Annotated in this window: 186 protein-coding genes, 3 tRNA genes and 3 pseudogenes; 113 read left to right on the top strand and 79 right to left on the bottom strand. The window is 59.3% G+C overall.

What is annotated here, in order from left to right; all coding sequences use genetic code 11:
- Positions 1–41: 41 nt before the first annotated feature.
- From ACQ4OB_RS13360 to ACQ4OB_RS13350, 3 genes are read right to left on the bottom strand one after another with little or no spacing between them, the layout of a single operon-like run.
- The gene (locus ACQ4OB_RS13360) at positions 42–659 is read right to left on the bottom strand and encodes a TPM domain-containing protein (RefSeq protein WP_074874224.1); all 618 of its coding nucleotides are present in this window, start codon (positions 657–659) and stop codon (positions 42–44) included.
- A gap of 33 nt (positions 660–692) precedes the next feature.
- Entirely contained in the window at positions 693–1,442 is a 750-nt protein-coding gene (locus ACQ4OB_RS13355; protein ID WP_074874223.1) for a TPM domain-containing protein, read from the bottom strand.
- Between the two features lie 43 nt (positions 1,443–1,485).
- Entirely contained in the window at positions 1,486–2,097 is a 612-nt protein-coding gene (locus ACQ4OB_RS13350; RefSeq protein ID WP_074874222.1) for a LemA family protein, read from the bottom strand.
- 235 nt (positions 2,098–2,332) lie between these two features.
- Here ACQ4OB_RS13350 and bglX point away from each other — a divergent pair, with 235 nt between their 5' ends.
- Positions 2,333–4,624 carry a beta-glucosidase BglX gene (gene bglX, locus ACQ4OB_RS13345; protein ID WP_430955811.1) on the top strand — a complete coding sequence of 764 codons (2,292 nt, stop codon included), beginning with the start codon at positions 2,333–2,335 and terminating at the stop codon, positions 4,622–4,624.
- A gap of 203 nt (positions 4,625–4,827) precedes the next feature.
- Here the strand turns inward: bglX and ACQ4OB_RS13340 are convergent, their stop codons facing one another.
- The 5 genes from ACQ4OB_RS13340 to ACQ4OB_RS13320 all read right to left on the bottom strand — a co-directional run bounded on the left by ACQ4OB_RS13340 (position 4,828) and on the right by ACQ4OB_RS13320 (position 9,277).
- Entirely contained in the window at positions 4,828–5,985 is a 1,158-nt protein-coding gene (locus ACQ4OB_RS13340) for a phospholipase D-like domain-containing protein (protein ID WP_074874220.1), read from the bottom strand.
- 1 nt (position 5,986) lies between these two features.
- On the bottom strand, positions 5,987–6,577 hold the full coding sequence (locus ACQ4OB_RS13335) for a YceI family protein (protein ID WP_074874219.1): 591 nt from the start codon (positions 6,575–6,577) through the stop codon (positions 5,987–5,989).
- A 209-nt stretch (positions 6,578–6,786) separates the two neighbouring features.
- Entirely contained in the window at positions 6,787–7,116 is a 330-nt protein-coding gene (locus tag ACQ4OB_RS13330; RefSeq protein ID WP_430955810.1) for an amidase, read from the bottom strand.
- Positions 7,113–8,207, bottom strand: coding sequence for a serine hydrolase domain-containing protein (locus ACQ4OB_RS13325; RefSeq protein WP_430955809.1), 1,095 nt, complete (start codon positions 8,205–8,207; stop codon positions 7,113–7,115). Before ACQ4OB_RS13325 ends, ACQ4OB_RS13330 begins: the two co-directional genes overlap by 4 nt.
- Positions 8,208–8,389: 182 nt before the next feature.
- Positions 8,390–9,277, bottom strand: a complete 888-nt coding sequence (locus ACQ4OB_RS13320; RefSeq protein ID WP_430955808.1) for an acyl-CoA dehydrogenase — start codon at positions 9,275–9,277, stop codon at positions 8,390–8,392.
- A 154-nt stretch (positions 9,278–9,431) separates the two neighbouring features.
- On the opposite strand from ACQ4OB_RS13320, the gene olsB reads away from it, so the two are divergent.
- Positions 9,432–10,187 (top strand): L-ornithine N(alpha)-acyltransferase, encoded by a 756-nt coding sequence (gene olsB / locus ACQ4OB_RS13315; protein ID WP_008152922.1) that lies wholly within the window; start codon positions 9,432–9,434, stop codon positions 10,185–10,187.
- Positions 10,187–10,978 (top strand): lysophospholipid acyltransferase family protein, encoded by a 792-nt coding sequence (locus tag ACQ4OB_RS13310; protein ID WP_430955814.1) that lies wholly within the window; start codon positions 10,187–10,189, stop codon positions 10,976–10,978. The genes olsB and ACQ4OB_RS13310 overlap by 1 nt, the downstream gene beginning before the upstream one ends.
- Positions 10,979–11,079: 101 nt before the next feature.
- On the opposite strand, the gene ACQ4OB_RS13305 is transcribed toward ACQ4OB_RS13310, so the two are convergent.
- Positions 11,080–11,655 carry an ACP phosphodiesterase gene (locus ACQ4OB_RS13305; protein ID WP_074874211.1) on the bottom strand — a complete coding sequence of 192 codons (576 nt, stop codon included), beginning with the start codon at positions 11,653–11,655 and terminating at the stop codon, positions 11,080–11,082.
- A gap of 155 nt (positions 11,656–11,810) precedes the next feature.
- On the opposite strand from ACQ4OB_RS13305, the gene ACQ4OB_RS13300 reads away from it, so the two are divergent.
- From ACQ4OB_RS13300 to ACQ4OB_RS13290, 3 genes are read left to right on the top strand one after another with little or no spacing between them, the layout of a single operon-like run.
- Complete coding sequence (locus ACQ4OB_RS13300) at positions 11,811–12,131, top strand: ArsR/SmtB family transcription factor (RefSeq protein ID WP_074874210.1); 321 nt, start codon at positions 11,811–11,813, stop codon at positions 12,129–12,131.
- A 3-nt stretch (positions 12,132–12,134) separates the two neighbouring features.
- Positions 12,135–13,301, top strand: a complete 1,167-nt coding sequence (locus tag ACQ4OB_RS13295) for an MFS transporter (protein WP_430955807.1) — start codon at positions 12,135–12,137, stop codon at positions 13,299–13,301.
- A 21-nt stretch (positions 13,302–13,322) separates the two neighbouring features.
- Positions 13,323–14,372 carry an alkene reductase gene (locus ACQ4OB_RS13290; protein ID WP_074874207.1) on the top strand — a complete coding sequence of 350 codons (1,050 nt, stop codon included), beginning with the start codon at positions 13,323–13,325 and terminating at the stop codon, positions 14,370–14,372.
- A gap of 156 nt (positions 14,373–14,528) precedes the next feature.
- On the opposite strand, the gene emhR is transcribed toward ACQ4OB_RS13290, so the two are convergent.
- Positions 14,529–15,161, bottom strand: coding sequence for an efflux system transcriptional repressor EmhR (gene emhR, locus ACQ4OB_RS13285; protein ID WP_074874205.1), 633 nt, complete (start codon positions 15,159–15,161; stop codon positions 14,529–14,531).
- A 265-nt stretch (positions 15,162–15,426) separates the two neighbouring features.
- Here emhR and ACQ4OB_RS13280 point away from each other — a divergent pair, with 265 nt between their 5' ends.
- From ACQ4OB_RS13280 to ACQ4OB_RS13250, 7 genes are all read left to right on the top strand, one after another.
- Positions 15,427–16,584: an efflux RND transporter periplasmic adaptor subunit gene (locus ACQ4OB_RS13280; RefSeq protein WP_430955806.1), complete on the top strand. Its 1,158-nt coding sequence runs from the start codon at positions 15,427–15,429 to the stop codon at positions 16,582–16,584.
- Positions 16,585–16,587: 3 nt separating this feature from the next.
- Positions 16,588–19,752: an efflux RND transporter permease subunit EmhB gene (gene emhB / locus ACQ4OB_RS13275; RefSeq protein WP_074874202.1), complete on the top strand. Its 3,165-nt coding sequence runs from the start codon at positions 16,588–16,590 to the stop codon at positions 19,750–19,752.
- Positions 19,749–21,209, top strand: coding sequence for an efflux RND transporter outer membrane subunit EmhC (gene emhC / locus ACQ4OB_RS13270; protein ID WP_102616698.1), 1,461 nt, complete (start codon positions 19,749–19,751; stop codon positions 21,207–21,209). The genes emhB and emhC overlap by 4 nt, the downstream gene beginning before the upstream one ends.
- A gap of 346 nt (positions 21,210–21,555) precedes the next feature.
- Entirely contained in the window at positions 21,556–22,815 is a 1,260-nt protein-coding gene (locus ACQ4OB_RS13265) for an OprD family porin (RefSeq protein WP_430955805.1), read from the top strand.
- 194 nt (positions 22,816–23,009) lie between these two features.
- Positions 23,010–24,200, top strand: a complete 1,191-nt coding sequence (locus ACQ4OB_RS13260) for an NAD(P)/FAD-dependent oxidoreductase (protein ID WP_430955804.1) — start codon at positions 23,010–23,012, stop codon at positions 24,198–24,200.
- Positions 24,201–24,222: 22 nt separating this feature from the next.
- Positions 24,223–24,606, top strand: coding sequence for a DUF1641 domain-containing protein (locus ACQ4OB_RS13255; RefSeq protein ID WP_430955803.1), 384 nt, complete (start codon positions 24,223–24,225; stop codon positions 24,604–24,606).
- Between the two features lie 20 nt (positions 24,607–24,626).
- Positions 24,627–25,445, top strand: coding sequence for a methyltransferase domain-containing protein (locus tag ACQ4OB_RS13250; protein ID WP_430955802.1), 819 nt, complete (start codon positions 24,627–24,629; stop codon positions 25,443–25,445).
- Positions 25,446–25,638: 193 nt separating this feature from the next.
- Here ACQ4OB_RS13250 and pcaC read toward each other — a convergent pair whose 3' ends face one another.
- The 12 genes from pcaC to ACQ4OB_RS13190 all read right to left on the bottom strand — a co-directional run bounded on the left by pcaC (position 25,639) and on the right by ACQ4OB_RS13190 (position 36,958).
- The gene (pcaC, locus tag ACQ4OB_RS13245) at positions 25,639–26,031 is read right to left on the bottom strand and encodes a 4-carboxymuconolactone decarboxylase (RefSeq protein WP_008147336.1); all 393 of its coding nucleotides are present in this window, start codon (positions 26,029–26,031) and stop codon (positions 25,639–25,641) included.
- Positions 26,032–26,041: 10 nt separating this feature from the next.
- Positions 26,042–26,848 (bottom strand): 3-oxoadipate enol-lactonase, encoded by an 807-nt coding sequence (pcaD, locus tag ACQ4OB_RS13240; protein WP_430955801.1) that lies wholly within the window; start codon positions 26,846–26,848, stop codon positions 26,042–26,044.
- 11 nt (positions 26,849–26,859) lie between these two features.
- Positions 26,860–28,224 (bottom strand): 3-carboxy-cis,cis-muconate cycloisomerase, encoded by a 1,365-nt coding sequence (locus tag ACQ4OB_RS13235; RefSeq protein WP_430955800.1) that lies wholly within the window; start codon positions 28,222–28,224, stop codon positions 26,860–26,862.
- A gap of 45 nt (positions 28,225–28,269) precedes the next feature.
- A complete protein-coding gene (locus ACQ4OB_RS13230; RefSeq protein ID WP_430955799.1) occupies positions 28,270–29,574 on the bottom strand; it encodes an MFS family transporter in 1,305 nt (434 codons plus the stop codon).
- Positions 29,575–29,766: 192 nt separating this feature from the next.
- A complete protein-coding gene (gene pcaG, locus ACQ4OB_RS13225) occupies positions 29,767–30,333 on the bottom strand; it encodes a protocatechuate 3,4-dioxygenase subunit alpha (RefSeq protein ID WP_102616307.1) in 567 nt (188 codons plus the stop codon).
- Position 30,334: 1 nt separating this feature from the next.
- Positions 30,335–31,039 carry a protocatechuate 3,4-dioxygenase subunit beta gene (gene pcaH / locus ACQ4OB_RS13220; protein WP_074874186.1) on the bottom strand — a complete coding sequence of 235 codons (705 nt, stop codon included), beginning with the start codon at positions 31,037–31,039 and terminating at the stop codon, positions 30,335–30,337.
- 36 nt (positions 31,040–31,075) lie between these two features.
- Entirely contained in the window at positions 31,076–32,281 is a 1,206-nt protein-coding gene (pcaF, locus tag ACQ4OB_RS13215) for a 3-oxoadipyl-CoA thiolase (protein ID WP_430955813.1), read from the bottom strand.
- The gene (locus tag ACQ4OB_RS13210) at positions 32,278–33,057 is read right to left on the bottom strand and encodes a CoA-transferase subunit beta (RefSeq protein WP_430955798.1); all 780 of its coding nucleotides are present in this window, start codon (positions 33,055–33,057) and stop codon (positions 32,278–32,280) included. The genes pcaF and ACQ4OB_RS13210 overlap by 4 nt, the downstream gene beginning before the upstream one ends.
- Positions 33,057–33,914, bottom strand: a complete 858-nt coding sequence (locus ACQ4OB_RS13205; RefSeq protein WP_007947285.1) for a CoA transferase subunit A — start codon at positions 33,912–33,914, stop codon at positions 33,057–33,059. The genes ACQ4OB_RS13210 and ACQ4OB_RS13205 overlap by 1 nt, the downstream gene beginning before the upstream one ends.
- A gap of 283 nt (positions 33,915–34,197) precedes the next feature.
- Complete coding sequence (locus ACQ4OB_RS13200; RefSeq protein ID WP_074874177.1) at positions 34,198–35,544, bottom strand: MFS transporter; 1,347 nt, start codon at positions 35,542–35,544, stop codon at positions 34,198–34,200.
- Between the two features lie 128 nt (positions 35,545–35,672).
- Positions 35,673–36,515: a pca regulon transcriptional regulator PcaR gene (gene pcaR / locus ACQ4OB_RS13195; protein ID WP_074874175.1), complete on the bottom strand. Its 843-nt coding sequence runs from the start codon at positions 36,513–36,515 to the stop codon at positions 35,673–35,675.
- A gap of 296 nt (positions 36,516–36,811) precedes the next feature.
- On the bottom strand, positions 36,812–36,958 hold the full coding sequence (locus tag ACQ4OB_RS13190; RefSeq protein ID WP_156886730.1) for a hypothetical protein: 147 nt from the start codon (positions 36,956–36,958) through the stop codon (positions 36,812–36,814).
- Between the two features lie 228 nt (positions 36,959–37,186).
- On the opposite strand from ACQ4OB_RS13190, the gene ACQ4OB_RS13185 reads away from it, so the two are divergent.
- Together ACQ4OB_RS13185 and ACQ4OB_RS13180 are read left to right on the top strand one after the other, a co-directional pair.
- A complete protein-coding gene (locus ACQ4OB_RS13185) occupies positions 37,187–37,387 on the top strand; it encodes a hypothetical protein (RefSeq protein WP_007935837.1) in 201 nt (66 codons plus the stop codon).
- A 376-nt stretch (positions 37,388–37,763) separates the two neighbouring features.
- Positions 37,764–39,239 (top strand): inorganic phosphate transporter, encoded by a 1,476-nt coding sequence (locus ACQ4OB_RS13180; RefSeq protein WP_074874173.1) that lies wholly within the window; start codon positions 37,764–37,766, stop codon positions 39,237–39,239.
- Between the two features lie 268 nt (positions 39,240–39,507).
- Here the strand turns inward: ACQ4OB_RS13180 and ccoM are convergent, their stop codons facing one another.
- The 3 genes from ccoM to ACQ4OB_RS13165 form a co-directional block, all read right to left on the bottom strand.
- The gene (gene ccoM / locus ACQ4OB_RS13175) at positions 39,508–39,621 is read right to left on the bottom strand and encodes a cytochrome c oxidase subunit CcoM (protein WP_010462558.1); all 114 of its coding nucleotides are present in this window, start codon (positions 39,619–39,621) and stop codon (positions 39,508–39,510) included.
- Positions 39,622–39,765: 144 nt separating this feature from the next.
- Positions 39,766–39,927, bottom strand: coding sequence for a hypothetical protein (locus ACQ4OB_RS13170; RefSeq protein WP_095128014.1), 162 nt, complete (start codon positions 39,925–39,927; stop codon positions 39,766–39,768).
- Between the two features lie 100 nt (positions 39,928–40,027).
- Complete coding sequence (locus tag ACQ4OB_RS13165; protein ID WP_074874171.1) at positions 40,028–40,369, bottom strand: aspartate-semialdehyde dehydrogenase; 342 nt, start codon at positions 40,367–40,369, stop codon at positions 40,028–40,030.
- A gap of 218 nt (positions 40,370–40,587) precedes the next feature.
- Here ACQ4OB_RS13165 and rapA point away from each other — a divergent pair, with 218 nt between their 5' ends.
- Positions 40,588–43,434 carry an RNA polymerase-associated protein RapA gene (rapA, locus tag ACQ4OB_RS13160; RefSeq protein WP_430955797.1) on the top strand — a complete coding sequence of 949 codons (2,847 nt, stop codon included), beginning with the start codon at positions 40,588–40,590 and terminating at the stop codon, positions 43,432–43,434.
- A gap of 188 nt (positions 43,435–43,622) precedes the next feature.
- Here the strand turns inward: rapA and ACQ4OB_RS13155 are convergent, their stop codons facing one another.
- Entirely contained in the window at positions 43,623–44,972 is a 1,350-nt protein-coding gene (locus ACQ4OB_RS13155; protein ID WP_074874166.1) for a spinster family MFS transporter, read from the bottom strand.
- Positions 44,973–45,260: 288 nt separating this feature from the next.
- On the opposite strand from ACQ4OB_RS13155, the gene ACQ4OB_RS13150 reads away from it, so the two are divergent.
- Complete coding sequence (locus tag ACQ4OB_RS13150) at positions 45,261–47,543, top strand: putative bifunctional diguanylate cyclase/phosphodiesterase (protein ID WP_430955796.1); 2,283 nt, start codon at positions 45,261–45,263, stop codon at positions 47,541–47,543.
- On the opposite strand, the gene ACQ4OB_RS13145 is transcribed toward ACQ4OB_RS13150, so the two are convergent.
- Positions 47,434–48,330 (bottom strand): NAD(P)-dependent oxidoreductase, encoded by an 897-nt coding sequence (locus ACQ4OB_RS13145; protein ID WP_430955795.1) that lies wholly within the window; start codon positions 48,328–48,330, stop codon positions 47,434–47,436. The genes ACQ4OB_RS13150 and ACQ4OB_RS13145 overlap by 110 nt on opposite strands.
- A 195-nt stretch (positions 48,331–48,525) precedes the next feature.
- Here ACQ4OB_RS13145 and ACQ4OB_RS13140 point away from each other — a divergent pair, with 195 nt between their 5' ends.
- Positions 48,526–50,721, top strand: a complete 2,196-nt coding sequence (locus tag ACQ4OB_RS13140; RefSeq protein ID WP_074874160.1) for a hypothetical protein — start codon at positions 48,526–48,528, stop codon at positions 50,719–50,721.
- Positions 50,722–51,009: 288 nt separating this feature from the next.
- Here ACQ4OB_RS13140 and ACQ4OB_RS13135 read toward each other — a convergent pair whose 3' ends face one another.
- Positions 51,010–51,315, bottom strand: coding sequence for a DUF2288 domain-containing protein (locus ACQ4OB_RS13135; protein WP_102616301.1), 306 nt, complete (start codon positions 51,313–51,315; stop codon positions 51,010–51,012).
- 338 nt (positions 51,316–51,653) lie between these two features.
- On the opposite strand from ACQ4OB_RS13135, the gene ACQ4OB_RS13130 reads away from it, so the two are divergent.
- The 5 genes from ACQ4OB_RS13130 (at position 51,654) to ACQ4OB_RS13110 (ending at position 56,656) form a co-directional block, all read left to right on the top strand.
- On the top strand, positions 51,654–52,781 hold the full coding sequence (locus ACQ4OB_RS13130) for a branched-chain amino acid ABC transporter substrate-binding protein (protein ID WP_074874154.1): 1,128 nt from the start codon (positions 51,654–51,656) through the stop codon (positions 52,779–52,781).
- A gap of 232 nt (positions 52,782–53,013) precedes the next feature.
- Positions 53,014–53,937, top strand: coding sequence for a high-affinity branched-chain amino acid ABC transporter permease LivH (livH, locus tag ACQ4OB_RS13125; RefSeq protein ID WP_074874152.1), 924 nt, complete (start codon positions 53,014–53,016; stop codon positions 53,935–53,937).
- Positions 53,934–55,190, top strand: coding sequence for a high-affinity branched-chain amino acid ABC transporter permease LivM (locus ACQ4OB_RS13120; protein ID WP_074874150.1), 1,257 nt, complete (start codon positions 53,934–53,936; stop codon positions 55,188–55,190). Before livH ends, ACQ4OB_RS13120 begins: the two co-directional genes overlap by 4 nt.
- Entirely contained in the window at positions 55,187–55,954 is a 768-nt protein-coding gene (gene livG, locus ACQ4OB_RS13115; RefSeq protein WP_046046222.1) for a high-affinity branched-chain amino acid ABC transporter ATP-binding protein LivG, read from the top strand. Before ACQ4OB_RS13120 ends, livG begins: the two co-directional genes overlap by 4 nt.
- Positions 55,955–56,656 carry an ABC transporter ATP-binding protein gene (locus ACQ4OB_RS13110; RefSeq protein WP_074874148.1) on the top strand — a complete coding sequence of 234 codons (702 nt, stop codon included), beginning with the start codon at positions 55,955–55,957 and terminating at the stop codon, positions 56,654–56,656. It abuts the gene before it with no gap.
- 175 nt (positions 56,657–56,831) lie between these two features.
- Here the strand turns inward: ACQ4OB_RS13110 and ACQ4OB_RS13105 are convergent, their stop codons facing one another.
- Entirely contained in the window at positions 56,832–57,743 is a 912-nt protein-coding gene (locus ACQ4OB_RS13105; RefSeq protein ID WP_430955794.1) for a LysR family transcriptional regulator, read from the bottom strand.
- 104 nt (positions 57,744–57,847) lie between these two features.
- Between ACQ4OB_RS13105 and ACQ4OB_RS13100 the strand changes: the two genes are divergently transcribed.
- The 3 genes from ACQ4OB_RS13100 (at position 57,848) to ACQ4OB_RS13090 (ending at position 60,922) form a co-directional block, all read left to right on the top strand.
- Positions 57,848–58,447, top strand: a complete 600-nt coding sequence (locus ACQ4OB_RS13100) for a short chain dehydrogenase (protein WP_074874144.1) — start codon at positions 57,848–57,850, stop codon at positions 58,445–58,447.
- Between the two features lie 112 nt (positions 58,448–58,559).
- The gene (locus tag ACQ4OB_RS13095; RefSeq protein WP_102616299.1) at positions 58,560–59,213 is read left to right on the top strand and encodes a COG3650 family protein; all 654 of its coding nucleotides are present in this window, start codon (positions 58,560–58,562) and stop codon (positions 59,211–59,213) included.
- A 95-nt stretch (positions 59,214–59,308) separates the two neighbouring features.
- Entirely contained in the window at positions 59,309–60,922 is a 1,614-nt protein-coding gene (locus ACQ4OB_RS13090; RefSeq protein WP_076029986.1) for an NAD(P)/FAD-dependent oxidoreductase, read from the top strand.
- Positions 60,923–61,037: 115 nt separating this feature from the next.
- On the opposite strand, the gene ACQ4OB_RS13085 is transcribed toward ACQ4OB_RS13090, so the two are convergent.
- A complete protein-coding gene (locus ACQ4OB_RS13085; protein WP_074874138.1) occupies positions 61,038–62,132 on the bottom strand; it encodes a PLP-dependent cysteine synthase family protein in 1,095 nt (364 codons plus the stop codon).
- Between the two features lie 239 nt (positions 62,133–62,371).
- On the opposite strand from ACQ4OB_RS13085, the gene nhaA reads away from it, so the two are divergent.
- The 3 genes from nhaA (at position 62,372) to ACQ4OB_RS13070 (ending at position 65,116) form a co-directional block, all read left to right on the top strand.
- Positions 62,372–63,559 (top strand): Na+/H+ antiporter NhaA, encoded by a 1,188-nt coding sequence (gene nhaA, locus ACQ4OB_RS13080; protein WP_074874137.1) that lies wholly within the window; start codon positions 62,372–62,374, stop codon positions 63,557–63,559.
- Between the two features lie 121 nt (positions 63,560–63,680).
- The gene (locus ACQ4OB_RS13075; protein ID WP_430955793.1) at positions 63,681–64,853 is read left to right on the top strand and encodes an S-type pyocin domain-containing protein; all 1,173 of its coding nucleotides are present in this window, start codon (positions 63,681–63,683) and stop codon (positions 64,851–64,853) included.
- A 17-nt stretch (positions 64,854–64,870) separates the two neighbouring features.
- Positions 64,871–65,116: a pyocin S6 family toxin immunity protein gene (locus tag ACQ4OB_RS13070; RefSeq protein WP_074874133.1), complete on the top strand. Its 246-nt coding sequence runs from the start codon at positions 64,871–64,873 to the stop codon at positions 65,114–65,116.
- 89 nt (positions 65,117–65,205) lie between these two features.
- On the opposite strand, the gene ACQ4OB_RS13065 is transcribed toward ACQ4OB_RS13070, so the two are convergent.
- Positions 65,206–65,670, bottom strand: coding sequence for a glycine zipper 2TM domain-containing protein (locus ACQ4OB_RS13065; protein ID WP_074874131.1), 465 nt, complete (start codon positions 65,668–65,670; stop codon positions 65,206–65,208).
- A 168-nt stretch (positions 65,671–65,838) separates the two neighbouring features.
- On the opposite strand from ACQ4OB_RS13065, the gene ACQ4OB_RS13060 reads away from it, so the two are divergent.
- Positions 65,839–66,075 (top strand): hypothetical protein, encoded by a 237-nt coding sequence (locus ACQ4OB_RS13060; RefSeq protein WP_102616296.1) that lies wholly within the window; start codon positions 65,839–65,841, stop codon positions 66,073–66,075.
- Positions 66,076–66,080: 5 nt separating this feature from the next.
- Here the strand turns inward: ACQ4OB_RS13060 and pdxH are convergent, their stop codons facing one another.
- From pdxH to dinG, 5 genes are all read right to left on the bottom strand, one after another.
- Positions 66,081–66,728 carry a pyridoxamine 5'-phosphate oxidase gene (gene pdxH, locus ACQ4OB_RS13055; protein WP_430955792.1) on the bottom strand — a complete coding sequence of 216 codons (648 nt, stop codon included), beginning with the start codon at positions 66,726–66,728 and terminating at the stop codon, positions 66,081–66,083.
- Positions 66,729–66,752: 24 nt separating this feature from the next.
- On the bottom strand, positions 66,753–67,871 hold the full coding sequence (locus tag ACQ4OB_RS13050; RefSeq protein WP_074874127.1) for an OmpA family protein: 1,119 nt from the start codon (positions 67,869–67,871) through the stop codon (positions 66,753–66,755).
- A 113-nt stretch (positions 67,872–67,984) separates the two neighbouring features.
- Positions 67,985–69,130, bottom strand: coding sequence for a serine hydrolase domain-containing protein (locus tag ACQ4OB_RS13045; RefSeq protein WP_102616294.1), 1,146 nt, complete (start codon positions 69,128–69,130; stop codon positions 67,985–67,987).
- Positions 69,131–69,357: 227 nt separating this feature from the next.
- On the bottom strand, positions 69,358–71,880 hold the full coding sequence (locus tag ACQ4OB_RS13040; RefSeq protein WP_430955791.1) for a beta-galactosidase: 2,523 nt from the start codon (positions 71,878–71,880) through the stop codon (positions 69,358–69,360).
- Positions 71,881–71,975: 95 nt separating this feature from the next.
- On the bottom strand, positions 71,976–74,120 hold the full coding sequence (dinG, locus tag ACQ4OB_RS13035; protein WP_074874121.1) for an ATP-dependent DNA helicase DinG: 2,145 nt from the start codon (positions 74,118–74,120) through the stop codon (positions 71,976–71,978).
- Between the two features lie 99 nt (positions 74,121–74,219).
- Between dinG and ACQ4OB_RS13030 the strand changes: the two genes are divergently transcribed.
- Positions 74,220–74,678, top strand: a complete 459-nt coding sequence (locus ACQ4OB_RS13030) for a CopD family protein (protein WP_074874119.1) — start codon at positions 74,220–74,222, stop codon at positions 74,676–74,678.
- A gap of 115 nt (positions 74,679–74,793) precedes the next feature.
- Here ACQ4OB_RS13030 and ACQ4OB_RS13025 read toward each other — a convergent pair whose 3' ends face one another.
- From ACQ4OB_RS13025 to ACQ4OB_RS13010, 4 genes are all read right to left on the bottom strand, one after another.
- A complete protein-coding gene (locus tag ACQ4OB_RS13025; RefSeq protein ID WP_076029973.1) occupies positions 74,794–75,552 on the bottom strand; it encodes a collagen-like triple helix repeat-containing protein in 759 nt (252 codons plus the stop codon).
- Positions 75,545–75,823, bottom strand: a complete 279-nt coding sequence (locus ACQ4OB_RS13020) for a DUF1145 domain-containing protein (protein ID WP_430955790.1) — start codon at positions 75,821–75,823, stop codon at positions 75,545–75,547. Before ACQ4OB_RS13020 ends, ACQ4OB_RS13025 begins: the two co-directional genes overlap by 8 nt.
- 147 nt (positions 75,824–75,970) lie before the next feature.
- The gene (locus ACQ4OB_RS13015) at positions 75,971–76,687 is read right to left on the bottom strand and encodes an OmpA family protein (protein WP_430955789.1); all 717 of its coding nucleotides are present in this window, start codon (positions 76,685–76,687) and stop codon (positions 75,971–75,973) included.
- Between the two features lie 90 nt (positions 76,688–76,777).
- On the bottom strand, positions 76,778–77,473 hold the full coding sequence (locus tag ACQ4OB_RS13010; RefSeq protein ID WP_074874112.1) for an OmpA family protein: 696 nt from the start codon (positions 77,471–77,473) through the stop codon (positions 76,778–76,780).
- A gap of 191 nt (positions 77,474–77,664) precedes the next feature.
- Here ACQ4OB_RS13010 and ACQ4OB_RS13005 point away from each other — a divergent pair, with 191 nt between their 5' ends.
- From ACQ4OB_RS13005 to ACQ4OB_RS12990, 4 genes are read left to right on the top strand one after another with little or no spacing between them, the layout of a single operon-like run.
- Entirely contained in the window at positions 77,665–78,162 is a 498-nt protein-coding gene (locus ACQ4OB_RS13005) for a DUF6231 family protein (protein ID WP_074874110.1), read from the top strand.
- A gap of 4 nt (positions 78,163–78,166) precedes the next feature.
- Positions 78,167–78,643 (top strand): YchJ family protein, encoded by a 477-nt coding sequence (locus ACQ4OB_RS13000; RefSeq protein ID WP_046056365.1) that lies wholly within the window; start codon positions 78,167–78,169, stop codon positions 78,641–78,643.
- Positions 78,644–78,694: 51 nt separating this feature from the next.
- On the top strand, positions 78,695–79,189 hold the full coding sequence (locus tag ACQ4OB_RS12995) for an LEA type 2 family protein (RefSeq protein WP_074874107.1): 495 nt from the start codon (positions 78,695–78,697) through the stop codon (positions 79,187–79,189).
- Positions 79,186–79,395 (top strand): SEC-C metal-binding domain-containing protein, encoded by a 210-nt coding sequence (locus ACQ4OB_RS12990; RefSeq protein WP_007906737.1) that lies wholly within the window; start codon positions 79,186–79,188, stop codon positions 79,393–79,395. Before ACQ4OB_RS12995 ends, ACQ4OB_RS12990 begins: the two co-directional genes overlap by 4 nt.
- 183 nt (positions 79,396–79,578) lie before the next feature.
- Here ACQ4OB_RS12990 and ACQ4OB_RS12985 read toward each other — a convergent pair whose 3' ends face one another.
- Positions 79,579–80,136, bottom strand: coding sequence for a cysteine hydrolase family protein (locus ACQ4OB_RS12985; protein ID WP_430955812.1), 558 nt, complete (start codon positions 80,134–80,136; stop codon positions 79,579–79,581).
- Between the two features lie 146 nt (positions 80,137–80,282).
- Between ACQ4OB_RS12985 and ACQ4OB_RS12980 the strand changes: the two genes are divergently transcribed.
- The 9 genes from ACQ4OB_RS12980 to ACQ4OB_RS12940 all read left to right on the top strand — a co-directional run bounded on the left by ACQ4OB_RS12980 (position 80,283) and on the right by ACQ4OB_RS12940 (position 91,030).
- Positions 80,283–80,927 carry a glutathione S-transferase N-terminal domain-containing protein gene (locus ACQ4OB_RS12980; RefSeq protein ID WP_074874103.1) on the top strand — a complete coding sequence of 215 codons (645 nt, stop codon included), beginning with the start codon at positions 80,283–80,285 and terminating at the stop codon, positions 80,925–80,927.
- Between the two features lie 215 nt (positions 80,928–81,142).
- On the top strand, positions 81,143–83,593 hold the full coding sequence (locus ACQ4OB_RS12975) for a penicillin acylase family protein (RefSeq protein WP_430955788.1): 2,451 nt from the start codon (positions 81,143–81,145) through the stop codon (positions 83,591–83,593).
- A gap of 211 nt (positions 83,594–83,804) precedes the next feature.
- Positions 83,805–84,839 (top strand): ligase-associated DNA damage response exonuclease, encoded by a 1,035-nt coding sequence (locus tag ACQ4OB_RS12970; protein WP_430955787.1) that lies wholly within the window; start codon positions 83,805–83,807, stop codon positions 84,837–84,839.
- On the top strand, positions 84,836–86,524 hold the full coding sequence (locus tag ACQ4OB_RS12965) for an ATP-dependent DNA ligase (RefSeq protein ID WP_430955786.1): 1,689 nt from the start codon (positions 84,836–84,838) through the stop codon (positions 86,522–86,524). The genes ACQ4OB_RS12970 and ACQ4OB_RS12965 overlap by 4 nt, the downstream gene beginning before the upstream one ends.
- A 310-nt stretch (positions 86,525–86,834) precedes the next feature.
- Positions 86,835–87,617 (top strand): transporter substrate-binding domain-containing protein, encoded by a 783-nt coding sequence (locus ACQ4OB_RS12960; RefSeq protein WP_074874096.1) that lies wholly within the window; start codon positions 86,835–86,837, stop codon positions 87,615–87,617.
- A 56-nt stretch (positions 87,618–87,673) separates the two neighbouring features.
- Entirely contained in the window at positions 87,674–88,402 is a 729-nt protein-coding gene (locus tag ACQ4OB_RS12955) for an ABC transporter permease (RefSeq protein ID WP_074874094.1), read from the top strand.
- Positions 88,399–89,109, top strand: coding sequence for an ABC transporter permease (locus tag ACQ4OB_RS12950; RefSeq protein WP_074874093.1), 711 nt, complete (start codon positions 88,399–88,401; stop codon positions 89,107–89,109). Before ACQ4OB_RS12955 ends, ACQ4OB_RS12950 begins: the two co-directional genes overlap by 4 nt.
- Before the next feature lie 24 nt (positions 89,110–89,133).
- Entirely contained in the window at positions 89,134–90,252 is a 1,119-nt protein-coding gene (locus ACQ4OB_RS12945; protein WP_430955785.1) for a succinylglutamate desuccinylase/aspartoacylase family protein, read from the top strand.
- A gap of 13 nt (positions 90,253–90,265) precedes the next feature.
- Positions 90,266–91,030, top strand: a complete 765-nt coding sequence (locus ACQ4OB_RS12940) for an ABC transporter ATP-binding protein (RefSeq protein WP_074874091.1) — start codon at positions 90,266–90,268, stop codon at positions 91,028–91,030.
- Between the two features lie 111 nt (positions 91,031–91,141).
- On the opposite strand, the gene ACQ4OB_RS12935 is transcribed toward ACQ4OB_RS12940, so the two are convergent.
- Positions 91,142–91,351, bottom strand: coding sequence for a hypothetical protein (locus ACQ4OB_RS12935; RefSeq protein ID WP_074874090.1), 210 nt, complete (start codon positions 91,349–91,351; stop codon positions 91,142–91,144).
- Between the two features lie 106 nt (positions 91,352–91,457).
- Positions 91,458–92,024 (bottom strand): dCTP deaminase, encoded by a 567-nt coding sequence (gene dcd, locus ACQ4OB_RS12930; RefSeq protein ID WP_074874089.1) that lies wholly within the window; start codon positions 92,022–92,024, stop codon positions 91,458–91,460.
- A 355-nt stretch (positions 92,025–92,379) separates the two neighbouring features.
- Between dcd and ACQ4OB_RS12925 the strand changes: the two genes are divergently transcribed.
- A complete protein-coding gene (locus ACQ4OB_RS12925; protein ID WP_002554837.1) occupies positions 92,380–92,589 on the top strand; it encodes a cold-shock protein in 210 nt (69 codons plus the stop codon).
- 108 nt (positions 92,590–92,697) lie between these two features.
- On the opposite strand, the gene ACQ4OB_RS12920 is transcribed toward ACQ4OB_RS12925, so the two are convergent.
- A complete protein-coding gene (locus ACQ4OB_RS12920) occupies positions 92,698–93,705 on the bottom strand; it encodes a DUF481 domain-containing protein (protein WP_074874088.1) in 1,008 nt (335 codons plus the stop codon).
- A gap of 164 nt (positions 93,706–93,869) precedes the next feature.
- Here ACQ4OB_RS12920 and ACQ4OB_RS12915 point away from each other — a divergent pair, with 164 nt between their 5' ends.
- The 4 genes from ACQ4OB_RS12915 (at position 93,870) to ACQ4OB_RS12900 (ending at position 98,656) form a co-directional block, all read left to right on the top strand.
- A complete protein-coding gene (locus ACQ4OB_RS12915; protein ID WP_074874087.1) occupies positions 93,870–94,223 on the top strand; it encodes an MGMT family protein in 354 nt (117 codons plus the stop codon).
- Positions 94,224–94,267: 44 nt separating this feature from the next.
- A complete protein-coding gene (locus ACQ4OB_RS12910) occupies positions 94,268–95,827 on the top strand; it encodes an AmpG family muropeptide MFS transporter (RefSeq protein ID WP_074874086.1) in 1,560 nt (519 codons plus the stop codon).
- Positions 95,828–95,969: 142 nt separating this feature from the next.
- Entirely contained in the window at positions 95,970–97,685 is a 1,716-nt protein-coding gene (locus ACQ4OB_RS12905; protein WP_074874085.1) for a proline--tRNA ligase, read from the top strand.
- Between the two features lie 17 nt (positions 97,686–97,702).
- On the top strand, positions 97,703–98,656 hold the full coding sequence (locus tag ACQ4OB_RS12900; RefSeq protein WP_102615617.1) for a hypothetical protein: 954 nt from the start codon (positions 97,703–97,705) through the stop codon (positions 98,654–98,656).
- Between the two features lie 100 nt (positions 98,657–98,756).
- On the opposite strand, the gene dinB is transcribed toward ACQ4OB_RS12900, so the two are convergent.
- On the bottom strand, positions 98,757–99,818 hold the full coding sequence (gene dinB, locus ACQ4OB_RS12895) for a DNA polymerase IV (protein ID WP_008153950.1): 1,062 nt from the start codon (positions 99,816–99,818) through the stop codon (positions 98,757–98,759).
- Positions 99,819–100,118: 300 nt separating this feature from the next.
- Between dinB and ACQ4OB_RS12890 the strand changes: the two genes are divergently transcribed.
- From ACQ4OB_RS12890 to ACQ4OB_RS12865, 6 genes are all read left to right on the top strand, one after another.
- Positions 100,119–100,195 (top strand) — tRNA-Met (locus tag ACQ4OB_RS12890).
- Between the two features lie 228 nt (positions 100,196–100,423).
- Positions 100,424–100,500 (top strand) — tRNA-Met (locus ACQ4OB_RS12885).
- A gap of 196 nt (positions 100,501–100,696) precedes the next feature.
- Positions 100,697–100,773: transfer RNA gene (locus ACQ4OB_RS12880), tRNA-Met, on the top strand.
- Positions 100,774–101,029: 256 nt separating this feature from the next.
- Positions 101,030–103,672 carry a bifunctional lysylphosphatidylglycerol flippase/synthetase MprF gene (gene mprF / locus ACQ4OB_RS12875; RefSeq protein ID WP_074874083.1) on the top strand — a complete coding sequence of 881 codons (2,643 nt, stop codon included), beginning with the start codon at positions 101,030–101,032 and terminating at the stop codon, positions 103,670–103,672.
- Positions 103,672–104,967 carry a virulence factor family protein gene (locus ACQ4OB_RS12870; RefSeq protein ID WP_102615619.1) on the top strand — a complete coding sequence of 432 codons (1,296 nt, stop codon included), beginning with the start codon at positions 103,672–103,674 and terminating at the stop codon, positions 104,965–104,967. Before mprF ends, ACQ4OB_RS12870 begins: the two co-directional genes overlap by 1 nt.
- A 641-nt stretch (positions 104,968–105,608) precedes the next feature.
- Positions 105,609–105,917, top strand: coding sequence for a DUF3077 domain-containing protein (locus ACQ4OB_RS12865; protein ID WP_430955784.1), 309 nt, complete (start codon positions 105,609–105,611; stop codon positions 105,915–105,917).
- A 115-nt stretch (positions 105,918–106,032) separates the two neighbouring features.
- Here the strand turns inward: ACQ4OB_RS12865 and ACQ4OB_RS12860 are convergent, their stop codons facing one another.
- Positions 106,033–107,934, bottom strand: a complete 1,902-nt coding sequence (locus tag ACQ4OB_RS12860; protein ID WP_430955783.1) for a potassium transporter Kup — start codon at positions 107,932–107,934, stop codon at positions 106,033–106,035.
- A gap of 289 nt (positions 107,935–108,223) precedes the next feature.
- Between ACQ4OB_RS12860 and rimO the strand changes: the two genes are divergently transcribed.
- The 5 genes from rimO (at position 108,224) to ACQ4OB_RS12835 (ending at position 112,596) form a co-directional block, all read left to right on the top strand.
- Positions 108,224–109,561: a 30S ribosomal protein S12 methylthiotransferase RimO gene (gene rimO, locus ACQ4OB_RS12855; protein WP_010462684.1), complete on the top strand. Its 1,338-nt coding sequence runs from the start codon at positions 108,224–108,226 to the stop codon at positions 109,559–109,561.
- Between the two features lie 112 nt (positions 109,562–109,673).
- Positions 109,674–110,147: a GNAT family N-acetyltransferase gene (locus ACQ4OB_RS12850; RefSeq protein ID WP_430955782.1), complete on the top strand. Its 474-nt coding sequence runs from the start codon at positions 109,674–109,676 to the stop codon at positions 110,145–110,147.
- Positions 110,148–110,352: 205 nt separating this feature from the next.
- The gene (locus ACQ4OB_RS12845; RefSeq protein ID WP_076029946.1) at positions 110,353–111,063 is read left to right on the top strand and encodes an rRNA pseudouridine synthase; all 711 of its coding nucleotides are present in this window, start codon (positions 110,353–110,355) and stop codon (positions 111,061–111,063) included.
- 75 nt (positions 111,064–111,138) lie between these two features.
- A complete protein-coding gene (locus ACQ4OB_RS12840; protein ID WP_074874076.1) occupies positions 111,139–111,609 on the top strand; it encodes a DUF1456 family protein in 471 nt (156 codons plus the stop codon).
- Between the two features lie 216 nt (positions 111,610–111,825).
- On the top strand, positions 111,826–112,596 hold the full coding sequence (locus tag ACQ4OB_RS12835) for an SDR family oxidoreductase (RefSeq protein ID WP_074874075.1): 771 nt from the start codon (positions 111,826–111,828) through the stop codon (positions 112,594–112,596).
- Between the two features lie 117 nt (positions 112,597–112,713).
- Here the strand turns inward: ACQ4OB_RS12835 and ACQ4OB_RS12830 are convergent, their stop codons facing one another.
- The gene (locus ACQ4OB_RS12830; protein ID WP_430955781.1) at positions 112,714–113,595 is read right to left on the bottom strand and encodes an MBL fold metallo-hydrolase; all 882 of its coding nucleotides are present in this window, start codon (positions 113,593–113,595) and stop codon (positions 112,714–112,716) included.
- A gap of 114 nt (positions 113,596–113,709) precedes the next feature.
- Between ACQ4OB_RS12830 and ACQ4OB_RS12825 the strand changes: the two genes are divergently transcribed.
- Together ACQ4OB_RS12825 and ACQ4OB_RS12820 are read left to right on the top strand one after the other, a co-directional pair.
- Entirely contained in the window at positions 113,710–114,615 is a 906-nt protein-coding gene (locus tag ACQ4OB_RS12825) for a LysR family transcriptional regulator (RefSeq protein ID WP_074874073.1), read from the top strand.
- 245 nt (positions 114,616–114,860) lie between these two features.
- Complete coding sequence (locus ACQ4OB_RS12820) at positions 114,861–115,037, top strand: hypothetical protein (RefSeq protein WP_162842850.1); 177 nt, start codon at positions 114,861–114,863, stop codon at positions 115,035–115,037.
- A gap of 22 nt (positions 115,038–115,059) precedes the next feature.
- Here the strand turns inward: ACQ4OB_RS12820 and ACQ4OB_RS12815 are convergent, their stop codons facing one another.
- Positions 115,060–115,956, bottom strand: coding sequence for a helix-turn-helix domain-containing protein (locus tag ACQ4OB_RS12815; RefSeq protein WP_074874071.1), 897 nt, complete (start codon positions 115,954–115,956; stop codon positions 115,060–115,062).
- A gap of 178 nt (positions 115,957–116,134) precedes the next feature.
- On the opposite strand from ACQ4OB_RS12815, the gene pobA reads away from it, so the two are divergent.
- Positions 116,135–117,328, top strand: a complete 1,194-nt coding sequence (pobA, locus tag ACQ4OB_RS12810) for a 4-hydroxybenzoate 3-monooxygenase (RefSeq protein ID WP_430955780.1) — start codon at positions 116,135–116,137, stop codon at positions 117,326–117,328.
- Between the two features lie 80 nt (positions 117,329–117,408).
- Entirely contained in the window at positions 117,409–118,926 is a 1,518-nt protein-coding gene (locus ACQ4OB_RS12805; protein WP_430955779.1) for an MDR family MFS transporter, read from the top strand.
- 46 nt (positions 118,927–118,972) lie between these two features.
- Here the strand turns inward: ACQ4OB_RS12805 and ACQ4OB_RS12800 are convergent.
- From ACQ4OB_RS12800 to ACQ4OB_RS12785, 4 genes and pseudogenes are all read right to left on the bottom strand, one after another.
- Positions 118,973–119,820, bottom strand: a pseudogene (locus ACQ4OB_RS12800) (cache domain-containing protein).
- Positions 119,821–120,077: 257 nt separating this feature from the next.
- Positions 120,078–120,944: an ATPase gene (locus tag ACQ4OB_RS12795; RefSeq protein ID WP_074874067.1), complete on the bottom strand. Its 867-nt coding sequence runs from the start codon at positions 120,942–120,944 to the stop codon at positions 120,078–120,080.
- Between the two features lie 118 nt (positions 120,945–121,062).
- On the bottom strand, positions 121,063–122,055 hold the full coding sequence (locus ACQ4OB_RS12790) for an NAD-dependent epimerase/dehydratase family protein (RefSeq protein WP_430955778.1): 993 nt from the start codon (positions 122,053–122,055) through the stop codon (positions 121,063–121,065).
- A gap of 67 nt (positions 122,056–122,122) precedes the next feature.
- On the bottom strand, positions 122,123–123,016 hold the full coding sequence (locus ACQ4OB_RS12785; RefSeq protein ID WP_102615632.1) for a LysR family transcriptional regulator ArgP: 894 nt from the start codon (positions 123,014–123,016) through the stop codon (positions 122,123–122,125).
- A gap of 96 nt (positions 123,017–123,112) precedes the next feature.
- Here ACQ4OB_RS12785 and ACQ4OB_RS12780 point away from each other — a divergent pair, with 96 nt between their 5' ends.
- The 3 genes from ACQ4OB_RS12780 (at position 123,113) to ACQ4OB_RS12770 (ending at position 125,159) form a co-directional block, all read left to right on the top strand.
- Positions 123,113–123,514 carry an ACT domain-containing protein gene (locus ACQ4OB_RS12780; protein ID WP_076028449.1) on the top strand — a complete coding sequence of 134 codons (402 nt, stop codon included), beginning with the start codon at positions 123,113–123,115 and terminating at the stop codon, positions 123,512–123,514.
- 5 nt (positions 123,515–123,519) lie between these two features.
- Entirely contained in the window at positions 123,520–124,122 is a 603-nt protein-coding gene (locus ACQ4OB_RS12775) for a LysE/ArgO family amino acid transporter (protein ID WP_074874063.1), read from the top strand.
- A 440-nt stretch (positions 124,123–124,562) separates the two neighbouring features.
- A complete protein-coding gene (locus tag ACQ4OB_RS12770) occupies positions 124,563–125,159 on the top strand; it encodes a superoxide dismutase (protein ID WP_076028450.1) in 597 nt (198 codons plus the stop codon).
- Positions 125,160–125,444: 285 nt separating this feature from the next.
- Here ACQ4OB_RS12770 and ACQ4OB_RS12765 read toward each other — a convergent pair whose 3' ends face one another.
- Entirely contained in the window at positions 125,445–125,711 is a 267-nt protein-coding gene (locus tag ACQ4OB_RS12765; RefSeq protein ID WP_102615651.1) for a DUF6124 family protein, read from the bottom strand.
- Between the two features lie 703 nt (positions 125,712–126,414).
- Between ACQ4OB_RS12765 and ACQ4OB_RS12760 the strand changes: the two genes are divergently transcribed.
- The 7 genes from ACQ4OB_RS12760 (at position 126,415) to ACQ4OB_RS12730 (ending at position 138,353) form a co-directional block, all read left to right on the top strand.
- Positions 126,415–128,466 (top strand): putative bifunctional diguanylate cyclase/phosphodiesterase, encoded by a 2,052-nt coding sequence (locus ACQ4OB_RS12760; RefSeq protein ID WP_074874060.1) that lies wholly within the window; start codon positions 126,415–126,417, stop codon positions 128,464–128,466.
- Positions 128,467–128,674: 208 nt separating this feature from the next.
- A complete protein-coding gene (locus tag ACQ4OB_RS12755; RefSeq protein ID WP_074874059.1) occupies positions 128,675–130,009 on the top strand; it encodes an imelysin family protein in 1,335 nt (444 codons plus the stop codon).
- Positions 130,010–130,278: 269 nt separating this feature from the next.
- Positions 130,279–131,706 (top strand): di-heme oxidoredictase family protein, encoded by a 1,428-nt coding sequence (locus tag ACQ4OB_RS12750; RefSeq protein WP_074874058.1) that lies wholly within the window; start codon positions 130,279–130,281, stop codon positions 131,704–131,706.
- A 26-nt stretch (positions 131,707–131,732) separates the two neighbouring features.
- On the top strand, positions 131,733–132,797 hold the full coding sequence (locus tag ACQ4OB_RS12745; RefSeq protein ID WP_430955777.1) for an imelysin family protein: 1,065 nt from the start codon (positions 131,733–131,735) through the stop codon (positions 132,795–132,797).
- Positions 132,798–132,811: 14 nt separating this feature from the next.
- Complete coding sequence (locus ACQ4OB_RS12740; protein WP_430955776.1) at positions 132,812–133,909, top strand: DUF1513 domain-containing protein; 1,098 nt, start codon at positions 132,812–132,814, stop codon at positions 133,907–133,909.
- A 249-nt stretch (positions 133,910–134,158) separates the two neighbouring features.
- Complete coding sequence (locus tag ACQ4OB_RS12735; RefSeq protein WP_074874055.1) at positions 134,159–135,307, top strand: efflux RND transporter periplasmic adaptor subunit; 1,149 nt, start codon at positions 134,159–134,161, stop codon at positions 135,305–135,307.
- A gap of 13 nt (positions 135,308–135,320) precedes the next feature.
- Positions 135,321–138,353: a multidrug efflux RND transporter permease subunit gene (locus ACQ4OB_RS12730; protein ID WP_102615638.1), complete on the top strand. Its 3,033-nt coding sequence runs from the start codon at positions 135,321–135,323 to the stop codon at positions 138,351–138,353.
- 179 nt (positions 138,354–138,532) lie between these two features.
- On the opposite strand, the gene ACQ4OB_RS12725 is transcribed toward ACQ4OB_RS12730, so the two are convergent.
- The 5 genes from ACQ4OB_RS12725 to colR all read right to left on the bottom strand — a co-directional run bounded on the left by ACQ4OB_RS12725 (position 138,533) and on the right by colR (position 142,269).
- Complete coding sequence (locus tag ACQ4OB_RS12725; RefSeq protein ID WP_074874053.1) at positions 138,533–138,760, bottom strand: hypothetical protein; 228 nt, start codon at positions 138,758–138,760, stop codon at positions 138,533–138,535.
- Between the two features lie 2 nt (positions 138,761–138,762).
- On the bottom strand, positions 138,763–139,476 hold the full coding sequence (locus tag ACQ4OB_RS12720) for a lipopolysaccharide kinase InaA family protein (RefSeq protein ID WP_074874052.1): 714 nt from the start codon (positions 139,474–139,476) through the stop codon (positions 138,763–138,765).
- A 4-nt stretch (positions 139,477–139,480) separates the two neighbouring features.
- A complete protein-coding gene (locus tag ACQ4OB_RS12715; protein WP_074874051.1) occupies positions 139,481–140,149 on the bottom strand; it encodes a class I SAM-dependent methyltransferase in 669 nt (222 codons plus the stop codon).
- A 163-nt stretch (positions 140,150–140,312) separates the two neighbouring features.
- Positions 140,313–141,596, bottom strand: coding sequence for a sensor histidine kinase (locus tag ACQ4OB_RS12710; protein WP_074874050.1), 1,284 nt, complete (start codon positions 141,594–141,596; stop codon positions 140,313–140,315).
- Complete coding sequence (gene colR / locus ACQ4OB_RS12705; RefSeq protein WP_074874049.1) at positions 141,586–142,269, bottom strand: two-component system response regulator ColR; 684 nt, start codon at positions 142,267–142,269, stop codon at positions 141,586–141,588. Before colR ends, ACQ4OB_RS12710 begins: the two co-directional genes overlap by 11 nt.
- Positions 142,270–142,487: 218 nt before the next feature.
- Between colR and ACQ4OB_RS12700 the strand changes: the two genes are divergently transcribed.
- Entirely contained in the window at positions 142,488–143,231 is a 744-nt protein-coding gene (locus ACQ4OB_RS12700; RefSeq protein WP_430955775.1) for a phosphatase PAP2 family protein, read from the top strand.
- Positions 143,232–143,323: 92 nt separating this feature from the next.
- Here ACQ4OB_RS12700 and groL read toward each other — a convergent pair whose 3' ends face one another.
- The 4 genes from groL to ACQ4OB_RS12680 all read right to left on the bottom strand — a co-directional run bounded on the left by groL (position 143,324) and on the right by ACQ4OB_RS12680 (position 146,833).
- The gene (gene groL / locus ACQ4OB_RS12695) at positions 143,324–144,967 is read right to left on the bottom strand and encodes a chaperonin GroEL (protein ID WP_074874047.1); all 1,644 of its coding nucleotides are present in this window, start codon (positions 144,965–144,967) and stop codon (positions 143,324–143,326) included.
- A 49-nt stretch (positions 144,968–145,016) separates the two neighbouring features.
- Entirely contained in the window at positions 145,017–145,310 is a 294-nt protein-coding gene (locus ACQ4OB_RS12690; RefSeq protein WP_007948593.1) for a co-chaperone GroES, read from the bottom strand.
- Positions 145,311–145,558: 248 nt separating this feature from the next.
- Complete coding sequence (locus ACQ4OB_RS12685; RefSeq protein ID WP_008155548.1) at positions 145,559–146,035, bottom strand: FxsA family protein; 477 nt, start codon at positions 146,033–146,035, stop codon at positions 145,559–145,561.
- A gap of 66 nt (positions 146,036–146,101) precedes the next feature.
- On the bottom strand, positions 146,102–146,833 hold the full coding sequence (locus ACQ4OB_RS12680) for a HugZ family protein (protein WP_076028461.1): 732 nt from the start codon (positions 146,831–146,833) through the stop codon (positions 146,102–146,104).
- Positions 146,834–147,001: 168 nt separating this feature from the next.
- On the opposite strand from ACQ4OB_RS12680, the gene ACQ4OB_RS12675 reads away from it, so the two are divergent.
- The gene (locus ACQ4OB_RS12675) at positions 147,002–147,760 is read left to right on the top strand and encodes an SDR family oxidoreductase (RefSeq protein WP_076028462.1); all 759 of its coding nucleotides are present in this window, start codon (positions 147,002–147,004) and stop codon (positions 147,758–147,760) included.
- 69 nt (positions 147,761–147,829) lie between these two features.
- Here ACQ4OB_RS12675 and apbC read toward each other — a convergent pair whose 3' ends face one another.
- Positions 147,830–148,924: an iron-sulfur cluster carrier protein ApbC gene (gene apbC, locus ACQ4OB_RS12670; protein ID WP_074874044.1), complete on the bottom strand. Its 1,095-nt coding sequence runs from the start codon at positions 148,922–148,924 to the stop codon at positions 147,830–147,832.
- Positions 148,925–149,291: 367 nt separating this feature from the next.
- Here apbC and metG point away from each other — a divergent pair, with 367 nt between their 5' ends.
- The 8 genes from metG to ACQ4OB_RS12630 all read left to right on the top strand — a co-directional run bounded on the left by metG (position 149,292) and on the right by ACQ4OB_RS12630 (position 156,179).
- Positions 149,292–151,343 carry a methionine--tRNA ligase gene (gene metG / locus ACQ4OB_RS12665; protein ID WP_074874043.1) on the top strand — a complete coding sequence of 684 codons (2,052 nt, stop codon included), beginning with the start codon at positions 149,292–149,294 and terminating at the stop codon, positions 151,341–151,343.
- A gap of 142 nt (positions 151,344–151,485) precedes the next feature.
- Positions 151,486–152,055 carry an electron transport complex protein RnfA gene (locus ACQ4OB_RS12660; protein ID WP_102615642.1) on the top strand — a complete coding sequence of 190 codons (570 nt, stop codon included), beginning with the start codon at positions 151,486–151,488 and terminating at the stop codon, positions 152,053–152,055.
- On the top strand, positions 152,052–153,062 hold the full coding sequence (rsxB, locus tag ACQ4OB_RS12655; protein WP_430955774.1) for an electron transport complex subunit RsxB: 1,011 nt from the start codon (positions 152,052–152,054) through the stop codon (positions 153,060–153,062). The genes ACQ4OB_RS12660 and rsxB overlap by 4 nt, the downstream gene beginning before the upstream one ends.
- On the top strand, positions 153,049–154,041 hold the full coding sequence (locus ACQ4OB_RS12650) for an RnfABCDGE type electron transport complex subunit D (RefSeq protein WP_074874040.1): 993 nt from the start codon (positions 153,049–153,051) through the stop codon (positions 154,039–154,041). Before rsxB ends, ACQ4OB_RS12650 begins: the two co-directional genes overlap by 14 nt.
- Positions 154,038–154,649, top strand: coding sequence for an RnfABCDGE type electron transport complex subunit G (locus tag ACQ4OB_RS12645; RefSeq protein WP_074874039.1), 612 nt, complete (start codon positions 154,038–154,040; stop codon positions 154,647–154,649). Before ACQ4OB_RS12650 ends, ACQ4OB_RS12645 begins: the two co-directional genes overlap by 4 nt.
- Positions 154,642–155,229, top strand: coding sequence for an Rnf-Nqr domain containing protein (locus ACQ4OB_RS12640; protein ID WP_102615644.1), 588 nt, complete (start codon positions 154,642–154,644; stop codon positions 155,227–155,229). Before ACQ4OB_RS12645 ends, ACQ4OB_RS12640 begins: the two co-directional genes overlap by 8 nt.
- Before the next feature lie 25 nt (positions 155,230–155,254).
- Positions 155,255–155,893: an endonuclease III gene (gene nth, locus ACQ4OB_RS12635; protein ID WP_074874037.1), complete on the top strand. Its 639-nt coding sequence runs from the start codon at positions 155,255–155,257 to the stop codon at positions 155,891–155,893.
- 106 nt (positions 155,894–155,999) lie between these two features.
- Positions 156,000–156,179, top strand: a complete 180-nt coding sequence (locus tag ACQ4OB_RS12630) for a PA3496 family putative envelope integrity protein (RefSeq protein ID WP_007898493.1) — start codon at positions 156,000–156,002, stop codon at positions 156,177–156,179.
- Between the two features lie 83 nt (positions 156,180–156,262).
- On the opposite strand, the gene ACQ4OB_RS12625 is transcribed toward ACQ4OB_RS12630, so the two are convergent.
- On the bottom strand, positions 156,263–156,889 hold the full coding sequence (locus ACQ4OB_RS12625) for a response regulator transcription factor (protein WP_008155570.1): 627 nt from the start codon (positions 156,887–156,889) through the stop codon (positions 156,263–156,265).
- 576 nt (positions 156,890–157,465) lie between these two features.
- On the opposite strand from ACQ4OB_RS12625, the gene ACQ4OB_RS12620 reads away from it, so the two are divergent.
- A complete protein-coding gene (locus tag ACQ4OB_RS12620) occupies positions 157,466–158,098 on the top strand; it encodes a hypothetical protein (protein WP_074874036.1) in 633 nt (210 codons plus the stop codon).
- A gap of 149 nt (positions 158,099–158,247) precedes the next feature.
- Here the strand turns inward: ACQ4OB_RS12620 and ACQ4OB_RS12615 are convergent, their stop codons facing one another.
- Together ACQ4OB_RS12615 and ACQ4OB_RS12610 are read right to left on the bottom strand one after the other, a co-directional pair.
- Positions 158,248–159,465 carry an argininosuccinate synthase gene (locus tag ACQ4OB_RS12615; protein WP_007898502.1) on the bottom strand — a complete coding sequence of 406 codons (1,218 nt, stop codon included), beginning with the start codon at positions 159,463–159,465 and terminating at the stop codon, positions 158,248–158,250.
- Between the two features lie 129 nt (positions 159,466–159,594).
- Entirely contained in the window at positions 159,595–160,503 is a 909-nt protein-coding gene (locus ACQ4OB_RS12610) for a flagellar protein MotY (RefSeq protein WP_074874035.1), read from the bottom strand.
- A gap of 159 nt (positions 160,504–160,662) precedes the next feature.
- Here ACQ4OB_RS12610 and pyrC point away from each other — a divergent pair, with 159 nt between their 5' ends.
- Positions 160,663–161,709 carry a dihydroorotase gene (gene pyrC, locus ACQ4OB_RS12605; RefSeq protein WP_430955773.1) on the top strand — a complete coding sequence of 349 codons (1,047 nt, stop codon included), beginning with the start codon at positions 160,663–160,665 and terminating at the stop codon, positions 161,707–161,709.
- Positions 161,706–162,383, top strand: a complete 678-nt coding sequence (gene rnt, locus ACQ4OB_RS12600; protein WP_008155580.1) for a ribonuclease T — start codon at positions 161,706–161,708, stop codon at positions 162,381–162,383. The genes pyrC and rnt overlap by 4 nt, the downstream gene beginning before the upstream one ends.
- 75 nt (positions 162,384–162,458) lie before the next feature.
- On the opposite strand, the gene ACQ4OB_RS12595 is transcribed toward rnt, so the two are convergent.
- On the bottom strand, positions 162,459–163,061 hold the full coding sequence (locus tag ACQ4OB_RS12595) for a peroxiredoxin (protein WP_008155583.1): 603 nt from the start codon (positions 163,059–163,061) through the stop codon (positions 162,459–162,461).
- A gap of 302 nt (positions 163,062–163,363) precedes the next feature.
- On the opposite strand from ACQ4OB_RS12595, the gene ACQ4OB_RS12590 reads away from it, so the two are divergent.
- Both ACQ4OB_RS12590 and bfr read left to right on the top strand, forming a co-directional pair.
- Complete coding sequence (locus tag ACQ4OB_RS12590) at positions 163,364–163,582, top strand: bacterioferritin-associated ferredoxin (protein WP_008155585.1); 219 nt, start codon at positions 163,364–163,366, stop codon at positions 163,580–163,582.
- A gap of 198 nt (positions 163,583–163,780) precedes the next feature.
- Positions 163,781–164,254, top strand: a complete 474-nt coding sequence (gene bfr, locus ACQ4OB_RS12585) for a bacterioferritin (RefSeq protein ID WP_074874034.1) — start codon at positions 163,781–163,783, stop codon at positions 164,252–164,254.
- 175 nt (positions 164,255–164,429) lie between these two features.
- Here the strand turns inward: bfr and grxD are convergent, their stop codons facing one another.
- The 3 genes from grxD to ACQ4OB_RS12570 form a co-directional block, all read right to left on the bottom strand.
- Positions 164,430–164,771: a Grx4 family monothiol glutaredoxin gene (grxD, locus tag ACQ4OB_RS12580; protein ID WP_074874033.1), complete on the bottom strand. Its 342-nt coding sequence runs from the start codon at positions 164,769–164,771 to the stop codon at positions 164,430–164,432.
- A gap of 97 nt (positions 164,772–164,868) precedes the next feature.
- Complete coding sequence (locus tag ACQ4OB_RS12575) at positions 164,869–166,974, bottom strand: molybdopterin oxidoreductase family protein (protein WP_430955772.1); 2,106 nt, start codon at positions 166,972–166,974, stop codon at positions 164,869–164,871.
- A 134-nt stretch (positions 166,975–167,108) separates the two neighbouring features.
- Positions 167,109–167,399, bottom strand: coding sequence for a hypothetical protein (locus ACQ4OB_RS12570; RefSeq protein ID WP_074874031.1), 291 nt, complete (start codon positions 167,397–167,399; stop codon positions 167,109–167,111).
- 417 nt (positions 167,400–167,816) lie between these two features.
- On the opposite strand from ACQ4OB_RS12570, the gene argF reads away from it, so the two are divergent.
- Positions 167,817–168,737 carry an ornithine carbamoyltransferase gene (gene argF, locus ACQ4OB_RS12565; protein ID WP_074874030.1) on the top strand — a complete coding sequence of 307 codons (921 nt, stop codon included), beginning with the start codon at positions 167,817–167,819 and terminating at the stop codon, positions 168,735–168,737.
- A complete protein-coding gene (locus tag ACQ4OB_RS12560; protein ID WP_074874029.1) occupies positions 168,734–169,843 on the top strand; it encodes an ABC transporter ATP-binding protein in 1,110 nt (369 codons plus the stop codon). The genes argF and ACQ4OB_RS12560 overlap by 4 nt, the downstream gene beginning before the upstream one ends.
- 22 nt (positions 169,844–169,865) lie before the next feature.
- Here the strand turns inward: ACQ4OB_RS12560 and ACQ4OB_RS12555 are convergent.
- Positions 169,866–170,048 (bottom strand): annotated as a pseudogene (locus ACQ4OB_RS12555) (isomerase); the annotation flags it as partial.
- Positions 170,049–170,103: 55 nt separating this feature from the next.
- Positions 170,104–170,574 carry a Cys-tRNA(Pro) deacylase gene (gene ybaK, locus ACQ4OB_RS12550; RefSeq protein ID WP_007971306.1) on the bottom strand — a complete coding sequence of 157 codons (471 nt, stop codon included), beginning with the start codon at positions 170,572–170,574 and terminating at the stop codon, positions 170,104–170,106.
- Positions 170,575–170,944: 370 nt separating this feature from the next.
- Between ybaK and ACQ4OB_RS12545 the strand changes: the two genes are divergently transcribed.
- From ACQ4OB_RS12545 to glpD, 4 genes are all read left to right on the top strand, one after another.
- Entirely contained in the window at positions 170,945–171,796 is an 852-nt protein-coding gene (locus ACQ4OB_RS12545; protein WP_074874028.1) for an MIP/aquaporin family protein, read from the top strand.
- A 75-nt stretch (positions 171,797–171,871) separates the two neighbouring features.
- Entirely contained in the window at positions 171,872–173,377 is a 1,506-nt protein-coding gene (gene glpK, locus ACQ4OB_RS12540; RefSeq protein WP_430955771.1) for a glycerol kinase GlpK, read from the top strand.
- 96 nt (positions 173,378–173,473) lie between these two features.
- Positions 173,474–174,229, top strand: a complete 756-nt coding sequence (locus ACQ4OB_RS12535) for a DeoR/GlpR family transcriptional regulator (protein WP_027922833.1) — start codon at positions 173,474–173,476, stop codon at positions 174,227–174,229.
- Positions 174,230–174,540: 311 nt separating this feature from the next.
- Complete coding sequence (glpD, locus tag ACQ4OB_RS12530; protein WP_430955770.1) at positions 174,541–176,079, top strand: glycerol-3-phosphate dehydrogenase; 1,539 nt, start codon at positions 174,541–174,543, stop codon at positions 176,077–176,079.
- A gap of 65 nt (positions 176,080–176,144) precedes the next feature.
- Here the strand turns inward: glpD and ACQ4OB_RS12525 are convergent.
- Positions 176,145–177,032, bottom strand: a pseudogene (locus tag ACQ4OB_RS12525) (LysR family transcriptional regulator).
- A gap of 105 nt (positions 177,033–177,137) precedes the next feature.
- Here ACQ4OB_RS12525 and ACQ4OB_RS12520 point away from each other — a divergent pair.
- From ACQ4OB_RS12520 to ACQ4OB_RS12480, 9 genes are all read left to right on the top strand, one after another.
- Complete coding sequence (locus ACQ4OB_RS12520; RefSeq protein ID WP_430955769.1) at positions 177,138–178,505, top strand: MFS transporter; 1,368 nt, start codon at positions 177,138–177,140, stop codon at positions 178,503–178,505.
- A complete protein-coding gene (locus ACQ4OB_RS12515) occupies positions 178,486–178,896 on the top strand; it encodes a DUF4440 domain-containing protein (protein WP_430955768.1) in 411 nt (136 codons plus the stop codon). The genes ACQ4OB_RS12520 and ACQ4OB_RS12515 overlap by 20 nt, the downstream gene beginning before the upstream one ends.
- 327 nt (positions 178,897–179,223) lie before the next feature.
- Complete coding sequence (locus ACQ4OB_RS12510; protein WP_074874022.1) at positions 179,224–180,138, top strand: glutamate/aspartate ABC transporter substrate-binding protein; 915 nt, start codon at positions 179,224–179,226, stop codon at positions 180,136–180,138.
- 190 nt (positions 180,139–180,328) lie between these two features.
- Entirely contained in the window at positions 180,329–181,075 is a 747-nt protein-coding gene (locus tag ACQ4OB_RS12505; RefSeq protein WP_074874021.1) for an amino acid ABC transporter permease, read from the top strand.
- Positions 181,075–181,746, top strand: a complete 672-nt coding sequence (locus ACQ4OB_RS12500) for an amino acid ABC transporter permease (RefSeq protein ID WP_033053683.1) — start codon at positions 181,075–181,077, stop codon at positions 181,744–181,746. The genes ACQ4OB_RS12505 and ACQ4OB_RS12500 overlap by 1 nt, the downstream gene beginning before the upstream one ends.
- Complete coding sequence (locus tag ACQ4OB_RS12495) at positions 181,743–182,477, top strand: amino acid ABC transporter ATP-binding protein (protein ID WP_074874020.1); 735 nt, start codon at positions 181,743–181,745, stop codon at positions 182,475–182,477. The genes ACQ4OB_RS12500 and ACQ4OB_RS12495 overlap by 4 nt, the downstream gene beginning before the upstream one ends.
- Positions 182,478–182,693: 216 nt before the next feature.
- The gene (locus tag ACQ4OB_RS12490) at positions 182,694–184,595 is read left to right on the top strand and encodes a sensor histidine kinase (RefSeq protein ID WP_430955767.1); all 1,902 of its coding nucleotides are present in this window, start codon (positions 182,694–182,696) and stop codon (positions 184,593–184,595) included.
- Positions 184,592–185,920 (top strand): sigma-54-dependent transcriptional regulator, encoded by a 1,329-nt coding sequence (locus tag ACQ4OB_RS12485; RefSeq protein WP_074874018.1) that lies wholly within the window; start codon positions 184,592–184,594, stop codon positions 185,918–185,920. Before ACQ4OB_RS12490 ends, ACQ4OB_RS12485 begins: the two co-directional genes overlap by 4 nt.
- An 8-nt stretch (positions 185,921–185,928) precedes the next feature.
- On the top strand, positions 185,929–186,258 hold the full coding sequence (locus tag ACQ4OB_RS12480; protein WP_173860489.1) for a GlpM family protein: 330 nt from the start codon (positions 185,929–185,931) through the stop codon (positions 186,256–186,258).
- 100 nt (positions 186,259–186,358) lie between these two features.
- On the opposite strand, the gene ACQ4OB_RS12475 is transcribed toward ACQ4OB_RS12480, so the two are convergent.
- A complete protein-coding gene (locus ACQ4OB_RS12475; protein WP_430955766.1) occupies positions 186,359–187,393 on the bottom strand; it encodes an alpha/beta fold hydrolase in 1,035 nt (344 codons plus the stop codon).
- A 190-nt stretch (positions 187,394–187,583) separates the two neighbouring features.
- Here ACQ4OB_RS12475 and ACQ4OB_RS12470 point away from each other — a divergent pair, with 190 nt between their 5' ends.
- The 3 genes from ACQ4OB_RS12470 (at position 187,584) to ACQ4OB_RS12460 (ending at position 197,415) form a co-directional block, all read left to right on the top strand.
- A complete protein-coding gene (locus tag ACQ4OB_RS12470) occupies positions 187,584–193,175 on the top strand; it encodes a dermonecrotic toxin domain-containing protein (protein WP_430955765.1) in 5,592 nt (1,863 codons plus the stop codon).
- A gap of 180 nt (positions 193,176–193,355) precedes the next feature.
- On the top strand, positions 193,356–194,468 hold the full coding sequence (locus ACQ4OB_RS12465) for a hypothetical protein (protein ID WP_430955764.1): 1,113 nt from the start codon (positions 193,356–193,358) through the stop codon (positions 194,466–194,468).
- A gap of 34 nt (positions 194,469–194,502) precedes the next feature.
- Positions 194,503–197,415, top strand: coding sequence for a hypothetical protein (locus tag ACQ4OB_RS12460; RefSeq protein WP_430955763.1), 2,913 nt, complete (start codon positions 194,503–194,505; stop codon positions 197,413–197,415).
- A 74-nt stretch (positions 197,416–197,489) separates the two neighbouring features.
- Here the strand turns inward: ACQ4OB_RS12460 and metE are convergent, their stop codons facing one another.
- Positions 197,490–199,802, bottom strand: a complete 2,313-nt coding sequence (metE, locus tag ACQ4OB_RS12455) for a 5-methyltetrahydropteroyltriglutamate--homocysteine S-methyltransferase (RefSeq protein ID WP_430955762.1) — start codon at positions 199,800–199,802, stop codon at positions 197,490–197,492.
- Between the two features lie 119 nt (positions 199,803–199,921).
- Here metE and metR point away from each other — a divergent pair, with 119 nt between their 5' ends.
- Positions 199,922–200,839, top strand: a complete 918-nt coding sequence (metR, locus tag ACQ4OB_RS12450) for a transcriptional regulator MetR (protein ID WP_074874012.1) — start codon at positions 199,922–199,924, stop codon at positions 200,837–200,839.
- Positions 200,840–200,985: 146 nt separating this feature from the next.
- Here the strand turns inward: metR and ACQ4OB_RS12445 are convergent, their stop codons facing one another.
- The 4 genes from ACQ4OB_RS12445 to ACQ4OB_RS12430 all read right to left on the bottom strand — a co-directional run bounded on the left by ACQ4OB_RS12445 (position 200,986) and on the right by ACQ4OB_RS12430 (position 204,088).
- Positions 200,986–201,483, bottom strand: coding sequence for a GNAT family N-acetyltransferase (locus ACQ4OB_RS12445; protein WP_074874011.1), 498 nt, complete (start codon positions 201,481–201,483; stop codon positions 200,986–200,988).
- Between the two features lie 2 nt (positions 201,484–201,485).
- Positions 201,486–202,124: a LysE family translocator gene (locus tag ACQ4OB_RS12440; RefSeq protein WP_074874010.1), complete on the bottom strand. Its 639-nt coding sequence runs from the start codon at positions 202,122–202,124 to the stop codon at positions 201,486–201,488.
- A gap of 27 nt (positions 202,125–202,151) precedes the next feature.
- Positions 202,152–202,586 carry an NUDIX hydrolase gene (locus tag ACQ4OB_RS12435; protein ID WP_074874009.1) on the bottom strand — a complete coding sequence of 145 codons (435 nt, stop codon included), beginning with the start codon at positions 202,584–202,586 and terminating at the stop codon, positions 202,152–202,154.
- Positions 202,587–202,729: 143 nt separating this feature from the next.
- Positions 202,730–204,088, bottom strand: coding sequence for an HD domain-containing phosphohydrolase (locus ACQ4OB_RS12430; protein WP_430955761.1), 1,359 nt, complete (start codon positions 204,086–204,088; stop codon positions 202,730–202,732).
- A 259-nt stretch (positions 204,089–204,347) separates the two neighbouring features.
- Between ACQ4OB_RS12430 and ACQ4OB_RS12425 the strand changes: the two genes are divergently transcribed.
- From ACQ4OB_RS12425 to ACQ4OB_RS12405, 5 genes are read left to right on the top strand one after another with little or no spacing between them, the layout of a single operon-like run.
- Complete coding sequence (locus ACQ4OB_RS12425) at positions 204,348–206,654, top strand: GGDEF/EAL domain-containing response regulator (protein ID WP_430955760.1); 2,307 nt, start codon at positions 204,348–204,350, stop codon at positions 206,652–206,654.
- Positions 206,651–208,525, top strand: a complete 1,875-nt coding sequence (locus tag ACQ4OB_RS12420; RefSeq protein ID WP_074874006.1) for a putative bifunctional diguanylate cyclase/phosphodiesterase — start codon at positions 206,651–206,653, stop codon at positions 208,523–208,525. The genes ACQ4OB_RS12425 and ACQ4OB_RS12420 overlap by 4 nt, the downstream gene beginning before the upstream one ends.
- A 43-nt stretch (positions 208,526–208,568) precedes the next feature.
- The gene (locus ACQ4OB_RS12415) at positions 208,569–209,528 is read left to right on the top strand and encodes a cytochrome-c peroxidase (RefSeq protein ID WP_076028487.1); all 960 of its coding nucleotides are present in this window, start codon (positions 208,569–208,571) and stop codon (positions 209,526–209,528) included.
- On the top strand, positions 209,525–211,336 hold the full coding sequence (locus tag ACQ4OB_RS12410) for a DAHL domain-containing protein (RefSeq protein ID WP_074874004.1): 1,812 nt from the start codon (positions 209,525–209,527) through the stop codon (positions 211,334–211,336). Before ACQ4OB_RS12415 ends, ACQ4OB_RS12410 begins: the two co-directional genes overlap by 4 nt.
- Positions 211,333–212,739, top strand: coding sequence for an ATP-binding protein (locus tag ACQ4OB_RS12405; RefSeq protein ID WP_102616029.1), 1,407 nt, complete (start codon positions 211,333–211,335; stop codon positions 212,737–212,739). The genes ACQ4OB_RS12410 and ACQ4OB_RS12405 overlap by 4 nt, the downstream gene beginning before the upstream one ends.
- The last annotated feature ends 41 nt before the right edge of the window (positions 212,740–212,780 follow it).

The following is a 212,780-nucleotide window of genomic DNA, read 5'->3' as shown; positions in this document are numbered from 1 at the left end:
AGGCTTCGCCAGCTGCTACAAGGGATGCGTCGCTGCTGAAATCAGCCTAAAACCACCAACCGATTCGGCAACTCATTCCGCACATGCGTCACCGGCACATGCACCTTGAGCAACTCGCCACACGCCTCCACACACGTCACAAACCCCTGCAACGTCTGCCCCTGTTTCACCTGCTGAGTGAACGCCGCCACAATTTCATCCCAGTTCTTGTTGTCCAGCCGTTTCGAAATCCCCTCATCCACCAGAATTTCCACATAACGCTCGGCTTCGCAGACAAATATCAGCATCCCGGTGCTGCCCACCGTGTGGTGCAGGTTTTGCTCCAGAAACTGCCGGCGCGCCAGGTTCGAGGCGCGCCAGTGACGGACCGAGCGCGGGACCAGGTGCGTGGTGATTTTTGGAATCCTGAACACCAGGCACAGCACGATGAAGGAGATCCATTGCACCAGCAGCAAGCTGTGCATGGTCAGCCAGCCGGTCAGGTAATGCACGATACCCGGCACGACCAGCGCCAGCAGGCTGGCCCAGAGCAGCGGAATGTACGCGTAGTCGTCGGCGCGGGCCGCGAGCACGGTGACCAGTTCGGCGTCGGTGTCGCGCTCGACCCGGGCAATCGCCTCGGCAACCTTGCGTTGTTCGTGTTCAGTCAGTAATGCCATGTTTAAGAATGCCCACTCGCTATTGTTGTGTGATCACCAGCCGCCCGACGAACCGCCGCCCCCGAAACTGCCCCCGCCGCCGCTGAAGCCCCCGCCTCCACCGCCGCCAAAGCCTCCACCGCCGAACCCGCCGCTCGAACCGCCCCGGCCGCCGCCGCTGGGCAGGATCCCGAGCATCTGGCAGACAAACATCGTCAGGATGAACAGCATCACCAGAAACACGAAGATCCCCGGATGACGTGAGAGGAAGTCGCTTTCCTGATTGCCGCCGGAGTCATACACCGTGGACGGCTCATCCAGCGGGTTGCCGCCCAGCACCACGAGCATCGCCGCGATTCCGTCGCTGATGCCCTTGCTGAAGTTGCCGGTCTTGAATGCCGGGGTGATCACCTGATTGATGATCACCGAGCTCTGCGCATCGGTCAGCCGATCTTCCAGGCCATAACCGACTTCAATCCGCAGCTTGCGATCGTCACGCGCCACGATCAGCAGCGCGCCGTTGTTCTTGTCCTTCTGGCCGATGCCCCAATAGCGCCCCAGTTGATAACCGAAGTCGGCAATGTCGGTGCCCTGCAAATCCGGCAGAGTGACCACCACCAGCTGCTCGCCAGTGGCTTTTTCATGAGCCTGAAGCTGTTGCGTCAGCTGCTCACGCACCGCAGGCTCGATCATCTGCGCGTTATCGACGACCCGTCCGGTCAGTTCCGGAAACTTCAACGCAGCCTGGGCCGTCAGGGCAAATACCCAGAGCAACAGCACCAGGCCAACTTTCAACACACGCATTGGCAACCTCATCCTTGGTGACGCTTCAAGCCCCTTGCGGCGCTTACTGGAACTTCACTTGAGGGGCTTTTTCCGCATCGGGGCTGGTGGCCTCGAAGGTTTCGCGGATCGGCAAATCGCTGTACATCACGGTGTGCCACAGGCGACCGGGAAAGGTACGCAGTTCCGTGTTGTATTTCTGCACGGCGAGGATGAAGTCCCGACGCGCCACGGCGATGCGGTTCTCGGTGCCTTCGAGTTGCGATTGCAACGCCAGGAAGTTCTGGTTGGCCTTGAGGTCCGGGTAACGCTCGGACACCACCATCAGGCGACTCAAGGCGCCGGTCAGCTGATCCTGGGCCTGCTGGAACTGCTTGAGCTTTTCCGGGTTGTCCAGCGTGCTGGCATCCACTTGAATGGAGGTGGCCTTGGCCCGGGCTTCGATCACCGCGGTCAGGGTTTCCTGCTCATGCTGGGCGTAACCCTTGACGGTTTCCACCAGGTTGGGAATCAGGTCGGCGCGGCGCTGGTACTGGTTCTGCACCTGGCCCCACGCGGCCTTGGCCTGTTCGTCGAGGGTCGGGATCGTGTTGATGCCGCAGCCGGCCAGCAGTGTGGTCAGCAATATCAAGGCTGCAACTTGCAGGCTCGACCGATAGTGGTGTCGTACATTCATCTGGTTGATGCTCCCTTGCACATTCCGTTGAAAAACAACCTTCGAACTTTGAACCCGGCTCTTGGGGCATAATCTGCGCCGCCACTGGATTGCATCGAGCCAATGGGCTAAAAGATGCCCCAGCGCGAAAACACGCCGAAGTGTGCTGCATTTACCTGAACAACAATAGTCGCTCCCTAAATTTTGGCTGACCGGCGCGTATTCACTGCCGTTTCGGCTTTTGAGAAAACTATTCATGAAGAAGCTGTGTTTGCTGGGCCTGTTCGTCAGCCTGGCCAGTCATAACGTATTGGCCGCTACGACGCCCACACCTCTGGAAAACAAGGACGCGTTCATCAGCAACCTGATGAAGCAAATGACCCTCGATGAAAAGATCGGCCAGTTGCGCCTGATCAGCATCGGCCCGGAAATGCCACGGGAGATGATCCGCAAGGAAATCGCCGCCGGCAACATTGGTGGCACGTTCAACTCGATCACCCGCCCGGAAAACCGTCCGATGCAGGACGCGGCCATGCGCAGCCGGTTGAAGATCCCGATGTTCTTCGCCTATGACGTGATCCACGGCCATCGCACCATTTTCCCTATTCCGATTGCCCTGGCCTCGAGTTGGGACATGGACGCCATCGGCCTGTCCGGGCGCATTGCCGCCAAGGAAGCGGCGGCAGACAGCCTCGACATCACCTTCGCGCCGATGGTCGACATCTCCCGCGACCCGCGCTGGGGCCGGACTTCCGAAGGCTTCGGCGAAGACACCTACCTGGTGTCGCGCATTGCCGGCGTGATGGTCAAGGCCTTCCAGGGCACGGGCGCGAATGCGGCCGACAGCATCATGGCCAGCGTCAAGCACTTTGCCCTGTACGGCGCGGTCGAGGGCGGTCGCGACTACAACGTCGTCGACATGAGCCCGGTCAAGATGTTCCAGGACTACCTGCCACCGTACCGTGCGGCTATCGACGCTGGTGCTGGCGGGGTAATGGTCGCGCTGAACTCGATCAATGGCGTGCCGGCCACCGCCAACACCTGGCTGATGAACGACCTGCTGCGCAAGCAATGGGGCTTCAAGGGCCTGGCCGTCAGCGACCACGGGGCGATTTTCGAGCTAATCAAACACGGCGTGGCCCGTGACGGTCGCGAGGCCGCGAAGCTGGCGATCAAGGCCGGCATCGACATGAGCATGAACGACACCCTCTACGGCAAAGAGCTGCCGGGGTTGTTGAAGGCGGGTGAGATTCAGCAAAGCGACATCGACAACGCCGTGCGTGAGGTACTCGCCGCCAAGTACGACATGGGCCTGTTCAAGGACCCGTACCTGCGCATCGGCAAGACTGAGGATGATCCGGTCGACACGTACGCCGAAAGCCGCCTGCACCGCGCCGAGGCCCGTGATGTTGCGCGCCGCAGCATGGTGTTGCTGAAGAACCAGGGTGAAACCCTGCCGCTGAAGAAAACCGCGAAAATCGCCCTGGTCGGCCCGCTGGCCAAGGCACCGATCGACATGATGGGCAGCTGGGCCGCCGCCGGCCGCCCAGCGCAATCGGTCACCCTGTTCGACGGCATGACCACGGCACTGGGCGGGCAATCGACGCTGATCTACGCCCGTGGCGCCAACATTACCAGCGACAAGGAGATCCTGGATTACCTGAACTTCCTCAACTTCGACGCACCGGAAGTGGTGGACGATCCGCGTTCGGCCCAAGTGCTGATCGACGAAGCGGTGAAAGCCGCCAAGGATGCCGATGTGGTAGTGGCCGCGGTAGGCGAGTCCCGTGGCATGTCCCACGAATCGTCGAGCCGCACCGACCTGAACATCCCGTCCAACCAGCGCGACTTGATCAAGGCCCTGAAGGCTACTGGCAAACCGCTGGTACTGGTGTTGATGAACGGCCGTCCGTTGTCGATTCTCGAAGAGAAGGAACAGGCCGACGCGATCCTGGAAACCTGGTTCAGCGGCACCGAAGGCGGCAACGCTATCGCTGACGTGCTGTTCGGCGACTACAACCCGTCGGGCAAACTGCCGATCACCTTCCCGCGTTCGGTGGGTCAGATTCCGACCTACTACAACCACCTGAGCATTGGCCGGCCGTTCACGCCGGGCAAACCGGGCAACTACACCTCGCAGTATTTCGATGACACCACAGGGCCGCTGTTCCCGTTCGGCTTCGGTCTGAGCTACACCGATTTCAGCCTGAGCGACATGGCGCTGTCGTCGACCACGCTGAACAAAACCGGCAAGCTCGACGCCAGTGTCATGGTGAAAAACACCGGCAAGCGTGACGGCGAAACCGTGGTGCAGTTGTACATCCAGGACGTGACCGGCTCGATGATCCGCCCGATCAAGGAACTGAAGAACTTCCAGAAAGTCATGCTCAAGGCCGGCGAACAGAAAGTCGTGCGCTTTACCATCACTGAGGAGGACCTGAAGTTCTTCAACACCCAGCTCAAGTTCGCTGCCGAGCCGGGCAAGTTCAATGTGGAGATCGGCCTGGATTCCAAGGACGTGACGCAGCAGAGCTTCGAGTTGCTCTAATCCCCCGCGCGGACTGATCGTTCCCACGCTCCGCGTGGGAATGCCTCAAGGGACGCTCCGCGTCCAGTGACGCAGAGCGTCACGGGCTGCATTCCCACGCGGAGCATGGGAACGATCTGATCCAACATCTATGTTGACTGTTACACCGCCATCGCGAGCAAGCTCCGCTCCTACAGTGTTTTTTGGATGTGGTTGAGTCAGTATCAGCCCCGTCGATCCAGCAGATTCACCACCAGCCGATCCACCCATCCCCACACCCTTTGCTTCACCCGCCGCCACAGCGGCCGGCGTTGCCATGCGTCCAGACTGACTTCCTGGCTCTGCGCAAAGTCCCGCTGGAAACTCGCCGCCACCGCCCGCGTCAGTCCCGCGTCCAGTGCCTCAAGATTGGCTTCCAGGTTGAAGCGCAAATTCCAGTGATCGAAATTGCACGAGCCGATGCTCACCCAGTCGTCGACCAGGACCATTTTCAAGTGCAGAAAACACGGCTGGTATTCGAAGATTGCCACCCCGGCCTTGAGCAATCGCGGGTAGTAGCGATGCCCGGCGTAGCGCACCGACGGGTGATCGGTGCGTGGCCCGGTCAGCAGCAGTCGCACATCGACACCACGGGCGGCAGCCCGGCGCAGTGAGCGACGGACTTTCCAGGTCGGCAGGAAATACGGTGTCGCCAGCCAGATTCGCCGTTGGCCGCTGTTCAGCGCGCGAGTCAATGATTGCAGGATGTCCCGGTGCTGGCGGGCGTCGGCATAGGCGACCCGGCCCATGCCCTCGCCCATGGACGGCACGCGTGGCAGACGCGGCAAGCCGAAATGAGCAGAAGGTTTCCAGGCGCGCCGATGACGGTTGGCGATCCATTGGCGGTCGAACAGTAACTGCCAGTCGATGACCAAGGGCCCGGTGATTTCCACCATCACTTCGTGCCATTCGCTGGTATCTTCGCCCGGTGTCCAGAATTCATCGGTCACCCCGGTACCGCCCACCACGGCCATGCTCTGATCGACCAGCAACAACTTGCGGTGATCGCGGTAGAAGTTGCCCAACCAGCGCCGCCAGCTCAGGCGATTGTAAAAACGCAGCTCAACACCCGCCGCCATCAGACGCTGACGCAAGGTCAGGGTGAACGCGAGGCTGCCGTAATCATCGAACAGGCAGCGCACGCGCACGCCTCGTTCGGCAGCCTGGACCAACGCCTGAACCATCGCTTCGGCACAGGCTCCCGCCTCCACCAGGTACAACTCCAGTTCGACCTGCTCTTCGGCGCGGGCAATCGCGACCAACATCCGCGGGAAAAACTGCGGCCCGTCGATCAACAGTTCAAAACGGTTGCCTTCTCGCCAGGGGAAAATTGCGCCAGCCATGTCAGCGCGCCGTGAAAATCAGTACCGCACCCACCGGCACCGACAAACTGATGGCCGACAAACCGGCGACCTTGCGCAAACTTTCCAGCCCGGGGGCCAGGTCGAAATCCGCGGCATTGATGATCAGCGGTTCGAGGGTTACCACCTGGAAGCGCCGGTCATCGAGACGAGTCGCCAGCAGTTCGGCGTTGTATTCGTGTTGTTTGCCATGCAGGTTGACGGTCAGCGGCAGGCGCAATTCAAGTTGCGCACCGGGCGCCAGATCGTTGATCGGCCGCAGATCGATCTGCGTGGTGATCAGCGCTTGGGGAAACGTCTGGATCTCAAACAGGTCCTTGCGCATGCGTTCATCGCGCAGCGGGATGCCACTGTTGACCGAATCCATCTCGACTTCCACCTCGGCCAGGCCCTTGGGGCTGACCTTGCCGTGCAGCACCAGAAAGCGTTGCACCTCGGAAATGTTGGTGTTTTTGGTGCTGATGAACGACAGCCGCGAGGACTCACCGTCGAGGTACCAATTGGCCTGGGCCGACACGGTGACACCGGCCAGCAGCAGGGAGGCGAGGGTTTTGCAGAGGAAGCGGTTGAACATAGAGACTCGTGGGGCAGATAAACCTGCACGAACCTTAACCGCCCGCGAGCCAATTGCAAACGTGTAGCAGCTGGCGAAGCCTGCGTTCGGCGGCGCAGCCGTCGCCAATCCAGCCACCTTGCTCTTTCTGAAACACCGCAGAGCGTGGTTTTACGACGGCTGCGCCGCCGAACGCAGGCTTCGCCAGCTGCTACAGGGAAAGTGGCGTTTCAAGGTGATAAGCGGCAGCCCTGGCGTTCGCTGATCCATTGCGCGCTGTTGCTGCGTCCCATGCCGCTGACGGTGACGCGCTTACTTGTGGCGTCATCGGTAAAGCCGCTGGTCGGCAGCCACTGCTTCACGTAGCCGCGGCAGTACTCCGCCGGGTTGTTCATCACGTAACGGCACGAACAATATTCCTTGGCGGTGTAGGCGCTGATGATGTCCGGGAAGGCCCCCAGCGCCACGCGCTCTTGCCAGATCCAGCCGAGCAAGGCGATCGACAGGATCAACAACAGAGTGCCGAGCGGTCGACGACGAACAAAGCTGCGACGCTTCATGGCTGCACCTTCGCAGCAAATGCCTGGAGCACGAGTCTGAGCAAATCGTTGTGCCGGTAGCTGCCGTCGCGGTCATCGCCGTAACGAACGATCACCAGGTTTTCGCCGGGAATCACGTACATCGCCTGCCCCCAATGACCCAACGCGGCGAAGGTGTCGGCAGGTGCATCGGGCCAGGGTTTTGCGGCGCCTTCCACCGCGCGGTTAAGCCACCAATGGCCGCCGGGCACAGCTTCGTCTTGATTGGCTTGATAGCGGGCGAACGGTTCGCGGTTGAACGTGACCCAGTCCCTGGGCAGCAATTGCCGCTCACCCCAACGGCCGTCGCGCGCCATCAATAGCCCGATGCGGGCCAGGTCCCTGGCGGTGAGGTAGACATAGGACGAGGCAACAAACGTACCCGTGGCATCCGTTTCCCACACCGCGCTGCTAATCCCCAAGGGTTCGAACAAAGCCGTCCATGGATAGTCCGGATAGCGGGTCGGGCCGACGATGGTTTTCAGTGCAGCGGATAACAAATTGCTGTCACCGCTGGAGTAGCGGAATGCCTGACCGGGTTTGGCGTATTCACGGTGATCGGCGGTGAACGCGGCCATGTCCGGGTGGCCACGGGTGTAGAGCATCGCGACCACCGAGGATTTCAACGGCGCGTATTCATAGTCTTCCTGCCAGTCCAGACCCGAGGCCCAATGCAGCAGGTCGGCCATGGTCATCGTCGGGTGTTTTTGCAGCGGTGGATAAAATGTCTGCACCTGGTCCTGGAGCTTGAACAGACCTTCGCCATAAGCCACGCCGAGGAGCGTGGCCATCAGGCTTTTGCTGATGGACCAGGTCAGGTGCGGGGTGTCGGCGGTGGTCGGACCGGCGTAGCGTTCGTAGATCAGTTGACCGTCGCGGATCACCAGCAAGGCGTCGGTGCGGATGCCTTGTCGGGTGGCCTCATCACGGGGTGGGAAGGCGTAAGTCTCCAGCGCTTGAAGCGCCGGCCCGCTGACTGTCGGACCGGTTGACCATTGCTCGGCAGGCCAGTATTCGGCGTGGGCCGTGAGGCTGAGCAACAGCCCTGCAATCAGGGACAAGCCTTTGAACATGGTGGGGGCTCGGAGGGATGGACCTGCTGAGCCTAGTCGCCATTGATGACAGTTCCGGGATTTGTGTTGCCAATGAGGTCGTCTTCGCGGGCAAGCCCGCTCCCACAGGGATTGTGTGTTGCTCACCATCTGTGTCGCACCACCGCTCACTGTGGGAGCGGGCTTGCCCGCGAAGGGGCCGGTCAATCCAGCGAAGAACCCGCGAGTGCCTTGGCCAACCGCTTCCCCCGCGCCCCCGCCGCCAACTCCATCACGCCCTGATCACGCTGCCACATCTGCGCCCAATGCTGCGGGCCATCGGCCAGTGCCAGCGCCACCTCGGCCTTGAGCCCATCGAACTGCGCAAACAAGCCACCGAGCAACACATGCCCGGACGGATTATTCGGCGCCTGCCGGCTGACTTCCGCGCACCCGGCCAGCAGCGCCAGCAAACGCAGTTGCAAGGCTTGCGGCCAGTCGCTTTCCTGACCGATGCCGTACAGCCAGGCGGTCATGGCGCTCAACACGTAAATGTCTTCAAGGGTGCGGAATGGTTTGATGTAAGCCTCCCAGCCATCCCCCGCCAACAGTTCGCACTGAGCGTTATCGAGAAACAGCCGACCATGGCTGATGTCTGGCATCAACGGGATCGCCGGTAGTTTCTCCAGGCGCACGCCCGGCTCATCGGGATAGACCACCGCCAGACTCAGGCGCGGTTTTTCATCGGGGGCTTCACTGCGAGCAGCGATCAGCAGCCAATCGGCGGCATCGCCTGCGGTGACAAAATCCTTGCGCCCGCTCAGACGCAAATCCCGCAGACGGGTCTGCATGTCAGCCACCCGCAGGCTGCGCTGTTCGGTCGCGCACAACGCGCCGAGGCTCGGCGGCGCGCTCGGCCAGAGCATGCGCAACGCTGCCTGATAGCCCACCAGAAACGCCAACCCGGGCGTTGACATCAAACGCCCGCCGGCCACCGCCAGTTCGAACGGCGTGACGTTGCCCAACTGGTGCAACAAAGTCGCGAAACCCTCGCTCAGGTCCGGGTTGGCGGGCAGGCGTTCACAGCGGCGCAGCAGGTTTTGCCAGAGCATAAGAGGCTCCTCAAAGGCTGTCATATAAGCATCACCAAAGCTTCATGGCGATGACACCGGGGCTACATAGCCTGACTTTGCACAACACGGCTGCATAAAGAAAGTCGATCGGCTGCAACCCAAGACGGGTGACCGGCCCGTACGGAGATTCGCAATGACTCAGATCGCCCGCATCAGCGACACCGGCAATGAACGCCGCCTGCAAGCCGAACGCCTGGTGGGCGCCGAGGCCTTGCAGGAAGCCCAGGCCCTGCGCTTCAACGTGTTCAGCGGCGAATTCAACGCCAAGCTGAAAGGCGCGGAGCTGGGTCTGGACATGGATGACTATGATGTTCACTGCGCCCACATCGGCGTGCGTGATTTGAACACCGGGCGTCTGGTGGCGACCACCCGTTTGCTCGACCACACCGCTGCCAGCAGCCTGGGCAAGTTCTACAGCGAAGAAGAATTCAGCCTGCACGGCCTGGTCCATCTCAAAGGCCCGATCCTGGAAATCGGCCGCACTTGCGTCGACCCGGCCTACCGCAACGGCGGCACCATCGCGGTACTCTGGGGCGAACTGGCCGAAGTCCTGAACCAGGGCGGCTACAGCTATTTGATGGGGTGCGCGAGCATCCCGATGCAGGACGGCGGCATTCAGGCCCACGCGATCATGCAGCGCCTGCGCGAACGTTATCTGTGCACTGAACACCTGCGGGCAGAACCGAAAAAACCACTGCCGAGCCTCGACATCCCGTCCAACGTCATCGCCGAAATGCCACCGCTGCTCAAGGCCTACATGCGCCTTGGCGCGAAGATCTGCGGCGAGCCGTGCTGGGACGAAGACTTCCAGGTCGCCGACGTATTCATCCTGCTCAAGCGCGACGAGCTCTGCCCGCGTTATGCCAAGCATTTCAAGGCGGCCGTATGATGAGTCGGCTGCGGATTTACGCGCGGATTGCGCGAGTGTTGGTGGTGGTGGCGCTGGGGTTGAGCATGGCCGGGGTGTTCGGGTTGTTCGAGCGTTTGGGGATTGCTCATTCGATGGTCCGGCGCCAGCGCTGGTCGCGATTTTTCATGGCGCGCCTGAGCAATGCCCTGCCCTTTCACGTGACCGTGCACGGTGAATTGCCGAAGTCGCCGATGCTCTGGGTCAGCAACCATGTGTCCTGGACCGACATTCCGCTGCTGGGCATGCTCACGCCGCTGTCGTTCCTGTCCAAGGCCGAAGTGCGCACCTGGCCGGTGGCGGGCTGGCTGGCGGCCAAGGCCGGCAGCTTGTTCATTCGCCGAGGGTCGGGCGACAGCCAGTTGATCCGCAAACAGATGACCCGTCATCTGGAGCAGGAACATCCGCTGCTGATGTTCCCGGAAGGCACCACCACCGATGGCCGCACGTTGCGCACGTTTCATGGTCGATTGCTGTCGGCGGCGATCGACTCCGAAGTGAAGTTGCAGCCGGTGGCGATTCGTTATCTGCGCGACGGGCAGCTCGATTCACTGGCACCGTTCATTGGCGATGATGATTTGCTCTCGCACTTGATGCGCTTGTTTGCCCATGATCGGGGTGAGGTGGAGATTCATTTGCTCAAGCCGATCGCGTGCGAAGGTCGCGAGCGTGCGGCGCTGGCGTTCGAAGCGCAGCAGGCGGTGCAGAAGGCGTTGTTTGGGGCGATTCCGCAGGCCCAACCGGAACCTCTGCGCCCCGCAATCGCGGCTTAAACACATATCCCTGTGGGAGCGGGCTTGCCCGCGATGAGGCCGGATCATCCAACATCTATGTTGACTGAACCACCGCAATCGCGGGCAAGCCCGCTCCCACATTAGATCTGCTTCGTTTGCGCGAAATCCTGAAGCTGCGGATAGAACAACCGAAAGTCCTCGCTCAACGGTTCATACAACACCCGCAATTCCTGCATCGCTGCGGCCAGCTCCTCCGGCCGCGTCAGCCGCCGTGAAATCCCCCGCAGCACCTGCTCCAGCACCGCAAATTCCCGATAAGAACCCAACCAGTCATTAGCGACCATGTGCGGCGCGATCTGCGCCAGACGCTCCGGCAATTGCGCCTCGGCGGACAGCACCCGGTACACACCCGAAGTGAATTGCTCCAGCGGCTGGTCGGCGTACAACGTCCAGTCCCGCGCCAGGCAATGGTCGAAAAACACGTCAAGCACGATCCCGGCGTAACGCCGGCGGGTCATGGAAAACCGTGACAACGAAACGTCCACCAACGGATGACGGTCGGTAAAGACATCGATGCTGCGATGCAGCTGGATGGCCGCTTCGATCTCCGGATCGAACTGCCCTTGCAGCCGCCCTTTGACGAAATCGCCATACAGACTGCCGAGCAATTGACCGGGGCGCTGGCCACCGAGGTGCAGATGTGCGAGATAGTTCATGCCGCGCAGCTTAGCACTACGCCCTCAATATCGTTATAACCCGATATACCGAATTACTCGGTCGTCAGACCAAAATCATATTGGTATATCGCGAAGTACCGATTTAAAGTTCGCCTCATCGCGATATAGCGTTTTATTCATCACGAGCCCAAACCATGACCATCGACCTCGACGAAATAATAAAAGCCCTGGCACACCCAGTACGCCGAGACATCCTCATCTGGCTGAAAGATCCCAAAACCCAGTTCCCGGAACAGCTCCACAACCACGAGTACGGTATTTGCGCCGGACAGATCGATCAACGCTGCGGCCTGTCGCAGTCGACCGTGTCCGCCCATTTGGCGACCTTGCAACGTGCGGGACTGATCAGCAGCCAGAAAGCCGGTCAATGGCACTTCTTCAAACGCAACGAGGACGTGATTCAGGCGTTCCTCGACGCCATCGTCAAGGAGCTCAGCGCTCCGACAAGGAACTGAACAATGCCCCTCTCGCTACTCATTCTGGCCTTGAGCGCCTTCGCCATTGGCACCACCGAGTTCGTCATCATGGGCTTGCTGCCCGATGTGGCGGCCGACCTCGGTGTGTCGATCCCTGGCGCCGGCTGGCTGGTGACCGGTTATGCCCTGGGCGTGGCCATCGGTGCGCCGTTCATGGCACTGGCCACCTCCAGATTGCCGCGCAAGGCTGCGCTGGTAGCGTTGATGGGGATTTTCATCGTTGGCAACCTGCTCTGTGCCATGGCTACCGACTACAACGTGCTGATGTTTGCCCGCGTGGTCACCGCCCTCTGCCACGGTGCGTTCTTCGGTATCGGTTCGGTGGTGGCGGCCGGTCTGGTGCCGGCGAACAAGCGCGCTTCGGCCGTGGCCTTGATGTTCACCGGCCTGACCCTGGCCAACGTACTCGGCGTTCCGCTGGGCACCGCACTCGGTCAGGAAGCCGGCTGGCGTTCGACCTTCTGGGCGGTGACCGTGATTGGCGTGATCGCATTGATTGGCCTGATCCGCTTCCTGCCGGCCAAGCGCGATGAAGAGAAACTCGACATGCGCGCCGAACTGCGCGCCCTCAAAGGCGCCGGAATCTGGCTGTCGTTGAGCATGACCGCGTTGTTCGCAGCTTCGGTATTCACCCTGTTCACCTACGTCGCCCCGCTGCTCGGCGATGTCACCGGCGTCTCGCCCCAAGGCGTGACCTGGACCCTGATGCTCATCGGCCTGGGCCTGACAGTCGGCAATATCATCGGCGGCAAACTGGCTGACAAAGGCATGGCCGCCACATTGATCGGCGTCTTCATCTCGATGGCGGTGATCTCGACCGTACTGACCTGGACCAGCGTTGCGCTGATACCAACCGAAATCACCCTGTTCCTCTGGGCCACTGCGTGCTTTGCCGCCGTGCCCGCCCTGCAAGTGAACGTGGTGACCTACGGCAAAGCCGCACCGAACCTGGTGTCGACCCTGAACATCGGCGCTTTCAACATCGGTAACGCACTGGGTGCCTGGGTCGGCGGCAGCGTCATCGCCCACGGTTTCGGCCTGACCAGCGTTCCTCTCGCGGCAGCCGCACTGGCGGTACTCGCCCTGCTGGTGACCCTGATTACTTTCCGTCAGAACGGCAATCCCGAACTGGCCCCTGCTACCAACTGATCTCTACCGGAGAGCTATTTCATGACGACTATTTTCGATCCGATCAAACTGGGCGACCTCGAGTTGGCCAACCGCATCATCATGGCGCCGCTGACCCGCTGCCGCGCCGACGAAGGCCGCGTGCCAAACGCGCTGATGGCCGAGTACTACGTACAACGCGCCTCGGCCGGCCTGATCCTCAGCGAGGCCACTTCGGTCACGCCGATGGGCGTCGGTTACCCGGACACCCCGGGTATCTGGTCCAACGATCAGGTACGTGGCTGGGCTAACGTAACCAAGGCTATCCACGGCGCGGGCGGCAAGATTTTCCTGCAACTGTGGCATGTCGGCCGTATTTCCCATGGGTCGTATCTGGACGGTGAAACACCGGTCGCACCGAGCGCCATTCAGCCAAAAGGCCATGTCAGCCTGGTTCGCCCACTGGCCGACTTCCCAACCCCACGCGCCCTGGAAACCGCTGAAATCGCCGACATCGTCGACGCCTACCGCGTCGGCGCCGAGAACGCCAAGGCAGCCGGTTTCGACGGTGTGGAAATCCATGGTGCCAACGGCTACCTGCTCGACCAGTTCCTGCAAAGCAGCACCAACCAGCGCACCGACAACTACGGCGGTTCCGTGGAAAATCGCGCTCGCCTGCTGCTGGAAGTGACCGATGCCGCGATCGAAGTCTGGGGCGCGGGCCGCGTGGGTGTGCACCTGTCACCCCGTGCCGATCTCCATGACATGGGCGATGAAAACCTGTCCGAGACCTTCACTTACGTTGCTCGCGAACTGGGCAAACGTGGCATCGCCTTCATCTGCTCCCGCGAGAAAGAAGATGGCGACAGCCTGGGTCCACAATTGAAAGAAGCGTTCGGCGGCCCGTACATCGCCAACGAACGCTTCACCAAGGACAGCGCCAACGCCTGGCTCGCCAGCGGCAAGGCCGATGCGGTGGCCTTCGGCGTGCCATTCATTGCCAACCCGGACTTGCCGGCACGGTTGAAGGCCGATGCGCCGCTGAACGAGGCGCGTCCTGAACTGTTCTACGCCAAGGGCCCGGTCGGCTATATCGACTACCCGGTGTTGTAAGCATTCCTCACCTTGAAACGCAAAAGCCCCGACTCGAAAGAGCCGGGGCTTTTTTGCAACCGGGTTACTCACAAAATCACTACAAATCAGGTAGCTCACTACCTATCAAGCGGGCGAGCGTGCGTATATAAAAGCCCCCCCATTAGGTATTTTGTTTCATTTGCGCAGACTGGGGCTCAAGCGCAGCATATCCAACCCGGTATCAACCAAACGCTCGGCATCGATATGCAGTTGAAAGCTGTCGGGCGCCAACAGCCACTGATACAGGATGCCATCGATATACGCATGAATGCTGATGGCCGCTCGCGCAGTGTCGAGGTCTTCCGGTAACTGCCCCCGGTTGACCGCATTACTCAGGGCCAGGGCGATTCGCACATTGCAATCGAGGCTGACCTCTCGACGCTGTTGGCGCAGGTCGCACATTTCATCGGTGAATTCGCACTTATGAAACAGAATCTCATTGATGCGTCGGGTTTTCGGATCCAGGGCAACTTGATGAAACAAATGAATCAGCAGTTTGCGCATACAACCCAAGGGATCGAGCTCATCTTCGCTTTCACTGGCCTTGGCCATTTCATCCAGCGGCTCATGCAAGGTATCAAGCATGGCCTGCACCAGATCCGCCTTGTTGCTGAAATGCCAGTAGATAGCGCCGCGAGTGACCCCGGCCAGGGTAGCGATATCCGCCAGTGTCGTGCGCGCCACGCCCCTTTCGTAAAAGGCCTTTTCTGCCGCTTCCAGTATCTGGCTGCGGGTTTCTTGAGCTTCCTCTTTGGTGCGACGGACCATGGCAGTACAACCTCAATCAGGATGCTTCAGCGATGTCTGAACATCAGCTGAATAAAAGTGGAGCGATCGCTCTCGGGCGTCGTCACCGGCCTACAATTCGAACCCTTGAACGGCTTTCGTAACGATGTGGATACACGGCCAAGGTATTTACAAACAACCATGAACGTAAGTATATTCCTTAGCAAGCTACTTATCCACTCAGCGCACATTTTTTACTTCTCTACATTTCGAGTGCGCAATTTGCGCGCCTGACCCGAGGATTTTCATGCAATTCAAGCCAGCTGTTACCGCTCTGGTCACCGCCCTCGCCTTGGCATCGCTGCTCAGCGGATGCAAAAAGGAAGAGGCGGCACCTGCCGCACCACCCCCTCAGGTCGGCGTCGTTACTCTGCAACCTCAAGCCTTTACCCTGACCTCCGAACTTCCGGGCCGTACCAGCGCGTACCGCATCGCCGAAGTTCGCCCTCAGGTCAACGGCATCATTCTCAAGCGCCTGTTCAAGGAAGGCGGCGACGTCAAGGCCGGCCAGCAGCTGTATCAGATCGATCCGGCGGTTTATGAAGCCACCCTGAAAAGCGCCCAAGCCAACCTGCAGCAGACCAAATCGATTTCCGACCGCTACAAGCAGTTGGTCAGCGAACAGGCTGTAAGCCGTCAGGAGTACGACACGGCCCTGGCTAACCGGCTGCAATCGGAAGCCGCCCTGCAAAGCGCCCAGATCAATGTGCGCTACACCAAGGTTTACGCGCCTCTCTCCGGCCGTATCGGCCGCTCAACTGTGACTGAAGGCGCGCTGGTTACCAGCGGCCAGGTCGAAGCGATGGCGGTGATTCAGCAACTGGACCCGATCTACGTTGACGTCACCCAGTCTTCGGTTGAGCTGCTGGAGCTGCGCCGCGAACTGGAAAGCGGTCGTCTGCAAAAATCCGGCGACAACGCGGCCGCGGTCAAGCTGACCCTGGAAGACGGCAGCCAGTACAAACAGGAAGGCAAGCTCGAGTTCTCGGAAGTCTCCGTGGACCAGACCACCGGTTCCGTAACCTTGCGTGCGGTATTCCCGAACCCTGACCACACCCTGCTGCCGGGCATGTTTGTACACGCCCAGTTGCAGGCCGGTGTGAACAGCGCAGCGATCCTCGCCCCGCAACAAGGCGTGACCCGTGATCTCAAAGGCACCCCGACCGCGCTGGTCGTCGGCCCGGACAACAAGGTCGAACTGCGTCACCTCAAGGCCAGCCGCACCGTCGGCAACCAATGGCTGATCGAAGACGGCCTGAAGGCTGGCGACCGCTTGATCACCGAAGGACTGCAATTCGTTAAACCTGGCGTCGAAGTAAAGGCCAGTGAAGCGACTAACGTTGGCGCAAAGAACCCGGCCCCCGCACAGGTAGCTAACAAGGCTTCCAGCGGCAAAGGGGAGTAAACCATGTCCAGATTTTTTATCGACCGTCCGATTTTTGCCTGGGTAATTGCCCTGGTCATCATGCTGGTCGGGGCACTATCGATCCTCAAACTGCCGATCAACCAATACCCGAGCATTGCGCCTCCGGCCATTGCGATCTCTGTGACCTACCCGGGCGCGTCTGCACAAACCGTGCAGGACACCGTGGTCCAGGTGATCGAGCAACAGCTCAACGGTATCGATAACCTGCGTTATGTCTCCTCGGAAAGTAACTCCGACGGCAGCATGACCATTACCGCGACCTTCGAGCAGGGCACCAACTCCGATACCGCGCAGGTTCAGGTCCAGAACAAGCTGAACCTGGCCACCCCGCTGCTGCCACAAGAAGTGCAGCAACAGGGTATCCGCGTGACCAAGGCAGTGAAAAACTTCCTGATGGTGATCGGCGTGGTGTCGCGCGACGGCAGCATGACCAAGGACGACCTGTCCAACTACATCGTGTCGAACATGCAGGACCCGATCTCGCGGACCGCCGGTGTCGGTGACTTCCAGGTCTTCGGTGCCCAGTACGCGATGCGGATCTGGCTCGACCCGGCCAGGTTGAACAACTTCAACCTGACCCCGGGCGACGTGAAAACCGCCATCGCCGCGCAAAACGTCCAGGTGTCGTCCGGTCAACTCGGTGGCTTGCCTGCCGTGGCCGGTCAGCAATTGAACGCGACTATCATCGGCAAGACCCGTCTGCAAACGGCTGAGCAGTTCAAGGCCATCCTGCTGAAGGTCAACAAGGATGGTTCGCAAGTGCGTGTCGGCGACGTGGCTGATGTCGCTCTGGGGGGTGAAAACTACTCGATCAGCGCCCAGTTCAACGGCAGCCCGGCCTCGGGTCTGGCGGTGAAACTGGCCAACGGTGCCAACGCCCTCGACACTGCAACAGCGCTGCGCAAGACCATCGAATCCCTCAAGCCGTTCTTCCCGCAAGGGATGGAAGTGGTATTCCCGTACGACACCACTCCAGTGGTGACCGAGTCGATCAAGGGTGTGGTTGAAACCCTGGTCGAAGCGATCGCGCTGGTGTTCCTGGTGATGTTCCTGTTCCTGCAAAACTTCCGCGCCACCGTCATCACCACAATGACCGTGCCAGTCGTATTGCTGGGCACCTTCGGGATCCTCGCGGCGTTCGGCTTCAGCATCAACACCCTGACCATGTTCGGTATGGTACTGGCCATCGGTTTGCTGGTGGACGACGCCATCGTCGTGGTGGAGAACGTCGAACGGGTGATGAGCGAAGAAGGCCTGTCACCCAAGGAAGCCACCAAGAAATCCATGGGGCAGATCCAGGGTGCGCTGGTCGGTATTGCCCTGGTGCTGTCGGCGGTACTGTTGCCGATGGCATTCTTCGGCGGTTCCACTGGTGTGATCTACAAGCAGTTCTCGATCACCATCGTTTCGGCCATGGCCCTGTCGGTACTGGTTGCCTTGATCTTTACCCCGGCGCTCTGCGCCACCATGCTCAAACCGATCCCCAAGGGTGAGCACGGCGTCCCGAAACGCGGATTTTTCGGCTGGTTCAACCGCAACTTCGACCGTAGCGTGAAAAGCTACGAGCGCGGCGTTGGCAACATTCTGCGCAACAAGGTGCCGTATCTGCTGGTGTACGTGATCATCGTCATCGGCATGATCTGGTTGTTCCTGCGCATTCCATCCGCGTTCCTGCCGGAAGAAGACCAGGGTGTACTGTTTGCCCAGGTGCAAACCCCGGCCGGCTCCAGTTCCCAGCGCACGCAAGTGGTGGTGGACGAGATGCGTGAGTTCCTGCTTCGTCCGGGCACTGAAGGCGGTGAAGGTGACGCGGTGGCCTCGGTGTTTACCGTGACCGGCTTCAACTTCGCAGGCCGTGGTCAGAGTTCCGGTATGGCATTCATCATGCTCAAACCGTGGGACGAACGTAACGCCGAAAACAGCGTGTTCAAAGTCGCGGCCCGTGCCCAACAGCATTTCTTCACCTTCCGTGATGCCATGGTGTTTGCGTTCGCCCCTCCGGCGGTGCTGGAACTGGGTAACGCCACCGGTTTCGACGTGTTCCTGCAAGACCGTGCCGGTATCGGTCACGATGCACTGATGGCTGCACGCAACCAGTTCCTCGGTATGGCGGCGCAGAGCAAGGTGCTGTCGCAGGTTCGCCCGAACGGTCTGAACGACGAACCGCAATACCAACTGGAAATCGATGACGAGAAGGCCAGTGCCCTGGGCATTACCATCGCCGACATCAACAGCACCCTGTCGATTGCGCTGGGCAGTAGCTACGTCAACGACTTCATCGACCGCGGTCGGGTGAAGAAGGTTTACGTGCAAGGCCAGCCAGGGGCGCGCATGAGTCCTGAAGACGTGAAGAAATGGTACGTACGCAACAGCGCCGGCACCATGGTTCCCTTCTCCGCGTTCGCCAAGGGTGAGTGGATTTACGGTGCGCCGAAACTGTCGCGTTACAACGGCGTAGAAGCGATGGAAATCCTCGGTGCCCCGGCCCCCGGCTATTCCACTGGTGAAGCCATGGCCGAAGTCGAAGCCCTGGCCAAGAAACTGCCGGCCGGTGTCGGTATTTCCTGGACCGGCCTGTCGTACGAAGAACGACTGGCGGGTTCGCAAGCGCCGGCGCTGTTCGCGTTGTCGATCCTGATGGTGTTCCTGTGCCTGGCCGCGTTGTATGAAAGCTGGTCGATTCCGATTGCGGTGGTGCTCGTGGTGCCGCTGGGGATTATCGGTGCCTTGATGGCGACCAGCTTGCGCGGTCTGTCCAACGACGTGTACTTCCTGGTGGGCCTGTTGACCACCATTGGTCTGGCGGCGAAAAACGCCATTCTGATCGTCGAGTTCGCCAAAGACCTGCATGAACAGGGCAAGAGCTTGCAGGAGGCCGCCATCGAGGCATGCCGCATGCGTTTGCGCCCGATCATCATGACCTCCCTGGCGTTTGTCCTCGGCGTGGTGCCACTGGCCATTTCCAGCGGCGCCGGCTCGGGTAGCCAGCACGCCATCGGTACCGTGGTGATTGGCGGTATGATCACCGCCACCGTTTTGGCGATATTCTGGGTCCCGCTGTTTTTCGTCACCGTGTCGGCCATGGGGCAGCGCAAAATCGTTGACCAGGACGACGCTCTTGAACCTTCTAAAGAGGCTGGCTTATGAGCAAGTCGCTACTTTCCCTGGCTGTTGCCGCCTTCGTGCTCGGTGGCTGCTCGCTGATTCCCGATTATCAGCAGCCTGAAGCACCGGTGGCGGGCCAGTACCCGCAAGGTCCGGCGTATTCGTCGGCCCAGGCGCCTGCCCAGGCTGCCGCCGAACAGGGCTGGAAGCAGTTTTTCCATGATCCGGCATTGCAACAACTGATCCAGATCGCCCTGGAAAACAACCGTGACCTGCGCGTCGCGGCACTGAACATCGACGCCTTTGCGGCTCAATACCGCATCCAGCGTGCCGATCTGTTCCCGGCCGTGTCGGCCAACGGCACCGGCAGCCGTCAGCGGGTCCCGGCTCGGGCCTCGCAGACCGGCCAAGCGGACATCACCAGTTCCTACTCGGCCACCGTCGGCATCAGCGCCTATGAACTCGACCTGTTCGGTCGGGTTCGCAGCCTGAGCGAAGAAGCGCTGCAAAAGTACTTCGCCACTGAAGAAGCGCGCCGCAGCACGCAGATCAGCCTGGTGGCCAGTGTGGCCAACGCCTACCTGACCTGGCAGGCCGACAAGGAATTGCTGAAACTGACCCAGGACACCCTGGCTGCGTTCGAGGAGAGCTACAAGCTCACCGCCCGCAGCAACGAAGTGGGGGTCGCCTCGGCGCTGGACCTGGCCCAGTCGCGTACCTCGGTGGAAAACGCCCGCGCGCAAATGGCCAAGTACACCCGTCAAGTCGCCCAGGATGAAAACAGCCTGGTGTTGCTGCTCGGCACGGGCGTCCCGGCCAATCTGCAAGCGGCCAAGCCGTTGGCTGACGACCTGCTGAGCGACGTGCCGGCCGGTCTGCCATCGGACTTGCTGCAACGTCGTCCGGACATCCTTCAGGCCGAATACAACCTGAAAGCCGCCAACGCCAACATCGGTGCGGCGCGGGCTGCGTTCTTCCCGAGCATCAGCCTGACAGCCAACGCCGGGACCCTGAGCCCTGACCTGTCCGGCCTGTTCAAGGGCGGTTCGGGCACCTGGTTGTTCCAGCCGCAGATCAACCTGCCGATCTTCAACGCCGGCAGCCTGCGCGCCAGCCTGGATTATTCAAAAATCCAGAAAGACATCGGCGTGGCGAACTACGAGAAGTCCATTCAAACGGCCTTCCAGGAAGTCGCCGACGGCCTGGCCGCCCGCCAGACCTACACCGATCAGTTGCAGGCCCAGCGTGATTTCGTCACCGCGAACCAGGACTACTACCGTCTGGCCGAGCGTCGTTATCGCATTGGTGTCGACAGCAACCTGACCTTCCTCGATGCCCAGCGTCAGCTGTTCAGTGCTGAACAAGTACTGATCACCGACCGTCTGGCGCAACTGGTCAGTGCCGTCAATCTGTACAAGGCATTGGGCGGTGGCTGGAACCAGCAGACGGCCAAGAACGAGCCGTTGAAAGAAGAAGCGCCGAAGATGAAGTTGTTCTGATAGCGCGGTAAAACTAGAAGCCCACCTTTTGGTGGGCTTTTTGTTGGCTGCGGGAAAATTGTGGCGCCAGGACTGGCCTCATCGTCGGAACAGACAACACAAATCCCCAGCCAATCTTATGTTCGATAATCGCCCAAAACCCGCTTTCCCCGATTGAACCCTCCCGCCCATCCCCGCACCATTCGTCGCACAAGACCAATAACATCAGGTTCGACACCATGCCCCCGCGCCCTGCACTGTCCGGCTGATCCCGTTCGTTTTTATCCCGAATTCAGAATTTTTGTCTGCAACCCTACGTTGCGGCAGCGCCCCGTTTCACGCCTAAAAATTAGAGAGACCCGAGCACATGACACCTTCCACTAAGCAATTCTTATTCCCCAGCCTCATCGCCGTCGCACTGGCCAGTACCGCCCTGCCCGCCATGGCCGAGGAGTCAGGCTTTGTCGAAGGTGCCAAGGTCAACCTGAACCTGCGCAACTTCTACATCAATCGCAACTTCACCAACCCGACCAAAACCCAGGGCAAGGCAGAAGAGTGGACACAAAGCTTCATCCTCGACGCCAGGTCCGGTTTCACCCAGGGCACCGTCGGGTTCGGCATGGATGTGCTGGGGTTGTACTCGGTGAAACTCGACGGTGGTAAAGGCACGGGCGGTACGCAGTTGCTGCCGCTGGATCACGACGGGCGCCCGGCAGACAACTTCGGTCGCACCAACGTGGCGTTCAAGGCCAAGCTGTCGCAGACCGAAGTGAAGGTGGGCGAATGGATGCCGGTGCTGCCAATCCTGCGTTCGGACGACGGTCGTTCCCTGCCGCAAACCTTCCGTGGCGGCCAGATCACCTCGAAGGAAATCAACGGCCTGACGCTCTACGGCGGCCAGTTCCGCGCCAACAGCCCGCGCGACGACAGCAGCATGAACGACCTGTCGATGACTGGAAAACCAGCGTTTACCTCCGACCGCTTCAACTTCCAGGGCGGCGAATACGCTTTCAACGACAAGCGCACCCAGGTCGGTGTGTGGAATGCCGAACTCAAGGACATCTACAGCCAGCAATACGTGAATCTGATCCACACCCAGCCCCTCGGCGACTGGACCCTGGGCGCCAACCTCGGTTTCTTCTACGGCAAGGACGACGGCAGCGCCCGGGCCGGCGAGTTGGACAACAAGACCTGGTCGGGCCTGTTCTCGGCCAAATACGGCGGCAACACCTTCTATGTCGGCCTGCAAAAACTCACCGGCGACAGCGGGTGGATGCGGGTCAATGGCACCAGCGGCGGCACCCTGGCCAACGACAGTTACAACGCCAGTTATGACAACGCGAAAGAAAAATCCTGGCAGGTACGGCATGACTACAACTTCGTCGCCCTCGGCATTCCCGGCCTGACCCTGATGAACCGCTACATCAGCGGCGACAACGTCCACACCGGCACCATCACCGACGGCAAGGAATGGGGCCGCGAAAGCGAACTGGGCTACACCGTGCAGAGCGGCGCGCTCAAAGACCTCAACGTCAAATGGCGCAACTCGACCATCCGCCGGGACTTCAGCAACAACGAGTTCGATGAAAACCGGTTGATCGTCAGCTATCCGATCAGCTTGCTATAGCCGCGTATGGCAGCGACCGTTGGATGAAAACGGTCGCATGCCGGTACCACCTGTCGGCGCGAACTAGCGCTTTGTGTGTTCGCAGATACAGTCAAGAAGCGTGTTTAATTCTCCATCCTGATGTAGGAGCCCCTTTTTTCTTCCGTTATCTCCGGATGCTGTACGCGAAGCTGCCATGACCACGGAGGTCAGGTATGAGCAAGCGAATAGTTATCGTCGGTGGCGGCGTAGGTGGAACCATGTTGGCCAATCAACTGGCCAGCAAGCTGTATCCAGAAATCCTGCGCGGCGAAGTCTCGATTGCACTACTGTCCAACTCCCCCGATCACTACTACAAACCTGCGTTCATGTACGTGGCGTTCAACCAGTTCTTTGAAGAAGAACTCAAGCGCCCGGAACGCTCACTGTTGCGCCCGGAAATCAGCTTTTACGTCGAAGAGGTCACGGGTTTCGATTTCCCCGGACAATCCCTGAAAACCCGCAACGGCAAGCGCTATGGCTATGACTTTCTGGTCATCGCAACCGGTTGCGTGCCCGCGCCAGAGCGTATCGAGGGCTTGAAAGAAGCCGGTGACCACTTCTACCAATATCAGCCCGCCCGGCAGCTGGCAGAACGGTTGAACACGATCAAAAAAGGCCGGATCTTCATCACGGTGTCTTTTCCGCAGACACCCAACGTGCCGCACCAATGCGGCATTGCGCCGGTAGAAACGACGTTGATGCTCGACGACTTGCTGCGTCGTCGGGGCGTGCGGGACCAGGTGGAAATCGTCTACACCTACCCGACCACGGCTCAGCTACTGCGTAACTGCCTGTTCCTGCAACGCCCTACCGGGGAAATCCTGCCTGGTATTTTCGAGCAGAAGAACATCCGCTTCCAACGCGGCTTCACCCTCAGCCGTGTGGATCCCGAGCGAAAAATCGCCTACTCCGAAGAAGGCGAAGAGCAACCCTTCGACATCTTGATGGCGACACCGCCGATCCGCGCCGTCGATGCCGTGCTGGAATCCGGAGCGTCTCAAGCGCCCAACAACGAAGGCTGGCTGCCGACCCACCACGAGACCTTGCAGGTCTACGGCCTGGAACACGTCTATGTGATTGGCGACACCGTCGATCTGCCGGTGAGCAAGGCCGGTGGTGCCTGCCATAACCAAGCGCCGGTCATCGCCAACAATATTGCCGCCGAGATTCGCCTCGGCGCGCCCAACAGTGTCTATGACGGAAGGGTTCAGGCCGTGGCGCAGATGGGCCTCAACGCCGGGATGCCGCTGTGGTACGACTACGCCCATGACGTCCTGCCGACACCGCCGACCAAACTCGGCGGCCTGCTGAGACATGGCTTCGATCGTGGCCTGTACTGGGCAGTAGCCCGTGGAATGCTTTGATCTGCTCAGGGAGGAACAACCCGTGACGAACCTATCAGATGAAACCCTGGCGACCAGCGCTGCCGGCATGCCCGCAACGCCAGGACTCGCCGCCTTGATGGCGAAACTTCAGCCGCTGATCGACGGCGGTCGGCTGGACAACATTGTCGATGGGCTATCGCTGGTCTCGGACATGACCGACCTGCTGGACGCAGCAATGGTGGAAAAACTGGCGCGATTGTTCGAAAACGCGACGGCGGCCACTTGGACCGTCAGTAACGCCGTGCGCCTGGCCAAGACCGAGGTCGCCGCCGCCCCCGAGCCACCGGGAGTCTATGCGTTGCTCAAACTGCTGAACGACCCGGACACGCGCAAAGGCGTGGCGGTTGTCCTGAAAACATTGAACGTCATCGGAAGACAACTGTAACCGCCAGAGAGGATCACCTCATGAGCGTCAAACTTGAATCGGCAGGGAAAGCCTGCACCGACTGGGACGCCAAGGCGTACCAGCAGTTTTCCCGTCTCAGGCAACGACCGGTGAATGAATTGCTCGACCGTGTCGAACTCAAACAGCCCAAGCGCATCTACGACTTGGGATGCGGCACCGGCATCGCCACGCAACGGTTGGCCAAGCGCTGGCCTCGAGCGCAGTTGCAGGGCATCGACAGTTCCGAGCAAATGCTGGACGAAGCCCGTTGCCTGCCGATCAAGGCGTCGTGGAAACACTGCGATCTACTCGACTGGCAACCCGAACAACCGGCGGACCTGCTGTTCGCCGCCGCCGTGCTGCACTTCGTCAGTGGTCACGAACAGTTGTTGCCGCGACTGCTCGCCCAGCTCAACCCGGGTGGATGCCTGGCCGCGCACATGCCCGACTGGCGGGATGCGCAGTGGTATCAACTGATGCTCGACACCCTTGAAGACGCAGGCCCCGGAGGCAAACCACTGGGCACACCGCAATTGCGCGAGGCCATGGCGGCGCGGCCGCTGTTGTCGTTGGAAAGTTACTATCGGTTGCTCTCGCCGATTACCCGGACACTGGATATCTGGGAGACCGAACAGCTACAGGTTGTCGACGGCAAGTCGCCGATCTATGACTGGGTCAAAGTCTCGGCGTTGCGCCCGGTGATGCAGGGGCTGAAGGACGATGAACAGGCGCGGTTCATCTATCACTACCTGATGCGCGTGCATGCGCATTACCCGCCGGAGAGTGACGGCCACACGTTGTTTCCATTCAAACGGATATTCATCGTCGCCACGGTTTAAAAATGTGGGAGCGAGCCTGCTCGCGATGGCGATTCAACCTTCAGCATCGATGCAAGCTGACCCACCGCTTTCGCGAGCAAGCCCGCTCCCACAGAGGATTTTCTGTGAACACAAGCATTGCGTTACAACCGGATCACTGTAGGAGTGAGCCTGCTCGCGATGGCGTCAGCTCAGACACCGCAAATCGCCAGGCTCACTCCCGCGATTCAACCCCCAATTCATCCCACACCGACTCCGCCAGGTGGAATGTCGCGTTCGCTGCCGGGATGCCGCAGTAGATCGCGCTCTGCATGATCACTTCCTTGATCTCACCGCGGGTCACGCCGTTGTTGGCGGCGGCGCGCAGGTGCAGCTTGAGTTCTTCATTGCGGTTCATGCCGATCAGCATAGCGATGGTGATCAGGCTGCGGGTATGACGCGGCAGCCCCGGACGGGTCCAGATGTCGCCCCAGGCATGGCGGGTGATCATCTCCTGAAACTCCGAGTTGAACTCGGTCAGCGCATTCAGGCTGCGGTCGACGTGGGCGTCACCGAGTACCGCGCGACGGACTTTCAGGCCCTCGTCGTAACGTTGTTTCTCGTCCACAACAATCCCCTTAATCAGCTGACAAAAACGTCACAACCCGGTCACTGAACGCAGCGCCAGCCTGGACGTTGGACAAGTGCGCGGCATAGAACTCGGCGTACTCGGCGCCCTGCACGTGTTCCTGAATGAAGTGCCCGCCGGACGGCGGCGTGACCGGGTCTTCGGTGCCGGCGATGACCAGCAGCGGCACCTTGATCGAGGACAGCTGAGCGCGGAAATCGGCATCGCGCACGGCGGCACAATTCGCGGCATAGCCTTCAGGCGAGGTGGCCGCGAGCATGTCCGTAATCTTTTTCGCGGCAGCAGGATTGGCTTCAGCGAAATCGGCGGTGAACCAGCGCGCAATCGACGCATCACGCAGCGCGACCATGGCGGCCGGACCGTCACGCAGTACGGTTTCAATGCGCGGGTTCCACACCGACGGATCGCCGATTTTCGCCGCGGTGTTGCACACCACCAGTTTGTTCAGGCGATCACCCGCGTTGATCCCCAGCCACTGGCCAATCAGCCCGCCCATGGACAGACCGCAGAAATGCGCGCGTTCGATGTGCAACGCATCCAGCAGCGCCAGCACGTCATGGCCCAGTTGCTCGATGCTGTATGGCCCCGGCGTAACCAGCGATTGGCCATGACCCCGGGTGTCGAAACGCAGCACGCGAAAATGCTCGGTGAACGCCGCAATCTGCGCGTCCCACATGTGCAGGTTAGTGCCCAGCGAGTTGGACAACACCAGCACCGGCGCATCCGCCGGGCCATCGAGTTGCGGCCCTTGAATTTGGTAATGCAGTTCGCCCTCGGCGAGTTGTACGAAAGCCACAGCAATCTCCTTCAGGCAGTCAACGCAGAATGTTCAGCCACCGCTCGCTCGACCCAGGTATGGGCCTGACCGAGGTAATGAGCGGGGTCCAGCAGATGATCGAGTTCAGCAGGCGAGAGTTCGGCGGTCACTTGCGGCTCGTCGCCGAGTACCGCTCGCAAATGACGTCGTTCAGCCACCGCGCGCTTGCAGCATTGCTCCAGCAAATGGTGCGCGGTGTCGCGGCCGACCCGTTGGGCGAGGACGATGCTCACCGCTTCGGCGAGCACCAGCCCTTGGGTCAGATCGAGGTTGCGGGCCATGCGCTCGGCGTCCACTTCCAGCCCATCCGTCACCAGCAACGCTTGTTTCAGACTGCCGGACACCAGGCAGCAAATCTCCGGCAGGGTTTCCCACTCGGCATGCCACAGGCCCAGGCTGCGCTCGTGTTCTTGAGGCATGGCGCTGAACAGCGTCGAGAGCAAACCCGGAACCCGCGTTGCAGCACCGATCAGCACCGCCGCGCCCACCGGATTGCGCTTGTGCGGCATGGTCGAAGAACCGCCCTTGCCCGGCGCGGATGGTTCGAACACTTCAGCGGCTTCGGTCTGCATCAGCAGGCTGATGTCACGGCCGAGTTTGCCGAGGCTGCCGGCGATCAATCCCAGTACCGAGCCGAACTCCACCAAGCGATCTCGCTGGGTGTGCCAAGGTTGATCCGGCAGTGTCAGTTTCAATTCTTCAGCCAGCGCCTGGGCAATCGGCATCGCCTGCTCGCCGAGGGCCGCGAGGGTTCCGGAGGCGCCGCCGAATTGCAGCACCAGCAGCCGCGGCTTGAGTTGTTGCAGACGTTGACGGCTGCGAGTGACCGCTCCCAGCCAACCGGCGATTTTCATGCCGAGGGTGACGGGTGTCGCGTGCTGTAACCAGGTGCGCCCGGCCAGCGGTGTGGCGACGTAGCGTAACGCCTGGGTCGCCAGCGTTTCGCCCAGTTGCGCCAGATCGCTTTCGATCAGCGCCAGCGCGCCACGCAGTTGCAACACCAGGCCGGTGTCCATCACGTCCTGGCTGGTCGCGCCCAGATGCACATAGCGCTCGGCTTCGGCATGGTTGGCCGCGATCTGTTTACCCAGCACCTTGACCAACGGAATCGCCGAATTGCCCGCCGTGGCAATCGCCTCGCCGAGCGCCGCGAAGTCGTAATGCCCGGCCTGACAGGCCGCTTCAATCGGCGCGACAGCCGTTTGCGGAATCAGCCCGACTCGCGCCTCGGCCCGAGCCAGCGCCGCTTCAAAATCAAGCATCGCCTGAACCCGCCCCTGATCGCAGAACACCTCACGCATCTCGCGGGCAGTGAAATAGGCATCGAATAATTGATTGCCCGGTCGCTCATTCATAAGCAGTCCCTGGAGGCGTGGGCCACGCCGGCCCACGGGTAAAGATCAAAGGTCGTTTTGCAAATACTTCGCCTGTTTCGGCAAGCGCAGACTGAACAGGAACGCCACCGCCATCATCACCGTGACGTACCAGTAGAAGGAGTTTTCCATGCCCACGGCCTTGAGGCTCAGGGCCACATATTCCGCCGAACCACCGAAGATTGCATTCGCCACCGCGTACGCCAGGCCGACGCCCAATGCGCGCACTTGCGGCGGGAACATTTCGGCTTTTACCAGGCCACTGATGGAAGTGTAAAAACTGACGATCGCCAGTGCCACGGTAATCAGTACGAAGGCCAGGAACGGGCTGCTGACGCTTTTCAGGCTCAGCAGGATCGGCACGGTGAACAACGTCCCCAGCGCGCCGAACCACAGCATCGAGTTACGTCGACCGATCTTGTCCGCGAGCATGCCGAACAGCGGCTGCATGCACATATAAAGGAACAGTGCGCCGGTCATGATGTAGCTGGCGGTCTTGGCGTGCATACCGGCGGTGTTCACCAGGTACTTCTGCATGTACGTGGTGAAGGTGTAGAAAATCAGCGAGCCACCGGCGGTGTAACCGAGCACGGTAATGAACGCAGCCTTGTGGTCGCGGAACAGCGCACGGATGCTGCCGGCGTCCTTGTTTTCGCGCATTTCCTTGCTGGTGGTTTCCTTGAGCGAGCGACGCAGGAACAGCGAAATCAACGCTGCCGCCGCACCGACGACAAACGGGATCCGCCAGCCATAGGCGCGCAAATCATCCTCAGTGAGGATTTGTTGCAGGACCACTACCAGCGACACCGCCAGCAATTGCCCGCCGATCAGCGTCACGTACTGGAACGAGGCGAAGAAACCGCGCTGGCCCTTGAGGGCGACTTCGCTCATGTAGGTCGCGGTGGTCCCGTACTCACCGCCCACCGACAGCCCCTGCAACAAGCGGGCGAACAGCAGCATGATCGGCGCCCAGACGCCAATATCCTTGTAGGTCGGCAGGCAAGCGATAAGCAACGAACCGAAGCACATCATCAGAATCGAGATCAGCATCGAATTCTTGCGCCCGTGCTTGTCCGCCAGCCGGCCAAAGATCCAGCCGCCGATAGGCCGCATCAGGAACCCGGCGGCGAATACGCCAGCCGTATTCACCAGCTGCACAGTCGGGTTATCGGACGGGAAAAAGGCAGGGGCGAAATAGATCGCGCAGAAGGCGTAGACGTAGAAGTCGAACCATTCGACGAGGTTGCCGGACGAGGCGCCGACAATCGCGAAGATCCTTTTACTGCGCTCTTCGCCGGTGTAGAGGGCTGTAGTAGCGGTGTTGGTTGTCATTGTTTTTTACTCAATGGGGACTGCAAAAGCCTAAACACACTTCTTAACGATCCCGTTTCAACGATGCACTCTTCACACTGATCGTTCCCACGCTCTGCGTGGGAATGCATCCCGTGACGCTCCGCGTCACAGTGGACGCAGAGCGTCCATGGCGGCATTCCCACGCAGAGCGTGGGAACGATCAGGTTGGAATCAATAATCGAAGAACACCGTCTCGGCGTCGGTGCCCTGCAGGATCACATTCCACTGGTACACACCGGATGCATCCTGCTTCGCCAGCAAGGTGCTGCGACGTTCAGCCGGCACACATTCCAGCAGCGGATCCGCCACGTTGGCCGGTTCGCCGTCAAAGTAAATCCGCGTCAGCAAGTGCTTCACCAGCCCGCGAGCAAACACCAGCACCACCAGATGCGGCGCCTGAGTCGTGCCTTTCAGGCCTTCCACCTTGCCCGGCTTGATCGTGGTGAAACGGAAGCGCCCTTCGGCATCCACCGGCACCCGGCCAAACCCTTCGAAGTGCGGGTCCAGGGGTTTGTCCTGATCGTCTTCGGGATGGTCATACTTGCCGGCGGCGTTGGCCTGCCAGACTTCCAGCATTGCGTCGTTGACGATGTCGCCGTTGCCATCAATCACTTGCCCGGTGATCGCCACGCGCTCGCCGAGGGTTTGCTCGACGGTCAGGTCTTCGCGGTTCAGCCAGGTCAAACCGATGTGGTAATACGGTCCGACGGTGTGGGATGTGGTCGCGTTCAGCGTCATCTTATTTCTCCATCGGCGTGGCTTCGCGGCCGCGCAAGACGATGTCCCAGCGATAACCGAGGGCATAGGAAGGGATGGTTTTTTCCAGGTCGAAACTGGCGATCAAACGCTCTTTGGCGCTGGTATCCGGTACGCAGTTGTAGATCGGGTCATACGCCAGCAGTGGGTCGCCCGGGAAATACATCTGCGTGACCAGGCGCGTCAGAATGCTCGGCCCGAACAGTGAGAAATGGATGTGTGCCGGGCGCCATGCGTTGTGGTGGTTGCCCCACGGATAGGCGCCGGGCTTGATGGTCTGGAATTGATACCAGCCATCGGCGTCGGTCACGGTGCGGCCAGTGCCGGTGAAATTCGGGTCCAGCGGTGCGTCGTGCAGATCGCGATCATGGTTGTAGCGACCGGCGGCGTTGGCCTGCCAGATTTCCACCAGAATCCCCGGCACCGGCAAACCATCTTCATCCAGCACGCGGCCATGAATGATGATGCGCTCGCCCAGTGGCTCGCCCTTGTGCTGGGCGGTCAGGTCGTTGTCCTGCGCTTGAATGCGCTCGGCACCGATGGTCGGACCGGTAATTTCCGACAGCGAATGGGGCAAAAACACCAACGGCTTGGACGGCGAGCGACGGTTGGTGGATTGATAGGCCGGGTGCAGGTACTCCGGCTGGGTGCCCTCTTGCGGGCGGCGGTAACCAGGCTTGTCAGTCATGAAGCACTCCTCAGTTCTTATTAGTCACGCTACGCGTCAGACCCGTTCGATTGCCAAGGCCAGACCCTGGCCGACGCCGACGCACATGGTCGCCAGACCTTTCTTGCCACCGGTCTTTTCCAGCTGATGCAGCGCGGTCAATACCAGGCGCGCGCCGCTCATGCCCAACGGATGGCCCAAGGCAATGGCGCCACCGTTGGGGTTGACCTGGGCCGCATCGTCCGCCAGCCCCAGTTCGCGCAACACCGCCAAACCCTGGCTGGCGAAGGCTTCGTTGAGTTCGATCACGTCGAAATCGCTGACGGCCAGGCCGAGACGCTCGGTCAATTTGCGCACCGCCGGCACCGGGCCGATGCCCATCACCCGGGGTGCGACACCGGCACTCGACATGCCCAGCACTTTGGCGCGGGCAGTCAGGCCGTGCTTTTTCACCGCTTCGGCAGAGGCCAGGATCAACGCCGCTGCACCGTCGTTCACCCCGGAAGCATTGCCGGCGGTGACGGTTTTGTCAGGACCGTTGACCGGTTTGAGTTTGGCCAGGGTTTCCAGGGTGGTGTCGGCGCGCGGATGCTCATCCTGGCTGACGACACTTTCCCCTTTCTTGTGGGCAATCCGCACTTCAACGATTTCTTCGGCGAAAAATCCTGCGGCTTGCGCGGCGGCTGTCCGCTGCTGACTGCGCAGTGCGAAAGCGTCCTGATCCTCGCGGGAAATTTCGTAATCGTCAGCCACGTTGTCGGCGGTCTGTGGCATCGCATCCACGCCGTATTGGGCTTTCATCAACGGGTTGATGAAACGCCAGCCGATGGTGGTGTCTTCCAGCTTCATGTTGCGCGAGAACGCCGCATCGGCCTTGCCCATCACGAACGGTGCGCGGGACATCGACTCGACGCCGCCAGCAATTGCCAGCTCCATCTCGCCACTGGCGATGGCGCGGAACGCCGTGCCGATGGCATCCATACCCGAGGCGCAGAGGCGATTGAGGGTCACGCCCGGAATGGTTTCCGGCAGGCCCGCCAGCAACAACGCCATGCGTGCCACGTTGCGGTTGTCTTCGCCGGCCTGGTTGGCGCAACCGAGGAACACCTCGTCCACTGCGCTCCAGTCCACCGACGGGTTGCGCTCCATCAGTGCCTTGATCGGCACGGCGGCCAGGTCATCAGCGCGAACCGCCGACAGGCCACCGCCGAAACGGCCGATGGGGGTGCGAATCGCGTCGCAGATATAAACGTCACGCATCAGGCTTCTCCCGGTGCTTGGCCGTGGGCGGCGGCGGTGCGGGCTTCCAGATCACGCAGCGCCTTCAGTTCGACTTCGGTCGGCTCGGCGGTGTTTTCAACATGGTCGGCGAAGCGAACAGCCCAACCGGTTGCGGCGGTCACTTGCTCGCGGGTCACGCCCGGGTGCAGCGCAGTGACCACAAATTCATGGGTGTCGGCTTCCGGTTCCATGATGCACAGGTCGGTAATGATGCCGACCGGACCGGCGCCCGGCAGGCCGAGACGCTTGCGCGAATCACCGCCCTCGCCATGGCCGACCGAAGTAATGAAATCGAGTTTGTCGACAAAGGAACGCGCCGACTGCTTGAGGATGATCAACACGCTTTTCGCCGAACCAGCGATCTCTGGCGCACCGCCGGCACCCGGCAGGCGGACTTTCGGCTGATGGTAATCGCCGACCACGGTGGTGTTGATGTTGCCGAAGCGGTCGACTTGCGCGGCGCCGAGGAAACCGACGTCGATGCGCCCGCCCTGCAACCAATAGCGAAAAATCTCACCGGTCGGGACGACAGTGTCAGCGGTTTCCGCCAACTCGCCGTCACCGATCGACAGCGGCAGTACGCTTGGCTTGGCACCAATCGGACCCGATTCATAGATAAGGACTACATCCGGCGAGGAAGTCAGACGCGCCAGGTTGGCGGCTTTCGACGGCAGGCCGATGCCGACGAAACACACCGAACCGTTTTTCAAACGACGGGCAGCAGCGACGGTCATCATTTCATTGGTGGTGTAAGTCATTACTTGGCCTCCGAAGCAGCGGCCAGCTTGGCCTGGAACTCGCTGAAGTCAGCGCAGCCGTGGATGTACTCGTTGATCCACGCAGTGAAGGTTTCACGGTCGCGGGCAATCGGGTCCCAAGCCTGGTAGAAACGGTTATCGCGCTCGTTGTAGCCGTGAGCGTAGGACGGATGCGCACCGCCAGGGACGTGGCAGACCGCACTCAAGGCCCAGGTCGGCAGAACGCAAGAGTTCATCGGTGCATTGAGGTCGTCGACGATTTCTTCGACGGTAACGATGCAGCGCTTGGCGGCCAGTGCGGCTTCTTTCTGCACGCCGAGAATGCCCCACAGCAACACGTTGCCTTTGCGGTCAGCCTTCTGTGCGTGAATCACGGTGATGTCCGGGCGCACCGAAGGCACGGCCGCCAATACTTCACCGGTGAATGGGCAGGTGACGGTTTTGATCAGCGGGTTGACCTTCGGCAGGTCGGAGCCGGCGTAGGCACGCAGCACCGCGAACGGTAGGCCGGAAGCGCCAGCGACGTAGGCATTGGCCAGGTCGGCGTGGCTGTGTTCTTCGATTTCCAGCGCGTGCGGCCACTGTTTCTCGACGGCGTCACGCAGGCGATGCAGCGAACCGACGCCCGGGTTGCCACCCCAGGAGAAAATCAACTTGCGAGCACAACCGGCGCCGATCAACTGGTCGTAGATCAGGTCAGGTGTCATCCGCACCAGGGTCAGGTCTTTCTTGCCCTGGCGAATGATTTCGTGACCCGCCGCCGTAGGGATCAGGTGAGTGAAGCCTTCGAGCGCGACGGTATCGCCGTCGTTGACGAATTGCTTCACCGCGTCGTGCAGCGAAAGGATTTCAGCCATGGGGCAGGCTCCCGTTTTGTTATGAACCGACAGTGGAAGAAAAAAGGCGCGATGCGCAGCGCCGGAATGACTGAAGAGTAAGCCCCTGAAAAACGCCAAACAATCCGATAATCGACTGAGTGTTCGTTTATCGAACACATTGTTGTCTACCTACCGATCTCCACACTGATCGATCAAAAGCATCGCGAGCAGGCTCACTCCCACAGTTGACCGCGTTCTCCTGTGGGAGCGAGCCTGCTCGCGATGAGGGCCGCAGGCTCAACGAAAAATCAGACGCCTCTCCTCAAGTCGCATCCGCATGGCTGACCATGCCCTTGATCACCACCGCCGTGGTCGCCAATGCCGCTGGAATCACCAACGCCGTGAGTACTTGCTCGAAGTTCCAGCCCAGCCCCAGCAGCGTTGCGCCCATCCACGCACCGAGAATCGCGCCGAAGCGGCCAATCCCGAGCATCCACGACACCCCGGTCGCCCGCCCCTGCGTCGGATAAAACCGCGCCGCCAGTGAAGGCATCGCCGATTGCGCGCCGTTGACGCACATCCCGGCCACGAGCACCAACGTCGCCAACAGCGTGATGTTGCCCAGGCTCTGCCCTACCGCGTAGGCAAACACCCCGGCGAACAGGTAGAAAATGCCGATAACCTTGTGCGGATTGAACCGATCCATCGCCCAGCCAACGCCCACCGCGCTCAATACCCCGCCAAACTGGAACAACGCGCCGATGAATGCCGACTGCTCCATGCTCGCGCCACTGTCACGCATCAGCGTCGGCAGCCAACTGGTCAGCAGATAAACAATCACCAGCCCCATGAAGTAGGTCAGCCACAGCAACAAGGTGCCCGTGCTGTAGGTGCCGGAGAAGATCACCGCGAACACGTTGCGGGCCTTCACAGTCTTCTGCTCCGGCACGCTGAAGCTGGAAGCCTGGGCGACGACGATTGGATCGATGGGCGCCAGGGTTTTGCGCACTTTGTCAGTGCCGCGATTGCGGACGACGAGGTAGCGTGCCGATTCCGGCAGCCAGAACAGCAATACGACGGCGAGGATCAGCGGCAAAATCCCGCCGATCAACAGCAGACTGTGCCAACCAAAGGCCGGAATCAGTTTGGCGGAAATGAAACCGCCGCCCGCCATGCCGAGGTTGAAGCCGCAGAACATGCTGGTCACCAGCAGGGATTTCTTGCGCTCCGGGGTGTATTCGGACAGCAGCGTCGTGGCGTTCGGCATGCCGGCACCCAGGCCCAGGCCGGTGAGGAATCGCAGCACCAGCAACTGATCGACGTTGGTGCTGTAAGCCGACGCCAGGCTGAACGCGCCAAACAACAGTACCGCCCCTACTAGTACGATTTTTCGCCCGAAGCGGTCAGCCAATGGGCCAGAACCCAGTGCGCCGAAAACCATGCCGATCAGCGCCGCGCTCATCACCGGGCCGAGACTGGCGCGGTCGATGCCCCAATCCTGAGACAGGGCGGGCGCGATGAAACCCATGGCCGCCGTGTCGAGGCCATCGAGGAAAACAATCAGGAAACACAGAATCACCACTCGCCATTGGTAGCGCGAAATGGGTTGAGCATTGATGAAGGACTGCACGTCGAGGCAGTTTCCTACAGCAGACTGGGGCTGGTTCATTATTTTTATTCCACGCAAAGAACGCAGTCGGATAGGAGCCAGCCAAGGCTGGCGCTGCCGCGACATTAGTGATCTTGGGGAAAGAGCGTCAATTCGATAAACACGACTCTGTGCGTTTATCGAACAGCTTAGGCGAAGAGTTGCGCGCTGAGGTCGCGGCTCGCGCTCAGAAGGCCGGGCAGGAAACGTTGTTCCAGCTCATTGCGGCTGACTCGGCCGGCGTGAGTACTGACATTGAGCGCCGCGACCACTTGGCCGGAAGCGTCGTACACCGGAACGGCAATCGAGCGCAAACCTTGTTCCAGTTCCTGATCGACGATGCACCAACCTTGCTGCCGCACCTCTTGCAGGCATTCGAGCAACGCCTCGGGGGTGTGCAAGGTTCGGCTGGTCTTGGCTTGCAGCTCGGCATGGTCGAGGTACTCGCCCAGTGAAGTATCATCCAGCGCCGCGAGTAGAATCCGCCCCATCGAAGTGCAATAGGCGGGCAGACGTCCACCGACCGACAGATCGACGGAAATCAGTCGCTGGGTGGTAGCCGAACGAGCAATGTACAAGATGTCATCGCCTTCCAGAGTGGCCATGTTGCAGGCTTCATGAAGTTGCTCGCTCATCCGATCCAGGTAGGGCTGGGCAGAAACCGCCAAGGGCGTCGAGGACACGTAGGCATGGCCAAGGGTCAGCACTTTAGGCAGCAGCGAATAGGTTCGACCGTCGGTGGTGGCGTAGCCGAGTTTGATCAGCGTGTGCAGGCAACGTCGCACAGCGGCGCGGGGAATTTCCGTACGGTGGCTGATCTGGGCGATGGTGAGGTGACGTTTACGCTCCTGGAACGCTTGCACCACGGCCAGGCCTCGAGCCAGGGATGTCATGAAATCCGGGTCGCCGGTCATTGCCTGGATCCGCTTGGCGGGCGAGGCAACGATCGGCGGCGCCACTGAAGCGAAGGAATTGCGCATTTGATCGTTCATATAAGGTCCTTTTCCCACACGGTTCAGCGGCTATTACAAGCGGCAGCCGGTCCCTCACACAACCCCGGACAGGCAAGACTGTTCGATTATCGAACCGTCGACCGATAATCGCAATCGGATCAGCCCGAATAGTGAACGGGCTTGCACCTGTTTTTACACTGGCTGTGACGCTGACTAGAAGGCTCGATGTAATTGTCCTAACTTGTTCGACTTCATGGCGCCAGAAAAGACATCACTGTAACGCCGGGCGGCAGAGCCACCTAGTTAGCCGCATAAAGTTGTGAGTAACAAAACAATCACACATCAAGACCTACTTTTAACTCCTTGGCGATAGTGTTCTTCAGATCGACCGCTATAATGAAATTCAGTGGTAACCGGTTTTTACTTGCCGATTCCGCCACCCGGTAGCGCGATGTTCCATCGCCGTTGCCCTCAGCAACCACCTGATACTCATTTCAAATGCGTCGCCAGGTGTTCGCTGAAACAGGAAACTGATGCTACGTCAGCTGTTTATCTCTGGTGCCGTGGCCGCCTGCAACATGGAAGTAATTGATCGCAACGCCGTAAAAAAATGATGCCTTCACGGGCCTTGTTCCATTCGACGAGCGTGGTCAACTACATTTGATGCAGTCGTTTCACCAGAATTTATCTCAACTCAATCAGGTAGCACTGTGACGAAAGACGAACTGCGCGCGGAACTTGAGCGCCAGGAACAACGTTACAAGGAAGTTTACGGCGGGGAAGTCACCACCTACGCCGCTCAGCCCGAACCGGAACGCAAACCCTGGCGTAAACGCGCCACCGTTCAGGATCAGGCTTTCACTCAAGAATTGCAGAAAATGGAAAAGGAACTCAAAGCCGAGGAGCCATGAGCCCTCGGCCTGAATCCTTTCAAGGGTCTGCATCTGCACCCGTTAAAAGCGGGATGTATCGATGACGCCTTTCGCGCCCGCTACCAGCGGGCAGCGGCCACCTCACCCATCGGATGAGGTAAATGGCGCATGTCTGGCCCTCTTTTCAGAAATTTCACACAAGCGTTAAAACCTCGTGCTCTTACGAGAGAACGCCGTGTGGCTGCGGTCTTTTCAAAGAAATTCAATGACTTGCAAAACCCAGTAAAAACCTGGGGCTTGGGCTGTTGCCGCAAATTAATTCGTTGAAGAATGTTACCGATGAGCACCTAGTGCATCGATTAGCAGTCTTTTCTGGCATAATCGCGCCCCCTTACGACCGGGTCAGAAAACCTTCATGATCGATTTATTCAGCGGACTAGATGCTTGGGTGCTTGTGAGCCTCTTGCTCGCCCTGGCCTTTGTCCTCGCCTTCGAGTTCATCAACGGCTTTCATGACACCGCTAACGCGGTGGCCACTGTTATCTACACCAAAGCCATGCCGCCCCATCTGGCGGTGTTCTTTTCCGGTGTGTTCAACTTTCTCGGCGTGCTGCTGGGCGGTGTCGGCGTGGCGTATGCCATCGTCCACCTGCTGCCGGTAGAACTGCTGATCAATGTGAACACCGGTCACGGGCTGGCCATGGTGTTCTCGCTGCTCGCCGCCGCTATCACCTGGAACCTGGGCACCTGGTACTTCGGTATCCCGGCTTCCAGCTCCCATACGCTGATCGGGTCGATCCTCGGTGTCGGCCTTGCCAACGCCTTGATCAACGAGATTCCGTTGGCTGATGGCGTGAACTGGCAGAAGGCAATTGATATCGGAGCGTCCCTGGTATTCTCGCCAATGGCGGGCTTCCTGGTCGCAGCTCTGATATTGATCGGCCTTAAATGGTGGCGTCCGCTGTCGAAGATGCACAAGACACCGGAGCAGCGCCGCAAGATCGATGACAAGAAGCACCCGCCGTTCTGGAACCGCCTGGTACTGGTTATCTCGGCCATGGCCGTGAGCTTCGTGCACGGTTCCAACGATGGCCAGAAAGGTATCGGCCTGATCATGCTGGTGCTGATCGGTATCGTGCCGGCACAGTTCGTACTCGACCTGGGCAGCACGACTTACCAGATCGAACGGACTCGCGACGCGACCCTGCACCTGAGCCAGTTCTACAAGCGCAATGCCGATACGCTGGGTGAGTTCCTGGCCCTGGGCAAAAGCGTGGAAGGCGATCTGCCGGAGAAATTCCGTTGCAACCCGCAACAGACCGAACCGACCATCACCGCCCTGCTCGGCACCCTTAAAGGTGTAGCGGACTACCACTCGCTGCCGTCGGAAAGCCGCATCGAAGTGCGTCGCTACCTGCTCTGCCTGGACGACACGGCGAAGAAAGTCAGCAAGCTGCCTGGTCTCGCTGCCCGTGAAAAGGCTGACCTGGACAAGCTGCGCAAAGACCTGACCACTACCACCGAATACGCCCCGTTCTGGGTGATCCTGGCGGTCGCCCTGGCCCTCGGCCTGGGTACCATGGTGGGCTGGAAGCGCGTGGTTCTGACCATCGGCGAGAAGATCGGCAAGCAGGGCATGACTTACTCCCAAGGCATGTCGGCACAGATCACTACGGCGAGCCTGATCGGCATGGCGAACATCTTCAGCCTGCCGGTTTCCACCACCCACGTGCTGTCCTCGGGCGTGGCCGGCACCATGGTCGCCAATAAAAGCGGCCTGCAAGGTGGCACCGTCAAAACCATCCTGCTGGCCTGGGTCCTGACCCTGCCAGCCACAGTGGCGCTGTCGGCCGGCCTGTTCTGGATGGCGTCGAAGGCACTGGGCAGCTGATACATCGCGGCAACGAAAAAGGCGCGTTCCGTGAGGTTCGCGCCTTTTTATTGCCCACCGAAAACTCAAAACACCACATCGATCGTTCCCACGCTCTGCGTGGAAAAGCCTCAAGGGACGCTCCGCGTTCCAGCTCTCGAAAGGGACGCGGAGCGTCCCGGGCTGCATTCCCACGCAGAGCATGGGAACGATCAAAAAAACGCAGACAAAAAAAAGGGCAACCGAAGTTGCCCAAAATGCCTTGCGTGCTCATTGCTTCCAGAAAGACCTACGGCTTGCGCTTATGCGAATCCTTCCAGATAAAAAATCCAAACCCTGCAAAAAACAGAACCATGAGGCCGACTGTCAGCACTCCGGCGATCACCACGTTGTCGAAAAACATGACTGGCCTCCTGCAATTGCCTTGTTGCGATGGGGCTAAGTTAACCAATCAGGCAGGAGAAGAAATTGACCGGGATCAATGTCGCCCGAGACTGGGCGTAAAGGAGGGGAAATAACTGACCTGCATCAATCAATGCAGGGTGTTTCAACGCTTTTTCGGTTTGTTCTTCGGCTTTTTCTTCGCTTTACCCAACGGCATGGCGTGCTCGAAGGCCTGGCGCACTTCGTTCAGGCGCTTTTCATTAAGGTCATGAACCCGCTTGGCGCGTTCGGCGTTGAGGTCGATCAGCTTGTCGTCTTGGCTCATGGTGTTCAGTGCATCGCCTGGAATGAAATTCAGTTGCCGTATGTGCAGGCATGGATGTGCCAATAATGCGGTCTGATGGCAGCGCTGACCAGCCGTGAGCTCAAATCTGGATATCGACCCACAACCCCTGCCGTGGCTGATCTTCCATCAATGGCGCCACCGGCACGGTGTTGTCGGCGTTGAGTTCATCACCGGGAATCGCCAGGTGTTCTTCAGGATCTTCATCGGCTTCACGGCGACGCCTTTGTTGTTCCTGCTTGCGGCGCTGTTCCTCGCGCAGCTGAAACGCCGCCTCCTGCGGATCGCGCTGTTGCAGGTCGATGGTGCTTTCGTTGGAGCTTTCCTGCACCGGCACCACGGGTGGAATATCCGGCCGCTGGCGAATCGGATCCTGCTGTGAGGTGATTGGCACGGCACTCAAGGGGAGTATCGGTGGCAGCATAATTATTAGTCTCCTGTCAGCAGGCTGTCGGCTGCGGGGATGGCGACTTGAGCCATCGGTCGCAAACTGTGACCCGTTTGGCACGAATAGGTGCCCCGACCTGCAAGCGTTGCATCGTTGGACTAACGTAAGACTGCGAGTTTTTATGAGAGTCCTTTGGCCCTGAAGCCCTCATTCCGTTAAGATAGCCCGCTTTTTCAAGGTGGGAGTCAGGCAGCATGGCGCAGCAGTATCAACCGGGGCAACGCTGGATCAGTGACAGCGAAGCCGAGCTGGGTTTAGGCACCGTTCTGGCACAGGACGGCCGCTTGTTGACCGTGCTCTACCCGGCCACTGGCGAGACTCGCCAGTACGCGCTACGGAATGCGCCCCTCACCCGCGTGCGGTTTTCGCCGGGTGACTCGATCACTCACTTCGAAGGCTGGAAACTGACCGTACAAGAAGTCGACGACGTCGACGGCCTGCTGGTTTACCACGGCCTCAACGGGCACAACGAAGTGGTTACCCTGCCGGAAACCCAACTGTCGAACTTCATTCAGTTCCGTCTGGCCAGCGATCGTTTGTTCGCCGGGCAGATCGACCCGCTGGCCTGGTTCTCCCTGCGATACAACACCCTGGAACATACCAGCCGCCAATTGCAATCCGCACTTTGGGGCCTCGGTGGCGTGCGTGCGCAACCGATCGCGCACCAGCTGCACATCGCCCGTGAAGTCGCCGACCGCATTGCACCGCGGGTTTTGCTGGCAGACGAAGTGGGCCTGGGTAAAACCATCGAAGCCGGTCTGGTGATCCATCGCCAACTGCTCTCGGGCCGCGCCAACCGCGTGCTGATCCTGGTTCCGGAGAACTTGCAGCACCAGTGGCTGGTCGAGATGCGCCGCCGCTTCAACCTGCAAGTTGCGCTGTTCGACGAAGAACGCTTTATCGAAAGCGATGCCGCCAACCCGTTCGAAGACACCCAGCTCGCGCTGGTTGCACTCGAATGGCTGGTGGAAGACGAGAAGGCCCAGGACGCGCTGTTCGCCGCCGGTTGGGACCTGATGGTCGTCGACGAAGCGCACCACCTGGTATGGCATGAAGACAAGGCCAGCCCTGAATACTCGCTGGTCGAGCAACTGGCCGAAGTCATTCCCGGCGTTTTGCTGTTGACTGCGACCCCGGAACAACTGGGTCAGGACAGCCACTTTGCGCGTCTGCGCCTGCTCGATCCGAACCGTTTCCATGACCTGCACGCCTTCCGCGCCGAGAGCGAAAACTATCGCCCGGTGGCCGAAGCCGTCCAGGAGCTGCTGGACAAGGGCCGCCTGTCGCCTGAAGCGCACAAGACCATTCACGGTTTCCTCGGCAACGAAGGCGAAGCGCTGCTGACCGCCGTCAACGATGGCGACATCGAAGCCAGCGCCCGCCTAGTCCGCGAACTGCTCGATCGCCACGGCACTGGTCGCGTGCTGTTCCGCAACACCCGCGCTGCCGTGCAGGGTTTCCCGGAGCGCAAGCTGCATCCGTATCCGCTGCCTTGCCCCGACGAATACCTCGAACTGCCGCTGGGTGATCACGCCGAGCTGTACCCGGAAGTCAGCTTCCAGGCTCAGCCGGACGCCAACGAAGAAGAACGCTGGTGGAAATTCGACCCGCGCGTCGAATGGCTGATCGACACGCTGAAGATGCTCAAGCGCACCAAAGTGCTGGTGATCTGCGCCCACGCCGAAACCGCCATGGACCTGGAAGACGCCCTGCGCGTGCGTTCCGGCATCCCGGCCACGGTCTTCCACGAAGGCATGAACATCCTCGAGCGTGACCGCGCCGCCGCCTACTTCGCCGACGAAGAATTTGGCGCGCAAGTGCTGATCTGCTCGGAAATCGGCAGTGAAGGTCGTAACTTCCAGTTCTCGCACCACTTGGTGCTGTTCGACCTGCCTTCGCACCCGGACCTGCTGGAGCAGCGTATCGGTCGTCTGGACCGGATCGGCCAGAAGCACATCATCGAACTGCACGTGCCGTACCTGGAAACCAGCCCGCAAGAGCGCCTGTTCCAGTGGTACCACGAAGCGCTGAACGCGTTCCTCAACACCTGCCCGACCGGCAACGCCCTGCAGCATCAGTTCGGCCCGCGCCTGCTGCCGCTGCTGGAAAATGCCGACGACGGCGAGTGGCAAGCGCTGATCGACGAAGCCCGCGCCGAGCGCGAGCGCATGGAAGCCGAGCTGCACACCGGCCGTGACCGCTTGCTGGAACTCAACTCCGGCGGCGCTGGTGAAGGTGATGCACTGGTCGAGGACATCCTTGAGCAAGACGACCAGTTCGCCCTGCCGATCTACATGGAAACCCTGTTCGACGCCTTTGGCATCGACAGCGAAGACCATTCGGAAAACGCGCTGATCCTCAAGCCGAGCGAAAAAATGCTCGACGCCAGCTTCCCGCTGGGCGACGACGAAGGCGTGACCATCACTTACGACCGCAACCAGGCGCTGTCTCGCGAAGACATGCAGTTCATTACCTGGGAACACCCGATGGTTCAGGGCGGCATGGACCTGGTCTTGTCCGGCTCCATGGGTAACACCGCCGTGGCGCTGATCAAGAACAAGGCGCTGAAGCCTGGCACCGTATTGCTCGAACTGCTCTACGTCAGCGAAGTGGTTGCCCCGCGCTCGCTGCAACTGGGCCGTTACCTGCCGCCGGCCGCCCTGCGTTGCCTGCTCGATGCCAATGGCAACGACCTGTCGGCCCGGGTGTCGTTCGAAACCCTAAACGATCAGCTGGAAAGCGTGCCGCGCGCCAGTGCCAACAAGTTCATCCAGGCCCAGCGCGATCAGCTGACGCCACGGATCAACGCCGGTGAAGAGAAGATCTTCCCGCGTCACGCCGAGCGCGTGGCTGAGGCGCAGCGTCGCCTGGCCGCTGACACCGACGAAGAACTGGCGCGCCTGACCGCGTTGCAAGCGGTCAACCCGACGGTGCGCGACAGCGAACTGGTCGCCTTGCGCAAGCAACGCGAGCAAGGCCTGGCCATGCTCGACAAGGCTGCGCTGCGACTGGAAGCGATTCGGGTGTTGGTGGCGGGCTAAGTCCCCTGCTCAGCCCCGCTAAAACAAAGAAGGCCCGCAGCGATGCGGGCCTTTTTTTGTCTGCTTGATTGTCTGATCGTTCCCACGCTCTGCGTGGGAATGCAGCCCGGGACGCTCTGCGTCCCTTTCGAGAGCTGGAACGCGGAGCGTCCCTTGAGGCATTCCCACGCGGAGCGTGGGAACGATCATTACGCCGTGACCGCAGAACCCGCTGGCTCAACCACCGCCACCAATCCTTCCTTCATCCGCTTGGCATCGCGCACAAAACACCGCGAAGCCAGGAACAGAAACACCATGGTGAAAAACAGTGCCACCGGGATCAAATACATCGCGTCATGCAAGCCGACAGCCTTGAACGCCTCGGTCATCTGCTCAGCACCGGCCGAGAGCATCGCCGTCTGCGCAAAGTGGTCGGACAATGCGCCCACCACCACCGGCCCCAAACCACCACCCAGCAAATACAACCCGGCAAAGAACAGCGCCATGGCCGTAGCCCGCAAGCGCGGCTCGACGACGTCCTGAATGGCGGTGTAAACGCAGGTGTAGAAGTTGTAGGCAAACAACCAGCCCACACTGAACACCGCCACAAACACGCCGATCTCGATTCGCCCGGAATGCAGTGCCCAAGCCGTGCACACCGTCGAGATGATCAAGCTGAACGCGGCAAACAGCAGTCGCCCATTGGCCACCCGCTGGTGAATCTTGTCCGCCACCCAACCACCCAGTGTCAGGCCGAACAACCCGGTCACGCCGACGATCACCCCGGTCGCCACCGCCGCTTCCTGTAACGGCATCAGGAAATAGCGCTGCAGCATCGGCACCAGAAACGAGTTGCAGGCATACGTGGCGAAGTTGAAGCACAGCCCCGCCATTACCAGCCACAGGAAAGTCGGCACCGCCAGCACCCGACGGATCGGCCGGTCTACGCGCTCCTGCGAGACTTTCACACTCTCTGCGGCGCCACGTTTCGGTTCTTTGATGTAGAACATGAAGATCGCCAGGATCAACCCCGGCACTGCCGCAATAAAGAACGGCGCGCGCCAGCTGTCGAAGGCCTTGACCATCGCGCCGATGGTGAAGAACGCCAGCAGCAGCCCCAGCGGCAAGCCGAGCATGAAAATGCCCATCGCCCGTGCCCGACGGTGGGCCGGGAACAGGTCGCCGATCAAGGAATTGGCGGCCGGTGCATAACTGGCTTCGCCGATGCCGACGCCCATCCGCACGATCAGGAAAGCCCAGAAACTCCCCACCAGTCCGTTGACCGCCGTCAGCCCGCTCCACGCCGCCAGGCCCCAGCCCATCAATTTGCTGCGTGAACCGGTATCGGCCATCCGTCCCAGAGGCAGGCCGGCAATCGCATACACCAGGGTGAAGGCGGTGCCGATGATCCCCAGTTGAAAGTCGCTGAGATGCCATTCCATACGGATCGGTTCGATGATGATGGCCGGAATGGTGCGATCGAAGAAGTTGAACAGGTTGGCCAGGAACAGCAGGAACAGAATGCGCCAGGCATTCGCCGCTTGGGTCGAGTTCTGCATGGGTCCGTCTCTTTATTGTTATTGGGGCTTCTGTCAGCGCATCCGAGCCCGGAACCTGCAATCTAGTCAGGCCCGCGAGAGCTGTCTGTCATTATTTGTAAAGCTGATATCCGCCCATGGAAGATGTCGCAGCTGATCCACCATTTATGTCCAAACGCTCTAACGCTCATTCCAAAATGGTTAGGGCCAATTTGCCACTATCGTTTGCACTCTAAACATGCCTTCTATACTCCAAAGCATTCGCCAGCGTTCATGGCGTAAGCCAGGATGACAACGACGGGGCATGCTATGGAGTGGCTTGGCTTGCATTTCATCACCGAGCTGACGGCGAGCGGCCAGGTAATACTCAACGGCACACTTGATCCTATTCTGGTACTGCTGGCCTATCTGGTCGCCTGTGTCGGCAGTTTTGCCACATTAAACATGGCCGAACGGGTCGGTCACGCGGAAAAACCCGCCTCGCAGCGGCTCTGGCGCTGGGTCGGCGCCGGTTGCCTGGCGGGCGGGACCTGGGCCATGCACTTTATCGGCATGCTGGCGTTTCAGGCGCCAATCGACATTCAATATGAATTACCCATCACTCTCCTTTCCCTGTTGATCGCCCTGCTCGCCTCATGGCTGGCGATACACGCTCTCAGTCACCCGCGCCTGAGTTTTTGGCAATATCTCCAGGCTTCGATCTGCATTGGCCTGGGCATCGCCACCATGCATTACGTGGGCATGACTGCTATGCGTTCGAGTGCGATGGCCTATTACCAACCCACGCTGTTCGCCCTCTCCATTGTGTTCGCCATCGGTGCCAGCCTTGCAGCCCTGCTGATATCAAGTCATCTGCGCGACAGCACCGGACTGTTCCATCAACTGCTCAAATACAGCGCCAGCCTGGTGCTCGGCGCAGGCATCATCAGCATGCACGTCACCGCCATGGCCGCCTTCAATCTGGTGCTGCCCGCCGACAGCCTCCAGCCGCTGCCCGGCGCAAACAATCATCTGCAACTGGGTCTGACGGTGGCGGTCATGACGCTGCTGATCATCGGCAGCAGCATCAGCGCGGCGCTGGCGGACAAGAAGCTGCAACACAAGGAGTGCGATCTGCAACGGGTCAACGCCCTGCTCAGTCAACTGGACCAGGCGCGGATGTCATTACAACAGGTGGCGCACTATGACGCCTTGACCAACCTGATCAACCGCCGTGGTTTCAATCAGATCTTCGCCGAGAAGCTCATGGAGAAAACCAATGAAGGCGGCATGCTGGCGGTCATGTTTCTGGACGTCGACCATTTCAAGCGAATCAATGACAGCCTGGGCCATGACGCCGGGGACGAATTGCTCAAAGTCCTGGCGAACCACATAAAGGTTTCAGTGCGCAGCCACGATGATGTAGTCGCGCGCTTCGGAGGCGACGAGTTTTGCATCCTCATCGGCCTGCATGATCGTGAAGAAGCACGGCACATGGCCCAGCGCATCATGGCGAAAATGAAGGAACCCATCGAGCTGTCCGGACGGCGCATGGTCATGACCACCAGTATCGGCATCAGCGTGTTTCCGGAAGATGGCAAGACTTGCGAAGAGTTGCTGAAAAACGCGGACCTGGCGCTGTATCAGTCCAAGGACAGCGGGCGCAATGGCCTGAATTTCTTCAGCGAAAACCTGAAGACCCGCGCGACGCTGGAACTGCAACTGGAAGAAGAGCTGCGCCACGCCCTGCGCGAAAACACCGGCCTGATGCTCTATTACCAACCGATCTACGACCTGAAAAATGCTCAGGTCAGCAAGCTTGAAGCGCTGATCCGCTGGCAACATCCGGTTCACGGACTGCTGACGCCGGACCGGTTCATTGCCATCGCCGAGGCCAACGGCCTGATCGCCGAACTGGACAACTGGGTCCTGCGCAAGGCCTGTGAGGATCTGGGCGAGTTGTCGCTTCAGGGCTGCGAAGCACTCCACATCGCCGTGAATTGCTCGCCCCTGAACCTGGCGCGCGAAGAATTGGCCAATGAAATCGAGCACGCTCTGCGGGTCTCCGGAGTGGCGCCGCAGCGGCTGGAACTGGAAGTGACGGAAAATGCGCTGATGGGCAACATCGCCAATACGCTCGTATTGCTACGCCAGATTCGTGCCCTCGGCGTGTCGCTGTCGATTGATGACTTCGGCACCGGTTATTCATCACTGGCCTATCTCAAACGGCTGCCACTCAATACGCTGAAGATCGACCGCTCGTTCATCCAGGACATTCCCAAGGCCACCCAGGACATGGAAATCGTGCAAGCGATCCTCGTCATGGCCCACACGCTGCATTTGCAGGTGGTGACCGAAGGCGTCGAAACCCTTGAGCAATACGAGTTCCTGGAACGTAACGGCTGCGATTTCGTGCAGGGCTACCTGCTCAGCCGCCCGGTACCGCTGGCGCAGTTGCGTCCCGTACTGAGCGAAATCAACCAGCGCAAGCACTCGCACACGGTCAGCCCTTTGAGTCTGGCTCGCGGTACAACTGCACAAGCGTCGACGGATCTTTTTCCAGGAATCCCTGGCCCCCATGCAGTCGCATCAATTGTGCGGCCAATCCACTGATCGGCGTGGCCGAGCCTTGCTCCCGGGAAAACTTCACCGCGCTATCGAGGTCCTTGAGCAGCGTGCGCACATGCCACTTCACCGGTTCGAAACGGCTTTCGGCCATTTGCGGACCGAGGATTTGCAAGGGCTTTGAATCGGCAAATCCGCCTGCCAGAGCTTCGGCGATCAGACCGGCCCGAACCCCGGAACGTTCGGCCAACGCCACGACTTCAGCAATCACCAGCGCGTTGCAGGCGACGATCATCTGATTGCACGCCTTGGTCACCTGCCCCGCTCCGACGGCGCCCATGTGGGTCACGCGCTGGCCAAGGCTCGACAGCACAGGCCTGACGCGCTCAAGGTCCGCCGTTTCACCGCCCACCATGATCGCCAGGCTGCCGGCCTCGGCACCGACCACTCCGCCGGACACGGGTGCATCCAGCCAGCTCATGCCGGTTTGGCCGACCAGCGCTGTCGCCATTTCCCGCGTCGCGGCAGGTTCCAGGCTGGAAAAATCCACCAGCAATTGACCGCTTTTCGCACCTTGCGCAATCCCTGCCGCGCCAAACACCACCTCACGAACCACCGACGTGTCCGCCAGGCACAACATCACCACGTCGGCGTGCTGACACAGTTCTGCCGGCGTGGCGACCTGTCGTGCACCGGCCTCGACCAGTGGCGCGCACTTGGCTGGATTGCGATTCCACACGGTCAATGGATAACCCGCTGCCAGAAGGCGCTGACACATCGGCAACCCCATCAAGCCGACCCCGGCAAACCCGAGCGAAGGTAACGTTGCCATCATTTGGCCTCCTTTTGATTAAAGATCATCGAATATTGGCCGATTCATCATGACTTAGGAAAGGATTCCCCCGAGCGATGCTCAGGCCAAGGCCCTGATGCTTGGGCCAAATACGCGCTGAAAAAACGCGAGACCCCATCCGTGATGGTTCGACGACAGCTTGTCGCCCAACCAACCAGTCCAGGCACATGGCGCACAATGACTTCTAAAAACAATCCGGCCGCTGCGATATCCGATCTGACGCTGAGCCCGGCGGCAAACAGCCCCGCACCGTCAAAGCCATTGACGCCATCGCGCCCGTTGGCGACTCAGCAATACCTGTACTTCACCGAAACCAATACCGACCGCATCCTCGATAATCTCGATGGTCTGCGCGACATGGTGTTCCCGCGCCCGCCGCATCTGGAAGGCGACAGCGAACATCACAGCGATCAGGAATTCCCGTCGGTGTGCCTGATCGGCCTCGGTCGCTGTGGTTCGAACATCGCGCTGGACGTGGCGGAACTGGTGTACAACGCCCGCAAGTTCTACCTCAACGAATTCAACAACGAAGATCGCCTGTCCCCGGACAAACGCTTCGCCGAAAAAGGCTACAGCCCGGCGCAGTGGATTCGTAACAACCTGCGCCTGGGATCGAACAAGGCCAGCAAACCGGTGTTCCTGGTCGAACCGCTGGTGATGCTCGGCGACCTGGACAAGGACATCGCCGGCCGCATCCGTTTCTCGCGCAAGGGCGAAAAAAGCGGCTTTTTGCGCGACTACAGCAAAATGAAAATCATGGACTTGTCGGAAGTCCACGCCGGTGGCGCCGGTAACGCGCCGATCCTCGGTCAATACCTGGCCAAGATCATCCTGAACAAGGACACCCAGCGTTTCTCCAGCCCTGACTGGAAGATGATCCACTCGTACCTGATCGACAGCTGCGGGATCAAGGCCAACCAGTCGCGCCTGTACTTCTCGATCTTCAGTGCCGGCGGCGGTACCGGTTCGGGCATGGCCTCGGAGTTCGGCCTGGCCCAGCAGCACTCGTACATGAACAAGACGTTCGACACCAAGCCGATGGACGAGCACGACAGCAAGAGCGGTCATTCCTTCGTCTTCGAACCGATCTTCACCAGCGGCATTTGCGTACTGCCCAATATTTCCGATCACCGCAGCGAAATGTCCGAGGCGCTGCACATCAACGCCGGTCGCCTGCTGTGCAAATACCTGTCGGAAGAATGGGACTTCTCCTACAACTTCGCCAACGAAGACAGCAGCGAAGCCAGTGTCATGGGCCGTATCCGCCCATGGAACGCGATGATGCTGATCTCCAACGACATCATGCGTTATGCCGAAGAAAGCGATGACGGCAACATTCAGAACATCGACGTCAACGCGATGGAAAAACACGCAAACCAATACATCTCACAGCAGATCTTCAACATTCTGACGGCGCAGGCGGTTACTACCGACTACGACCAGAACTATTTCCGTCGGGCCGGCATCGACATTGGCGAAACCATTCGCCTCGACGCCAACGACCTGTTCATGAGCCTGGCCGGCCCTGTAGCGATTGCCTACGCCGAGTCCGTAGTGCCGGAAACTCCGCCGCCGAGCAACGACAAGTTCAAGGTGTTCGAGAAAGAACCGCAGCGCCTGAACATCGACGACCTGTTCTTCCGCTCCATCGACTTGCCGCACTTCAACAAAGTGACCCAGGCGATCGAAGGCATCAGCTTGTTGCCGATCGAATCCAAGCGCTATCGCGCCTCGTTGGAGCAGTACAAGAATTCGGGATATGACGCGGCCGCGTTGCACGACCTGCACTTCTTCAAGAACTGCTCGTCGGTGGTCTCGATTGTTTCGCTGCCAAAAGACTACAAGCTGTCCTACATGGACCTGAACCGGTTGAAGACCCACCTCAACAGCCTGTTCCCGAACACCACGCTCAAGCGTTATGCATTGGTCATCGGCGCCTCGGCCAACCTGTCGCTGACCACGTTGATCGCCAAGAGCCCGTGCCTGTCGGACGACTTCCTGACGCTGATCGTGGCCTTCATCAAACGTTGCTTCGCGAAAAACCCGTACCGCTTTGACGAGACGCTGGATAACTCGATCCTCGACTTCATCATTAATGAAGAGTTCGACGAAGACCGGATCGACGAGCTGCTCAATGAGTTCGAGAACCCGGCGAAGATTCTCGACACCAACTGGTACGCGATCAAACCGATGTACGAGAAGAAGTACCGCGAGCTGATCAACGACAAAGACAAGTTCGTCTCGATCAATGACATTCGTCTGTCCCGGGACTGCGTGAAGAAGTCGATCAAGTACTTGCGCGAAATTTATCGTCACCGGATTGGCAAGACCAAGGTTATTTCGCTGAATAACCATACTGGCAAGACGGCTTAACTCACCTACTGTCGATCGTTCCCACGCTCTGCGTGGGAATGCCTCAATGGACACTCTGCGTCCGCTTTGGAACGCAGAGCGTCCCGGGCTGCATTCCCACGCAGAGCGGAACGATCACATCCAGAGACAATTAAGCAACCAATCGGCTGCTCGATAAACTGTTCCCGTTACGTTTACGTCACCGTGATGCTGGCCCGCCTGTGGCCTTTCTCTACGGCAACATGCCATCACGCTACTCGGCTACACACTTTTGCCCGACAAAGTCGCGCACCAATGGAGTGCAAATCCTCAGTTCGTCGCCCTTTCCTGGATCAGGATCCACGGCGAAACGACCACTGCCCACAGCTCCGGATCACGTTCAAAAAGATCCAGCGCCCGCGTTTCAGACAGCTTGGCGACCTTGTCGGCGGCCAGCCAGGCAGCCACTTTCTGGCCTTCGTCGGTCGCGACTGCCTCCGCTGCAGCAATCAAATCCAGACCGGGGTCGACCCACAATAGGGCACCCCTGGCGAAGAACGGCTCCAGCTCCTTCCAGGTAATAGATGCGGTTTCACCAAGCAGCTTGGCATAGAGGGTGCTAGGTTCTTGAGTCATGGGTCCTGTCCGGAAAAGAAATCGACGTAATCATAACGTTGGTGCTCTGGCAGAAAAACCCGGCTGCAATTGAGTTACCGATTGAAAACAGCAGGAAAGCCAAGGATTGCTGATATTTCAGCTATAACCCCCGCCGCCATTCTGTCTTTTTCTTTCAATAAAGCGACACCCTCTGGTTTTGCCCCCTGGCGCCAGCTTCCCAGGCTAACAATTGGCGCTCTACACTGTACCGGTACAGTTGCCGGGGGCATTTTCCGGAGGATATCGAAGATATCTGACCCGGTTCTGCTGCTACGGCGCCAGGACTATAAAAACTACAACAGTAAGAGTGGAGCACTATGACTAAGGCTACTAAGCAGATTTCCAAACTGTTTGCCGCTATGGTTCTGGCCGGGGTTGCCAGCCATTCGTTCGCAGCTGACACCATCAAGATCGGCATCGCCGGCCCTAAAACCGGCCCTGTAGCCCAATACGGCGACATGCAGTTCAGTGGCGCCAAAATGGCCATCGAACAGATCAACGCCAAAGGCGGCGTAGACGGCAAGAAACTCGAAGCCGTGGAATACGATGACGCCTGTGATCCAAAACAAGCGGTAGCGGTCGCGAACAAAGTCGTCAACGACGGCGTCAAGTTCGTGGTCGGTCACCTGTGCTCCAGCTCCACTCAACCGGCTTCGGACATTTACGAAGACGAAGGCGTGATCATGATTACCCCGGCTGCCACCAGCCCGGACATCACTTCCCGTGGTTACAAAATGGTGTTCCGCACCATCGGTCTGGACAGCGCCCAGGGCCCTGCCGCCGGTAACTACATTGCCGACTTCGTAAAACCGAAAATCGTTGCTGTCCTGCACGACAAACAGCAATACGGTGAAGGCATCGCCACCGCCGTGAAGAAAACCCTGGAAGGCAAAAACGTCAAGGTTGCCGTGTTCGAAGGCATCAACGCCGGCGACAAAGACTTCTCTTCGATGATCTCCAAGCTCAAGCAGGCCAACGTCGACTTCGTCTACTACGGCGGCTACCACCCGGAGCTGGGCCTGATCCTGCGTCAAGCCCAGGAAAAAGGCCTGAAAGCCAAGTTCATGGGTCCGGAAGGCGTGGGTAACGACTCCATTTCGCAGATCGCCAAAGACGCTTCCGAAGGTTTGCTGGTGACCCTGCCGAAATCCTTCGACCAGGATCCGGCCAACATCGCCCTGGCTGACGCGTTCAAAGCCAAGAAAGAAGACCCGAGCGGTCCGTTCGTGTTCCCGTCCTACTCGGCGGTGACCGTGATTGCCGACGGTATCAAGGCAGCCAAGAGCGAAGACACTGCCAAAGTGGCTGAAGCCATCCACGCAGGCACCTTCAAGACGCCGACTGGCGACCTGAGCTTCGACGATAAGGGCGACCTGAAAGACTTCAAATTTGTGGTTTACGAGTGGCACTTCGGCAAACCTAAAACTGAAGCCAAGCCTCAGTAAGGCATTGCCTGACTGACTGCCAACAAAGCCCACGGCGTGCCGTGGGCTTTGTTTTACGAACGTATTGGGCCGCGCTGGCGTGATCCGCCAGTCTCCCCACCTGAAAATCTCAAAACCGTCATCAGCGGTTCGCTGGCAAACCTCGCGTTCGAAGTGGATGCAGATCCACGGGGCTCGAGCGGGAAAATGACTCCACCAGTGAAATGCGTATCAGGTTTTTAGGAGCGCTGTAATGCCTGACATCTATCACTTTTTCCAACAGCTGGTTAATGGTCTGACCATTGGCAGCACGTATGCCCTGATCGCCATCGGCTATACGATGGTTTACGGCATCATTGGAATGATCAACTTCGCCCACGGCGAGGTGTACATGATCGGCTCCTACGTGGCGTTTATCGCCATCGCCGGGCTGGCCATGCTGGGACTCGACAGTGTTCCACTGTTGATGACCGCCGCTTTCCTCGCGACCATTGTCGTGACCAGTGCCTACGGTTACAGCATCGAACGGATCGCCTACCGCCCTTTGCGCGGCAGCAACCGTCTGATCCCGCTGATTTCCGCCATCGGCATGTCGATCTTCCTGCAGAACACGGTTCTGCTGGCGCAAGACTCCAAGGACAAATCCATCCCCAACCTGATCCCCGGCAACTTCTCCATCGGGCCAGGTGGCGCACATGAAGTGCTGATTTCCTACATGCAAATCGTGGTGTTCGTGGTGACCCTGGTCGCCATGCTCGGCCTGACGCTGTTCATCTCCCGCTCTCGCCTGGGTCGCGCCTGCCGCGCCTGTGCCGAAGACATCAAGATGGCCAACCTCTTGGGTATCAACACCAACAACATCATCGCCCTGACCTTCGTCATCGGTGCCGCACTGGCCGCCATCGCGGCGGTGTTGCTGAGCATGCAATACGGCGTGATCAACCCGAACGCCGGTTTCCTCGTTGGCCTCAAGGCCTTCACCGCAGCGGTACTGGGCGGTATCGGCAGCATCCCCGGCGCCATGCTCGGCGGGATCGTGCTGGGGGTGGCGGAAGCCTTTGGTGCCGATATCTTCGGCGACCAGTACAAGGACGTCGTGGCGTTCGGCCTATTGGTTCTGGTGTTGTTGTTCCGGCCAACCGGCCTGTTGGGCCGTCCGGAGGTTGAGAAAGTATGACTAGGAATCTTAAACAGGCGTTGTTCAGCGCCTTGCTGGTGTGGGCCGTTGCCTACCCGGTACTCGGTCTGAAACTGACCATCGTCGGCATCAACCTCGAAGTCCATGGCACCAGCGATGCAATCCTGATCACCATCGCCGTGTGCTCGGTGCTGATGTTCCTGCGGGTGCTGTTCGACCAACAGATCAGCTCGGCCTGGCGGTCTTCGCCAAGCATGCCGCTGATTCCGGCCAAGGCCAGCAACTTCCTGACCCTGCCGACCACCCAGCGCTGGATCATCATTGCGTTGATCGCCGGCGCACTGGTGTGGCCGTTCTTCGGCTCTCGCGGGGCGGTGGATATCGCCACCCTGGTGTTGATCTACGTGATGCTCGGCCTGGGCCTGAACATCGTGGTTGGTCTGGCCGGTCTGCTTGACCTCGGGTATGTCGGCTTCTATGCCGTCGGTGCCTACAGTTATGCGTTGCTGTCGCATTACTACGGCTTGAGCTTCTGGATCTGCCTGCCGATCGCCGGCCTGATGGCGGCCACCTTCGGCTTCCTGCTGGGTTTCCCGGTCCTGCGTTTGCGTGGTGACTACCTGGCGATCGTGACCCTGGGCTTCGGTGAAATCATCCGACTGTTCCTGCGTAACCTGACGGGCCTCACCGGTGGCCCGAACGGCATCAGCAACATCGAGAAACCGACGTTCTTCGGCTTGACCTTCGAACGTAAAGCCGCTGAGGGCATGCAGACCTTCCACGAATACTTCGGCCTGGCCTACAACTCGATCAACAAGGTGATTTTCCTTTACCTGGTTGCATTGTTCCTGGCACTGGCTGCGCTGTTCGTCATCAACCGCCTGCTGCGCATGCCGCTGGGCCGCGCGTGGGAAGCGCTGCGTGAAGACGAAATCGCCTGCCGTGCATTGGGTCTCAATCCTACTGTCATCAAGCTGTCGGCCTTCACCCTGGGCGCCAGCTTCGCCGGTTTTGCCGGCAGCTTCTTCGCTGCGCGTCAGGGCCTGGTGACGCCGGAGTCCTTCACCTTCATCGAGTCGGCGATCATTCTCGCCATCGTGGTATTGGGTGGCATGGGCTCGCAACTGGGCGTGATCCTGGCTGCCGTGGTGATGATCCTGTTGCCTGAAATGATGCGTGAGTTCAGTGAGTACCGCATGTTGATGTTCGGCGCCTTGATGGTGCTGATGATGATCTGGCGTCCTCAAGGCCTGCTGCCCATGCAACGTCCTCACATGGAGCTGCGCAAATGAGCCGCGAGATCCTTAAAGTCGAAAATCTGAGCATGCGCTTCGGCGGCTTGCTGGCGGTCAACGGCGTAGCCTTGAGCGTGAAGGAAAAACAGGTGGTGGCACTGATCGGCCCCAACGGCGCCGGCAAGACCACCGTGTTCAACTGCCTGACCGGTTTCTACCAGCCAAGTGGCGGCAGCATCTTGCTGGACGGCGAGCCGATCCAGGGCCTGCCCGGCCACAAGATCGCCCTCAAAGGCGTGGTGCGGACTTTCCAGAACGTGCGGTTGTTCAAGGACATGACCGCGGTCGAGAACCTCTTGATCGCCCAGCACCGTCACCTGAACACCAACTTCCTGGCCGGTCTGTTCAAGACCCCGGCGTTCCGCAAGAGCGAACGCGAGGCCATGGAATTCGCCGAGTTCTGGCTGGACAAGGTCAACCTCAAGGCGTTCGCCAACCGTCCGGCCGGCACCCTGGCCTACGGTCAGCAACGGCGTCTGGAAATCGCTCGTTGCATGATGACCCGCCCGCGGATCCTCATGCTCGACGAACCGGCCGCCGGCCTGAACCCGAAGGAAACCGAAGACCTGAAGGCGCTGATCAGCATGTTGCGTGAAGAGCACAACGTCACCGTGCTGCTGATCGAACACGACATGAAACTGGTCATGAGCATTTCCGACCATATCGTCGTGATCAACCAGGGCACGCCTCTGGCCGACGGCACGCCGGAACAGATCCGCGACAATCCCGAAGTGATCAAAGCCTACCTGGGGGAAGCGTAAATGCTGCAATTCGAAAACGTTTCCACCTTCTACGGCAAGATCCAGGCCCTGCACAGCGTCAACGTCGAAGTCCGCCAGGGCGAGATCGTGACCCTGATCGGCGCCAACGGTGCCGGCAAGTCGACCCTGCTGATGACGCTCTGCGGTTCGCCGCAAGCCCACAGCGGCAGCATCCGCTACATGGGTGAGGAATTGGTCGGTCAGAGTTCCTCGCAGATCATGCGCAAGAGCATCGCTGTCGTGCCGGAAGGTCGCCGGGTGTTTGCCCGTCTGACCGTGGAAGAAAACCTCGCCATGGGCGGGTTCTTCACCGACAAAGGCGATTATCAGGAACAGATGGACAAAGTCCTCGAACTTTTCCCACGCCTGAAAGAACGCTTCGCCCAACGCGGCGGCACCATGTCCGGCGGCGAGCAGCAAATGCTCGCCATCGGCCGTGCGCTGATGAGCAAACCCAAGCTGTTGCTGCTCGACGAACCTTCGTTGGGCCTGGCGCCGATCATCATCCAGCAGATCTTCGACATCATCGAACAGCTGCGCAAGGATGGCGTGACGGTGTTTCTGGTGGAGCAGAACGCCAACCAGGCGCTGAAAATCGCCGACCGTGCGTACGTTCTGGAGAACGGCCGGGTGGTGATGACAGGGACTGGGGAAGCGCTGCTGACCGACCCGAAAGTACGTGAAGCGTACCTGGGTGGTTGAGTCTTTGCGGTAAACAAAAACGGCCTTCGGGCCGTTTTTCGTTTTTACATTCACCGACGATGACCGATCGTTCCCACGCTCTGCGTGGGAATGCCTCACTGGACGCTCTGCGTCCGCTTGGGACGCGGAGCGTCCCGGGCTGCATTCCCACGCAGAGCGTGGGAACGATCATCGACTAGCGCAGTCGATCCAGCGCTTCACCGCTGCGCTTGAACCAGTCAATCAGATAGTCCGCCAACACCTGCGTACGCTTTGGCAAACCGCCCTGATACGGATGCACCAGGTACATCGGCATACGGCGGGTCTGATAGTCACGAAGGAGCCAGCGCAAACGGCCGTCAGCCAATTCCGCTTGCAGCAGGTAGGACGGCAACCGCGCAATGCCGGCGCCGGCCAGTGCGGCTTTTTTCAGCAGGCTGTAATGGTTGCTGGCGAACGGTCCCGACACGCGCACCCGCAACAATTCATGTTGCTGGTGATAAAGCCACTCTTCGCGACCGCTGTAGTGACTGTTGAGCAGACAGCGATGGTCAGCGAGTGCCTGCGGTGTCATCGGTTCGCCGTATTGTTCAAGATAAGCCGGGCTGGCGCAGGTCATTTCGTGCCAGGCCAATAGTGGTCGGGCCACCAGGCGCTCGTCATTACCCACCTCGGAACGAACCGCCAGATCAAACCCGTCGCGAGTCAAATCGCGGTAGTTGTTGCTCAGGTCCAGCTCGATCTGCACCTCGGGGTACTTGCCAGAAAACTCCAGTAACAAGCCATCGAAGAAGGTTTCCCCCAGCGATACCGGAACCGTCATACGTACCGGCCCGGCCATGTCGTCCTTCAGCCGCGCCAATGCCTGACGCGCCCTCTCGACCTGGACGACGAGCGCCTGGGCTTGCGGCAACAGCGCCGCCCCGGCAGCGGTCAGGCTCAAACGGCGGGTGGTGCGTTGCAGCAGCACCACTGAAAACCGCGATTCCAGTTGGCTGATGCGCTTGGACAACTGACCTTTGCTGCACCCCAACTGCTGCGCCGCCAAGGTGAAACTCCCTGCTTCAATCAATATCGCGAACGCCGCCAGATCATCCATTTCGCTCATGGATTGTTTCCATTTGAAAACCAAAGGTTGCCTATTAGCGCGCTTATCGATGGAAAAAACCACTCTAGACTGAAGCCTCTTTCAATCCACTCAGGAACAGCAGCATGAAAATTCTTTTGATAGGCGCAGGCGGCACCATCGGTTCGGCGGTCGACAAGGAGCTGTCCGAGCGTCACAAGATCATCCGCATCGGCCGCAACAGCGGTGATTTCCATGTGGATATCAGCGACAGCGCTTCGATTCGCAAACTGTTCGAGCAAACCGGCAAATTCGATGCTCTGATCTGCGCCGCCGGCAACGTGACCTTCGCCCCCCTCGGTGAAATGACCGAAGAAAGCTTCGCGCTGGGCCTGAAAGACAAGTTGATGGGCCAGGTCAATCTGCTGTTAATTGGCCGCGAGTATGCCAATGACGGTGCCTCGTTCACCTTCACCACCGGCGTGCTCAGCCACGACCCGATTCGCAGCGGCGCCTCGGCAGCGCTGGTCAATGGCGCCCTGGACAGCTTCGTCCGCGCCGCTGCGATCGAACTGCCTCGCGGCCTGCGCGTCAATTCGGTGAGCCCGAACGTACTGGTCGAAGCCATGGGCAAATACGCGCCGTATTTCCGTGGTTACAAACCGGTTCTGGCGGCCGATGTGGCATTGGCCTACGCCAAAAGTGTGGAAGGCCTGCAAACAGGCCAGACCTTTCACGTGGGCTAAACCGCCACAACCGTGCTCCTACAAGTGATGAGCGAATCGAATTCAAAAGTAGCGGGGTTGTGATGAACGGTCAGGCTGAGTAACGTGGCGGCACTTGTCTGGAGACTCAAAGATGCGCGTTGCCCGTTCCTTAGTCCTTGTTGCCCTGCTTCCGTTGTTCGCCGCTTGCCAGTTGCTCGACGGCCCGCGTGAGAGTGCCTCCCACGTGGGCCAGACCCGCATGCAGGGCCAGTTGCTGGCGGCCGACGGCAAGCTGCTGTTCCAGCCGTGCAACGAACAGCGCAGTTATGTGGTCAACGACACCGGCGGCACCAGCGTCCTGCAAGAGGCCGCGACACTGGCCGATGACCAGGGCAAGCTGTTTGCTGACGTACGCGGACAGGTCGTCGATAGTCGCCTCGATCTTGCGCAGCTGTACCGCGTCGAGCGCTCGGGCACCGCGTGCAACGATCCGAATTTCAAATTGCTTATCCTGCGCGCCGCCGGCCATGGGCCTGAGTGGAACGTAAAAGTCAGCGGCAAAGGCATGGTCATCGAGCGCGCCGGTCAGCCGCCATTGGCCGTGCCCTACGTTGAAGAACAATTGGGCGATGGCCGCTTCAACCTCAGTACCGAAGCCAATAACCAGCACATCGAATTGTGGGTCGCGCCGCAACGTTGCGTCGACAGCACCACCGGCAGCGTCCAGCACATGAGCGCCGAACTGCGCGTCGACGGCCAGGTTCAGCGTGGCTGCGGGTATTTCGGCGGATCGCGTAACGACTGATCGTTTTAGCCTCACGGGAATCATTCTTTGAGGCTTATAATCGCGGGCTTCAAACGCCTTGGCGCAGTTGTGCGCCCCGCGAACCGGATCCTGTCATGTTACGAATCACCGAACTCAAGCTGCCGATCGACCATCCCGAAGAAGACCTGCGCCCTGCCATCGTGCAGCGCCTGGGCATCACCAGTGATGACCTGCTCGATTTCACCTTGTTCAAGCGCAGCTACGATGCGCGCAAAAAGTCCTCCGAACTGTGCTTCATCTACACCATCGACCTCAACGTTCGCGATGAGGCAACGGTGCTGCACACGTTCGCCGATGACCGTAACGTCAACGTGGCGCCGGATGTCAGCTACAAAGTGGTCGGCCAGGCGCCGGCTGATCTTGAGCAACGTCCCGTCGTCGTGGGCTTCGGTCCGTGCGGGATTTTCGCCGGGCTGCTGCTGGCGCAAATGGGCTTCAAGCCGATCATCCTCGAGCGCGGCACCGAAGTGCGTCAGCGCACCAAGGACACTTGGGGTCTGTGGCGTAAAAGCGTGCTTAACCCGGAATCCAACGTGCAATTCGGCGAAGGTGGTGCGGGGACGTTCTCTGACGGCAAGCTTTACAGCCAGATCAAGGACCCGAAATTCATCGGTCGCAAGGTCCTGCACGAGTTCGTAAAAGCAGGCGCGCCGGAAGAAATCCTCTACGTCAGCAAACCGCACATTGGTACGTTCCGTCTGACCGGTGTTGTGGAAAACATGCGTGAGCAAATTCGCGCGTTGGGCGGCGAAGTGCGCTTCCAGCAGCGCGTTACCGACGTCTTGATCGAGGACGGCCAACTGGTCGGCGTCGAGCTCAATGGCGGCGAGCAGATCCACTCGAAACACGTGATCCTGGCCCTCGGCCACAGTGCCCGCGATACCTTCCGCATGCTGCATGGCCGTGGCGTGTTCATGGAAGCCAAGCCGTTTTCGGTAGGTTTCCGCATCGAGCATCCGCAATCGCTGATCGACCGCGCCCGCTTGGGTAAATACGCCGGGCACCCGAAACTCGGCGCTGCGGACTACAAACTGGTGCACCACGCCAGCAACGGCCGTTCGGTCTACAGCTTCTGCATGTGCCCGGGCGGCACCGTGGTGGCGGCGACGTCCGAGCCGGGCCGCGTGGTCACCAACGGCATGAGCCAATACTCGCGTAACGAGCGCAACGCCAACTCCGGGATCGTCGTCGGGATCACCCCGGAAGTCGATTACCCGGGCGGCCCGCTGGCGGGTATCGAGTTGCAGGAGCGCCTTGAATCCCACGCCTATGTGCTGGGCGGCAGCAACTACGAAGCGCCGGCGCAACTGGTCGGCGACTTCATTGCCGGCAAGCCGTCCACCGAACTGGGCAGCGTTGAACCGTCCTACAAACCAGGCGTTGCCTTGGGTGATCTGGCGTTGGCCTTGCCGGCGTTCGCCATCGAAGCCATTCGCGAAGCCTTGCCGGCGTTCGAGAAGCAGATTCGCGGTTACTCGCTGCACGACGCGGTGTTGACCGGGATCGAGACCCGTACGTCGTCGCCGCTGCGGATTACCCGTGACGAGTCGATGCAGAGCCTGAACGTGAAAGGCTTGTTCCCGGCGGGTGAAGGCGCGGGTTATGCGGGCGGGATTCTGTCGGCCGGTGTCGACGGGATTCGGATTGCAGAAGCCGTGGCCCGCGACATCCTCGGCCTCGAGGCCTGACACAAATCCTCTGTGGGAGCGAGCCTGCTCGCGATGGCGGCATAACATTCAATAGAGATGTTGACTGATCTACCGCTATCGCGAGCAGGCTTGCTCCCACATTGGTTTCAGCCTGTCAGATATTGGCGCGCAGCACGCTGGCCGGCAGCGGCTCGCCGCGCTCAACACTCCCCGCCACCGCATCCATCAAACCGCTCAACTCATACCCCTGGGCCTTGAGCCAGGCCTGATCGTAATAAGTGGTGGCATAGCGCTCGCCGCCATCACACAGAATCGCCACGATCGACCCCGACTCCCCCGCCGCCGCCATCTGCTGGGCTGCCATCAACGCGCCGATCAAATTGGTCCCGCTCGACCCGCCGACTCGACGTCCCAAACGCTGCGCCAGGTAATGCATGGCCGCCAGGGACAACGCGTCCGGCACCTTGACCATCGCATCAATTACCTTGGGCAGGAACGACGCTTCTACCCGAGGCCGGCCAATGCCTTCAATCCGCGAACCACAATCCAGGCGCAGACTGGCGTCGCCGGTCTGGTAGTAATCGAAGAACACCGAACGTTCGGCATCGGCGCAGAGCACGCGAGTGCAATGCTGGCGGTAACGCACGTACCGGCCCAGCGTCGCGGTGGTGCCGCCGGTGCCGGGGCTGGAGATCAGCCAGCTCGGCTCGGGGTGCAGTTCGAAGCGCATTTGCTGGAAGATCGACTCGGCGATGTTGTTGTTCGCCCGCCAGTCAGTAGCGCGCTCGGCATAGGTGAACTGGTCGATGAAATGCCCATCATGTTCGCGGGCCAGGCGTTCGGATTCGGCATAGATTTGCGTCGGATCGTCGACCAAATGACTCTTGCCACCGTAGAAAGCGATCTGCGCAATCTTCTCTTTGGAGGTGCTCGCCGGCATCACCGCAATAAATGGCAAGCCCAGCAAACTGGCGAAGTACGCCTCGGAAATCGCCGTCGAACCGCTGGACGCTTCAATCACCGGTGCTCCGGGTTTGAGCCAGCCATTACACAGCGCATACAGAAACAGCGAGCGCGCCAACCGGTGCTTCAGGCTGCCGGTGGGATGGCTGGACTCATCCTTGAAATACAACTCGATGCCCGGAAAACCCGGCAGCGGCAAGGGGATCAGGTGAGTGTCGGCGCTACGCTGGAAGTCGGCCTCGATGATCCGGATGGCTTCGCGGGCCCACTGTCGATTGTCGCTCATGGTGGTTTTCTCGTTGAGTCGGCCTTGTTGCAAGGCTCAGCTAACAAGCTTAGGAAAAAACCTACAGCGCGCACAGGTACAGCTGACGTTCAATACGCCCGGCAACTGCTAGGCTCAGGTCCCTGCTGATCGTTCACGTTGTAACGGCATATAACAAAAAAGAATATAACTTTTGTTTTAACAACTAACGGTACGGGTTAGGGTGTGCCACCTTTTGAATTCATCGATGGAGAGCGACCTTGCCTCTGCGTAGCACTTTCACGCGTTTCTTCCAGTTGGAAGCTGCCAGCGGACTGTTATTGATCGCCGCTGCGGCCCTGGCCTTGATCATCAACAATTCCCCGCTGTCGTGGCTTTACAGCAGTTTTCTCGACACTCCGGTCGTGGCGCAAATAGGCGCGTTGCAAATCGCCAAACCGGCGCTGTTGTGGATCAACGACGGCCTGATGGCCCTGTTCTTCCTGCTGATCGGCCTGGAAGTGAAGCGCGAAGTCCTTGACGGTCAACTGTCGAAACCGTCGCAAATCGTCCTGCCCGGCGCAGCGGCGATTGGCGGCATGGTGGTGCCGGCGCTGCTCTACTGGTTTCTGAACCGAGATGACCCTACAGCCCTTGGTGGCTGGGCCATCCCGATGGCCACCGATATTGCCTTCGCCCTCGGTGTACTGGCCCTGCTGGGTAAGCGGGTACCGGTGTCGCTCAAGCTTTTCCTGATGACGTTGGCGATCATTGACGACCTCGGCGCAATCATCGTCATTGCGATCTTCTACTCGGGCACGCTCTCGACCCTTTCGCTGTCTCTGGCCGCGACGTGCATCGTGGCACTGATCGCAATGAACCGGCTCGGAGTGGTCAAGCTCGGGCCGTACATGATCATCGGCCTGATCCTTTGGGTTTGCGTGCTCAAGAGCGGTGTCCACGCGACACTGGCCGGTGTGACCCTGGCTTTCTGCATCCCCCTGCGCACGAAAAACGCCGAACCTTCTCCGCTGCTGACCCTCGAACACGCCCTCCATCCATGGGTGGCCTACGGCATCCTGCCGCTGTTCGCCTTCGCCAACGCCGGCCTGTCCCTGAGTGGCGTGACCGTCGAAAGCTTCACCCACCACGTGCCGATGGGCATCGCGGTCGGTTTGCTGCTGGGCAAGACCCTCGGCGTCTTCGGCCTGACCTGGCTGGCGGTGAAAATCGGCATCGCCGCCCTGCCCCAAGGCGCTAACTGGGGCCAGGTATTGGGTGTGGCAATCCTCTGCGGCATCGGCTTCACCATGAGCCTGTTTGTCGGCTCCCTGGCGTTTGTGCCGGGTGCCAGTGAATACGCAGGGATGGACCGGATGGGAATTTTGACCGGTTCGATACTGGCGGCATTGATTGGTTATGCGGTGACGGCAGCGGCAAGTCGCAAGAGCGCCGCGCTGCAATACTGATAAACAGAGACAACTCCTAGAGTCATTCGAGACTCGTCCTACAGCCACGATCAGCCTCGTTCGTTAACGTCGCACAGCCCCTTTTTTGGGGGTTGTCGACGTACGAACGCAAGGACGATCAGTGGCTGGTAACAAGGACATTCCCCGGGTCAAGAACCCTCCGTCAGGCGACGGTCATCACATCACTTACCGCTTTATGACGGCTACCGAACTGGCCGCGCGGGAGGCCCGACAAAACGCTTACGACGCCATGCTCGCGAGACAAGACGCCTTCGAACGGAGTCGTGAGGTCGTGGCGAAAAAGCAGGAAACCGTTCGTGCGGGGTGTGTCTTCGCCAAGTCCTGCAATCTGCCGGACGCCATCATCGACTACTCGAATCCTTCGGGAATGGTGCCCACCGACAGCCTCAAGGACTACGGAGAAGTCGCCTGGCTCGGGGCTCGCGAGGCAGACGATGCCGGGCTGCTGAATCTTCAGACCATCAGCGGTAGCACCGTCTCGCTCGGTATCGGCCGAATGGCTCTTCGCGCCCCGGCTATCGCTGTTCCCACCGCAGCACTCGGTACTGCTGGAACCGCCCTATTGGCCGGCCTGGTCGCGTTCTTCTGGACACCGAGCCTCGGCGACAGCGCGCTCTATACCGAAGATCAGTTACGCGCCCTGAAACAGGCTCGAACTCGTGTTCGGCTAAGGGTCGAGCAACAGGCTGACGGCAGTCTCAAGGGATACGGTTTCTACACCGGCAAGAACCGTGATTGGGAAATGGTCGATGTCGTGCAGTTCAACTTGCGCGGGAGTCAGCAGGTGGCGGATCTGGGAGATGGTATCGAGCTGATCTGGACACCGGCTGTGGATGGTTCAGACATCCTCGGTATTCCAGCGCTGGAGGCTGCGCCGCAAGCGCCGCATATTTGGGTTTATCCGCCGACGAAAGCGGCGGATAGCATCATCGTGAACCCGGTTTATCCGCCTGAGTACAAGGATTTCATTCTTGTGTTTCCGGCGAACTCTGGTGTGCAGCCGTTATACGTGGTGGTGGCAAGACCTATCAGTGGTGACCACAGCTATCATCCTCCGCCAAAATTTCTGCCAGCGTTCCCCGATGCCTTCCCTGTTCAGACTAAAGGGAATCGAAAACGCTGGGAAAGTAAGAAGCGCATTTATGAATGGGATTACCAACATGGCGCCGTCGAAGTGTACAACTGGGCGGGAGATCACTTAGGAGAGTTTGATGCAAAAACAGGTGAACAGACCGGAAAAGTAAGGCCTGAAAGACGTACTACAACAAAATAGCGATCGAGAATTCAAGAATGATATTTATAGCTCTCTCTGGTTTTTTCCCCGAGCCAAATCCTGACAATTCATTGCAGTATGAAATGGATGTCCCGCAAGCCTTAGAGGCGGCAGTGCTTAATGTCATGGGCTGGAAAACTTTGAAGGATGTGCCCATGGGCGAGCATGTGTTATCTCCCAATCAAGCCAGTGCGATTATGGAACTTGTTGGCAACCCCTTCAGAGCCAACTTGGTGTACTACATGGGGCTCTGCCAAGACTAACGTTTCGGATCAGACAAAACTGAAAGCCACAGACACAAAAAACCCCGACCAGTCACCTGATCGGGGTTTTCTTTTACCCGTATTCCCGCTTAGTGGGAAACGCGGCTAGTCCCATCTACAGTAGCAATCCGCACCCGCTCGCCAACACGGAACACTTCATTTTCCTGAACCTGTTGCACGTAGGCACGCATGCTGCCGTCGTCTTCGCGAACGGTGATTTCCACGCCTTGGGCGCGAGTCAGGCCTTCTTCTGTGGCCGAGCCGATCAGGCCGCCAGCGACGGCACCGATAACCGCAGCAACGATGCTGCCACGACCGCCACCGATAGCGCTGCCGCCGACACCGCCCACGACGGCACCAGCCGCGCCGCCGATCGGGGTTTTGGTGCCTTCGATTTTGACCGGCCGCAGGGATTCGATGGTGCCCATGCGAACGGTCTGCACGCGACGCGCTTCGTCACGGGAGTAGGAGTCACCGGTCAGGCTCGATTGGCAGCCAGTGAGCAACATCGCCATCGTGGAAAAGGAAGCAACCAGCAGAACAGACTTACGCATAGCATCAACTCCAAAGGACAGGTATTCATTAAACTCCGCAGCTTGACGCCTGTCACGGCCTCGCCCGGATAATTTTGGTTTGATTCAGGCCCGGTACAGGCACTTCCACGAACTCACCACACAGTAGCGGCAAATTCCGGTAGCTGCGCCGCTGCCCCAAGGATTGTCATGGATTACTTCATCATTGTCGTCACTACCGTTGCCGGTTTGTATTTCCACTGGTGGCTATACGTGCGGATCAAACGCTGGATGGACCGCGATCTGGCGTTGGCACTGGCGGGTAAGGACGAGCAGAAAAAGGCGTTCATGCTCCAGCAACTGGCGAACGCTCAAGCGCAGAAGATCAAGCGCCGAGACCTGCCGCAGTGGCTTGAAGCCGCTGCGGCAGAGTATCCCGATCGGTAGGCGGCTTAAGGTGCCAGACGTTCAAGAGTCCAGTCGGCGCCCTGAAAGCGGTAGTTGAGGCGATCGTGCAGGCGGCTCGGACGGCCTTGCCAGAACTCGATGCGCTCCGGTAACAAACGGTAACCACCCCAGTGCTCAGGGCAATGAGGTTGCGTGTCGCTGAAACGTTGCTCGGTGTTCTTGAGCAGCGCTTCCAGCTCGGCACGGTCGGCGATCACCTGGCTCTGGGGCGAAGCCCAGGCGCCGAGACGACTGCCCAGCGGCCGAACCTGAAAGTAGGCGTCGGACTCTTCAGGCGTAACCTTCACCACCCGCCCTTCGATGCGCACCTGACGCTCCAGGGCCGGCCAGAAAAAGGTCATGGCCGCGAATGGGTTCGCGGCCAGGTGCTGGCCCTTGGCGCTGTCGTAGTTGGTGAAGAAGGTGAAACCCTGCTCGTCCAGCCCCTTGAGCAGCAGAATGCGGCAATGCGGCCGACCGTCCTGATCGACGGTGGCCAGGGTCATGGCGTTGGCTTCCACCGGCGCCTGTTCGGTTTTCACCGCGTCGGCAAACCACTGATGGAACAGCGCGAATGGCTCGGCCGGAGCTTGCGCCTCGGTCAGGCCATCACGGGTGTAATCGCGACGCATATCAGCCAGGCCCTGGGTCATGGCGCATTCCTTTTGGTTAACGAATCACTTTTTAACAGTATCGGTGGCGTCGGCGACTTTTTTCGTGTCGGCAGCGGCTTTGGCCGGGGCAGTCTTCTTCGCCGGCGTTGCAGTTTTAGCCGGTGCCTTCTTGGCGGCGGCTTTCTTGGCCGGGGCTTTTTTTGCAGCAGGCACAGCGGCTTTCTTCGCGGCTGGCGCAGGGGTGACCGGTTTGACCACTGGCTTGACGTCCTGGGCAGCGACCAGCTTCACTGGCGCCGGGGCCGGCATGTTGTACTTGCTCAGCAACGCGACCATGGTGTTTTGCGGGGTCACCAGCAGTTCGACGCGACGGTTCAAGGCACGACCTTCATTGCTGTCGTTAGCAGCACGCGGGGCTTCGCCACCCATGCCGCGCAGCATCAGGCGATCACGCTGCAGACCGCTGAGGCGGAAAATCGCTGCCACGGACTGGGCACGCTCCTGACTCAGTTTCACGTTGGCCGGTGCGGCGCCCGACGTATCACTGTGGCCGAGTACCAGCACGGCAGTCTTTGGATCGACTTCGAGGATTTTCGCGACGCGAGTGAACGGGCCGAGGGTCACCGGCAGCAGCATGGCCGGACGGTCAGGGTTGAACGAGCCGTCTACCGGCGCGGAGACTACCAGCACGTTTTCACGGCGCTCAAGTTGCAGGTGGCTGCCCTTGATCGCTTCGCGCAGGCGCGGTTCATAGTCGTCGAGCCAGGCCTGGGTGACTTTAGGATCAGGCATCGGCACGACTTTGGCAGTAGTGCTTTGCTCTTTACCACCGAACGGCCACCACCAGTTGCCACCGGCTTCGGCCTCAGCCTTAGTCTTGGCCACCTCGACTGGTTTAACTTCAGGTTTGGCTTCAGCTTTCACCTCTGGCTTCTTGTCGAGAACCTCATCGGAACCGAACGGCCAGTACCAAGGGCTGGAGCTTTCAGCCTTGGCAACCGGAGCGGTCGCTGCAGGCTTCAAAGGTGCCGGGGCTGGGGTCGGAGCCGGGCCTTTAGCCGCGACTTTGTCGGAAGAACCGAACGGCCACCAGCTGCTGCCATCCGAGTCATTTTGTGGAGTTTGTGCGCAACCGGTAATTGCGAAGCACAGGGCCAAAGCGAGAGTTTTATTGGATGACATTGGATATCCACAAAATGAAGTAATGAAAAATCAGGCCGGGTTGACCCGGATAAACAGACGCTTGGAAACCATAAAGGCCTTGGGGTTCCGGCCCTGGAACCCCTGAGCGCGTTTTACAGACAAGTGGCCAGGGCCCGCACGAGCGTTTGCGCGCGCGGATCCATCAAGACGTACGGTCCCAGGGTATTTGTCACAAAGCCGAAGGCCACATCGTGTTCCGGGTCGGCAAAACCGGTGGAACCGCCCGCCCCCGGATGACCGAACGCACGAGGGCCGAGGCCGTAGGTGGCGTTGGGGACGTCCGGTTGATCGAGCATGCAACCCAGGCCGAAACGGGTCCGGGTCAGTAACGTCTTGTCCTCGCCGCGGCTGTGCTCGCGCGTCAGTTCCTCGAGCATTTCGCTTTCCAGCAAACTGCCATCGAGCAGACCGGCATAGAACCCGGCCAGGCTGCGGGCATTGCCGTGGCCATTGGCGGCCGGTTGCTGCATGCGTCGCCACTCGGGTTTGTTGGTGCTGGTCATGATCGACGGCGGGTTAGTGAACGCCCTCGTGGTCATGGCCGTCGGCTCGCGCATGGTCACTTGGAGCAAGCGCTGGGCGGCGGCATCGCCGACATTGCCTTTGCCTCGAGCAATGTGCGCCACGCGGTGGAACTCCTGGTCCGCCAGGCCGACGTGGAAATCCAGGCCCAAAGGCTTTGCAACCCGCGCCACGATGGCCTCACCCGGCCCACGACCGTCGGCACGACGCAGCAACTCACCGACCAGCCAGCCGTAGGTGATCGCGGCGTAACCGTGACCGCTCCCTGGCGTCCACCACGGTTCTTCAGCGGCCAGGGCGTCAACCATGGTCTGCCAGTCGTAAAGGGCTTCCGGGGCCAACAGCTCACGCAACGCCGGCAGACCGGCCTGATGGCAGAGCAATTGGCGCAGGGTCACGGACTCTTTGCCGGCGGCGGCGAACTCGGGCCAGTAACGGGCAACCGGTGCATCCAGTTGCAGCTTGCCTTCGGCCACCAGTTGCAGGGCGGTGACCGCGGTAAAGGTCTTGGTGCAGGAGAACAGATTGGCGATGGTGTCGCTGTGCCAGGCTTCGGTGCCATCCTTGTCAGCGCTACCGGCCCAAAGGTCGACCACGGTTTCACCGCCGATCTTGATGCACAACGCTGCACCGCGTTCCTGAGAATCGTCGAACAGCGCCGCGAAAGCCTCACGCACCGCTTCGAACTTCAGCTCGTAAAAACCCTGAATCTGCACCCGCAACTCCCCGGATATAAAGCTCTACAAAGTGCCCGCATTGTTCCAGCCCTGGAGGGTTTTGGGAACAGTTGCGGGCCGGGCGGTCGGTTGCCCATGGATTGGATCAGAAATTTATGGTGCCTTGGCGGGCGCCATCGCGAGCAGGCTCACTCCCACAGGGTTCACGCTGGACCATTGTGGGCGTGAGCCTGCTCGCGAAGAACGATAACGCGGTTTAACAGGACTCAGTGGCCATTGCCGGAATGCCCACCCACATGGCCAGCGCCCTGCCCTGCACCTTTGCCAGCATCGCCTTTTCTGCCGCCCTCAGCTTCTTGATCGGCTTTATCCGCCTCAGCCTTGGCCTTCTCGGCTTCTTTACCGAGCTGATCGACGGTCTGCCAATTGCTCTTGCGCACGCTATCGACGAAGCCCTGGAACGGCAGATCGGTAATGCCCACCAGCCCGAAGTGCCCGTTCTCGCCATCCAGCAGACGACCGGTAACCGGTTGATCAAGGTATTGGAACCAGTGCACGCCGACGATCGACGGCTCGCTCATCGCCTGTTTGAGGAAGTTGGCGTAAGCGGGCCCACGGTCTTCTTCCTTGGCCAATTGCGTCACGCCGCCCCAGAACGGGCCGCGATCCGCGGAGCCGAAGTTGAACTCGGTGATCAGCACCGGTTTGTCCAGGCTGCGCAGTATGGCGAAGTCGTAACTGTCCTGCGGTTGCAGGGTGTACATGTTGAAGCTCAATACGTCGCAATACTTCGCACAGGACTCAACCGCTTCCGGGGTGCTGTTGGCGAAGCGGCCGCCCAGCAACAGCTGGTTCGGCGCGTGCCACTTGAGCGAATCGGAGAGGGTCTTGAAGTACGTGTCGGCGAAGACCTTCTGGAAGTATTTGAAGTCTGCCTCGATTTCCGGAAATTCGGCGCTTGGCAGCGGCGGCACGAAGCCCGGGTCTTCCATCAATTCCCATGCCGGCAAATCAATGCCCCACGCTTTTGAAAGACCCGCCTGATTGCGGTACTTATCCCGCAATTGCTTGAGGAACGCGCGTTTGGCCGGCACGTCGGTGGTCATCTTCAAGGTGCCGTAGACCAAGGCGTAACGGGCTTTCGGGTCATCGCCGGGACCGGCCCAGGCCAGTTCGTTATCGGCGAAGTAGCCGATCAGCCAAGGATCGTCGCGATGGTCCCGCGCGGCGATGGCCACGGCACGTTCGGTAGCCATGGCGAAACGCGGGTCAAACGGGTCGGGCATGCCGCCCCACCAGTCAGTGCCGGTGCTGATGCTGGCGTAATCGCCGACGATCGACAGCGGCAAGGTGTACGGCAGGCGATCAGCGTTGGCCAGCACCGGGGCGCTCCAGTTGCCGATAGTGTTGAAGCCCCAGGCTTGCAGGCGATCCAGGGTGTGGCTGGCCCAGCGCTGTTCATCAACCACCGCTTTGCAGGGTTCGGCAGGTGTTTGCTCAGCGGCTTTCGCCGCAGTCGCGTCAGCGGCGCCGGTTTTGGCGGCTTCGGCAACACCAGCTTCGGCCGTCGCAGGAACGACCGGTTGCTCGGCAGCCTTCTCTACCGTAGCCGCAACCGCGTCAGCCTTGGCTGCTTCGGCGACACCGGCCTTGGTGTCGCTGGTCACCACACATGGCGAGCCATACAAACGCTGCAAGTTGGCGCCATAGAAGTCGTACCAGCGACCGGCATTGTAGCCACGGCCCTTATCGACGCCGTTGCCACCGCGGTTATCGCCTTCGCCATAGTGGCTGGCCAGCGGCTCGTCGGGTTTGGGCAGCGATTCAAACATCCACTCGCGGCCGGCGACGTAGGTCTGGTTGACATCCGGGGTGACGGTGTTGACGCCGAGCGAATAGAACGGATGGCCTTCCGGGGTCACCAGGTACCAGCGACCGTCGCGTTTTTCGGTACGGAAAAAACCGCTGGCCTTAAATGCCGGGCCTTTGGTCCAGCCGCCAAACTTGTCCAGGGACGACTTCTCGCGCTCGGCCAGCCAGGTTTTCAGTTGCTGCTGTTCCTTGGCGGCGGCGCTTTTCAGTTGCTCGTCGCTGCTGACTTTCTCTGGCCATTTGGCTCGGGTCGACTGGCCGTAAGCGTCTACCAGGCCGCCAAAAGCCGCTTGGGTAACCGCATCGCCGTCCTGCACGCCAAAGCGTTCCAGCAAGATGCTCTGGGCGACTTTCGGCTGATCCATCGACAAGGTCACCGACACCACCTGGCTGCGCTCCAGCTCACCGGCGCTGCTGGCCAGCAATACACGTTGGCCATTGAACATCATCGGCATCGGCGGGCCGGCTTTCAGGCCCAGGCTCAATGGCGTAAAGGGCGTTAGCGGCACCAATAGGGTTTGCGCAGGGCCGGCCGGCAAATCGACGCGGCTGATCAGCGTCTTGCCGTCGTTGCTCTGGATTTTCACATACAGGGTCACAGCCCAATTCATTGCGCTCTGAATCCGCAAACTCATGAAGCCCGACTGCGACCAGTCCCAGGCGCCCGTCTGTGGGGTCAGACGCAAGGTCGGTTGTGCCGCAGGGTTGAACGTCACCCGACGCAGCACTTCGCCTTCGGCCGTTTGCTCGGCGTTGGATTGCGGCAGGCTGGCGTCCTGAGTCGCCACCTGGACCACATCGGCGGGGCGCACAAAGTTGAACAGCGTCTGTTGGCCGGCAGGAGCCGCCAGCAATGGGGCCGCGAACATCAGAGCGAAAACGGCAGGTAACGAACGGCGCAGCGAACGGCGAATCATGAGAACGAAATTCTCCCTAACGACCCAAATGGGCCAGTGGAAAAGCGATGGCAGAGAGATAGACAACGCGGTGGGCAAATTTGCCCACCGGTGTATCAGGAAATTTCACGCCGGAAGGGAGGCAACGCATTGAGGATTGCCTTGCCATAACGCTGGGTGACCAGGCGTCGATCGAGCAAGGTGATGGTGCCGCGGTCTTCTTCGGTGCGCAGCAAGCGACCGCAGGCCTGGACCAGCTTCAGCGAAGCATCCGGCACGGAGATTTCCATGAACGGATTGCCACCCCGAGCCTCGATCCATTCGGCCAGGGCCGCTTCGACCGGATCATCGGGCACCGAAAATGGAATCTTCGCGATCACCACGTGCTCGCAGTACGCACCGGGCAAATCGACCCCTTCGGCGAAACTCGCCAGGCCGAACAACACACTGGAATCGCCGCCATCGACCCGCGCCTTGTGCTTGTTCAGGGTTTCCTGTTTCGACAGGTTGCCTTGAATGAACACTTGCTTGCGCCAGTCGCGGTCGAGGCCGTCGAACACGTCCTGCATCTGTTTGCGCGAGGAGAACAGCACCAGGGTGCCGCGCGAACCTTCCACCAAGGCCGGCAAGTCGCGGATGATCGCTGCAGTGTGGGCCGGCGCATCACGCGGATCGGCCTTCAGGTCCGGCACCCGCAACACGCCAGCGTCGGCGTGATGAAACGGGCTTGGAACCACTGCGGTCACGGCTTTTTTCGGCAGGCCGGCGCGCATGCGGAAGCGATCGAAGGTGCCGAGTGCGGTCAATGTCGCGGAGGTCACCAGAGCGCCGTAAGCTACGTTCCACAAGTTGCGACGGAGCATTTCCGCCGCGAGGATCGGGCTGGCGTTGACCTCGATGTCGAACAGCGAGCCGCTTTCGGCCAGGGTCAGCCAGCGGGCCATCGGCGGGTTGTCTTCCGGGTCTTCAGCGGTGAACGCGACCCACAACTCCCAGTTGCCCGAAGAACGCGACAACAGGCTGCCGAACAGCGGGTACCACTCCTCTGCCTGGTTGCTGGCGATGCCGATGTTGACCTCGCCATCCATGCCTTCCTTGAGCAGTTCGGTGAGACGGGTAAACAGATCGGTCAGACGGGCGAAACCCTTCTTAAGCTCGACGCCCATTTCGCGCATGTGCTCGGGAATCACCCCGCCGACGAAGCGATGACGCGGCCGCTCACGGCCTTCGACGTCTTCGCCCGGTTTGAAATCGGCGACCTGCTCGCAGGCGCTGAACATGAATTGCTGCTGGGTCTTGATCTCCCGCGCGAGTTCCGGCACTTGTTCGATCAACTTGCCCAGGTCGCCCGGCAGCGGATGCTGGGCCAGCAATTTGGTGAGGTTCTTGGCGGTGGTTTCCAACCAGTCGGCGGTGGAACGCAGGCGCGTGTAATGGGCGAAATGGCCGATGGCCTTGTCCGGCAGGTGATGGCCTTCGTCGAACACGTAGATGGTATCGCGCGGGTCCGGCAACACGGCGCCGCCGCCCAGTGCCAGGTCGGCCAGGACCATGTCGTGGTTGGTGACGATCACATCGACCTTGCCCATGCCTTCGCGGGCCTTGTAGAAGGCGCACTGGCCGAAGTTCGGGCAATGGCGATTGGTGCACTGGCTGTGATCGGTGGTCAGGCGCGCCCAGTCGGCGTCTTCCAGGGCGGTGGACCAACTGTCGCGGTCGCCGTCCCACTTATTGCCGGCGAGTTTCTCGATCATGCTGGTGAACAGCTTCTGACTGGCTTCGTCGACCTCGATCTTGAAGCCTTCTTCTTCAAACAGCTGCGCCGTGGCGGTTTGTGCGTGACCTTCCTGGAGCAACATGTCGAGCTTGGACAGGCACATGTAGCGCCCGCGTCCCTTGGCCAGGGCGAAGCTGAAACTCAGCCCGCTGTTGCGCATCAGGTCGGGCAAATCCTTGTAGACGATCTGCTCTTGCAGGGCCACGGTGGCCGTGGCGATCACCAGGCGTTTGCCCGCAGCCTTGGCCGTGGGGATGGCGGCCAGGCTGTAGGCCACGGTTTTGCCGGTGCCGGTGCCGGCTTCCACCGCGACAATCGCAGGGTCGCCACTGCGCCGGCCTTCGTCATCGGTGTCGATGTCACCGAGGACCTTGGCAATTTCGGCGATCATCAGGCGTTGGCCGTAGCGCGGCTTGAGGCTCTTGGCTTCGAGAAAACGCGAGTAGGCGCCCTGGATCGTGGTTTTGAGTTCAGTGCTGATCATGGATTGTCGGGCGCAAAAAACGCTGGATAAATTTTCAGTGGTTCGGTTCGGCGGCTATCATACCGCGCTAATTAATCCCGCGCAGAACGGAGTACCTCAATGACACCTTTTGGCATCGTTTACACCCTGCATGTCCTGTCAGCCCTGGTCTGGGTCGGCGGCATGTTTTTCGCGTGGATGGTCTTGCGGCCCGCGGCGATGAAGGCACTTGAAGGCCCTGCCCGACTGAAGCTGTGGGTAGAAGTGTTTCAAGGCTTTTTCCGCTGGGTCTGGGTTGCGGTGGTGCTTTTGCCGATCAGCGGTGTGGGCATGATTCATTTGCAGTACAGCGGTTTTGAAGCGGCGCCGCGGTATGTGCAGGTGATGATGGGGTTGTACGTGGTGATGACGGCGCTGTTTATCCGGATTCAGGCCTTGTTATTGCCAGAGTTGCGCACGGCCGTGGCGGCGCAGGACTGGCCGACCGGCGCTGCGACGCTTGGGAAAATTCGCAAGTTGGTGGGGATTAATCTGATTGTCGGGTTGGTGCTGGTGGCGATTGCTGCGGCACGGCCGTGATCGTTCCCACGCTCTGCGTGGGAATGCCTCAAGGGACGCTCCGCGTCCAGTGACGCGGAGCGTCACGGGCTGTATTCCCACGCAGAGCGTGGGAACAATCAAAACTCGGTCGCTTTTACAACCGCTGCACGGTCACCGCTCCCTCCGCTCCGGCAGGCCCCGGCTGACCATCAGCGCCAGGACGACCATTTTTTCCGCCATCGGCCTTGTAAACAAAGCAGCCCTTGGCCTTGCCACCCGCACCCGGCTTACCGCCAGGCCCGGCCACTCCACCGTCGCCGCCGGCCACCTGGACCTTGATCAGTTCCGCCGGGTAATCGCGCGGCACTTCCAGGCGAACCAGTGCACCCGGCGCGCCTGGCTGGCCGTCACTACCGTCACTGCCATCGGCACCACGACCGGCCTGGCCCCAGGTACAACCCGGCGCCTGGCCGTTGGCCCCATCGAGACCGACGAAACCCGGTGCGCCCGCGCCGCCGCGAGCGTCCACCAACAGTTGCGGCGCACTCAGTGACTTGATCTGCAAGTTCAGGTTACGCCCGGAGCGGGCGGCCTTGAGGTAAGTCCCCGGCGCGCCGCGAGCCGTGATCTGGCTGCCTTCCGACAACTGCGCTCGACTGACCTTCAGCTCAAGCGGCTGTTCGCCGGGGACGATGGCGATCCGCGCTTCACGCCCCAGACGCAATTCACCGACGGATACCTCGGTCACATTCGAAGGAATCAACAACGTGCCGTAGTCGGCCACTTCCAGGCGTTCCAGTTGCAAGGTGCTGGCGGTGTTGGGCAAACGCATCAGCGAGTTGGTTTCGACGCTCACCACCTGGGCGCAGGCCAACGGGCTGATGAGTGCAGCGAGCAAACAGAGTTTACGCATGGGAAGCCTTAGACGCGGTCGGAGCCGGGATGGTTTGCAGGTGGAAAACGCCGAAAAACAGGATCTTCAGGCGATCTCGCCAAGGATGAGTACGACCTCTGAGGCTACGGAAACAGAACACTGCCTCAAGAAGATGAAGGCAGGCCAGCAGGCCGCCAGCCAGATTGACCAGCAGATGCAGAGGATTGACAAACGGCATGAGCTGATTGGTCAACACCACCAGCCAGAAAAGCAGGGTCAACAACTTCCCCAGCCCCCAAAACACGTTCATACGCTCCCCCGTTGAGAATTATTCTTTGACGCACAGTACCGGCTTCCACGCGGGATAAGCCAGAGGGCAACGGAAAATTCTTCATGAAGGCTGCCGAATGGCCGCCGGAGCGACCTTATTTGTCACCCGACGGCTCTATCACGGGGCTCAGCGATTGACGTGCAGTTCCACCCGCCGGTTTTTCGCTCGCCCTTCTTCTGTTTCGTTATCGGCCACCGGCTGACTTTGGCCCTTGCCCTCGCTGGTGAGCTTGTTCGGCGCCAGGCCCTGGCTCAACAGGTAGGCCGCCACGCTACTGGCGCGACGTTCCGACAGCGCCTGGTTATAGGTGTCCGAGCCGACGCTGTCGGTATGTCCGATCACCTTGATGCTCATCACCTCAGCGCTTTGCAGTTTGGGCATCAACGAATCCAGCTTGCTCTGCGCGGCTGGCGTCAGTTCGGATTGGTTGAAAGCAAACAGTACGTCGTCCGCGTCGCTCAGGGTGATGACCTCCGATTGCACAGGTTCGGGTGTCACGCTGACCGGGTACTGCGGCAATGGGCAACCATGATGTTCCACGGGGGTATTGGCCGGCGTATCAGGACAGCGGTCGCGTCGATCGAAAACCCCATCGTCGTCTTCGTCGCCGTCCTGGGCGTAACAGATCAAGCCACCGGTCAAGATACCAAGCGCCGCCCCACCGGCCGCCCAAGCGCTACTTTGCAGAGCGCCCAGACCGCCACCGGCCAGACCGCCGATAACGCTGCAGATTGGCCAGGTTCGTTGATTGAGGGGGGCGGTGCCATCGCTGTGAGTAGCGCAACCGGTCAACAGGCTGCCCAGCAGCACAACCGGCAAGACGGTCCGTGTAAGAACACTCATGGTGAAAGCTCCTGTGTTACCGGCCAATGCCGGTCACACAGGAGTAAAGACCCGCATCCGCGACTGCACAAGCCGCGGAGCATAAGGGGTTTAGCGGTTGATTTGGATTTCCGTGCGACGGTTCATCGAGCGGCCGTCAGCGGTTTTGTTATCGGCAACCGGCTGGCTTTCCCCGGCACCGGTGACAGAGACGAAGCTGCTGCGTGGCACACCTTGGGTAATCAGGTATTCAACGACCGAGTGCGCGCGACGATCCGACAGTTTCTGGTTATAGGCATCGCTGCCCACGCTGTCGGTGTGACCGGTTACAGTCAGTCGAGCGTCAGGCGCTTCCGCTTTCAAGCGAGTGGCGATTTTATCGAGGACCACTTTGTCGGCAGAGGTCAGTTTGGCCTTGTCAAACTCGAAGTGAACATCGCGAATGACGATGACTTCTTCTTTAACCACGGCGGTTTCTTCGACCACTGGCGCAGGCACCGGTGGAGGGCAACCGTCGGCATCGACCCGCACGCCTTTAGGTGTTCCCGGGCACTTGTCGCGGCTGTCCGGTACGCCGTCGCCGTCTTCGTCGCCATCACCGTGAACCCAGCAATAGGCCGCAGCCGTGCCGCCGACGAGCAGCGCGCCATACCCCGCCCATGCCGAGCTCTCGGTCGCGCCGAGACCTGCACCCACGACACCACCGACCGCCGCACAGGTCGGCCAGTCGGTTTTCTGCAAACCTGCGCAACCAGTCAACACACTGGTTAGCAGAACCAAGGGTAATGCTGTGCGAACTATGCTCATCTAGTTTTCTCCTGAGGGGATCGGCTTAGAACCGATTCAGGTAGTAAAGACCCGAGTTTTAATCTCCGCCAGCAATAGGCCATTCCCGTTTTGCCCCGTGTTCACGGTAGATCGACGCTTTTACGCCAAACCAGCTCTAGGCCCGGCTCTTTGAGCAGGCTAGTCTTGGCAGCTCTGATTGAGGATTTTCGATGATTGCAGGTATTTCTTCGCGCACGCCCCAGCAGGCGTTGGCCGCTTTGCTTGATCGTTACGCCCCCGCGCGCCTGTTGCTGATTGGCGCCAGCGAATTCCCCGCACTAGAGGCCTTCAAACTGGCACACCCGGACAGTTGTGTGGCCCATGCGGCACCTGGCCCGTTGCCTGCTGAACTGGCGGCGCGCCGGTTTGACCTGGCGCTGGTGGTCGATTGTCTCGAACACTTGCCCAAACGCGATGGCCTGAACCTGCTTGGCGGGATCCGCAACCTCAACGCCAGCCGCATCGCGGTGCTGGCGGACTTGCCGGCCAGCGGCTGGCAGGAGACCGATTTTTTCTCCCTGGCGCTGCAAGCCAGCGAACGCTTCCAGCGCGACGAGCAAGTGCTGACCCTGTTTACCTATGATCTGCTTGACTATAAACAAGTCCCCGACTGGCTTAACTCACGGTTCTGGGCCAATCCGGAAAACTTCGGGAAATATTGGTGGTAACGCAATGAGTACATCCATTTGCCCCTGCGGTAGCGGCACCCCGCTCGATGCCTGCTGCGGTCATTACCATGCCGGTCATCCGGCGCCGTGTGCCGAAGCCTTGATGCGTTCGCGCTACAGCGCCTACGTACTGGGGCTGATCGATTATCTGGTGGCGACCACCCTGCCCGCACAACAGGCAGGCCTGGATCGACAGTCCATCAGCGACTGGAGCGCCCAAAGCACCTGGCTGGGTCTTGAAGTGGAAAGCTCCGAGGTCTTGGGCGGTCAGCCGGAACATGCCTTCGTGACCTTTACCGCGCGCTGGCACGACGGCAGCGGTGAACACAGCCACCGCGAACGCTCGTCGTTCGTACAGAACGCCGGCCGCTGGTATTTCATCGATCCCACCGTGCAACTCAAGGCCGGACGCAATGATGCGTGCCCTTGCGCCAGCGGACAGAAATTCAAGAAGTGTTGTGCGGGTTATTTCAGCAGTTGAGTTGAGGTAACGATCAAAAGCTAGACTGGGGTTCAAGGGAGAAGAATTACCATGACCACCCAGCGGCGCGTCCTACAGATGCTCACCCTTCTCCTGTTTCTGGGGCTCGGCGGCTGTGCGTCCTGGTTCGGTAACGATGAACCCGAACCGCAGGTGCATCTGGCCAAGGTCGAAGTGATCCAGGCCAAATTGATGCAGCAAAAATTCTTGCTGCACTTTCGTGTCGACAACCCCAACGACAGCGATCTGACGGTGCGGGGCATCGAGTACCGCATTCACCTGGGCGACATGCTGCTGACCGAAGGCGAGCACGAACACTGGTTTACGGTCGGCCCCAAACGCAGTGCCTACTTTAAAGTACCGATCCGCACCAACCTGTGGCCCAAGGTGCGGGATCTGGTGAAACTGCTGAAAAAACCCGACCAGCCCATTCCCTATCGTCTGGAAGGTGAACTGGAAACCGGTTTATTCATCGCGCACTACGTGCACCTGGCGCGCAATGGCGTGATAATCCCCGCCGATTTAATTCCGGAGCAAAACCGATGACCCAGCAACCCCATGTCCATGGCCCTGACTGCAACCACGATCATGACCATCACGACCACCATGATCACGACCATGGCCATGTCCACGGCCCGAACTGCGGCCACGCTCACCAGGAACCGGTGCGCAACGCCCTGAAAGACGTCGGCCGCAACGACCCTTGCCCTTGCGGCAACGGCAAGAAATTCAAGAAGTGCCACGGCGCTTGATGCTTCGGGCGAAGATTTTCTTCGCCTGTTGAATCGCCTTCGCGAGCAAGCCCGCTCCCCCAAGGATCTACGTCGTTCATAGAACCCATGTGGGAGCGAGCCTGCTCGCGATGACTACGGCACATCCACCATCCCTGTGTCAGTTACACCGCTTTCGCGAGCAGGCTCGCTCCCACAGGGATTTCAGCCAGGCTGCAAAATATGTGCGGTACTCACGACCGTCGCATATTCCCCGTGCAAATTGCCCAACGACATCGCATGCACTTCCTCGGCTGAATGGGCGTTGCCAAAGTAGTCAGCCTTGTCGAAGGTAAAACACGCATCCTCCGCCACCCACGTATCAAACCCCAGATTCCCGGCCGTTCGCGCCGTGGACTCCACCGAGTTGTTGGTCGCCACGCCGACAATGACCAACTGATCGATCCCCGCCGTTCGCAAACTCGTCTCGAGCCCCGTCGCACAAAACGCATCCGGCACCTGCTTTTGAATAAGCTGCTCACCGGTCTGTGGCTGGAATCGTTCCTGAAACTCCACCCCCGATTGCTGCGGCCAGAACACTGATTCCGGCGACCGGGACACGTGCTGCACATGAATCACCGGTCGCCCGGTTCGACGCCAATGCCCTAGCAAATCGAGGATTCGCTGCTCCGCCTGAAGATTGTTTCGGCGACCGAGTTTGGGATGCAGGATGCCTTTTTGTTGATCGATGATGATCAGCGCCGCGTTGGTTTTGAGCTCCATGCCGGTTTTTCTCATGCGGGGTCATTGAATTTCCCGCACTTCAGCATCACCTGTTGCTACAGGCAAGCTATCGAACGCAAACGGGACGACCTGATGCCGGCGTTTGCTGTGCGCAAGTAACGACATCTTTTGATTTGGAGTACTCCATGATCGACCTGTATTACTGGACCACCCCCAACGGCCACAAAATCTCGATATTCCTGGAAGAAGCCGGCCTGCCCTACAACGTGCACCCGATCAACATCAGCCAGAACGACCAGTTCAAACCCCAATTCCTGAAAATTTCCCCGAACAACAAGATTCCAGCCATCGTCGATCCCGAACCGGCCGATGGCGGTGAGCCGCTGGCATTGTTCGAGTCCGGGGCGATTCTGCTGTACCTGGCAGAGAAGACCGGCAAGTTCCTGCCCAAAGACCTGCGCGGTCGCCAGCAAGCGCTGCAATGGTTGTTCTGGCAAATGGGCGGCCTGGGGCCGATGGCCGGGCAGAATCATCACTTCAGCCAATTCGCGCCGGAGAAAATCCCCTACGCCATCAAGCGCTACATCGATGAAACCGCCCGCCTCTACGGGGTACTCGACAAGCAGCTGGCCGATAAAGACTTCGTCGCCGGCAGCGAATACAGCATTGCCGACATGGCGATCTACCCGTGGATCGTTTCCCACAAGTGGCAGAGCCAGAACCTGGAAGACTTCCCCAACGTGCTGCGCTGGTTCAACCACATCCAGAGCCGTCCGGCGACGGTGAAGGCGTATGCCCTGGTGGCCAAAATCAACCCGCCTAAATCCTGACCTTCATTGAAGATCGTTCCCACGCTCTGCGTGGGAATGCAGCCCGGGACGCTCCGCGTCCCATCAAGAGCCGAACGCGGAGCGTCCGTTGAGGCATTCCCACGCAGAGCGTGGGAACGATCACCGAAGAAATAACCCCGCCGCCGCTTGCGCGGCCACCTCCTGCTCACTAACGTAGCGCCTTTACTGACGCTACCCCCCGCAGGAGCTTTGCCATGGCCTCGCCAGCCCTTACACATTTTCTTCCCCGGTTCGGCGTTGCCGCAGCAGTGGCCGGTGTTTTGAGCCTGACCGGTTGTCAGACCTGGAACACCCAGAACACCCTCCCGCCGACCATCGGCGTGCAACCGCTCAAGGGCCTGGCGCAGAACGTTTCGGTACGCCGCAATGCCATGGGCATGCCGCTGATCGAAAGCAACACCTTCCACGACGCGCTGTTCGCCCTCGGTTACGTCCACGCCACCGACCGCATCACGCAAATGGTCACGTTGCGCCTGTTGGCTCAGGGTCGTTTGTCGGAGATGTCCGGTTCGGACCTGCTCGACGCTGACCGCTACATGCGTGCCGTCAATCTGAAGAAAAGCGCCGGCGAGCTGTACAAGGCGTCTTCGCCGCGCCTCAAACGCTTCTTCGAAGTCTATGCACGCGGCGTCAACGCCTACCTGTTCCGTTATCGCGACAAGCTGCCGGCGGACCTCGCGGCCACCGGCTACAAGCCTGAATACTGGAAGCCGGAAGACTCGGCGCTGATTTTCTGCCTGCTGAATTTCAGTCAATCGGCCAACCTGCCGGAAGAAATCTCCTCGCTGATGCTGGCCCAGACCGTCAGCAACGACAAACTCCCGTGGCTGACCCCGTCCGCTCCCGATGAAAAACTGCCGCTGGCCGAAGCTGAAAAACTTCAGGGCATCAAGCTCAACGGGCAAATCCCGGGGCTGGCCGAGATCAGCAAAGCCACGAGCCAACTGTCCGATCTGAATCTGCTGGGCGCCACCTCATCGAACAACTGGGCGATCGGCCCGCAACGCAGCCGCAGCGGCAAAAGCCTGCTGGCCAGCGATAGCCATGGCCCCTTGGGCGTACCGTCGTTGTTCAGTTACGTGCAGATCCGCGCGCCGAAGTACCAGGCATCTGGCGTAACCGTTGCCGGTTTGCCGATGGTCCTCGGCGGTTTCAACGGCAAAGTGGCGTGGAGCATGACCACTGTCATGGGCGACAACCAGGACCTGTTCCTGGAAAAAATCAAACGCCAGGGCAACGGACTTTCCTACGAGGTGGGTGGCAAATGGCAGCCAGCGATCGTGCGCAACGAAACCTACTTCGTCAAAGGCCAGCGGCCGATTCGCGAAGTGGTGTACGAAACCCGCCATGGCCCGCTGCTCAACAGTGCCCAAGGCACGACGCTGGCCAACGGTTTCGGCCTGGCCTTGCAGACGCCGAACTTCACCGATGACAAGACCCTGGACGCGTTTTTCGACCTGTCCCGCGCCCAGACCGTCGAGAAAGCCTCGGACGCCAGCCGCGAAATCCGCGCCATCGCGCTGAACCTGGTATTTGCCGACGCCAGCAACATCGGTTGGCAAGTCACCGGGCGCTTCCCGAACCGTCGCGAAGGCGAAGGCCTGCTGCCGTCGCCGGGCTGGGAAGGTCGTTACGATTGGGATGGCTACGCCGACCCGATGCTCCATCCCTATGACCAGGATCCGGCCCAAGGCTGGCTCGGCACCGCCAACCAGCGAGTCATTCCGCATGGCTACGGCATGCAACTGTCCAACTCCTGGTCGGCGCCGGAGCGTGGCGAACGCCTGGCCGAACTGGCGGGCGTGGGCAAACATGACACACGCAGCCTGATCGCCATGCAGTACGACCAGACCACCACTTTCGCTGCCAAGCTGAAGAAAATGTTCGAAGCACCGGGCATGGCCAAACCACTCAAGCAGGCCATTGAAGCGTTGCCTGAGGCGGACCGTGGCAAGGCTCGCGAGGCGTACACCCGCCTGATGGCCTTCGACGGCAAACTCAGCCCGACCTCCGCCGATGCAGCGATTTACGAACTGTTCCTGCAGCAAAGCACCCGGCAAATCTTCCTCGACGAACTCGGCCCGGAAAGCAGCCCGGCGTGGAAAGCCTTTATCGCCAACGGCAAGTTGTCCTATGCGGCCCAGGCCGATCACCTGCTGGGGCGTGAGGACAGTCCGTTCTGGGATGACGCTCGCACACCGCAAAAAGAAGACAAACCGGCGATCCTCGCCCGCAGCCTGGCGGCCGCGATCAGCGCGGGCGACAGTCAGTTGGGCGGCGACCACAAAACCTGGCAATGGGGCAAACTGCACCGCTACGAATGGAAAAACGCCAGCGGCCAGACGGTGCGCGGGCCACTGGCGGCCGGTGGCGACCACACCACACTGAACACCGCAGCATTCGCCTGGGGCCAGGATTTCACCACCACCCTGGCGCCCGCCATGCGCTTTATCGTCGACTTCGGCCAGGCGGAACCGCTGATGGGGCAGAACGGAACCGGGCAATCCGGTAATCCGGCGAGCCACAACTACCTCGACAGCATTGATCCGTGGCTGAAAGGGCAATACATGAGCTTGCCGATGCAGCCGCAGAACTTTGACAAGGTGTACGGCAACAAGCGGTTGACCCTGACACCTGGCAAGTAACCCCGCCTCTACCTGACCGCTTGATCGTTCCCACGCTCCGCGTGGGAATGCAGCCAGGGACGCTCCGCGTCCCAAGAGCGGACGCGGAGCGTCCCTTGAGGCGTTCCCACGCAGAGCGTGGGAACGATCTTGAATTCCCGAAAAAAAAAAATAGAACTTCTCGTCTCGCGCAAACCTCCTAGCTAACAGGCCTATTCATTCTGGTAACAACATGGATCTTGTTATCGCGCGTCCTGAAGGTTTGTACTGCCCGGTCGGGGATTTCTACATCGACCCGTGGCGTCCGGTCGAACGTTCGGTCATCACCCACGCTCACGGCGACCATGCCCGCATCGGCAACCGGCATTATCTGGCGGCCGCTCCCGGCGAAGGGATTTTGCGGGCGCGACTGGGCCAGGGCATCAACCTGCAAACCCTGCCTTACGGTCAACCCCTGACCCACCATGGCGTCACTTTGAGTTTTCACCCCGCCGGGCATGTCCTCGGCTCGGCACAGGTGCGCCTGGAATATCGCGGCGAAGTCTGGGTCGCCTCGGGCGACTACAAGGTCGAACCCGACGGCACTTGCGCGCCGTTCGAGCCCGTGCGCTGCAATACCTTCATCACTGAATCGACCTTCGGTCTGCCGATTTATCGCTGGCAACCCCAGGCGCAGGTTTTTGCCGAGATCAATCAGTGGTGGCAAGCCAACGCCGCCGACGACAAAACCAGCGTGCTGTTCTGCTATGCGTTCGGCAAGGCGCAGCGAATTCTCCACGGCATCGATGCCAGTCTCGGTCCCATTCTGGTGCATGGGGCCGTGGAACCGCTCAATCAGGTTTATCGCGAAGGTGGTATTTATTTACCGCCCACGATCTATGCCGGCGAAGTACAAAAGAGCGACCCCATGATGCGCAAGGCGCTGGTCCTGGCCCCGCCTTCGGCTGGCGGCAGCACCTGGATGCGGCGCTTCGGCGACTACAGCGATGGTTTCGCCAGCGGCTGGATGCGTTTGCGCGGCACTCGGCGGCGACGTGGTGTAGATCGTGGCTTCGTACTGTCTGACCACGCCGACTGGCCGGGCCTGCTCTGGGCCATCGAACAGACCGGTGCCGAGCGCGTGAGAGTGACCCACGGTTCGGTTGGGGTACTGGTGCGCTATCTGCTCGAACAAGGTCTTGATGCCATGGGTTTCAGCACCGAGTACGGCGACGATGAGGACGAAAACGCAGCCTTCGAACCCGAGAGCGCCGAGGTGCTGCCATGAAGGCCTTCGCCGATTTGTATGCCGAACTCGATGCCACCACCTCGAGCAACGCCAAACTGGCGGCGATGCAACACTACTTCGCCGAAGCCGCGCCGGAAGATGCCGCATGGGCTGTTTACTTTTTGTCCGGCGGGCGTCCTCGGCAACTGGTGCCGGTACGCATCCTGCGAGAGTTGGCGGTGGAAATCTCCGGCCTTTCGCCGTGGCTGTTCGAAGAAAGTTATCAAGCGGTCGGTGATCTGGCGGAAACCATTTCGCTGGTAATGCCCGGAGCGCTTCACAGTTCCAACGATGGATTAGCGGTCTGGATTGAACACAAACTGCTGCCGCTACGCGGTGAAACCCCGCAAGTCCTCGCCGAGCGACTGCCGGCCTTGTGGTCGCAACTGGACCGCCAGAGCCTGATGCTCTGCATCAAACTGATCACCGGCAGTTTCCGTGTCGGCGTTTCCAAGTTACTGGTCACCCGCGCCTTGGCGGCCATGGCCGGGCTCGACAGCAAACGCGTCGCCCAACGTCTGGTGGGTTACACCGACCTGTCCAACCGCCCGAGCGCGTACGGTTATTTGAAGTTGATCGCTGCCGAATCGTCTGCCGAACATGCCCAACGGGGCGGTCAGCCCTACCCGTTTTTCCTCGCTCACGCGCTATCGCAACCTGTTGAACAATTCGAAGCCCTGCTCGGCCCGGCCAGCGATTGGCAAGTGGAATGGAAGTGGGATGGCATTCGCGCCCAGGTGGTCAAACGCGACGGGCGACTGTGGATCTGGTCGCGAGGTGAAGAGCTGGTCACCGAGCGCTTCCCCGAACTCGATAGCCTGGTTCACTGCTTGCCCGACGGCACGGTGATCGACGGTGAAATCGTCGCCTGGAAAACCGCACAACCCTCCACCGAAGACGCCTTCAACCCTTATTCCCCGGCTGCACCCGCGGTAAAGCCTTTCGCGCTGCTGCAACAGCGGATAGGTCGTAAAACCCTGGACAAAAAAATCCTCGAAGAAGTGCCGGTGGTGATCCTCGCCTACGACTTGCTGGAGTGGCAGGGTGAAGACTGGCGCAACCAGCCTCAGTCCCGGCGTCGCACACAACTGGAACATGTCGTCGCCAGCGGCAACAACCCGGTATTACTCCTTTCCCCCTTGCTCACCGGAGAAGACTGGTTCGACCTCGCCCGACAGCGGCAAGCCTCCCGCAAGCTTGGTGTCGAAGGCATGATGCTCAAGGCCCGGGATGCGCTGTATGGCGTCGGGCGGACCAAGGACATGGGCGTCTGGTGGAAATGGAAAGTCGACCCCTTCAGCGTCGACGCGGTGCTGATTTATGCGCAACGCGGCCATGGTCGCCGCGCCAGTCTCTACAGCGATTACACCTTCGCCGTGTGGGACGGGCCGCCTGGCGCGAGCCAACGCGCACTGGTGCCGTTCGCCAAGGCGTATTCGGGGCTGACCGACGAAGAAATGCGCCAGGTCGACAGTATCGTGCGCAAGACCACCGTAGAGAAATTCGGGCCGGTGAGCAGTGTCACACCGAGCCTGGTGTTTGAACTGGGATTCGAGGGCATCGCCCTGTCCAGGCGACACAAGAGCGGGATTGCGGTGCGGTTCCCGAGGATGTTGCGTTGGCGGCAGGATAAGTCGGTCGAGGAAGCGGACAATTTGGGAACGTTGCAGGATTTACTCAGCTGATCCGACCCCTTGTGGGAGCGAGCCTGCTCGCGATAGCGGTGTGTCAGTTAACAATTTTTCGACTGACACTCCCTCATCGCGAGCAGGCTCGCTCCCACAGGGTTTTGTGGTGATCCTATCGATGTTGGTGCATCAAATTCTCACCGCCCGTTTTCGTGCACAAATCCCTCCTTGCCATTTCTTGAATCACCTTTTAAAACACTTGTTCGGGACTCTGGTTCGGAAATTGCTACTTTCATAGGGTCTTACGCTTTCCAGTAACAATAATTCTGCGCCACAAGCGCTCATATTGGTTTTTAGGGATTGAATAATGAAAAAAGCATTGCTGACCCTTTCTGCACTGGCGTTGTGCATGGCAGCCGGTTCCGCGCTGGCCAAGGAATACAAGGAATTGCGTTTTGGCGTTGATCCTTCCTACGCTCCGTTTGAGTCAAAAGCGGCTGACGGTAGCCTGGTAGGTTTCGACATCGACCTGGGTAACGCGATCTGCGCCGAGCTGAAGGTCAAGTGCAAATGGGTCGAAAGTGATTTCGACGGCATGATTCCGGGCTTGAAGGCCAATAAATTCGACGGTGTGATCTCTTCGATGACCGTCACCCCGGCCCGCGAAAAAGTCATCGACTTCTCCGACGAGCTGTTCTCCGGCCCAACCGCCTACGTGTTCAAGAAAGGTTCCGGCCTGACCGCAGACGTCGCTTCGCTGAAGGGCAAGACCGTCGGCTATGAGCAAGGCACCATTCAGGAAGCCTACGCTAAAGCCGTGCTGGACAAGGCCGGGGTGAAAACCCAGGCCTATCAGAACCAGGATCAGGTGTATTCGGACCTGACTTCCGGTCGCCTCGACGCGGCAATTCAGGACATGCTGCAAGCTGAACTGGGCTTCCTGAAGTCGCCAAAAGGCGAAGGCTACGAAGTCAGCAAGCCGGTCGACAGCGAATTGCTGCCGTCCAAAACAGCTATCGGTATCTCTAAAGGTAACAAAGACCTCAAAGACCTTTTGAATAAAGGTATCAAAGCGTTACACGAAGATGGCACCTACGCCACCATTCAGAAGAAACACTTTGGCGATCTGAATCTGTACAGCGGCAAATGATGCCCGGCGCCCATCTTGCGATGGGCGCTTTTTTCTTCCGATCAGGTTGCTGATTTATGTTCGAAAACCTATTACAAAACCTGGGGCTCTCCGCCTTCAGCCTCCACGGCTTCGGCCCGTTGCTGATGGAAGGCACCTGGATGACCATCAAATTGTCGGTGTTGTCGCTGTTGGTGGCCGTTTTGCTCGGCTTGCTCGGCGCCAGCGCCAAGCTGTCAAAAGTCAAACTGGTGCGCATACCGGCCCAGCTCTACACCACACTGATTCGCGGTGTGCCGGACCTGGTGCTGATGCTGTTGATCTTCTACAGCCTGCAAACCTGGCTGACGTCGTTTACCGATTTCATGGAATGGGAATACATCGAGATCAACCCGTTCAGCGCTGGGGTTATCACCCTGGGCTTCATTTATGGCGCGTATTTCACCGAAACCTTCCGTGGCGCGATTCTCGCGGTCCCACGGGGCCAGGTCGAAGCGGCAACCGCGTATGGCCTCAAGCGCGGCCAGCGTTTCTGGATCGTGGTGTTCCCGCAGATGATGCGTTTTGCCCTGCCGGGTATCGGTAACAACTGGATGGTGATGCTCAAGGCCACAGCCCTGGTCTCTATCATCGGCCTGGCCGATCTGGTCAAGGCGGCGCAGGATGCCGGCAAAAGCACTTATCAACTGTTCTACTTCCTGGTGCTTGCAGCGCTGATTTACCTGGTAATCACCAGCGCCTCCAACTTCGTCCTGCGCTGGCTCGAACGCCGCTACGCCGCCGGTTCCCGGGAGGCCGTACGATGATCGAGCTCTTGCAGGAATACTGGAAACCTTTCCTTTATACCGACGGCTACAACATCACCGGCCTGGCCATGACCATGTGGCTGCTCAGCGCGTCGATCTTCATCGGTTTCGTGGTGTCGGTCCCGCTGTCCATCGCCCGGGTTTCGCCGCACTTCTACATCCGCTGGCCGGTTCAGTTCTTCACCTATCTGTTCCGGGGTACGCCGCTCTATATTCAGCTGCTGATCTGCTACACCGGGATTTACAGTCTGGCTGCCGTGCGCGCCCAACCTGTGCTTGATGCGTTCTTTCGCGATGCGATGAACTGCACGATCCTGGCTTTCGCCCTGAACACCTGTGCCTACACCACGGAGATTTTCGCCGGGGCGATTCGCAGCATGGCGCATGGTGAAGTGGAAGCGGCCAAGGCTTACGGTCTGACAGGCTGGAAACTTTATGCCTATGTGATCATGCCTTCGGCCCTGCGTCGTTCGTTGCCTTATTACAGCAACGAAGTGATTTTGATGCTGCACTCGACCACCGTGGCATTCACCGCGACCATCCCGGACGTATTGAAAGTCGCGCGGGACGCCAACTCGGCGACCTTCCTGACCTTCCAGTCGTTCGGCATCGCCGCGCTGATCTACCTGACCGTTACCTTTGCGCTGGTCGGCCTGTTCCGCCTCGCCGAACGCCGATGGCTGGCCTTCCTCGGGCCGACCCACTAGGACCCGCTTTAGGGATAAAGAGACATGCGCCACCAGATTCATGACTTGCTGGCCCCGCTGCCGGGGACCGCTCGACAGATTCACAGCTTTCACTTCGGCCCCTCATCGGCCAAAGGCAAGATTTACATCCAGTCATCCCTGCATGCCGACGAAATGCCCGGCATGCTGGTTGCCTGGCACCTCAAGCAGCGTCTGGCGGAACTCGAAGCCGCCGGCCGTCTGCGCAGCGAAATCGTGCTGGTGCCGGTGGCCAACCCGGTCGGCCTTGAACAAGTACTGATGGATGTGCCGCTGGGTCGTTACGACCTCGAAAGCGGGCAGAACTTCAATCGCTGGTTCGTCGATCTGAGCGAAGCCGTCGGCAACGAGATCGAAGGCCGGCTCGGCGACGATCCGCAGCGCAACCTCGAATTGATTCGCAGCAGCCTGCGCAATGCCCTCGCCCGACAGACCGCCAGCACGCAACTGCAATCCCAGCGCCTGGTTCTGCAACGGCTAGCCTGCGATGCCGACATGGTGCTGGACCTGCATTGCGATTTCGAAGCGGTCGCGCACCTTTACACCACGCCCGAGGCCTGGCCGCAGGTCGAGCCATTGGCGCGTTATATCGGTGCCGAAGCCAGCCTGCTGGCCACCGACTCCGGCGGTCAGTCGTTCGATGAATGTTTCACCCTGCTCTGGTGGCAGTTGAAGGAACGCTTCGGCGAACACTTCGATATTCCACTGGGCAGTTTTTCGGTCACCGTCGAATTGCGCGGCCAGGGTGACGTCAATCACCCGCTGGCCAGCCTCGATTGCCAGGCGCTGATCAATTACCTGACTCACTTCGGCGCCATTGCCGGCGAACCTGCTTCGCTGCCTGAACTGCCCTACCCGGCTACGCCGCTAGCCGGCGTTGAACCGGTAGCGACACCGGTCGGCGGGCTGCTGGTGTTCACCGCGCTACCCGGGGAATACCTCGAAGCCGGGCAACTGATCGCTGAAATCATCGACCCGATCCTTGACCGCGTCACCCCCGTTCATTGCACCGTCGCCGGGTTGATGTACGCCCGCTCGCTACGGCGCATGGCCACTGCTGGCATGGTGATCGCCCACATTGCGGGCACCGAAGCCTATCGCAGTGGCTACCTACTTTCGCCTTGAGGATGCATGCCCCATGTACAAACTGACCATTGAAGGCCTGCATAAAAGCTATGGCGAACATCAAGTACTCAAAGGCGTTTCGCTCAAGGCCAACACCGGCGACGTCATCAGCCTGATCGGCGCCAGCGGCTCGGGCAAAAGTACCTTCCTGCGCTGCATCAACTTTCTCGAACAGCCCAATGACGGCGCCATGAGCCTGGACGGCCAGAACATCCGCATGATCAAGGATCGCCACGGTATGCACGTGGCCGATGCCAATGAACTGCAACGGATCCGCACCCGCCTGGCCATGGTGTTCCAGCACTTCAACCTGTGGAGCCACATGACGGTGCTGGAAAACATCACCATGGCCCCGCGCCGGGTGCTGGGGTGCAGCAAGCAGGAAGCCGAAGACCGTGCCCGACGCTATCTCGACAAAGTGGGCCTGGCCTCGCGCGTGGCGGATCAATACCCGGCGTTTCTTTCCGGCGGTCAGCAGCAACGCGTGGCAATTGCCCGGGCACTCGCCATGGAGCCGGAAGTGATGCTGTTCGACGAACCCACCTCGGCCCTCGACCCCGAACTGGTGGGTGAGGTGCTCAGGGTGATCCAGGGCCTGGCCGAGGAAGGCCGAACCATGATCATGGTGACCCACGAAATGAGCTTCGCCCGCAAGGTCTCGAATCAGGTGCTGTTCCTGCACCAGGGGTTGGTGGAGGAAGAAGGTACACCGGAAGACGTATTGGGCAATCCGAAGAGTGAGCGGTTGAAGCAGTTCCTGAGCGGCAACCTCAAGTAACCCCCACCACCCGTAGGAGCAAAGCTTGCTCGCGATGAACGATAACTCGGTCGTTAATAGACCGCGTCGCGTTCATCGCGAGCAAACTTTGCTCCTACACGCGTTTTGGTATCAGGCAACGGGCGCAGGAGGCGGCTCATCCGGCAAGGTAGGCTCACCGGGCTCGGTGGGTTGTTCGTTGGGGGTATCGGGATCAGGCTGACCGGGGATGCCCCCTGCCATGTCGATAGGTGGATGTGCCAACAAGGACCAGGCCAAAACGCCAACCTGATTGGGCTCAAGCCTTGCCAGTTCGGCACTTATTCGCGGATCGATCTTCATAAAGCACTCCTGAGCGATGGCCCCGTCCGCGTTGCGCGAACCGGGCAGTACACCCCATAGAGTGTCTACCCGCTCAAGAATTCCCACGATTTGCCAGACGAACGGATCAGGTGCGCGGCAGGGTGACGCCGCGCTGGCCCTGATACTTGCCGCCACGGTCCTTGTAGGACACTTCGCACTCTTCGTCGGATTCGAAGAACAGCATCTGAGCCACACCTTCGTTGGCGTAGATTTTTGCCGGCAGCGTGGTGGTGTTGGAGAATTCCAGGGTCACGTGGCCTTCCCACTCAGGCTCAAGCGGCGTCACGTTGACGATAATGCCGCAACGCGCGTAGGTGCTTTTACCCAGACAGATCGTCAGCACATTGCGCGGAATACGGAAGAATTCCACGGTGCGTGCCAAGGCAAAGGAGTTCGGCGGAATGATGCAGACATCGCTCTTGACGTCGACGAAGCTCTTCTCGTCGAAGTTCTTCGGATCAACGGTCGCCGAATTGATGTTGGTGAACACTTTGAATTCATCGGCGCAGCGTACGTCGTAGCCATAGCTCGACACGCCGTAGGAAATCACTCGGTCGGCGCCTTCGCCGCGCATCTGGCGCTCTACGAAGGGCTCGATCATGCCGTGCTCTTGCGCCATGCGGCGAATCCACTTGTCCGATTTGATGCTCATGGCGGGTGTCCTGAATAGCGAGGTGGAAAAAATCTGTCCGGCATCTTACCGGGCGCACGCTTCGGGTTCAAAGTCCGAGGCACAAACTTTGCCGATACCCCCGTAATTTCCGGCCCTTGCGGGTAAACCGGCGGACCGTCAGTCACGAAAACAGAGAAACCTTTGCAGGAAGCATTGGCACGTTCCGGAAAAAGGGTTAAGGTGGCGCCACTGTGCTGCTTGTGTCACTGAGAATCTCTACACGATATGTTGAATTTCGATCCAACCATCTACAAGAATTTTTCCTGCTCTTTGCACTCAGTCTCGGCCAGGGTTCTTCCTGCGTCGCAGTTATCTTTGTTCAAGGAGTTACACCATGTCTAATCGCCAAACTGGTACCGTTAAGTGGTTCAACGATGAAAAAGGCTTCGGCTTCATCACTCCACAATCCGGTGACGACCTGTTCGTTCACTTCAAAGCTATCCAATCCGACGGCTTCAAAAGCCTGAAAGAAGGCCAACAGGTTTCTTTCATCGCTACCCGCGGTCAGAAAGGCATGCAAGCTGAAGAAGTTCAAGTTATCTAACTTGTACTTGCTTTAGTAAAAAGCCCCGCCCTCAAAGCGGGGCTTTTTTGTGCCTGTCTGTTTTGCAGGCAAAAAAAATCGCAGCCCATGGCTGCGATTTTTTGCGTCTTACCAAGTCACGCCAAACCCGGCGGTGTAGCGGGTCTTGTTCAAATCCGCATCGTCGGTGCCGCTGATGATATCTCGCTCGGCCTTCAGGTTAAGCGAAGCCCAATCGGTCACCTTGTAGCGCAAGCCCAGTTCGGCATCGAGCGCGTAATCCGCCACGTCCGACAACGGCTTGCCCACTTCGCCATTGGTGAAGAATTCCACCTTCTTGCCGATCAGGTAGCGGTTGTAATCCCACTTCATCGCCAGGGAGTAGAAGTTTTCCTTGTTGCCATTACTGAACTCATAGTCCGTGCGGTTGAGCAGCGAGCCTAGCGAGAATGCGCCCAGTTCGTTATCCCAGAACTGGTAACCCGGACCGGTACCGACGGTGCGCTGACGAGAGAGCTCTTCGACCTTGTCACGCTTATAGACTGCGCGCCCCTGCCAGAACCACTTTTCGGTCAGGAAGCGATCGAGCGAGTATTCGCCGCGCCAGTTGTCGGTAGTGACCACGTCATCCTGAAATTCGCGGTTGTACTCGCCTTCAGCGGTATGTCGCCACCTGCCATGACGCGCACTGGTCTTGAAGTCGATATCGTAATCGTCGGTGTCTTTTTCGGCTCGCTGATAATCCAGCGCGGCATCGACATTGCCCTTCCACACCAAATCCTCAACGACAGGCTTGGGCTTGAGAATCTGCTGAATGCTTGCCAGTTCCACCGTCTTGGGAGTGTCACCATTGGCCAGGGTGACCTTGCCGTCTTCTGCCGCATGCAGTGCCTTGGCTTTTTCACCATTGTAGGCGTCCTGCTTGACCAGCAACTGTTGATCGCTTTCCAGGGTTTTGACCTGCTTCCAGTCGATCGGGACGGCACCGGCGTATTCGGTCTGGATCAACAGCTTGCCGCCATCGAAAACGACGATCTTGCCGCTCAGCTTGTCACCGTTCTTCAACCAGACAGTATCGGCGAGCAAGGGTGTGGAGGCACTGACGACAGCGAGGCACAGCAGGGTTCTGGACAACATAAGCAAATACAGGCTCAAGTTTGCGAAAAAAAGTCGGCATTATCCATACGAATAAGACCCTAGCAAGGACTGACCCAACTATTTCTAATGAGTTCATTTCTCAATAGGTGATCCAGGATTTACTCTACAGACGGTAAAGCGAACTTTTTTCAGGAACTGCCGATGTGACCGACTCACTCACTGCTACCGATAGTCCGGCGCAAATCCGACGCACGGCGTTGTACCTGACTCTGGCGCAAGTCCCCGAGGGCAAAGTTGTCAGTTATGGTCAGCTCGCCGAGTTGGCGGGACTGGGTCGCGCCGCCCGCTTCGTCGGGCGAACGCTGAGCCAACTGCCGGGCGACAGCAAATTACCCTGGCACCGCGTGCTCGGCGCCGGCGGACGTATCAGCTTGCCTGCCGGCAGCCCTTCGGGGGATGAACAACGCGCGCGTTTGCGCATGGAGGGCATCAGTATCCTGAACAATCGTGTTGATATTCAGCGCCATGGCTGGCGCCCGGTAGAGCACAGCGGTTAGAGTGCGCGCTTTGTTTCCGTATTTCTTGAGGCAGACTCCAGCCCATGCCCCGTAAAACCTGGCGCGCCGCGCTCGCCGCCTATGCCAGCCCTTCGACGCTTGTACTGTTGCTGCTTGGTTTCGCCGCCGGCCTGCCCTACATGCTGGTGTTTTCGACACTTTCAGTCTGGCTGCGTGAAGCCGGTGTGGCTCGCGAAACCATTGGCTATGCAAGCCTCATCGGCCTGGCCTACGCCTTTAAATGGGTCTGGTCACCGCTGCTCGACCAATGGCGCCTGCCATTGCTCGGCAAGCTCGGTCGCCGACGTTCCTGGCTGGTACTTTCACAGGCACTGGTCATTCTCGGCCTGATCGGGATGGGTTTCTGCGACCCGCAAAAGCATTTGTCGTGGCTGATCGCTATTGCTGTAGTTGTCGCCTTCGCTTCGGCGACGCAAGACATCGCGGTCGACGCCTATCGCCTGGAAATCGCCGACGACACTCGCCAGGCCGCCCTCGCCGCCAGTTACATGTCCGGTTATCGGATCGCCGCGCTGCTGGCCACCGCTGGCGCCCTGTTCTTCGCTGAAGGCTTCGGCTCTACCGGTTTCAACTATAAGCATTCGGCATGGGCCGGCACCTACATCCTGTTCGGTGCCTTGATGGTTCCGGCACTGCTCACGTCCTTTTTCATGCGCGAACCGCCGGTGCCGCTGCGCACCCAGCTTCAGGCCGGGCGCTACAGCTTTGTGCATCAACTGGCATCGGTGTTTGTGCTGATCGTGCTGTTGGTTTCCGTGCCGGCCATGTTCACTCAGTTGTACAACACCGATTTCGCCAGCGTGCTGTTCGACGGTGTGAGCGTGCTCGACCTGCTGCTCGAAGACCGCGCATTCCTGCGGGCGATCCTCTACACCACGCTCACCGCCATGTGCCTGTCGGCCATTGGCCGCCGTGGCCTGGCGCCGGTGCTGACGCCGATCAACGACTTCATTCTGCGCTACCGCTGGCAAGCGTTCCTGTTGCTTGGACTAATCGCCACCTATCGGATGTCCGATACGGTCATGGGCGTGATGGCGAATGTGTTCTACATCGACCAGGGCTTCACCAAGGACCAGATTGCCAGCGTCAGCAAGATCTTTGGCCTGATCATGACGCTGGTCGGTGCCGGCATGGGCGGCCTGCTGATTGTGCGCTTCGGTATCTTGCCGATTCTGCTCATCGGCGGCATTGCATCAGCCGGCACCAACCTGCTGTTCCTGATGCTCGCCGACATGGGCGCCAACCTGAACATGCTGATCGCCACCATTTCCCTGGATAACTTCAGCTCGGGCCTGGCGACCTCAGCGTTTGTCGCCTACCTGTCGAGCCTGACCAACCTGAAGTTCTCCGCGACCCAGTACGCCCTGCTCAGCTCGATCATGCTCTTGCTGCCACGCCTGATCGGCGGCTACTCGGGGGTCATGGTGGAGAAATTCGGTTATCACGATTTTTTCCTGATCACCGCCCTGCTCGGCGTTCCGACACTATTGCTGATTGCCCTGCACTGGTTCCAGGAGAGCCGCCGTGAAGGCCCGACCCCCACGCCGGAACCGATTCCGACTCAGGTGGCGGAAGAGTCGTAGGCTCTATACGTAGGAAGCATCACCGAGGGCTGAGTGATTCTCGCCCTCCTGCCACACAGCCGACCGCACGCCTGTACGCCAGCGGATCTCGCCCGTACAATGCCCGTCATTTCTCGTCATCAGCAACCGACAACGGCCAACCATGCGCACCAGTCAATTTTTGCTCGCCACACAGAAAGAAACGCCTTCCGATGCGGTCGTGATCAGCCATCAGCTGATGCTGCGCGCCGGCATGATCCGCAAACTCGCCTCGGGCCTGTACACCTGGCTGCCGATGGGCTTGCGAGTAATGCGCAAGGTCGAAGCCATCGTTCGTGAAGAAATGAACGCCGCGGGCTCTCTCGAAGTGTTGATGCCGAGCACCCAACCGGCTGAGCTGTGGCAAGAATCCGGTCGCTGGGAAGAGTACGGCCCTGAATTGTTGCGCTTCAAGGATCGCCATGGTCGCGATTTCTGCGCCGGCCCGACTCACGAAGAAGTCATCACTGACCTGATGCGCAACGAGTTGAGCAGCTACAAACAGCTGCCGATCAACCTGTACCAGATCCAGACCAAATTCCGTGACGAAATCCGCCCACGCTTCGGTTTGATGCGCGGCCGCGAATTCATCATGAAGGACGCCTACTCCTTCCACGCTGACCAGCCATCGCTGCAGATCACTTACGACCGCATGCACCAGGCGTATTGCAACGTGTTCACCCGCCTGGGCCTGAAATTCCGCCCGGTTGAAGCCGACAACGGCTCGATCGGCGGTGCCGGCTCCCACGAATTCCACGTGCTGGCCGAATCCGGCGAAGACGATATCGTCTTCAGCAACGGTTCCGACTACGCGGCGAACATCGAGAAAGCCGAAGCCGTGCCACGCGAGACTTCCCGCGCCGCGCCTGCCGAAGAGCTGCGCCTGGTCGACACGCCGAACTGCAAGACCATCGCGCAACTGGTCGAAGGCTTCAACCTGCCGATTGAAAAGACCATCAAGACCCTGGTGGTTCACGCTGAAGAGAAAGGCAAGCTGATTGCCCTGATCATCCGTGGCGACCACGAACTGAACGAAATCAAGGCCGGCAACCAGCCTGGCGTTGCCAGCCCACTGGTCATGGCCTCCGAAGCCGAACTGCGTGACGCCATTGGCGCCGGCGCCGGTTCCCTCGGTCCGTTGAACCTGCCGCTGCCAATCATCATCGACCGCTCCGTCGAGCTGATGAGCGACTTCGGCATCGGTGCCAACATTGATGACAAGCACTACTTCGGCGTGAACTGGGAGCGTGATCTGCCAGTTCCGACCGTTGCCGACCTGCGCAACGTGGTCGCTGGCGACCCAAGCCCGGATGGCAAGGGCACCCTGGAAATCAAACGCGGCATCGAAGTCGGGCACATCTTCCAGCTGGGCAACAAGTACAGCAAAGCGATGAAGTGCGAAGTGCTGGGCGAAAATGGCAAGCCGGTCACCCTGGAAATGGGTTGCTACGGCATCGGCGTTTCCCGCGTGGTGGCTGCGGCCATCGAGCAGAACAACGACGCCAACGGGATCATCTGGAGTGACACGCTGGCCCCGTTCCAGGTCGCGCTGGTACCGCTGCGCTATGAAACCGAACAGGTTCGCGAAGCCACCGACAAGCTGTATGCACAATTGACTGCCGCCGGCTTCGAAGTACTGCTGGACGATCGCGACAAGAAAACCAGCCCGGGCATCAAGTTCGCGGACATGGAGCTGATCGGCATTCCTCACCGGATCGTGGTCAGTGACCGCGGCCTCGCCGAAGGCAATCTTGAATACAAGAGCCGCACCGAGCCCGAAGCGCAAGCGCTGCCGGTGGCAGACGTGCTGTCCTTCCTTCAGTCCCGCATCCGCCGCTGACACCAGATAGAGAAGTCATGTTCAAGCGAAACACCTTAGGCCTCGGTGGTGCCGCCCTGTGCGGCGCCCTGCTGGTCAGCGGCTGTGCCAATCAAATGTCACAACGCAGCGAGCACGAGGAACGTGTCGAGCGTAAATTGCTCGATCACAGCCTGCAGATTGATGTCGGCGAGCCAAAGGTGCTTGAGTTGCCGCAACGTCGGGTGAAGATCCACGAGCAGAAGACTTTCGAAGTCACCGAATTCGAAGTCACACGCCACTACGACCGCTACACGCCGTACCAACCCTGGCGGGAGGCTTACGAGATCCCGCTGGGTGCGGTGGCCGTGGTGGCCGGTGTCGGTGCGAACGTGGTCAACGTGTTCGCCCTCGGCAACCTGCCGGACAGCGTGACGAAAGACTGGTTGAGCTACGGTTTCGCCGGGCTCAACCCGTTCATGAACGTACAGTCTCATGGTCGCGCGCAACAGAACCTGGCGGGAATCGACGAGGTCCAGCTCGACAAGCGCACCGAATACTCGAGCCTGCCATGGAGCGAGCGTCCGGTTGAGGTCAAGGCCGGCAAGGAAACGTTCGAGATGAGCACCGACAAAAACGGTGTATTGCGCGTGAACCTGCTGGACAGCCCGTTCGCCGAACACGACATCAATCATCTGAGCCGGTTGCTGATCAGTGTCCAGGATGCACAGGACGACGTGCACACCAATTCGGCCCTGGCGGTCAGTAGCTCCTTGCGCGGCAAGTTGCTCGAAGCTCACGGGCTGATTTACGACGACCTCGAAGATGACGAAGTGAGCCAGTGGGTACACCGGGTCAAACGTTTGTCGGAACTGGGGCTGGAAGAAGAAGCCACCGAACTGGAACAAAGCCTGATCGAACTGACGCGCAACGATCCTGAATTGCAGACCGAATTCCTCAAGTCGTTGACCAAGGATGCCGGGCGACTGGTAGCGGATCCGGGACCGAATTAAGATCTAAAAGCATCGCGAGCAGGCTCGCTCCCACAGGTACTGCATCGTCCCTGTGGGAGCGAACCTGCTCGCGATGAGGCCCTCATATTCATTGCAAAACCTACCGTTCAAACAACTCCATCTGCTCAAAACCGCCCCGCAAATCCTCCAGCCGCACCCCAATCCCCAGCAACCGCACCGGTTTCCCGCCGCGATTGAACGCCTGGGTCAGCAACAACTGATAGCTGCCCAAATCCCGCCCTGCCCCGGCCTGCTCCAGAGTGGTCTGGGTGAAGTCATGGAATTTCACTTTGACGAACGGCTTGCCCGGCCGATAGCTGCTGTCGATTCGCGCCATGCGGCCGGCCAGGGTTTCCAGTAACTCGGGTAATTTATCGAGGCAGCTCACCAGATCCGGCAAATCCACGTCGTAGGTGTTTTCGACACTGATTGACTGCCGACGACTGTCGTTGTGCACCAACCGGTCATCGATCCCACGGGCCAGGCTCCAGAGTCGCTCACCGAAGCTGCCGAATTCGCGCACTAGCGCCAACTTGTCCCATTCACGCAGATGGGAGCAGTCGACGATACCAAGCCGGCCTAATTTGTCTGCGGTCACTTTGCCAACGCCGTGCAGCTTGCTCACCGGCAAACCACTGACAAAATCCTCGACCTGATCCGGCGTAATGACGAACAAGCCGTTGGGCTTCTTCCAGTCGCTGGCGATCTTGGCCAGAAACTTGTTCGGCGCAACGCCCGCCGAAACAGTGATGTGCAATTGATTAGAGACGCGACGACGAATGTCCTGGGCGATCCGCGTGGCGCTACCACCGAAATGCGCACTGTCAGACACGTCGAGGTAAGCCTCATCCAGGGAAAGCGGCTCGATCAAGTCGGTGTAATCGCGAAAGATCGTGTGTATTTCCTTAGAGGCTTCTCTATAGGCGTCCATGCGTGGCTTGACGATGGTCAGGTCCGGGCACAGCTTCAAGGCATGCCCGGACGACATGGCCGAGCGCACCCCATAAGCCCGCGCCTCATAATTGCAAGTGGCGATCACGCCACGTCGATCCGCAGAACCGCCCACCGCCAGAGGCTTTCCGGCCAGGCGCGGGTCGTCCCGCATCTCGATGGCGGCGTAGAAGCAGTCACAATCGACGTGGATGATTTTTCGCTGCGTCATATAAAAGCAGTGTTCATGGTGAAGAAACAGAGTATTGGCGAGTCAGATCGGCAGTATCTCACTGGCACCTGTATATAGCACCAGTAGTCTGAATGTTCTTTTCCAGCTGTAGGAAAAGCGTCGATGAATTTATTTTCTCAATCGCCAAGCTTCAACCGATAGAGCTGAAAGCCTTGCCATACCGACCTTACAGCCAATTACCCCGTCCTGTTTTCAAGCTAAGCGATTGAACAGGAAGAGGTTTTCTCTAGACTGAAGGTTGACAGCCTGCCGATCCTCTGTAGAATGCCGCCACACAGACGCGGGATGGAGCAGTCTGGTAGCTCGTCGGGCTCATAACCCGAAGGTCGTCGGTTCAAATCCGGCTCCCGCAACCAAACATCAGAAAAGGCTACTCGAAAGAGTGGCCTTTTTTGTGCGCGTCTCTTTTGTAAAACCAAGATAGAAAGAGCGTAACGGCTGACGCTGCAGGTTTGAGAAATCGTTCTGATTCCGCAACTTAACGCTCCCCCACGACCGTTCGCCGCTCATTTACGCTTATTTGAGCCGATTCAGGATTAAAGATAGACACGCCGGCATTCGCCTGTAGAATGCCGCCACACAGACGCGGGATGGAGCAGTCTGGTAGCTCGTCGGGCTCATAACCCGAAGGTCGTCGGTTCAAATCCGGCTCCCGCAACCAAACATCAAAAAAGGCTACTCGAAAGAGTGGCCTTTTTTGTGCGCGCCTCTTTTGTAAACAATAATTGAGAAATCGTTCTGATTCCGAAACTTAACTCTCCATCACCACCGTTCGCCGCTCAGTTACGCTTATTTGACCCGATTCAGGATTAACGGTTGACACTCAGGCGTTCGCCTGTAGAATGCCGCCACACAGACGCGGGATGGAGCAGTCTGGTAGCTCGTCGGGCTCATAACCCGAAGGTCGTCGGTTCAAATCCGGCTCCCGCAACCAAACATCAAAAAAGGCTACTCGAAAGAGTGGCCTTTTTTGTATCTGTTGAAAAAGTCCTTTCGCAACAATGATCTGCCACTGTGAAGCGAGCCGTTCGGGATCCCCCAGCGCGGCAGACAGAACCCTCTACGACTGATGACGCACCCTCGTCGATGGTCGGTGAGAGGCGTTAATATTTGTGATTATTTTTTTCTACAGGGATTGGTAACTTGGCTGGATACCCCCATCCTGTCGCGCACAATCCAAGAGGTGATTGATGCGCGCCAACTCGTCTGATTCACAAGACACCGTCACAGCGACACAACCGATCAAGGCCGAGCGTCTGCGCTTGCTTGATCGAATCAGCAAATACCGCCAGCCCATCGGCCTGGCAGTCACTTTGCTGTTGTTCGCTATCGCGCTGATTGCCTGCCGCCACCTGCTGAGCGAACTCGATCTGTACGCTCTGCACGATTCGATTCTCGATGTTCCGAAACCGGCATTATTGGGCGCGCTGGGCGCGACGGTGGTCGGTTTCATCATTCTGCTGGGCTATGAATGGTCGGCCAGCCGCTATGCAGGCGTGACACTGGCGCCGCGAATCCTGGCCCTGGGCGGGTTCACCGCTTTTGCCATCGGCAATGCCATCGGCCTTTCGATGCTCTCCGGGGGTTCGGTTCGCTATCGTTTATATGCACGTCACGGCCTCGGCGCTTCTGAAGTCGCTCGCATGACGTTGTTCGCCAGCCTTTCGCTCGGCTGCGCCCTGCCCCCACTAGCCGCCCTCGCCACCCTCAGCAATCTGCCTGGCGCTTCTGCCGCCCTGGGTCTGTCCGAGACGTTGCTGGGTGCCATCGCCGTAGCCGTTTTGCTGCTCTTCAGCGTACTGGCCATCGGCATCTACCGTCGCCGCCTGCCAGAACAGCCTTACCCGGACAATTTGCTGGTCAAGGTAGGACGCCGCACTGTGCGCCTGCCGGGCCGACGCCTGACATTCCTGCAACTGATCATCACGGCGCTGGACGTGGCCGCTGCGGCCACCGTGCTCTATCTGTTGCTGCCAGAAGCGCCGCCCTTCGGCGCATTCGTGCTGGTGTACCTGCTGGCCTTGGCTGCGGGCGTGCTAAGCCACGTTCCCGGCGGGGTCGGGGTGTTCGAAGCAATCCTGCTGGCCGCCTTCTCCAACACACTCGGCGCCGCGCCACTCGCTGCCGCGCTTCTGCTCTATCGCCTGATCTACGTGGTGCTGCCGTTATTGGTGGCCTGCGTATTGCTGCTGATCAACGAAGGGCAGCGTCTGTTTCAATCGCGTCAATCCTTAAGGGTGGCGTCCGGCCTGGCCGCGCCGATTCTGGCGGTGCTGGTCTTTCTGTCCGGCGTGGTGCTGCTGTTCTCCGGCGTTACCCCGGAAATCGATACACGCCTGGAACACATCGGTTTTCTGATCCCGCATCGACTGGTCGACGCCTCGCACTTCGGTGCCAGCCTGATCGGCGTGCTTTGCTTGCTGCTGGCTCAAGGGCTGCGCCGCCGACTGTCGGCCGCCTGGATGCTGACCACCATTTTGTTGCTGGTCGGCGCCCTGCTCTCGTTGCTCAAAGGCTTCGATTGGGAAGAAGCCTGCTTGCTGACGCTGACGGCGAGTTTGCTAGGCGTTTTCCGCAGCTCGTTCTATCGCCCCAGCCGTCTGACCGAGGTGCCGTTTTCGCCGCTGTACCTGGTGGCGAGCCTGTGCGTACTCGGTGCATCGATCTGGCTGTTGCTGTTCGCCTATCAGGACGTCCCGTACAGCCATCAGCTCTGGTGGCAGTTCACCCTCGACGCCGATGCCCCGCGTGGCTTGCGTTCGCTGCTTGGCGCCGCGGTGTTGCTGGTGGTGGTGTCCCTGACCTGGCTGCTGCGCACCGCGCGCCCGGTGATCCATCTGCCAACAGCCGATGAGCTGGACCGCGCGGTAAAGATCCTGATGGCTTCCGCACAACCGGATGGCGGCCTCGCCCTGACCGGTGACAAGGCGCTGCTGTTTCACCCCAACGATGAAGCGTTCCTGATGTACGCCCGCCGTGGTCGCAGCCTGGTGGCCTTGTATGACCCGATCGGCCCGACCCAGCAACGGGCGGAAATGATCTGGCAGTTCCGCGACCTTTGCGACCTCCACCACGCCCGCCCTGTGTTCTATCAAGTGCGCGCCGAGAACCTGCCGTATTACATGGACATCGGCCTGACCGCGATCAAGCTCGGCGAAGAAGCCCGGGTCGATCTGCATCGCTTTGATCTCGAGGCCAAAGGCAAAGAGATGAAAGACCTGCGCTACACCTGGAACCGCGGCACTCGCGATGGCCTGTCGCTGGAGATCTTTGAACCGGGGCAAGCGCCGATGGAAGAACTCAAGGTGATTTCCGATGCCTGGCTGACCGGCAAGAACGTGCGCGAGAAAGGCTTCTCCCTCGGCCGTTTCAGCGATGACTACCTCAAGCATTTCCGCATCGCGGTGATTCGTTTCGAAGGACGTCCGGTGGCATTCGCCAACCTGCTCGAGACTTATGGTCATGACCTGGCCAGCCTTGACCTGATGCGCGCGCATCCGGACGCGCCCAAGCTGACCATGGAGTTCATGATGGTCGGCCTGATTCAACATTATAAAAATCATGGATACGCGCGCTTCAGCCTGGGCATGGTGCCGTTGTCGGGGTTGCAACCCCGTCGTGGTGCCCCACTGACCCAGCGTCTGGGCTCGATGGTTTTCCGCCGTGGTGAGCAGCTCTACAACTTCCAAGGCTTGCGCCGTTTCAAAGACAAATTCCAGCCTGACTGGGAACCCCGTTATATGGCCGTGCCCGCCGGACTCGATCCGCTGGTTGCCTTGGCCGACACTGCCGCCCTGATTGCAGGCGGCTTGACTGGATTGGTGAAACGCTGATGATTCAACGCTCCTTGCGGTACGTCCTGGCCACACTGGTAGTGCTGGCCCTGATTCTCGGTGGCGGTTACTGGTACCTGAAACGCCCGGCACCCGAACCGACCCTCGAACTACTGACGCCGGCCGATGGCGCCGCGATGACCCGTGTCATTCCCGGCAACACGCCACGCGCCCAGGTGCTGGTGGCGGTCAATGAAGACCAGAAGCTCAGCAACAAACAGTTGATGACCCTGAGCCGCACCGGTTCGGCGCAGATTGTCCAGGTGATCCTGCCCCAAGACTGCTTGCTGCAAAGTCGCGCCCTGCAATCGGCCCTCAGAGAACTCAAGGGCCCGGCGACCCTGGTCAGCGGCATCGGCCCTGGCGCCGTGCTGGCGTGGCGCTGGTTGTCCGAGCAGAAGGACGACAAGGCTCAAGCCGTCTCGGTGGACCTGGCCCTGGAAAAACCAGGCTGCACCCACCTGCTACCGAAAAGCGCCCCTCACGGGCATTGGCTGGTGGCCTGGAACGACAACCCGGACGACACCAGCGCCGGCTTCGTGCGCGACCAAGCCAACGCCGAAACCAGCATCAGCGACTACGACATCAACCTGCCGCAAGTGCTGAACAACGAACTGCGCAAGATCCTCGTTGGCGGCGATAAAGCCGCTGGCGGCCTGCAGATCCCGGTCGTCGAAGTGCCCGCCGGCCAAGCCAAGGACACTGTGACCCTGTTCCTGTCCGGTGACGGCGGCTGGCGCGACCTTGACCGTGACGTAGCGGGCGAGATGGCGAAGATCGGCTACCCGGTCGTCGGCATCGACACCCTGCGTTACTACTGGCAACACAAGAGTCCGGAGCAAAGCGCCCTGGACCTCACCGAGCTGATGCAGCACTACCGGCAGAAATGGGGCACCAAGCGCTTCATCCTGACCGGTTACTCGTTCGGCGCCGACGTCCTGCCGGCGATCTACAACCGCCTGGAGCCATCGGAGCAGCAACGGGTCGACGCAATTATCCTGCTGGCTTTCGCCCGCACCGGCAGCTTCGAAATCGAAGTCGAAGGCTGGCTCGGCAACGCCGGCAAAGAAGCCGCCACCGGCCCGGAAATGGCCAAGCTGCCGCCGGAAAAAGTGGTGTGCATCTACGGTGAAGAGGAAGTCGACGAGAGCGGCTGTACCGACAAGACCGCCGTGGGCGAAGCGATGAAACTGCCTGGCGGTCATCACTTCGACGAGAACTACCCGGCGCTGGCGAAGCGGTTGGTGGATGTGATCGAGAAGCGTCAAGCGAAGGAGACGGCGGCTCAGGAGTGATCTGAGTCCCGCCTACGAAAAAGCCCCCGCAGCCTTGAGGTTGCGGGGGCTTTTTCATAGGTACGCAATTTAACCCGCACCGCAGGTCCCTGTGGGAGCGGGCTTGCCCGCGATGGCGGTATGTCTGCCACATCGATGTTGAATCTGCCGCCGTCATCGCGGGCAAGCCCGCTCCCACAGGATCTACGTATCGCCTGTGCGGATGCGTCTACCGCCCGCGAGCTTGGCGTACCGTGCCCGCATATCGTCGTGACTAACTGCCTTGGCCTGATCAATGTTTAGTTTCGTTTACTAAAAGATCTCGCAATATCAGATGACGCCCGCGGACCTTGTAGGCAAACTCCGAATCTTGCGTTTGGGCACTTTGATGCCTTGTTGCGCTTTTCTTCGACGGGATACTCTCCGGACGTCGCTGACCATTCAGCGATCGGGTGTGGTAACCCGGTTAGGCAAAGTGCAACACCGCTCCCATCACGATTTCGTGCGTTTTTACGTCTGTAATCCCGTGTTATGGCGGCTGTGCGTGGGAGACCTTCGGGTCTGCCGGTTTCTTTGCTCCCCCGGTTTACCACCCTGCGTACAGCTGCCACCCATTCGTGTGGTAACGAATGCGGCAGCTCCTCGTTTTAAGGAGCGAAACAATGAGCAAAACAGATCAGTCCACACCTTCAGAACTGAAAACCATCGGCCTCACCCCCTTCATCTACTGCTCGAACCGGCCACTGTTCCGTGTCAGTGGAGACATCCCCCTCGGCGATGCGCTAGCCATGGCTTCTGATTTTCTGTTCCTTGCCAAGGAGCTGACTAAAGATGCTGCCTACGCCCGTGACACCGACCGACACGCCTGGGCCGCGCATTACCTGACGGCAATGAGCAAGGCAGTGATTGATGATGCGGTGAAGGTACTGACGCCGCCACCTGCCCGGACAAAAGCCGAATCTAAAAAATAGCTGCCTGAACGCCGCCCGGACCAAGCCCGCTCCCACAAGGGGTCTTCATTGCCTTCAGATGAGACACAAAAAAGCCCCCGCAACCACAATGGCAACGGGGGCTTTTTGTTGCGGCTTACATCTCTACCTGCGTCCCCAGTTCAATCACCCGGTTCAGCGGCAAATTGAAGAAGCGCAAGTTGCCGTTGGCGTTCTGCAACATGAAGGCGAACAACGCCTCACGCCAGCGGGCCATGCCTTCGAGTTTGGAGGCGATGACCGTCTCGCGGCTGAGGAAGTAGGTGGTGCGCATCGGGCTGAAATCCAGGTCATCGAGATGACACAGCTTCAGCGCTTGCGGCACGTCCGGCTCGTCGACGAAGCCAAAGTGCAGGATCACCCGGAAGAAACCCTCGCCGTAGGAATCGACCTCGAAACGCCGAGATGCCGGCACCCGCGGGATGTCTTCGTACACCACCGTCAGCAGCACCACTTGCTCGTGCAACACCTGGTTATGCAGCAGGTTGTGCAACAGCGCGTGAGGCACGGCGTCCGGGCGCGCGGTCAGGAACACCGCAGTGCCCTGGACGCGATGCGGCGGTTGCACGGCGATGCTGCTGATGAAGATCGGCAGCGGCAAGCCACCCTCATCGAGACGATCGACCAGCAATTGCTTGCCACGTTTCCAGGTGGTCATCAGCACAAACAATGCGATACCGGCGATCACCGGGAATGCCCCGCCCTGAATGATTTTCGGCACGTTGGCAGCGAAGTACAGACCGTCTACCAGGAGGAAGCCGAGCAACAGCGGAACCGCGAGCACCGGAGGCCATTTCCACAGCAGCAATATCACCGCCGACACCAGGATGGTGGTCATCAGCATGGTGCCCGTTACGGCCACGCCGTAAGCCGAAGCCAGCGCGCCAGAGGACTCGAAGCCCAGCACCAACAGGATGACGCCGACCATCAGCGCCCAGTTCACCGCGCCAATGTAGATCTGGCCTTGCTCGGCACTGGAGGTGTGCCGGATGTGCATGCGTGGTATGTAGCCGAGCTGAATCGCCTGGCGCGTCAGGGAGAACGCGCCGGAAATCACCGCCTGAGAAGCAATCACTGTCGCCAGGGTCGACAACCCCACCAACGGAATCAGCGCCCAGCTCGGGGCCAACAGGTAGAACGGGTTGCGCGCGGCTTCCGGGTCACCGAGCAGCAACGCGCCTTGGCCGAAGTAGTTCAGCACCAGTGCTGGCAGCACCAGGATGAACCATGCGCGAGCGATCGGCTTGCGGCCGAAGTGGCCCATGTCGGCGTACAGTGCTTCAGCACCGGTCAACGCCAGCACCACCGCGCCGAGGATCGCTACGCCCATGCCCGGGTGAACGATGAAGAAGCGCACGGCCCATACCGGGTTCATCGCTTGCAACACTTCCGGGTGCTGCAGAATGCCGTAGACACCCAGCGCCCCAAGCACCACAAACCAGGTGACCATGATCGGCCCGAACAAAATGCCAATCCGCGCGGTACCGTGGCTCTGAATCAGGAACAGCGCCACCAGCACGATCAGCGACAATGGCACCACCCAATGGTCGATGCCCTCGAAAGCCAGTCCCAGGCCTTCAATCGCCGAGAGCACGGAAATCGCCGGGGTGATCATGCTGTCGCCGTAGAACAGCGCCGCGCCGATCAGCCCGCAGACCACCAGCAAACTGCGCAACTTCGGATGCCCCGCTGCGGCCCGTCGCGCCAAAGCGGTCAAGGCCATGATCCCGCCTTCGCCCTGGTTGTCGGCGCGCAGCACGAACATCATGTACTTGATCGACACGACCCAGATCAGCGACCAGAAGATCAGCGCCAGGATACCCAACACGCCGTCATGGTTGACCGGCACGCCGTAGCCACCGGAAAACACTTCTTTAAGGGTGTACAGCGGGCTCGTGCCGATATCGCCATAAACCACACCGACCGCCGCGACCAGCATGCCGATCGGTTTTGCCGCCGAATGCTCAGCGCCCGCCGCCTGACTACTTGCCTGCCCCATCCAACACTCCTACTACTCAGACCCGGACTTCTTATAAGAAGCACTATGCTTTGCCGTGCAGCATGCGCTGTTTTACATCGCGTTACAGACGTTTCATTGACTGTAAAAAATCGGTAAAGCTTAAAGGCGCGAAGCATAGCGCAGCACTCGTCGTATTTCCCTGCATAAAGCTGGTCAAGTGCGTCTCTCATCGCTAGAATTGCGCACTTTTTGACCAGAGACGCAAGATAGCGTCCGTCTGTCGCCTTGCCGTCTTCGGCTGGAGGCGTCACAAATACCGAGGTTAGACATGTCCACCACTCCTGCGCCGGCCAATCCAAAAGTTGGCTTCGTATCCCTGGGTTGCCCCAAAGCACTGGTCGACTCCGAGCGCATCCTTACCCAGCTGCGCATGGAAGGCTATGACGTTGTGTCCACTTACGAGGACGCCGATGTCGTGGTGGTCAACACTTGCGGCTTCATCGATTCGGCCAAGGCTGAATCCCTGGAAGTGATCGGCGAAGCCATCAAGGAAAACGGCAAGGTCATCGTGACCGGCTGCATGGGCGTCGAAGAAGGCAACATTCGCAAGGTGCACCCAAGCGTATTGGCCGTGACCGGTCCGCAGCAGTACGAGCAGGTGGTCAACGCCGTGCACGACGCCGTGCCGCCGCGCCAGGATCACAACCCGCTGATCGACCTGGTGCCGCCGCAAGGCATCAAGCTGACCCCGCGCCACTACGCCTACCTGAAGATTTCCGAAGGCTGCAACCACAGCTGCAGCTTCTGCATCATCCCGTCGATGCGCGGCAAACTGGTCAGTCGTCCAGTCGGTGACGTGCTCGACGAAGCTCAGCGCCTGGTCAAGGCCGGCGTCAAAGAGCTGTTGGTGATCTCGCAAGACACCAGCGCCTACGGCGTCGACGTGAAATACCGCACCGGTTTCTGGAACGGCGCGCCGGTGAAAACCCGCATGACCGAACTCTGCGAAGCCCTGAGCACCCTCGGTGTCTGGGTTCGTCTGCACTATGTTTACCCGTATCCGCACGTCGACGAGCTGATTCCGCTGATGGCCGCCGGGAAAATCCTGCCGTACCTGGACATCCCGTTCCAGCACGCCAGCCCGAAAGTCCTGAAAGCGATGAAACGCCCGGCCTTCGAAGACAAGACCCTGGCCCGCATCAAGAACTGGCGCGAAATCTGCCCGGACCTGATCATCCGTTCGACCTTCATCGTCGGCTTCCCCGGCGAAACCGAAGAAGACTTCCAGTACCTGCTGAACTGGCTGACCGAAGCGCAACTCGATCGCGTCGGCTGCTTCCAGTATTCGCCGGTCGAAGGCGCACCGGCCAACCTGCTGGACGCGGCCATCGTGCCGGACGACGTCAAGCAAGACCGCTGGGACCGCTTCATGGCGCACCAACAAGCGATCAGCTCGGCACGCCTGCAAATGCGCGTCGGCCGTGAAATCGAAGTGCTGGTCGATGAAGTCGACGAGCAAGGCGCGGTCGGCCGCTGCTTCTTCGATGCTCCGGAAATCGACGGCAACGTATTCATCGACAACGGCAGCAACCTGAAACCAGGCGATAAAGTCTGGTGCAAAGTGACCGACGCCGACGAATACGACCTGTGGGCTGAACAGATCTAAACGCAAAAAATACGAAAAGCCCCGCTCTCTTGACGAGATGCGGGGCTTTTTTACGTCTATCGTTTTGTGAGGAAAGGATTCTCGACACTCACAGGAAAAGGGGCAGCCGGCCATGCGCCAACATTCGGTCATCCACACGCCGAAACAGAGCGACTACGAAGAACTCACTCAGGTCTGGGAGGCCTCGGTGCGTGCCACCCATGACTTTCTGCCGGACAGCTACATCAAATTGCTGAAGAACCTGGTGCTGACCCGCTACCTCGATGCGGTGATGCTGATCTGCACCAAAGACCCGCGCCAGCGCATCACCGGGTTCGCCGGGGTCGCGGCGGGCAAGATCGAAATGCTCTTCATCGATCCGGCTCACCGTGGTCAGGGCTTGGGCAAGCAGTTGCTACGCTATGCGATGGAACACCTGAATGCCGATGAACTGGACGTCAACGAACAGAACCCGCAAGCGCTGGGGTTCTACTTCAAGCAGGGCTTCGAGGTGATTGGCCGTTCGGAAGTCGATGGCATGGGGCAGCCTTATCCGTTGCTGCACATGCGTTTGCGTCAGGCGCAACAAAAGACACGCAGTGGCTGACACAACACAGAACAACTGTGGGAGTGAGCCTGCTCGCGATAGCGGTGTGTCATTCAACAGATAAATTGACTGAACTACCGCTATCGTCGGAACGCCGCCCGGAGCCGGCTCACTCCCACATTAAAAGCACATGCGGCAAATGGAGCCGGGATTAACCGGCGCCCAGCAGGTACAATGCCCACCCCTTTTTTGTTACGGCCCTGTCATGACTGACCCGATTCGTCTCTCCAAACGCCTCATCGAACTCGTCGGCTGTTCCCGTCGGGAGGCTGAGCTGTTCATCGAGGGCGGCTGGGTCACCGTGGACGGCGAAGTCATCGACGAGCCGCAGTTCAAGGTCGAGAACCAGAAAGTCGAGCTCGACCCGGAAGCCAAGGCCACTGCGCCGGAGCCGGTGACCATCCTGTTCAACGTCCCTGCGGGCATGGATGCGGAAACGGCCATGGCAACCATCAGCGCCGAGACCCTGAGCGAAGAACACCGCTACGGCAAACGCCCGCTCAAGGGCCACTTCCTGCGCCTGACCGCCAGCACCGACCTGCAGGCCAACGCCAGCGGTCTGTTGGTGTTCACCCAGGACTGGAAGATCCTGCGCAAACTCACTGCCGATTCCGCCAAGATCGAGCAAGAGTATGTGGTCGAAGTTGAAGGCGACATGGTGGCTCACGGCCTCAACCGCCTGAACCACGGCCTGACTTACAAGGGCAAGGAACTGCCGCCGGTCAAAGCCAGCTGGCAGAACGAAAACCGCCTGCGTTTTGCGATGAAGAACCCACAACCGGGCGTCATCGCCCTGTTCTGCCAGGCTGTAGGCCTGAAGGTTGTCGCCATCCGCCGCATCCGCATTGGCGGCGTGTCCATCGGCAAAGTGCCGTTGGGGCAATGGCGTTACCTGTCCGGCAAAGAGAAGTTCTAAGACTTTTCACGCCGCCACACATTTTGGCGCCGCTGTTTACGCGGCGCCCACTGCTGAATATCAGGATTGCACACCATGATTCATAACGACGTACTGCGCAGCGTGCGCTACATGCTCGACATCAGCGACAAGAAAGTCATCGAGATCATCAAGCTCGGCGGCATGGACGTGGCCCTGGAAGACCTGGTGACGTACCTCGACAAGAAAGAGGAAGACGAGGAAGGCTTCGTACGCTGCCCGGATGAAGTCATGGCGCACTTCCTCGACGGCCTGGTGACCTTCAAGCGCGGCAAAGACGAAAGCCGTCCGCCACAGCCGATCGAAGTGCCAGTGACCAACAACATCATCCTGAAGAAACTGCGTGTGGCTTTCGAATTGAAAGAAGATGACATGCACGCCATCCTCAAGGCCTCCGAGTTCCCGGTGTCCAAGCCTGAGCTGAGCGCGCTGTTCCGCAAGTTCGGCCACACCAACTACCGCCCGTGTGGCGACCAGTTGCTGCGCAACTTCCTCAAGGGCCTGACCCTGCGCGTGCGCCCGCAGTAACGTGTGAAGCAGATCTGACCTGTAGGAGCTGTCGAGTGCAACGAGGCTGCGATCTTTTGATCTTCGCTTTTAAAAGCAACATCAAAAGATCGCAGCCTCGTTGCACTCGACAGCTCCTACAGGGCTATATGGCCGCTCATTCCTCGCAATAATAGTGGCTCCGCTTCCGGCGGCTGACGACTAGGGTGTAATGACCCTCAGCTCTCAGGATTCGCCATGCACCCGTACTTTTCCCTGCAAGGCCGCACCGCCCTGGTGACCGGCGGCACCCGTGGTATCGGCAAAATGATCGCCAAGGCCTATGTCGAGGCCGGTGCCACCGTGTACGTCTGCGCCCGGGATGCCGAAGCCTGTCAGCAAACGGCTGATGAGCTGAGCGCATTCGGTCGTTGCCACGGCATGGCGGCCAACCTGGCCACCGAAGAAGGCGTACTTCAACTGGCTACGCGACTGGGCGAGCAGATCGGTCAGCTGGATATTCTGGTGAACAACGCCGGCACCACGTGGGGCGCGCCGCTGGAGAGCTACCCGGTCAAGGGCTGGGAAAAGGTCATGCAGCTGAACGTGACCTCGGTGTTCAACTGCATCCAGCAGTTTTTGCCACTGCTGCGCAAGGCCGGTTCGGCAGCGAATCCGGCGCGAATTATCAATATCGGTTCAGTGGCGGGCATTTCGTCCTTCGGCGAGCAGGCTTATGCCTACGGGCCGAGTAAAGCGGCCCTGCATCAACTGTCGCGGATTCTGGCGCGTGAGTTGGTGAGCCAGCACATCAACGTCAACGTCATCGCGCCGGGGCGTTTTCCGAGCAAGATGACTCAGCACATCGGCAATGATGAGCAGGCGCTGGCCGACGACACGGCGTTGATTCCGATGAAACGCTGGGGCCGGGAAGAAGAGATGGCGGCGCTGGCAATCAGTCTGGCGAGTACGGCCGGTGCTTACATGACCGGGAATATCATCCCGTTGGATGGTGGGTTCAGTCTCTGACCTTCTCCTGATGATCGTTCCCACGCTCCGCGTTCCTTCCAAAGCCGAACGCAGAGCGTCCGTTGAGGCATTCCCACGCAGAGCGTGGGAACGATCAATGAGTGTGAGTGAATCGGGTTACCACTTCATCTCGCCCTTGGCGACTTTCGCGCTCAGTTCAAGAGAGCTTTCTTCACCCAGCGTCGGGTAGCGTTTTTTCATCGCGGCGATCAGCGCAGCAGCGTCTTTGGCCTTGGCGGTTTCTTCGTCGAAGGCCTTGATGTAATCGGCGGTGAACTGCACGGCGGCCAGCGAACGGGCGCTCTCACCGAGGTAATGACCCGGCACGATAGTTTTCGGTTTCAGGGTTTCAATGGCGTGCAGCGTGGTCAGCCAATCGGCGTGGGACTGCGGCGTCTGGGTGTCGGCCATCCACACGTGAATGTTTTCTGCGACGACGACACCACCGACCACAGCCTTGATCGACGGAATCCACACGAAGCTGCGATCCGGCTGCTTGCCGTCCAGCCCCACCACCTGCAATTTCTGCCCTTCGAGCATCAGGCTGTCGCCCTTGAGTACCTCCGGCACGATGGTTTTGGCCGGTACATCGGCGCCCATTTTCGGCCCCCAGAACGCCAGTTTGCCGTCGACGGTGTTCTGGATGTGGTCCACGGTCGGCTGCGAGGCGAGCACTTTGGCGTTGGGGAATGCGGCAGTCAGGGTATCGAGGCCGAAGTAGTAATCCGGGTCACCGTGGCTGATGTAGATGGTGGTCAATTGCTTGCCGCTGGCGCGGATCTTTTCGACCACTTGCTCGGCCTGGGATTTGCCAAATTGCGCATCCACCAAAATCGCGTCTTTCTCGCCACTGACCAACACCGAGGTCACCGGGAAGATCGCCTTGTCGCCCGGGTTGTAGACGTCCAGGGTCAGGGTTGAGGCTGCCGCTGCGTGGACGGCGAAACCGAAGGTGGCGGTGGCCAGCAAAATACGTTTAAGCGAGGTGAAGCCGATCATCTGTTGCTCCGTTGTCCGAATGCCGTGTTTGGCGATGGGACAGAGCTTAGTTGCATGACTCAGTACAAAAAATGCGATGCTGGAACATAGTTTGTTTCTGAAAGCGGGCAAATCATGGATCGTCTACAAGCAATGCGGGTGTTCATCACGGTGGTTGACCTGGGCAGCCAGTCGGCCGCCGCCGATCACCTGGACCTGTCTAGGCCGGTGGTTTCGCGCTATCTGGCGGAGCTGGAAGATTGGGTCGGCGCACGCCTGATGCACCGCACCACGCGCAAATTGAGCCTGACCGCCGCTGGCAGTGAAATCCTGCCTCGATGTCGGCAGATGCTCGATTTGTCCACGGACATGCAGGCCGCCGTCAGCGAACCGGACGAGGCACCGCGCGGGATGTTGCGGATCAGTGTCAGCACTTCGTTCGGCCAGGCACAACTGGCGGATGCCATGGCCGCTTACGTCAAACGTTATCCCGGCGTCAGCATCGACCTGCAGATGCTCGACCGCACGGTAAACCTGGTGGATGAGCGTATCGATCTGGCCATCCGTACCAGCAATGACCTGGACCCGAACCTGATCGCGCGACGGCTGACGGTCTGCCGTTCGGTGATCTGCGCCTCCCCTGCCTATTTGCTCGAACACCCGACACCGCTGCGGGTCGAGGATCTGAGCCAGCACAACTGCCTGACCCATTCCTACTTCGGCAAAAGCCTCTGGCACTTCGAGGAGGACGGTGAGCAAGTCTCAGTGCCGGTACAGGGCAACATCAGCGCCAACGAAGCCAGTACGTTGTTGCGCGCCGCGATGGCCGGTGCTGGCGTGGCGATGCTCCCCAGTTATCAGGCCGGCGTGCATATCCACAGCGGCGAACTGATCCGCCTGCTGCCCCATGCCGAACCCCGGCAAATGAACGTTTACGCGGTGTATGCCTCACGCAAGCACATGCCGGCGGCGTTGCGCAGCATGCTGGACTTTCTGGTGCTCAGATTCCCCGAAGAGCCGGAGTGGGATATCGGCCTGTAACCGGATCGAAAAATGTGGGAGCGAGCAGGCTCGCTCCCACAGAGGGTTGATCGTTCCCACGCTCCGCGTGGGAATGCCTCAAGGGACGCTCCGCGTTCCAGCTCTCGAAAGGGACGCGGAGCGTCCCGGGCTGCATTCCCACGCGGAGCGTGGGAACGATCAGGGAGACCGCGTTGCTGGCAACTCACTGGCGCTGACCTATGCTCAAAGTAGTACCGAAGGGTATTCGTTCAGAGGTCAACGCCATGAACATCAAAACAAGAAGATACCTCGCGATTTTCATCACCTGCGCGGCCACGCTCGCGCTGTATGGCACCGCGGCTTGGCGCGTCGAGCAGTTGCGACAACAGCCCCGTGAATACGCAAGCTGCAACTTCGAACGCTGCATTCCCCACAACGCGACCCTCAACGCCCTCCGGTAACGAACACGCTGTGGCGAGGGGATCAGGCCCCGTTGTCCTGATCGGCCTTCAAGCGGTCGCGAAATGCCTTGGGCGAGATCCCCACTCGACGCCGGAACAGGCGCGTGAAGTTGGTCGGATCAGAGAACCCCAATACGTCGGACATTTCATAAATGGTCATGCTGGTGTAGGTCAGCAAACGCTTGGCCTCCAGCAACTGACGTTCGTGCATGATCTGCAACGCCGGTTGTCCCGCCAGCTCACGGCAGGTGCCGTTGAGGTGAGACACGGAAATCCCCAGCCGATGCGCCAGGTCCTCGACCTTGACGTGCTGGCGATAGGTCTCTTCCACCAGTTGGATAAAACCGTTGAGGTATTCCCGGGCACGCTGCGGACGCTGGCTGGCGTTGCGGCGGGAAATCACTTGGCGGCTGACCCACACCATGATCACGCTGACCAGCGAATGCATGAGCATTTCGCGAGCCGGCTGGTGGCCGGTGTATTCGTCTTGCAGCGCTGAAAACAGGCTGTTGAGGTATTCGCCTTGCTCGCCCGCCGGATAGCTTTCGGCCTGGGCCAGTGCGTTCACCGAGTTACCCAATTGCGCCTGAAGATGAGCAACCAGCGGCGCGGCAAGGGTCACGACAAACCCTTCGACGTCCTCGGAAAACCGATAGCCATGCACCGATAACGGCGGCAAAACCAGGATCGCCGGCTCGGTCAGTTGCGTACGTTTGCCTTCGATTTCAAGCTCTGCCTGACCTTTGAATACGAAGAGCAACTGGCACAAGTCGGCGTGGCGATGGGGTTTGATTTCCCATTGGTGTTCGCGGCTGCGTTTGGAAATGGTTTCACAGTGCAGCAAGTCCGGGGTCGGCCAATCCAGGCTTTCACCGTAGAGCTTGAACACTGGAATCGAAGGTAGGTCAGGCTTGTTCATCACTTCAATCCAGGCCTCAGGGTAGACGGGCGATAATCGCACCGATTGGCAGAATGTACAGGTATCGGCTCAGTTTTCCCCTTCAATTGACAGACCCGCAAGAGAAAAATGCAAGCACTCGATCCATAAAAATAATTCACCGGCCTTGGTCGCGTGAAGCTTGCGAGTCATAAAAACAATGAAAATGCTGAAAACCCAAATCGCCATCATCGGCGCCGGTCCGTCCGGTTTATTGCTCGGCCAATTGCTGCACAACGCCGGCATCGACACCCTGATTCTCGAACGCCAGAGCCCGGACTATGTGCTCGGACGAATCCGTGCCGGCGTCCTCGAACAAGGCATGGCAGAGCTGTTGCGCCAAGCCGGCGTGGGTCAGCGCATGGACGCCGAAGGGCTGGTCCATGGAGGCTTCGAACTGGCCCTCGACGGGCGCCGGGTACACATCGATCTGCAAGCCCTGACCGGTGGCAAAACGGTGATGATCTACGGTCAGACCGAGGTCACCCGCGACCTGATGGCCGCTCGTCGGGAGGCCGGTGCGCAGACGATTTACAAGGCAAGCAACGTCGTTCCTCACGGGATGAAAACCGCAGAGCCGTTCGTGACTTTTGAGAAGGACGGCGAGCTGTATCGACTCGATTGTGACTACATCGCCGGCTGCGACGGTTTCCATGGCGTGGCCCGGCAGTCGATTCCTGCCGAGTGCCTGAACGTGTTCGAGCGGGTCTATCCGTTTGGCTGGCTCGGCATCCTCGCTGATACCCCACCCGTGCATGAAGAGCTGGTTTACGCCCGGCATGAGCGCGGTTTTGCCCTGTGCAGCATGCGTTCGGCCACCCGCACGCGCTATTACCTCCAGGTGCCGGCCGACGAGCAGGTCGAGAACTGGTCTGATCAGCGCTTCTGGGATGAACTCAAATCCCGCTTGCCTGAAGCATTGGCTGACAACCTGGTTACGGGGCCTTCCATCGAAAAAAGCATCGCGCCGTTACGCAGTTTTGTCGTCGAACCGATGCAGTACGGGCGGATGTTTCTGGTCGGCGACGCCGCGCACATCGTCCCGCCCACCGGCGCCAAGGGCCTGAACCTGGCGGCCAGCGACGTCAGTACGCTGTTCAATATTCTGCTGAAGGTTTACCGGGAAGGCCGTGTGGATTTGCTGGAGAAATACTCCGAGGTTTGCCTGCGCCGGGTGTGGAAAGCCGAACGGTTTTCCTGGTGGATGACCTCGATGCTGCACCGCTTTGACGATAACGACGCCTTCAGCCAGCGGATTGCCGAGTCGGAACTGGGGTACTTCGTCGACTCCGAGGCCGGTCGAAAAACCATTGCAGAAAATTACGTCGGCCTTCCATACGAGGCTATCGAATAGCCTGCTACCGATTTACACTGGCGAGCATCCCCGCTCGCCTTGCTCCTTGCGGGTCAATCACCGTCCGCAGGTTCCAACCCGTGACCAATCTCAACCAGCCTGAAACGCCCAAACCGGCCATTCGCAGCGTGTTGATCGCCCTGATGCTGGCAATCTTTCTGGGCGCGCTGGACCAGACCATCGTCGCCGTGTCGATGCCGGCCATTTCCGCACAATTCAAGGACGTCAGCCTGCTGGCCTGGGTGATTTCCGGCTACATGGTGGCGATGACGGTGGCCGTGCCGATCTACGGCAAACTGGGCGATCTGTACGGTCGCCGCACATTGATGCTGTTTGGCATGGGGTTGTTCACGGTCGCTTCATTTTTCTGCGGCATGGCCCAGAGCATGGAGCAACTGGTGCTGGCGCGGATTGTTCAAGGCATCGGTGCTGGCGGGATGATTTCGGTCAGCCAGGCGATCATTGGCGACATCGTGCCGCCCCGGGAGCGCGGCCGCTACCAAGGCTATTTCAGCAGCATGTACGCCGTGGCCAGCGTGGCCGGCCCGGTACTCGGCGGTTACATGACCGAGTACTTGTCATGGCGCTGGGTGTTCTTGATCAACCTGCCGCTGGGCCTTGGTGCCTGGCTGGTGGCCAATCGCACGTTGGTGGGTTTGCCAGTGCCGCAGCGCAAACCGATCATCGATTACTTCGGTACGGTGCTGATGATCATCGGCTTGACCGCCTTGTTGCTGGGCATCACCCAGGTCGGCCAAGGCCATTCGTGGCGCAGCGCCGAAGTGCTGGGCCTGCTCGGTTGTGCAGTGTTGGTATTGGCGCTGTTCGTCTGGCATGAACGCCGGGCGCGGGAGCCGCTGTTGCCCATGCATTTGTTCGCCAACCGCAATGCGATCCTGTGCTGGTGCACGATCTTCTTCACCAGTTTCCAGGCGATCTCGCTGATTGTGTTGATGCCGCTGCGCTTCCAGAGCGTGACCGGCGCCGGGGCCGACAGCGCCGCACTGCACCTGTTGCCGCTGGCGATGGGTTTGCCGATTGGCGCGTATTTCGCCGGCCGCCGAACTTCGGTGACCGGGCGCTACAAGCCCATGATCCTGACCGGCGCCCTGCTCATGCCGATCTCGATTCTCGGTATGGCGTTCAGCCCTCCCCAGGCCTTTGTGCTCAGTAGTCTGTTCATGTTGCTCAGCGGAATCGCTAGCGGCATGCAGTTTCCGACATCCCTGGTCGGTACGCAGAACGCGGTGCAACAGCGGGATATCGGTGTCGCTACCAGCACCACCAACCTGTTCCGCTCACTGGGCGGCGCGGTGGGTGTGGCGTTGATGTCGGCACTGCTGCTGGCGTTGTTGCAGGACTCAAGTTTCGCCCACCTGGCCGGTTCTTCGATGATTGCCGAGGGCAGTTCGGGGAACGTCTTGCTCGATGGCTTGAACGCCGCGCCGGGGGATGCGCAGAACGCCTTGCGTGCTGAGCTGTTGCTGACGTTCCGGCATTTGCTGATGGTCAGTGCGGCAGTGTCGCTGCTGGGGCTGGCGGCGGCGGTTGCCATGCCGAACATGCTATTGCGGGGGCGCGAAGATAAAGTCCGATAACCCCGCCGACTGATCGTTCCCACGCTCTGCGTGGGAACGATCATGTTCAAGGGCTGTAATACCCGACAGCCACCAGAAAATGCCCGACCTTTTTCAGGTAGGCATGCTTGTCCTCGACCTTGCCAGTCACCGGGTTTTCCAGCGGTATTCGTATTCGCCGTTGTCCTGCCTGGCCATCAGCGCCAGGATCGGCTCCCCAACCGGTTTGCCTTCCGGATCCTTGATCTTGCTGAAATCGGTGTTGATCAACCGCAGGTTGGTGCCATGGGCGACATAACGCTGGTTATCCAGGTCGACGACGAAGACGTACAGGTCATCCTGCAAGTAACCGCCCTTTAGGGAATTGATGGCCGTGAGCGTGCCCTTCTCGTCCTTGGCCAGATCGGCCGCCGCTTTGTTCAGCAACGCCATTGCCTGTTCCGCTGAGGCCCGTGGCAAGTAGTAACCGACCGCCAGGATCCGCTGACCGACGCGCTGGTAGAACACATGCTTGCGTTCGACCTTGCCATCGGACCAGTTCTGCCAGCGGTATTCGGCCTGCTGGATGCCATTGCCTTCCGGCACTTTCAAAGCGTCTTTGAAGGCCTTCTGCAATTCCGGCCCGAGCACATCGGACACATCACGGCCAATCAACGCCGAAGAAGGTCCGCCGCTGGCAAGCATCACGCCTTTAGTGTCGACCACGAATACATAACGATCCTTGTCGACAAACTCGCCCTGACGGCTGAACGCAGCGAAGGCTTTGTCGCCATTGTCGTGATAGTACGCCAGGGCTTTTTCCAGCAAGGCTTTGGCAGCCTGGCTGTCGTCCTGTTCCGTGCCGGCGGCTTGAACCTGGCCCAGGCACAGCAAAAGCATCACGCCCAGCAAGGCCAACCTATGCAAGAAACCCATTGCGCATCCCTCGTTCTTGTTGGTGTTTCAAGAGCGTAGACGGCTTGGGGATATGTACGAATATTCAGGAAACAGTGGCGAAGGGCTTTTGTGGCGAGGGAGCTTGCTCCCGCTCGGCTGCGAAGCAGTCGCAAATCGGGCACCGCGGATTATCTGAAGGACCGCAGCGAAGGGATTTGGGGCGGCTTCGCCACCCAGCGGGAGCAAGCTCCCTCGCCACAAAGAGCACACCTCGCCACGGGTGTTCAGCATCCGGACTATTGCCCCCGGGCGCGCAGCTGTTGCTGCAGATTCTGGATCTGCGCCTGAAGGGAGTTGATGGTGCGGGTGACCTGGCTACGGAAAGCGTCGAATTCGGCAGTATTGCTTCCGCCGGCCGGGCGATTGTCCTGTTGGCTTTTGAGGATAATGACTTCCTGCTCCAGGCGCTCGATGGCGGCGCTCGGGTTGCCTTGTTTCTTCAGGGCAACGATGTCCGAGCCAAGGCTTTTAAGTTGCGCGTCGAATTTGTCGGTGTCCGCCGGGTTGGCTTTCAGCACGGCGACATCGCTATTCAAGACCTTGACCTGCGCCTGCAATTGAATAGTGGCGGTCTGTTGTTCAGTGCCTTGCTCGGTTATCTGCGCCAGGCGCTTATCCAGTTCGGTGGTCTGTGCACTCATCTGCGCCAGACGCTTGTCCAGCTCCGAAGCCTGGCCGACAACGCCCTGCTGCTGTTTGCCTTGATCCTGGAGCTTGCTTTCCAGCTGCTTGATTTGCAGCTTCAAGGCTTCGCTGTCGCTGGTGACGTTGGTCTGACTGGCGACAACCTTGCCGGAAATGTCCTGCAAGCGCCCCGCCGCGTCCTCGCTGATACGCGCGAAACTTTCCTGGGTCGCCACCAATTGCTGTTCCATCAGCGAGAGCTGCTGAAAGCTCCACCAGGCCAGGCCTGCAAACGCAAAGAACAAGGCGCCGACCAGCGCCCACAGCGGGCCAGTGCTCGGGCTTTTGACTTTGACCACGGGCGTGGTACGCGAATGCACGGAGGTGCGAGCGGTGGTCGGAAAATCATCGTCGTCGAGGCTGTCGGCACGCAGGCTCGGTATATCGAAGTCGTCGTTGGCATCGTTACGCATGGACATTGAGTCAACCTTTGTGGAACGCGGTGATGGCTTGATGCGGCGCAGTATAACCCCCACGGCCGCATCGATTGACCTTCAACCCGGAACTCGGTTCAGTGTTGCCGCGCCAACCCGGGCGTCAGCGGATGTCCTGGGCCTTCCACCAGCCGCAGAATTCATCGAGGGCGGTCCAGAGACTGACTTTGGGATCGTAGTCCAGATAATGCCGGGCGCGGCTGATGTCCAGGGTGAAATTTTTGTTCATCACCTGCATGCCCAGGCGCGACAGGGTCGGTTCGGGGCGGCCCGGCCACAACTTGCACACGCCCTCGTTGAGCGCTGCAACGGTGTAGGCCAAACCGTAGGAACGGTAGCGCGTGACCTGTGGGACATCCATCTTGCGCATCACGTAATTGACCACGTCCCACAACGGCACCGGCGCGCCGTTGCTGATGTTGTAGGCCTTGCCCAACGCCGAACCGCTGGCCAGCAAACTGCTGAGCAACGCTTCATTGAGGTTTTGCACGCTGGTGAAATCAACCTTGTTCAGGCCGTTGCCGATAATCGCGAGACGTCCTTTGCGCTGCATTTTCAGCAACCGCGGAAAGATGCTCATGTCACCAGCCCCGGTCACGAATCGCGGGCGCAAGGCCAGAGTTTCGAGGCCGAACTCCTGAGCGCCGAAAACCTTTTGCTCGGCCAGGTATTTGGTCGCGGCGTAGGGATGCTTGAAACGCTTGGGTACCTGTTCTTCAGTCAGCCCCAAGTGATCACGGCCATCGAAGTAGATCGACGGCGAGGACAAGTGCACCAGTCGCCGAACCCGCTGTTTCAGACAGGCCTCGACCACGTTTTCGGTAACCTGCACGTTGCCTTGATGAAAGTCCTGATAACGCCCCCACAAACCGACCGCACCGGCGCAATGCACCACGGCTTCGACGTCTGAGCACAGATCGCGTGCCAGTTCCGGGTCGCCCAAGTCGCCCTGGATGAACTCGGCGCCACGGCGCACCAGATGCTCCACACTTTCGGCCCGGCGACCGTTGACCCGCACGTCCAGGCCCTGCTCCAGGGCAAAACGCGCAAAGCGCCCGCCGATGAAGCCGCTTGCGCCGGTAACCAGAATCTTCATGAATTGCTCCGAATATTTCGTTTTGCGTTTTGCATATGCGTAAGGCGTGAGGTCTTGACGCTGGCCGTCAGTCCAACGGCACCAGCCATTGCTTCGACGAGCGCACCAACTGATCGGTGAGCAACCCCAGCAACTGACCGCCATTGCGCCAATGATGCCAGTACAACGGCACATCGATCGGCTTATCAGGCAACAGCTCTACCAATACGCCGCGTTCCAGTTGCTCGCGCACCTGCAGTTCAGGCACCAGGCCCCAACCGAGTCCCGCTTCCGTGAGACGGATGAAGCCTTCGGACGAGGGGCATAGATGGTGTTCGAATCCGCCATCGACGCCGACGGACGCGAGGTAGCGATGCTGTAGGAAATCGTCCGGGCCAAACACCAACGCGGGGGTTTTCGACAACAGATCGGCGCGCACGCCTTCAGGAAAATGCCGGGCGATAAATGCCGGACTGGCCAACGCACGGTAGCGCATGGCGCCCAATAACACGCTACGCGCACCCGCCACCGGACGCTCGCTGGCGCAGATGCACGCGGCCACTTCGCCAGCGCGCATGCGTTTGAGGCCCACCGTCTGGTCTTCGACGACCAGATCCAGCAACAGGTGTTGCTCGGCGCAGAAATCACTGACGGCTGCGGCCCACCACGTGGCGAGGCTGTCGGCATTCAAGGCGATGCGCAGACGTTCCGGCAGACCTTCTTCGTCGAGTGCCGGCACCAGTGTTTGAAGGTCCCGTTCAAGCAAACGCACCTGCTGTACATGGTTGAGCAGCCGTCGGCCGATTTCGGTCGGGGCCGGCGGTGTCACCCGCACCAGCACTGGTTGGCCGACCCGAGCCTCAAGCAATTTGATGCGCTGGGAGATCGCCGATTGCGACAAGCCGAGCACCTGAGCCGCACGTTCGAACCCGGCCTGCTCGACCACCGCGGCCAAGGCAGAAAGCAATTTATAGTCGAACATCAGTTTTCCTAATGAGCGATCAGCATGATTGGTTTTTCTTATACAGCCTGACACCCGAGAATGGCCAGCAACAACTCTTCAACAAGGATCATCGACATGGCTGGCGAAACTTCATTGGCAACTTTGCTGCGCAGCATGAGCCCGCAACTCAACGCCGGCGAATACGTGTTCTGCACCCTGCGCGACGGCAAGCTGCCGGCAGGCCTGGAGATCGTCGGCAGCTTCCGCGAGCAGGAAGGTCTGACGGTGATTCTCGAACGTTCCCACGCCGAGAAGGCCGGTTTCAGTTTCGATTACGTCGCGGCCTGGATCACCTTGAACGTGCATTCGGCCCTCGAAGCCGTCGGCCTGACCGCCGCATTCGCCACCGCATTAGGCCGAGCCGGCATCAGTTGCAACGTGATCGCCGGCTATTACCACGATCACCTGTTCGTCGGTCAGGCCGATGCCGAACGCGCCATGCAAGTGCTGCGAGACCTGGCAGCCAACGCGGAGTAAAAAATATGTGGCAAAGCTATGTGAACGGCCTGTTAGTGGCCGCGGGGCTGATCATGGCGATCGGTACTCAAAATGCGTTTGTGTTGGCCCAGAGCCTTAGGCGTGAACATCACCTGCCCGTGGCGGCGCTCTGCGTGACCTGCGATGCATTATTGGTCGCTGCCGGCGTATTCGGCCTGGCGACGGTGCTGGCGCAGAACCCGACGTTGCTGGCAGTCGCCCGCTGGGGTGGCGCGGTGTTTCTGATTTGGTATGGCAGCCTGGCGTTGCGTCGAGCCTGCTCGAAACAGAGCCTGCAACAAGGTGAAAACCAGACCGTGCGCTCCCTGCGCGCGGTGATGCTCAGTGCGTTGGCCGTAACGCTGCTCAACCCGCACGTTTATCTGGATACCGTGCTGTTGATTGGCTCTCTCGGCGCCCAACAAACCGAGCCCGGCGCTTATGTCGTCGGCGCGGCCAGTGCGTCGTTGCTGTGGTTTTTCACCTTGGCGCTCGGCGCGGCGTGGCTGGCGCCGTGGCTAGCGCGGCCAAGTACCTGGCGAATCCTTGATCTGTTGGTGGCGGTGATGATGTTCACAGTAGCCTTTCAATTAATCGTCGCCTCCTGATTATTCCAAAAGGCTAAGGGGATGCCCTCACTAAATGACGGTCGCGCCGCCGCCCCGCAAAGCGCAAGACTAGGCGTGAGGAGCGAGGTTTGGTGGTCCAAATGAGCGACGAACAACGACGGATTGCGCTTTGCGGGGCGACGGCCCTTCGGGTTGGAGCTGTGATCGTGCCATGCGGCGTTGCGGGACTTGAAGAGGCAAAAAGCATCCTCTTCGTCCCGCGCCTTGCCTGGCACGATCACAGTTCCAACGCGATCCGTCATTTAGTGAGGGCATCCCCTTGAACCTCTATCCCACACAGTTGTTGCGTGGTTATGCCGCCCCCCCGGTGCTATGATCCGGTCCGATGCGCCGCAAAGAGTACAAACTCCCCGGCGCTTGTCTGGCCGCCCGTGATCGGCCTTGCGCTCACCGCAACTGACCTGATTAGGAGAATCATCATGGCTTTCGAATTGCCGCCGCTGCCTTACGCACACGATGCCCTGCAGCCGCACATTTCCAAGGAAACTCTGGAATACCACCACGACAAGCACCACAACACCTATGTCGTGAACCTGAACAACCTGGTGCCAGGCACCGAGTTCGAAGGCAAGACTCTGGAAGAAATCGTCAAATCTTCCTCGGGTGGCATCTTCAACAACGCCGCTCAAGTCTGGAACCACACTTTCTACTGGAACTGCCTGGCACCAAACGCCGGCGGTCAACCAACCGGCGCATTGAGCGACGCGATCAACGCAGCCTTCGGTTCGTTCGACAAGTTCAAGGAAGAATTCAGCAAGACTTCCATCGGCACCTTCGGTTCCGGCTGGGGCTGGCTGGTGAAGAAGGCTGACGGTTCCCTGGCCCTGGCCAGCACCATCGGCGCCGGCAACCCGCTGACCAACGGCGATACCCCGCTGCTGACCTGCGACGTCTGGGAACACGCTTACTACATCGACTACCGCAACCTTCGTCCAAAATACGTCGAAGCGTTCTGGAACCTGGTCAACTGGAAATTCGTGGCTGAGCAGTTCGAAGGCAAAACCTTCACCGCTTAAGATCGACGCCAGTCAAAAAAACCCGGCTTAGGTCGGGTTTTTTTATGGGCGGTGGAAAGTCCAGAAAGCGGGTACATCCATGAAGAATGTATCGATTGTCCGGCCGCCTTCGCAAGCAGGCTCACGATAGCGGTCCGTCCGGCAGCATCAATGTTGACTGTGCCGCCATCATCGCGAGCAGGCTCACTCCCACAGGGGGCGACGGGGGCTTACGAGAACCCCCAATCCACTGTGGGAGCGAGCCTGCTCGCGATGAACGATGACGCGGTAGAACTGACTGAACGCCTAGTCCTGGGGGTCGACGATATCCAAAGCCCGATTAACGGCTAAGTCCGCCAACATGACGATCTGCGCAATGGCCAACGCTGTACTGCGCTGGGAGCCGCTCAGGTTGGTGGCGAAATCGCTGGCCAGAACACTTGCCGAGGCCAATGACTCACAGGCGTGGGCCAGGAGGGATTCGGTGTCCATGTCGGGGGCGATCATGAAGATGGTTCTGGGATTATTGGATTGGGTGGTGTTGAAGGGGGGATCGGGGATTAACTTATCCAAGGGAATGCCTATGACGTGGGGTGCCATTCCCTCGCCGTTTCTCACGCGACGAAGAGGTGGCAGCTATGTGCGAGGTGAGAAACCGGTCATAGACACCCGGCCAGACCGAAGTCTGCCCGCACACAGCCGCCATAACGCATATGCAGCAAATAAACTGGCGGCAATTATGCGGATACTGACGCTGGATGACTATGACTTGCCGAGTTCTCACACCCGATCGCTGAGTTTTCAGCGACAGCCAAAAGGTTATTGAACCCGCTTCCTACGGGCAACCTGAAAACCTCGTGGGAAAGGTCTGGTTTTTTACCGTTATTTAAACGGACGCATCCGTTGCCTGTGCGGCCGCCATCGCGAGCAAGCCCGCTCCCACAGGGGGATCGGCGTACGCCTTTCGCTCCTCACCACTCAACAGGCACATCCGCAAAAACCAGGCCGATTTCCCACAATGAAACCAGACTTCAGCCCCTTGCCCCAACGCCACAGCCGTCTAACATCAACCAAACGGAAAATATGTCCCGAGCCCCCTCAAGTTGAAGCCCCCGACAACCGACACAGTACGAATAGCCAAACACTCCTAACCACAGCATTTCAGCCAAGCTACAAACAAAACCCCATGGGATTGATTGTCCCTTTGACTGCCATCACCGGATTGCCAATACTCATGGCAACTTGACGCTACCCGCACGGAACAAGGAATGACTCTTTGAAGCTGGAACTCAAGAACAGCTTGTCGGTGAAGTTGCTCCGGGTCGTGCTCCTTTCGGCATTGATCGTAGGCGTGGTCTTGAGCTGCGCGCAGATCGTTTTCGATGCCTACAAAACGCGCCAGGCCGTGGCCAGCGATGCCCAGCGCATCCTCGACATGTTCCGCGACCCCTCGACACAGGCCGTCTACAGCCTGGACCGGGAAATGGGTATGCAAGTGATCGAAGGCCTGTTTCAGGACGACGCTGTGCGCAAGGCCTCCATCGGCCATCCCAACGAAGCCATGCTCGCGCAAAAGTCTCGCGAGCTGCAGCACTCCGACAGTCGCTGGCTGACCGACCTGATCCTCGGCAAGGAACGCACCTTCACCACTCAACTGGTGGGTCGCGGTCCTTACAGCGAGTATTACGGCGACTTGAACATCACCCTCGACACCGCCACCTATGGCCAGGGCTTCATCGTCAATTCGGTGATCATCTTCATCTCCGGCGTGTTGCGTGCGATGGCCATGGGGCTGGTGCTGTACCTGGTCTATCACTGGCTGCTGACCAAGCCGCTGTCGCGGATCATCGAACACCTCACGGAAATCAATCCGGATCGCCCCAGCGAACACAAGATCCCGCTGCTCAAGGGGCATGAAAAGAACGAATTGGGGATCTGGATCAACACCGCCAACCAGTTGCTCGAGTCCATCGAGCGCAACACCCATTTGCGTCACGAAGCGGAAAACAGCCTGCTTCGCATGGCCCAGTACGACTTCCTCACTGGTCTGCCGAACCGCCAGCAACTACAGCAGCAACTGGACAAAATCCTGGTAGACGCCGGCAAGTTGCAGCGTCGCGTCGCGGTATTGGTGGTTGGCCTGGACGACTTCAAGGGCATCAACGAACAATTCAGCTACCAGACCGGCGACCAACTGCTGCTGGCCCTGGCCGATCGGCTGCGAGCGCACAGCGGACGCCTTGGCGCCCTCGCCCGCCTCGGCGGCGACCAGTTCGCCCTGGTTCAGGCCGACATCGAACAACCCTACGAAGCGGCCGAACTGGCCCAAAGCATTCTCGATGACCTGGAAGCGGCATTTGCCCTCGATCATCAGGAGATTCGCCTGCGCGCCACCATCGGCATCACCCTGTTCCCCGAGGACGGTGACAGCACCGAGAAACTGCTGCAAAAAGCCGAGCAGACCATGACCCTGGCCAAGACTCGCTCACGCAACCGTTATCAGTTCTATATCGCCAGCGTCGACACCGAGATGCGCCGCCGTCGCGAGCTGGAAAAAGACCTGCGCGACGCCTTGGTCCGTGGCCAGTTCTACCTCGTCTACCAGCCGCAGATCAGCTATCGCGATCACCGGGTGGTGGGTGTCGAGGCGCTGATTCGCTGGCAGCATCCCGAGCACGGGCTGGTTCCACCGGACTTGTTCATCCCTTTGGCCGAGCAAAACGGCACCATCATCGCCATCGGCGAATGGGTGCTGGATCAGGCGTGCAAGCAACTGCGCGACTGGCATGACCAGGGTTTCGTCGACCTGCGCATGGCGGTGAATCTGTCCACGGTGCAGCTGCACCACGCCGAGTTGCCACGGGTGGTCAACAACCTGCTGCAGATGTATCGCCTGCCACCGCGCAGCCTGGAGCTGGAAGTCACCGAAACCGGCCTGATGGAAGACATCAGCACGGCCGCCCAGCATCTGCTGAGCCTGCGCCGCTCCGGTGCGCTGATCGCGATCGACGATTTCGGCACCGGTTATTCGTCATTGAGCTATCTGAAAAGCCTGCCGCTGGACAAGATCAAGATCGACAAGAGCTTCGTTCAGGACCTGCTCGATGACGACGACGACGCGACCATCGTTCGGGCCATCATCCAGTTGGGCAAGAGCCTGGGCATGCAGGTGATTGCCGAGGGCGTGGAAACCCCCGAGCAAGAGGCCTACATCATTTCCGAGGGCTGTCACGAAGGTCAGGGCTATCTCTATAGCAAGCCGCTGCCGGCGCGGGAATTGAGTGCATATCTGAAACAGGCCCAGCGCAGTAACGCGGCTATTTTGTAGAAGATCAAAAGAACGCAGCCTCGTTTCACTCTGTAGCAGCTGTCGAGTGAAACGAGGCTGCGTTCTCTTGATCCACGACACAACTCCCCCCTGAATAAGAAATATTTCCAGGTACAACCCTTTACAGATAATGCGAAAGATTTGCATTATGTCGCAGTTTTGCGCGTTTGCTGCGCCTTCAACCCCCTCTCGAAGCAGGATGTTCGCCATGATTCGTATGCCTCTGGCTACCGCCAGTCTGTTGGCCATCGCTATTTCCCTCGCCGGTTGTGGCGAAGGCAAAGACAAAGCTGTCGCTGCGCCGGCCGCCAGCACCACGGCCCCGGCTGTTGCACCCGCCGCTGTCAGCAAAGTCGACGAAGCCGCCGCCAAAGCCGTTGTCGCGCATTACGCCGACATCGTCTTCGCCGTCTACAGCGATGCCGAATCTACCGCGAAAACCCTGCAATCCGCCGTCGACGCCTTCCTCGCCAAGCCGAACGCCGACACCCTGAAAGCGGCCAAGGCTGCCTGGATCGCTGCCCGCGTTCCTTACCTGCAGAGCGAAGTGTTCCGCTTCGGCAATACCATCATCGACGACTGGGAAGGTCAGGTGAACGCCTGGCCACTGGACGAAGGCCTGATCGACTACGTCGACAAATCCTACGAGCACGCACTGGGTAACCCGGGCGCCACGGCCAACATCATCGCCAACACCCAGGTTCAGGTCGGCGAAGACAAGATCGACGTGAAAGACATTACCCCGGCAAAACTCGCGAGCCTGAACGAGCTCGGCGGTTCCGAGGCCAACGTTGCCACCGGCTACCACGCCATCGAATTCCTGCTCTGGGGCCAGGACCTGAACGGCACCGGCCCTGGCGCTGGCAACCGTCCAGCTTCCGACTACCTGGAAGGCAAAGGCGCAACCGGCGGGCATAACGATCGTCGCCGCGCTTACCTGAAGTCCGTGACCCAACTGCTGGTCAGCGACCTGGAAGAAATGGTCGGTAACTGGAAGCCTAAAGTGGCCGACAACTACCGCGCCACCCTGGAAGCCGAGCCAGCTGAATCCGGCCTGCGCAAAATGCTGTTCGGCATGGGCAGCCTGTCCCTGGGCGAACTGGCGGGCGAGCGCATGAAGGTTTCCCTGGAAGCCAACTCGCCGGAAGACGAACACGACTGCTTCAGCGACAACACCCACAATTCGCAGTTCTACGATGCCAAAGGCATTCGTAACGTGTACCTGGGCGAATACACCCGCGTCGACGGCACCAAAATGACTGGCGCCAGCCTGTCGTCCCTGGTAGCCAAGGCTGACCCGGCTGCCGACACCGCGCTGAAAGCCGACCTGGCTGCGACCGAAGCCAAGATGCAGGTCATTGTCGATCACGCCAACAAGGGTGAGCACTACGATCAGTTGATCGCCGCCGGCAACACCGCTGGCAACCAGATCGTCCGTGACGCTATCGCTTCCCTGGTCAAGCAGACCGGTTCGATCGAAGCCGCGGCAGGCAAACTGGGCATCAGTGACCTGAACCCGGACAATGCTGATCACGAGTTCTGATCAACGCTGAATAAAAAGGCGACCCTCGGGTCGCCTTTTTCATACCTGATTTTTGAGTGCCGATCGTTCCCACGCTCTGCGTGGGAATGCAGCCCGGGACGCTCCGCGTCCCATCCAGAGCCGAACGCGGAGCGTCCGTTGAGGCATTCCCACGCAGAGCGTGGGAACGATCAGTGCGCTACATCAACCAAACGATAATTCCTCTTATTCAATCTCCCCTGCCCTGTTAGACTTTGCGCCCTTGTTTTGCTCGTCTTGCAGGATGTCTGATGCCCTCGCTGCCTCTTCGCTTGTCCGCACTGTTGCTGGCCCTGGGCCTGAGTGCCTGCGATGACGTCCCGCGTTTTACCGAGGCCGAACCCGGTGAAGCCCGGTCCGGTGGCAGCGCAACCGTGCGCAAGACCGATCAGAACGCATTTTCCCTGCCGTCCGCCAACCTGCCGCCGTCACGGCGCGTGGATTTCAGTGTCGGCAACAGCTTTTTCCGAAATCCCTGGGTGATCGCCCCGTCGACCACCACCGCCCGGGATGGCCTTGGCCCGCTGTTCAACACCAACGCTTGCCAGAACTGCCACATCAAGGACGGCCGCGGTCATCCGCCCACGCCTGATGCACAGAACGCCGTGTCGATGCTGGTTCGCCTGTCGATTCCCGATACGCCAGCGTATGCCAAAGTGATCGAGCAACTCGGTGTAGTCCCGGAGCCGGTCTACGGCGGACAATTGCAGGACATGTCCGTGCCGGGTGTCGTGCCGGAAGGCAAAGTGCGCGTCGATTACACGCCCGTTCCGGTTCGCTTCAAGGACGGCACCGAAGTCGAGTTGCGCAAGCCGACGTTGCAGATCACCCAGCTCGGCTACGGCCCGATGCACCCTGACACGCGTTTCTCGGCCAGGGTCGCACCGCCGATGATTGGCCTGGGCCTGCTCGAAGCGATCCCCGACGAGGCGATCCTGGCCAACGCCGAGGCTCAGGCAAAAGACAAAAACGGGATCGCCGGACGCCCGAACCGCGTCTGGGATGACGCGCAACAAAAAACCGTTCTCGGGCGATTCGGCTGGAAGGCCGGCCAACCCAACCTTAATCAACAGAACGTTCATGCGTTCTCCGGCGATATGGGCCTCACAACCCGTCTGCGCCCCGTCGATGACTGCACCGACGCGCAAACCGCTTGCAAGCAGGCGCCCAACGGCAATGGCGCCGATGGCGAGCCGGAAGTCAGCGACAACATCCTGCGTCTGGTGCTGTTCTACAGCCGTAACCTCGCCGTCCCGGCCCGCCGTGATGTCAGCGCCCCCGAGGTGCTGGCCGGCAAAACTCTGTTTTTCCAGGCCGGATGCCAGTCCTGCCACACGCCGAAATACACCACTGCCGCCAATGCCGCAGAACCTGAACTGGCCAATCAAGTGATTCGCCCTTACAGCGACCTGCTGCTGCATGACATGGGCGACGGCCTGGCCGACCACCGAAGCGAATTCCAGGCCAGTGGCCGCGACTGGCGCACCCCGCCGTTGTGGGGCATCGGCCTGACGCAAGCGGTCAGTGGCCACACCCGGTTTCTGCACGATGGCCGCGCCCGCAATCTGCTCGAAGCCGTGCTTTGGCATGGCGGCGAAGCCACAGCGGCGCAGCAACAGGTGTTGTCTTTCAATGCCGAGCAGCGCGCTGCGTTGCTGGCGTTCTTGAATTCCCTTTAATACGTATTCCATAGCGGGAGCCCGACATGTTTCGTCCCAAATTGTTGTTCACCAGCCTCGCCGCGCTCGCCTTGGGCGCCTGTTCGCCGCAGGATCCGCAGGCCGTTACGTCAGCCGCCATCGCCAAGTCGGTGATCCTGCCGACCTACACGCGCTGGGTTGAAGCCGACCGCCAATTGGCCGTCAGCGCCCTGGCCTACTGCGAAGGCAAGGAAAACCTCGACACCGCCCGCGCCGACTTCCTGCATGCACAGAAAGCCTGGGCCGAGCTGCAACCGTTGCTGATCGGTCCGCTGGCCGAAGGCAATCGCGCCTGGCAGGTACAGTTCTGGCCGGACAAGAAAAACCTCGTCGGCCGTCAGGTCGAGCAACTGGTCAGCGCACAGCCGCAGATCGACGCCGCCGCCCTGGCCAAATCGAGCGTTGTGGTTCAAGGCCTTTCCGCCTACGAATACATCCTGTTCGACAGCAAGCCTGATGTGGCCAACGCTGAACAGAAAGCCAAGTACTGCCCACTGCTGATCGCGATTGGCGAGCGGCAGAAACAACTGGCCGAAGAAATCCTGAAGAGCTGGAACAACACCGACGGCATGCTCGCGCAGATGAGCAAATTCCCGAACCAGCGTTACGCCGATTCCCACGAAGCCATCGCCGATCTGCTGCGTGTGCAAGTCACCGCCCTCGACAGCCTGAAGAAAAAACTCGGCACGCCGATGGGCCGTCAGACCAAGGGGGTGCCGCAACCGTTCCAGGCCGATGCATGGCGCAGCCAGTCGTCCCTGAGCGGCTTGGAAGCCAGCCTCGCCGCCGCCAAAACGGTGTGGGAAGGCGTCGACAACAAAGGCCTGCGCGGTCTGTTGCCGAACGAGCAGAAACCATTGGCCGACAAGATCGACGCCGCTTACGCCGCGTCCCTGAAACTGTTCGCCAGCAACCAGCGCTCGCTGACCGAGATGCTCAACGACGATGCCGGTCGCCAGCAACTCAACGACATCTACGACAGCCTCAACGCCGTCCACCGCCTGCACGAAGGCGAACTGGCCAAGGCGCTGGGCATCCAGCTGGGCTTCAACGCCAACGACGGTGACTGATGAGGGCAAGTGCCATGCTGCGACGCCAGGCTCTGACGTTAGGTAGTTTGCTGCTCGGTGCGGTGACACTGGGCGGCTGGACGCTGTTCAAGCAGAAGGACAAAAGCCCGCTGCTGCTCTCGGCGCGGGACGATACCGACGGCAAGCACTATGCCGTCGGTTACCGGCTGGACGGCACCCGGGTGTTTGCCACCCAGGTCGGCCAGCGCTGCCACGACATCATCAACCACCCGACGTTGCCGATTGCGCTGTTCGTCGCCCGTCGTCCCGGCACCGAAAGTTACCTGATCGACCTGCGCGACGGCACGCTGCTGCAAACGGTGACCTCGCAGCCCAATCGGCATTTCTACGGGCATGCGGTGATTCACCAGAGCGGCGACTGGCTGTACGCCACCGAGAACGACACCTCCGATCCGGGTCGCGGCTTGCTCGGTGTGTATAAGTTCGAAGGCGAGCGGCTGGTGCACAGCGGCGAGATTTCCACTCACGGCGTCGGCCCGCATCAGGTGTCGTGGATGCCCGATGGTGAAACCCTGGTGGTGGCCAACGGCGGCATTCGCACCGAGGCCGAAAGCCGCGTCGAGATGAACCTCAACGCCATGGAACCGAGCCTGGTGCTGATGCAACGGGACGGCACCCTGCTGAGCAAGGAAACCCTGGCCCAGCCGATGAACAGCGTGCGTCATTTGGGGATTGCCAGCGACGGCACCATCGTCGCCGGTCAGCAGTTCATGGGGCCGTCTCACGAGTCGTCGGAGCTGCTGGCCATCAAGCGTCCCGGCCAGCCGTTCGTGGCCTTCCCGGTGCCTGAGCATCAGTTGCAGGCCATGGGGCATTACACCGCCAGTGTCGCGGTGCACAGCGAGCTGCGCCTGGTGGCGTTGACCGCGCCACGGGGCAACCGCTTTTTCATCTGGGACCTGGACAGCGGTGAAGTGCGCCTGGACGCGCCACTTCCCGATTGTGCCGGGGTCGGCGCGGTAGCCGATGGTTTTGTCGTGACCTCCGGTCAAGGACGCTGCCGGTTCTACGACTGCCGCCAGACGAACTTTGTGGCTAAACCCCTCGACCTACCGGCAGGGCTCTGGGACAACCACCTACACCTCATCTAAACACGGTCCTTTGTAGCAGCTGGCGAAGCCTGCGTTCGGCGGCGAAGCCGTCGCAAATCCCGACACCGTGGTTTGCCTGACACACCGCGGTGTCTGATATCACGACTGCTGCGCCGCCGAACGCAGGCTGCGCCAGCTGCTACAGGTCGGGGTGAAGCCTTCCTGTAAGTTCTGCCAGTTGGAATCCCCTGCACACTCGGAGTAATGTGCCCGACTGAGTCACCTGATTTTCTCCAAGGAAGTGGAAATATGCTGCGTCGCCGCATGCTGATCATGTTGGGTGTTGTTTTGCTGATCGTGCTGGTCCTGGCCGGTTACAAAGCCTTCTCCATCTATACGATGATTCAGGGCTTCGCTGCGCCAAAACCAGCGATCAGTGTCGCCGTGGCCACTGCCACCGAACGGCCGTGGCAAGCCCGCCTGCCCACCGTCGGCACGCTCAAGGCGCTGCAAGGCGTGGACCTGAGCCTGGAGACCGACGGCACTGTCATCGATTTGCAGTTCGAGTCAGGTCAGAAGGTCAAGGTCGGCCAACCACTGCTTCGGCTGGATAGCGTGGTAGAAACCGCCCTGCTCGAAACCGCTCAAGCCGACCTGGGCCTGGCGCAGCTCGATTACGGTCGCGGCAGCCAATTGGTGGGCAGCCAAGCCATTTCCAAAGGTGAATTCGACCGGCTCTCTGCGGTGTTGAAAAAGAGCCAGGCCACGGTGAATCAGCTCAAGGCGGCGCTGGCCAAAAAACGCTTGCTCGCACCGTTCAGCGGGACCATCGGTATTCGTCAGGTGGACATCGGTGACTATCTCGCCAGCGGCACCATGATTGCCACCCTGCAAGACCTCAGCAGCCTTTATGTAGACTTCTTCGTCCCCGAGCAGTCGGTACCGAAGATCGCCCTCGGCCAACCAGTGCAGATCGTGGTCGCGGCCTATCCGACACAAACCTTCCCCGGCACTATCAGTGCGATCAACCCGAAAGTCGAAAACAGCACGCGCAACGTCCAGGTCCGCGCGACCCTGGCCAACCCCGACGGCAAACTGCTGCCGGGAATGTTCGCCAGCCTGCAAGTGTTGTTACCCGACCCGCAGCCGCGGATTGTCGTGCCGGAAAGCGCGATCACTTACACGCTGTACGGCAACTCGGTCTATGTCGTCGCGCAGAAAAAAGCCGAAGACGGCAGCCTGGAAAAAGACGACAAGGGCCAACCGATCCTGATCGCCGAACGGCGTTTCATCGAAACCGGCGAGCGCCGCGATGGGCAAGTGATGATCACCAAGGGTGTGCAGAACGGCGAAAAAGTGGTCACCGCCGGCCAGATCAAACTGGACCACGGCGCACACATTGCGATCAGCGACGACAAGACCTTAGCCGAGAAGAACAGCCCGCCGCCCGCGGACTGATCAAGGAACCCCCATGGCTTTTACCGACCCGTTCATCCGCCGCCCGGTGCTCGCCACCGTGGTCAGCCTGTTGATTGTGCTGCTGGGCTTCCAGGCCTGGAGCAAGTTGCCGCTGCGCCAATATCCACAAATGGAAAACGCCCTGATCACGGTGACCACCGCTTACCCTGGGGCCAACGCCGAAACCATCCAGGGCTACATCACCCAACCGATGCAGCAAAGTCTGGCCAGTGCCGAAGGTATCGACTACATGACCTCGGTCAGTCGCCAGAACTTCTCGGTGATCTCGATCTACGCGCGCATCGGCTCCAACAGCGACCGCTTGTTCACCGAACTGCTGGCCAAAGCCAACGAGGTGAAGAACCAACTGCCTCAGGACGCCGAAGACCCGGTACTGAGCAAGGAAGCCGCCGACGCCTCGGCACTGATGTACATCAGCTTCTTCAGCAAGGAACTGAGCAACCCGCAGATTACCGACTACCTGTCGCGGGTGATCCAGCCGAAACTGGCGACCCTGCCGGGCATGGCCGAAGCCGAGATTCTCGGCAACCAGGTATTTGCCATGCGCCTGTGGCTGGACCCGGTCAAGCTGGCCGGTTTCGGCCTGAGTGCCAGCGACGTCACCGATGCAGTGCGCAAATACAACTTCCTCTCCGCCGCCGGCGAAGTGAAAGGCGAGTACGTCGTCACCAGCATTAACGCCAATACCGAGCTCAAATCCGCCGAAGCCTTTGCCGCGATTCCGCTCAAGGTCGAAGGCGACAGTCGCGTGCTGCTCAGCGATGTGGCGCGGGTTGAAATGGGCGCGGAAAACTATGACTCGATCAGTTCTTTCGGCGGCACTCCTTCGGTGTACATCGGCATCAAGGCCACACCCGGCGCCAACCCGCTGGACGTGATCAAGGAAGTGCGCAAGATCATGCCGGACCTGGAAGCCCAGTTGCCGCCGAACCTCAAAGGTGAAATCGCCTACGACGCCACGCTGTTCATCCAGGCCTCGATCGACGAAGTGGTGAAAACCCTGTTTGAAGCGGTGCTGATCGTGATCGTGGTGGTGTTCCTGTTCCTCGGCGCCCTGCGTTCGGTGGTGATCCCGGTAGTCACCATCCCGTTGTCGATGATCGGCGTGATGTTCTTCATGCAGATGATGGGCTACTCGATCAATCTGCTGACGTTGTTGGCGATGGTGTTGGCCATCGGCCTGGTGGTGGACGACGCCATTGTGGTGGTGGAAAACATCCACCGGCACATCGAAGAAGGCAAGACGCCGCTGGATGCGGCCATCGAAGGCGCCCGGGAAATCGCCATGCCGGTGGTCTCGATGACCATCACCCTGGCGGCGGTCTATGCGCCGATCGGCTTCCTGACGGGGCTCACGGGGGCGCTGTTCAAGGAGTTCGCCCTGACCCTGGCCGGCGCGGTGGTGATCTCCGGCATCGTCGCCCTGACCCTATCGCCGATGATGTGTGCCTTCCTGCTGCGTCACGACGAAAATCCCAGTGGCCTGGCCCATCGCCTGGACCTGATTTTCGAAAGCCTCAAGCGCCGCTATCAAAGCATGCTCCACGGCACGCTCAATACCCGGCCGGTGGTGCTGGTATTCGCGGTGATCGTGCTGTGCCTGATTCCGGTGCTGCTCAAGTTCACCAAGTCGGAGCTGGCGCCGGACGAGGACCAAGGCATCATTTTCATGATGGCCAACGCCCCGCAACCGGCCAACCTCGACTACCTGAGCGCCTACACCGACGAGTTCGTCACCATCTTCAAGACGTTTCCCGAGTACTACTCGTCGTTCCAGATCAATGGCTTCAACGGCGTGCAATCGGGGATCGGCGGCTTCCTGCTCAAACCGTGGAATGAACGCAGCCGCACTCAAATGCAGATCCTGCCCGAGGTACAGGCCAAACTGGAGAGCATTGCCGGATTGCAAATCTTCGGCTTCAACCTGCCCTCCCTGCCCGGTACCGGTGAAGGGCTGCCGTTTCAGTTCGTCATCAACTCCGCCAACGATTACGAGTCGCTGCTGCAAGTGACCGACCGGGTGAAAAAGCGGGCAATGGAATCCGGCAAGTTCGCCTTCGTCGATGTTGACCTGGCGTTCGACAAACCTGAAGTGGTGGTGGATATCGATCGCGCCAAGGCCGCACAGATGGGTGTTTCCATGCAGGACCTGGGCGGGACGCTCGCGACATTGCTGGGTGAGGCGGAGATCAACCGTTTCACCATTGAAGGTCGCAGCTACAAAGTCATCGCACAGGTCGAACGGCCCTTCCGGGATAACCCCGACTGGCTGAACAATTATTACGTCAAGAACACCCAGGGCGAACTGCTGGCGCTGTCGACCCTGATCACCGTGACCGACCGGGCGCGGCCACGGCAGTTGAACCAGTTCCAGCAACTCAACTCGGCGATCCTGTCCGGGGTGCCGCTGGTCAGCATGGGTGAAGCCATCGACACCGTGCGCCAGATCGCTCGGGAAGAAGCGCCGGTGGGTTACGCCTTCGACTATGCCGGCGCATCACGGCAATACGTCCAGGAAGGCAGTGCGCTGTGGGTCACCTTCGCCCTGGCGCTGGCGATCATTTTCCTGGTACTGGCGGCCCAGTTCGAAAGCTTCCGCGATCCGCTGGTGATTCTGGTGACCGTGCCGCTATCAATCTGTGGCGCGTTGATCCCGCTGTTCTTGGGCTGGTCGAGCATGAACATCTACACCCAGGTAGGCCTGGTGACGTTGATCGGGCTGATCAGCAAGCACGGAATCCTGATCGTCGAATTTGCCAACCAGTTACGCAAGGACAAAGGCCTGACACCGCGCGAAGCCGTGGAAGAAGCGGCGGCCATTCGTTTGCGCCCGGTGTTGATGACCACCGCGGCGATGGTGTTCGGTATGGTGCCGTTGATCATCGCCACGGGGGCGGGCGCCGTCAGTCGGTTCGACATCGGCATGGTGATCGCCACGGGGATGTCGATCGGGACGTTGTTTACCTTGTTTGTGTTGCCGTGCGTGTACACGTTTTTGGCAAAACCCGATAAACCCTCACGCTAAGATCGTTCCCACGCTCTGCGTGGGAATGCCTCTACGGACGCTCTGCGTTCGGCTTTGGAAGGGACGCAGAGCGTCCCGGGCTGCATTCCCACGCAGAGCATGGGAACGATCGGCGCTCTGTAGGTGGGAACAAAAAAGGCCTCGCATTTGCGAGGCCTTTTACTTGGGCTTCAATCTGTTCAACTTTGTGGCCTCAATCCTTGAGAAAGTCCGAACATGAACAGCAATAAGTCATGATCGGGTTGAGATGCCACGGGTGCCTTCGCAACGCGTGGCAACGGACAATGCGCGTCGCCATTCATTGAACTGAGGACTTGCGTGCGGGGCTGCTCCCATGCCGCCACCGCCAGTGAAGCAACTGCCAAGGCTCCTATTAAAAATACACCTCGTGCAATTTCGAGTTTCATTGCTATAAACCCTTGATAGCGCTGCCAAACGCCGTCTTGTAAAAGTAGACGAGTTTTTGCCAGTCCGTCGTGCCGAACGACGAGTGGCGACGCAGTTGCTTCATGTCATGAGAAGCCGCTTGCCGGGCGGTAAAACGCTGCCGACATTTCTCCAGATCGATCAAGGCCACTTCAATATTGGCAGCCTCGCCTTCGCCGGTGACGCGCACGAATACGTGCTTGATGTAGAGGCAGCTGTGCTGCCAGCGGCCCTTGTGCATCCGGGCCAGGTTCTCGGCCAGTTCCTTCAACACTCGATCATGCACGACCTCGCCATGACGCTCGCGACCACCGCCAGCGTACCAGTGCTCGATTTCCTCGAAGCCGTCCAGCGCCTTGGTGACCAGCAAGGCGCGCCATTTATGCACCGGATCGCGCTGTGCACCGCAGAACACGATTTCCGGAACGCGAACGTCGAGCAGGCCCAGGCCGATAAGTGCATCGCGCTCGCGCAGCACCGTCGGCCGACCGAATGGGTGCAGCAAGCTGCGATGGATATGCCCGGTCTGACGTTTAACGTAAAGCAACTGGCCATTGCTGCTCATGACGCGCTGCACGCCGCTTTCTCCGCCGCGACGGACGTTGGGTTCTTCTACCCATTCACCGCGCTGATTCCAGAAATAGTCGAAGCGGTCCTGAGGAGCGACGTCCGTTTCTGCTGCACATTGCACTGCCATTTTGTTACCTCTTGCGTAATACGTAGACCCGCCACATCGCATAGAGCGGTAAAAAGTCCAGTTGTTCCTGGATGCGAAAACCCGCCTGCTCAAATTCCTTTTCAACCGTAGCAGCCGGTAACACAAATCGATTTTGGTAACCCTCCTGCCCACGTGCTTTCTCGGCGCGTTTGCGTTTCCACGCTTTGAAATTGCCGTCCACCCACAGGGAAAGGACCACGCTATCGCGCGTGACGCGCTCGAATTCACGCAATATGGCCAGTCGATGCTCGGCTTCACCGATGTGATGGAGCAAACGCATGCAGAAAATGCTGTCGACGGCGTTATCAGGCAAGGCGATGTCGAATGCAGAAGTGTGCAAGGGTTGTACCCGTTTCACCACTTCGGCAGGTTGCGCCTGCATGGCAACCTTGAGCATGGATTCGGAGTTGTCGGCGCCAATGATCGCACGATTGGTTTTTTCCGCCAGCAATGGCCAGAAACGCCCCGCACCGCAGGGCAGATCGAGGATCAGCCCCGGCTCACCGACCGCCGCCAGCGCCTTGCGCGCCAGTTGCTCGTCACGCCAGTGTGACAGCCGGCGACCAAGGCCATCCTGGTGTTTACGCAGGTATCGTTGAGCGTGTTGGTCGTCGTACTTTTCGGAAAAATCCAGTTTGATCGGGCCAGCCATCACCAAGGTCTCCAGAGCTGCTGATGGCATTCACGATAGGTAGCGCCGTGTCAGCGACAGGTCATTCCTTTGTGAAAAAAACGTCATGTAAAACCTCAAATCATTTCGAGGTTTTGCAGGGTGCGAACAACAGCGCCCGGGCCAAGGCGGTGTAACAGGCCGATCAATTCATCTGCGACGGACACAGCTCCACTTCAAAACGACAACCATGGGGCTCCATGTTCGTCAGGCTGACGGTCCACCCCTGGTTTTCACAGATGCGCTGTACCAGTGACAACCCAAGCCCCAAGCCCTCACCGCGCTTCTCGTTGCCGCGCACGAACGGCTCGAACATCGCCTCGCGCTTTTCCTCGGGAATGCCTACGCCACTGTCCTCGACCATGAACCCCGTGGCAGTCAGCGTCAGGCGGATGAATCCGCGTTCGGTGTAATGCAGGGCGTTACGCAGCAAGTTGCCCATGACTGCATGCAAAAGGGTTGCGTTGTAGCACGTGTTGGCCGGATGACCCGGTTCAAAGATCAGCGCCAGCCCCTTGGCTTCGATCGGCTCGCGCCACTGGTTTAGCAGTCCATCGGCGACCTGGCTCAGGGTCTGCTGGGGCGACATGCTGGCGTCTTCGCGTTGTGCGCGGGCCAACATCAGGAAGGTTTGCACCAGTTCGCGCATCTCTTCGCAAGCGCGGGCGATGCGCTGGACCTGTGCACGTCCACGCTGATCGATACCGGGGTTTTCCAGCAGCAGCTCGCAGGAACTGGCCAGCACCATCAATGGCGTGCGCAGTTCGTGGCTGACGTCACTGGTGAACAACCGTTCGCGGGTCAACGCCTGGCGCAAGCGCCCGAGGGTGGCGTCGAAGGCCACGGCCAACTCGCCCACCTCGTCGGCGGCGTAATCCGGCGCCAGCGGGGGCGCAAGACCTAATAATTGATCACGGTGACGGACCTGACGGGCCAGGCGCACCACGGGCGCCATCACTTTGCGCGCCAGTACCCAGCCAAGAAACACCGCCAACGCCAGACTCAAGACGAAGCCCACCAGCACCACGGCAAACAGCACCCGCTCACGCTCTTCGAAATCGCTCTGATCCTGCAACAGCACATAATGTCGGCCATCGACGACTTCGACCATCGCGTGGTACGACAGCTGTTCGCGAAACACTTCGTGAAAGCCCGGGCCCAGGTGCCGCAGGTCCTTGGGAAGCTCGAAGTCGCCCGGCCCGCCGCTGAAATAGAACAGCTGGTCCGGCTCCGGACGATGGTTCCAGTCCATGACACTGTCCATCAGCAACAGCCGTTGCAAGTCGCCGCCCAGACCGGCCGAAATCAGTTTTTCTTCCACCAGGTGTACGGTCGCCACAATGCCCATTGCGAAGGCGCCGGCGACCAATGCGCTCATCAGCGCAAAGGCGATGATGATCCGTTGAGCAAGGCTCTGTTTAAACTCCATCTCGGCCCTCGGCCAAGCGATAACCCACACCGTGTACGGTTTGCAGCAACGGTTTGGCGAACGGCTTGTCGATCACCTGGCGCAATTGATGAACGTGGCTGCGCAGGCTGTCGCTGTCCGGGCAATCATCCCCCCACAGCGCCTCTTCGAGAATTTCGCGACGCAGTACATGCGGACTTTTTTGCATCAGCACGGCCAGCAACTTCAGGCCCACCGGGTTGAGTTTCAGCAGTCGCCCTTCGCGGGTCACTTCCAGGGTATCGAGGTCGTAGATCAGATCGCCGACCTGCAGGGTGCGGCGACCGCCACCCTGGGCACGGCGCATGACCGCCTCGATGCGCGCTGCCAATTCAGAGAGCGCAAAGGGTTTGATCAGGTAGTCATCGGCACCGGATTTGAACCCTTGCAGACGGTCGTCCAATTGATCGCGAGCGGTGAGCATGATCACCGGCGTGTCGCGGCGCGCGTCTTCACGCAGACGTTTGCACAGGGTGTAACCGTCGATGCCAGGCAGCATGACGTCGAGCACGATCAAGTCGTAATGCTCGGTGGCCGCCAGGTGCAAGCCTGACAAACCGTCCTGCGCGCAATCCACGGTATAACCCTTGAGCCCCAGGTAATCGGCCAGATTGGCCAGGATATCGCGGTTGTCTTCAACCAATAGAATTCGCATGGGTGTCTCCTGCGTACACAGTAACGGCCGTCTTGGCCCGCGCAGCTTAAGGCCAAGTGTGGCTGAGGGCTAGGACTGCGTGCGGTTGCATATTCAACCTATAAACCCGGGGCGCCTTTAACGACTTTTTCACTATCGATTCACACGTCGACGACAGGAACAGGCTCAAACTCCGCGCGGCTGCGTGTTCAGAACCTTTCATTGACCAAGGAATTGCCATGGTTTCGACTGCCGGTCGCCCCGCCTCCCGCCCGCTGAATTTCTGGGTGTGCCTGGGCGTTCCCGTCATCGCGGCGATCATTCTGATGCTGCTCGAACTGACGTCCTTGGACATGGACCTGGCCAAGCTGTTCTATGACCCGGTCGCGGGGGATTTCATCGGGCGGCACAGTTACTTCCTGGAAGACATCCTGCATGACCGCGCCAAGCAGGTGGTCATCGCCTTTTCGGTGTTGGCCATCCTCGGTTTCATCGCCTCCTTTTTCATCGACCGGCTCAAACCGATCCAACGGGAACTGGGCTGCCTGGTGTTATCTCTGGCGCTGGCGACCTCCTTTGTCACGCCAGTCAAAGCAGTGACGGCCGTCCAGTGCCCGTGGAGCCTGGAGCAGTTTGGCGGTCACGAAACCTATAGCGAACTGCTCAGCCCTCGCCCGCACACCGATAAACCGGGCCGTTGCTGGCCCGGCGGGCATGCAGCGACCGGTTTCACACTGTTTGCGCTGTTTTTTGTCCTGCGTGACCGTCGTCCGCGCCTGGCGCGCAAGGCGTTTGTGTTCGCTTTCACGTTGGGCACGGTGTTTTCCATCAGCCGGATGATGCAGGGAGCGCACTTCTTCTCGCACAACGTGTGGACGGCGATTTTCTGCTGGCTGATTTGTCTGGGGTCGTATTACTACATTCTTTATCGCCCAGCCTCGAAGGCTGAACGAGCAACCAAGGCGAAACCGGTAAACGCCTGATACACAGATCCAAATGTGACCGTTGTATCCCGGCAATAAAAAACCCCGCCTGCTTTCGCAGACGGGGTTTTTATGTACGGGGTAAGGCTGGCTTACATCATGCCGCCCATGCCGCCCATACCGCCCATGTCTGGCATACCGCCGCCAGCTGGAGCGTCGTCCTTGATCTCAGCGATCATGGCTTCGGTGGTGATCATCAGGCTGGCAATCGACGAAGCCGCTTGCAGAGCCGAACGAGTCACTTTTGCCGGGTCCAGGATACCCATTTCGATCATGTCGCCGTATTCGCCGGTAGCAGCGTTGTAACCGTAGTTACCCGAACCCTGCTTGACCTTGTCGACGACTACGCTTGGCTCGTCGCCGGAGTTGGCAACGATCTGACGCAGTGGCGCTTCAACAGCGCGACGCAGCAACTGGATGCCAACGTTCTGGTCATCGTTGTCGCCTTTGAGCTCGGAGATAGCCTGCAGAGCGCGAACCAGTGCCACGCCGCCGCCAGGTACCACGCCTTCTTCAACGGCTGCACGGGTAGCGTGCAGGGCGTCTTCAACGCGGGCTTTCTTCTCTTTCATTTCAACTTCGGAACCAGCGCCAACCTTGATCACTGCAACGCCGCCGGACAGTTTGGCCAGACGCTCTTGCAGTTTTTCACGGTCGTAGTCGGACGAAGTATCAGCCACTTGCTGACGGATCTGCAGAACGCGAGCCTGGATGTCAGCCTCAACGCCGGCACCGTCGATCACGGTGGTGTTTTCTTTGGACAGGATCACGCGCTTGGCATTACCCAGGTGTTCCAGGGTAGTGCTTTCCAGGCTCAGACCGATCTCTTCGGAGATAACGGTACCGCCAGTCAGAACAGCGATGTCCTGCAGCATGGCCTTGCGACGGTCGCCGAAGCCTGGAGCCTTGACGGCTGCGACTTTAACGATGCCACGCATGTTGTTCACAACCAGAGTCGCCAGGGCTTCGCCTTCAACGTCTTCGGCAACGATCAGCAGTGGACGGCCGGCTTTGGCAACGGCTTCCAGTACTGGCAGCATTTCGCGGATGTTGGAGATCTTTTTGTCGACCAGCAGGATCAGCGGACCGTCCAGCTCGGCGGTCATGGTCTCTGGCTTGTTGACGAAGTACGGGGACAGGTAGCCACGGTCGAACTGCATGCCTTCAACAACCGACAGTTCGTTTTCCAGGCCCGAGCCTTCTTCAACGGTGATCACGCCTTCTTTACCGACTTTTTCCATGGCTTCGGCAATGATGTCGCCGATGGAGCTGTCGGAGTTGGCCGAGATGGTGCCGACCTGAGCGATGGCCTTGGTGTCAGCGCAAGGCTTGGACAGGGCTTTCAGCTCTTTGACGATAGCGATGGTCGCTTTGTCGATGCCGCGTTTCAGGTCCATCGGGTTCATGCCGGCAGCGACGGCTTTCAGGCCTTCGTTGACGATCGACTGAGCCAGAACGGTAGCGGTGGTGGTGCCGTCGCCTGCGTCATCGTTGGCACGGGAGGCAACGTCTTTGACCAGCTGCGCGCCCATGTTTTCGAAGCGATCTTTCAGCTCGATTTCTTTGGCAACGGACACGCCGTCCTTGGTGATGGTCGGAGCGCCGAAGCTCTTCTCGATGATCACGTTACGGCCTTTAGGGCCCAGGGTCGCTTTTACTGCGTCAGCCAGGACGTTGACACCGGCGAGCATTTTCTTACGGGCGGAATCGCCAAACTTAACTTCTTTAGCAGCCATGATCGATATTCCTTAAATACTTTGTAGTAGCGGGAAAATGAGCGGGGAATCAGCCTTCGACAACGGCGAGGATTTCGCTCTCGCCAATTACCAGAAGGTCTTCGCCGTCGACTTTCACAGTGTTGCTGCCGGAGTACGGACCGAACACAACCTTGTCACCCACTTTTACGGACAGTGCACGCACTTCACCGTTGTCCAGCACTTTGCCTGGGCCTACAGCGAGGACTTCACCCTGGTTTGGCTTTTCAGCAGCCGAACCTGGCAGGACGATGCCGCCAGCGGTTTTCTTTTCTTCTTCGCTGCGACGGACGACGACGCGGTCATGCAGAGGACGAAGCTTCATTGTCGATCTCTCCTAATTGTGGTTTTCTTCGGCCGGTGTATTCCCGGCGGGTTTAACAAATCCGGCGGTGCCGGGTGCGGTTCGTCAAGCGAACCGCGGAAGTCTGTCTGGCGTGTTCGCCAGAAACCTTGCGGTGACCGTTACATAAGGGCGCGCAAGCTTATTACAAGGGCGAGGACGCAAATTTTTTCAGGTTGTTGCCCCACAAACGAACACGGCACCCGAAGGTGCCGTGCCAATGGTATGGATTACTTGGTATCGCGGTGTTCAAATTCGCCTTCGATCACGTTGGGCTCACGGCCCAACGGCTCGCGCGGGGCAGGACCGCCACGTGGCTGAAGGTCGTCGGCGAAGGCACGCTGACGGATTGCCGCCTCTTCGGCACGCTGGCGCATTTTATTGGCCAGCAGTCGACGAGAGATCGGCAGCAACATGATCAGACCCAGCACGTCAGTGACGAAGCCCGGCAGGATCAACAGACCACCCGCCAGTGCCAGCATCAAGCCTTCGAGCATGGTCTGGGCCGGCAACTCGCCGCGGTTCAGGCTTTCACGGGCACGCAACGCGGTTGCCAGACCAGCGATACGCAGCACGAACACACCGAGCATCGAGCCGAGAATGACCAGCAGCAGGGCCGGGAAAAACCCGATCGCCCCGCTGACCTTGACGAATACGAACAGCTCCAACACCGGAAACAGTACAAAGAGCAACAAAAAAGGGCGCATCAAATGGTTCCTCAACGCAAGAATGCCTTGCCAGTCTCCCCTAGATGACGTCGCCAATTCGTGAATTCAAGCGTCGGCCCCTTCATTTTTTGGCCAATGTTCGGCGTGAGCCAGGAAAACCAAGGCTTCGCGCACTTGTGTCGGCGTATTGCACGGCGCTTGAAACGGCAACCAATAGAGCCCCTGGCCAATGCGCAGGTGCATGCCTTCGGTGTCGATACCCGCCAGTTGCGCCGGCTCGGTTTTCGGCAGCCCCGCCAGTTCGACGTAATGGGCGATGGCTTTGGCGTGATCGGCATTCATGTGCTCGACCATGCTCGCTTCGGCTTTTCCGGCGAACGGGTTGGCCAGCGTTAACTGATCGACCCAGTGAATCGCACCGAAGCCGCCGATGTAACGGTGGCGTACCGGTTTGAGCACCCAGAAATCGAAATCATGAGCCTTGTGGTAGCTCTGCGAATCAGGGAAATAGCGGTAGTAACGCTCAGCCGCCGCGTCGATGGCGGCCTCGTCCTCGAGCTTTTCGGCTTCGGCGAGGTAGGTCAGGCGACCAACGGCTTGCACGTCTTCGGCCCCTCGCTCGCCCACGAACAGTGAGCATTTTGGATCTTTCTGCAGGTTGTGGGTGTGCTGGGCGATACGGCTGATAAGGATCAGCGGCCAGCCCTGTGCGTCCAGACAGTACGGAACCACGGAGCCAAACGGGAAACCGGGCATCGCCTTGGAATGCGTCGAGAGCACTCCACGGTATTCCTTGAGAAGCAATTCTCGGGCATTCTTGGCCGCTTCAACGCTCAATTTATGACTCCTTATTAGAATCCGTCAAAAAAACGGACAGGCGCCTGGGATAAGTTCCAGAGCGCTATCGGGGCAGTTCTCATGTGCAGCCAGGCCGCATCAGGTGCAGATCGAGAGGCTACTCTCTAAAAGGAAACCACACCTCTGACCTGCTATTGGGGCATGCGAATGCAACTCACTGACAAAGTAATCATTATCACGGGCGGTTGCCAGGGTTTAGGCCGTTCCATGGCCGAGTATTTCGCCGGTAAAGGCGCGAAGCTGGCGCTGGTGGACCTGAACCAGGAAAAGCTCGACGACACCGTCGCCGCTTGCAAGGCCAAAGGCGTCGAGGCTCGCGCTTATCTGTGCAATGTCGCCAATGAAGAGCAAGTGACGCATATGGTCGCCCAGGTGGCCGAAGACTTCGGTGCGATCCATGGCCTGATCAACAACGCCGGGATCCTGCGCGATGGCTTGCTCATCAAGGTCAAGGACGGCGAGATGACCAAGATGAGCCTGGCCCAGTGGCAGTCGGTCATTGACGTCAATCTGACGGGGGTGTTCCTGTGCACCCGTGAAGTCGCGGCCAAAATGATCGAGCTGAACAACAGCGGCACGATCATTAATATCTCGTCGATCTCCCGTGCGGGCAACGCCGGCCAGACCAACTACTCCGCCGCCAAAGCCGGTGTCGCTGCGATGACCGTGACCTGGGCGAAGGAATTGGCACGCTACGGTATTCGTGTGGCAGGCATTGCACCGGGTTTTATCGAAACAGAAATGACGCTGAGCATGAAGCCTGAGGCGCTGGAGAAGATAACGTCAGTGATTCCACTCAAGCGCATGGGCACGCCTGAAGAGATCGCCCATTCGGCGGCGTACATCTTCGAGAACGACTACATCAGCGGTCGGATTCTGGAGCTGGATGGCGGGTTGCGGATCTAAATCCCGACACAAAACAAATGTGGGAGCGGGCTTGCTCGCTCCCACAGGGGATTGCATTCCTTCAGCGAATTAATCGTCGCTGATGGTGATATTGGGCATCGCGGGCGATACCGCTTCCTGCAACACGATCCGCGCGCCGACATGGCGGGCCAGTTCCTGGTAAACCATTGCAATCGGGCTGTCGGGCTCGGCGATCACCGTTGGCTTGCCGCCGTCGGCCTGTTCGCGGATGGCCATCGCCAGCGGCAACGAAGCCAGCAGCTCGACGCCGTACTGGTTGGCCAGCTTCACACCACCGCCCTCACCGAACAGATGCTCGGCATGCCCGCAGTTGGAGCAGATGTGCACTGCCATGTTTTCCACTACGCCCAGCACCGGAATGTTGACCTTGCGGAACATCTCCACGCCCTTGCGTGCGTCCAGCAATGCCAGGTCTTGCGGCGTGGTAACGATCACCGCGCCGGCTACCGGGACTTTCTGCGCCAGGGTCAGCTGGATGTCGCCGGTGCCTGGCGGCATGTCGATGACCAGGTAATCCAGGTCGCCCCAGGCGGTTTGAGTGACCAGTTGCAACAAGGCGCCGGACACCATCGGTCCGCGCCAGACCATCGGCGTGTTGTCATCGGTCAGGAACGCCATGGACATGACTTCGACACCATGGGACTCGATCGGAATAAACCACTTCTGATCCTTGACCTGGGGCCGGGTGCCTTCAGGGATGCCGAACATGATGCCTTGGCTCGGACCGTAGATATCCGCGTCGAGAATCCCGACCTTGGCGCCTTCCCGGGCCAGGGCCAGGGCCAGGTTGGCGGCGGTCGTCGATTTACCCACACCGCCCTTGCCGGACGCCACGGCCACCACGTTCTTGACGTTGGCCAGCCCGGGGATTTGCGCTTGAGCCTTGTGCGCGGCAATGACACTGGTGATCTCGACGCGAGCGATGGTCACGCCGTCCAGCCCTTCAATGGCCATTTGCAGCAACTGCGCCCAGCCACTCTTGAACAGGCCGGCGGCATAACCCAGCTCCAGCTGGACGCTGACGCGATCACCCTGAATGTCGATGCTGCGAACGCACCCGGCGCTGACCGGGTCCAGGTTCAGGTAAGGGTCGGTGTATTGGCGAAGGACGGCTTCCACCGCTGCGCGATTGACGGCGCTCATGGGCAACTCCGATAGCAAGACTGGAAAATCAGGCGGGTATCCTAACCGTTCTACATCATAGACGGCATGCCCCACGATGATTTGTGGCAAACACATCCTGGTGGAGAGGGAGCTTGCTCCCGCTCGGCTGCGCAGCAGTCGTAATCAAGTTGATGCGATCCTTCTGTCGGAACCGGGTTACAGGGGTTGGGGCGGCTTCGCCACCCAGCGGGAGCAAGCTCCCTCGCCACAAAAGCCCACCTGCACCAAGCAAACTCATCACCACTCTTTTCAGAGGCGATGCATTCGGAAACAGGCCCGAAGGGTGAAAAATATACGCCAGCGCTTTATAGTGGCCGACCTCCGTTTCATCAAGTAGCCGAGCCCCATGTCCGAGCCACGCAAGATCCTCGTTACCAGCGCCCTGCCCTATGCCAATGGTTCGATCCATCTTGGCCACATGCTGGAATACATCCAGACCGATATGTGGGTGCGCTTCCAGAAGCACCGCGGCAATCAATGCATTTATGTCTGCGCCGACGACGCCCACGGTTCGGCCATCATGTTGCGCGCGGAAAAGGAAGGCATCACCCCGGAACAACTGATCGCCAACGTCCAGGCTGAACACAGCGCCGACTTTGCCGAGTTCCTGGTGGACTTCGACAACTTCCACTCCACTCACGCCGAAGAAAACCGTGAGCTGTCGAGCCAGATCTACCTGAAGCTGCGCGACGCCGGGCACATTGCCACGCGCTCGATCACTCAGTACTTCGACCCGGAAAAGAAAATGTTCCTGGCCGACCGCTTCATCAAGGGCACCTGCCCGAAATGCGGCACCGAAGACCAGTACGGCGACAACTGCGAAAAATGCGGTGCGACCTACGCGCCAACCGACCTGAAGGATCCGAAGTCGGCGATCTCCGGCGCCACGCCGGTGCTCAAGGATTCCCAGCACTTCTTCTTCAAGCTGCCGGACTTCCAGGAAATGCTGCAAGCCTGGACCCGCAGCGGCACCCTGCAAGAAGCCGTGGCGAACAAAATCGCCGAATGGCTGGACGCCGGCCTGCAACAGTGGGACATCTCCCGCGATGCGCCGTACTTCGGTTTCGAAATCCCCGACGAGCCGGGCAAATACTTCTACGTCTGGCTCGACGCGCCGATCGGCTACATGGCCAGCTTCAAGAACCTTTGCGACCGCACGCCGGAACTGGACTTCGACGCGTTCTGGGGCAAGGATTCCACCGCCGAGCTGTACCATTTCATCGGCAAGGACATCGTCAACTTCCACGCCCTGTTCTGGCCAGCCATGCTCGAAGGCGCCGGTTTCCGTAAACCGACCGGTATCAACGTACACGGCTACCTGACCGTCAACGGTCAGAAAATGTCCAAATCCCGCGGCACCTTCATCAAGGCCCGGACCTATCTCGACCACCTGTCGCCGGAATACCTGCGTTACTACTACGCGGCCAAGCTGAGCCGTGGCGTCGATGACCTGGACCTGAACCTCGAAGACTTCGTGCAGAAGGTCAATTCCGATCTGGTCGGCAAAGTCGTCAACATCGCCAGCCGTTGCGCCGGTTTCATCCATAAAGGCAACGCCGGTGTACTGGTAGCGGGCAATGCCGCGCCGGAACTGACCGAAGCCTTCCTCGCCGCAGCGCCGAGCATCGCCGAAGCCTACGAGGCTCGCGACTTCGCCCGCGCCATGCGCGAGATCATGGGCCTGGCCGACCGTGCCAATGCCTGGATTGCCGACAAGGCGCCGTGGTCGCTGAACAAACAGGAAGGCAAGCAAGACGAAGTCCAGGCCATCTGCGCCCTGGGCGTCAACCTGTTCCGCCAGCTGGTGATTTTCCTCAAGCCGGTGCTGCCGCTGCTGGCCGCCGACGCCGAGGCGTTCCTGAACGTCGCGCCGCTGACCTGGGACGACCACGCGACCTTGCTCAGCAACCATCAACTGAACGAGTTCAAACCGTTGATGACCCGTATCGACCCGGTAAAAGTGCAAGCCATGAGCGACGCCTCGAAAGAAGACCTGACCGCCAGCGCTACCGACACCGGCGACGCTGCACCTGCCGGTAATGGCGAACTGGCCAAGGATCCGCTGTCACCGGAAATCGAGTTCGATACCTTTGCCGCTATCGACCTGCGCGTCGCCCTGATCCTCAAGGCCGAACACGTGGAAGGTGCCGACAAACTGCTGCGCCTGACCCTGGACATCGGTGACGAGCAACGCAACGTGTTCTCCGGGATCAAGAGCGCTTATCCGGATCCGTCCAAGCTCAATGGTCGCCTGACCATGATGATCGCCAACCTCAAGCCCCGGAAAATGAAGTTCGGCATCTCCGAAGGCATGGTGATGGCGGCCGGCCCTGGCGGTGAAGAAATCTACCTGCTCAGCCCTGACAGCGGCGCCAAGCCAGGTCAGCGCATCAAGTAAGGCTCTGCAGTAAACCGATCCCACAGTCGTGCCTGGCGCGACTGTGGGTTTTTCATGTCTGGCCCACCCTCCGTCCTTGCCGGATAATGCCTAAGCTTTTTAGACCGCTCCGTTAAAAAGCCCCGTTCTTGCCGGCACGACCATGACCGAATTGCTTCTTACGCTTATCAGCACTGCCCTGATCAACAACCTCGTGTTGCACTGGCCGCTGGGCGTCGATCCGCTGCTGGGCAACGAGCATCGGCAAGTTCACGCATTGGGCCTTGCGACCACGTGTTTGATGCTGATCGTCGGCACGCTGGGCTACGCGGCCTACCGTTGGTTGCTGGTCCCGCTGGAGCTGACGTCGCTGCGCCTTTTTGTCTTCCTGCCATTAAGCGTTCTGCTGATTGGCCCGCTGCTGAAAGTGCTTTCCCGGTCACTTCCAAAATTTGCGTTCAATGGCCTCTGGCCCCTGCTGCTGGGCAACGCCGGCGTACTCGGCTTGACGCTGCTCAATGCTCAGGACGACAAAGGCTTCTTCCACGCCGTGGCCCTGAGCCTGGGCGCCGGGCTGGGATTCTGGCTGGTACTGAGCCTGTTCAGTGACTTGCGCCAACGCACCCTCGAAAATGATATCCCCCTGCCCTTTCGCGGCCTGCCCATCGACCTGATCGGCGCTGGACTGATTGCAGTGGCCTTTCTCGGATTCAGCGGACTGATCAAAACATGAGTCTGATTCAACGCATCGACGCCCTGTTGCCGCAGACCCAATGCGGCAAGTGCGGCCACCCCGGATGCAAACCGTACGCCGAAGGCATTGCCAACGGCGAACCGATCAACAAGTGCCCGCCAGGCGGCAGCGAGACCATCGCGGCCCTGGCCGAACTGTTGAAAGTGCCGGTGCTGGAACTGGACGTCAGTCGCGGTTCGGCCCCGGCGCAGATCGCCTATATTCGTGAAGCGGAGTGTATTGGTTGCACCAAGTGCATCCAGGCATGCCCTGTGGATGCCATTGTCGGCGCGGCGAAATTGATGCACACGGTGATCATCGATGAATGCACCGGTTGCGACTTGTGCGTGGCGCCCTGCCCGGTGGATTGCATCGAGATGCGGCCATTGCCGCTGGACACGGTGCTGCCGGTTGTCGGCGGCCTGGCGTTCAGCCTTGAGGAGCAACGCGCCCGGACAGCCAAGCGCAATCACGCACGGCAGCGATTCGAACAGCGCAATGCTCGCCTGCGTCGCGAAGAAGAACAGAAAATCGCCGAGCGTCAGGCCCGGGCCCAGCGCGCCGCCCAGCACAGTGAGGTAGCGACACTCGACCCGGTTCAAGCCGCTCTTGAGCGTGTCCGTGTACAGACGGCAGCCAATGCCGATGCGGCGTTGAAAAAGGCCAAGATCGATCTAGCGATGAGTCGGGCGCAACTGAACAAGTCACTCAAGGCGTTCGGGCATCCGCCGACCTTCGAACAGCAGTCGCAACTGATCGTCTTGCAACAGCAATTCGAGGCTGCCGAACAGGCGTTGGCGAAACTGGAAAGCACTGCACAACCCGCCCCGGCGCCCGTCGTTCCGGCGAAAAATGCGCAGCTGAATCGGGCAAAGATCCAGTTGGCCATGCGCCGCACCGAACTCAAGAAAGCCCAAGCCAGCGAAGCGCCGGCTGAGAAGATTGAAGCCCTGGAACTGGCGGTCAATGAAGCCGAGCGTCAGGTGGATGCCTATGCCGCCCCTTGAATCGGTCGATGAGCGCCTTCAGCAAGCCATGAAGCTGGTATTGCTGGCCACCGTGCCGGGGCTGCTGGTGTTTTTCTGGCTGTATGGCTGGGGCGTGTTGATCAACCTGGTTCTGACGGGTGTTACCGCACTGGCCGTTGAAGCGGCCGTGTTGCGCTTGCGCAAGCAGGCGCTCAAGCCAACCTTGAGCGACGGCAGCGCACTGGTCAGCGCGACGCTGTTGGCGCTGGCCCTGCCGCCGTATTGCCCGTGGTGGCTGACGGTCTTCGCCGCAGCGTGCGCGATGGTATTTGGCAAACACCTGTACGGCGGCGTTGGCAAGAACCCGTTCAACCCGGCAATGCTGGGCTTCGCCCTGGTGCTGGTGACCTTTCCCCAACAGATGACCCTCTGGCCGTCGTCCCATGGACTGGACCTGATCGGCGGTTTGCAGCAGGTGTTCGGGTTCAGCCTCAGCCAGGCTCCGGATGCCTGGGTCCAGGCCACGGCGCTGGACAGCCTGCGGATCAACAAAAGCCTGACGATGGATGAACTGTTTACCGCCAACCCGGCGTTCGGTCATTTCGGCGGCCGAGGCATGGAATGGGTCAACCTGGCCTTTCTGGCGGGCGGTGCGTTTCTGCTGCAACGACGGGTGTTCAGCTGGCATGCGCCGGTCGGCATGCTCGCCAGCCTGTTCATCATCAGCCTGCTGTGCTGGAACGGCTCAGGCTCCGACTCCCACGGTTCGCCGCTGTTTCATCTGCTAACTGGCGCGAGCATGCTGGGCGCATTCTTCATCGTCACGGAACCGGTGTCCGGCGCAAAAAGCCCCAGCGCGCGACTGCTGTTTGGCGTGGGCGTCGGGCTGCTGACGTATCTGATTCGTACCTGGGGTGGCTATCCGGACGGCGTCGCCTTTGCCGTCCTGTTGATGAACCTCTGTGTGCCGGCGCTGGAGCGGTTTGCCGCTTCCAGACTGGAACGGGGTGCGCCATGAGCCGGACGTCGAGTGTTGTGATCCTGGTGGTGCTGGCAGCCTTGGGGATTGGCGCGACTTACCTCGTGCAGCACACCAGCGCGCCGCGCATTGCGGCCGAACAGCGCCTGATCGACAGTCGTAACCTGCTGGACTTGCTCCCTGCTGGAAGCTACGACAATCAGCCGCTGGACCAACCACTTGCCCTGGAAAATACCGGGTTGGCCAACAGCACGCTGCTGGGTGGCTACCTGGCGACCAAGACAGGCCAGACCAGCGCGGTGTTGCTGCGCAGCCAGACCCTGGGTTACGAAGGTTCCATCGAATTGCTGATCGCTATCGGCGCAAACGGCAAAGTGCTCGGCGTCAAAACGCTGAGGCAATCGGAAACTCCGGGGCTGGGCGGTCGACTCGCCGACTGGCCCAATACCTGGCTTCAGGCTTTTTCCGGAAAGTCCCGAAGCGAACCTTCCGACAATGGCTGGGCGTTGAAAAAGGATCAGGGGCAATTCGATCAAATGGCGGGGGCGACCATCACTTCGAGAGCGGTCATCAACGCTATCCATGACGCGTTGCGCTATTTCGACGAACATCAGCGACAGTTGATTGGGAGCAGCACTCATGAATAAGTCCTCGACGCTGCACAATTCACTGATGCTTGCGCCGCTGATCGGTGCCACGGATTCATTGGTGTCCGCCCTGGGCTTGTGGATGATGTTCATCGTGGCGATCAGTGCCTTTGGAGTGAGCATGGGCGCCTTGCGACCCCGACTTGTCCCAGAGACACGTCTGCTTGCCAGCATCCTGCTGGCCGCCGCACTGACCAGCTGCATCGAACTCGCCGCGCAAGTCTGGTCGCTGCAATGGCACCAGCATGTTGGGTTCTATGCAGGGTTGATTGCCTTGCAATGCGTTGTGCTGGAACACACCGGTTTTCACCAGAGTACCTGGCGTGATCGCCTGCGCCTGAGTGGCCTGTTCGGCGCGTTGATGGTGGGCCTTGGCTTGCTGCGCGAACTCATCGGCAGCGGGACACTCGGCAGCCATCTGCCATGGCTGGCAGGCACCGCACAAACGGACTGGCAAGGCTGGGTGCTCACTGCCGACGGCGGCTTGCGCCTGGTCACCCTGGCCCCTGGCGGATTCATACTGCTGGGACTGCTGATCGCCGCACGTCAAGCCTGGACCCGCTCGACGCCTTCACACTGACCGCCTTCGAGGAAATTCACTGCCCATGAATGCCGCAAAACGCCTGGAAATTTTTCGCCGATTTCACGAAGACAACCCGGAGCCGAAGACCGAACTGGCCTACTCCTCGCCGTTCGAATTGCTGATATCCGTGATCCTCTCGGCGCAGTCGACCGATGTCGGCGTCAATAAGGCCACCGCCAAGCTCTACCCGGTAGCCAATACACCGGCTGCAATTTATGCCTTGGGGGTCGAGGGACTGTCGGAATACATCAAGACCATCGGCCTGTTCAACAGCAAAGCGAAAAACGTGATCGAGACCTGTCGCTTACTGATCGAACGTCATGGGGGCGAAGTGCCGCAAACCCGTGAAGAGCTGGAGGCGTTACCCGGCGTCGGCCGCAAAACTGCCAACGTGGTGCTCAATACCGCATTCCGCCAGCTGACCATGGCCGTGGACACGCATATTTTCCGGGTCAGCAACCGTACCGGCATTGCGCCAGGGAAAAATGTGGTCGAGGTTGAACAAAAACTGATGAAGTTCGTGCCGAAGGAATACCTGCTGGATTCCCATCACTGGCTGATCCTCCACGGACGCTACGTTTGCCTTGCCCGCAAGCCTCGCTGCGGCAGTTGCCGGATTGAAGATTTGTGCGAATACAAGCACAAGACGTCGGACGATTGAGGCGCTATTAGGTTTTTTGATTTATCGATTGAAAAAATCTTTTTTACCCGCCGGGAGATTATCGATATAAGGAGCGCCAAAGGCAGCCTTAGCCTGGAGTAACACTATGAGCACTGGCAAAGAGCAATTGGACGTAGAAGACGACTTCACCCCTGTTGAGGCTGATGATGCTGAACCGGTGGTTGAAGTGGCGAAGACCAACCTGAGCAAACGCCGTACCATCGATAACCTGCTGGAGGAGCGCCGACTGCAAAAGCAATTGGCCGATTACGATTTTGACCTATGACACCTAAAAGCCTCCCGAAACGGAGGCTTTTTACTAAGTGTCGCCGCTGGATCCCCCTCGCGCCTCGTCAAACGCCGAGGCGGTCACACCAGACCATTGCGTTGAGCCAATTCGATCAGGTCGACCAGGGAGCGGGCATTGAGCTTCAACAACAGACGAGTCTTGTAAGTGCTGACGGTCTTGTTGCTGAGGAACATTCCGTCGGCGATTTCCTTGTTGGTCTTGCCTCGAGCCAATTGCTGCAAAACCATCATTTCCCGTCCCGACAGTCGATCGACCATATCGGCTTCACTGGCGTTCCCCAAACTTGAACGCACAGTATGCAAGGCTTGATTCGGAAAGTAACTGTAGCCCGACAATACTGCCTTTATTGCACTGAGCAACTCAGTGAGATCTTGTTGTTTGCAAACATACCCGGCGGCACCGGATTGCATGCAGCGCATTGAAAAATGCCCTGGCGCCTGGGAAGTTAATATCAGCACCTTCATGGGCATTGCTGTCGAGGTCAGACGCGCGATGACTTCCAATCCATCAAGTTTCGGTATTCCAATATCCAGGATGACAATATCCGGCATATGCTCACGGGCAAGTTGCAACGCATCCACGCCATTGTCTGTCTCTGCAATGACTTCGTAGCCATGACGTTCCATTAGCATACGCACCGCAAGACGAATGACAGGGTGATCATCCACGATCAGCACTTTATTCATGGGCAAGTCCAATTTCGCTGTTCGAATTTTTAGAGCCCGCACAATAGCCTAGTCGTTTCCCCCATGGCATGCCGCCCCCCTCGGCCACCCACACCGAGAGACATTCCCTACAGATATTAGGGAATTGTCTTACAAATTTTCAGAAAATATCGTGAGAGGAAAAATTTTATCAACCTGAAAACATTTCGATTATCCGCAATTTTTTTGTTTCCATTTACAACCAGAAACCTGAACAAGAGGATTCGCCGCAAGCGATCAAACGAACTCTGGCTATTGAGCTACCCTTAAAAGTAACTGATATTTACCACTTTCGATTTTACCCGACAAAAACCACATAAAAAGGAACAAGAAAAAAATCACACAAGGCAACACTTAAAAAATACATTTAACGCAACACTACTTAAAACACCAGGAACAGAGATACCCGACCCGCATACAATAACGCTACTATCATACTATTCAAACCCAACACTAAAAGGAGTTCCGCGCCAACATAAATTCCAACTATTCGTTATAAATATCAAACTAAAAACACTAATCAATCGAGAAAAGATAATACTTCCATGAGCAGAAAACATGAACAAACAAAAGAAAAAAATCATAAACCCCATGACAGTCATTGCGATATTCGCCGCCATTTCTGAAACATCCGCCGCCGTCTCGCTGCCCTTTCTAGACAATAAGGAGCGGGAACTCTATGTCTGGTTCCTGATCAGTTTTCCTTTTTATTTGCTTTTTCTTTTCTTCGCCACACTAAACTTCAACTACCGGTCGCTGTACGCGCCCTCCGATTACAGCAAGGGAAAGCAATTTATAAAAGTGATGGACAATGCTGAACGTGGTCAGCGGCCCGATAACCTGAAGGACCCTCCCCCCCGAATCGATATTCATTCGGGCCTTTCGGCTCTTCAGCACGTGAGTCTGGCCGAGCAGTTGCAAAACCTGCACATCGTCGATGCGCGGTGGCTAAACAAGAAAACGGAATTCGGCGCCTGGATCGAAAAAAACCGGCACCCACAGGGAAGTCCTGCACAAGTGATCATATTTCTCACTTGTACTGAATCAGAGGCACTACTGAAGGAAAGCGCAACCAAGCAATCAAGACAGGCAAAAAATCGCAACGGCTCAACACTTTGCATTGCCTACAATTTGAATTCACGCGGTCTGACGATTCTTGATCATTCTTTTTACCTGACACGCAGCAGGTAACGCTTGAAGAGCATTCAGAAAGAGGAATCAGAAGGAAGGTATTACAGAGACAAAAAGAGCGCTGAACATGATGTCCGCAGGAAAATCCCCCTATTCAGAAATTGTGGCCTTGTCACCGACAAGGCCACAACTCTACGGTTTCAAAGGTCTCAGAAAAGCTTCCGGCCTTTGTTCGCCGCAATACGCATGCGCAACGCGTTGAGCTTGATGAAGCCCGCCGCGTCGGCCTGGTTGTAGGCGCCGCCATCTTCTTCGAAGGTCGCAATATTGGCATCGAACAACGATTCGTCGGACTTGCGACCAGTGACGATCACGTTGCCCTTGTACAGCTTCAGGCGCACAACGCCGTTCACGTGAGCCTGGGACGCATCGATCATCTGTTGCAGCATTAGACGCTCAGGGCTCCACCAGTAACCGGTGTAGATCAGGCTGGCGTATTTAGGCATCAGCTCGTCTTTGAGGTGAGCCACTTCGCGGTCCAGGGTGATCGATTCGATCGCTCGGTGGGCGCGTAGCATGATGGTGCCGCCTGGGGTTTCGTAGCAGCCGCGGGACTTCATGCCCACGTAACGGTTCTCGACGATGTCGAGACGGCCGATACCGTGTTCGCCACCGATACGGTTCAGGGTCGCCAGCACGGTAGCCGGGGTCATTTCGACGCCGTCCAGTGCCACGATGTCGCCGTTGCGGTAGGTCAGTTCCAGGTATTGCGCTTTATCTGGAGCCTTCTCCGGGGAGACGGTCCATTTCCACATGTCTTCTTCGTGCTCGGTCCAGGTGTCTTCCAGCACGCCGCCTTCATAGGAGATGTGCAGCAGGTTGGCATCCATCGAGTACGGGGATTTTTTCTTGCCGTGACGCTCGATCGGGATGTTGTGCTTTTCAGCATAATCCATCAGCTTTTCACGGGAGAGCAGGTCCCATTCGCGCCACGGAGCAATCACTTTCACACCTGGTTTCAAGGCGTAGGCGCCCAGTTCGAAACGAACCTGGTCGTTGCCCTTGCCGGTGGCACCGTGGGAAATGGCATCCGCGCCGGTTTCGTTGGCGATTTCGATCAAGCGCTTGGCGATCAACGGACGAGCGATGGAAGTACCCAGCAGGTACTCGCCTTCGTAAACGGTGTTGGCGCGGAACATCGGGAAAACGAAATCGCGCACGAATTCTTCGCGCAAGTCGTCGATGTAGATCTCTTTCACGCCCATGGCCTGTGCCTTGGCGCGTGCAGGTTCGACTTCTTCGCCCTGACCCAGGTCAGCGGTGAAGGTCACGACTTCACAGTTATAAGTATCCTGCAGCCACTTGAGGATCACCGAAGTGTCCAGGCCGCCGGAATACGCCAGAACGACCTTGTTTACGTCCGCCATGCCATCACTCCACGGGGTTCTACGGAAAGCCGCCAAGTCTACCGCTCATGCAGGGCAATTTACAGAGGCGCGACAGCTTATGACGACGAAGCGACAGATTATGTCGAGTGAGCGACGAAAACAGCGGGTTCAGGAGGTCGAGGCGGCGCTCGCCGATGCCGTGGCCTGAGGGGCCGGTTTCTCGGTGGGCGCAACCCGCGCGAGGTGCACGTTGACCCGACGGTTCTTCGCCCTGTTAGCGGAGTTGGTATTGGGCGCCAATGGATAACGCTCACCATGAAAACGCACGGTGATCTGCGACTCCTGAATGCCGTTGGCCTTGAAGAATTCCATGACTGCCAGGGCCCGACGTCGCGACAAATCCCGATTGGTCAGGCGGTTGCCGCTGTTATCGGAGTGGCCATCGAGCTCGATGTGGTTGACCGTCGGATCAGCCTTCATGAACTCCAGCATCACTTGTAATTGCGCCTTGGCCTGCGCGTCCAGATCCATGCCTTCGCCGGGGAAGCCAATCTGCGACTGTTTAACCTGCTCGAAATTCTTCGGCAGCAGCTTCGCCACGCAGCCCTGATAATCATTAAATGCCTGGCTGAACTTGACGGGCAACAGACGCACTTCTGACACTCGACCATCGCCCGAGTGATGTCGAACGACCGGACTGCGACCATCCAACAGGCCACTGATCAAGCGGCCGGCCTGAACTTGCGAGCTGTTGAACAACACATTGCCGCTGCCAATTCGCACAGAACCGAGGTTGATGTCGCCGCGCCCCGGCTGCCAAGGGGCAGCCGCCGCCAGCAGGGTGGCCGAACCACCGCCGATCATCGCGTTATATGCCTTCAGACGGAACGTCGCTTGCTCACCCGCACGGCGCACGAACTCACCCGAACCAAAATCAGTGATCGGCTGAGTCAGACGACATTCGAACTTGTCTCCTTCGACCGTCCACTCAATGCTCTCCAGACGGGTCTGGAAAGTGAGCGCCATCGCAGGAAGGCTGGCAAACACACTGAGCAAGGCTAAATAACGCTGGCGCACGGGAGGCTCCACTGGCTTCTACAACAAAAAGACCGACACACAGATGTTTACGGCATACCTGTTGGATATCGGAAGCTTCCTGCAAAACTTGATAGCGAGTGCCTGGAAGAGTCTTTTCCGGTAGCATTCCCCTCAGTTTGACCCGCCTGGAATCCCCTCATGTCCGACCGCCTGACCCTGCTGCGTCCCGACGACTGGCATATTCATCTTCGCGATGGTGCTGTGTTGCCCAATACAGTCGCGGATGTGGCGCGCACCTTCGGGCGCGCCATCATCATGCCCAACCTGGTACCTCCGGTGCGTAACACCGCTGAAGCCGACGGCTATCGCCAGCGGATTCTCGCTGCACGCCCGGCTGGCAGCCGCTTCGAACCGTTGATGGTGCTGTACCTGACCGACCGCACCCAGCCCGAAGAAATTCGCGAGGCCAAGGCCAGCGGCTTCATTCACGCCGCCAAGCTGTACCCGGCCGGCGCGACCACCAACTCGGACTCTGGTGTCACCAGCATCGACAAGATTTTCCCTGCACTCGAGGCCATGGCCGAAGTCGGGATGCCCTTGCTGGTTCACGGTGAAGTCACCCGTGGCGATGTCGACGTGTTCGATCGCGAAAAAATCTTCATCGATGAGCACATGCGTCGTGTGGTCGAGCGCTTCCCTAGCCTCAAAGTGGTGTTCGAACACATCACCACCGCCGACGCCGTGCAGTTCGTCAACGAGGCTTCGGCCAATGTAGGCGCGACCATCACCGCGCATCACCTGCTGTACAACCGCAACCACATGCTGGTGGGCGGGATTCGGCCGCACTTCTATTGCCTGCCGATCCTCAAGCGCAACACCCATCAGGAAGCCCTGCTCGACGCCGCCACCAGCGGCAGCGACAAGTTCTTCCTCGGCACCGACTCGGCGCCCCATGCCCAGCACGCCAAAGAAGCCGCTTGCGGCTGCGCCGGTTGCTACACCGCTTATGCAGCGATCGAGATGTATGCCGAAGCCTTCGAACAGCGCAGCGCGCTGGACAAGCTCGAAGCCTTCGCCAGCCTGAACGGCCCGCGTTTCTACGGCCTGCCGGTGAACACCGATCGCATCACCCTGGTCCGCGAAGAGTGGACCGCCCCAACCAGCCTGCCATTTGGCGAGCTGACCGTAATCCCGCTGCGCGCCGGTGAAAAACTGCGCTGGCGCCTGCTGGAGGAACACGCGTGAGTGAAGACCATTTCGACGACGAACAGGACGGTCAAGGCGGCGGAGGTGGTTCGCGCCACCCGATGGCTGAGCGCTTCCGTGGATACCTGCCCGTTGTTGTCGACGTTGAAACCGGTGGTTTCAACTCTGCCACTGACGCCTTGCTGGAAATTGCCGCAACCACTATCGCCATGGATGAAAAAGGGTTTGTGTATCCCGATCACACCTATTTCTTCCGCGTCGAGCCTTTTGAAGGCGCGAACATTGAAGCGGCCGCGCTGGAGTTCACCGGGATCAAACTCGACCACCCGCTACGTATGGCGGTGAGCGAAGAAACGGCCCTGACCGATATTTTCCGCGGCATCCGCAAGGCCCTGAAAGCCAATGGCTGCAAACGGGCGATTCTGGTCGGGCACAACAGCAGCTTCGACCTGGGTTTCCTCAACGCCGCTGTCGCGCGTCTGGACATGAAACGTAATCCGTTTCACCCGTTCTCAAGCTTCGATACCGCGACCCTGGCCGGTCTGGCTTATGGCCAAACCGTGCTGGCCAAGGCCTGTCAGGCCGCCGATATCGACTTCGACGGTCGTGAGGCCCACTCGGCTCGCTACGACACCGAGAAGACCGCCGAGCTGTTCTGCGGCATCGTCAATCGCTGGAAACAAATGGGCGGCTGGGAAGACTTCAACGACTGATCCCGGTCGCTGGATTTATCCCGCCCATAAAAAAACCGGCCTCTACGGCCGGTTTTTTTATGCCTCAAACGTACCTTACAGCGCAGCAGCGTGCTCGGTCAGGTAAGCCGCAACACCTTCGGTGGAAGCGGTCATGCCTTTGTCGCCTTTTTTCCAGTTGGCAGGGCAAACTTCACCGTGCTCTTCGTGGAATTGCAGTGCGTCGACCAGACGAACCAGCTCTTCGATGTTACGGCCCAGCGGCAGGTCGTTGATGATCTGCGAGCGGACAACGCCTTTGTCGTCGATCAGGAACGCACCACGGAAAGCTACGCCGTCAGCGGACTGAACGTCGTAAGCCTTCATGATTTCCTGCTTGATATCGGCAGCCATGGTGTAACGGACCTGGCCGATACCACCATTGTTGACCGGGGTGTTGCGCCAGGCGTTGTGGGTGAAGTGCGAGTCGATCGAAACGGCGATCACTTCAACGTTGCGTGCCTTGAAGTCAGACATGCGGTTGTCCAGAGCGATCAGCTCGGACGGGCAAACGAAGGTGAAGTCCAGTGGGTAGAAGAACACCAGGCCGTATTTGCCTTTGATGGCCGACGACAGGGTGAAGCTGTCTACGATTTCGCCATTGCCGAGTACAGCCGGTACGGTGAAGTCAGGGGCTTGTTTGCCTACGAGTACGCTCATTGGATATCTCCTGGTGTAAAAACGTGAAGTTCCGGGTTTGTGCCAACCTGCCACCTTCGGGCGACAGCCCTGTGACACGAACCCGCTTCATAAGGACCGGCCATCATACACTGCGTTTTTGGCCTGTCCTTAACGGTTTTTTTGTCAGGGGAAATGCTATCGAGAGGTTTTCCTCATGATCGATGCGCAGAGGTAACCGTTCGTCAGGCTTGAACAAAGCTTTCAGAAACCACTTTGACAATCATTCTCGTTAACATTAAGATCCATCGCAATTGAGTCACAACCAGCGACGGTTTTCACTTATGTATGTTTGCCTCTGCACTGGCGTCACCGACGGTCAAATCCGCGAAGCGATCTATGAAGGTTGCTGCAGTTATAAGGAAGTCCGTCAGGCCACCGGCGTAGCCAGCCAATGCGGTAAATGTGCCTGCCTTGCCAAGGAAGTGGTCCGCGAAACCCTGACCAAATTGCAATCCGCCCAGGCCGCGATTCCCTACCCTGTAGAATTTACTGCCGCGTAATTAACGTATTTCAAAGAACCGGACTAGATGTCCGGTTTTTTTATGTCTGAAAATCAAACGCTTACGCTCTAGACGCGGAACACAAACATTCTTATTCCGATTAATTTTCATTTAAGTTTCAATAACTTAGGTTTGACACTCTTAATATCGCAGCTCAAACTCTGCCTCATAGACAGCTATTTAGGGCAGGATCCCATCATGAAAGGCGACATTACAGTCATCCAGCATCTCAACAAGATCCTTGCCAATGAGCTGGTCGCGATCAATCAATACTTCCTGCATGCACGTATGTATGAAGATTGGGGCCTGAACAAACTTGGCAAGCACGAATACCACGAATCCATCGACGAGATGAAGCACGCGGACAAGCTGATCAAGCGCATTCTGTTCCTTGAAGGCCTGCCGAACGTCCAGGACCTGGGCAAGCTGCAGATCGGCGAGCACACCCAGGAAATGCTTGAGTGCGACCTGCGTATCGAGCGCACCGGTCATGCGGATCTCAAAGCGGCTATCGCTCATTGCGAAACCGTTGGCGACTTTGGTAGCCGTGAACTGCTTGAAGATATTCTTGAATCCGAAGAAGAACATATCGATTGGCTGGAAACCCAACTGGGCCTGATCGATAAAGTCGGTCTTGAGAACTATCTGCAATCGCAGATGGGCGAAGAGTAAGTTAGCGCCCGCTAAACTCGGAACAATAAAAAGCCCCGCTCTCTTTTAGGAGGCGGGGCTTTTTTATGCCTGTTCTTGCAGGAGCATGGCTTGCCCGCGATGAACGATGACGCGGTGTTCTTGCTGAACCGCGGCGCCTGCATCGTGAGCAAGCTTTGCTCCTGCAAAGAGCTAATCAGGCTTCGGTCTTGCCAGCAGCAGCTTTTTCAACAGCAGCCTTGATGGTGGTTTGCAGCGAACCGTCTGCAGCCATCTCGGTCATGATGTCGCTACCGCCGACCAACTCACCGCCTACCCACAGTTGCGGGAAGGTTGGCCAATTGGCGTATTTTGGCAGGTTGGCGCGGATTTCCGGGTTCTGCAGGATGTCCACGTAAGCAAATTTTTCACCACACGCCATCACGGCCTGCGCGGCTTTCGCGGAGAAGCCACACTGCGGGGCATTCGGCGAGCCTTTCATGTAAAGCAGAATGGTGTTGTTAGCAATCTGCTCTTTAATCGTTTCGATGATATCCATGGAGCACCTCGGCTGAACTTTCCGACTCAGGGGTCGGCACGGTGGCGCATTGTAACGGAAACCCGAGCACCCTGCTCGGTCTCCCCGACAGACTTGATCAAGCCGCCGCCACGGTCACTGGCACACCGTTCAACGCCGCATTGCCCGACAACTCATCGAGCAGGCATTCGTCGGTCAGGTCATTGGCGCTGGAGCCCGGCTGACCACTGGCAATGGTCATCTGCACGCCTGGCCGCGCATGGCCCCAACCGTGCGGAAGGCTGACCACGCCTTTCATCATATCCAGACTGCCAAGCACTTCAACTTCGATCTCACCGACCCGCGAACTGACCCGCACGCGCTGCCCGTCGCTCAGCCCACGGCTGGCCAGGTCATCCGGGTGCATCAGCAATTGATGACGCGGCTTGCCCTTCACCAGGCGGTGATAGTTATGCATCCACGAGTTGTTGCTGCGCACATGACGGCGGCCAATCATCAGCAACTCATCGACCGCGGGAGCTTGCAAGGCCGCAAAGCGCGCCAGGTCGGCAAGGATCGCTGGCGGCGCAGCCTGGACGCGCTGGTTTTCGGTTTTCAGGCGAGGCGCCAGGTTGGATTTCAGCGCACCGAGGTCGACGCCATGCGGGTGATCGAACAAGGTCGCCAGCGACAATTTCTGCTGCGAAGCATCGCCATACAACCCCATCCGCAAGCCACGATCGATCATCTGCGCTGGCGGGATCGTCGGTTTCAGTTCCTTGCCGGTCTTTGCCACAAAGGCCTTGGCCAGCCCAACGAAGATCTCCCAGTCATGCAACGCACCTTCAGGTTTGGGCAGGATCGCGCGATTGAACCGAGTGACGTTACGCACCGCAAACATATTGAATGTCGTGTCGTAATGATCGTTTTCCAGGGCCGATGTCGACGGCAGGATCAGATCGGCATAACGCGTGGTTTCATTGATGTACAGGTCGACGCTGACCATGAACTCCAAACCGTCCAGCGCCTGTTCCAGTTGTCGGCCATTGGGCGTCGACAGCACCGGATTACCCGCCACGGTAATCAGCGCGCGGACCTGCCCTTCCCCTTCGGTAAGCATCTCTTCGGCCAGCGCCGACACCGGCAGTTCTCCCCCATACTCAGGACGCCCGGAGACCCGGCTCTGCCACAGATTGAAATGCCCACCGGAAGTGGACGCCACCAGATCCACCGCAGGTTCGGTGCACAACGCCCCTCCTACACGATCGAGATTACCGGTGACCAGGTTAATCAGTTGCACAACCCAATGACACAAGGTCCCGAACGCCTGGGTCGAGACACCCATGCGGCCGTAACAGACCGCTGTCGGCGCCGCCGCAAAGTCCCGCGCCAGTTGGCGGATCTGTTCGGCGGGTACCGCGCACAGCGGGCTCATGGCCTCAGCGGTGAAATTCGCGACCGCCTCCCGCACCTCGTCCAGACCGTCCACCGTCAAATGACTGTCGCGGGTCAGACCTTCAGCGAACAAGGTATTGAGCAGTCCGAACAACAATGCCGCATCGCCACCGGGGCGCACGAACAGATGCTGGTCGGCAATCGCCGCGGTCTCGCTGCGGCGTGGATCGACCACTACCACTTTGCCGCCGCGGGCCTGAATCGCCTTCAAGCGCTTCTCCACATCCGGCACAGTCATGATGCTGCCGTTGGAGGCCAGCGGATTGCCGCCGAGGATCAGCATGAAATCGGTGTGATCGATGTCCGGAATCGGCAACAGCAAACCGTGGCCGTACATCAAATGGCTGGTCAGGTGATGGGGCAATTGGTCGACCGAGGTCGCGGAAAACCGGTTGCGGGTTTTCAACAGGCCGAGAAAGTAATTGCTGTGGGTCATCAGCCCATAGTTGTGCACGCTGGGGTTGCCTTGATAGACCGCCACGGAATTCTGTCCGTGACGCTCCTGAATCGCCGCCAGACGTTCGGCTACAAGGTTGAAGGCGTCTTCCCACTCGATGGGTTGCCATTCACTGCCGACCCGCAGCATCGGCTGACGCAGACGATCCGGATCGTTCTGGATATCTTGCAAGGCGACAGCCTTGGGGCAGATATGCCCGCGGCTGAAGGTATCCTGAGCGTCACCCTTGATCGACGTGATCTGTACCGCGCCTTCAACCTCGGTGGTTTCGATGGTCAAGCCGCAGATGGCTTCGCACAAGTGGCACGCACGGTGATGGAGAGTCTTGGTCATGGCCAGTCTCTGTCTTGTTCTGGGCGGGCAATATCGGCCGCGGGAACAAAACTATGGCGCCTGATCCACTGCTGCGCCAGCGACGTTCGTCTTGTGAATCGGCGGCCATCAGGCCAGCCGATGACCGTTGAGGATCAGTTCGGCGGCAGCCTCGGCGGCGCCTGCAACTGGATCTCCTGGATGGTTTCGATCTGTTCTTGAGCGAGATGAACACCGGTGAGTTCGCCGATCAGCCGCCAGTGCTCGTCGAGCCCGGTGCTGATGGTTGCCATGCGGTCGATCATCCGCCGGCCGGCGGCCTTGGTGACTTCGTCTTCACTGCGCATCAACTCGAAGGACATCGAGGTCATGGACGCGGTGAGGTGGGTTAGTGAGCGAGCCGTGAGGCCGAGTAATTCCATTAACTGTCGTTCTTTCGAATCCATTCCGAAGGCTCCCTGCGTCATTCGTGCGTTAGTTATAACCCGCCACTTTGCTTTAGCAAATGTTTCAGACCAGACACATCCCTCAATCCTGAGTGCAAATGTTTCGAATGACAGGTCAGAAACCGACCGTTGCTATGCCGTCCCCGCCCCGTTTGATTGCAAAGCCCCGTGACCCCAGTGTACAAATGACGGGCTGCTGTCAGGAAACAGGCTTCAAAAGCGCTACTGCGGTCATCCCGTAGCCCCTCTGAAATCCCCTAAAAACCGTAGCCCTATTGGTAAGACGCGACATTTAATTATAAGATCGCGCCTTCCCCTATTTCGTCGCCCCGTGCGGCTTACGCCGCAGGTCTCGCCCGTTTTTCAGTTAAACAAGGCTTTGAGTATCTGCGGTCTGTTGCAAAAAGGTAGTCAATGATGAGCGCAAGGCACTTTCTCTCCCTGATGGATTGCACGCCCGAAGAGCTGGTCAGCGTGATCCGTCGAGGCGTTGAGCTCAAAGACCTGCGTAACCGCGGCGTACTGTTCGAGCCTCTGAAAAACCGCGTGCTCGGGATGATTTTCGAGAAGTCCTCGACCCGCACCCGTATTTCGTTCGAAGCCGGAATGATCCAGCTCGGTGGCCAGGCGATCTTCCTGTCGCCGCGCGACACCCAACTGGGCCGTGGCGAGCCGATCGGCGACTGCGCGATCGTCATGTCGAGCATGCTCGACGCCGTGATGATCCGTACCTTTGCCCACAGCACCCTGACCGAATTCGCCGCCAACTCCCGCGTGCCCGTGATCAACGGCCTGTCCGATGATCTGCACCCGTGCCAGTTGCTCGCCGACATGCAGACGTTCCTCGAACACCGCGGTTCGATCCAGGGCAAAACCGTGGCCTGGATCGGCGACGGCAACAACATGTGCAACAGCTATATAGAAGCGGCGATCCAGTTCGACTTCCAGTTGCGCATCGCTTGCCCGGAAGGCTTTGAACCCAACCCGGAGTTCGTGGCCAAAGCCGGCGATCGTGTCACCATCGTCCGCGATCCGAAGGATGCCGTACGTGGCGCCCACCTGGTCAGCACCGACGTCTGGACCTCCATGGGCCAGGAAGAGGAAACCGCCAAGCGCCTGAAGCTGTTCGCGCCGTTCCAGGTCAACCGCGCCCTGCTCGACCTGGCCGCACCGGACGTGCTGTTCATGCACTGCCTGCCGGCCCACCGTGGCGAAGAGATCAGCGTCGACCTGCTCGATGACCCGCGCTCCGTCGCATGGGATCAAGCCGAAAACCGTCTTCACGCACAAAAGGCCTTGCTCGAGTTTCTCGTCGAACCGGCGTATCACCACGCATGAGCCATCCATTACTGCTGAACCTGCGTAACCTCGCCTGCGGTTATCAAGACCAGCGCGTCGTACAAAACCTCAACCTGCATTTGAATGCCGGCGACATCGGTTGCCTGCTGGGCTCTTCGGGTTGCGGCAAAACCACCACGCTGCGGGCGATTGCCGGTTTCGAACCGGTGCACGAAGGTGAAATCCAGCTGGCGGGCGAGACAATCTCCCGCGCCGGTTTCACCCTCGCCCCGGAGAAGCGCCGGATCGGCATGGTGTTCCAGGATTACGCACTGTTTCCGCATTTAAGCGTCGCCGAGAACATTGCCTTCGGGATCCGCAAGCACCCGCAAAAGGATCGCGTCACCGAAGAGTTGCTGGAACTGGTCAACCTGAAAAACCTCGGCAAGCGCTTCCCGCATGAGTTGTCCGGTGGTCAACAACAGCGCGTCGCACTGGCCCGCGCCCTGGCACCGGAACCACAATTGCTGCTGCTCGACGAACCCTTTTCCAACCTTGATGGCGAGCTGCGACGCAAGCTCAGCCATGAGGTGCGCGATATTCTCAAGGCCCGTGGCACCAGCGCAATTCTGGTAACGCATGACCAGGAAGAAGCCTTCGCGGTGAGTGATCATGTGGGGGTTTTCAAGGAAGGTCGCCTGGAGCAGTGGGATACGCCCTACAACCTGTATCACGAACCGCTGACGCCGTTTGTCGCCAGCTTCATCGGTCAGGGCTATTTCATTCGCGGTCAGTTGAGCAGCCCCGAGTCGGTGCAGACCGAACTGGGTGAGTTACGCGGTAATCGTGCCTACACCTGGCCGGTGGGCGGTGCGGTGGATGTCTTGCTGCGTCCGGACGACATCGTTTATGCACCGGACAGCACGCTGAAGGCGCTGATTGTCGGCAAGTCTTTCCAGGGTGCGTCCACTTTGTATCGCTTGCAATTGCCGACCGGCGCGCAACTGGAATCGATTTTCCCGAGCCATGCCGATCATCAGGTGGGTTCAGAGGTTGGCATTCGTGTCGCAGCTGAACATCTGGTGCTGTTCCAGGCCACCGGCAGCATCGCGGCGCAGATTCCGCTCGTCGAATCCGGCGTTCGGCGCTACAGCGGCGCCCACTGACACTCCCGCCTCTGTAGGAGCATCAACCCAGCATCAGCGTTCCGCTCGCAACGAGCGTCGCATTCCCGCCGATTTTCACCCGATCCCCTTCCAGTCGGCAGAACAACTCCCCGCCTTGAGCCGAGCACTGACAAGCCGTCAGGCTCGACTTGCCCAAACGTTTCGACCAGCACGGGATCAGGCTGCAATGGGTTGAACCGGTCACCCATTCCACACCTGGCGCGCGTTCGACATCCCGCCCACTTGCGACGAAGCTCGCGTCAGGCGCGACCGATATCAGCGAACTTTGCCTGGGTATGTTCGGCCAGCACCGCGGGCGCCAATTCGACTTCCAGGCCACGTCGCCCCGCGCTGACAAAAATGCTGGCGAAGGGCTGCGCCGAATTATCGATAAAGGTGCGCAAGCGCTTTTTCTGTCCCAACGGACTGATGCCGCCCAACAGGTAACCGGTGGATCGTTGCGCAGCTGCGGGATCGGCCATTTCGACTTTTTTCACCCCGGCCGCATGCGCAAGGCCCTTTAAGTCCAGACTTCCGACGACCGGCACCACAGCCACCAACAATTCACCTTTCTCGCTGGCCGCCAGCAAGGTCTTGAACACCTGCGCCGGATCCAGCCCCAGCTTCTCCGCGGCCTCCAGACCGTAGGACGCGGCCTTCGGATCATGTTCGTAACTGTGCACGCGATGTTCGGCACGAACTTTTTTCAACAAATCCAATGCGGGGGTCATGACAGCTCCAGACTGGGCGGCAGTAGAAAAATACTGCGCTGGATTCTAGGCCATTGATCAACAAAACGCTCTATTGCGGCGCTATTTCAAAGGCTCGGCCGTGTCGCATGCCGTTCGTCCACCTTCGGCCAGCCGCGTGAACGATGCGGTCATTCATGTGACTAATAGTTCGATTGTGACCGATGGTTCACTTTCGACCTTTGACAGCAGCGTTTCTTGTCTATATTTTTTCGAATCTGAATACTGTACGAATGTTCCTATCGCAGCACCCAGCAGTAGGCCGAGAACAGGATGGGGATCCTGCCTCGGTGAAAATCGCGCTTTGACCATGATGCAAAAGCGCCAGACAACAACAAAAATGAGGTTTTCAATGACAACTGCTTTACAACAACCGTCGCTCTCAAGCCAATGCATGGCCGAATTCCTGGGCACTGCGCTGCTGATATTTTTTGGTACAGGTTGTGTTGCCGCGCTCAAGGTCGCGGGTGCCAGCTTTGGCCTTTGGGAAATCAGCATCATCTGGGGGGTCGGCGTGAGTATGGCGATCTACCTGACCGCCGGCGTTTCCGGGGCTCATCTCAATCCTGCCGTCAGCATTGCCCTGAGCATTTTCGCTGACTTCGAAAAGCGCAAACTGCCTTTTTATATCCTCGCCCAGATCGCAGGCGCCTTCTGTGGAGCGTTGTTGGTTTACACGCTGTACAGCAATTTATTCTTCGATTACGAACAAACACACCATATGGTTCGTGGTACTCAGGCCAGCCTCGAATTGGCGTCGGTGTTTTCCACCTTCCCCAACCCGGTCTTGTCCACGGCTCAAGCCTTCCTCGTCGAAGTGATCATCACTGCCATCCTGATGGGCGTGATCATGTCCCTGACCGACGACAACAATGGCTTGCCAAAGGGTCCGCTCGCTCCGCTGCTGATCGGCCTGCTGATTGCCGTAATTGGCAGTTCGATGGGGCCGCTGACCGGTTTTGCGATGAACCCGGCGCGCGACTTCGGTCCTAAACTGATGACTTTCTTCGCTGGCTGGGGTGAAATTTCCTTCACCGGCGGGCGCGATATCCCGTATTTCCTGATTCCGATTTTTGCACCGATTGTCGGTGCCTGCCTCGGTGCTGCAGCATATCGCGGGTTGATTGCCCGCCATCTGCCCAGCGCCCTGCCTGCTACAAAGGACGCAGCACCGGCCATTGACGGCAAACCAAGAACTTCTTGATACCGTTGGCGTGTGATCCTGCCCATCAGATCACGCGCCGGACCTCACTCCCTTTTTTCGTCCAAGGCAATCGACATGACCGACATTCAGAATAAGAACTACATCATTGCCCTCGATCAGGGTACGACCAGCTCCCGCGCGATCATTTTCGACCGCGACGCGAATGTGGTCTGCACCGCCCAGCGCGAATTCGCACAGCATTACCCGCAAGCCGGCTGGGTTGAACACGACCCGATGGAAATCTTCGCCACCCAAAGCGCGGTGATGGTCGAGGCCCTGGCACAAGCCGGTCTGCATCACGACCAGGTTGCCGCCATCGGCATCACCAACCAGCGCGAAACCACCGTGGTCTGGGACAAGACCACCGGGCGGCCGATCTACAACGCGATCGTCTGGCAGTGCCGCCGCAGCACCGAGATCTGCCAGCAGCTCAAGCGCGACGGTCACGAGCAATACATCAGCGAAACCACCGGCCTGGTCACCGACCCGTACTTCTCCGGCACCAAGCTCAAGTGGATCCTCGACAACGTCGAAGGCAGCCGCGAACGCGCGCGCAAAGGCGAACTGTTGTTCGGCACCATCGACAGCTGGCTGATCTGGAAATTTACCGGCGGCAAGGTGCACGTCACCGACTACACCAACGCCTCGCGCACCATGCTCTTCAACATCCACACGCTTGAGTGGGACGCGAAGATGCTGGAAGTGCTGGATATTCCGCGCGAGATGCTGCCGGAAGTTAAATCCTCGTCCGAAATCTATGGCCATACCAAAAGCGGCATCGCCATCGGTGGCATCGCGGGTGACCAGCAAGCAGCCCTGTTCGGTCAGATGTGCGTCGAGCCAGGCCAGGCGAAAAACACCTACGGCACCGGCTGCTTCCTGCTGATGAACACCGGCGAAAAAGCAGTGAAATCCAAGCACGGCATGTTGACCACCATCGCTTGCGGCCCGCGCGGCGAAGTGGCTTACGCGCTGGAAGGTGCCGTGTTCAACGGTGGTTCCACTGTTCAATGGCTGCGTGATGAACTGAAAATCATCAACGACGCCCACGACACCGAATACTTCGCCAACAAGGTCAAGGACAGCAACGGCGTGTACCTGGTGCCCGCCTTCACCGGTCTGGGCGCTCCGTACTGGGATCCGTATGCCCGCGGCGCATTGTTCGGCCTGACTCGCGGCGTACGCGTGGATCACATCATTCGGGCAGCCTTGGAGTCGATTGCCTACCAGACCCGCGACGTTCTCGACGCCATGCAACAGGACTCCGGCGAACGCTTGAAATCCCTGCGCGTCGACGGCGGCGCAGTCGCGAACAACTTCCTGATGCAGTTCCAGGCCGACATCCTCGGTACTCAGGTCGAGCGTCCGCAAATGCGCGAAACCACCGCACTCGGTGCAGCTTACCTGGCCGGTCTGGCGTGTGGCTTCTGGGGCAGCCTGGACGAGTTGCGCGGCAAGGCAGTGATCGAGCGCGAATTCGAACCGACCCTGGAGGAAGCCGCGAAGGAAAAACTCTACGCCGGCTGGAAAAAAGCCGTCAGCCGCACCCGCGACTGGGAACCGCATGAAGGCGCTGAATAAGCCGAGGTGAGTACTCGTATCTGTATGTAACTGGCAGGGAGCGGATTCCTGCGGCATCATGGGCAAATTTTTGCACGGCAGCCCAAAGGAAGCCCCATGAATCTGCCTCCCCGTCAGCAGCAAATCCTCGAACTGGTCCGCGAACGCGGGTACGTCAGCATCGAGGAAATGGCTACGCTGTTCGTCGTTACACCGCAAACCATCCGCCGCGATATCAATCAGCTCGCGGAAGCTAACTTGTTACGTCGCTACCACGGCGGTGCAGCCTACGATTCCAGCGTCGAAAACACCGCCTACGCCATGCGTGCCGATCAAATGCGCGATGAAAAGCAGCGTATCGGCGAAGCCATTGCGGCTCAAATCCCGGATCACGCCTCGCTGTTCATCAACATCGGCACCACCACCGAATCCATCGCCCGGGCGTTGCTCAATCACAATCACCTGAAAATCATCACCAACAACCTGCATGTGGCATCAATGCTCAGCGCCAAGGACGACTTCGATGTCCTGCTGACCGGCGGCAACGTGCGGCGCGACGGTGGCGTGGTCGGTCAGGCCAGTGTCGACTTCATTAACCAGTTCAAGGTTGATTTCGCCCTGGTCGGCATCAGCGGTATCGATGAAGACGGCAGCCTGCTGGACTTCGACTATCAGGAAGTTCGGGTGTCCCAGGCGATCATCGCCAATGCCCGGAAGGTGATACTGGCGGCTGACTCCAGCAAATTCGGGCGCAACGCCATGATTCGCCTGGGGCCGATCAGCTTGATCGATTGCCTGGTGACCGATCAGCAACCTGTGCCGGCGTTGGCGCAGTTGTTGAGTCAGCACAAGATTCGGCTAGAAGTCGTGTAAGCACATCGGTCCCTTGTGGCGAGGGGGCTTGCCCCCGTTGGGCCGCGAAGCGGCCCCAAAACCATTCACAGCCAAACCCTCAGTTAAACATCGCAACCCGCTCTGCGACTGCTGCGCAGTCGAACGGGGGCAAGCCCCCTCGCCACAAAACCACCTCTAAATGTTCGAAAATTTTCCTTTCACGGCCCTTCGATCAGTATTTTCAATCGAAGTTAACTGGCTGTGGGCGACTTTATGGGCTACCATTTTCGCAAATGAACATTAATGTTCGAATTCCAATACCGAAAATCATAAAAGCCCGAGGCTAGCCGATGCCCACTTCTACCTTGCCTACGCCCCCTCTCGCTGAGATCTACGATATCGCCGTCATCGGTGGCGGGATCAATGGCGTGGGGATCGCAGCGGATGCCGCCGGTCGCGGTCTTTCGGTGTTTCTATGCGAAAAGGACGACCTGGCCAGCCACACCTCCTCAGCCAGCAGCAAGCTGATCCACGGTGGCCTGCGTTACCTCGAACATTACGAATTCCGCCTGGTGCGCGAAGCCCTGGCCGAACGCGAAGTGCTGCTGGCCAAGGCCCCGCACATCGTCAAGCAGATGCGCTTCGTGCTGCCGCACCGTCCGCACCTGCGTCCGGCCTGGATGATCCGCGCCGGTCTGTTCCTTTATGACCACCTCGGCAAACGGGAAAAACTCGAAGGTTCGAAAAGCCTGAAGTTCGGCCCGGAAAGCCCGCTGAAAAGCGAAATCACCAAAGGCTTCGAATACTCCGATTGCTGGGTCGACGATGCTCGTCTGGTGGTGCTGAACGCCATGGCCGCCCGCGAAAAAGGCGCCCACGTTCACACCCAGACTCGCTGCGTCAGCGCCCGTCGCACCAAGGGCATGTGGCACCTGCATCTGGAACGCGCCGATGGCAGTCTGTTCTCGATCCGCGCCAAGGCACTGGTAAACGCCGCCGGCCCTTGGGTCGCCAAGTTCATTCGTGACGACCTGAAGATGGAATCGCCGTACGGCATCCGCCTGATTCAGGGCAGCCACCTGATCGTGCCGAAACTGTACGAAGGCGAACACGCGCACATTCTGCAAAACGAAGACCAGCGCATCGTGTTCACCATTCCGTACCTGAACCACTTCACCCTCATCGGCACCACCGACCGCGAATACACCGGCGATCCGGCTGCAGTGGCGATCACCGAAGGCGAAACCGATTACCTGTTGAAAGTGGTCAACTCTCATTTCAAGAAACGCATCAGCCGCGACGACATCCTGCACAGCTATTCCGGCGTTCGCCCGCTGTGTAACGACGAATCCGATAACCCGTCGGCCGTCACCCGCGACTACACCCTGGCACTGTCGGGTACCGGCGAAGAAGCGCCGCTGTTGTCGGTGTTCGGCGGCAAGCTGACCACCTACCGCAAACTGGCCGAGTCGGCGCTGGCGCAACTGGCCCCGTACTTCAAGGACATCAAGCCGAGCTGGACCGCCAGCGCTACCTTGCCGGGCGGCGAAGACATGACCACCCCGCAAGCCTTGTGCGCCTTGATCCGTGACAAGTTCGACTGGGTGCCGACCGAAATCGCCCGCCGCTGGGCCACCACCTACGGTAGCCGCACCTGGCGCATGCTCGAAGGCGTGCAAAACCTCGGCGATATGGGCGAACACATCGGCGGCGGGCTCTACACCCGTGAAGTCGATTACCTGTGCAGCGAAGAATGGGCGACCACCGCGCACGACATCCTGTGGCGCCGCAGCAAGCTGGGCTTGTTCACCACGCCGGAGGAACAGCAGAAACTGGCGGATTATATGAGCAAGGTCGAGCAGAACCGCAGCAAGATCGAAGCGGCCTGATCCCTGATCCGCTTAAACGAAAGCCCCTGAATCTCACGATTCAGGGGCTTTTTTTGTACGTGTGCTTACTGCGCTAGATGCAGCAACAGGAAATCAATGAACGCCCTCGATTTGTGGGGCAAATGCGGGCTGTTGGGGAACACCACGTTGACTGACTGAGAGGGCAGCGAATAGTCGGGCAACAACCGAATCAGCCGCTCACTGGCGATGTCGTCCTTGACCACCTAGGCGGGCAGCACCGAGACGCCTAGCGATGACAACGTCATGGAGCGGATAGCCGTGGAAGAATTGGATTCAAACTGATTGATCCCATTGATCTCGACAGCCCCCAATTGCGGATGGCGCAACGACCACTGGGTCGGTGCCTGCAGGTTGCTGTTGGCGATCCACGGCACCGAATTCAGGTCCTGAGGATTGCGCACCGGGTGACGAGCAAGAAACGTCTCGGTCGCCACCAGCACAATTTCATAATCCGCCAGTTTACGGCTCTTGAAAGCCGAGTCCGCCAAGTTGCCTAAACGGATAACCAGGTCTAACTTTTCCGCCACCAGATCATTGAGTGACGAGTTGAAGTTATAACAGAGTTTGATTTCCGGATAGCGTTCTATGAATTTCGGTATCAACGGAAGAATATAGGCCTCGCCGTATTCACTGGTGGAACTGAAGCGCAACTTTCCGGACACCCGATCATGCCCTTTTAATACATTATCGAAGGCGTTATCGATGTCCGCGACAATACCTTTGAACTCTTCATAAAAGTCCTGGCCGATTTCGGTGAGGGATATATTTCGAGTATTGCGAATCAACAACGTCGCTGACAGCACGTCCTCCAGGGCCTTGACATGCAGACTGGCCATGGCCTTGCTGATGCTCAGGTAATTGGCCGCCTTGGTGTAAGAACCAAAATCGACCACGGCCAGGAATGTCTGGACCCGATTAAGATGAGTGTGCATAGCAATAAGGCTCACTGTTAAATCCCGTCAAACATTGTTTCAAGGATAGTCGTATCGACAGTTCAAGTCCACCGCCCCTATGCTTTGTGGCAAAGGGGAAACAACATGACCTATCGCTACAAAGTTGCACTGATATTTCTGATCGGCTTTTTTATAGACTGCATTAACATCTTTATGTCAGCGGTCGCATTACCGAGTATATCGGCGGCGCTGCACGTTAGTACTTCAGATGTTGCCTGGGTGGCTAACGCTTATATTCTGGGGCTGACACTGATCATCCCGGTCAGCACCTGGCTGGCCGGTCGTTTTGGCAGCCGGGAACTCCTCACTGCCTCGATGATCGTGTTCACCGCCTCGGTGTGGATGTGTGGTCTGGCCAACAGCTTCCATGAGCTGGTGATCTGGCGCTTCGTCCAGGGAATAGGCGGCGGCTTGTTGATTCCAGTCGGCCAGGCGCTGACGTTCAACCTGTTCAAGGGCGAGCAGCGGGCGAAAATATCCACATTGGTCATGGCCGTTGCCCTGATAGCGCCCGCGATTTCACCGACCATCGGCGGTGTCATCGTCGACAGCAGTTCCTGGCGCTGGGTGTTCTACAGCAACATCCCGTTTTCGCTGATCGCGGCATTGCTGTCCTGGTTCTGGATCAACGAAGCACGCCCGACGAGTTTGCCCAGGCCCGACATCAAGGGCTTGCTACTGGTCAGCGCGGCGCTCGGCAGCCTGCTGATGGGTATGTCGTTATACGGCGGCGACGCTCCGGCATGGGTAGCCGCGCTCTTCGTCATGGCCGGCGTTGCTTTCGTCGTGCTGTACGGGCTGCACTACCGCACCTGCAAAAACCCGATCATTGAACTGAGCCTGCTCAAAAGCAAAAAACTCAGCACCTCCATCTTTATCTATTACGCGATTCCCGGTGTGTTCACGGGGGTCAACTTGATGAGCATCTTTTTCCTGCAAAACACCCTGCACTTCAGCGCCCGACTGACAGGAATGTTCATGATCCTGTACGCCATCGGCGCGTTCATCGCGATGTTGATCTGTGGTCGGGTCTACAACCGGATGGGCGCGAAGCGGCTGTTTGCCCTTGGCATGTTCTTGCACAGTGCCGGCATTGCCACCCTGTTACTGGTGAACGACCCCAAGGATTTTCTGGCGATTGTCATCGCCTACAGCTTGATGGGGATCGGCGGCGGCATCGGTGCCAACACAGCACAAACCACGTCGCTGATGGACTTCGAGGGTAATGATACCCACAAGGCCAGTGTCATCTGGAACATCAACCGACAGATGTCGTTCAGCATCGGCGCCGCCCTCTTCCTGATGATTTTCAACCTGCTCCTGAAGCATTTCGATACCACCCAGGCCTACCACGTGACCTTTGCTATCGCCGCGCTGGTGGGCCTGTTTCCACTCTTTCGACTGAGTCAGTTGAACACTCAAAAGGACTGTCATGCACAACAAAATAGTTGAACAGGCGCACCACAGCATTCATCACGTGCACGAGCTGATCCATACCCTGTTCACCGACGCAAACGGCAAGGGGCAGGCCGCGCTTGAACCGCTGATGTCGGCATTCGCCGAGCACTTCACCCTGGTCACCACCTCGGCCGCCATTGTCAGCCGGGCGACGGCCGAACAGATGTTCAAAGGTGCAGTCGGCGCCAAGCCAGGCCTGGAGATCGTCATCAGCGACCTGCAGACGGTCTGGCAGGAAGGCAACAGTGTGGCGATCCGCTACAAGGAAACCCATCGCCTCGGCCAGCACGAAAGCTCACGGGTTTCGGTGGCGATCATTGGCATGCATCACCACAACGCCCAATGGATCTACCTGCATGAAACACCGTTAAGCCAGGAAAGCTGATTGTCATATGAGCGGTACGATCACTGGCTCTTCTATGATCTGGCCGAAAGAACGTTAGCAGCCCCAAACACCATTCGGTTTTCCGAACGCGACCCGTCGGTCGATTCGGTTAACCGGATTCCCCCACCATCAAAACCCTCGCCACAAATATTTAATCCCCTTATAAATCAATAGGTTGATCTATTAGACCTGGCCTGGCACGAGTCATGCTCTACACTCTTGGACGAATGACCGCTGCGCCACCCCTTCAGGAGCCGGCAAGCATTCGAAGCACAAAAAAGGGCCGATGAACTGGCTCCATATAAAAACAATGTCGAGGAAAATTTGATGCGCATCGTTCCCCATCTCCTGGGCGCAGCCATTGCTGCCGCTCTGATCAGCACTCCAGTTTTCGCCGCCGAACTCACCGGCACCCTGAAGAAGATCAAAGAGTCCGGCGTTATCACCCTCGGGCATCGTGACGCTTCCATTCCGTTTTCCTACATCGCGGACGCTTCCGGCAAACCGGTTGGCTACTCCCACGATATCCAGCTGAAAATCGTGGAAGCCATCAAAAAAGACCTGGACATGCCCAACCTCCAGGTCAAATACAACCTGGTGACTTCGCAAACCCGTATCCCGCTGGTGCAGAACGGCACCGTGGACGTCGAGTGCGGTTCCACCACCAACAACGTCGAACGTCAGCAGCAAGTTGACTTCTCGGTCGGCATCTTCGAAATCGGCACCAAGCTGCTGGCCAAGAAAGACTCGCCTTACAAAGACTTCCCGGACCTGAAAGGCAAGAACGTCGTGACCACCGCTGGCACCACGTCCGAGCGCATCCTCAAGTCGATGAACGCCGACAAGCAAATGGGCATGAACGTCATCTCCGCCAAAGACCACGGCGAGTCGTTCAACATGCTGGAAAGCGGCCGTGCCGTGGCTTTCATGATGGATGACGCCTTGCTGGCCGGTGAAATGGCCAAGGCCAAGAAGCCAACCGACTGGTCCGTGACCGGTACTGCACAGTCCTACGAAATCTACGGTTGCATGGTCCGCAAGGGCGACGCACCGTTCAAGAAAGCCGTGGATGACGCAATCATCGCGACCTACAAGTCCGGCGAGATCAACAAGATCTACGAAAAATGGTTCATGCAGCCAATCCCGCCAAAAAACCTGAACCTGATGTTCCCGATGAGCGACGAGCTCAAGGCCCTGATCGCCAATCCGACCGACAAAGCGGCTGACGAAAAGAAATCCTGATTTCTGACTAACCTTATCTCCTGAGAGGGCCTCTGCCCTTTCGGGGGATAGTCACTCCCTGCTGGCATTTTTGGAAACACTCGAACCGGTGGCTGTCGAGCCGCTCGTGTGTGCCCGGTTTTCAATCGGGCGGGAACGGAGCTTCCCCAGGCGGGCACTTGTACATCGATCGATCTGAGGGGAGACCCTAATGAATTACAACTGGGACTGGGGCGTGTTCTTCAAGTCCACCGGCGTGGGCAGCGAGACGTATCTCGACTGGTACGTCGCCGGTTTGGGCTGGACCATTGCCATCGCCGTCGTGGCCTGGATCATCGCCCTGCTGCTGGGCTCGATTCTGGGCGTCATGCGCACCGTGCCTAACCGCATCGTATCGGGCATCGCGACCTGCTACGTCGAACTCTTCCGTAACGTGCCGCTGTTGGTTCAGCTGTTCATCTGGTACTTCCTGGTACCCGATCTGCTGCCTCAGAACCTGCAAGACTGGTACAAGCAGGACCTGAACCCGACCACCTCGGCTTACCTCAGCGTCGTCGTCTGCCTGGGCTTGTTCACCGCCGCTCGTGTTTGCGAACAAGTGCGCACCGGTATCCAGGCGCTGCCGCGCGGCCAGGAATCCGCCGCTCGCGCCATGGGTTTCAAACTGCCGCAAATCTACTGGAACGTGCTGCTGCCCCAGGCTTACCGGATCATCATTCCGCCGCTCACCTCCGAATTCCTGAACGTGTTCAAGAACTCTTCCGTGGCGTCGCTGATCGGCCTGATGGAATTGCTCGCGCAGACTAAACAGACCGCCGAGTTCTCCGCCAACCTGTTCGAAGCCTTCACCCTGGCAACGCTGATCTACTTCACCCTGAACATGGGCCTGATGCTGCTGATGCGCATGGTCGAGAAGAAAGTCGCCGTACCGGGCCTGATCTCCGTAGGGGGTAAATGATGGAATTCGACTTCTCGGGCATCATCCCGTCCCTGCCGGGTTTGTGGAACGGCATGGTCATGACCCTGCAACTGATGGCGCTGGGCGTCGTCGGCGGGATCATCCTTGGCACGATCCTGGCGCTGATGCGCCTGTCGCACAGCAAGCTGCTGTCGAACATTGCCGGCGCCTACGTTAACTATTTCCGTTCGATTCCACTGCTGCTGGTGATCACCTGGTTCTACCTGGCGGTGCCGTTCGTACTGCGCTGGATCACCGGCGAAGACACCCCGATCGGCGCCTTCGCCTCCTGCATCGTGGCATTCATGATGTTCGAAGCGGCGTACTTCTGCGAAATCGTCCGAGCCGGTGTCCAGTCGATTTCCAAGGGTCAGATGGGTGCTGCCCAAGCCCTGGGCATGACGTATGGCCAGATGATGCGGCTGATCATCCTGCCGCAAGCGTTCCGCAAGATGACCCCGCTGTTGCTGCAACAGAGCATCATCCTGTTCCAGGACACCTCCCTGGTCTACGCGGTTGGCCTGGTGGACTTCCTCAATGCCTCGCGTGCCAGTGGCGACATCATCGGTCGCTCCAACGAGTTCCTGATCTTTGCAGGTCTCACGTACTTCACAATCAGCTTTGCCGCCTCGCTGCTGGTCAAGCGTCTGCAAAAAAGGTTTGCCGTATGATCTCTATCAAGAATGTCAACAAGTGGTATGGCGACTTCCAGGTACTGACTGACTGCAGCACCGAGGTCAAAAAAGGCGAAGTGATTGTGGTGTGCGGGCCGTCCGGTTCCGGCAAATCCACCCTGATCAAATGCGTCAATGCCCTGGAACCGTTCCAGAAAGGCGACGTGGTGGTCGATGGCACATCCATCGCCGACCCGAAGACCGACCTGCCGAAACTGCGTTCGCGCGTTGGCATGGTGTTCCAGCATTTCGAACTGTTCCCGCACCTGACCATCACCGAAAACCTGACCATCGCGCAGATCAAGGTGTTGGGCCGCAGCAAGGAAGAAGCCACCAAGAAAGGCCTGCAACTGCTTGAGCGCGTCGGGTTGTCTGCCCACGCGCACAAACACCCGGGCCAGCTTTCCGGTGGCCAGCAACAGCGTGTGGCGATTGCCCGTGCGCTGGCGATGGACCCGATCGTCATGCTGTTCGACGAACCGACGTCGGCGCTGGACCCGGAAATGGTCAACGAAGTACTCGATGTAATGGTGCAACTGGCCCACGAAGGCATGACCATGATGTGCGTGACCCACGAAATGGGCTTCGCCCGTAAAGTGGCGGACCGGGTGATCTTCATGGACCAGGGCAAAATCATCGAAGACTGCAAGAAAGAGGAGTTCTTCGGCGACATCAATGCCCGCGCCGAGCGTACGCAGCATTTCCTCGCCAAGATTCTGCAGCACTAAGCACCACACCGAACTCTGTGGCGAGGGAGCTTGCTCCCGCTGGGTTGCGTAGCGACCCACAACATCGACCAGCACGTTGTGTCTGACATACCGTGTTGGCTGGGTTTGCGACTGCTTCGCAGCCGATCGGGAGCAAGCTCCCTCGCCACAGGTTCTGCGCTCGACCAAACCAGGACGCAAGCCCATTGCCACACTGGTTGACCCAAGGCATCTGTGATGAAATGCGACCCAAATCTCTATCGCGCCGCGCCGCCATCACTTGCCGTGAAACCCCGTCTGATTCGCCACTTGTTCCTGCCGCCGCTGGTCATCGCCCTGATGATCGGGTTGGGTTACCTCGGCTTCTGGGTCAGTGAGCACTACGGGATTCGCAGCCTCAGCGAGAACGGCCAGCGTCAGCTGGAACTGCACGCCCGCGCCGTCGAGAGCGAGATCAGCAAGTACACCTACCTGCCCAGCCTGCTGGAACTCGAGTCCAGTGTTTCGAAGCTGTTGGCCGACCCGTCGCCGGAACATCGACAGACGGTCAATGAATACCTCGAAGGCCTGAACCGGCGCAGCCGCAGTCGGGCTATCTATGTGATGGACACCACCGGTCGTGTCATGGCCACCAGCAACTGGCGCGATGTCGACAGTTACCTGGGCGAAGACCTGTCCTTTCGCGCCTATTTCCAGAATGCCGTGCGCGGTCAGCCGGGGCGCTTCTATGGCATTGGCAGCACCAGTGGCGAACCCGGCTATTACCTGGCTCATGGCCTGGAAGAGCACGGCAAGATCATCGGCGTCGCCGTGGTCAAGGTCCGCCTCGAAGCCATGGAGGAACGCTGGCAGCGTGCGCGACTGGAAGCCTTCGTCAGCGACGAGAACGGCATCATCATTCTCTCCAGCGATCCGGCGCGGCGGCTTAAATCGGTTGTGCCATTGAGCGAGGAAACCAAGGAAAAACTGGCCCGTAGCCTGCAGTACTACTGGTTTCCGCTGAACGAGCTGCAACCGCTGGCCCGTGAACAACTGGCCGAAGGCGAGGAAAAACTGACCTTCCCCGCCAACAGCGAAGTGAAATCAGACGAAGAGGACATCAGCTACCTTTCGCAAACCCGTCCGCTGAGCGACACACCATGGAACTTTACCCTGCTGACACCGCTGCAGGATTTGCGCCGCGAAGCGATCAATCAGGGGATTCTGGTGGCGGTGGCGTTTGCCCTCGTGGCGTTCCTGCTGATCGCCTGGAACGAGCGGCGCAAGGTCATTGCCACGCGTCTCGCCGCCCGGGAAGCCTTGCAGGAAGCCAACAATCAACTGGAGCGTCGGATTACCGAACGTACCACCGACCTGCGCGCCAGCAACGAACGGCTCAAGGGCCAGATCCGTGAACGCCGGCAAGCGGAAGAGACGTTGCGCCGCGCCCAGGATGAACTGGTCCAGGCCGGCAAACTGGCGGCCATCGGCCAGATGTCCACCAGCATCGCCCACGAATTGAACCAGCCGCTGGCCGCACTGCGAACCTTGTCCGGCAATACCGTGCGCTTTCTGGAGCGCGGTCAGCTGGATGTGGCCAGCACCAACCTCAAGACCATCAATGAACTGATCGACCGCATGGGCCGGATCACCGCCAGCCTGCGTTCGTTCGCTCGCCGCGGCGACGACAAAGGTCAGGCCAGTCTCGGCAAAGCGGTGGATGCAGCCTTGCAGTTGCTCGGCGCTCGCGTGGAAAACGCGCATCTGCAACTGCACCGAGACTTCGCCGATCTGCAGGTGCAGATCGACCAGACCCGCCTGGAGCAGATTCTGGTCAACCTGATCGGCAACGCCCTTGACGCCATGCAGGCACAACCGCTGCCCGAACTGTGGCTCGAAGGCGAAGAGTTCGATGGCAAATATCGCCTTCGTGTACGCGACAACGGCCACGGCATCGACGCCGAAGCGCGCAAGCATTTGTTCGAACCGTTCTTCACCACCAAACCCGGCGAACAGGGCCTGGGCCTGGGCCTGACCCTTTCCGCCAGCCTGGCCGCCGCCACCGGCGGGCACTTGGGTGTCGAGCACCCGGCCAGCGGTGGTACCACTTTCGTCCTCAGTTTACCGTTGGTAAGCCCCACTCACGCCGAGCCAATATGAACAACGACCTTAGTGTGCTGATCGTCGAAGACGACCCCCATGTGCTGCTCGGCTGCCAACAGGCGCTGACCCTGGAAGACATTCCCTGCGTGGGCGTCGGCAGCGCCGAAGAAGCGCTGGAGCGGGTCGGCGACAACTTCGCCGGTATTGTCATCAGCGACATCCGCCTGCCGGGCATCGACGGTCTGGAGTTGCTGACCCGCCTCAAGGCCCGCGACCGCAGCCTGCCGGTGGTACTGATTACCGGTCATGGCGACATTTCCATGGCTGTCGGTGCGATGCAGAAAGGCGCCTATGACTTCATGGAGAAACCTTTCTCCCCCGAACGTCTGGTCGACGTGGCGCGCCGTGCGCTGGAGCAACGCAGCCTGGCGCGGGAAGTCTCTTCGTTGCGTCGGCAACTGGCGGAACGAGATTCCCTGGAAGGCCGGATCATCGGCCGCTCCCCCGCCATGCAGAACCTGCGGGAACTGATCGCCAACGTCGCCGATACGTCAGCCAACGTGCTGATCGAAGGCGAGACCGGCACAGGCAAAGAATTGGTTGCGCGTTGCCTGCACGACTTCAGTCGGCGGCACACCAAGCAGTTCGTCGCGCTGAACTGCGGTGGCCTGCCGGAAAACCTGTTCGAAAGCGAAATCTTCGGCCATGAGGCCAACGCCTTCACCGGCGCCGGCAAGCGGCGGATCGGCAAGATCGAACACGCCGACGGCGGCACGCTGTTCCTCGACGAAGTGGAAAGCATGCCGCTACCACTGCAAATCAAACTGCTGCGGGTGTTGCAGGAACGCACCCTGGAACGCCTCGGCTCGAACCAGAGCGTGGCGGTGGATTGCCGGGTGATCGCGGCGACCAAGTCCGATCTGGACGAGTCGAGTAAGGCTGGCGAGTTTCGCAGCGACCTGTATTACCGCTTGAACGTGGTGACCCTCGAATTGCCACCGCTGCGCGAACGCCGCGAAGACATCCTGCAATTGTTCGAACACTTTCTGCAGCAGTCGTCCCTGCGCTTCGACCGTGCCGTGCCGGACCTGGACAACCAGACCCTGTCGAACCTGATGAGCCACGACTGGCCGGGCAACGTGCGCGAACTGCGCAACGTCGCCGAGCGCTTTGCCCTCGGCCTGCCGGCCTTCAAGAAATCCGGCACCAGCGGCAGCAATCAGGGCCTGGCCTTCGCCGAAGCGGTAGAAGCGTTTGAACGCAACCTGCTGAGCGACGCTTTGCAGCGCAGTGGCGGCAACCTGACCCAGGCCAGCCTGGAACTGGGGATGGCCAAGACCACGCTGTTCGATAAAGTGAAGAAGTACGGACTGAGCCACTGATGGACCTGATCCTCAAGGCAACCCTGGGCGCGGCCGTGGTGGTGATCCTCGCGGCACTGGCCAAGACCAAAAACTATTACATCGCCGGATTGGTGCCGCTGTTTCCGACCTTTGCGCTGATTGCGCATTACATCGTCGGCAAGGGTCGTTCGCTGGAGGATTTGAAGACCACCATCGTGTTTGGGATGTGGTCGATCATTCCTTACTTCATCTACCTGGCGACGTTGTACGTGATGGTCGACCGGATGCGGCTGGAGGCCTCGCTCGCGGTGGCGGCGGTGGCTTGGTTGATGGCGGCTACGGTGTTGGTCACTGTCTGGGTTCGCCTCCAAGCCTGACGTTCTTTCCCCCCTGTGGGAGCGAGCCGGCTCGCGAAAGCGGTGTTACAGCCAACATTAGCGCCAACTGACACTCCCTCTTCACAGTGGATTCAGGTTGTTACAGAAGGTTGGGTTCAGCCACCGGATCAATCTGCGCCCAATGCGAGGAATCTTCGCGGTGGGCCTGCAAATACGGCAACACCGCCGCCAGTAACGGCGCCTTGAACGCGTCCTGGAATCGATGCGCCAGCCCCGGAATCAGCTTCAACTGACTGCCGCGGATATGCGCCGCCAAGTGCACGCCGTGCATGACCGGCAGCAACGGATCAGCAGTGCCGTGAACCACCAGCGTCGGTACGCGCAGTTGATTGAGCAGCGCCACACGACTGCGTTCGGCGAGGATCGCCATGATCTGGCGCTTCACGCCCTCGGGGTTGAACGCCCGGTCATAGGATTGCGCTGCCTGATGCAGCAATGCCTGCCGATCATCGCTCACCGTCGGGCTGCCCAGCGCCGCCAGCAAATCGGCCTGTTGCTCCAGCGCCACTTCGCGATTGGGCGCCTCACGACGCGACAACAATTGCACCAACGCCGCACTCGGCGCCGGCAAGCCTTCGGCCCCGGAACTGGTCATGATCAGGGTCAGGCTCTCGACCCGTTGCGGCGCCATCGCAGCCATGTGCTGGGCGATCATCCCGCCCATGCTCGCGCCCTGCACGTGGAACTGCTCGACGTGCAACGCATCCATCAAGCCAAAAGCATCATCCGCCATATCGGTCAGGGTGTACGGCGCCGACACCGGCAAACCGAGTTTGTAGCGCAGCACTTCGAAGGTCAGGTTGGCGTCAGCGGGGACTTGCCGCCAGGTCGAGAGCCCGACATCGCGATTGTCATAGCGAATCACCCGAAAACCCTGCTGACACAGCGCGACCACCACCTCATCCGGCCAGTGAATCAACTGCCCTCCCAGGCCCATCACCAACAACAACGCAGGGTCCGAGGCACGGCCGATGCTCTGGTACGCCAGGCTCACGTGTGCCAGAACGACCTGTTCGGTCGGAACATTGATATCGCAACGAGATGCCGCCAAGGACGGCAGGCCGAACAACAGCGCGGCCAGGAAAACCGCTGTGGAAAAAAATCGTGCACGCATGAAAAACACCGAAACGCAGAACTCCAGTAGAGCGCGAGTCTGATGAAGTTTGTTCAAGCGCGCTGCCACAGTTACGTGACAGTTTGATGAAGTTCGCTGAACGGTCAATGCGATAACTATGTACCACCACCGCCCGAGCCCCTTCGCATTCAATGCCTGCCAACCGTCCACTTTGAAAGCCAGGCAAACCATGCTCGAACAACATCACGACACTGACCCAAGCACCCTCAGCGATTTTGGCCTCGCACTCGCCACCGTCCCGGCGATGCAGAATGAACATTTATTCCTCCAGGCCTCGCAGCGCTGGCGAGACAGCCAGCAGCAAATGCTCAAGCTCATGGCGACCTCCCCCAGCGTTCACAGCCTGTTGACGCAAACGCTCAAGCAGCAACTGGATCTGGATGGCGAGCGGGTCGGCCTGTTTTTTCCGGCCACCGCCGAGCGCTCTTCGCGCCGTTGCAGCCTGACAGAAGCCTGCGCCTTCCTGCTGCAACAACCGGATCTGGACCCGCGGCATCTCCCCACCTGTCGGGTGACGGGGATCGATCGCAGCCATCGACACTTCGCCACCTCTGCCGGCGAGCTGCTCAAACAACTCAAGGCACTGGGCCTGAAGCAACGCCTGACCGATGGCTGGAACACGTACTGGAACGGACGGGCCAACGGCTCGCCATTATCCAGACGGCACCTGGCCGCCCGGTTGTACCGCACACACGTTGACGCGGCAGGCCAACTGGCCCTCGCCGAGGGTGCGTTAAGTGCCGAGCAGTTAAAGCCGCTGCTGGCGATCCTCGATCCTGTCGACGGAAAATCCGAAGTGGCAGGCCAGCGAGTCATCGCCGAACAGTTGGCCCTGCAACGCGCTGACAATCGTTTCGCCAAACTTCCTGGTGTGCTGGGCATCAGTCTTTACGGGGGACAATCCACCGAGCAGTTGCTGTATTTGCCCACCCACCGGCCTGCACTGTTGCACTTCAGTCAGCGCAGCGAGCTGGACAGTTGGCTGATCAGGCATCAACACGAAATCCCCTGGAGTGTCACGACTGACGGTCACAGCGTCGTCGACTACAACAACCCGAGTGCCCCGCTGGAGGTCGGTGCAGCCCAATTGCTGGAGCGTTTGCATGCCATTCAACTGGAAAGCGCATGCACCGGCCTGGGCGACGACATTGCCGAACAGGCGGCCTATGCACTGCTCGCTGTCAATCAAGTCGACGCGCAACGCCGCGCAAAAGGAGGCTTTAGCGAAGCGCCGGACCTCCCCGCACCGGTACACGAGCAGGACGATCAGGCGCTCGCCCCCTCCTTCCCGCTCGGTAATCCCGGGCACGAATTCTCTTTGTTCGTGCGCAAGGCCGCATTCAGGCAGCAATACAGCGCCATCGAAAACATGCTGAAAAAACACGATCAGGAGACGTTCGACAATCCACAGGTGACAGCGCTCAAGGCCCTGTTTGCATCCCTGGACGAGGCCGAGCAGGCCGCCATGACCGCGGCATCCGCCCTGCTGGAACGCGAGCGCGTTTTCGATACGTCGACGATCAACACTCAATACACCGCACTCTATCAGGCGAGACTCAAGGCCCTTCAAGCCGAGGCCAACATCCAACTCAAGCTGGAGCAGATCGATACCGCCGAACACAAGCTGCTTGAAGCCGTGTTGAAAACGCCTGCCAGCGCCGATCGCTCCGATCAGAGCGCCGCTGCCTTCGTGACCTTATCGGTCAGCGAAACCGTCGACATTAAAACCGTTTCGCAGCGTCAGGAGCTGGAGGGGCTGCTGGTTTTCGCCGACACCGCGACGCTACAAGACCCGTCCTCAACGCAAAGCCTGTTGCTCTACTGCACCGGTGCTGGCGGAGGTTTGCAACGGTTCGCCAATCGCCGGGAAATGGAGCGTTCCCTGTTTAAACTGCATGCCGCCGACGAGCACGCGGCGTTGCAACTGACCCCGATCGTCACCGACCCTTTCGAGTACAGCTTGCGTCAACAAGTCGCGACTTTCGAACGCCGCGCAGCCGAGATCAGCCAGCAATACCCTATCGGTACCCAACCCACACAACACGCGAACGCACTGGGACAGTTACGCGAGCAGACGCTCACCGCCCTGCAGGTGCCCAGCCACCAGAACCGCGACCTCGCTTTCGCACAAATCGTCGAGCAAAACCTGAGCGCACGATTGACCCGCCAGTTCCCCCAATGGCTCACCCAGGCATCACCGGGTGAACGCTTGCAACTCAATGCATTGATTGAACGCTATGTGCCAGCCTTGCAACGCGCCCACGCGTTGCACGAACTCACATTGCCGCTGGTCAGTGACTTCGCCGCCAAACGCATCGATGCCCGGCTGCGCAAGGATTTCTCACTCCAGCACAGCTTCGCCGTGCAATTGGACCTGCCTGATGCAGTGACATCCGAACAACACTTCACCGTGGCTCCAGGCGCACCGGGAACGCCGACCAAAACCGTATGGGTCGCCAGCCAAAGCCGCAGCAAACTGTCGATCCATGAACTGGCGCTGCGGAACATCGACGACAGCATCAAGCAGCGCTTGAGCTTCATGCGTGTCGAAGTCACCGCCAGCTCCGATACCGAGCGCAATGCGCTGGTCAAAGGCATCACCCTGTCGTACCTGTGCGCCCTCGTGCCGGAACTCGATCTGGCGCAGCACTACGAAGCGCTGATACGCAGCACCTACAGCGGGCCGGCGACGGCATCGGCCTTCGAACGTGAGTATCACCACGAATGCCTGCTCGAACCCTACCGCTTGCAACTCACCATTCAGGGACGCTTTGCCCTCCTGCGAGGTGCAATCAACGCCACCGAGTGGCAAATCCTCAACGTCGCGATTGAGGCTGCGACGGCGCAGGACTGGTCCGCCAATGGCCAGCAGATCGTACTGCTGCCCGCCTTCTTGAGCGCGGGTGGCAAAGATACGGACTACAAGTCAACCACCCTTTCGGGCATTACCTTCATTGAGGAGAAAACCAGCGGTGTTACGCTGCTGTACCTGCCCGACACCCCGGACGGCGTGTTCCTGCGCCGATACGACAGTCTGGAGCAAGCCCGAAAGGCGTTGTTCGATCTGTGCCTTGGCAGTGAAATGGCCAACTATCTGGCAGAGCGAGCCCTTGATGGCCAAAAGGCGAATCACCTGGCCCGCATCACGCAAGCCTTGCTGAAAAACTTCGATGGGATCATCGGCGTCGGGCGCCCGTGGCCCAAAAGCACTTCATTGCCAGCCCATCTATTGCATGCCGAGATGGGCCGCCTGATCCTCGCTCATCGCAACACCTCACGCTCCAACAGCGAACTCTTTCTGGAGCAATACGCAGTCAAGGGCGAGAAGGTGTTCACCTACTTGAAAATGGCCATTGGCGTCTTGCCCATCATCGGTACCGGTGTCGGCCTCTATGATGCCTGGAACAGCGCCAATCAAGCCGTCGCGGCCTTTCGCAAAGGCAATCACGTGCAAGGCATGGCTGAAATAACCATGGTGCTGCAGGCGTTGATCGATGCAGGCATGGACTTTCTTTCGGGTTTCAGCTTGCGGCTCAGCGCGATCCGCACACGAACGTTTCATCGCCAGTTGAGCTGGATGTTCAGAGGCACTGACGCTTCGTCCACACCGCTGATATCGGCACGTGAGGCCCGGCATATTGCAGCCCGATTCGCTGGTTATCACTACGAAAAACCAGTTTCCCTGGCGGGCCTTCAACCCGGTACGGACGGCGTTTATCGCAATGTCTATCGACACGCCGACGGTGACTTCATTGTCAGGTACGGAATCATCTACAAGGTGGAATTGCATGACGGGGCCTGGCGGCTGAGCGGGACTGAGCTCAAAAGCTATAAACAACCCGTAGCCCTCGATGCCAGCGGGCAATGGAACACTCACTTCGCCGTTTACGGGACTGCCTTCAATGGCGGCCTGGCGGGAGGGGGTGGGGTACAAAGTTACCTGGCCAACAGGCTTGATCCGATCTGGCCGACGGTCATCCGCGAGCGACTGCCGCGTTGGTGGGTCGATCGGGTTTTTCGGCGCCAACAAGCACTGACAGCCAGCACCGATGCCAGGATCGAGCAACTCAGCACCCTGAGCACGCGCACAAATGAGACGCTGAAGCGCTACCAAAGTAGCCCACCTCAAACCCACATGGAACAAATCAAGCACCTGGAAGCCGCTTGCCTGAAAGAAATAGAACTGGCCAAAACCGCTTACCTGGAACTCGAAGAACTGTTGCCGTTGAGCCATGGCAACAAGCGGGCAGGTATTAACGACATAAAAAGCCGAATGGCCTGGGTGATAGTGGACCGCTCACTGCACCGGTTGAGGTTTGGCGCCCGGCGCATCGCTCAGCACCTGGAGGAACTCGACGATTTTGCAAACCAGTCGGATATTGTGCCCAGCACAGACTTCAAGCCCCTATTGAGCCTTCTGCAACAGCGCAAAAATGCACGGGTAGGGATGGTCAAGGCGCTCGAATTGATCGACGCGACCAGCGCACAGATTGATGAATGGAGCAAACGCATCACCAATGACGCTCAACGAAGAGTCGTAGCGACAGAAAAAAACAAAATGGTAGCCGCATTGCTGCCGGAGAACCGGCAGTACCTGAAAACGGGTCAATACTTGCAAGTCGTCAGTCGGTTTGATGCGGTTAATGATGTCTCCTGGTTTTATCTGCAAACCCAGATGGCTGACGCACGGGCCAGGATCGATCGGGTCCTGGCTACCCAACACTGTCTTCACCAAGTGAACGCCCGCCCCGCGGAACGCACCAGAATTCTTGAAGACTGTCTCGCGGCCTACGATCAATTTCGCAAGGAGCTGACGGCATGGACAGCCAGCTATCCTCAACATTTCGATCTCACCTATGTCCCGCTGCTCCTGGACGGCATAGAAAAAACCGCCGAACGAGCTCGCCAGGCCATCAGGCAAACATCTGTGCCACGGCCGACCGGGCCTATCGTGAAAAAGATCTTTGAAACCGAACAAGGTCAATTGTTGATCGGTGACGTGATCAGCGGCCAGGATCGATTCACACTCAAGGGCATCGATGGCTATACCGAAAACTGGTTGCCAGGGTTACACGGCAAATACCGTCTGCAGGAGAATCCCCTGCGGGTCAGCCAACAGCATGCCCCCACGGATGTCAGGCCTTTGTTGGCGGAGGCAAAGAGTCGCCTGAACACCCAGGCGGCGTACCAGGACAAGGTCGAAGCCTACGCCAGGCAAAACATGCTGCCCGTCGACCTTGAACACATGATGCTGACTGAAGCCACCGAGCTTCGCCTGCGCGCCAGCCAGATCGAACGCCTCGACCCCCAGGCCCCTCTCATCGGGCAACTGCGAGAAAAGGCTGCCGAACTGACGCGCAAAGGACAAGACTTGCGCATCCGGCACTCCCTCATCAGCCAAACGCCCACAGAAGGGTATCTGGACTATCTGCTCAAACAGGGTGCGGTGCAGGTTCGCAAGAACGGTGAATTGACCGAGCTCGCACGCCTGAAGGACGGGCGCAGGGACTTCCTGCAGGAATACGAAGTGCTCGACCTGACGCAAACTCCGACACAGCCCCTGTGGTATGCCCATTTTCACTACAACAAGCCCCAACCGCGCTTCGACGAGTTCGTCAGAGCTCATCTCAAAACAGCGCAACAACGCCATCTCGGCCTGCAATGGCAACAAAAGCAGGCGCAAACCGGTGCGCCGGTCGACTCTATCTGGCGTGGTGAAATCGGCAGGCCGTTAGCCTTGCAGCACTTCCAGAACCTCTGACACCACCAGCGCCGGGGGGCGGCAATGCCCCTGCGGCGTATGGGCGAAGCTTGCCACCCGTCTGAAAAGTGCCTTGACCTGTCACATTTGACAGTAGTCGGTTTCAACGCCAGAACCTTAAATAAGAGCCCATCCGCTGTCATCTGGCGGCTTCAGTTCGCTCCGACTTGAGGACACATCATGAATACTGACGAACAACTGGTGGAAAATAGCCCCGCCCGGTTTGCCGCCTCGACCGTGAGCGAAAGCAGGATTGATATACCCGGCGCCCTCACGGCGATCGAAGACGCGGATGTGGGCATCAACCGAACGTTGGCCCGAGGCAACATCAACGGTATGGCGATCGTTATTCCCCCCACACAAATCTTCGTCGGTGACCGGGTGGAAGTGTTCATTCGCCACCCGACCTCACCCGCCCTGCCGATCATCTGGTTCACCGTGCCAAGTGACTATAACGGCGAGCCGCTCTTGAGAAGAGTCCAGGTCAAGGACATTCCCGAGGGCTTCAGTACCTGGTTCTACCGGGTCAATAGCGTGGAGTCGGGGCATCTTGAGGTGTTCGTCAAAACCGAACTGCCCGGGGGAATCGACCCACAACCGGAATACCCGGGCCACAGGTTATTGCGGCCCCCCGTCATTACGCCGTCGATCATCGACGGCACACAGGACGTCATTGTCACCGTGCAGCCCTGGCAGGGCATGCGCCCCAACGATACCGTGGCGATTCAGTATGTCGGCTGGCGCATCGCACACAAGGTTCTGAAGTCCGAGATCGGTCAACCGGTCGAGCTCACGATTTCCCAGGAAATGATCGCGGCCGACGGCAGTGGGCAGGCCTTGCTTCAGTACTGGGTAACAGACGAAGTGGGCAACATGGCCTCTGACCACTCGATCGGGTTGATGGTCGACATCCAGGACGCCAATCACGCACAACGCCTGCCCGCCCCGGTGGTGTCCGAAACCGATCAGGACAACGCCATCTACATGACTGCGCTAGGGGCCAAATCCGTCAGCGTGACGGTCGCGACCCCGGCCTCGGTCTTTGCCCCAACGGATGTGGTGGAACTCGACTGGCGAGGCGAACCCCGCACAGGCCTGCCCCAGCTGTTCACCGACTCTCGAACGGTTGCCTCCCAGACAGCGCTGACCTTCGAGGTGTCCAACGCCGTGGTCCAGCGCCTGGCCGGTGGTTTTGCCAACGTGGCGTACACGCAAGTCACCGCCAGCGGCGAACGCCGACGCTCGAAGTACGTCCAGGTCTTCATTGTCGGCAACACCCGCAGGATCGATTGACTCCCATTACCCACCTGTTCAGAGGTAATCCGCCATGAGCGTTTTCAACACACCCGAGCCCCCTGTCAAAGCACGGCAAATTGACCTGCTTCCACCGCTGCCAAAACCCGGCGATATCAGAGTCAATAGCATTGATCGGCTCTTGATATCCGGGTTTATCCCCAACCTGCCAGCGGATGAGGGCGTCCACGGCGGTATCAATCGACTCGCGTTCCTGGACGGAAAAGACCAGCCAACAGCGTTGAATGTGGTAATCGACCCATGGCTCAGCATGTCGGAAAAAGATGAATGGATAATTGAAGCGATCTACTCGCCGGGGAGCCCGATCACGCTTGCGAGCGACACTGTCAATGCCTCTCAAGTGGATAATCGGATGTTCCCGACCATCCAAAAGAATCAGTTGCCCGACGGCGTGTGCGATCTGGTGGTCGGCGTACGCAGGATCAGCAATATCGGGGGCGACTACGAACGCTCACCGGCACTGAAAGTACTGATCAAAACCACCCTGCCCGGCGGACCGGACCCGGATGAGAAGGAGCCTTACCATCAGGGGCTGCAACCCATCCAGGTAGAGCAGGATGTCTTGGACAGTGGCCTTACCAAGGACTATCTGGACGAAAACCGCGGGTTGCCCGTCACCATCCCTGCCTACGAGAACATGCGCAAGAATTCCAGCATTTTTATCGTGTGGGGAAGTAGAGATATAGAATTCAAGGTGCCCCTGGTTACTCCCGCCCAGGTTGGCCAGCCCATCAAGTACACGATTCCTGCAAGCGCCCTCAAGGACCTGCCCCCCGTAAATCCTTTGCTGCTCACTTATCGCCTTAAGGATGTGGTGGACAATCACAGCGCTGCCGATGCGCCTCCGATCTTCTTCCTGTTCGACCCCACGCTCGTGCTACTCGAACCCCCCGTTATCGACAAGGCGGATGGCGAACAACAGCTCGACCTTGATGCACTGCTGGGGGAGGACGTCGAAACACATATCTTCTCCTCCAAAGTCAGTTTTGTACCTGGGGACGTGGTGGATCTGAGCTGGCGCGGCGTCAGCGCTGGTGGCCGTCAGGTGCCCGTGGATATGCAATGGAAACCCGAAGCGTCGAGCCGTTCGCACACGTTCATGATTCCCTATGACCGGGTCCACCTGATCGCTCGGGGTTTCGTCAAAGTTGACTATAGACTGACCCAAGCCGCCAAACCCACCACCCCGCGCTACTCACGCACGACCTACGCCAAGATGATCGGCATGCCCCTGAAGCTGGCTGCACCTGTGGTGCCTGAAGCCAAAGGGGGGTCTGTCGCGGTAGACACCGACCCGGCCCACGTGATCGTGAAAAGCCAGCCAGGGGCCATCGTTCTCAACGATGTCGTTTACATTTACTGGTACGTCATGACGGCGATAGGCATAGAGGATTTCTACGCGGCGTCCAGCCCAGTCAGCGCGGAGATGGTGGGCAAGGACATCGAGTTCACCGTCCCCAAAGACCATATTGAAAAATGGGAAGGGGCCAAGGTACTGGTCGAGTACACCGTCCGCCGCACAGACACTGAAGACGTGGGTTCCGAAACCCTGGTGCTGGAAATCGGCGACATCACGGCCCAATTGCTGAAACCGAAAGTCATCGATGCGAAAGACGATGTGTTGATCCCGGAAAATGTACCCAACGGTGCAGCGGTCACCATCGAGCCTTATCCCGGCATGCGTGCCCTGCACATCGTCAGGCTCGACTTCATTGGGGCCAACCAGCAGGACTCCTGGTCGTCACCGCCGATAGAGGTGCAGCCTGAAATGGTGGGCAAAGACATTACGCGAACCGTGCCCTTCGAGAAACTGCTGGCCAATCGAAACAACACCGTCGAGCTGGTCTATACCGTCACCAACCCCTTTACCAAAACCCAACGGGTTTCGGAACGGCTGCGATTGAACATCGGCTCACCGATTCCGAACCCGGACATCACGACAGTCAAGGATGGTAATGGCAGCGACATCCCCCGCAACAGCCAGACATTTGCCACCCGTGCAACGCTGACGGGCACTGCTGGAGTGAGTGTCCCTGTAGAACTGCGCAACCATGGCGTGATTGTCGCCACACCAACCTCCAACGCCGGGAAAACCTGGTCACACACCCTCACCACCCTGGCGCCGGGCTCGTACAGTTTCACCGTGCAGAACCCCGGCACAAACCGGCCCTCCGCCATCTGGGCCTTTGTTGTGCAGGAAGCGCAGACGCCTACCATTACTTCCGTCACGACTGGTGACCGCCAGGTACCCAATAACGGCGCAACCTACTACCAGAGCAACATCATCATTCAAGGCAAGGCAACCCCGAAACAGCAGGTCGACGTCTATGATGGCGACGCCAGTCTCGGACGCTTCCCGGTTGCAGACAACGGCGTGTGGACGGTCCCTGCGCGGTGGTTCGCAGTGACCAGGCATGTCATCACGGCGCGAACCATCGATGGTTCCAAACAATCGCTGCCACACGCTTTCACCGTCCAGCAAGGACTGTTGAAAGACACTGCGGACTTCAATTACAGGGCCTGGCAAGGTTGGGCCTGGGGCGGGGCGGGTGGCGCGAGCGACTTGTCTTTTTACGCGGCTCCCGGAAGGGGCTTTTACGCGCTGAACAACTACACCTATACGATGAGTTCACATAATGTGGTACTGCTAAAGTCCTTCTATAACCTGCAACCCGGGGCCATGTACCGGTACCAATTTGCCGTAGCCCGAATGGATGGCCGTCACGACTATCCGGTGCTTCGCTTGCGTACCAGCACAGGTGCCGCATCGCCTTATCAGACGATTAGCTCCTTTAACTGGCTTGTTCTGGATTTATATTTCACGCCGAACGTTCCTGAGGTAACGCTTTATCTCGACAGCGGCCAGCCCAGTGGCAACGGCAATGATTACGACATGGCCTGGGTCGTTCTGAGCAAAGTGACTTAAGCAGTAAAAACCCGCTGACCGTTAACCGGTCAGCGGGTTTTGTTTTGCCGGGGCGACATTTACGGAACGAGGACTTAAGCCAGCTGACTCCTCAACTGCCGCGCCGCCGCCACCATGTTCACCAACGCCGCCTCAGTCTCCGGCCAAGCCCGGGTCTTCAGCCCGCAATCGGGGTTCACCCACAACCGCTCAGCCGGAATGCGCTTCACGGCTTTGCTCATCAACTTCACCATTTCCGCCGTGTCCGGCACCCGTGGCGAGTGGATGTCATACACGCCCGGCCCGATGTCATTCGGGTAGTCGAAGGCCTCGAAAGCCTCCAGCAATTCCATGTCCGAGCGCGAGGTTTCGATGGTGATCACATCGGCGTCCATCGCCGCAATGGACTGGATCACGTCGTTGAATTCGCTGTAGCACATGTGAGTGTGGATTTGGGTTTCGTCCCGCACACCGGAGGCGCTCAAGCGGAACGCTTCTACCGCCCAGTCGAGGTATTCCTGCCATTGCGCACGGCGCAGCGGCAAGCCTTCACGGAAGGCGGCTTCGTCGATCTGCACGATCTTGATACCGGCAGCTTCCAGGTCCACCACTTCGTCACGCAGGGCCAGCGCCAGTTGCTGCGCCTGGATTTTGCGCGAGACGTCTTCACGCGGGAACGACCACATCAGCATGGTCACGGGACCGGTGAGCATGCCTTTCATGACCTTGTCGGTCAGGCTTTGCGCATAGGTGATCCAGTCGACCGTCATGGCGTTCGGCCGACTCAGGTCACCATAGATGATCGCCGGTTTCACACAGCGCGAACCGTAGCTTTGCACCCAGCCGAAACGGGTGAACAGGTAGCCGTCCAGTTGCTCGGCGAAGTACTCGACCATGTCGTTGCGTTCGGCTTCACCGTGAACCAGCACGTCCAGCCCCAGGCGTTCCTGGACTTGCACGGCGTGACGGATTTCGCTGTGCATGGCGTCGGTGTAATCGTTGGCTGACAGCTTGCCTTGCTTGAACGCTTGGCGTGCCAGACGAATCGAACCGGTTTGCGGGAAGGAACCGATGGTGGTGGTCGGGAAGGCCGGCAGTTTCAATCGCGCACGTTGCTGCTCGATGCGTTTGGCGAACGGCGAATGGCGTTGGCTGTCCTTGTCACTGATGGCGTTTATCCGTGCCTGTACTTCGGCTTTATGGATACGCGGCGATTCGGCGCGACTGGCTTGAATGGCACGGCTTTCGGCGAGTGCGGCTTGCACCTTGGGTGACTGCGGGTCGTTCAGGGCATCGCGCAGCACGGCGATTTCACCGCACTTTTGTACGGCGAAGGCCAGCCAGCTTTTCAGTTCCGGGTCGAGTTTGTCTTCGCGATCCAGATCCACCGGGCTGTGCAGCAACGAGCAGGAACTGCTGACCCACAGGTTGTCGCCAAAACGTTCCTGAGCCGGCTGCAACTGAGCGAGCACTTGCTCCAGTTCGCAGCGCCAGACGTTGCGACCATTGACCAGGCCCACCGAGAGAATCTTGTAGGTCGGCAGACGGTCCAGCACCTGGCCGAGTTGATCCGGGGCGCGCACGGCATCGATGTGCAGGCCTTGTACCGGCAGGCTGACCGCCAGGCCGAGGTTGTCTTCCAGACCGCTGAAGTAGGTCGCCACCAGTTTTTTCAGCGGCGAATATTGAAGAATGTGATAGGCGCGCTCGAAGGCGTTTTTCCAGGCCTGTGGCAGGTCAAGGGTCAGGATCGGTTCGTCGATCTGCACCCATTCCACGCCCTGAGCGGCGAGGCGGCCGAGGATTTCGCCGTAGATCGGCAGCAGGCGTTCCAACAGGTCGAGTTTGTCGAAGTCATTGCCTTTGGCTTTGCCCAGCCACAGGTAAGTCAGTGGACCGATGATCACCGGTTTGACGCTATGGCCGAGGGCCTTTGCCTCGTCGACTTCGTCGAACAGCTGTTCCCAGCTCAGTTTGAATTGTTGATCAGCGCTGAACTCCGGGACCAGGTAGTGGTAGTTGGTGTCGAACCACTTGGTCAGTTCCTGGGCGTATTGCGCTTTGCTGTGTTCGCCGCCGCAGCAGGCCGTCGTGGCGCCACGGGCCATGGCGAACAGGGTGTCGAGGGTCGGCAGGCCGCGCGAGTCCTTGGCGCTGTCGAAACGCTCGGGGATCACACCGAAGGTCAAGGAATGGGTGAGGACCTGGTCGTACCAGGCGAAGTCGCCCACGGGCAGCAGGTCGATGCCGGCGTCTTTCTGCAATTGCCAATGGGTGGCGCGCAATTGACGGCCGACGCTTTTCAGCGCGTCCTGATCCAGATCGCCCTTCCAGTAGGATTCGAGGGCTTTTTTCAGTTCGCGGTCAGCGCCGATGCGCGGGAAACCCAGTGTGTGTGCCAAGGCCATGTGAAATTGCTCCCTCTAAAAGTTGCTGTAAAACATGGCGCTATTGTCGACAGCTAACCCAACATGAGACAAACTCAACCTTTTCGTGTTGATCACAAGTTTTCCTCATGGAGCCCCCGGTGCTTGAAATCCGTCACCTGAAGACCCTGCACGCCTTGCGCGAAGCCGACAGCCTGGTGGATGCGGCCGACCGCTTGCACCTGACGCAGTCCGCCCTGTCCCATCAGTTCAAGGAACTTGAGGAACGGCTGGGGATGCCGTTGTTCGTGCGCAAGACCAAACCGGTGCGCTTCACCAGCGCCGGTTTGCGCCTGCTGCAACTGGCCGACGCCACCCTGCCGTTGCTGCGCGGCGCCGAGCGCGATATCGCGCGGCTGGCCGGTGGCACTGCCGGGCGTTTGCACATGGCGATCGAGTGCCACAGTTGCTTTCAGTGGCTGATGCCGACCATCGACCAGTTCCGCGATGCCTGGCCGGAAGTCGAACTGGACCTTGCCTCAGGATTTTCCTTTGCCCCGCTGCCTGCGCTGGCCCGTGGCGATCTGGATCTGGTGGTGACCTCCGACCCGCTGGAACTGGCCGGGATCACTTACGTGCCGTTGTTCACCTATGAAGCGATGCTCGCGGTCGCCAATCAGCACCGCTTGGCGAACAAGGCCTACATCGTCCCGGAAGATTTGCTCACCGAAACGCTGATCACCTACCCGGTGGAGCGTGATCGGCTGGACATCTTCACCCGTTTCCTCGAGCCGGCCGACATCGAACCGGCGCAGGTCCGCACGTCGGAACTGACGGTGATGATGATGCAATTGGTGGCCAGCGGTCGCGGTGTGTGCGGCATGCCCCATTGGGCGCTGCATGAATACAGCTCACGGGGTTATGTGAAGGCCAAGCGGCTGGGCGAGAAAGGTTTGTTTGCGACGCTGTACGCCGGGATTCGCGCCGACATGCTGGATGCGCCGTACATGCGCGACTTCCTGCTGACGGCCAAGGACACGTCGTTCTCGACACTGGACGGCGTCAGCGCCGTTAAATAGCACACCCTCCCCTACCGATCGTTCCCACGCTCCGCGTGGGAATGCAGCCCGGGACGCTCCGCGTCCCTTCAAGGGCCGAACGCAGAGCGTCCGTTGAGGCATTCCCACGCGGAGCGTGGGAATGATCATGTTTGTGATCCCCAGATTCAGAGTTCACGCCACATGTGGATTTTGTCGAAGTAGTCTTCGCCAACGCGCACCGCCAGCGGTTCCAGGCCAAACTGGATGAAACCGCAACGCTGGTACAACTTGAACGCGGCGTCATTACCAGCGGTGACGGTCAGCTGGATCAGCCTCAGAGCTTTATGCTCCTGCGCTTCAGCCAGGGCAGCCTGCACCAGCTGATATCCGACCCCGCGCTGCCGGACCTTGCCCGACACGTACATGCCGAACAATGTCGACTTGTGCCGGGCCTTTTCCCGGGGTTCGAAGGCCAGGCCGACGATGCCCGCCAACTCACCGCCTTCGAACGCGCCGAACACCACGTCCAGCTTGCTGGTAAGGCGTGATTCCCACCAACTCAATGGCATCACAGCACGTTCGCGCACGCTGGAGGTAAACGCCTGGGGATGCAGGTCATACGCTTCGAGCATCAGCGCCCGATAGTCCAGGGCATGACTGGCATCAAGCCGTTCAATCCACATGTTCAAGCCATCCGTCGTTGTTCCAGCATCAGTCGCACCGCCAGCGCCGACAGCACGAACCCCATGAAATAGCGCTGCACGGCCAGCCAGGACGGGTTGTTGACGAACCAGGAGGCAATGCCCGCGGCGAACAGCGCGATCAGCAGATTGACGCTGAAACTGACGCTGATCTGCGTCAGACCCAGCATGATGCTTTGAGTGAACACCGAGCCATGCTCAGGCGTAATGAACTGCGGAAACACCGACAAATAAAACACGGCGATCTTCGGGTTCAGGGCACTGGTCAGAAAGCCCATGGTGATCAGTTTGCGCGACGAGTCCGGCGGCAACTGCTGCGCCTCGAACGGTGAACGCGCCCCCGGTTTGACGGCTTGCCAGGCCAACCACATCAGGTACAGCGCACCGGCCCACTTCAGCATTTCGTAGGCCATCGGCACCGCCAGAAACACCGCGGTCAAACCGGCAGCCGCCGCGAACAGGTGCACGAAAAACCCCGCGACCACACCCAGCAACGACGTCACACCGGCCTTGCGCCCCTGGCAAATCGAACGGGAGATCAGGTAGATCATGTTTGGCCCCGGCGTCAGCACCATCAGCAACGCGGCAGCGGCGAAAATCAGCAAGTCTTGAAGCGGGATCATGGGCAAGTCCTTTTAGTCCAGAAATGATCAAGCGATCGCGGTTAACGAGGCTCGATAAAACGGCAGGATCAGGTCCCGTGTCAATGGCGCCAGCGTGAGATTGCCGTCAGTGGCCGGGTCGATCCAGCGCACCTCTTCGATCTCGGCCGCCGGCGATACGTCCGAGTCGATGGTCAGCTGAAAGAGTTCGGCCTGGACGGTAAAACCCGGCTCATTGGCGGCCGGTGCCGAGAATTGCCCGAGATAAGTGGCGTGCGCCGGATCGATGACCAACCCCAATTCTTCTTCCAGTTCACGGGCCAGCGCGTGCACCGGTTGCTCATGGGCTTCGATCTTGCCCCCCGGCTGCATGAACGCTTCGGTGCCGCGCTTGCGGACCAACAACGTGCGACCATGCGGGCCGATCAACAGGGCAGCGGCGATGCGGATGAGATGGGGTGAAGCAGTGGCTGAAAGGGTCATGGATCAGGATTGTCCTTGGCAAAAGACGCAAGGATCACATGGCTGCCGCTGCCTCGTCACGCCGAAAAAACTGCTTCAAAGCACCACTGGCCCCTGTGGGAGGAGGCTCGCTCCCACAGGTTTTTTTGTAACGTCTGGAAAAACTAACCCACCTCGAGAATCGCGCCGTTCACTTCTTCCGGCACCTTCACGAAAATGCTGTATTTCGCGCCTTCCATCGCTTCGAAGGCGATCAACTTCTCCACCAATGGCCCATTCAACACCTTGCCGGCATTGAGCAGCAGCATGCCGTTGTCGGCATTGAGGTTGCGCGCCAGGATCATGCCCGCCGCCACTTCCCGTGTGGTCAGTACCTTGACCGACGGATCGGCCAACGAGACATCGCTCAGGTACGCGGCACAGACCTGGATGAAATCCTCCACCAGCTCGGGATCGTAGAGTCGCCCGGCATAGCTGCGGATGTAGACCAGCGCCTCATCGCTGTTCATCTGCCGCTCGAGAATCAGCCCGCGCTGCAACTCGATGAAATCCACCGCCAGTTTCAACAGCCGCGAACCGAACGGAATCGCCTCGCCCTTGAGCCGGTCGGGGAAGCCGCTGCCGTCCCAGCGCTCCTGATGATGAAGAATCAGGCGGGCGGCGTCCTTCATCGGGTCGAGCGTCATCAACAGCGATTCACTCTGCTTGGGATAACCGCGATAGCGTTCCCGATCGCTGTGATGCAGCAGGTCCGCGGGCGCGGTCATCATGCTGTCGGTCCAGCTCAGCTTGCCAATGTTGTAGAGCGCCGCGGCCATGGTCAGGTCGCGACTGGTGCCCTCGTCCAGGCCATGAAGTTTGCAATACACCCGCACCAGCTCGATGATCTGGCGGTTGGTCTGTTTGGCCGGCGGCAGGCGCAGGTTGGCCAGCAGCGAGAACACCTCGGTGCCGGTGACATAGCTGTGCTTGAGTTCTTCGTAGGCCAGGTCGAGCATGTCGGCGGTCTGCTGGAGTTCGGCAGTGCGGGCGGCGACGTGTTTTTCCAGGGTGGTATTGAGCGACTTCAACTGGTCGTTCTGCACCCGGGTCAACTGCTCCAGGCGCTGGCGTTCGCGCTCGGAATGTTGATGAGCCAGGGCCTGGCGCAAGGTCAGGAGCATTTCCTCGTCGTTCCAGGGTTTGCTGATGTAGCGGTGAATCTTCCCTTCGTTGATCGCCTTGATGATCGTCGGCATGTCCGCGTAGCCGGTGAGCAGAATCCGGGTAGTCGCCGGGTATAGCTGATGGATGCGGGCCAACAGCGTGGCGCCATCCATATTGGGCATGCGGGCGTCCGTCATCACCAGCTCAATGGAATGTTGCTCCATGATCTCCAGCGCCTGGGCACCGCTGGTGGCCAGCAGCAACTCGTAGGGCTGGCCGCGTAACAGGCGACGCAGGCTGTTGAGAATTGACTCCTCGTCATCGACCAGCAGCACCTTGGGTTTATCGTTCAGTGTCGTGGGGAGTTGCTCTTCCATGGCGTTACCTCAAGTGAAACGGGCAGATCGTTGTGGCAGGCCCCGAGGCAAACATCCCCTATTGCCGGAGCCTGACCTACAGGCTAGATGATTTTCCGCCCGCCAACCGAAATGATTCGGCTCATTGAGTTGCGCGAAATGCAGGACAGGCGACTATGCTCAGCTGACTCGGATCCATAATCTGTGCGTTCGGCCAGGTGATCAGGGAAAGGAAGCCCCGTATGAGAAAACCGCATCAAGCTGCCGCCGGTACTGGCGTATGTCGATAAATACGCTGCTGGCGCGGACCAATCGACGAATTCTTATCGTCGACGACACAGCCTCGATTCATGCGGACTACACCAAGATCCTCAGCCCGCCATCGATCGATGACGACAGCCTGATCAGCGCTGAAAATGCCCTGTTCGGCACTCCTGCGGCGCAATCGCTGCAGAGCTTCGTGCTCGACTCGGCGTTTCAGGGCCTCGAAGCCCTGGACAAGGTCGAGACGGCACTGGCCAACGACATGCCTTACGCGATGGCCTTCATCGACATGCGCATGCCGCCGGGCTGGGACGGGCTGCAAACCATCGAACGGCTGTGGCAGGTCGATCCCAAGCTGCAAGTGGCGCTTTGCACCGCTTATTCCGACTATTCCTGGGAAGACATCGACGACCGCCTGGAACTGGGCGATCGCCTGCTGATTCTGAAAAAACCCTTCGATGCCATCGAAATTCGCCAGATGGCCAGCGCATTGACGGCCAAGTGGCAAATGACCGAAGACGCAGAGCTGAAGATGTCGCTGCTCGAACAGGCGGTCGAAGAGCGCACCCGAGAGCTGTCCGACGCCAACATCATCGTGCAGAACAGCCCGACCATTCTGTATCGGTTGCGCGGCGAGCCGTCGTTTCCGTTGATGTATATCTCGCACAACATCACCAAATACGGTCATGTCGCGGCGCAACTGGTCGCTTCGGCCAACTGGGCCCAGGAACTCATCCATACCGATGATCAAAGCAAGGTCGACACTGCCATGGCCCGGGTTCTGGACCGGCATGCGGCAGGCGCTTCCATCGAGTTCCGGATGCGCACTGGCGAAGGAGCCTGGCGCTGGGTCGAAAACCGCTACATCCCGGTGCGCGACGATGAAGGCCGGTTGCTGGAAGTCGAAGGCATCATCATCGACATCACCGAACGTAAACTGGCCGAAGAGAAAATCGCCCTGTTGGCCCGTACCGACGGGCTGACCGGGCTGGCCAACCGTGCGACGCTGATCGAGCGCTTGCACCAGGCATTCGCCTCGGCGCGTCGGGGGGCGGCTCCGTTCGCCATGTTTTACCTGGACCTGGATCACTTCAAACGCATCAACGATACCCTCGGTCACCCGGTGGGCGATCTGTTGTTGCAAGAGGTTGCGCGCCGGATCAAGGACTGTGTGCGCGAAAACGATGTGGTCGCCCGCCTCGGCGGTGACGAGTTCGCGATCTTGCAGCTGGACGTCAGCGACCCGACCCAATCCGCGGCCCTGGCCGCCAAGATCCGCGACACGCTGGTACTGCCCTATTCCCTGGACGGCAATGATGTGCGGGTTTCGGTCAGTATCGGCATCAGCAGTTACACCCCGGCAAGCACCAGCGCCGACGGTCTGCTGACCCAGGCCGACATGGCGCTGTATCGCTCCAAGGAAAAGGGTCGCAACCAGTACCACTTCCACTCGGAGGAGATCAATCAGGAAGTGGTCGAACGCATGACCATCGCCAGCGACCTGAGAACGGCCATCGAACACGACGAACTCGAACTGCATTACTGGCCGGAAGTGGACCTGAGCAGCGGCAAGATCCTCGGCATGGAAGCGCAGGTCAGCTGGAACCACCCGGAGCGCGGTTTGCTGGAAGCCCCGGCGTTCCTGCCCGCGGCGGAAAAGACCGGCACCATCGTCGCGCTCGGTCACTGGGTCCTGGATCATGCCTGCCAGCAAATGCGTCAATGGCGCGATGAAGGCATGGCGCCGCCGGTGATTGCGATCAAGCTGTCCCTGGCCCAACTCAAGAGTGGTCCCGAACTGATCTATGACGTGTTGCGCACCACTGCACGCTGGGAACTCTGCCCCTGGGACCTGCGCTTCGATGTCACGGAAGCGACGCTGGCCCAGACCAAATGGACGCACAACGATGTGCTGCCGCGCCTGCGTGAACTGGGGGTGAAGATCGCCATCGACGACTTCGGCACCGAGTACTCCTCGTTCGACTACCTCAAGACCTATCAGGTCAATCACCTGAAACTCGCCCAGGCCTTCATCGACACCGCGGCCCGCGATCCGGCCAGTGCGAACACTTTGCGCGCCATCATCAACTTCGCCCGTGATGTCGGGATCGGCATCATTGCCGAGGGCGTCGAAACCCAGGAGCAGCGCAGCTCGCTGATGGCCACCGGTTCACCGATGAACGCCCAGGGTTACTTCTTCAGCAAAGCGGTCAGCAGCCAGCAGGCCGCCGAGCTGCTGAAGGCCGGCAGCATCGTGCCCCCCAGCCATGACATCGGGCCGATTCTGGACAACATGCCACGCCTCACGGAGGACAAAGGATGAAATCGCCTTTCGTGCGGACCAACCGGCGCATCCTGGTCATCGACGACACGCCCTCGATTCATGAAGACTTTCGCAAGATTCTTGGGCCTGAGGCCGATGACGAAAAGACCCTGGCCGGCACTGAAGAAGCCCTCTTCGGCACCGTGCAGCTGGATCGGCTGACGTTCCAGCTCGACTCGGCCTATCAAGGCCAGGAAGCCCTCGAACTGGTCACGCGCGCACGGGCCGAAGGTCGCCCCTATGCCATGGCGTTCACCGACATGCGCATGCCACCGGGCTGGGACGGCCTGGAAACCATCGAACAACTGTGGAAGGCCGACCCTCACCTGCAAATCGCGTTGTGCACCGCTTTTTCCGATTACACCTGGGAAGACATGGCCGAACGACTGGAATTCGGCGACCAGTTGCTGGTGCTGAAAAAACCCTTCGACAGCCTGGAAATCCGTCAGATGGCCAGTGCCCTGACCTGGAAATGGCAGATGGCACAGGACGCGGCGATGAAGGTTCTGAGCCTGGAGCAAACCATCGAGGCGCGGGTCCACGAACTGCTCAAGGTGTCGCACCTGTTGCAGTACGACGTACTGACCGAGCTGCCCAACAGCACGTTGCTCGGTGACCGGTTGAACCAGTCCCTGGCCCTGTCCCGGCGCCATGACAAACAACTGGCCGTGATGTTTCTGGGCCTCGATCGCTTCAAGCGCATCAACAATGCCCTGGGTCATCCGGTCGGTGACGAAATGCTTAAACAGGTCGGGCGCAATCTGGTGGCGACGGTGCGCGAGTCCGACTCGGTGTTCCGCTACGGTTCCGATGAATTCGTGGTGATCCTCGCCGACGTCCGCCATCCCCAGCAGACCAAAGGCATCGCCGAAAAACTCTTGAACGCCATCCGCGTGCCGCAGCACATTGCCGGCCACGACCTGAGCGTTACCGCCAGCCTGGGCATCAGCATTTACCCGGACGACGGCTTCGATGCCATCGCGCTGATCAAGAAAGCCGAAACCGCGATGCGCAATGTCAAGGAAACCGGTCCCAACGATTTCAGTTTTTTCATTGACGAGATGAACCAGCGCGCCCGGGATCAGCAAAGCATCGAGAGCGGCATTCGCCTGGCGCTGGAGCGCAACGAATTTGTCCTGCATTACCAGCCCAAACTGGACCTGGGCAGTGGCCAGGTGGTCGGGGCCGAGGCGCTGATTCGCTGGCAAAAACCGGGGCACGGCCTGGTCTACCCCTCGGAGTTCATCAGTGTGGCCGAAGACAGCGGCTTGATCGTGCCGTTGAGCAAATGGGTGCTGGCCGAGGCGTGTCGCCAAAGCTGCGCCTGGCAGGCCGCGGGGCTGCCGAAGATCTGCATGTCGGTGAACATGTCGGCCATCGACTTCCGTCAGCGGGACTTTATCGACGGCATCGAACAGACACTCAAACAAACAGGCCTGGACCCGGCCTTGCTTGAGCTGGAAATCACCGAAGGCGTGTTGATGCAGAACGTCGAATCCACGGTGAACGCCCTGACCCGGCTCAAGGAGATGGGTGTGCGGCTGGCCATCGATGACTTCGGTACCGGTTATTCCAGCCTGAGCTACTTGCGGCGTTTTCCCATCGATGTGCTGAAAATCGACCAGTCGTTCATTCGCGGTTTAAGCAACGACAGCAGCGACGCCGCGCTGGTCAGCGCCATCATCAGCCTGGGCCGGAGCCTCAAGCTGACCATCATTGCCGAAGGGGTGGAAACCCTCGAACAACTGGATTTCCTCAAGGCCCATCGATGCGAAGAAGGCCAGGGTTTCTATTTCAGCAAAGCCGTCGAACCCGATGCCTTCGTCCGGTATCTGGGGTCGGTGAAGCCCTCTTCGCCCGCAGCCACGTGAACGATGCGCCACGACACACAGGCCCAAGCCAAGGAATCATCAGATGTCGCCTTTCTTTCACCGTCTGCTATTGGCGCCGTTGTTCGGGCTCTGCCTGAGCGCTGGCGCCGCGCCGCTGGATGAACCGCTCAAACCACTGCCGGCGGTGCCCCAGCAAAATCCGCTGCGGGTCGAACTTGGTCGCCAGTTGTTCAACGAGACACGTTTGTCGGTGAACAATTCCTTGTCCTGCGCCAGTTGCCATCGACTGGAAAACGGCGGTGCCGACAACAAGGCATTTTCCATCGGGTTCAACGGCGTTCCAGTGACGGTCAACACCCCCAGCGTGTTCAACTCCAGCCTGAATTTCCGGCAATTCTGGAACGGCCGCGCCGACACCCTGGAAACCCAAATCCACGAAGTGGTGCAGAGCCCCAGCGAAATGGGCAGCAACTGGGTACACGTGGTGAAAATGCTGTCCGCTGACCCGGCTTACAAGACCTCGTTCAGTAACGCCTACCCCGACGGCGTGACCATGAACAATGCGCAAAATGCCCTGGCCGCCTACGAACGCACGCTGATCAGTGCCAACTCGCGTTTCGACCAATACCTGATGGGCGATACCGACATTCTCACCCGAGAGGAAAAGTACGGTTACCAACGCTTCAAGGAGTACGGCTGCATCGCCTGCCACCAAGGGGTGAACATCGGCGGCAACATGTACCAGAAGTTCGGGGTCATGGGCGATTACTTCCAGAGACGCGGCAATCCCACCGAGTCTGACCTGGGCCGTTACCTGGTCACCAAGGATGACGAAGACCGCAATGTGTTCAAGGTGCCGAGCTTGCGCAATGTCGCCGTGACCGCGCCGTACTTTCATGACGGCTCGGCCAAAACCCTCGAAGAGGCGGTGGACGTGATGTTCAAGTTCCAGCTCGGCCGTGACCCCTCTGACGACGACAAGACCCTGATCATCAAATTCCTCAAGACCTTGACCGGCGAATGGGGAGGCAAGCCCTTATGAACATTTCCCGTCGTCGCAACCTGATGCTGCTTGGTTTGGTAGCCGTGCTGCTGGCCTCGATGTTGCTGTTCCTGTACCTCAAATCCAATTCGAGCCAGACGACGACCTACGCCGAATCCCGGGACCTGATCGGCCGGATCAAACAACTGAACGCGCAGTGGGAGACCGAGATCCTCAAGGCCAGGATTGCCATCAGTCACAACTACGATCCGCTGGTCACACCGCCTACCCAGATGTCGGCGCTATGGGAACGGTTCGACACCATGGAAACCAGCCACGGCCGTAAAGAATCACCTATCTGGCGTGAAAGCCATGCTGCCTACCTCGCCGCCATTCAGGAAAAAACCCGTCTGGTGGAACGGTTCAAATCTCACAATGCGGTGCTGCGCAACTCGCTGGCATTTCTGCCGACCGCAGAAGACGACATTCAAGGGCAACTGGGTCAGGTGGTGGATGGCGACCAACTGCAACTGCAGAACATCGCCACCGACACCTATGACTTGCTGCTCAGCAGCCTGGAGTTCGCTCAGGTCACCTCCGACGACAAGGCCGCCGACATCTTGCTCGGGCTGAACAAACTGGGGGTCAACAAACAGAGGTTGCCGGAGCAGTTCCACAGCCCGATCGATATCTTGAGCAACCACATCGCGCTGATCCTGCGCGAACAACCGGTGGTCAATCGGTTACTGGAGAACATCGAAGCCGTTCCCGTGGCCCAACGCCTGGACGACATTACCAACCTGCTGAACACGGACCAGCAGCAGACCGATGCAATCGACCAGCGCTATCACTTCTACATGTTGTTGTTTTCGGTGCTGCTGGTGTTGCTGCTGGTGTACCTGGCGATTCACCTGATGCGCAGCTTCACGGTGATCAATCGCGTCAACAAAGCCCTGCAAACCGCCAATGAAGACCTGGAACTGCGGGTTGAAGAACGCACCCGCGAACTCAAGGATACCCAGAGCGAACTGCTCGACACCGCACGTCAGGCCGGCATGGCCGAGATTGCCACGAACGTGCTGCACAACGTCGGCAACGTGCTCAACAGCGTGAACATTTCAGCCGACCTGGTGAGCCGCAAACTGCGCGCCAGCAAAACCCAGGGCCTGGGCAAGGCCATGCAACTGATCAACGACCATCAAGGGGACCTCGGTACCTTTCTGACCGAAGACGCAAAAGGCAAGTTGCTACCGGGCTACCTGAACCAACTGGTGGAGGCGATAGCCCTGGAACAACAAGGCATGAGCGACGAACTGGCCCAGCTGACCAAAAGCGTGGACCACATCAAGGACATCGTTGCCACCCAGCAGTCCTACGCGGGCGCCAACAGCCTGATGGAACCGCTGTACATCAGCGAATTGCTGGAGGACGCCCTGCGCATGAACTCCGGCGCCCTGACCCGACACCACGTCACGGTGGTCAAGGAATACGGCGATGTGCCACAGGTCATGGGGGACAAACACCGATTGCTGCTGATCCTGATCAACCTGATCAGCAACGCCAAATACGCCATGTCCGATCTCACCAATCGCCCGCGGCAAATGACCCTGGGGGTCAAAATCGTCGAAGACACGACCCTGCAAGTCAGCGTCAAGGACGACGGCGAAGGCATTGCCGAGGAAAACATGACACGCATCTTTGCCCACGGGTTTACGACCCGCAAGGAAGGCCACGGCTTTGGCCTGCACAGCTGCGCCCTGGCCGCTATCGAAATGAATGGCCACCTCACCGCCCATAGCGACGGACCGGGCAAGGGCGCGCTGTTCACGTTGCAGATCCCGCTGAAAACCGTACCGGAGGAAGCATGAGCGAGCTTTCGAACCGACGCATTCTACTGATCGATGACACCCCGTCGATTCACGTGGACTTCCGCAAGATTCTCACCCCCATGCCGGAGCAGACCGCCGAACTGGACGAGATGGAAGCCGCACTGTTTGGCAACGAAGTGAAATCAACCCGTGCACTGTTCGAGCTGGACTCGGCCTATGGCGGCCAGGAAGGCCTGGGCAAACTGAACGAAGCCTTGCAGCAAAACCACCCCTACGCCCTGGCATTCGTCGATATGCGCATGCCCGAGGGCTGGGACGGTGCGCAAACCATCGAACATTTGTGGCAGGCCGACCCGCGCCTGCAAGTGGTGGTGTGCACCGCCTATTCCGACTATTCCTGGGATGAACTGCTGGACCGCTTGAAAGCGCATGACCGGCTGCTGATTCTGAAAAAACCGTTCGACAACATTGAAGTCCAGCAGATGGCCAATACCTTGCTGACCAAATGGGACATGACCGAACGAGCCAGCGTACAGATGGACCATCTGGGTCAGATGGTCGAGCGCCGAACCCGCCAGCTCACCGACGCCAGCGTCGAATTGCAGCGGGAAATCGACGAGCGCAAACAGCTGGAAACCCAATTGGTGCAATCGGAAAAACTCGCTTCACTGGGGCAACTCGCGGCCGGTGTCGCCCATGAAATCAACAACCCCATCGGCTTCATTTCCTCCAACCTCGGTACCCTGGACGGCTACTTCAAACAGCTGCAGGAAATGCTCGACGCCTATCGGGATGCGGAAGAAGCGATCGGCTCCAGCGAGCTCGTCGAGCGTTTGCACCAACTGCGTGAACGGGTCGAGCTGGAGTTCCTGCGCGAGGACATTCCGCTGCTGATCAAGGAATCCAAGGATGGCATCAACCGGGTCGGGCAGATCGTCAAGGACCTGAAGGACTTCTCCCGGGTGGACTCCAGTCAGGAATGGCAGTGGGCCAACCTGCAACAGGGCATCGAATCGACCTTGAACATTGTGGCCAACGAACTCAAGTACAAGGCCGATGTAATCAAGGAATATCAGGACCTGCCCGACATCGAATGCCTGCCTTCGCAAATCAATCAGGTGATCATGAACCTGATCGTCAACGCCTCTCAGGCCATCGGCCCGGAGCGCGGCACGATTACCTTGCGCACCGGGCTTGAAGCGCAGACGGTGTGGATCGAAGTCGCGGACACCGGCGCCGGCATTGCGCCGCAGTGCCTGCAAAAAATCTTCGACCCGTTCTTCACCACCAAACCGGTGGGCCAGGGGACGGGGCTGGGGTTGTCCCTGTCCTATGGCATCGTGAAAAAACATCGCGGGGAAATTACGGTGCGCAGTGAGGTGGGCGTGGGCACAACCTTCAGGGTTCAGTTGCCCGTGCACCAGACAAAACCAGCCGCCTGAACACAATTCAAACTGTGGGAGCGGGGGGGGTGGGGGGGGGG

The organism is Pseudomonas sp. ES4 (assembly GCF_050586665.1).
GTDB classification, from domain to species: domain Bacteria; phylum Pseudomonadota; class Gammaproteobacteria; order Pseudomonadales; family Pseudomonadaceae; genus Aquipseudomonas; species Aquipseudomonas frederiksbergensis.
This window is presented reverse-complemented; position numbering and strand designations above follow the sequence as displayed.

Bases quoted from the DNA above. Each gene is read 5' to 3' on its own strand.
- ACQ4OB_RS12560 (WP_074874029.1), top strand. From the start codon at position 168,734: ATGAGCCATCCATTACTGCTGAACCTGCGTAACCTCGCCTGCGGTTAT.
- olsB (WP_008152922.1), top strand. From the start codon at position 9,432: ATGACTCAGATCGCCCGCATCAGCGACACCGGCAATGAACGCCGCCTG.
- ACQ4OB_RS13250 (WP_430955802.1), top strand. From the start codon at position 24,627: ATGAGCGTCAAACTTGAATCGGCAGGGAAAGCCTGCACCGACTGGGAC.
- ACQ4OB_RS13065 (WP_074874131.1), bottom strand. From the start codon at position 65,670: ATGCGTAAGTCTGTTCTGCTGGTTGCTTCCTTTTCCACGATGGCGATG.
- ACQ4OB_RS12535 (WP_027922833.1), top strand. From the start codon at position 173,474: ATGAATCTGCCTCCCCGTCAGCAGCAAATCCTCGAACTGGTCCGCGAA.
- ACQ4OB_RS13325 (WP_430955809.1), bottom strand. From the start codon at position 8,207: ATGTTCAAAGGCTTGTCCCTGATTGCAGGGCTGTTGCTCAGCCTCACG.
- ACQ4OB_RS13040 (WP_430955791.1), bottom strand. From the start codon at position 71,880: ATGATTCGCCGTTCGCTGCGCCGTTCGTTACCTGCCGTTTTCGCTCTG.
- ACQ4OB_RS13110 (WP_074874148.1), top strand. From the start codon at position 55,955: ATGCTGCAATTCGAAAACGTTTCCACCTTCTACGGCAAGATCCAGGCC.
- ACQ4OB_RS12940 (WP_074874091.1), top strand. From the start codon at position 90,266: ATGTACAAACTGACCATTGAAGGCCTGCATAAAAGCTATGGCGAACAT.
- ACQ4OB_RS13070 (WP_074874133.1), top strand. From the start codon at position 64,871: ATGATATTTATAGCTCTCTCTGGTTTTTTCCCCGAGCCAAATCCTGAC.
- ACQ4OB_RS12980 (WP_074874103.1), top strand. From the start codon at position 80,283: ATGATCGACCTGTATTACTGGACCACCCCCAACGGCCACAAAATCTCG.
- emhC (WP_102616698.1), top strand. From the start codon at position 19,749: ATGAGCAAGTCGCTACTTTCCCTGGCTGTTGCCGCCTTCGTGCTCGGT.
- ACQ4OB_RS12710 (WP_074874050.1), bottom strand. From the start codon at position 141,596: ATGGAGTTTAAACAGAGCCTTGCTCAACGGATCATCATCGCCTTTGCG.
- metG (WP_074874043.1), top strand. From the start codon at position 149,292: ATGTCCGAGCCACGCAAGATCCTCGTTACCAGCGCCCTGCCCTATGCC.
- ACQ4OB_RS13360 (WP_074874224.1), bottom strand. From the start codon at position 659: ATGGCATTACTGACTGAACACGAACAACGCAAGGTTGCCGAGGCGATT.
- ACQ4OB_RS13280 (WP_430955806.1), top strand. From the start codon at position 15,427: ATGCAATTCAAGCCAGCTGTTACCGCTCTGGTCACCGCCCTCGCCTTG.
- ACQ4OB_RS13170 (WP_095128014.1), bottom strand. From the start codon at position 39,927: ATGAGCCAAGACGACAAGCTGATCGACCTCAACGCCGAACGCGCCAAG.
- ACQ4OB_RS12970 (WP_430955787.1), top strand. From the start codon at position 83,805: ATGGATCTTGTTATCGCGCGTCCTGAAGGTTTGTACTGCCCGGTCGGG.
- ACQ4OB_RS13135 (WP_102616301.1), bottom strand. From the start codon at position 51,315: ATGACTCAAGAACCTAGCACCCTCTATGCCAAGCTGCTTGGTGAAACC.
- ACQ4OB_RS12510 (WP_074874022.1), top strand. From the start codon at position 179,224: ATGCGCATCGTTCCCCATCTCCTGGGCGCAGCCATTGCTGCCGCTCTG.
- pdxH (WP_430955792.1), bottom strand. From the start codon at position 66,728: ATGACCCAGGGCCTGGCTGATATGCGTCGCGATTACACCCGTGATGGC.
- apbC (WP_074874044.1), bottom strand. From the start codon at position 148,924: ATGAGCGCCGTCAATCGCGCAGCGGTGGAAGCCGTCCTTCGCCAATAC.
- ACQ4OB_RS12770 (WP_076028450.1), top strand. From the start codon at position 124,563: ATGGCTTTCGAATTGCCGCCGCTGCCTTACGCACACGATGCCCTGCAG.
- ACQ4OB_RS12595 (WP_008155583.1), bottom strand. From the start codon at position 163,061: ATGAGCGTACTCGTAGGCAAACAAGCCCCTGACTTCACCGTACCGGCT.
- ACQ4OB_RS12690 (WP_007948593.1), bottom strand. From the start codon at position 145,310: ATGAAGCTTCGTCCTCTGCATGACCGCGTCGTCGTCCGTCGCAGCGAA.
- ACQ4OB_RS12590 (WP_008155585.1), top strand. From the start codon at position 163,364: ATGTATGTTTGCCTCTGCACTGGCGTCACCGACGGTCAAATCCGCGAA.
- ACQ4OB_RS12505 (WP_074874021.1), top strand. From the start codon at position 180,329: ATGAATTACAACTGGGACTGGGGCGTGTTCTTCAAGTCCACCGGCGTG.
- ACQ4OB_RS12860 (WP_430955783.1), bottom strand. From the start codon at position 107,934: ATGGGGCAGGCAAGTAGTCAGGCGGCGGGCGCTGAGCATTCGGCGGCA.
- ACQ4OB_RS12685 (WP_008155548.1), bottom strand. From the start codon at position 146,035: ATGCGCCCTTTTTTGTTGCTCTTTGTACTGTTTCCGGTGTTGGAGCTG.
- ACQ4OB_RS12630 (WP_007898493.1), top strand. From the start codon at position 156,000: ATGAGCACTGGCAAAGAGCAATTGGACGTAGAAGACGACTTCACCCCT.
- ACQ4OB_RS13085 (WP_074874138.1), bottom strand. From the start codon at position 62,132: ATGAGCGACAATCGACAGTGGGCCCGCGAAGCCATCCGGATCATCGAG.
- ACQ4OB_RS12840 (WP_074874076.1), top strand. From the start codon at position 111,139: ATGATTCATAACGACGTACTGCGCAGCGTGCGCTACATGCTCGACATC.
- ACQ4OB_RS12575 (WP_430955772.1), bottom strand. From the start codon at position 166,974: ATGACCAAGACTCTCCATCACCGTGCGTGCCACTTGTGCGAAGCCATC.
- ACQ4OB_RS12825 (WP_074874073.1), top strand. From the start codon at position 113,710: ATGGATCGTCTACAAGCAATGCGGGTGTTCATCACGGTGGTTGACCTG.
- ACQ4OB_RS12570 (WP_074874031.1), bottom strand. From the start codon at position 167,399: ATGGATTCGAAAGAACGACAGTTAATGGAATTACTCGGCCTCACGGCT.
- ybaK (WP_007971306.1), bottom strand. From the start codon at position 170,574: ATGACCCCCGCATTGGATTTGTTGAAAAAAGTTCGTGCCGAACATCGC.
- ACQ4OB_RS13120 (WP_074874150.1), top strand. From the start codon at position 53,934: ATGACTAGGAATCTTAAACAGGCGTTGTTCAGCGCCTTGCTGGTGTGG.
- ACQ4OB_RS12515 (WP_430955768.1), top strand. From the start codon at position 178,486: ATGCACAACAAAATAGTTGAACAGGCGCACCACAGCATTCATCACGTG.
- ACQ4OB_RS12490 (WP_430955767.1), top strand. From the start codon at position 182,694: ATGAAATGCGACCCAAATCTCTATCGCGCCGCGCCGCCATCACTTGCC.
- ACQ4OB_RS13200 (WP_074874177.1), bottom strand. From the start codon at position 35,544: ATGAACCAGCCCCAGTCTGCTGTAGGAAACTGCCTCGACGTGCAGTCC.
- rimO (WP_010462684.1), top strand. From the start codon at position 108,224: ATGTCCACCACTCCTGCGCCGGCCAATCCAAAAGTTGGCTTCGTATCC.
- ACQ4OB_RS12465 (WP_430955764.1), top strand. From the start codon at position 193,356: ATGAATACTGACGAACAACTGGTGGAAAATAGCCCCGCCCGGTTTGCC.
- ACQ4OB_RS13010 (WP_074874112.1), bottom strand. From the start codon at position 77,473: ATGAGCATAGTTCGCACAGCATTACCCTTGGTTCTGCTAACCAGTGTG.
- ACQ4OB_RS12715 (WP_074874051.1), bottom strand. From the start codon at position 140,149: ATGGCTGGCCCGATCAAACTGGATTTTTCCGAAAAGTACGACGACCAA.
- emhB (WP_074874202.1), top strand. From the start codon at position 16,588: ATGTCCAGATTTTTTATCGACCGTCCGATTTTTGCCTGGGTAATTGCC.
- pcaR (WP_074874175.1), bottom strand. From the start codon at position 36,515: ATGAACGATCAAATGCGCAATTCCTTCGCTTCAGTGGCGCCGCCGATC.
- ACQ4OB_RS13130 (WP_074874154.1), top strand. From the start codon at position 51,654: ATGACTAAGGCTACTAAGCAGATTTCCAAACTGTTTGCCGCTATGGTT.
- livH (WP_074874152.1), top strand. From the start codon at position 53,014: ATGCCTGACATCTATCACTTTTTCCAACAGCTGGTTAATGGTCTGACC.
- ACQ4OB_RS12615 (WP_007898502.1), bottom strand. From the start codon at position 159,465: ATGGCGGACGTAAACAAGGTCGTTCTGGCGTATTCCGGCGGCCTGGAC.
- ACQ4OB_RS12995 (WP_074874107.1), top strand. From the start codon at position 78,695: ATGACCACCCAGCGGCGCGTCCTACAGATGCTCACCCTTCTCCTGTTT.
- ACQ4OB_RS12740 (WP_430955776.1), top strand. From the start codon at position 132,812: ATGCTGCGACGCCAGGCTCTGACGTTAGGTAGTTTGCTGCTCGGTGCG.
- ACQ4OB_RS12625 (WP_008155570.1), bottom strand. From the start codon at position 156,889: ATGAATAAAGTGCTGATCGTGGATGATCACCCTGTCATTCGTCTTGCG.
- ACQ4OB_RS12650 (WP_074874040.1), top strand. From the start codon at position 153,049: ATGCCGCCCCTTGAATCGGTCGATGAGCGCCTTCAGCAAGCCATGAAG.
- ACQ4OB_RS13265 (WP_430955805.1), top strand. From the start codon at position 21,556: ATGACACCTTCCACTAAGCAATTCTTATTCCCCAGCCTCATCGCCGTC.
- ACQ4OB_RS13150 (WP_430955796.1), top strand. From the start codon at position 45,261: ATGGAGTGGCTTGGCTTGCATTTCATCACCGAGCTGACGGCGAGCGGC.
- ACQ4OB_RS13310 (WP_430955814.1), top strand. From the start codon at position 10,187: ATGAGTCGGCTGCGGATTTACGCGCGGATTGCGCGAGTGTTGGTGGTG.
- rapA (WP_430955797.1), top strand. From the start codon at position 40,588: ATGGCGCAGCAGTATCAACCGGGGCAACGCTGGATCAGTGACAGCGAA.
- ACQ4OB_RS13230 (WP_430955799.1), bottom strand. From the start codon at position 29,574: ATGACAACCAACACCGCTACTACAGCCCTCTACACCGGCGAAGAGCGC.
- ACQ4OB_RS12955 (WP_074874094.1), top strand. From the start codon at position 87,674: ATGTTCGAAAACCTATTACAAAACCTGGGGCTCTCCGCCTTCAGCCTC.
- ACQ4OB_RS12905 (WP_074874085.1), top strand. From the start codon at position 95,970: ATGCGCACCAGTCAATTTTTGCTCGCCACACAGAAAGAAACGCCTTCC.
- ACQ4OB_RS12990 (WP_007906737.1), top strand. From the start codon at position 79,186: ATGACCCAGCAACCCCATGTCCATGGCCCTGACTGCAACCACGATCAT.
- ACQ4OB_RS12730 (WP_102615638.1), top strand. From the start codon at position 135,321: ATGGCTTTTACCGACCCGTTCATCCGCCGCCCGGTGCTCGCCACCGTG.
- nth (WP_074874037.1), top strand. From the start codon at position 155,255: ATGAATGCCGCAAAACGCCTGGAAATTTTTCGCCGATTTCACGAAGAC.
- metE (WP_430955762.1), bottom strand. From the start codon at position 199,802: ATGGCCTTGGCACACACACTGGGTTTCCCGCGCATCGGCGCTGACCGC.
- ACQ4OB_RS12925 (WP_002554837.1), top strand. From the start codon at position 92,380: ATGTCTAATCGCCAAACTGGTACCGTTAAGTGGTTCAACGATGAAAAA.
- ACQ4OB_RS13330 (WP_430955810.1), bottom strand. From the start codon at position 7,116: ATGAAGCGTCGCAGCTTTGTTCGTCGTCGACCGCTCGGCACTCTGTTG.
- ACQ4OB_RS12700 (WP_430955775.1), top strand. From the start codon at position 142,488: ATGGTTTCGACTGCCGGTCGCCCCGCCTCCCGCCCGCTGAATTTCTGG.
- ACQ4OB_RS12645 (WP_074874039.1), top strand. From the start codon at position 154,038: ATGAGCCGGACGTCGAGTGTTGTGATCCTGGTGGTGCTGGCAGCCTTG.
- ACQ4OB_RS12935 (WP_074874090.1), bottom strand. From the start codon at position 91,351: ATGAAGATCGATCCGCGAATAAGTGCCGAACTGGCAAGGCTTGAGCCC.
- ACQ4OB_RS12725 (WP_074874053.1), bottom strand. From the start codon at position 138,760: ATGAAACTCGAAATTGCACGAGGTGTATTTTTAATAGGAGCCTTGGCA.
- ccoM (WP_010462558.1), bottom strand. From the start codon at position 39,621: ATGTTTTTCGACAACGTGGTGATCGCCGGAGTGCTGACAGTCGGCCTC.
- ACQ4OB_RS12820 (WP_162842850.1), top strand. From the start codon at position 114,861: ATGAACATCAAAACAAGAAGATACCTCGCGATTTTCATCACCTGCGCG.
- bglX (WP_430955811.1), top strand. From the start codon at position 2,333: ATGAAGAAGCTGTGTTTGCTGGGCCTGTTCGTCAGCCTGGCCAGTCAT.
- ACQ4OB_RS12900 (WP_102615617.1), top strand. From the start codon at position 97,703: ATGTTCAAGCGAAACACCTTAGGCCTCGGTGGTGCCGCCCTGTGCGGC.
- ACQ4OB_RS12640 (WP_102615644.1), top strand. From the start codon at position 154,642: ATGAATAAGTCCTCGACGCTGCACAATTCACTGATGCTTGCGCCGCTG.
- ACQ4OB_RS12985 (WP_430955812.1), bottom strand. From the start codon at position 80,136: ATGGAGCTCAAAACCAACGCGGCGCTGATCATCATCGATCAACAAAAA.
- ACQ4OB_RS13235 (WP_430955800.1), bottom strand. From the start codon at position 28,224: ATGAATGAGCGACCGGGCAATCAATTATTCGATGCCTATTTCACTGCC.
- ACQ4OB_RS12945 (WP_430955785.1), top strand. From the start codon at position 89,134: ATGCGCCACCAGATTCATGACTTGCTGGCCCCGCTGCCGGGGACCGCT.
- ACQ4OB_RS12440 (WP_074874010.1), bottom strand. From the start codon at position 202,124: ATGATCCCGCTTCAAGACTTGCTGATTTTCGCCGCTGCCGCGTTGCTG.
- ACQ4OB_RS12660 (WP_102615642.1), top strand. From the start codon at position 151,486: ATGACCGAATTGCTTCTTACGCTTATCAGCACTGCCCTGATCAACAAC.
- ACQ4OB_RS12865 (WP_430955784.1), top strand. From the start codon at position 105,609: ATGAGCAAAACAGATCAGTCCACACCTTCAGAACTGAAAACCATCGGC.
- ACQ4OB_RS12445 (WP_074874011.1), bottom strand. From the start codon at position 201,483: ATGTGGATTGAACGGCTTGATGCCAGTCATGCCCTGGACTATCGGGCG.
- ACQ4OB_RS12950 (WP_074874093.1), top strand. From the start codon at position 88,399: ATGATCGAGCTCTTGCAGGAATACTGGAAACCTTTCCTTTATACCGAC.
- dcd (WP_074874089.1), bottom strand. From the start codon at position 92,024: ATGAGCATCAAATCGGACAAGTGGATTCGCCGCATGGCGCAAGAGCAC.
- ACQ4OB_RS13025 (WP_076029973.1), bottom strand. From the start codon at position 75,552: ATGCGTAAACTCTGTTTGCTCGCTGCACTCATCAGCCCGTTGGCCTGC.
- ACQ4OB_RS13140 (WP_074874160.1), top strand. From the start codon at position 48,526: ATGACTTCTAAAAACAATCCGGCCGCTGCGATATCCGATCTGACGCTG.
- rsxB (WP_430955774.1), top strand. From the start codon at position 152,052: ATGAGTCTGATTCAACGCATCGACGCCCTGTTGCCGCAGACCCAATGC.
- argF (WP_074874030.1), top strand. From the start codon at position 167,817: ATGAGCGCAAGGCACTTTCTCTCCCTGATGGATTGCACGCCCGAAGAG.
- ACQ4OB_RS12870 (WP_102615619.1), top strand. From the start codon at position 103,672: ATGATTCAACGCTCCTTGCGGTACGTCCTGGCCACACTGGTAGTGCTG.
- ACQ4OB_RS12815 (WP_074874071.1), bottom strand. From the start codon at position 115,956: ATGAACAAGCCTGACCTACCTTCGATTCCAGTGTTCAAGCTCTACGGT.
- ACQ4OB_RS13350 (WP_074874222.1), bottom strand. From the start codon at position 2,097: ATGAATGTACGACACCACTATCGGTCGAGCCTGCAAGTTGCAGCCTTG.
- ACQ4OB_RS12485 (WP_074874018.1), top strand. From the start codon at position 184,592: ATGAACAACGACCTTAGTGTGCTGATCGTCGAAGACGACCCCCATGTG.
- livG (WP_046046222.1), top strand. From the start codon at position 55,187: ATGAGCCGCGAGATCCTTAAAGTCGAAAATCTGAGCATGCGCTTCGGC.
- dinG (WP_074874121.1), bottom strand. From the start codon at position 74,120: ATGATCAGCACTGAACTCAAAACCACGATCCAGGGCGCCTACTCGCGT.
- ACQ4OB_RS13205 (WP_007947285.1), bottom strand. From the start codon at position 33,914: ATGGCTGAAATCCTTTCGCTGCACGACGCGGTGAAGCAATTCGTCAAC.
- ACQ4OB_RS13145 (WP_430955795.1), bottom strand. From the start codon at position 48,330: ATGATGGCAACGTTACCTTCGCTCGGGTTTGCCGGGGTCGGCTTGATG.
- ACQ4OB_RS12520 (WP_430955769.1), top strand. From the start codon at position 177,138: ATGACCTATCGCTACAAAGTTGCACTGATATTTCTGATCGGCTTTTTT.
- ACQ4OB_RS12420 (WP_074874006.1), top strand. From the start codon at position 206,651: ATGAAATCGCCTTTCGTGCGGACCAACCGGCGCATCCTGGTCATCGAC.
- ACQ4OB_RS13295 (WP_430955807.1), top strand. From the start codon at position 12,135: ATGCCCCTCTCGCTACTCATTCTGGCCTTGAGCGCCTTCGCCATTGGC.
- dinB (WP_008153950.1), bottom strand. From the start codon at position 99,818: ATGACGCAGCGAAAAATCATCCACGTCGATTGTGACTGCTTCTACGCC.
- ACQ4OB_RS13305 (WP_074874211.1), bottom strand. From the start codon at position 11,655: ATGAACTATCTCGCACATCTGCACCTCGGTGGCCAGCGCCCCGGTCAA.
- glpK (WP_430955771.1), top strand. From the start codon at position 171,872: ATGACCGACATTCAGAATAAGAACTACATCATTGCCCTCGATCAGGGT.
- ACQ4OB_RS13155 (WP_074874166.1), bottom strand. From the start codon at position 44,972: ATGCAGAACTCGACCCAAGCGGCGAATGCCTGGCGCATTCTGTTCCTG.
- ACQ4OB_RS13320 (WP_430955808.1), bottom strand. From the start codon at position 9,277: ATGCTCTGGCAAAACCTGCTGCGCCGCTGTGAACGCCTGCCCGCCAAC.
- ACQ4OB_RS13335 (WP_074874219.1), bottom strand. From the start codon at position 6,577: ATGTTCAACCGCTTCCTCTGCAAAACCCTCGCCTCCCTGCTGCTGGCC.
- ACQ4OB_RS12620 (WP_074874036.1), top strand. From the start codon at position 157,466: ATGAACAAACAAAAGAAAAAAATCATAAACCCCATGACAGTCATTGCG.
- ACQ4OB_RS12460 (WP_430955763.1), top strand. From the start codon at position 194,503: ATGAGCGTTTTCAACACACCCGAGCCCCCTGTCAAAGCACGGCAAATT.
- ACQ4OB_RS12435 (WP_074874009.1), bottom strand. From the start codon at position 202,586: ATGACCCTTTCAGCCACTGCTTCACCCCATCTCATCCGCATCGCCGCT.
- ACQ4OB_RS12500 (WP_033053683.1), top strand. From the start codon at position 181,075: ATGGAATTCGACTTCTCGGGCATCATCCCGTCCCTGCCGGGTTTGTGG.
- ACQ4OB_RS12785 (WP_102615632.1), bottom strand. From the start codon at position 123,016: ATGTTCGACTATAAATTGCTTTCTGCCTTGGCCGCGGTGGTCGAGCAG.
- ACQ4OB_RS13105 (WP_430955794.1), bottom strand. From the start codon at position 57,743: ATGAGCGAAATGGATGATCTGGCGGCGTTCGCGATATTGATTGAAGCA.
- ACQ4OB_RS12470 (WP_430955765.1), top strand. From the start codon at position 187,584: ATGCTCGAACAACATCACGACACTGACCCAAGCACCCTCAGCGATTTT.
- ACQ4OB_RS12720 (WP_074874052.1), bottom strand. From the start codon at position 139,476: ATGGCAGTGCAATGTGCAGCAGAAACGGACGTCGCTCCTCAGGACCGC.
- pcaG (WP_102616307.1), bottom strand. From the start codon at position 30,333: ATGACGCTGAACGCGACCACATCCCACACCGTCGGACCGTATTACCAC.
- ACQ4OB_RS13165 (WP_074874171.1), bottom strand. From the start codon at position 40,369: ATGCTGCCACCGATACTCCCCTTGAGTGCCGTGCCAATCACCTCACAG.
- ACQ4OB_RS12775 (WP_074874063.1), top strand. From the start codon at position 123,520: ATGTGGCAAAGCTATGTGAACGGCCTGTTAGTGGCCGCGGGGCTGATC.
- ACQ4OB_RS13290 (WP_074874207.1), top strand. From the start codon at position 13,323: ATGACGACTATTTTCGATCCGATCAAACTGGGCGACCTCGAGTTGGCC.
- ACQ4OB_RS12790 (WP_430955778.1), bottom strand. From the start codon at position 122,055: ATGAAGATTCTGGTTACCGGCGCAAGCGGCTTCATCGGCGGGCGCTTT.
- ACQ4OB_RS12975 (WP_430955788.1), top strand. From the start codon at position 81,143: ATGGCCTCGCCAGCCCTTACACATTTTCTTCCCCGGTTCGGCGTTGCC.
- ACQ4OB_RS12835 (WP_074874075.1), top strand. From the start codon at position 111,826: ATGCACCCGTACTTTTCCCTGCAAGGCCGCACCGCCCTGGTGACCGGC.
- ACQ4OB_RS12405 (WP_102616029.1), top strand. From the start codon at position 211,333: ATGAGCGAGCTTTCGAACCGACGCATTCTACTGATCGATGACACCCCG.
- ACQ4OB_RS12425 (WP_430955760.1), top strand. From the start codon at position 204,348: ATGTCGATAAATACGCTGCTGGCGCGGACCAATCGACGAATTCTTATC.
- grxD (WP_074874033.1), bottom strand. From the start codon at position 164,771: ATGGATATCATCGAAACGATTAAAGAGCAGATTGCTAACAACACCATT.
- ACQ4OB_RS12910 (WP_074874086.1), top strand. From the start codon at position 94,268: ATGCCCCGTAAAACCTGGCGCGCCGCGCTCGCCGCCTATGCCAGCCCT.
- ACQ4OB_RS13005 (WP_074874110.1), top strand. From the start codon at position 77,665: ATGATTGCAGGTATTTCTTCGCGCACGCCCCAGCAGGCGTTGGCCGCT.
- ACQ4OB_RS12755 (WP_074874059.1), top strand. From the start codon at position 128,675: ATGATTCGTATGCCTCTGGCTACCGCCAGTCTGTTGGCCATCGCTATT.
- ACQ4OB_RS13260 (WP_430955804.1), top strand. From the start codon at position 23,010: ATGAGCAAGCGAATAGTTATCGTCGGTGGCGGCGTAGGTGGAACCATG.
- ACQ4OB_RS13210 (WP_430955798.1), bottom strand. From the start codon at position 33,057: ATGACTTACACCACCAATGAAATGATGACCGTCGCTGCTGCCCGTCGT.
- ACQ4OB_RS13030 (WP_074874119.1), top strand. From the start codon at position 74,220: ATGACACCTTTTGGCATCGTTTACACCCTGCATGTCCTGTCAGCCCTG.
- ACQ4OB_RS12750 (WP_074874058.1), top strand. From the start codon at position 130,279: ATGCCCTCGCTGCCTCTTCGCTTGTCCGCACTGTTGCTGGCCCTGGGC.
- ACQ4OB_RS12845 (WP_076029946.1), top strand. From the start codon at position 110,353: ATGACTGACCCGATTCGTCTCTCCAAACGCCTCATCGAACTCGTCGGC.
- ACQ4OB_RS13060 (WP_102616296.1), top strand. From the start codon at position 65,839: ATGGATTACTTCATCATTGTCGTCACTACCGTTGCCGGTTTGTATTTC.
- ACQ4OB_RS12735 (WP_074874055.1), top strand. From the start codon at position 134,159: ATGCTGCGTCGCCGCATGCTGATCATGTTGGGTGTTGTTTTGCTGATC.
- mprF (WP_074874083.1), top strand. From the start codon at position 101,030: ATGCGCGCCAACTCGTCTGATTCACAAGACACCGTCACAGCGACACAA.
- groL (WP_074874047.1), bottom strand. From the start codon at position 144,967: ATGGCTGCTAAAGAAGTTAAGTTTGGCGATTCCGCCCGTAAGAAAATG.
- emhR (WP_074874205.1), bottom strand. From the start codon at position 15,161: ATGGTCCGTCGCACCAAAGAGGAAGCTCAAGAAACCCGCAGCCAGATA.
- ACQ4OB_RS12850 (WP_430955782.1), top strand. From the start codon at position 109,674: ATGCGCCAACATTCGGTCATCCACACGCCGAAACAGAGCGACTACGAA.
- ACQ4OB_RS13050 (WP_074874127.1), bottom strand. From the start codon at position 67,871: ATGTCATCCAATAAAACTCTCGCTTTGGCCCTGTGCTTCGCAATTACC.
- ACQ4OB_RS13000 (WP_046056365.1), top strand. From the start codon at position 78,167: ATGAGTACATCCATTTGCCCCTGCGGTAGCGGCACCCCGCTCGATGCC.
- pyrC (WP_430955773.1), top strand. From the start codon at position 160,663: ATGTCCGACCGCCTGACCCTGCTGCGTCCCGACGACTGGCATATTCAT.
- ACQ4OB_RS13340 (WP_074874220.1), bottom strand. From the start codon at position 5,985: ATGGCTGGCGCAATTTTCCCCTGGCGAGAAGGCAACCGTTTTGAACTG.
- ACQ4OB_RS12415 (WP_076028487.1), top strand. From the start codon at position 208,569: ATGTCGCCTTTCTTTCACCGTCTGCTATTGGCGCCGTTGTTCGGGCTC.
- ACQ4OB_RS12495 (WP_074874020.1), top strand. From the start codon at position 181,743: ATGATCTCTATCAAGAATGTCAACAAGTGGTATGGCGACTTCCAGGTA.
- ACQ4OB_RS13355 (WP_074874223.1), bottom strand. From the start codon at position 1,442: ATGCGTGTGTTGAAAGTTGGCCTGGTGCTGTTGCTCTGGGTATTTGCC.
- pobA (WP_430955780.1), top strand. From the start codon at position 116,135: ATGAAAATGCTGAAAACCCAAATCGCCATCATCGGCGCCGGTCCGTCC.
- colR (WP_074874049.1), bottom strand. From the start codon at position 142,269: ATGCGAATTCTATTGGTTGAAGACAACCGCGATATCCTGGCCAATCTG.
- ACQ4OB_RS13300 (WP_074874210.1), top strand. From the start codon at position 11,811: ATGACCATCGACCTCGACGAAATAATAAAAGCCCTGGCACACCCAGTA.
- ACQ4OB_RS13095 (WP_102616299.1), top strand. From the start codon at position 58,560: ATGCGCGTTGCCCGTTCCTTAGTCCTTGTTGCCCTGCTTCCGTTGTTC.
- ACQ4OB_RS12780 (WP_076028449.1), top strand. From the start codon at position 123,113: ATGGCTGGCGAAACTTCATTGGCAACTTTGCTGCGCAGCATGAGCCCG.
- ACQ4OB_RS13180 (WP_074874173.1), top strand. From the start codon at position 37,764: ATGATCGATTTATTCAGCGGACTAGATGCTTGGGTGCTTGTGAGCCTC.
- ACQ4OB_RS12675 (WP_076028462.1), top strand. From the start codon at position 147,002: ATGCAACTCACTGACAAAGTAATCATTATCACGGGCGGTTGCCAGGGT.
- ACQ4OB_RS12965 (WP_430955786.1), top strand. From the start codon at position 84,836: ATGAAGGCCTTCGCCGATTTGTATGCCGAACTCGATGCCACCACCTCG.
- ACQ4OB_RS12795 (WP_074874067.1), bottom strand. From the start codon at position 120,944: ATGTCCATGCGTAACGATGCCAACGACGACTTCGATATACCGAGCCTG.
- ACQ4OB_RS12920 (WP_074874088.1), bottom strand. From the start codon at position 93,705: ATGTTGTCCAGAACCCTGCTGTGCCTCGCTGTCGTCAGTGCCTCCACA.
- ACQ4OB_RS13015 (WP_430955789.1), bottom strand. From the start codon at position 76,687: ATGAGTGTTCTTACACGGACCGTCTTGCCGGTTGTGCTGCTGGGCAGC.
- ACQ4OB_RS12410 (WP_074874004.1), top strand. From the start codon at position 209,525: ATGAACATTTCCCGTCGTCGCAACCTGATGCTGCTTGGTTTGGTAGCC.
- ACQ4OB_RS12430 (WP_430955761.1), bottom strand. From the start codon at position 204,088: ATGGAAGAGCAACTCCCCACGACACTGAACGATAAACCCAAGGTGCTG.
- ACQ4OB_RS12830 (WP_430955781.1), bottom strand. From the start codon at position 113,595: ATGATCGGCTTCACCTCGCTTAAACGTATTTTGCTGGCCACCGCCACC.
- ACQ4OB_RS13090 (WP_076029986.1), top strand. From the start codon at position 59,309: ATGTTACGAATCACCGAACTCAAGCTGCCGATCGACCATCCCGAAGAA.
- ACQ4OB_RS13100 (WP_074874144.1), top strand. From the start codon at position 57,848: ATGAAAATTCTTTTGATAGGCGCAGGCGGCACCATCGGTTCGGCGGTC.
- pcaH (WP_074874186.1), bottom strand. From the start codon at position 31,039: ATGACTGACAAGCCTGGTTACCGCCGCCCGCAAGAGGGCACCCAGCCG.
- ACQ4OB_RS12475 (WP_430955766.1), bottom strand. From the start codon at position 187,393: ATGCGTGCACGATTTTTTTCCACAGCGGTTTTCCTGGCCGCGCTGTTG.
- bfr (WP_074874034.1), top strand. From the start codon at position 163,781: ATGAAAGGCGACATTACAGTCATCCAGCATCTCAACAAGATCCTTGCC.
- ACQ4OB_RS12960 (WP_074874096.1), top strand. From the start codon at position 86,835: ATGAAAAAAGCATTGCTGACCCTTTCTGCACTGGCGTTGTGCATGGCA.
- ACQ4OB_RS13020 (WP_430955790.1), bottom strand. From the start codon at position 75,823: ATGAACGTGTTTTGGGGGCTGGGGAAGTTGTTGACCCTGCTTTTCTGG.
- ACQ4OB_RS12545 (WP_074874028.1), top strand. From the start codon at position 170,945: ATGACAACTGCTTTACAACAACCGTCGCTCTCAAGCCAATGCATGGCC.
- ACQ4OB_RS12745 (WP_430955777.1), top strand. From the start codon at position 131,733: ATGTTTCGTCCCAAATTGTTGTTCACCAGCCTCGCCGCGCTCGCCTTG.
- glpD (WP_430955770.1), top strand. From the start codon at position 174,541: ATGCCCACTTCTACCTTGCCTACGCCCCCTCTCGCTGAGATCTACGAT.